The organism is Sporosarcina sp. P2, from assembly GCF_002743255.1.
Lineage (GTDB): Bacteria > Bacillota > Bacilli > Bacillales_A > Planococcaceae > Sporosarcina.
The window spans coordinates 288357-483247 of record NZ_PDYY01000001.1; the positions used below are offsets into that span (position 1 = coordinate 288357).

Annotated in this window: 180 protein-coding genes, 1 other RNA gene, 1 pseudogene, 1 riboswitch and 1 other annotated feature (1 of these 184 only partly in view); of the genes and pseudogenes, 143 read left to right on the top strand and 39 right to left on the bottom strand. The window is 40.9% G+C overall.

The annotated features are described in order from the left end of the window. Positions 1–75: the end of a DUF421 domain-containing protein gene (locus CSV67_RS01390; protein WP_099629834.1), read on the top strand. The gene continues 561 nt to the left of window position 1, outside the view; the window shows 75 of its 636 coding nt (coding positions 562–636); its start codon lies off the left edge, out of view; the stop codon is at positions 73–75. Here CSV67_RS01390 and CSV67_RS01395 read toward each other — a convergent pair. Continuing rightward, entirely contained in the window at positions 72–1589 is a 1518-nt protein-coding gene (locus CSV67_RS01395; protein ID WP_099629835.1) for a putative polysaccharide biosynthesis protein, read from the bottom strand. The two genes, CSV67_RS01390 and CSV67_RS01395, sit on opposite strands and share 4 nt — an antisense overlap. A gap of 131 nt (positions 1590–1720) precedes the next feature. On the opposite strand from CSV67_RS01395, the gene CSV67_RS01400 reads away from it, so the two are divergent. From CSV67_RS01400 to CSV67_RS01455, 12 genes are all read left to right on the top strand, one after another. Then, entirely contained in the window at positions 1721–2032 is a 312-nt protein-coding gene (locus tag CSV67_RS01400) for a post-transcriptional regulator (protein WP_158232856.1), read from the top strand. Between the two features lie 130 nt (positions 2033–2162). Continuing rightward, positions 2163–4430 (top strand): protein translocase subunit SecDF, encoded by a 2268-nt coding sequence (gene secDF, locus CSV67_RS01405; protein WP_099629837.1) that lies wholly within the window; start codon positions 2163–2165, stop codon positions 4428–4430. A 72-nt stretch (positions 4431–4502) separates the two neighbouring features. After that, the gene (locus CSV67_RS01410) at positions 4503–4862 is read left to right on the top strand and encodes a LapA family protein (protein ID WP_099629838.1); all 360 of its coding nucleotides are present in this window, start codon (positions 4503–4505) and stop codon (positions 4860–4862) included. Between the two features lie 972 nt (positions 4863–5834). Beyond that, on the top strand, positions 5835–8189 hold the full coding sequence (gene recJ, locus CSV67_RS01415) for a single-stranded-DNA-specific exonuclease RecJ (RefSeq protein WP_483315694.1): 2355 nt from the start codon (positions 5835–5837) through the stop codon (positions 8187–8189). After that, positions 8180–8692 carry an adenine phosphoribosyltransferase gene (locus tag CSV67_RS01420; protein WP_099629840.1) on the top strand — a complete coding sequence of 171 codons (513 nt, stop codon included), beginning with the start codon at positions 8180–8182 and terminating at the stop codon, positions 8690–8692. The genes recJ and CSV67_RS01420 overlap by 10 nt, the downstream gene beginning before the upstream one ends. Before the next feature lie 149 nt (positions 8693–8841). Next, positions 8842–11040 carry a RelA/SpoT family protein gene (locus CSV67_RS01425; RefSeq protein WP_099629841.1) on the top strand — a complete coding sequence of 733 codons (2199 nt, stop codon included), beginning with the start codon at positions 8842–8844 and terminating at the stop codon, positions 11038–11040. A 15-nt stretch (positions 11041–11055) separates the two neighbouring features. Continuing rightward, complete coding sequence (gene dtd, locus CSV67_RS01430) at positions 11056–11496, top strand: D-aminoacyl-tRNA deacylase (protein ID WP_099629842.1); 441 nt, start codon at positions 11056–11058, stop codon at positions 11494–11496. A 175-nt stretch (positions 11497–11671) separates the two neighbouring features. Beyond that, positions 11672–11890 (top strand) — a binding site (T-box leader). 74 nt (positions 11891–11964) lie between these two features. Beyond that, entirely contained in the window at positions 11965–13227 is a 1263-nt protein-coding gene (gene hisS, locus CSV67_RS01435) for a histidine--tRNA ligase (protein WP_099629843.1), read from the top strand. 499 nt (positions 13228–13726) lie between these two features. After that, complete coding sequence (aspS, locus tag CSV67_RS01440) at positions 13727–15496, top strand: aspartate--tRNA ligase (protein ID WP_099629844.1); 1770 nt, start codon at positions 13727–13729, stop codon at positions 15494–15496. Positions 15497–15572: 76 nt separating this feature from the next. Then, positions 15573–15753, top strand: a non-coding RNA gene (ssrS, locus tag CSV67_RS01445) — 6S RNA. A 133-nt stretch (positions 15754–15886) separates the two neighbouring features. After that, a complete protein-coding gene (locus tag CSV67_RS01450) occupies positions 15887–16654 on the top strand; it encodes a tRNA threonylcarbamoyladenosine dehydratase (RefSeq protein WP_099629845.1) in 768 nt (255 codons plus the stop codon). A gap of 14 nt (positions 16655–16668) precedes the next feature. Continuing rightward, positions 16669–18087, top strand: coding sequence for an NAD-dependent succinate-semialdehyde dehydrogenase (locus tag CSV67_RS01455; RefSeq protein ID WP_099629846.1), 1419 nt, complete (start codon positions 16669–16671; stop codon positions 18085–18087). Positions 18088–18133: 46 nt separating this feature from the next. Here the strand turns inward: CSV67_RS01455 and CSV67_RS01460 are convergent, their stop codons facing one another. Together CSV67_RS01460 and ilvA are read right to left on the bottom strand one after the other, a co-directional pair. Next, positions 18134–18676 carry a GDYXXLXY domain-containing protein gene (locus tag CSV67_RS01460; RefSeq protein WP_158232857.1) on the bottom strand — a complete coding sequence of 181 codons (543 nt, stop codon included), beginning with the start codon at positions 18674–18676 and terminating at the stop codon, positions 18134–18136. 294 nt (positions 18677–18970) lie between these two features. Continuing rightward, positions 18971–20239, bottom strand: a complete 1269-nt coding sequence (gene ilvA / locus CSV67_RS01465; RefSeq protein ID WP_099629848.1) for a threonine ammonia-lyase IlvA — start codon at positions 20237–20239, stop codon at positions 18971–18973. Positions 20240–20937: 698 nt separating this feature from the next. Here ilvA and yhfH point away from each other — a divergent pair. The 4 genes from yhfH (at position 20938) to CSV67_RS01485 (ending at position 22952) form a co-directional block, all read left to right on the top strand. After that, a complete protein-coding gene (gene yhfH, locus CSV67_RS01470; protein ID WP_099629849.1) occupies positions 20938–21069 on the top strand; it encodes a protein YhfH in 132 nt (43 codons plus the stop codon). 282 nt (positions 21070–21351) lie between these two features. After that, on the top strand, positions 21352–21768 hold the full coding sequence (gene arr, locus CSV67_RS01475) for an NAD(+)--rifampin ADP-ribosyltransferase (protein WP_099629850.1): 417 nt from the start codon (positions 21352–21354) through the stop codon (positions 21766–21768). 247 nt (positions 21769–22015) lie between these two features. Further along, the gene (locus CSV67_RS01480; protein ID WP_158232039.1) at positions 22016–22438 is read left to right on the top strand and encodes a DUF948 domain-containing protein; all 423 of its coding nucleotides are present in this window, start codon (positions 22016–22018) and stop codon (positions 22436–22438) included. A gap of 19 nt (positions 22439–22457) precedes the next feature. After that, positions 22458–22952 (top strand): DUF948 domain-containing protein, encoded by a 495-nt coding sequence (locus tag CSV67_RS01485; RefSeq protein ID WP_099629852.1) that lies wholly within the window; start codon positions 22458–22460, stop codon positions 22950–22952. Positions 22953–23407: 455 nt separating this feature from the next. Here CSV67_RS01485 and CSV67_RS01490 read toward each other — a convergent pair whose 3' ends face one another. Next, positions 23408–23845: a DUF948 domain-containing protein gene (locus CSV67_RS01490; RefSeq protein WP_099629853.1), complete on the bottom strand. Its 438-nt coding sequence runs from the start codon at positions 23843–23845 to the stop codon at positions 23408–23410. A gap of 5 nt (positions 23846–23850) precedes the next feature. Then, positions 23851–24264 carry a DUF948 domain-containing protein gene (locus CSV67_RS01495; RefSeq protein ID WP_233192535.1) on the bottom strand — a complete coding sequence of 138 codons (414 nt, stop codon included), beginning with the start codon at positions 24262–24264 and terminating at the stop codon, positions 23851–23853. A gap of 223 nt (positions 24265–24487) precedes the next feature. Between CSV67_RS01495 and CSV67_RS01500 the strand changes: the two genes are divergently transcribed. Together CSV67_RS01500 and CSV67_RS01505 are read left to right on the top strand one after the other, a co-directional pair. Then, positions 24488–25486 carry an EAL domain-containing protein gene (locus tag CSV67_RS01500; RefSeq protein WP_099629855.1) on the top strand — a complete coding sequence of 333 codons (999 nt, stop codon included), beginning with the start codon at positions 24488–24490 and terminating at the stop codon, positions 25484–25486. A gap of 81 nt (positions 25487–25567) precedes the next feature. After that, positions 25568–26320, top strand: a complete 753-nt coding sequence (locus tag CSV67_RS01505) for an SDR family NAD(P)-dependent oxidoreductase (protein ID WP_099629856.1) — start codon at positions 25568–25570, stop codon at positions 26318–26320. A 449-nt stretch (positions 26321–26769) separates the two neighbouring features. Here the strand turns inward: CSV67_RS01505 and CSV67_RS01510 are convergent, their stop codons facing one another. Further along, a complete protein-coding gene (locus tag CSV67_RS01510; RefSeq protein ID WP_099629857.1) occupies positions 26770–27195 on the bottom strand; it encodes a MarR family winged helix-turn-helix transcriptional regulator in 426 nt (141 codons plus the stop codon). A 232-nt stretch (positions 27196–27427) separates the two neighbouring features. Here CSV67_RS01510 and CSV67_RS01515 point away from each other — a divergent pair, with 232 nt between their 5' ends. Together CSV67_RS01515 and CSV67_RS01520 are read left to right on the top strand one after the other, a co-directional pair. Next, positions 27428–29140 carry a methyl-accepting chemotaxis protein gene (locus CSV67_RS01515; protein ID WP_099630011.1) on the top strand — a complete coding sequence of 571 codons (1713 nt, stop codon included), beginning with the start codon at positions 27428–27430 and terminating at the stop codon, positions 29138–29140. A gap of 107 nt (positions 29141–29247) precedes the next feature. After that, a complete protein-coding gene (locus tag CSV67_RS01520; protein ID WP_158232859.1) occupies positions 29248–29598 on the top strand; it encodes a YolD-like family protein in 351 nt (116 codons plus the stop codon). A gap of 34 nt (positions 29599–29632) precedes the next feature. Here the strand turns inward: CSV67_RS01520 and CSV67_RS01525 are convergent, their stop codons facing one another. Continuing rightward, the gene (locus CSV67_RS01525) at positions 29633–30010 is read right to left on the bottom strand and encodes a nucleotide excision repair endonuclease (protein WP_099629859.1); all 378 of its coding nucleotides are present in this window, start codon (positions 30008–30010) and stop codon (positions 29633–29635) included. Positions 30011–30129: 119 nt separating this feature from the next. Between CSV67_RS01525 and CSV67_RS01530 the strand changes: the two genes are divergently transcribed. The 5 genes from CSV67_RS01530 (at position 30130) to CSV67_RS01550 (ending at position 34033) form a co-directional block, all read left to right on the top strand. Further along, positions 30130–30747, top strand: a complete 618-nt coding sequence (locus tag CSV67_RS01530) for a DUF3298 and DUF4163 domain-containing protein (protein ID WP_099629860.1) — start codon at positions 30130–30132, stop codon at positions 30745–30747. Between the two features lie 87 nt (positions 30748–30834). Next, positions 30835–31845: a proline dehydrogenase family protein gene (locus tag CSV67_RS01535; protein ID WP_099629861.1), complete on the top strand. Its 1011-nt coding sequence runs from the start codon at positions 30835–30837 to the stop codon at positions 31843–31845. A 658-nt stretch (positions 31846–32503) separates the two neighbouring features. Then, positions 32504–32974 (top strand): GNAT family N-acetyltransferase, encoded by a 471-nt coding sequence (locus CSV67_RS01540; protein ID WP_099629862.1) that lies wholly within the window; start codon positions 32504–32506, stop codon positions 32972–32974. 19 nt (positions 32975–32993) lie between these two features. Next, positions 32994–33212: a hypothetical protein gene (locus tag CSV67_RS01545; RefSeq protein WP_099629863.1), complete on the top strand. Its 219-nt coding sequence runs from the start codon at positions 32994–32996 to the stop codon at positions 33210–33212. Positions 33213–33595: 383 nt separating this feature from the next. After that, positions 33596–34033, top strand: a complete 438-nt coding sequence (locus CSV67_RS01550; protein ID WP_099629864.1) for a hypothetical protein — start codon at positions 33596–33598, stop codon at positions 34031–34033. Positions 34034–34062: 29 nt separating this feature from the next. On the opposite strand, the gene CSV67_RS01555 is transcribed toward CSV67_RS01550, so the two are convergent. After that, positions 34063–35079, bottom strand: a complete 1017-nt coding sequence (locus tag CSV67_RS01555) for a DUF1646 family protein (RefSeq protein ID WP_099629865.1) — start codon at positions 35077–35079, stop codon at positions 34063–34065. Positions 35080–35179: 100 nt separating this feature from the next. On the opposite strand from CSV67_RS01555, the gene CSV67_RS01560 reads away from it, so the two are divergent. The 8 genes from CSV67_RS01560 to CSV67_RS01595 all read left to right on the top strand — a co-directional run bounded on the left by CSV67_RS01560 (position 35180) and on the right by CSV67_RS01595 (position 43910). Continuing rightward, on the top strand, positions 35180–35440 hold the full coding sequence (locus CSV67_RS01560) for a hypothetical protein (protein WP_099629866.1): 261 nt from the start codon (positions 35180–35182) through the stop codon (positions 35438–35440). 214 nt (positions 35441–35654) lie between these two features. Continuing rightward, positions 35655–35793, top strand: a riboswitch (cobalamin riboswitch). A gap of 190 nt (positions 35794–35983) precedes the next feature. Continuing rightward, entirely contained in the window at positions 35984–36265 is a 282-nt protein-coding gene (locus CSV67_RS01565) for a hypothetical protein (protein ID WP_158232860.1), read from the top strand. A gap of 17 nt (positions 36266–36282) precedes the next feature. Next, positions 36283–37152, top strand: coding sequence for an energy-coupling factor transporter transmembrane component T (locus tag CSV67_RS01570; protein ID WP_099629868.1), 870 nt, complete (start codon positions 36283–36285; stop codon positions 37150–37152). After that, positions 37125–38756, top strand: a complete 1632-nt coding sequence (locus CSV67_RS01575; protein WP_099629869.1) for an ABC transporter ATP-binding protein — start codon at positions 37125–37127, stop codon at positions 38754–38756. Before CSV67_RS01570 ends, CSV67_RS01575 begins: the two co-directional genes overlap by 28 nt. 3 nt (positions 38757–38759) lie before the next feature. Continuing rightward, positions 38760–39704, top strand: coding sequence for an AAA family ATPase (locus CSV67_RS01580; RefSeq protein ID WP_099629870.1), 945 nt, complete (start codon positions 38760–38762; stop codon positions 39702–39704). Positions 39705–39715: 11 nt separating this feature from the next. Then, a complete protein-coding gene (locus CSV67_RS01585) occupies positions 39716–40762 on the top strand; it encodes a DUF58 domain-containing protein (protein ID WP_099629871.1) in 1047 nt (348 codons plus the stop codon). Further along, positions 40759–42981, top strand: coding sequence for a transglutaminase-like domain-containing protein (locus CSV67_RS01590; RefSeq protein WP_099629872.1), 2223 nt, complete (start codon positions 40759–40761; stop codon positions 42979–42981). Before CSV67_RS01585 ends, CSV67_RS01590 begins: the two co-directional genes overlap by 4 nt. Positions 42982–43193: 212 nt before the next feature. Then, positions 43194–43910, top strand: coding sequence for an endonuclease V (locus CSV67_RS01595; RefSeq protein WP_099629873.1), 717 nt, complete (start codon positions 43194–43196; stop codon positions 43908–43910). 167 nt (positions 43911–44077) lie between these two features. Here CSV67_RS01595 and CSV67_RS01600 read toward each other — a convergent pair whose 3' ends face one another. Beyond that, positions 44078–44506, bottom strand: a complete 429-nt coding sequence (locus tag CSV67_RS01600; RefSeq protein WP_099629874.1) for a HEAT repeat domain-containing protein — start codon at positions 44504–44506, stop codon at positions 44078–44080. A 477-nt stretch (positions 44507–44983) separates the two neighbouring features. On the opposite strand from CSV67_RS01600, the gene CSV67_RS01605 reads away from it, so the two are divergent. Together CSV67_RS01605 and CSV67_RS01610 are read left to right on the top strand one after the other, a co-directional pair. Beyond that, positions 44984–46102 (top strand): hypothetical protein, encoded by a 1119-nt coding sequence (locus tag CSV67_RS01605; protein ID WP_099629875.1) that lies wholly within the window; start codon positions 44984–44986, stop codon positions 46100–46102. Positions 46103–46127: 25 nt separating this feature from the next. Beyond that, positions 46128–46322: a hypothetical protein gene (locus tag CSV67_RS01610; protein WP_099629876.1), complete on the top strand. Its 195-nt coding sequence runs from the start codon at positions 46128–46130 to the stop codon at positions 46320–46322. Between the two features lie 77 nt (positions 46323–46399). Here the strand turns inward: CSV67_RS01610 and CSV67_RS16760 are convergent, their stop codons facing one another. Next, positions 46400–46648 carry a tyrosine-type recombinase/integrase gene (locus CSV67_RS16760; protein ID WP_199173110.1) on the bottom strand — a complete coding sequence of 83 codons (249 nt, stop codon included), beginning with the start codon at positions 46646–46648 and terminating at the stop codon, positions 46400–46402. Between the two features lie 305 nt (positions 46649–46953). On the opposite strand from CSV67_RS16760, the pseudogene CSV67_RS16865 reads away from it, so the two are divergent. The 4 genes and pseudogenes from CSV67_RS16865 to CSV67_RS01630 form a co-directional block, all read left to right on the top strand. Beyond that, a pseudogene (locus CSV67_RS16865) lies at positions 46954–47121 on the top strand (TM2 domain-containing protein); the annotation flags it as partial. A gap of 6 nt (positions 47122–47127) precedes the next feature. Further along, on the top strand, positions 47128–49860 hold the full coding sequence (locus CSV67_RS01620) for a TerB N-terminal domain-containing protein (RefSeq protein ID WP_233192537.1): 2733 nt from the start codon (positions 47128–47130) through the stop codon (positions 49858–49860). Positions 49861–50167: 307 nt separating this feature from the next. After that, a complete protein-coding gene (locus tag CSV67_RS01625; protein WP_099629878.1) occupies positions 50168–51478 on the top strand; it encodes an ATP-binding protein in 1311 nt (436 codons plus the stop codon). A gap of 8 nt (positions 51479–51486) precedes the next feature. Continuing rightward, a complete protein-coding gene (locus CSV67_RS01630) occupies positions 51487–53622 on the top strand; it encodes a DEAD/DEAH box helicase (protein WP_099629879.1) in 2136 nt (711 codons plus the stop codon). A 949-nt stretch (positions 53623–54571) separates the two neighbouring features. Here the strand turns inward: CSV67_RS01630 and CSV67_RS01635 are convergent. After that, positions 54572–55174: a LysE/ArgO family amino acid transporter gene (locus CSV67_RS01635; RefSeq protein WP_099629880.1), complete on the bottom strand. Its 603-nt coding sequence runs from the start codon at positions 55172–55174 to the stop codon at positions 54572–54574. Between the two features lie 113 nt (positions 55175–55287). Here CSV67_RS01635 and CSV67_RS01640 point away from each other — a divergent pair, with 113 nt between their 5' ends. From CSV67_RS01640 to CSV67_RS01650, 3 genes are all read left to right on the top strand, one after another. Further along, entirely contained in the window at positions 55288–56046 is a 759-nt protein-coding gene (locus CSV67_RS01640; protein WP_199173103.1) for a hypothetical protein, read from the top strand. Between the two features lie 44 nt (positions 56047–56090). After that, complete coding sequence (locus CSV67_RS01645) at positions 56091–56651, top strand: class I SAM-dependent methyltransferase (RefSeq protein WP_099629881.1); 561 nt, start codon at positions 56091–56093, stop codon at positions 56649–56651. Between the two features lie 150 nt (positions 56652–56801). Then, positions 56802–58241, top strand: a complete 1440-nt coding sequence (locus CSV67_RS01650) for a WD40/YVTN/BNR-like repeat-containing protein (RefSeq protein ID WP_099629882.1) — start codon at positions 56802–56804, stop codon at positions 58239–58241. A gap of 519 nt (positions 58242–58760) precedes the next feature. Here CSV67_RS01650 and CSV67_RS16975 read toward each other — a convergent pair. The 4 genes from CSV67_RS16975 to CSV67_RS01670 all read right to left on the bottom strand — a co-directional run bounded on the left by CSV67_RS16975 (position 58761) and on the right by CSV67_RS01670 (position 62379). Beyond that, the gene (locus tag CSV67_RS16975; RefSeq protein ID WP_099629883.1) at positions 58761–59198 is read right to left on the bottom strand and encodes a DUF4181 domain-containing protein; all 438 of its coding nucleotides are present in this window, start codon (positions 59196–59198) and stop codon (positions 58761–58763) included. Positions 59199–59348: 150 nt separating this feature from the next. Next, positions 59349–59555: a tautomerase family protein gene (locus CSV67_RS01660; RefSeq protein ID WP_199173104.1), complete on the bottom strand. Its 207-nt coding sequence runs from the start codon at positions 59553–59555 to the stop codon at positions 59349–59351. A gap of 173 nt (positions 59556–59728) precedes the next feature. Then, positions 59729–61051, bottom strand: a complete 1323-nt coding sequence (locus CSV67_RS01665; protein ID WP_099629884.1) for a helix-turn-helix domain-containing protein — start codon at positions 61049–61051, stop codon at positions 59729–59731. Next, a complete protein-coding gene (locus CSV67_RS01670) occupies positions 61048–62379 on the bottom strand; it encodes an amidohydrolase (protein ID WP_099629885.1) in 1332 nt (443 codons plus the stop codon). Before CSV67_RS01670 ends, CSV67_RS01665 begins: the two co-directional genes overlap by 4 nt. A 661-nt stretch (positions 62380–63040) precedes the next feature. Here CSV67_RS01670 and CSV67_RS01675 point away from each other — a divergent pair. The 13 genes from CSV67_RS01675 (at position 63041) to CSV67_RS01740 (ending at position 77159) form a co-directional block, all read left to right on the top strand. After that, positions 63041–64216: a flavin reductase gene (locus CSV67_RS01675; RefSeq protein WP_099629886.1), complete on the top strand. Its 1176-nt coding sequence runs from the start codon at positions 63041–63043 to the stop codon at positions 64214–64216. Positions 64217–64253: 37 nt separating this feature from the next. After that, a complete protein-coding gene (locus tag CSV67_RS01680; RefSeq protein WP_099629887.1) occupies positions 64254–65714 on the top strand; it encodes a 4-hydroxyphenylacetate 3-hydroxylase family protein in 1461 nt (486 codons plus the stop codon). A 71-nt stretch (positions 65715–65785) separates the two neighbouring features. Next, on the top strand, positions 65786–66361 hold the full coding sequence (locus CSV67_RS01685; RefSeq protein ID WP_099629888.1) for an adenylyltransferase/cytidyltransferase family protein: 576 nt from the start codon (positions 65786–65788) through the stop codon (positions 66359–66361). A 24-nt stretch (positions 66362–66385) separates the two neighbouring features. Then, positions 66386–66838, top strand: a complete 453-nt coding sequence (locus CSV67_RS01690; protein WP_099629889.1) for a RidA family protein — start codon at positions 66386–66388, stop codon at positions 66836–66838. A gap of 46 nt (positions 66839–66884) precedes the next feature. After that, the gene (locus CSV67_RS01695) at positions 66885–67568 is read left to right on the top strand and encodes a DUF1028 domain-containing protein (RefSeq protein WP_099629890.1); all 684 of its coding nucleotides are present in this window, start codon (positions 66885–66887) and stop codon (positions 67566–67568) included. A 416-nt stretch (positions 67569–67984) separates the two neighbouring features. Then, complete coding sequence (locus tag CSV67_RS01705; RefSeq protein ID WP_233192517.1) at positions 67985–69517, top strand: sodium:solute symporter family protein; 1533 nt, start codon at positions 67985–67987, stop codon at positions 69515–69517. A 12-nt stretch (positions 69518–69529) separates the two neighbouring features. Continuing rightward, the gene (locus tag CSV67_RS01710; RefSeq protein WP_233192518.1) at positions 69530–70774 is read left to right on the top strand and encodes a Zn-dependent hydrolase; all 1245 of its coding nucleotides are present in this window, start codon (positions 69530–69532) and stop codon (positions 70772–70774) included. A 65-nt stretch (positions 70775–70839) separates the two neighbouring features. Beyond that, positions 70840–72258 (top strand): aspartate ammonia-lyase, encoded by a 1419-nt coding sequence (locus CSV67_RS01715; protein ID WP_099629893.1) that lies wholly within the window; start codon positions 70840–70842, stop codon positions 72256–72258. A 330-nt stretch (positions 72259–72588) separates the two neighbouring features. Next, positions 72589–73749: an ABC transporter substrate-binding protein gene (locus tag CSV67_RS01720; protein ID WP_099629894.1), complete on the top strand. Its 1161-nt coding sequence runs from the start codon at positions 72589–72591 to the stop codon at positions 73747–73749. Positions 73750–73760: 11 nt separating this feature from the next. Continuing rightward, the gene (locus CSV67_RS01725; RefSeq protein WP_099629895.1) at positions 73761–74627 is read left to right on the top strand and encodes a branched-chain amino acid ABC transporter permease; all 867 of its coding nucleotides are present in this window, start codon (positions 73761–73763) and stop codon (positions 74625–74627) included. Between the two features lie 13 nt (positions 74628–74640). Beyond that, positions 74641–75681, top strand: a complete 1041-nt coding sequence (locus tag CSV67_RS01730; protein ID WP_099629896.1) for a branched-chain amino acid ABC transporter permease — start codon at positions 74641–74643, stop codon at positions 75679–75681. Further along, positions 75674–76468, top strand: coding sequence for an ABC transporter ATP-binding protein (locus CSV67_RS01735; protein WP_099629897.1), 795 nt, complete (start codon positions 75674–75676; stop codon positions 76466–76468). Before CSV67_RS01730 ends, CSV67_RS01735 begins: the two co-directional genes overlap by 8 nt. Then, complete coding sequence (locus CSV67_RS01740; protein ID WP_099629898.1) at positions 76461–77159, top strand: ABC transporter ATP-binding protein; 699 nt, start codon at positions 76461–76463, stop codon at positions 77157–77159. The genes CSV67_RS01735 and CSV67_RS01740 overlap by 8 nt, the downstream gene beginning before the upstream one ends. A gap of 312 nt (positions 77160–77471) precedes the next feature. On the opposite strand, the gene CSV67_RS01745 is transcribed toward CSV67_RS01740, so the two are convergent. Continuing rightward, entirely contained in the window at positions 77472–77873 is a 402-nt protein-coding gene (locus tag CSV67_RS01745) for a DUF4181 domain-containing protein (protein ID WP_099629899.1), read from the bottom strand. A gap of 632 nt (positions 77874–78505) precedes the next feature. Between CSV67_RS01745 and CSV67_RS01750 the strand changes: the two genes are divergently transcribed. The 3 genes from CSV67_RS01750 to CSV67_RS01760 are packed head-to-tail and all read left to right on the top strand — an operon-like array spanning position 78506 to position 81067. Then, complete coding sequence (locus CSV67_RS01750) at positions 78506–79300, top strand: conserved phage C-terminal domain-containing protein (RefSeq protein ID WP_158232862.1); 795 nt, start codon at positions 78506–78508, stop codon at positions 79298–79300. Further along, positions 79297–80547 (top strand): replicative DNA helicase, encoded by a 1251-nt coding sequence (locus CSV67_RS01755; RefSeq protein ID WP_099629901.1) that lies wholly within the window; start codon positions 79297–79299, stop codon positions 80545–80547. Before CSV67_RS01750 ends, CSV67_RS01755 begins: the two co-directional genes overlap by 4 nt. A gap of 40 nt (positions 80548–80587) precedes the next feature. Beyond that, positions 80588–81067, top strand: a complete 480-nt coding sequence (locus CSV67_RS01760) for a hypothetical protein (protein WP_099629902.1) — start codon at positions 80588–80590, stop codon at positions 81065–81067. 193 nt (positions 81068–81260) lie between these two features. On the opposite strand, the gene CSV67_RS01765 is transcribed toward CSV67_RS01760, so the two are convergent. Genes CSV67_RS01765 through CSV67_RS01780 form a run of 4 tightly spaced genes read right to left on the bottom strand, consistent with a single transcriptional unit; the run spans position 81261 to position 85459 of the window. Next, a complete protein-coding gene (locus CSV67_RS01765) occupies positions 81261–82382 on the bottom strand; it encodes a GerAB/ArcD/ProY family transporter (protein ID WP_099629903.1) in 1122 nt (373 codons plus the stop codon). Positions 82383–82417: 35 nt separating this feature from the next. Then, complete coding sequence (locus tag CSV67_RS01770) at positions 82418–82648, bottom strand: hypothetical protein (RefSeq protein WP_099629904.1); 231 nt, start codon at positions 82646–82648, stop codon at positions 82418–82420. A 6-nt stretch (positions 82649–82654) separates the two neighbouring features. Further along, entirely contained in the window at positions 82655–83845 is a 1191-nt protein-coding gene (locus CSV67_RS01775) for a Ger(x)C family spore germination protein (RefSeq protein WP_099629905.1), read from the bottom strand. 3 nt (positions 83846–83848) lie between these two features. After that, positions 83849–85459: a spore germination protein gene (locus tag CSV67_RS01780; RefSeq protein ID WP_099629906.1), complete on the bottom strand. Its 1611-nt coding sequence runs from the start codon at positions 85457–85459 to the stop codon at positions 83849–83851. Between the two features lie 494 nt (positions 85460–85953). Between CSV67_RS01780 and CSV67_RS01785 the strand changes: the two genes are divergently transcribed. Then, the gene (locus CSV67_RS01785) at positions 85954–87201 is read left to right on the top strand and encodes an S-layer homology domain-containing protein (RefSeq protein WP_099629907.1); all 1248 of its coding nucleotides are present in this window, start codon (positions 85954–85956) and stop codon (positions 87199–87201) included. A 159-nt stretch (positions 87202–87360) separates the two neighbouring features. Here the strand turns inward: CSV67_RS01785 and CSV67_RS01790 are convergent, their stop codons facing one another. From CSV67_RS01790 to madL, 3 genes are read right to left on the bottom strand one after another with little or no spacing between them, the layout of a single operon-like run. Continuing rightward, the gene (locus CSV67_RS01790; RefSeq protein WP_158232863.1) at positions 87361–88161 is read right to left on the bottom strand and encodes a sulfite exporter TauE/SafE family protein; all 801 of its coding nucleotides are present in this window, start codon (positions 88159–88161) and stop codon (positions 87361–87363) included. Positions 88162–88221: 60 nt separating this feature from the next. Then, positions 88222–88986, bottom strand: coding sequence for a malonate transporter subunit MadM (gene madM, locus CSV67_RS01795; RefSeq protein ID WP_369803119.1), 765 nt, complete (start codon positions 88984–88986; stop codon positions 88222–88224). A gap of 1 nt (position 88987) precedes the next feature. Continuing rightward, a complete protein-coding gene (gene madL, locus CSV67_RS01800) occupies positions 88988–89398 on the bottom strand; it encodes a malonate transporter subunit MadL (protein ID WP_099629909.1) in 411 nt (136 codons plus the stop codon). 186 nt (positions 89399–89584) lie between these two features. Here madL and CSV67_RS01805 point away from each other — a divergent pair, with 186 nt between their 5' ends. The 9 genes from CSV67_RS01805 (at position 89585) to CSV67_RS01845 (ending at position 99011) form a co-directional block, all read left to right on the top strand. Further along, positions 89585–90235: a GntR family transcriptional regulator gene (locus tag CSV67_RS01805; RefSeq protein WP_099629910.1), complete on the top strand. Its 651-nt coding sequence runs from the start codon at positions 89585–89587 to the stop codon at positions 90233–90235. Positions 90236–90244: 9 nt separating this feature from the next. Next, positions 90245–91171 carry an ACP S-malonyltransferase gene (locus CSV67_RS01810; protein ID WP_099629911.1) on the top strand — a complete coding sequence of 309 codons (927 nt, stop codon included), beginning with the start codon at positions 90245–90247 and terminating at the stop codon, positions 91169–91171. A gap of 2 nt (positions 91172–91173) precedes the next feature. Continuing rightward, positions 91174–92820, top strand: a complete 1647-nt coding sequence (gene mdcA, locus CSV67_RS01815) for a malonate decarboxylase subunit alpha (RefSeq protein ID WP_099629912.1) — start codon at positions 91174–91176, stop codon at positions 92818–92820. 14 nt (positions 92821–92834) lie between these two features. Beyond that, positions 92835–93689 carry a triphosphoribosyl-dephospho-CoA synthase gene (locus tag CSV67_RS01820; protein WP_099629913.1) on the top strand — a complete coding sequence of 285 codons (855 nt, stop codon included), beginning with the start codon at positions 92835–92837 and terminating at the stop codon, positions 93687–93689. Then, entirely contained in the window at positions 93655–93951 is a 297-nt protein-coding gene (locus CSV67_RS01825; RefSeq protein ID WP_099630014.1) for a malonate decarboxylase subunit delta, read from the top strand. The genes CSV67_RS01820 and CSV67_RS01825 overlap by 35 nt, the downstream gene beginning before the upstream one ends. Next, positions 93944–95626, top strand: coding sequence for a biotin-independent malonate decarboxylase subunit beta (locus CSV67_RS01830; protein ID WP_099629914.1), 1683 nt, complete (start codon positions 93944–93946; stop codon positions 95624–95626). Before CSV67_RS01825 ends, CSV67_RS01830 begins: the two co-directional genes overlap by 8 nt. Then, the gene (locus CSV67_RS01835; protein ID WP_099629915.1) at positions 95617–96216 is read left to right on the top strand and encodes a malonate decarboxylase holo-ACP synthase; all 600 of its coding nucleotides are present in this window, start codon (positions 95617–95619) and stop codon (positions 96214–96216) included. Before CSV67_RS01830 ends, CSV67_RS01835 begins: the two co-directional genes overlap by 10 nt. A gap of 990 nt (positions 96217–97206) precedes the next feature. Next, positions 97207–98277, top strand: a complete 1071-nt coding sequence (locus CSV67_RS01840) for a pyridoxal-phosphate-dependent aminotransferase family protein (RefSeq protein ID WP_099629916.1) — start codon at positions 97207–97209, stop codon at positions 98275–98277. 14 nt (positions 98278–98291) lie between these two features. Next, a complete protein-coding gene (locus CSV67_RS01845; protein ID WP_099629917.1) occupies positions 98292–99011 on the top strand; it encodes a phosphocholine cytidylyltransferase family protein in 720 nt (239 codons plus the stop codon). A gap of 88 nt (positions 99012–99099) precedes the next feature. Here CSV67_RS01845 and CSV67_RS01850 read toward each other — a convergent pair whose 3' ends face one another. Next, positions 99100–99900, bottom strand: coding sequence for an arylamine N-acetyltransferase family protein (locus CSV67_RS01850; protein WP_099629918.1), 801 nt, complete (start codon positions 99898–99900; stop codon positions 99100–99102). Between the two features lie 170 nt (positions 99901–100070). Between CSV67_RS01850 and CSV67_RS01855 the strand changes: the two genes are divergently transcribed. The 5 genes from CSV67_RS01855 to CSV67_RS17175 all read left to right on the top strand — a co-directional run bounded on the left by CSV67_RS01855 (position 100071) and on the right by CSV67_RS17175 (position 104380). Then, on the top strand, positions 100071–101285 hold the full coding sequence (locus CSV67_RS01855) for an S-layer homology domain-containing protein (protein ID WP_099629919.1): 1215 nt from the start codon (positions 100071–100073) through the stop codon (positions 101283–101285). A gap of 281 nt (positions 101286–101566) precedes the next feature. Further along, a complete protein-coding gene (locus CSV67_RS01860) occupies positions 101567–101938 on the top strand; it encodes an iron chaperone (RefSeq protein ID WP_099629920.1) in 372 nt (123 codons plus the stop codon). A gap of 146 nt (positions 101939–102084) precedes the next feature. Continuing rightward, positions 102085–102447, top strand: a complete 363-nt coding sequence (locus CSV67_RS01865; protein ID WP_099629921.1) for a hypothetical protein — start codon at positions 102085–102087, stop codon at positions 102445–102447. A gap of 235 nt (positions 102448–102682) precedes the next feature. Further along, entirely contained in the window at positions 102683–104119 is a 1437-nt protein-coding gene (locus CSV67_RS01870; RefSeq protein WP_099629922.1) for a DHA2 family efflux MFS transporter permease subunit, read from the top strand. Positions 104120–104212: 93 nt separating this feature from the next. Then, positions 104213–104380 (top strand): OsmC family protein, encoded by a 168-nt coding sequence (locus CSV67_RS17175; RefSeq protein ID WP_483315695.1) that lies wholly within the window; start codon positions 104213–104215, stop codon positions 104378–104380. 88 nt (positions 104381–104468) lie between these two features. Here the strand turns inward: CSV67_RS17175 and CSV67_RS01880 are convergent, their stop codons facing one another. Further along, positions 104469–105530: a thermonuclease family protein gene (locus tag CSV67_RS01880; RefSeq protein WP_233192519.1), complete on the bottom strand. Its 1062-nt coding sequence runs from the start codon at positions 105528–105530 to the stop codon at positions 104469–104471. A 392-nt stretch (positions 105531–105922) separates the two neighbouring features. Here CSV67_RS01880 and CSV67_RS01885 point away from each other — a divergent pair, with 392 nt between their 5' ends. From CSV67_RS01885 to CSV67_RS01905, 5 genes are all read left to right on the top strand, one after another. After that, positions 105923–108085, top strand: coding sequence for a M28 family peptidase (locus CSV67_RS01885; protein WP_199173105.1), 2163 nt, complete (start codon positions 105923–105925; stop codon positions 108083–108085). Between the two features lie 261 nt (positions 108086–108346). Then, positions 108347–109972: a GMC family oxidoreductase gene (locus tag CSV67_RS01890; RefSeq protein WP_099629924.1), complete on the top strand. Its 1626-nt coding sequence runs from the start codon at positions 108347–108349 to the stop codon at positions 109970–109972. A 204-nt stretch (positions 109973–110176) separates the two neighbouring features. After that, positions 110177–110434 carry an autorepressor SdpR family transcription factor gene (locus tag CSV67_RS01895; protein ID WP_099629925.1) on the top strand — a complete coding sequence of 86 codons (258 nt, stop codon included), beginning with the start codon at positions 110177–110179 and terminating at the stop codon, positions 110432–110434. A 420-nt stretch (positions 110435–110854) separates the two neighbouring features. Next, positions 110855–111709, top strand: a complete 855-nt coding sequence (locus tag CSV67_RS01900) for an aldo/keto reductase (RefSeq protein WP_199173106.1) — start codon at positions 110855–110857, stop codon at positions 111707–111709. A gap of 580 nt (positions 111710–112289) precedes the next feature. After that, positions 112290–113243 (top strand): calcium/sodium antiporter, encoded by a 954-nt coding sequence (locus tag CSV67_RS01905; protein WP_099629926.1) that lies wholly within the window; start codon positions 112290–112292, stop codon positions 113241–113243. A 131-nt stretch (positions 113244–113374) separates the two neighbouring features. Here CSV67_RS01905 and CSV67_RS01910 read toward each other — a convergent pair whose 3' ends face one another. Next, positions 113375–113869 (bottom strand): response regulator transcription factor, encoded by a 495-nt coding sequence (locus CSV67_RS01910; protein ID WP_233192520.1) that lies wholly within the window; start codon positions 113867–113869, stop codon positions 113375–113377. A gap of 223 nt (positions 113870–114092) precedes the next feature. Between CSV67_RS01910 and CSV67_RS01915 the strand changes: the two genes are divergently transcribed. From CSV67_RS01915 to CSV67_RS16980, 23 genes are all read left to right on the top strand, one after another. After that, entirely contained in the window at positions 114093–114623 is a 531-nt protein-coding gene (locus CSV67_RS01915) for a cupin domain-containing protein (RefSeq protein ID WP_085130871.1), read from the top strand. Between the two features lie 264 nt (positions 114624–114887). After that, positions 114888–115883 (top strand): NAD(P)/FAD-dependent oxidoreductase, encoded by a 996-nt coding sequence (locus CSV67_RS01920; protein ID WP_099629928.1) that lies wholly within the window; start codon positions 114888–114890, stop codon positions 115881–115883. 155 nt (positions 115884–116038) lie between these two features. After that, complete coding sequence (locus CSV67_RS01925) at positions 116039–117805, top strand: 2-oxoacid:acceptor oxidoreductase subunit alpha (RefSeq protein ID WP_099629929.1); 1767 nt, start codon at positions 116039–116041, stop codon at positions 117803–117805. Next, positions 117786–118655: a 2-oxoacid:ferredoxin oxidoreductase subunit beta gene (locus tag CSV67_RS01930; RefSeq protein WP_099629930.1), complete on the top strand. Its 870-nt coding sequence runs from the start codon at positions 117786–117788 to the stop codon at positions 118653–118655. Before CSV67_RS01925 ends, CSV67_RS01930 begins: the two co-directional genes overlap by 20 nt. An 81-nt stretch (positions 118656–118736) precedes the next feature. Next, positions 118737–118979 carry a ferredoxin gene (locus CSV67_RS01935; RefSeq protein ID WP_099629931.1) on the top strand — a complete coding sequence of 81 codons (243 nt, stop codon included), beginning with the start codon at positions 118737–118739 and terminating at the stop codon, positions 118977–118979. Between the two features lie 277 nt (positions 118980–119256). Continuing rightward, positions 119257–120051, top strand: coding sequence for an alpha/beta fold hydrolase (locus CSV67_RS01940; RefSeq protein WP_099629932.1), 795 nt, complete (start codon positions 119257–119259; stop codon positions 120049–120051). A gap of 3 nt (positions 120052–120054) precedes the next feature. After that, positions 120055–120864 carry an IclR family transcriptional regulator gene (locus tag CSV67_RS01945; protein ID WP_233192521.1) on the top strand — a complete coding sequence of 270 codons (810 nt, stop codon included), beginning with the start codon at positions 120055–120057 and terminating at the stop codon, positions 120862–120864. Positions 120865–121137: 273 nt separating this feature from the next. Continuing rightward, the gene (locus CSV67_RS01950; protein WP_099629933.1) at positions 121138–122052 is read left to right on the top strand and encodes a VOC family protein; all 915 of its coding nucleotides are present in this window, start codon (positions 121138–121140) and stop codon (positions 122050–122052) included. 25 nt (positions 122053–122077) lie between these two features. Next, on the top strand, positions 122078–122869 hold the full coding sequence (locus CSV67_RS01955) for an SDR family oxidoreductase (protein ID WP_099629934.1): 792 nt from the start codon (positions 122078–122080) through the stop codon (positions 122867–122869). Between the two features lie 17 nt (positions 122870–122886). Further along, the gene (locus CSV67_RS01960; RefSeq protein ID WP_233192522.1) at positions 122887–124578 is read left to right on the top strand and encodes a thiamine pyrophosphate-binding protein; all 1692 of its coding nucleotides are present in this window, start codon (positions 122887–122889) and stop codon (positions 124576–124578) included. 29 nt (positions 124579–124607) lie between these two features. Further along, positions 124608–126065 carry an aldehyde dehydrogenase family protein gene (locus CSV67_RS01965; protein ID WP_233192523.1) on the top strand — a complete coding sequence of 486 codons (1458 nt, stop codon included), beginning with the start codon at positions 124608–124610 and terminating at the stop codon, positions 126063–126065. Between the two features lie 12 nt (positions 126066–126077). After that, on the top strand, positions 126078–126854 hold the full coding sequence (gene nadX, locus CSV67_RS01970; protein WP_099629936.1) for an aspartate dehydrogenase: 777 nt from the start codon (positions 126078–126080) through the stop codon (positions 126852–126854). Between the two features lie 19 nt (positions 126855–126873). Next, the gene (locus tag CSV67_RS01975) at positions 126874–128196 is read left to right on the top strand and encodes an aromatic ring-hydroxylating oxygenase subunit alpha (RefSeq protein WP_099629937.1); all 1323 of its coding nucleotides are present in this window, start codon (positions 126874–126876) and stop codon (positions 128194–128196) included. 12 nt (positions 128197–128208) lie between these two features. Continuing rightward, positions 128209–128712, top strand: coding sequence for an aromatic-ring-hydroxylating dioxygenase subunit beta (locus CSV67_RS01980; RefSeq protein ID WP_085130860.1), 504 nt, complete (start codon positions 128209–128211; stop codon positions 128710–128712). Between the two features lie 91 nt (positions 128713–128803). Then, positions 128804–129601: a 3-(cis-5,6-dihydroxycyclohexa-1,3-dien-1-yl)propanoate dehydrogenase gene (gene hcaB / locus CSV67_RS01985; RefSeq protein ID WP_099629938.1), complete on the top strand. Its 798-nt coding sequence runs from the start codon at positions 128804–128806 to the stop codon at positions 129599–129601. Between the two features lie 277 nt (positions 129602–129878). After that, a complete protein-coding gene (locus CSV67_RS16510; protein ID WP_158232864.1) occupies positions 129879–130079 on the top strand; it encodes a VOC family protein in 201 nt (66 codons plus the stop codon). Between the two features lie 1081 nt (positions 130080–131160). Further along, entirely contained in the window at positions 131161–132177 is a 1017-nt protein-coding gene (locus CSV67_RS01995; RefSeq protein WP_158232865.1) for an ABC transporter substrate-binding protein, read from the top strand. A 203-nt stretch (positions 132178–132380) separates the two neighbouring features. Next, positions 132381–133274 (top strand): ABC transporter ATP-binding protein, encoded by an 894-nt coding sequence (locus CSV67_RS02000; RefSeq protein WP_233192524.1) that lies wholly within the window; start codon positions 132381–132383, stop codon positions 133272–133274. After that, positions 133264–134034 carry an ABC transporter permease gene (locus CSV67_RS02005; protein ID WP_099629941.1) on the top strand — a complete coding sequence of 257 codons (771 nt, stop codon included), beginning with the start codon at positions 133264–133266 and terminating at the stop codon, positions 134032–134034. Before CSV67_RS02000 ends, CSV67_RS02005 begins: the two co-directional genes overlap by 11 nt. Before the next feature lie 65 nt (positions 134035–134099). Beyond that, positions 134100–134846: an ABC transporter permease gene (locus tag CSV67_RS02010; RefSeq protein WP_099629942.1), complete on the top strand. Its 747-nt coding sequence runs from the start codon at positions 134100–134102 to the stop codon at positions 134844–134846. A 114-nt stretch (positions 134847–134960) separates the two neighbouring features. After that, positions 134961–136256 (top strand): MFS transporter, encoded by a 1296-nt coding sequence (locus CSV67_RS02015; RefSeq protein WP_099629943.1) that lies wholly within the window; start codon positions 134961–134963, stop codon positions 136254–136256. Positions 136257–136759: 503 nt separating this feature from the next. Beyond that, on the top strand, positions 136760–137290 hold the full coding sequence (locus tag CSV67_RS02020) for a cupin domain-containing protein (RefSeq protein WP_099629944.1): 531 nt from the start codon (positions 136760–136762) through the stop codon (positions 137288–137290). 786 nt (positions 137291–138076) lie between these two features. Continuing rightward, positions 138077–138211 (top strand): hypothetical protein, encoded by a 135-nt coding sequence (locus CSV67_RS16980; protein ID WP_255397344.1) that lies wholly within the window; start codon positions 138077–138079, stop codon positions 138209–138211. An 81-nt stretch (positions 138212–138292) separates the two neighbouring features. On the opposite strand, the gene CSV67_RS02025 is transcribed toward CSV67_RS16980, so the two are convergent. After that, complete coding sequence (locus CSV67_RS02025) at positions 138293–140005, bottom strand: ABC transporter ATP-binding protein (RefSeq protein WP_099629945.1); 1713 nt, start codon at positions 140003–140005, stop codon at positions 138293–138295. Positions 140006–140675: 670 nt separating this feature from the next. On the opposite strand from CSV67_RS02025, the gene CSV67_RS02030 reads away from it, so the two are divergent. From CSV67_RS02030 to CSV67_RS02125, 20 genes are all read left to right on the top strand, one after another. Beyond that, positions 140676–141656: an urea transporter gene (locus CSV67_RS02030; protein ID WP_233192525.1), complete on the top strand. Its 981-nt coding sequence runs from the start codon at positions 140676–140678 to the stop codon at positions 141654–141656. Positions 141657–141758: 102 nt separating this feature from the next. Continuing rightward, a complete protein-coding gene (locus CSV67_RS02035; RefSeq protein ID WP_233192526.1) occupies positions 141759–143339 on the top strand; it encodes an ABC transporter substrate-binding protein in 1581 nt (526 codons plus the stop codon). Next, the gene (locus CSV67_RS02040) at positions 143329–144297 is read left to right on the top strand and encodes an ABC transporter permease (RefSeq protein ID WP_099629947.1); all 969 of its coding nucleotides are present in this window, start codon (positions 143329–143331) and stop codon (positions 144295–144297) included. The genes CSV67_RS02035 and CSV67_RS02040 overlap by 11 nt, the downstream gene beginning before the upstream one ends. Then, positions 144298–145110, top strand: coding sequence for an ABC transporter permease (locus CSV67_RS02045; protein ID WP_099629948.1), 813 nt, complete (start codon positions 144298–144300; stop codon positions 145108–145110). Further along, complete coding sequence (locus tag CSV67_RS02050; RefSeq protein ID WP_099629949.1) at positions 145103–145852, top strand: ATP-binding cassette domain-containing protein; 750 nt, start codon at positions 145103–145105, stop codon at positions 145850–145852. Before CSV67_RS02045 ends, CSV67_RS02050 begins: the two co-directional genes overlap by 8 nt. Before the next feature lie 13 nt (positions 145853–145865). Next, on the top strand, positions 145866–146612 hold the full coding sequence (locus tag CSV67_RS02055) for an ABC transporter ATP-binding protein (protein ID WP_099629950.1): 747 nt from the start codon (positions 145866–145868) through the stop codon (positions 146610–146612). A gap of 233 nt (positions 146613–146845) precedes the next feature. After that, on the top strand, positions 146846–147703 hold the full coding sequence (hslO, locus tag CSV67_RS02060; RefSeq protein WP_099629951.1) for an Hsp33 family molecular chaperone HslO: 858 nt from the start codon (positions 146846–146848) through the stop codon (positions 147701–147703). Positions 147704–148293: 590 nt separating this feature from the next. Next, positions 148294–150039: a methyl-accepting chemotaxis protein gene (locus tag CSV67_RS02065; RefSeq protein ID WP_099629952.1), complete on the top strand. Its 1746-nt coding sequence runs from the start codon at positions 148294–148296 to the stop codon at positions 150037–150039. Between the two features lie 454 nt (positions 150040–150493). Continuing rightward, positions 150494–152080: a BCCT family transporter gene (locus CSV67_RS02070; protein WP_099629953.1), complete on the top strand. Its 1587-nt coding sequence runs from the start codon at positions 150494–150496 to the stop codon at positions 152078–152080. 134 nt (positions 152081–152214) lie between these two features. Then, positions 152215–152922: a GntR family transcriptional regulator gene (locus CSV67_RS02075; RefSeq protein ID WP_233192527.1), complete on the top strand. Its 708-nt coding sequence runs from the start codon at positions 152215–152217 to the stop codon at positions 152920–152922. Positions 152923–152935: 13 nt separating this feature from the next. Then, positions 152936–154084, top strand: coding sequence for an LLM class flavin-dependent oxidoreductase (locus CSV67_RS02080; RefSeq protein WP_099629954.1), 1149 nt, complete (start codon positions 152936–152938; stop codon positions 154082–154084). Between the two features lies 1 nt (position 154085). Beyond that, positions 154086–154664 carry an amino acid synthesis family protein gene (locus CSV67_RS02085; RefSeq protein WP_099629955.1) on the top strand — a complete coding sequence of 193 codons (579 nt, stop codon included), beginning with the start codon at positions 154086–154088 and terminating at the stop codon, positions 154662–154664. Continuing rightward, positions 154664–155461, top strand: a complete 798-nt coding sequence (locus CSV67_RS02090) for an alpha/beta fold hydrolase (RefSeq protein ID WP_099629956.1) — start codon at positions 154664–154666, stop codon at positions 155459–155461. The genes CSV67_RS02085 and CSV67_RS02090 overlap by 1 nt, the downstream gene beginning before the upstream one ends. 19 nt (positions 155462–155480) lie before the next feature. Beyond that, positions 155481–156962: an aldehyde dehydrogenase gene (locus CSV67_RS02095; protein ID WP_099629957.1), complete on the top strand. Its 1482-nt coding sequence runs from the start codon at positions 155481–155483 to the stop codon at positions 156960–156962. Positions 156963–157004: 42 nt separating this feature from the next. Further along, positions 157005–157334 (top strand): hypothetical protein, encoded by a 330-nt coding sequence (locus CSV67_RS02100; protein WP_199171289.1) that lies wholly within the window; start codon positions 157005–157007, stop codon positions 157332–157334. 3 nt (positions 157335–157337) lie between these two features. After that, a complete protein-coding gene (locus tag CSV67_RS02105; RefSeq protein WP_099630023.1) occupies positions 157338–158786 on the top strand; it encodes an aldehyde dehydrogenase family protein in 1449 nt (482 codons plus the stop codon). A gap of 11 nt (positions 158787–158797) precedes the next feature. After that, a complete protein-coding gene (locus CSV67_RS02110; RefSeq protein WP_099629958.1) occupies positions 158798–159067 on the top strand; it encodes a YciI family protein in 270 nt (89 codons plus the stop codon). A gap of 86 nt (positions 159068–159153) precedes the next feature. Then, on the top strand, positions 159154–159837 hold the full coding sequence (locus CSV67_RS02115; protein ID WP_233192528.1) for a cysteine hydrolase family protein: 684 nt from the start codon (positions 159154–159156) through the stop codon (positions 159835–159837). A gap of 110 nt (positions 159838–159947) precedes the next feature. Beyond that, on the top strand, positions 159948–161399 hold the full coding sequence (locus tag CSV67_RS02120; RefSeq protein ID WP_099629960.1) for a cytosine permease: 1452 nt from the start codon (positions 159948–159950) through the stop codon (positions 161397–161399). 44 nt (positions 161400–161443) lie between these two features. Beyond that, positions 161444–161959 (top strand): flavin reductase family protein, encoded by a 516-nt coding sequence (locus tag CSV67_RS02125; RefSeq protein ID WP_199173107.1) that lies wholly within the window; start codon positions 161444–161446, stop codon positions 161957–161959. Between the two features lie 186 nt (positions 161960–162145). Here CSV67_RS02125 and CSV67_RS02130 read toward each other — a convergent pair whose 3' ends face one another. The 6 genes from CSV67_RS02130 to mtnK all read right to left on the bottom strand — a co-directional run bounded on the left by CSV67_RS02130 (position 162146) and on the right by mtnK (position 169760). Beyond that, positions 162146–163198 carry an acyltransferase family protein gene (locus tag CSV67_RS02130; RefSeq protein WP_099629962.1) on the bottom strand — a complete coding sequence of 351 codons (1053 nt, stop codon included), beginning with the start codon at positions 163196–163198 and terminating at the stop codon, positions 162146–162148. A gap of 240 nt (positions 163199–163438) precedes the next feature. After that, positions 163439–165859 carry a Lon protease family protein gene (locus CSV67_RS02135; protein WP_099629963.1) on the bottom strand — a complete coding sequence of 807 codons (2421 nt, stop codon included), beginning with the start codon at positions 165857–165859 and terminating at the stop codon, positions 163439–163441. A 286-nt stretch (positions 165860–166145) separates the two neighbouring features. Next, the gene (locus CSV67_RS02140) at positions 166146–166658 is read right to left on the bottom strand and encodes a 1,2-dihydroxy-3-keto-5-methylthiopentene dioxygenase (RefSeq protein WP_099629964.1); all 513 of its coding nucleotides are present in this window, start codon (positions 166656–166658) and stop codon (positions 166146–166148) included. 28 nt (positions 166659–166686) lie between these two features. After that, complete coding sequence (locus tag CSV67_RS02145; protein WP_099629965.1) at positions 166687–167340, bottom strand: 2-hydroxy-3-keto-5-methylthiopentenyl-1-phosphate phosphatase; 654 nt, start codon at positions 167338–167340, stop codon at positions 166687–166689. Between the two features lie 15 nt (positions 167341–167355). Continuing rightward, the gene (locus tag CSV67_RS02150; protein ID WP_099629966.1) at positions 167356–168549 is read right to left on the bottom strand and encodes a 2,3-diketo-5-methylthiopentyl-1-phosphate enolase; all 1194 of its coding nucleotides are present in this window, start codon (positions 168547–168549) and stop codon (positions 167356–167358) included. A 20-nt stretch (positions 168550–168569) separates the two neighbouring features. Further along, complete coding sequence (gene mtnK, locus CSV67_RS02155) at positions 168570–169760, bottom strand: S-methyl-5-thioribose kinase (RefSeq protein ID WP_158232866.1); 1191 nt, start codon at positions 169758–169760, stop codon at positions 168570–168572. Between the two features lie 254 nt (positions 169761–170014). Here mtnK and CSV67_RS02160 point away from each other — a divergent pair, with 254 nt between their 5' ends. From CSV67_RS02160 to CSV67_RS02170, 3 genes are all read left to right on the top strand, one after another. Further along, the gene (locus tag CSV67_RS02160) at positions 170015–171694 is read left to right on the top strand and encodes a glycerol-3-phosphate dehydrogenase/oxidase (RefSeq protein ID WP_099629968.1); all 1680 of its coding nucleotides are present in this window, start codon (positions 170015–170017) and stop codon (positions 171692–171694) included. A gap of 155 nt (positions 171695–171849) precedes the next feature. Next, a complete protein-coding gene (locus tag CSV67_RS02165; protein WP_099629969.1) occupies positions 171850–172053 on the top strand; it encodes an alpha/beta-type small acid-soluble spore protein in 204 nt (67 codons plus the stop codon). Between the two features lie 620 nt (positions 172054–172673). Then, positions 172674–173558: a D-alanyl-D-alanine carboxypeptidase family protein gene (locus tag CSV67_RS02170; RefSeq protein ID WP_099629970.1), complete on the top strand. Its 885-nt coding sequence runs from the start codon at positions 172674–172676 to the stop codon at positions 173556–173558. Between the two features lie 148 nt (positions 173559–173706). Here the strand turns inward: CSV67_RS02170 and bioA are convergent, their stop codons facing one another. Next, positions 173707–175038 carry an adenosylmethionine--8-amino-7-oxononanoate transaminase gene (gene bioA, locus CSV67_RS02175; RefSeq protein ID WP_233192539.1) on the bottom strand — a complete coding sequence of 444 codons (1332 nt, stop codon included), beginning with the start codon at positions 175036–175038 and terminating at the stop codon, positions 173707–173709. A gap of 7 nt (positions 175039–175045) precedes the next feature. Continuing rightward, positions 175046–175783 (bottom strand): dethiobiotin synthase, encoded by a 738-nt coding sequence (gene bioD / locus CSV67_RS02180; RefSeq protein WP_158232867.1) that lies wholly within the window; start codon positions 175781–175783, stop codon positions 175046–175048. Positions 175784–175879: 96 nt separating this feature from the next. Here bioD and CSV67_RS02185 point away from each other — a divergent pair, with 96 nt between their 5' ends. After that, a complete protein-coding gene (locus tag CSV67_RS02185; RefSeq protein ID WP_099629973.1) occupies positions 175880–176446 on the top strand; it encodes a biotin transporter BioY in 567 nt (188 codons plus the stop codon). Positions 176447–176501: 55 nt separating this feature from the next. On the opposite strand, the gene fabG is transcribed toward CSV67_RS02185, so the two are convergent. Then, a complete protein-coding gene (fabG, locus tag CSV67_RS02190) occupies positions 176502–177245 on the bottom strand; it encodes a 3-oxoacyl-ACP reductase FabG (RefSeq protein ID WP_199173108.1) in 744 nt (247 codons plus the stop codon). Between the two features lie 216 nt (positions 177246–177461). Between fabG and CSV67_RS02195 the strand changes: the two genes are divergently transcribed. From CSV67_RS02195 to CSV67_RS02215, 5 genes are all read left to right on the top strand, one after another. After that, on the top strand, positions 177462–177893 hold the full coding sequence (locus CSV67_RS02195; protein ID WP_099629975.1) for a BrxA/BrxB family bacilliredoxin: 432 nt from the start codon (positions 177462–177464) through the stop codon (positions 177891–177893). Next, the gene (locus tag CSV67_RS02200; RefSeq protein ID WP_099629976.1) at positions 177890–178669 is read left to right on the top strand and encodes a class I SAM-dependent methyltransferase; all 780 of its coding nucleotides are present in this window, start codon (positions 177890–177892) and stop codon (positions 178667–178669) included. Before CSV67_RS02195 ends, CSV67_RS02200 begins: the two co-directional genes overlap by 4 nt. Before the next feature lie 590 nt (positions 178670–179259). Further along, entirely contained in the window at positions 179260–179847 is a 588-nt protein-coding gene (locus CSV67_RS02205; RefSeq protein ID WP_099629977.1) for a YpjP family protein, read from the top strand. A gap of 1318 nt (positions 179848–181165) precedes the next feature. Next, positions 181166–181342, top strand: a complete 177-nt coding sequence (locus CSV67_RS02210) for a restriction endonuclease (RefSeq protein ID WP_233192540.1) — start codon at positions 181166–181168, stop codon at positions 181340–181342. Between the two features lie 48 nt (positions 181343–181390). Then, positions 181391–183202: a nuclease-related domain-containing protein gene (locus CSV67_RS02215; protein ID WP_099629979.1), complete on the top strand. Its 1812-nt coding sequence runs from the start codon at positions 181391–181393 to the stop codon at positions 183200–183202. Between the two features lie 438 nt (positions 183203–183640). On the opposite strand, the gene CSV67_RS02220 is transcribed toward CSV67_RS02215, so the two are convergent. Both CSV67_RS02220 and CSV67_RS02225 read right to left on the bottom strand, forming a co-directional pair. Next, positions 183641–183934 carry a translation initiation factor 2 gene (locus CSV67_RS02220; protein ID WP_099629980.1) on the bottom strand — a complete coding sequence of 98 codons (294 nt, stop codon included), beginning with the start codon at positions 183932–183934 and terminating at the stop codon, positions 183641–183643. Positions 183935–183955: 21 nt separating this feature from the next. Beyond that, entirely contained in the window at positions 183956–184384 is a 429-nt protein-coding gene (locus CSV67_RS02225) for a ferritin-like domain-containing protein (RefSeq protein ID WP_233192529.1), read from the bottom strand. A 419-nt stretch (positions 184385–184803) separates the two neighbouring features. Between CSV67_RS02225 and CSV67_RS02230 the strand changes: the two genes are divergently transcribed. Both CSV67_RS02230 and CSV67_RS02235 read left to right on the top strand, forming a co-directional pair. Further along, a complete protein-coding gene (locus tag CSV67_RS02230) occupies positions 184804–185745 on the top strand; it encodes a thymidylate synthase (protein WP_099629981.1) in 942 nt (313 codons plus the stop codon). Between the two features lie 12 nt (positions 185746–185757). After that, the gene (locus CSV67_RS02235) at positions 185758–186240 is read left to right on the top strand and encodes a dihydrofolate reductase (RefSeq protein ID WP_099629982.1); all 483 of its coding nucleotides are present in this window, start codon (positions 185758–185760) and stop codon (positions 186238–186240) included. A 9-nt stretch (positions 186241–186249) separates the two neighbouring features. Here CSV67_RS02235 and trhA read toward each other — a convergent pair whose 3' ends face one another. Continuing rightward, on the bottom strand, positions 186250–186885 hold the full coding sequence (gene trhA / locus CSV67_RS02240) for a PAQR family membrane homeostasis protein TrhA (RefSeq protein WP_099629983.1): 636 nt from the start codon (positions 186883–186885) through the stop codon (positions 186250–186252). 80 nt (positions 186886–186965) lie between these two features. Between trhA and CSV67_RS02245 the strand changes: the two genes are divergently transcribed. From CSV67_RS02245 to CSV67_RS02290, 10 genes are all read left to right on the top strand, one after another. Then, a complete protein-coding gene (locus CSV67_RS02245; protein ID WP_099629984.1) occupies positions 186966–187802 on the top strand; it encodes a DegV family protein in 837 nt (278 codons plus the stop codon). A gap of 25 nt (positions 187803–187827) precedes the next feature. Continuing rightward, on the top strand, positions 187828–188631 hold the full coding sequence (locus tag CSV67_RS02250; protein ID WP_099629985.1) for a GDSL-type esterase/lipase family protein: 804 nt from the start codon (positions 187828–187830) through the stop codon (positions 188629–188631). Between the two features lie 8 nt (positions 188632–188639). After that, the gene (locus tag CSV67_RS02255; RefSeq protein WP_099629986.1) at positions 188640–189212 is read left to right on the top strand and encodes a YpmS family protein; all 573 of its coding nucleotides are present in this window, start codon (positions 188640–188642) and stop codon (positions 189210–189212) included. Between the two features lie 13 nt (positions 189213–189225). Beyond that, the gene (msrA, locus tag CSV67_RS02260; RefSeq protein WP_099629987.1) at positions 189226–189756 is read left to right on the top strand and encodes a peptide-methionine (S)-S-oxide reductase MsrA; all 531 of its coding nucleotides are present in this window, start codon (positions 189226–189228) and stop codon (positions 189754–189756) included. Further along, positions 189753–190178 carry a peptide-methionine (R)-S-oxide reductase MsrB gene (gene msrB / locus CSV67_RS02265; protein ID WP_099629988.1) on the top strand — a complete coding sequence of 142 codons (426 nt, stop codon included), beginning with the start codon at positions 189753–189755 and terminating at the stop codon, positions 190176–190178. The genes msrA and msrB overlap by 4 nt, the downstream gene beginning before the upstream one ends. Before the next feature lie 15 nt (positions 190179–190193). Next, positions 190194–190418, top strand: coding sequence for a YozE family protein (locus CSV67_RS02270; protein WP_099629989.1), 225 nt, complete (start codon positions 190194–190196; stop codon positions 190416–190418). A 77-nt stretch (positions 190419–190495) separates the two neighbouring features. Next, the gene (gene deoD, locus CSV67_RS02275) at positions 190496–191200 is read left to right on the top strand and encodes a purine-nucleoside phosphorylase (RefSeq protein WP_099629990.1); all 705 of its coding nucleotides are present in this window, start codon (positions 190496–190498) and stop codon (positions 191198–191200) included. A gap of 75 nt (positions 191201–191275) precedes the next feature. Beyond that, positions 191276–192772 carry a lmo1851 family serine protease gene (locus CSV67_RS02280; protein WP_099629991.1) on the top strand — a complete coding sequence of 499 codons (1497 nt, stop codon included), beginning with the start codon at positions 191276–191278 and terminating at the stop codon, positions 192770–192772. Between the two features lie 64 nt (positions 192773–192836). Continuing rightward, entirely contained in the window at positions 192837–193736 is a 900-nt protein-coding gene (locus CSV67_RS02285) for a CobW family GTP-binding protein (protein ID WP_099629992.1), read from the top strand. A gap of 178 nt (positions 193737–193914) precedes the next feature. Then, entirely contained in the window at positions 193915–194565 is a 651-nt protein-coding gene (locus CSV67_RS02290) for a CAP domain-containing protein (RefSeq protein ID WP_099629993.1), read from the top strand. Positions 194566–194891: the final 326 nt, after the last annotated feature.

Below are 194891 nucleotides of genomic sequence, written 5' to 3' on the forward strand. Positions count from 1 at the left end.
ATCACCGATTTGAGTAGGATTTTCTATTGCTCATATGAACAAGGGCAAATACGAGTACAATTGAAACGTGATTAATAGCGTTTAACTAAATTTCGTAGCATGACAAAGTCCTGTGTTTTGATTTGTCTTGTCAGCAATAATAAAGCGAACAGGATGCCCGACGTAATGGAGCATTCGATAAATAGATGATGCGAACCGACAGGAATGAAAATCGGGCGGATGATGACGGTTAGCAAGAATACGATATAGGTCATCGCGAACATCGAAAATCCAGTGGCAGTCGATTTGTTTTGACGGAGTGTGGCAATATGCAGGAAAGATGTAACGAGTACACCGAAACCAATTGCGAGAACTGCGCCAGTTTCTTGAAGTCCTGGTTGCGATGCCAAGATGAACATTACCGCAAGTTTTGCAATCCCCCCGTAAACCGAGTTCATCATACCGGCTTTCGCATCGCCCGTCGCTTGTAAAATCGAGTAAAGTGGACTTTGTATATAATAAAAGAAGAAGATCGGTGCAAGCAATGTCATATAGCTGCCGCCATCTACAATGTGGAACAGTTTTTCAGCAAGTGCTTGCCCATGCATATAAAAAACTGTAGCCGCAAATGCGCCCGTTAAGGCGGATAAACGCAATGCTAAATGAATACGTTCTTGCAACTTTTTGACGTTACTAGAAGCGGCTGCGCCACTGACCGCTGGAACGAGCACGACAGATAATGCATACGGAATGAATGCGGGAAACAATAAAAGCGGAATAAGTACCCCGGAAATTACTCCGTACAAGGATGTTGCGGCTACTGTTCCGACGCCTGCCATAGAGAGAGCGCGTAAAAAGATAATAGGCTCAAGGAACCATGTGAACGTCCCAAATAGACGACTGCCTGACGATGGAAGTGCCACTTCAAGAATGGGCTCCATCGGATAACGCGGTTCTTTTTTTTGTGGCTTCGGTTCTTTCTTTTGCTGCTGACGGTATTTGTACAGAAGATAAAGTACCGATACGACTTCAGCGAGGAATGTCACCGCCATAGCATACGCTGCATTCATCATCGGATCGTTAGGAGCTAGAATGTACGGAAGCATCCATGTGATCAATAAAATCCGGAAGATTTGTTCGATGACTTGTGCCCAGGCAGTTTCTTCAATACGGGAAATCCCCTGGAAATATCCTCTGATTAACCCACCAAGTGAAGCGATAGGTACGATGGCGAGGGCTACATATAACGCAGTGGAAGTCGCGCTGTTACCAAGTAAAGTCTCGGCTAGAAAAGGAATGAACAGAATACATGCGGGAATGAAGACTGCACCGGATAAAATGGTGATAAATGTGGCTGTTCTCATAACTTGTCGTAATTGTACCGTACCACCTTGCGCTTTTATTTCCGCTATGACCTTCGCAATCGCAATGGGTACGCCAAGCTGTACTAAGGAAAGGAAAAAGACGAACGCCGGGTATGCGGTCATATAGATCCCGACGGTTTCTTCTCCTGCAACCCGCATAAATTGAATTCGATAGACGAAGCCGAGTAATTTTGATAAAAACACGGCCGCCATCAAAAAGATCGTCCCCCGAATAAATGATGACACCCTACACCACTCCTTCTGATTTGCCACGTTTTCGGATATAATACGAATGCTTGTGCAAAACCCAAATATAGTTAAGTGTATGTGATATAATTAACTTTATTCCGGAACTATTCACGAGGGGGGAAGTGGCATTGGATCAACAGTTGACAGATTTATACAGACAGTTGCTCCCTGCACTAGAAAGCAAAAAGCAAGAATTGACGTTTTATGGCTACTCGGAGATTACGGAAGAAGATTTACTGAAATATTTAGTGGAGAAGAAGTGGCGGAAAAAAGAAGTTTCTGCAATGCGTTCGTATGAAATGATTTCAGATGTTTTGGCAATTACTGCGGCACAGTTCATGACCCATACGCAAACAGAGGCTCAACGGAACAGTGAAGACGTTTTGGAATTGAGTGAAGAAGAATGGTCTGTGTTATTTTCGCCCAAAAAAATGGATTGATTTGCAATTCTTATCATGAAGTATTTGACACGGACAACCTACTGTTTCATAATTGGTATGTTGTACAATGAGAGAAGAAAGTACATAACAGGTGCTATGCCGCTCTAGTATATGAGGGGGAAAAGGAAATATGAAAAACAGAGGAAGGATCGTCGCGTTTTTGCTGCTTATCGTCATTTTGGCATCAACGATATTTTCCACGACGAGTCCGATTTTAAAAGATGTCAAGCTTGGTCTTGACTTGCAGGGTGGTTTCGAAGTTCTTTACCAAGTGGAACCATTGAAAGAAGGACAAAAGATTACGGAGTCGACGGTTGCCGATACGGCCCGTGCATTGACGAATCGTATTGACGTGCTCGGTGTAAATGAACCAAGCATTCAAATCGAATCAAACAACCGAATCCGAGTTCAGCTTGCTGGGGTAGAAGATCAGAAAACTGCCCGCGAATTATTATCCACTCAAGCCAATCTTTCCTTCCGTAATGCGGATGACAAATTGATGCTAGACGGTAATGATTTGAAAGCAGGTAAAGCAAAAGCCAATTTCGATGAAAATAACAATCCTGTTGTTACATTGGAAATGAAAGATCCAAATAAATTTGGAGAAGTTACATCTGAAATTGCGGCCATGAAGCCAAACAACGTGCTAGTTATTTGGATGGACTTCATTGAAGGTGAAAACTCCTTTGCTGAAGAAGCTGCAAAACCGGAACCCGCATTTATTTCGGCTCCGTATGTTTCTAGCACAATCAACTCTTCAAATGTCGAAATTTCAGGAAACTTCACTATTGAAGAGACGAAAAACTTGGCTGGTATTTTGAACGCAGGTGCATTACCTGTTCATTTAGAGGAAATTTACTCGACTTCTGTTGGTGCGCAATTCGGTGAACAAGCGTTGGATAAAACGATATTTGCTGGAATTGTCGGTATCAGCTTAATCTTTATCTTTATGGTACTCTATTACCGTTTGCCAGGGATTGTGGCAGTTGTCACTTTGTCTGTTTATATCTTTTTGATTTTGCTAGTGTTTACATTGATCAATGGGGTGTTGACGCTCCCTGGTATCGCAGCATTAATGCTTGGGGTCGGTATGGCAGTCGATGCCAATATCATTACCTATGAGCGGATCAAAGAAGAATTACGTGTCGGAAGATCAGTTAAAACGTCCTTCACAGCCGGAGCGAAGTCTTCGTTCGCCGCAATACTCGATGCGAACGTCACGACAATTCTTGCGGCAGTCGTATTGTTCGTTTTCGGGACAAGCTCTGTTAAAGGGTTCGCAACGATGCTCATCATTAGTATCTTGGTCAGTTTCCTGACAGCGGTTTGGGGATCGCGTCTATTGCTCGGACTACTCGTTCACAGTGGATACCTCGACAATAAAGTTGGCTGGTTCGGATTGAACAAAAAACATCTTCATTCGGCAGATGAAGGCTATGAGACACTTGATCTCACAACCAAATTCGACCGTTTCGATTTCGTTCATTCAAGAAAACGTTTCTATACACTCTCTATTATCCTATTAATTGTCGGTGCGATCATGCTCGGTGTCTTTAAGCTCAACTTGGGGATCGACTTTGCCGGTGGTACACGTGTGGAAATACTTGCTGAACAACAGCTAGATGAGACGGAAGTAACGAATCTTCTTGAAGACATCGGCCACCCAACGTCTGACGTCGTCATTTCGGGCGATGCAAAGAACATTGCGGTTGCACGATATAAAGAAGACTTCACACAAGAAGAAGTCAATAAGATCAAAAAAGAGTTATCTGAAACATTTGGTTCAGAGCCGAACGTTTCAACAGTTTCCAATAAGGTAGGTAAAGAGCTCGTGCGTAATGCGATTTATGCACTGGCATTTGCGGCTCTTGGGATCATCATCTATGTAGCGTTACGTTTTGAATGGCGTATGGGTCTAGCGGCGATTATTGGTTTACTACATGACGCGTTCTTCATGATTGCCGTCTTTAGTATCTTGCGACTCGAAGTAGATATCACATTCATTGCGGCGGTACTGACGATTGTCGGTTACTCCATTAACGATACGATCGTCACCTTTGACAGAATACGTGAGAACTTGAATCGCTCGAAGCATATTAGCGAAGAGAAAGAATTGGCAACGATTGTCAATAAATCATTGCGACAGACGCTTGGCCGTTCAGTAAACACAGTTCTGACAGTAGTCTTCGTTGTAGTGGCATTAATGGCACTTGGTGCAGAATCGATTCGACCGTTCTCCATCGCATTATTGATCGGTTTACTTGCAGGTACGTATTCTTCCATCTTCATCTCTGCACAACTTTGGTTTGATTTAAAGAGAAAGCAAATTTTGAAGAATGGTGGAATAAAAGTAGAAAAAGAGAAAAAACAATGGGGCTCAGACGAACCGGTTGTGTAATACGTTTGAACCATATTCAAAGCAGGGTATACTTCGGTATATCCTGCTTTTTTGAATGGAGGAACGATCAATATGAAATTTCAGTGGACGGTTTTAGTCGGTTTGTTATTTGCTGTGTTCATTGCATTATTTGCTGTTTTTAATGTAGAATCTGTTCCAGTTAATTATTTTTTTGGCACGGAGATGATTCCGCTGGTGTTGATTATTCTTGGGTCAGCATTGCTTGGTGCGATTATTAGTGGTTTCTTTGCTATTTATAAGTCCTACCGAAATGGACGACGTGTTAAGGAATTGGAGAAACAGTTGCAATTGAAGGATAAGGAGTTGACTGCGCAGCGAAGGCAGATGCAGGAGATGGAGGACCGAATCGACGCGTTGATGGAGCCACCGTTAGTTGAGGCGGAGATTGTTCCGCCGCGAGAGTTGTATTGAATAGGTGTTGCCGCAGTAGGTCGCGATTGGCGACTTGTTGTGGCTTTTTTGCTGTTGTTTCTTTTAATGTGCTTTTAGTTGGGAAGTAAGAAGTGGCAGGGCGATGGCCTTCGTTGGAAAGTGTGTAGGGCAGTGCTGGTAGTTGTTTTTTATCGATTAAGTGCTTAAGTGCTTGTTGGATTATGTTTCTGTTAGGAGTGCGTAATAAGCGGAGCTGGGTTGTGATTTTGCTGGCAATGGAGGCGGGGCTTTCATTGTCCCCACTATGACGCTGGTGGATGGCTTTCGCAAGGAGCGAGACAGGAATTGCGCCTGGTTGTCTCCTTGCTTCACCTACCACAGCAGGCGCCTTCGTTAGATTGTGTGTAGGACAGTTCATACACTTCACTCGCAAGAAATAAGTGATAGGTATCACAATGTCGCTGTTTTTATTTCTGTTAGAACCGCAACTTATATCATTACCCCGCAGTAGCGCAGGCACAACTGCGGGGTAGGCCGTGGCCCTGAGACAACTGGCAGCTCTATCGCCAGCTGGCTCAGGGCTGGAGGCAATCCCCCACGTGCCTGCGCGAGTCTAGAAAGTGAACGCTCGCTAATTTTAGTACCAGATAATCAGTCGAGCCACGTCCCCAACAAAAAGTGAGCAAGACCGGCATCCGCGTAGTCGCTCTGCCATAAGGATTTCTCTGTTGGGTAATATACAAAATTTCTTATTTTGCTAGAACCACAATCTACATCATGACCACTCAGTAGCGCAAGTACAACTACAGCACTCTCAAATTCGCAAATCCAAGCCCACTCGAGCAACAGCCTACTATGCCTATGACGCTAACTGCTATCTCTCACTCTTTATATCACTACCTCTGCAGATCTTATAGGAGGAAAACGATGCTATCCTGTTCTTACTCCCCATCTTTCCATCCCGTTTCCTTTTAGTCTCCACCCACATTAGCTATAATAAGAACAGAGGATGTGAAAGCATTGATACAATCAAAAAAAAGATGGCAAATCGATCCGCCAGATGAAGAACTCGTCAACCTGCTAGCAAAGGACTTGAAGCTTTCTACGATGCTGACGAAAATACTTGTCGCACGCGGAATTACCACAAGCGAACAAGCAAACGCGTACTTGTATATGGACGAGTCCAACTTGCATGATCCTTATTTATTACATGACATGCAAAAAGCCGTCGATCGCATCCAGCATGCTATCGATACACAACAGCAACTTACAATATTTGGAGATTATGACGCGGACGGCGTAACAAGCGTCACGGTGCTCATGACAGCGCTCGAACGTCTCGGTGCAAAAGTGAACTTTGCCATCCCGAACCGTTTTGAACACGGTTACGGACCAAACAGCGACTTCTTTGCACAACTACATACAGAAGGCACAGAAGTTCTGATCACAGTAGATAACGGAATTTCAGGCATTGAGCAAGTTGCATTCGCGAAGTCGCTTGGAATGACGATTATCGTGACGGACCACCATGAAATGGGCGATGTCCTACCTGATGCGGATGCGGTTATTCACCCGCGTCATCCGGAAGGCAATTATCCATTCGGGGAACTCGCGGGTGTAGGTGTGGCGTTCAAACTAGCTTCTGCCTTACTAGGAGAGCCACCGCTAGACTTGTTGGAATTCGTAGCTATCGGTACGATCGCGGACTTGGTACCGTTAGAAGATGAAAATCGGTATATGGTGAAAGAAGGAATCCGCAGATTACGCCGAACACAACGTCCTGGCATTAAGGCGTTGATGCAAGTGAGCGGTCATGAGCAGAATGCTTTATCGGAAGAAACGATCGGTTTTACGATCGGTCCCCGCCTAAATGCACCGGGCAGACTTGGTGATGCTGATCCAGCGGTTGATTTATTAAAGGCGGAAGATGAGCAGCAAGCATTGGGAATTGCGGAAGAATTGAATGATTTGAATAAAGAACGGCAACAATTAGTGAAAGAAATTGCAAAGGAAGCGCAAGAGCAAGTGGAAGTTTGTTATGGCGATAATGTGCCTCACGTGCTAGTCATAGAAGGTGAAGGCTGGAATCCAGGTGTCGTGGGCATCGTGTCTTCGAGACTGACGGAGAAATACTACCGTCCCTCAATCATTTTGTCGCTCGAACGTGAAACGGGAATGGCGAAAGGTTCCGCTCGCAGTATTGAGGGCTTTGATTTGTATAAGGAACTTTCGAAAAATGCATCGATTCTGCCACACTTCGGAGGTCACGCGATGGCTGCTGGGATGTCATTGAAAATAGAGGACGTCGAATTATTGCGTTCGAATTTAAATGAGCAGGCGAAAGAAGTATTGAGGAAAGAGGATTTGCAACCTATTTTATCCATCGATGTACCACTAGCATTGGATGAAATAGATATTGCCTCTATCGAAGCGCTCGAAAAAATCCGGCCGTTCGGAATGGGATTCCCGAAACCTGTTTTCTTATTGGAACAGCTTGACACGATCTCTGTCCGTAAAATCGGTTCGGCGAAAGATCATTTAAAGCTTGAAATGGGCGATCGTAATGAGCGGCTAGATGCAATATATTTCGGTGCGGGGGCATTGGCTGACGAAATGGCACCGCAAAGTAAGCTGAGTTTGACAGGTGATTTACAGATTAATGAATGGAACGGTAATAAGAAAGCACAGCTACTTGTCGAAGATATGAAGTGTGACGAGTGGCAGTTATTCGATTACCGTGGAATCCGAGAGCCTGCTAGATGGTTACCGATGATTCCGGATCAAGCCCAATTTATTGCGTTCAGTGAAGAAGCCATCCAACATTTTACTCCGTTCTTTAAAGACATTTCGATTGCTTTAGTTGGACGCGATACCCTTCAGCCATCTTCTGCTATCGTATTGCTCGATATGCCTCAGGCAGAAGAACAGTTGAAGCAAGTGATGGGCGCAACGCTTGCTGACCGAGTGTATCTTCATTTGCATGTGCATGATTCGATGTACTTCGAAAAAATACCAGATCGCCAACAATTTGGTTGGTATTACAGCTTTTTGAAGAAACGTGAGACATTTGATATATACAATCAAATCGATATGCTTTCCAAACATAAAGGTTGGAAAAAAGATGTGATAAAGTTTATGACAAAAGTGTTTTATGAACTAGAATTTGTTACACTAGAGAATGGTAAGGTGACGATGCTTACTTCTGCCGGCAAACGTGATTTGGCAGAAGCGCCATCTTATAAAAAACGCCAACAGCAGATCAAACTAGAAGAGTTATTGCTTTATGCTCCATATCAGGACTTAAAGAACGTATTCGACTCTTTGCGTGAGACGGAAGCTGTTGAGGAGGAAAAATTGTGGACTTAAAAAAGTTTGTAACGACTGTAGACGATTATCCGAAACCGGGTGTGAGCTTTAAAGACATCACGACGATCATGGATAACGGAGAAGCATATAAGTATGCGACAGACCAAATTGTCGAGTATGCGAAGGGATTGGACGTAGATATCATCGTGGGACCGGAAGCACGCGGTTTCATCATTGGTTGTCCTGTTGCCTATGCGCTTGAAATCGGTTTTGCACCGGTTCGTAAGCCTGGCAAATTACCACGTGAAACCATCTCGGTATTTTATGACTTAGAGTATGGACAAGATGAGTTAACGATTCACAAAGATGCTATCAAACCAGGTCAACGAGTGCTTATTGTCGACGATTTACTTGCAACTGGCGGTACGGTCGGTGCAACAGTCGAATTGATTGAGAAACTTGGCGGTGTAGTAGCAGGCTGTGCATTCTTGATCGAACTATCGTACTTGAACGGCCGAAAAAAGTTGACGAATGAAAACATCAAGGCGTTAATTACGTACTGATAGGGGAATCCTTCGCTTAATGCGGAGGATTCTTGTTATATAAATATAGGCACTGGGTTTGATTCGCTTTACATATAGGTGATAATATACATATACTACTAAAAAATATTTTCTAAATATTTACGGAATAGGATGAAAGGGGTAAGTCGATGGCGAAAAATCAAGACCTGACAGAGCAAGACATATACGACCTGGTCGCCAAATATATGAACGAAGAACACGTCGACTTCATTAGACGGGCATATGAAATGGCTGAAAAGTCACATGAAGGACAGTTTAGGACTTCAGGTGAACCGTATATCAACCATCCGATTCAAGTCGCGGGAATTTTAGCGGGTCTTCAAATGGATCCGGAAACGGTCGCAGCCGGCTTCTTGCATGATGTGGTAGAGGATACCGAAATAAGCCGCGAAGACATTATTCGTGAATTCGGTGATGAAGTCGCGATGCTTGTTGACGGTGTAACGAAGCTCGATAAGTTAAAATTTAAGTCCAATGAAGAAAAACAAGCGGAAAATCATCGCAAAATGTTTATCGCGATGGCACAGGATATCCGTGTCATTTTGATTAAACTTGCGGACCGTCTGCATAATATGCGGACATTGAAGCATGTTCCGGCAGCGAAACAACGTCGAGTGTCGGAAGAAACATTGGAGATCTTCTCACCACTCGCACATCGCCTCGGAATTTCCACGATCAAATGGGAACTCGAAGATATTGCGTTGCGCTATTCCAATCCGCAACAATATTATCGTATCGTGAATCTGATGAAGCAAAAGCGGACGGAACGCGAACAGTATTTGAAAGACGTCATGAATCAGATGCGCGTCGAACTGGATGAAATGGGTATCGCCGCAGAAATTCATGGCAGACCGAAGCATTTGTATTCTATTTATCAAAAGATGGTTATCCAGAAGAAAGAATTCAATGAAATTTATGATCTACTGGCGGTACGTATTGTCGTGAAAAGCATTAAAGACTGCTATGCGGCACTTGGAATCATTCATACATTATGGAAGCCAATGCCAGGACGATTCAAAGACTATATCGCGATGCCGAAACAAAATTTGTATCAATCCATCCATACAACAGTTGTCGGACCTGCAGGAGATCCACTCGAAGTACAAATTCGGACAGAAGAAATGCACCGGATTTCAGAATTTGGTGTGGCAGCTCACTGGGCATATAAAGAAGGTAAACAAGTCGCTAAACTAGCGAGTGATATTGATTCGAAATTGACATGGTTCCGTGAAATATTGGAAATTCAAAATGAATCGTCCAATGCTCAGGAATTTATGGAGTCACTGAAGTTCGACTTATTTTCGGACATGGTGTATGTATTTACACCGGACGGGGATGTTGTCGAATTGCCCCAAGGGTCGGTTCCGATTGACTTTGCCTATCGCGTGCACTCCGAAATTGGAAACCGGACAACCGGGGCGAAAGTGAATGGTAAAATCGTACCGCTCGATTCGTCATTGTCGACAGGTGATATTGTAGAGATTCTGACTTCTAAACAGTCGTTTGGTCCAAGTCGTGACTGGTTGAAACTGGCCCATACATCGCAAGCGAAAAATAAAATTCGCCAATATTTTAAGAAGCAATTGCGTGACGAGAACATCGACAAAGGTAGCGAGATGATTCAGAAGGAACTGAAAGATGAAGAGTATGATATCAAAGAAGCGTTGAGTAAAGAAAATATGCAGCGCACCATTGATAAATTCAGTTTTACCTCTGAAGAAGATCTATATGCTGCAGTCGGCTCCGGTGGCATTACCGCGCAACAAGTGGTTAATCGCCTAGCTGAGCGAATGCGCAAGGAACGCGTGCAAAAAGAAACGATTGATAAAATCGTCTCGGACATTCAAACGCCAAAACCAGAGAAACAGACGGAATCAGGCGTAATCGTCAAAGACATCGACAATATGCTGATCCGTATTTCGAAGTGCTGTAACCCGGTACCAGGCGATGAAATCGTCGGTTTCATTACACGTGGCCGTGGCGTTTCCGTACACCGTACCGATTGTCCGAACGTATTGTCTGAGCAAGGACAGCAAGAACGTATCATAGAGGTCCAATGGGCATTGCCAGACGATCAAGTTCGCAAAGAATTCCAAGTGGATATTGAAATTTCCGCATTCGATAGACAAGGTTTGCTCAACGAAGTGATGATGGTCGTCGCCGATATGAATACGCCAATTATCGCAGTGAGTGGCAAAGCGGATAAGGATGATATCGCGCATATCCATATGTCGATTAAGATCCAAAACATCGCGCATTTGCAACGCACCGTGGATAAGATTAAACAAATCAAAGACGTTTATTCCGTAGAACGGGTCATGAACTAAATAGGAGGTGTGAACATGCGAGTTTTATTACAGCGTGCGAAAGACGCTTCCGTAACAGTTGGTGGGGACATTACAGGCTCGATTTCAACTGGCTATGTGTTGCTCGTCGGCATCACGCATGACGATACCGAACAAGATGCCAACTATCTTGCCAATAAAATCGTCGGCTTGCGGATCTATGAAGACGACGAAGGGAAATTGAATCGTTCAATCACAGAAGTAGATGGCGCGGTTCTGTCTGTTTCCCAGTTTACTTTGTATGGCAACGTTCAAAAAGGGCGTCGTCCAAGCTTTATTGAGGCGGCGAAAACCGATGTAGCAGAACCTTTGTGGGAATACTTCAATGAACAGTTGCGCGGTCTCGGACTTCACGTTGAAATAGGACAGTTTGGTGCGATGATGGACGTGCAGTTGACGAATGATGGTCCCGTGACGTTGATGATTGAATCTAGGTAAGTGAAGTGGTGCGTCTATGAGCGATTGTGGGTCGTGATAGAACGCTTATGGATATCAATAGAGCGGAAATAGGTTTTGTATGAGCACTTTCCAATTCCAACCAATATATATAATTCGCCAAAGAAGTTGACAGTAGTAGTGGTTACGACTAACATAGATAGTAATCGAATTAATTCATACACCAATGATGTGGAAAATACCTTTACTATAGGCTGGAAAGAGAACGGGGAACTTGGCTGAAATTCCCTGACAGAACCGTAAAGCGAACAACACCACGGAGGATTCATGCTGAAATTAGTAGGCGTGGACGGAACCGGCCGTTATCCGGATTCGAGTGGGCACTTGTGTGTCAATTTGGGTGGAACCGCGGAAGCTACAAGCTCTCGTCCCTGTTTTATTAGGGATGGGAGCTTTTTTGTGTTCTCGGAATGTTCACCCATTATCAGATCATCGAAAGGAGTTTTACTAATGAATTTTAAAGTTCCCCGCGGTACACAGGATATTCTTCCTGACGTTTCCTGGAAGTGGCAGCGCGTTGAAAAGATTGCTCGTTCGATTTGTGATGTCTACAACTACAAGGAAATCCGCACACCAATTTTCGAACAAACGGAATTATTCCAGCGCACGGTCGGCGACACGACAGATATCGTGCAAAAAGAAATGTACACATTCACCGATCGAGGAGATCGCTCAATGACATTGCGCCCGGAAGGCACAGCGCCTGTCGTGCGTTCATTCGTCGAACACAAAATGTTTGGCTACGCTGATCAGCCTGTGAAGCTATACTACACGGGTCCGATGTTCCGCTATGAGCGTCAACAAGCTGGCCGTTACCGTCAATTCGTCCAGTTCGGCGTAGAGGCAATCGGCAGTGATGATCCAGCCATTGATGCAGAGGTAATCGAGTTGGCAATGAACATTTATAAGAAAACGGGTCTTTCTGATATCAAACTCGTATTGAATTCACTTGGCGACAAAGAATCACGCGATGCACACCGCGAAGCGTTGATTGCACACTTCAGCCCAAATATTGGGGAATTCTGTTCGGACTGCCAAAACCGTCTCGAGAAGAATCCATTGCGAATTCTGGATTGTAAAGTGGATAGAGAACACCCATTGATGAAAACAGCACCTTCACTTGCTGATTATCTCAATGAAGAGTCAAGCGCGTACTTTGAGAAAGTAAAGAATTACTTGGACATTGCAGGTATCGAGTACGAATACGATCCGAATCTTGTGCGTGGACTGGATTACTATAACCACACCGCATTCGAAATCATGAGTACGTCTAAAGGCTTCGGTGCAATCACCACACTTTGTGGGGGCGGACGTTACAATGGACTTGCTGAAGAAATCGGTGGCCCGGCAGCACCGGGTATCGGCTTCGCTCTCAGCATCGAGCGGCTTTTACTCGCACTGGAAGCGGAAGAAAAGTCCTTTACAGACGAACCTTCACTCGATGTCTACATCGTCACTCTTGGCGACGCAGCACGAGAAAAAGGCTTCGAGATTCTCGGCAATCTACGCGAGAACGGTTTACGCAGCGAGATGGATTACATGGGCCGCAAGATGAAGGCCCAAATGAAATCCGCTGACCGCTTGAAAGCAAACCACGTCATCGTCATAGGCGAAGACGAAGTGAACGAACACGTCGTCCAGCTGAAAAACATGGCAGACCGCGAGCAGAAAAGAGTTCCGGTTGAAGAATTGATTGAGGAATTGAAAAAGTAAGTGCATAGATAGGGTGTGGGATTTGCGCTCCAGAGGGGACGCTTCCCGAGGGCCCGCGGTGAGCCAACCAGGTCGCTACGCTTCCTTTGGTTGTCTCACCTGTCGGGCTGATCCTCCGGGAGTCGCCCCTCTTACGCTCCAATCCTGCAAAAAGACTTTAGGTAGTAGAAAATGTTACTAAAGTCAATAAGCGAATTCTTTTACTGTTCTTGTACTTTTTTATAATACAATTACAAAATCAAATTCAAGTACAGTTACAACGTATTTCATTGTTCTAATTTGGGATTGGAGTGCAGAGCGGCGACTCCCGCGGGAATAGCATGAGCCTTGAGACCCCGCAGGTAGCGAAGCGGACGAGGAGGCTCAAGCCATGCCCGCAGGAAAGCGTCCGCTCGGAACGGAAATCCCCAACCACAACACTAATTTTACTTTCTACTTATTCTTACATTAAATAAAAACAAAAAACAAACTCATACATCAGAAGGGTAGTGTAGTCACTATGCAACGCACACATTATTGTGGGAACTTATCGGAACTACAAATCGGAGAAGAAGTCACGCTCAAAGGCTGGGTGCAGAAGCGCCGTGACCTAGGCGGGCTCATCTTCATCGACGTCCGCGACCGTGCAGGCATCGTCCAAACGGTCTTCAACCCGGACATCTCAAAAGAAGCACTCGAAATCGCTGAAACATTGCGTAACGAATACGTCATCGAAGTAACAGGTCTCGTCATCGAACGTGAAGAGCGTACAAAGAACAAAAACATTGCAACGGGTGCAATTGAAGTACAAGTGGTAGAAGTGAAAGTCATTAACGAAGCGAAAAATCCGCCATTTACAATCGAAGACGAAACGGATGTAGGCGAAGAAACACGACTGAAGTATCGCTACTTAGACTTGCGTCGCCCTGAGCTTGCAAAAGTGTTTAAAATGCGTTCAGACATTACAAAAACCGTACGTAACTTCTTGGATGACGAAGGATTCATGGAAGTAGAAACACCGATTCTAACGAAATCGACGCCTGAAGGCGCACGTGACTATTTAGTGCCAAGCCGTGTTCACGAAGGTGAATTCTACGCTTTGCCACAGTCACCACAGTTGTTTAAGCAGTTATTGATGGTATCCGGCTTCGACCGTTACTACCAAATCGCTCGTTGTTTCCGTGATGAAGATTTACGTGCTGACCGTCAACCGGAATTCACGCAAATTGATATGGAAATGAGTTTTATGTCAATCGAAGAAATTTTGGAACTTAACGAACGCTTGATCAAGAAAGTAATGAAAGATGTTAAACAAGTGGATGTTGAAACTCCGTTTAAACGCATTCCATATGATGAAGCAATGGGGCGTTTCGGTTCAGATAAGCCAGACACTCGTTTTGGAATGGAATTGACGGATGTATCGGAAATCGTCAAAGACTCTTCATTCAAAGTATTCGCTGGCGCAGTTGAAGCGGGCGGACAGGTGAAGTTGATCAACGTTAAAGGTGCGGCAGATAAGTATTCACGTAAAGATATTGATGCACTTGGCGAGTTTGCAAAAGTGTATGGCGCGAAAGGAATGGCATGGCTGAAAGTGACGGAAGACGGCCTCAATGGTCCGATTGCAAAATTTTTCGACGGAGAAATTGGCGAAGCACTTAAAGCAGCTGGCGACGGAGAACCTGGAGATTTATTCTTATTCGGAGCAGATAAAAAATCTGTTGTAGCCGATTCACTCGGTGCATTACGTCTAAAACTTGGAAAAGAATTAGACCTGATTGACCAGTCTCAGTATAACTTCCTATGGGTAACGGATTGGCCGTTATTTGAATACGACGAGGAAGATGGCCGTTACTACGCAGCGCATCACCCATTCACAATGCCGGCCGACGTGGAAGAATTGAAAACTAGCCCGGAAACTGTGAAGGCACAAGCCTATGACTTAGTGTTGAACGGGTATGAGCTAGGTGGCGGGTCATTGCGTATTTACCAACGTGATGTGCAAGAAGCGATGTTCAAAGCACTTGGCTTTACGGATGAGCAAGCGCGCGAGCAATTTGGATTCTTGTTGGATGCGTTTGAATACGGTACACCTCCACACGGCGGAATTGCGTTCGGTCTAGATCGTATCGTGATGTTGCTTGCTGGATCTACAAACTTACGTGACACGATTGCGTTCCCTAAAACAGCTAGTGCGAGTGATCTATTGACAGAAGCACCAAGTACGGTGGATGATGCCCAGTTGAAAGAACTCGGGATTAAAGTGGTTGCTGAAGCCGTAAAAAAGTGAGTAAATAACTATTTTTTAAAGACTTTATTCAAATTGATTGAATTATAAAAAAGCGTGTGATAAGATGAGGTTAGTAGAAATCCTGAAGTGTTCGTCATTTGTAAATTAGTTTTGACCCAACATCTTATCGTCGGGAGTTCAACGTTATAGCTTGGATGACATGCCTTTAATCGGGACCTCAAAAGAGTTATACAGGACACCCACCTGCTATTAGCGGGTTCAAAGCGATATTCAAAGACGGCACAGTCGGGATTTCACTTTCTAACAACTATTCACCTTCTTGCATAAGCGAGAAGGTTTTTTACTGTCTAAAATGTAGGTAGTTGCGTAAGAGCAGGTGACTGCTTTAGTATAAAGTGAAGACAATTTATAATAAAGGATGCGATCGAGATGTTACATCAATTCTCAAGAAATGAATTATCGATAGGTAAAGAAGGCGTAGAGAGAATGAAAGGAAAGACTGTTGCAATTTTAGGTGTCGGCGGAGTTGGTTCATTCGCAGCTGAAGCGTGCGCGCGGACTGGAGTTGGACGTATTATCTTGGTCGATAAAGACACTATTGATGTCACCAATATCAACCGCCAACTGGTCGCTTATTTATCGACGGTAGGGCGTTCGAAATCCGCTGTTATGAAAGAACGGATTGCGGATATCAACGCAGAGTGTGAAGTCATCGATCTACATATGTTCTACACAGAAGAAACGTCTGAAGAATTCTTCTCGTACGAGCCGGATTATGTAATCGACGCATCGGATACGATTAGCTATAAAATTCATTTGATCCAGCAATGTGTCGAGCGCGGAATTAAAGTGATTTCGAGCATGGGGGCTGCCAATAAAACCGATCCAACGCGTTTCCGAATTGCCGATATTTCGAAAACCCATACGGATCCATTAGCGAAAGTGATACGTCTTCGTTTGCGCAAGCTAGGTATTCCTAAAGGTGTGCCTGTTGTATTTTCCGATGAAAGTCCGATTGTTGTGCGCGAAGATGTCCTTGAAACGGTTGGAAATGCCGATGCATCGATTCGAAAAGCACAAATGCCTCCAGCTTCTAACGCGTTTTGCCCATCAGTGGCGGGTTTAATTCTCGCTAGTTGGGTATTAAATGATATAGTGGCAGATATTCCTGTAGAACGTGTCAATGACGCTAAATAAAGGAGAGGTTAACCATGGAAACGACCGAAATGATCATTAACGGAAAGCGACTTGGTGCGGATCTACCGCAAATCGAAGTAGTGAATCCTTCAACTGGTGAGACAATCGGTGCTGTACCTAAAGGTGGAAAAGCGGAAGCGATGCAAGCTGTAGATGCGGCTTCTGCGGCTTTTTCAGGCTGGGCAGCGTTGTCTGCATATGAGCGCAGTGCGTATTTAATGAAATGGCATGCGTTGATTGAAAAACATGAACAAAGTGTAGCCGAAATTATGACGACTGAGCAAGGCAAGCCGTTAGCAGAAGCGCTTGGCGAAATGCGTTATTCAAACGGATACATCAGTTGGTTTGCAGAAGAAGGTAAGCGGATTTACGGTGAGACGATTCCCGCTACGCAATTCAATAAGCGATTATTCGTGCAAAAGCAACCAGTCGGCGTCATTGCATCCATTACGCCATGGAACTTTCCAGCCGCAATGATTGCGCGTAAAGTGGGTCCTGCTCTTGCAGCTGGCTGTACTGTCGTAATGAAACCGGCTTCTCAAACCCCGCTAACTGCGATTCGTTTAATAGAGCTAGCACAAGAAGCAGGTATTCCAGACGGTGTGCTGAACATCGTAACGGGCAGTGCGAGTGAAATAGCAGAAGCATGGCAGGAAGACGGTCGTGTGCGCAAGCTGACGTTTACAGGATCTACTGAAATCGGTAAAACGTTGATGAAAGGTGCAGCCGATACGATGAAGAAGATTTCATTGGAACTGGGTGGACAAGCACCCGCAATTATTATGGCGGATGCAGATCTTGATAAAGCAGTAAACGGTGTCATGGCGGCGAAATTCCGCAATGCGGGACAAACGTGTGTCTGCGCGAACCGTATTTATGTTCATTCATCGATTGCTGAAAAATTCACAAAGCGCATTGCAGAAGAAACGGAGAAATTGAAAGTCGGCGACGGTAAAGAAGAAGGTGTCGTAATAGGTCCGTTAATTGACCAGGATGCGATCGATAAAGTGGACGAACATGTGCAAGACGCGAAATCCAAAGGGGCAACAGTCGTTACTGGCGGTGAACATATCAAAGGTCTATTTTACCAACCTACTGTTTTGAAAGATGTAACTGACGATATGCTTTGCATGGAAGAAGAAACATTTGGTCCAGTCTTGCCGATTGCGACGTTTGAGACACAAGAGGAAGTCATCGAGCGTGCGAATGATACAGTTTTTGGACTTGCAGCATACGTCTTTACGGAGAATATCACACAGGGAATTCAGATGTGTGAAGCGTTGGAATATGGTATTGTGGGTTTGAATGACGGCTTGCCATCTGCGCCACAAGCACCGTTTGGCGGTTTTAAACAAAGTGGTCTTGGACGTGAAGGTGGACATCAAGGTATGGATGAATATCTAGAAGTTAAATATATCTCACTGGGTTTATAATTAAAGGAAGCAAAAAGGGAGAACGGTATTCTTCCTTTTTGCTTCTTTAATTGGTTTGGAATTCGCGTAAAATGCTATTGCCGTCAAGTACTTTAAAATGTGCTGTCATCGTGCGATTTTGTACACTCTCTGCCGCAACGCGATGGCCGAAATCGGGGATATAGACGCGGTCTAGACCGAAATTCACAATATAATGATCGTTCTGGCGATACTCTCGATCGGTCGTCTGCGCCAGCCAGCCCATTAAATAGACACCTTTAGCAGGTTTTTTATCGCTTAATGAAACCAATTCAGCGACACCGTCTTTTTGTTCCAATACGCCAAATACTCGTGTCTGACCGAGTTCATCTGGTTTTTTTAATGTGGTCACTAAACTAGGAGTCATGCGCTCCTTTGGTACTTTTTCGATGTCGTAGCGAAGCATGACATAATTTTCATTAGTATCTTGCTCGGTAATGGTTTCTGATTGAAGGTAGATATCCGTGCCGTCTTGAATCGTTGTGAAGTAAGGAATTGTAAGACTAGCTAATAGTAGCAGGGGAACTATGAAGAGTATGGATATACTGAATTTACTATGTTTGGGTCCCATTTCGGAGTCACCGCCTATTCTGCAGTTTTCATAAAAAGTGTTCTTCTTATGTACAGATAGCATGTGCAGTTTATGTGTGTTTTAGTAGTTAATTACCCAGTTTTTTTATTTCGGAAACCTTTCACAATCGTTATGTATACATGGGAGTGGAATGGGTAAGGAGGAGTGATGTGCGGTTTTGATGGGGTGTTTAGTAAGGCGCGGAGTCCAAAGTGCAACGCGCCTATCTTATTCACTATTTTCTAACATAAAACTGCCGCAACAAGTCGTAATGACTCTTGCGGCAGTATTTTATTAAATCAACAATCCAAATAACGAACTATCTTTGTTCACTTCTTTGTAAGGAAAACCGTTCTTTTCCATGCGGGCAATCAGGCCGTTGTAGTCTTCTTTGTGTTTAATTTCAATTCCGACAAGCCCTGGACCGCTCTCTTTATTGTTCTTCTTCGTATACTCGAACATGGTAATATCATCATCTGGTCCAAGTACACCATCAAGAAACTGGCGTAGTGCACCTGCGCGTTGTGGGAAATCGACGAGGAAATAGTACAGCAAACCTTCGTAAATCATCGATTTCTCTTTAATTTCCTGCATTCTACCAATATCGTTGTTTCCACCGCTGATCACACAGACGACGCACTTGCCTTTGATTTCATTTTTATAGAAATCGAGTGCTGCAATGGGAAGGGCACCTGCTGGCTCTGCGATGATCGCGTGTTCATTGTATAGATCGAGAATTGCCGTACAAACTTTACCCTCAGGGACACTGACGATATTTTCAAGATAGTTATTGCAAATGTCGTAATTCAGATTGCCTACGCATTTGACAGCTGCACCATCGACGAATTTATCAATCGTTGCCAACGGTACGATCTTTTGCGCGTCGATAGAAGCCTTCATGCTAGCTGCACCTGCTGGCTCTGCACCGATCATCTTCGTATGCGGAGACAAGTTTTTGATGTATGTGCTAATTCCTGACATCAGTCCACCGCCACCGATACTTGCAAATACGTAATCAATTGGTTCTTCGATATCATTCATGATCTCAACAGCTACTGATCCTTGGCCTGCAATGATATCCTTGTCATTAAATGGATGAATGAAAATACGCTTTTCTTTTTCCATCAATTCGACCGCGCTTTCGAAACAATCATCGAAGGTATCTCCGACTAAAATAATTTCAATGCGATCGCGTCCGAACATTTTCACCATATTGATCTTTTGTTTAGGAGTAGTTTGCGGCATGAAGATCTTGCCGTCAATGTCGAGTTTTGCACATGCGAACGCTACACCTTGTGCATGGTTTCCTGCACTCGCACAGACAATTCCTTTTTTACGTGCTTCTGTTTCGATGCGTTTCATCTTATAATAAGCACCGCGCAATTTAAAGGAACGGACATGTTGCAAATCTTCCCGCTTAATATACACATGGCAGTCATACTTTTCCGATAGACGATCATTTTTCTGTAAAGGCGTATGAGCTACGACGTCTTTCAGTAGCTGATTAGCGATTAAGATATCTTCAACTTGAACACTTGGAGTTTCCATTTTTTTCACCTTCATAACTTATCATTTAACCTCCGTTATTGAGTCAACGTTTACTCATAATAACATGAAAAAAACTGAATGAACATATGAAAGTTCTAAATTGCGCATTTACTTTGAGAATAGTGACTTTATTTTGAACAATCTGGAAATGTAAGCGATTACTTAATTTGCAAGGACTTTCAATATGTTGGATAGATCAATTTTTATTTTATTTATATAGCAAGAAAATATATCCATATCCTACAATAGCGTTAAAAAAAATAGTTTCTTGCATTACTTATTCAGTATTCTTTTCAGACCGTACACAACTATGTAGTGTTTAATTTGCAAACAGAAGGGAAAACTAATGAATAAGGAACTAACAAGCCAGAAAGGAAGCGTTTATTCATGCAGAAATGGGATAGCAGACCAGAAAAGCCAGACAATATGCAATGGACGGTGTTCGTTATAACTCTTGTCATCATCGCGGCTGTAATAGTGTATGGAGTGTTGATGTAAAGAAACAAAAAATGGTATGTCACAATATTGACATACCATTTTGACTTTCATTTTTTGTAATCCCTTCATTCGTCGTGCTCTTTTGGATTCTATCGCAAAATAACACATCTCATCAGAAAAGAGTGACAAGTCTGACGACTCTGTTATATATTAGTATTAATAAAAGTTGTTGTATCAGTACAGCGAATTAAAAAAACCGAATGGGGGAATGAACGATGAAAAAGAACACAGAGCAGAAAAGACAAATGGTGGAGAAAGTTTGTACGGAATGTGGGAACCAGTTCAAGGAAAAGCAAGAGTCTGTAATGTACGAATGTGAGCGTTGTGTCGGACGACATGAACAGTAATAAAAAATTCTATGCTCCCTTATATGGGGTATAGAATTTTTTTGTTCTGGGAATCATGTAAAGGAAGCAATTCGCATAAGGCAGTGATTTCCTAGCAGAAAAATTTAGGAGTCTGTGTGCATACGGATTATATGTAAGTTTTAACTGAAAAACATCCCAACAGTAACCTAACGATACATCATGTCATTTCACACTCTTATACGATCTGTTAGAATGAGTAGATAGAGCGGGAGGAGTGAATAAATCACTTGAATGTAATTAACATATATAGGGGGTATCAGGATGAATGATAAAAGAGATGTCTTAGATAGTGGTCCTTTCTTTCATGGAACTAAAGCAGAACTCAAAGTTGGAGATTTATTAGAACCACAATTTCTTTCAAATTATCAAGATAAAAAGTCCAATTACATATATTTTACTGCAACATTAGAAGCGGCTAAATGGGGCGCTGAATTAGCAAGATCTAAATCAAAAGAAAGAATTTATATAGTGGAGCCATTAGCTGATTTTGAAAACGATCCAAACTTAACTGACAAACGATTTCCTGGAAATCCAACACGTTCTTATAGGTCTAAATCGCCTTTGAAAATAGTAGCCGAATTAAAGTCATGGGAAAGACATTCCGACGAAGAGATAAATCATATGCTTTCTTCATTACAAGAGTTAAAAGAAGCAGGCAAAGATGTAATATTGGATTAATCCTTAATATCTCTTAAGGCACATCCCGAAATGAAGCATAAGTAAAAGTCTGCGTTCTTTGTATGTAATCGAGAACATGGGCTTTTTTTATATCCTGAGAAAGAGCACGTTAACGAAAGGTATTATGCAGAATAAATGACATCCTTAGCCCAAGTTAAAGAACTTCCGATGATTAATGTTTTAGAAAAACTGAGAGTGGTATAGAATGATAAGATGTATTAAGTATGTTGGAGAGGAGGATGTGTGTATGGCGTACATTGGTTTATTATTCATCGCAATCTCAGTATTAATTGTCGCCATCTACCTTTCATTGTTGCTGACGAAGTCTTCGAACTTATTGCTAACAGTTATGGGAACAGTAAAAGGGGTAGAGGCAGAGCTCGATAAAAGCATTGAGCAGTTATATGGAACCTTAAATGAGACTGAACAACTGGCGACAGATGTTCAAGTGAAACTTGCTGCAACGACACCTTTATTTTCTACTATCGAAAATATCGGACGATCAAGCCAGTACTTGAGTGAAGAAGTAAACAAGCGGACAAGACAGTTTGAAGAGGATGGTTCTCTTCCGGGGACAGAAAAGTTTGTCCAAGCCATCCAATATGGAGAGTTTGGTGCCCAAGTTTACGAATCATGGCAACGCGGCAAGGAAAGTATAAAAAATACGTAAAAGGAAATGAGGGCTGAGAATGGATCTCGTTGGAATTGGCGTCATACTTATCGGTATCGCCTTTGTCATTTTAGCTATCTACTTCGCTAAAGTATTACAACAAGTTGGAAATATTCTACAGGACGTCGACAAGACAGTAGGAGCGCTTCCGAAACAACTTGACGGTATCTTGGATGAAACAGGAAACCTAATTAAAAACAGTAATGATTCACTAGCAGACATTAATACAAAAATTGAGAATCTGACTCCATTGTTCCAAGTAATCGGTGACCTTGGAGAATCTACACACCAACTAACGTCTTCATTAGTGGACGTGTCTTCGTCTGTTCAACAAAAAGGAGAACACACGGACACATCAGAGCAAAACAAGAAACTAGGTGGCCTCTACGGTTCCGCTATGTTAGGTTATTATATCTTTAAGAAGCGTAAACTATCTGTGAGTGCGGCGAAGGATCGTGCAGAGCAGGCGGCCCCACGAAAAAAGTTACCAGCACCGGAAAATGCGTCCTACTAAGTACTGACAAAGACTGAAGGTCAAGCCCAATTGGGCTTGATCTTCAGTCTTTTTTTAGGTTAGGGATGTTGTGGAGAATGACTTTGATTGGAAAGTTAGACAAGAAGTAGATTTGCGCATTAAACTAGATTCGAAGCTGATAGATGACTCTAGTGCTCAGTCAAATGTTCCAATATACAATCAGGCGCAATTGCGGTATTAGGGAAGGGAGAGTAGTACATTTAAGGAAAAATGCTGAATTAATTTCCCATCTCCTATCCTTTTCATTTGGGCTACTACACTTGCGACAAATTTAACAGGAGACAAACGACTTACAAGAGAAAATAAATCGCCTGATTTGCGTGATAATTAGATGGTTAAAAAATGGGTACATAGCATTTAAAAGACCACTAATTCATATGCGAATTAGTGGTCTGTTTTATGTTTTATATGAGTGGACGGAACAAGTCTTCCACTTACGGGCGCATCTTTTTAAGCTCTTTACGCTGTTGCATTAAATAAAACACCAACGTAGCTACTCCATACAACCCTTTATACTCTTTCTCGCGGACGAACTCACTCGCATTCCCTACACGATCCTTAAACCGAATCGTTGTATCGAGTGCGGCATTCGTCACTTCACGTGAAGCCTCGCCGACATCTCCGACAATCTGAAAGACCGGTGTCACTTCATAAATTTGCTTGTTTACATTACTGATTGTATCATTCGTCGTATGAAGAATTTGCTGGGTCTGACCCGTCACTTCCTCTACCGTTGACGGCAGGGCATCGGTCGTCTTCTTGACACTTTCCAATACTTCGGTCAGTTTCCCAAGTGGTTTAATTAACACGATAGCGACAATAATTAGCGCGATGCCGATAAGCAATACGCCTATACCTAGTACCCAATCCATCAAATTCACCCCTCTCTGTTATTCTGTTTCATCTTATAGTACATTTTTGCTGCTGCTTCAGACAATGCAGTCGTTTGCTCCATCAACTTGGCATACTTGCCAGGGGGCGCTGATACTTGATCCGCCATTTTAGCGATAGAGTTCTGCACATACTGGGTAGATTCGCGAAGTTCTTTCGCTGAAGCTGCCAATCCTTCAACTGATTGCAGTTTTGCGTTCGCATCATCCGCAATTTGATTCGTCTGAGTCATGAGCTGATCGGCTTTATCTGTGATACCGCCGACTTTCAGTTCCACTCGTTTCATCGTTTCTTTTACATCTGTCATTGCTTCTTTGACCGCTTTGGCTGTTTTAATAATAGCAATTGCGATAACTACTAAAGCCGCAACGGCGACTATGGCACTAATATACAAGAGCACCTTCAATCTAGTCACCTCCACATAATAAGTGCGTTTCTAACTTGAACGCCTAACTTCCGTCGAAACGGGTAAACGTTCTATATCCTTGTCATTCCACAAATGAAAGTAATCTAAACACTGGTATGCTAATTAACTAGAAAAACTATATTTCTATACCTACATGGGAGTACAACACCTGAAATATGATATAATCTTCAAAACAAACACTAAAGGGGTGAAATGAATGCCTTGTAAAGGTTGCGTTATCCAGGACATTGTTTATGAAGTTTCATTTGATAAGTGTAAGCAAACAGCATTATTCGATTCAATAGAAGATCATTTGAAGCGAGTCCTTATGCTGGTGAACCAGGAAGATCAAACATTTCATGTAAAAGAACAAGGGATAAAAGAATTATACGACTTTTGTGTCGATCATGCAGTAGAAATGGATTCTATTCGTTTTCGTCTTGACCAAACCGACTGGCGGCCGCTCTCTGAAGTCATGCAAGTAGTCGAAATGCAGTGGATTGATCAAGTCATTTCAGATCAACAATTGACGAGCCATTATCAGCCTATTGTTACACCTGACCTCGAAATTTATGCGTACGAATTACTCGCGCGTTTCTATCATAAAGACGGTAGAGTGATTTATCCAAATGAAATTTTCACCGCGGCAAAAGAACGCGGTAGATTATATGCCCTTGACAGAGTATGTCGTCTGACGGCAGTTCGCTATGCAAAACATATTACGCAAAAAGCATTTATTAATTTCATTCCAACATCTATTTATTCGCCGGAGTTTTGCTTGCGATCGACGATTAATGTAGCCAACGATTTGGGAATTGACCCACACCGTTTGATTTTTGAAGTAGTGGAGTCGGAAAAAGTGGAAGACATGCACCATCTAAAAACTATTTTGGAGTACTATAACTCAAGAGGATTCGAATATGCGCTCGATGATGTGGGAGAAGGCTATAACACGGTTGAAGTGCTCTCTTTCCTTCGTCCGAACTATATGAAGCTTGATATTAAGTATGTACGAGGTGTCGCGACTGATTCCGATAAGCAACTTATAGCAGCGGAGTTTCTAGAAAAAGCGCTGGCGGTAAATTCGATTCCGTTAGCAGAGGGGATTGAAACGGTAGAAGATTTTGAATGGTTGAGAGCGAAAGGGTATCAATTATTCCAAGGCTATTTATTTGGTAAACCATCAGCCGTTCCGCAAGTTGAAATTACCATCTAGTGCAGGCGAGTTGTCGAGGACAATTCGTTTACACCGAATTTAGTTTAATGTTAAACTAAATAAGAAAAGGAGATGGTATATATGAAATTAAATAAAAAAATCGCAATGATCACAGGCGGTGCTGGCGGCATCGGATTAGGAATCGCTACAGCCTTTGTGAAAGAAGGAGCGACCGTCGCAATCGTCGACTTGAACAAAGATGCAGGCGAAGCGGCTATTGAAAAACTACAGAAAATCTCTCCGCAATCGATCTTTCTTCAAGCGGACTTATCGGTACAAAAAGAATTACCGTCACTTGTTGAGCAAGTCGTAACAACACTCGGTAAACTGGATATTTTAGTAAACAACGCACATGCTTCACGTATGAAATCCATCGAAGAGATGACGCAAGCAGACTTAGATCTTTCATTCAATACAGGATTCTATCCGACGTTTTATTTGATGCAAGCCGCTCTTCCACACTTGAAAGAGTCAAAAGGAACCGTTATCAACTTCGCTTCTGGCGCAGGGTTAAATGGCGATGTGAACCAAGGTTCATACGCTGCAGCGAAAGAAGCCATTCGCGGCATCACTAGAGTGGCGGCGAATGAATGGGGACAATATGGCATTACGTGTAATCTGATTTCACCCATCGCCAAAACACAAGGAATCGAGCAATGGGGACAAGAGAATCCCGAATCTTATAAAGCGATTCTTGCGAAAAATCCACTTGGGCGCCTTGGCGATCCGGAACAAGACATCGGTCGCACCGCAGTATTCCTAGCGAGCGAAGACGCTTCTTACATCACAGGTCAAACGATGATGGTAGATGGCGGTTCTATCAAATTACGCTAATAAACTTTTACGGCTATCCTGATTTTTGGGGTAGCCTTTTTTTGTATGTGGGAGTATGAGCGGGTGGGCTGTAGATAGAGCGGCTAGCGTGTGGTATAGAGCGGTCGTGGCGGGAGTATGAGCGGGTGGGGCTGTAGATAGAGCGGCTAGCGTGTGGTGTAGAGCGGTCGTTGTGGGGGTATGAGCGGGTGGGGTTGTAGATAGAGCGGCTAGCGTGTGGTGTAGAGCGGATGCGGCTGTTGATAGAGCGGATAGCGTGTGATGTAGAGCGGCCGTGGCGGAGGTATGAGCGCATGCGGCAGTAGATAGAGCGTATAGCGCGTGATGTAGAGCGGCTAACGCATGCCATAGAGCGGTGGTTGCAGATGTATGAGCGCATTCGCAACGACCTACCCATTATCTCCCCTCAATCCTCTAAAAAAGCTGCTCCATTAACGGAACAGCTTTTTTCAAACGAATGTGTTATTTAACTTCGTGTAAATTTGGACTAAACTATTTCGTTCAGCAGCCGATAAATGACTGAAGAACTCCGAACGCACCTGTATTCCGAATTTCTGCGCTTCGGTCAAAATTTCTAAGCCTTCGGGTGTTATATTCCAATACTTTGTTCGACGGTCTTGTTCATCATTACGTAACGTAATATACTCGCTTTTAATGAGTTTTGATGACAAATGCGTTAATGAGGCGGGTGTGAAGCCTAGTGTCTCAGCTAAATCAGAAGGACGTTGCTCACCTTTTTTATGTAACTCTAGCAACACGAGAATATGGGAGATTCCTAGAGACAGCTTGGATTCTTGCTGGAAACGGATCAGCATTTTATTTGTCACTTGATCCATCAAATGTACCAAATTGAAAATTGTCTGGTCTTCATTCAAAAAAGAACACCTCCCTTTCCTTCAAAAAACTTTATGCTTATATATTATTATCATACCTATAGTATATATGAAATAAAACAGTTGTGACACGATAAACATACTTACATCCCACACAATATGTTAAAATCAAAAAGTTTTTTATTTTCTCCTTTTTAATTATAGACTGATAGCGTATGATAAAGACAACGAATGAACTAGATGAAACAAATAGGAAGGGTGGGCATAAGGTTTGATGAAAGTTAAAGATTCGTTAACATTTCAGCTAGGTACGATTATAGCTGGGATCTTGGTAGTGATGTTAGCCATTACATCACTAGCTACATATAAGACGGCTTATGATAAATTGTATGACGCCGCAGGAATTGAGGCATACGGCTGTGCCAATATTACTACTGGATTGATTCGACCTGGTGATTTGGAAAAGGCATTGGCTGGCGATGTCGATACACAAGAAGAGCTGGGAAAGACGTTGAACTGGACAACCGAACATAAGAATATATTTGAAACACAATATATTTTGGATTTGGATGGAAAGCTCGTTGCTCTAGATGATAATTTGAGAACTAAAGGGTTTAAGCCGGGAGATCAGTTCCATTTAGATGAAGAAGCGATTGCAGATCTACTCGAACATCGACATGCGACATATTCTCAACCTTACGAGTATGGCGACATGGAGCGGCTTTCAGGTTATGCGCCACTATATAAAGATCAGGATGCCAGTAAGGAAATCATCGCATTCAGCGTAATTGATTTCGATGCCGACATTGTCAAACACCGTACATGGGATGTCGTTCGCGACGGAATTTTGATCAGCATTATTCCTATGATACTTGCTTCAATCGGAACAGGATTCCTCATTCGCCGGAAGACGAAGCCGATTACAAGCTTAATTGAGCAGGCGAAGAAAATTGCGGATGGCGACTTGGCGGTTCAACCGACAGAAGTTAAGTCACAAGACGAAGTGGGTGACTTGGCTCGTACACTGAATCGTATGACGGCGAATCTACAAGACATGATCGCGACGATGAATACGACATCGCAGCATTTATCTGAAAACGCGGGAGAAACTTCTGCATCACTTTCGGAAATGCGTGAAGCGATTACGATGGTTGCGAATAATATCGAAGAAGTCGTCACGGCCGTCACGGATGGTACGTCAAATGCCCAGCATGCAACAGGTATTCTTGCGGGCTTGGCAAGTGGTTTGAGCAACACGAAACAAAGTGCTGATTCGATGCTCGTTAACTCCAATGAAACGATGAAAATTGCACTAGAAGGCGCAAAACGCGCAGAAGAAATTAGCCACGATATGGAATTAATTCGAAATGGATCGCAAGAAGTTGGAGATACAATCCAAAACTTGGTTGAATCTACGACGAAGATCCAAAATATCACGGGGTCCATCGCGGGTATCGCAGCTCAAACGAATTTACTTGCGCTGAATGCATCAATTGAAGCGGCACGTGCAGGTGAACATGGTAAAGGCTTTGCGGTAGTGGCGGAAGAAGTACGGAACTTGGCTGAGCAATCGAATCAGGAAGTACTTGAAGTAGAGAAGCTGGTGAAGGATATTTCTGACCGTATCCAGCAAGTCATTACTTCCACATCGGAAAATACGAAACACATCACGAAGGGTACAGAAACAGTGAAGCTTACGTCTCAGTCATTGAGTAATATTTCCGTGGCGGTTGGAGAAACCGTTAAGGAAATCAAGAATATCTCGAACTTGATGACGTCGGAAGCTATGAAATCAACAGAAGCAGTGCAGTTGATCGAACATTTAACACACGCTGTACAAAATATTGAAGACATGACGAATAATATTGCAGCAGCCGCTGAGCAAACGACAGCGAGCATAGAAGAAATTTCTGAACGTTCTACGCAGACCAATCAAATGGCGCGTGAACTAGAAGTGTTTGTCGGTTCATTCAAATTACCTAAATAAACACTCGGCCATCGCTCGCAAAGCGATGGTCTTTTTAACCATTGATTTTAGAATGTATGTTCTGTATAATACGAACGTACATACGCTTGAGAAATGGGGAATATCTGATGGAAAGGAACCGAGATAGAGGGAAATTGAAGTGGACGTCGCTCATGCTGCCTGAACACCTTGAAAGACTACGTGATTGGCAACGGGAAGATGAGTATATAGAACGGCCTGAGTTAACCGATTGGGAGCTACAAACGATGCAGGAGACACTTGAAGTGGCGTGGCGCAGGCGTGTCGAGACATCGATTAAAACTTGGCATGATGGGGAAGTTCGCTTTCATCAGGGAGAGATTGAAGCGCTCGACTTGCGGACGATGACGATCAGGCTGCGTGATCCGTTCGGAACGGAAAGAATTCATGTAGGGGATGTGCTAGACGTCCAGTTATCGAAAGAAACGGGTGGTGTATAGGCAAAAATAAAAGCCGTCTGCAAAGGCAGACAGCTTAATCTCTGAAAAATACTTTTTCTACGTTGTACTTTGCTTGTTCCGTGTTGATTACGTACGTTTCGTAGATTTCGCGTTCCATTGGATCATCGATGATAATAGCAGAAATTTTCGCTACTTCTTCACGGTGATTACGTAATGGAGACACTTGGTCTTCAAAATGTTTTTTCAGACGTGGACGCAATTTTCGTGCTTTTCCTACGAATAACAACTCGTCGCTTTGGTTGAAGAACAACAAAAGGCCGCCTTTATCACGTGGAATATCATGAAAATCGATGAAACCATAGATTGGCTTAATTGGCGTTTCATCCGGTCCCATTTCTTGTTTTCTGCGAACGATTGTTACGTCCGGTTTAGGTAATGTAATATTGATCATTTTACTTCACATCCTTATATCAGTCAGTGTTTATCCTATCATACGGCCAAAAAAAAAGCGAGAAACTTTCTTTACATCCCTTGCATATAGTAAACAAATGTCTCGGGAAGGATGAACTGATGAAAAACCCTGCCGTTATAGAAACGTATCACATATCGAATACCAAGCCGAAAGTGGATGTGTATTATCCCGTCTTCACGCAGCTGGATGATCCAAAAATTCAACAGAAACTAAATCAAGTGCTATTCAAGGAAATGAACAACATGCTAACAGACAATAATTATTATGATCCAAGTCTTGTCGAGATGGTCGCAACGTATGAAATTAAAAATAATCAACGTGATCTTTTCAGTATCAACTTGATCGTCTACTCGTTTACTGGTGGAGCGCATGGAATGACTTACGTTAAATCTCTGACATTTGATACGAAGACGGGAAGGCAATACAAGTTGCAAGATATGTTCAAGCCAGGCAGTCCTTATGTGCAGCGGATATCTGAATATATTAGACGCCATATTCAGCAATGGAAAACTCCAGTGCTTGAGCCATTCACTAAAATCAAGCCTGATCAGGATTTCTATATCGCAGACACGAGTCTGGTTGTCTATTTCCAACTATACGAAATTTCACCTTACGTGGCCGGCTTCCCTAATTTTCCGATACCTTTGCTTGATTTACAAGATATCATCAAACCAAATAGTCCAGCAGACCGAATGTTGCCGTTTATAGGAAATTAAAAGATCTGCATAAACAAATGTATGGGCTTACATGACAGAGTAGTGTTATAATTTTGATATAAGAACTACACAAAAGAGGTGGAAACTATGCTAAGAAATTTCTTTATCGGTTTATCTGAAAATCAACTACTGAATCAAGCTGCCCAAAAATACGGCTTCCAATTAGGAGCACAACAAGTGGTGGCGGGAACTAACATCGAAGAAATGATTGACAGTGTCAAAGAGCTCAATCAAGCAGGTATTTCATGTACGATTGATAATCTAGGTGAATTTGTGTACGAAAAGAGCGAGGCTGTTGAAGCGAAAGAACAAATCTTAAGCGTAGTGGACGCAATCCAAGAACATCGAGTGGATGCGCACATCTCGATCAAACCATCACAACTCGGCTTGGATATTGATTATGCATTTTGCAAAGAACAGGTAGAGGAAATCGTTAAATATACAAATCAAGTAGGTATATTTGTTAATTTAGACATGGAAAATCACTCACGACTTGAACCAACGTTCCGTTTAGTAGACGAATTAAAAGCAAAAGGCTTTGAAAACGTCGGAACCGTTATCCAAGCCTATTTTCATCGCGCATTGAATGATACGAAAAAATACAACGACACACGCATGCGTCTAGTAAAAGGTGCGTATAAAGAGTCACCGGATGTTGCGTTTATCAATAAACAAGAAATCGACGAAAATTATATAAAAATTATTGAAGAACACTTATTACATGGAAACTTCACGTCGATTGCGACGCATGATCATACGATTATTCATCATGTGAAGCAGTTTGTAAAAGAGCATGATATTTCATATGATCAATTCGAGTTCCAAATGCTATACGGTTTTCGCCATGATTTACAGCTGCAATTAGCGAAAGAGGGCTATAATTTCTGTACATACGTGCCGTTTGGAGAGGACTGGTACGGGTACTTCATGCGAAGATTGGCGGAGCGTCCGCAGAATATGAACTTGATGGTGAAGCAAGTGTTTAACAAGAAGACGAATACTATGATTGGCTTAGTCGCCGGCGCATTTGTGCTGGGACGATTGAGCAAGCGTAAAAGTGAAGAGAAACCAGATGATGGTTGGGTAAAGTATCGCTAAATAGTAGAATAGAGCAACGTGAATCGACGTTACAGGTGGATGCCGCTCATAGATTCGTTCAAGCGCTCATAAAACATGTTTGACCGCTCTATGATACGTGATATCCGCTCTATCGTCGTCCGCAAGCGCTCTATGACGATCGATTACCGTTCTATCAAGGCATGTAACCGCTCAATGTAGGGGCGCGTCTTTACTATTTTGAAACGTAAAGCGAAGCGTTAGAAGCTTATCTTTAACTTAAATCCCGGACCACCTAACCATGATCCTTTGACTTTCCAGCTTCCAAAACACTGCTTTCCCTGCAGTGTTTTTTGTATCCGCTTTACAGAAAACAGGGGAAATAGTAGTGTTAAAGATAGTTAAAGTACTATTCACTCTTCATTATACTAAAGATTAGGGGAAGAGCTGATGAAAGCCAGGATGATTACACTGTGGATTTTACAAATTTTGATGTAGAAAGCGATAGCGACACATTGCGTATTCTGTATGATAAGAATCAAGACAAAGAAGAATCGGAAATTTTTCAGGGACAGCAATTCTGCGAAGTATAAGTAGACAAAGAGTATAAGATCATCGAACTATTCTAGAATGGAGACATGGCAGCATCCACTTATGTCTTTTCATAATGTGTATAAAACGAAACGAAATGAGGACGGTTATGAACATTATCGAAGCGAACATTTCCGATATCCCTGTCATCCGTGACGTGATGATCCGGGCGTTCCGGGAATACGAGAAGGCCACACCACCGACGAGTGCGTTGAAAGAGACCGTCGAGAGTATCACGGCTGAAATGCAAAGCGGTGTACAGGCGTTGATTGGCTACATGGAAGAAGAACCCGTCGCGATGGTCCGTTTTCGATTGGAAGACGAAAGCCTCTATTTCTCTAGATTCTCTGTCGTGCCGGAAAGACAAGGACAAGGTATTGCGAAAAAAATACTGCGGTTTTTAGAGGAGTATGCGACGCAACAAGGGAAGAGAGTAATAGCATGCAAAGTACGCGCGGATGTGACGAAAAACATCTCACTCTATCAATCGATCGGCTATCACGTGTGTGAGGAATCGGTATTACATAGAACGGATGGCACGTCGATTGCCGTAGTTTCCATGGAGAAATCACTTTCCTGAGCAATGGGAGGTAGTGCAAGTGGCGAAACACAAGAAAATTACTCGCGATGTATTGCAATATTTGGCACTCTTTATTGTATTGGGAACAAACATTGTTCGTTTGGCACTCTATATTACCGGGGTTGCGTATACGATTCCAGAAACGACGTTTAATTTGTGGACGTATATAGCATTCGGAGTAGCAATGGCTTTGTTGCTAGTGTCTTATCTGTTTCCGAAAAGGAAGCAGTCAGCATAAATTGTGAGAGGAGGAGATACATATGCACCACAACAACTTATTTTTTTCGTTTCTATCTATTTTAAATGTATTCATTTACATCATTCCGCTAGCATTCCTTATATTCACTATATGGTTCGCGCTGAAATTTCTTAAACTACAAGAACGCAAGAATGCAATCCTTCAATCGATCGCGGAAAGACTAGATAAGCAGAAATAAGAAGAACCATATTCAAATCAAATTCTGCATGTCTCGGATGTATCGGGTCAACATCAGATGTCCGTTTCAAGCTCATTGAAGAAAAGAAAGAACGTATTTTTTGACGACGAGATAAGAGAATCAAATGAGGATTGAATATAGCCGACAATAGGCTATTCAATAAAATAGATAAGGAGAGGATTTCATGCTTCGAAAACTATTTTATATTCCGTTTTTGGCAGTCATATTGGTAGGTTGCCAGACGGCAGATAAGAATACTACATCGAACACCCCACGAGAGGCACTAGAGCAGCTTCATGCAGAGGAAGGTTTTGCGGAAGTGGTGAAAGTGTATCGTACGTTGGAAATCGATAATAATAAAGTAATCAATGTCTATAAAGGGATATTGGACGGCACAGAAGAAATATTTATTGCAAAGTTGAACAAAGAGAAAAATGACACGTGGACGGTAACGGATGCGATTGGCATCGGCATGCCTTCCGAGAAGAACTTAGGTGAAAGTGTCAAAACTTCTTCGTTTGAAGCGGGTTTTACAAAGAAGAATAACGCACCAAGTCCCAATACTAAATTGGTTCAGACGGATGACAAAAAGTATCGGGTATGGGTGAAAGTAATCGAATAAAATGGAAAGACCGCTTGCGCGGTCTTTTTTCATTGTCTGCCAAGTAAAATCACGAAATAGACAACCATCGCAAGCAATCCAAGCGGTACACCGACACGCGCCCATTCGCCACTGCGAATATTGAGCTTACCTGCCGCAATGATATTCGGGATATTTCCGGGAATCAACATCCCGCCACTAATTAGCAAGCCGAGTAGTAGCGCTTGGATCGTTGATGCGTCCATCGCGGGACTGATTTCTGCAGCAGCAAGCGTCGCGTTGTCGAGTACAGCTGAAATCATATTGATCCAGTAAAGCGTCAATGGCTGAAGATCGAGTAAGTAAAGGGTGATCAATGGCTCAAATCCTGCACCGAGCAGTGTCAATGCCAAAACAAATATATACACTTTTACGCCGCGTCCGAAAATACTTATGTACGACTCTGCCGCTTGTCCGGAAGAACGGTACCGCGAGCGGTTGCGTGGGCGAATCAGGAAGAATGCGAGCAGTCCAAAGACGAAGACACCGGCTATAATATCGGTTCCAAGCAAGTTCATTAAATAATAAAAATCTTCATCCAGTTTATTCGTCGCAATCGTCGATAGTGGCTCGCCGATTGGTGTCAGCACCGCACCCATGCCGATTGCGTAACACGCCAAGATCACAAAACGAATTTCTGAACGTCTGTCCATTTGCAAGACGGATGCGATCGCCACGAGGACTAACGCTGCAATAATGGCCGTGATAACACTAGAAATCAATCCCAATCCCATAATAATCAGCGCCAAGAATAATCGGAATGGAATAATTCGGCTACCTGCTACTACCGCTTTCTCAAATGGATGTCGTATCCAGCGAAAGACTATTCCCGCCACAAGAACGGCGAGCGTAATATGCAAGGGATCGCGTAACGCCTTATTCCACAACTCCCACTGCAACACCCCACTAACAAATGCTGCAGCACACCCCATAACGAATAAAAACAGCTCCAAATTACGTTCAATACGAGGGACCGTAAACGGCAGCAATAACACCAAACCTAAAATAATGAGCAAACCAGTGACCATAGATATCTCCTTTCATCAATCTTTCTTCTACACTGTATGCAAAAAGCCGATTCATCTTGCATAAAGTCTGAATAGAATAGATAAAGAGGAGGGACACGCATTGGAAGTTTCAGATATTGTACTGATTCCTGTGATTATCGGGTTAACGGAAATTTTAAAGATGTATGGTCTGCCGAAAAAATTGATTCCGATCTTTTCCTTACTATTAGGCATCGGTAGCGGGATCTTCTACTTGTTTCCAAATGATTGGAAGTCTGGGATACTGGGCGGAATTATTATGGGGTTGTCGGCGAGCGGGTTGTATTCAAGTGGAAAGACGATAGTTAAGAAGCCGCCGTGTGATGAGGAAGATGAGAAGTGATAGGCGCATTTTTATAGGCAGTATAAAGACCCTTGTGTTGTGAGTTGACATGAAAGGGTCTTTTGTTTGGATTCTCCTAAATTAGGCATAAAGATGGTAAAGGACGTGATGAAATTCTTTCATATACAAAGTACATAATAACTAGACAGTGACACATTGACTCTCAGTACACCGTCTATTGATTTTACCCCGCAAAAACTATATGCTAGTTAATAGTTACCTAGAGTGTTTTGGTTCTTTGTCCCGTAAACAAAGAATAAATAGAAATCAGGTGAGAATCCTGAGCGGTCCGGCTACTGTAATGGGGAAATATGCCCCTAAGTCAGGAGCCTTGCCAAAGTATGTAAGCATGACACCTTCATGGTCCCCATCTCATTCAGGAGGTGGGGACTTTTTGATTTCAAAACTACACTGCCACTGAAAAAACTGCTCCGTCTATTTCAATGAAAAGGTAGAGGCTTCCACGCTAAAACTAGCTGGCGGACCGATCCACTATACGTCGTCACTGTAAATCATTTAGAAGATTCTCTCATTCCCCAGGAAATGAACGTGATGCTAAATGGCAAACGACTGAATGACTTTACAGGTGAAATCACATTCATTGAAGGTATGAACGACTTTCAATTCCAAGGTTGCTGCAGGTTTGGTCATCGTAGTAATCAGAAGGATGAAAAAAAGAAGGCGTCAAAGAGATTAGAGCGATATAATGAAGAAAGATATAGTAGCCGTAGCGTTAGTCAATATGAACCGCAGGGCGGTGATGAAGTGGAATTTCATTACACATGTGATGTAGGTAGAGAATTAGACAGCTATATACGAAAATAAAGAAAGTAGGAAACTAGATGAGCGCATTCTCAAACTTTCACCCACTATTGCTACTTGTCTACGTTACAGTCGTTTTAGTCACGATGTTCAGCTCGTTTCATCCGATCATCGTGGCGCTGGCCATGATCGGGGGCATTCTGTATTTTCTCATGCTGCACGGAGTCCGGACAGCAACTAAAGACTTGATCTATTACTCTTTTGTTTTTCTACTAATTGCCGTAGCGTATCCAGCAACTGTACATAACGGTTTCACTCCGTTATTTTTCCTCCATGAACACGCGGTAACGCTGGAAGCTGTGACGAAAGGACTCGTCATTGCGGGAGCCGTAGTTGCAACCAGTTTCTGGACGAAAAGTTATTTCGAGATTTTCACGACGAACACACTACTTGCCGTACTGACGAAAGTGTCCGCTAGCCCAAGAATTCTCGTTTCCATGCTGTGGCGATTCATTCCGTTATTCAAAATAAAATGGCGTGAAAACCAAATGGCACAACGCGGAATCGGCTATTACAAAGTAGGGAGCAGAGTGGAAAAATTCCGTCGCGCGTTCGCATTGTGGCGGCAGACGCTCGTCCAGACAGCGGAGTTTAGCATTGTTAAGCCAGATGTCATGAAGGCGCGAGGGTACGGTATCGCGAAAGAGAGAACGCGGTATAAGACGAGGCGATTCACAAAACGGGACGGAATATTGACGGCTGGACTCGTTCTGTTTCTTCTTTACTATATTGGATACTTCACACAGCACCAGACGCAGTATTATCCAGAAATCAGTGAACAGACACTAGGTGCAGAGCATTACGTCATCATCGGCTTGCTCATGTTATTACCGTTTATCTATGAAGCGAAGGAGAGGGTCAAATGGCGATACTTACAGTCGAAAATCTGAACTTCCAGTATGAAGAACAGCATGTGTTGCGAGACGTGAGCTTTTCGATTAAGCGTGGAGAATTCATAACGCTATTCGGTCCTACCGGTTCAGGAAAGTCCACGTTATTGAAAATGATGAAACGGGAAATGCGGCCGAACGGTAAACTTAGCGGCACGGTGTATGTGAACGGCGAAAAAATCGATGAACTACCTGCGTCAACTACAGCGACAGCTATTGGCTATATAATGCAAAATCCAGAGGAACAAATAATCATGGAGAAAGTGTGGCAAGAGTTGGCGTTTGGTCTTGAGAATATGGGCGTGTCGACGGTAGACATGCAACAAAAAATCGCTGAAGTCGCCAGTTTCTTCGGTATTCACAACTGGTTGCATGAAAGTATCAGTGATCTATCAGGTGGACAGAAACAACTCGTTAATCTAGCAGCAGTGCTAGCAATGGAGCCGGATATTTTATTACTCGATGAACCGACGTCCCAACTTGATCCCATTGCGGCATCTGAGTTTCTGACGCTACTTGAGAAAATCAATCGTGAACTCGGCATAACAATTTTACTTGTCGAGCATCGATTAGAAGAGTTATTGCCGGTATGCGATCGAGTGTTGTTCATGGAAAACGGCTCACTCCTTTATGACACAACACCGAAAGCAATTGGCAACTCCTTGCTAGAACATCCAATGCTCGACGCACTTACGACAGCAATGCGTGTCTATTATAAGCTCGGCTTCCGTGATGAGACGCCGGTTACGGTGCGCGAAGGGATGGATTTCATTCAGCATTATCCACCGGCAATACTACCGACGGATCCGATGAGAAAAAAGCATCCACCGCTCATCACAGTGAAAGATTTGTATTTCCGATACAATCGAAAAAGCGATGATCTACTAGCGGATATGACGTTTACCGTACATCGTGGCGAAATCTTTACGATTGTCGGGGGCAATGGAGTCGGCAAGTCTTCGTTACTGAAGGTGCTCGCCGGACTGCATAAGCCGTATGCAGGTAAAGTAAGGATAGATGACGTCGCACCAGGAAAGTGGAAAGGGAATATCGTCTTATTGCCGCAAAACGCACAAGCATTATTCATGTACTCGACCGTGCAAGAAGAGCTAATTCATGCGATTCCTGTGCAAAAAATGCCGGAAGAACAGAGAGAAACGACGGTATCGAGTATGATGAAACAGTTACATATTGAACATCTTTCAGAAAGAAATCCGTTTGACTTAAGTGGCGGAGAACAGCAGAAGACCGCGCTTGCGAAATTATTATTGCTTAAACCGGATATATTATTGCTGGATGAGCCAACTAGAGGAATGGACGTCATGTCGAAAAAAGAAGTGACGGAGTTGATTCGAACGCTTCAAAAACAGAATATCACGACGATTATCGTGACGCATGATATTGAATTTGCAGCAGAAGTATCTACACGTGTTGGCATGTTGTTCGATCAATCACTCATCGCGATCAATCATCCGAAAACCTTTTTCACGTCCAACCGCTTTTACACAACCGCCGCTAGCAAAATCGCACGCGGATTATTCCCATATGCCATCACAGCCGAAGACATCGTAGACGCAGTGAACTTGAACAACAGGAGGAACTAAACAATGAGCAATCCATCAACACACGTACTCAATGAAATGAAAAAAGTAATGAACGGTAAAGACGATGTCATCCAAAACGTGTGGATGACGTTTCTAGCTGGAGGACATGTTTTACTAGAAGATTTACCGGGAGTCGGGAAAACGACTCTCGCGAAAGCATTCAGCCGAGTTGTCGGTCTTGATTCGAACCGCATCCAATTCACACCGGACGTCGTCGCCTCTGACGTCATCGGATTCACGATGTTCGACAAAGAGAAAAACGAATTCGTCTTTAAAGAAGGCGCGGTCATGTGCAATTTATTGCTCGGCGATGAAATTAATCGGACATCATCGAGAACGCAAGCAGCACTCTTAGAAGCGATGCAAGAGAAACAAGTGACAGTGGACGGTGTGACCTATCCGCTGCCGGCACCGTTTCACGTCATCGCGACGCAAAACCCGTACGGCACAATCGGTACACAACCACTACCAAGCGCACAAATAGACCGTTTCATGACGAAATTGAGCGTAGGATATCCCGATTTTGAAGACCAAGTGGACATGCTGAGAAATCGACAGCAGGCAGATCCGTTATCTTCACTGACACAAATTATCACGAAAAACGAATTGCTCGCGCTACAACATCAAGTACAGAACCTATTCATTGACGATGAAATCTTACGCTACGTCACGGCACTAACTGAGAAAACGAGAAATCATTCGTCGATCCACCAAGGAATCAGCCCGCGTGGCGCACTCGCACTTTGTCAGATGGCGAAAGCACATGCCTTTTTACAACAACGCGATTACGTCATTCCGGAAGATGTCCAGGCTGTGTGGTTGCCGACAAGCCGACACCGCATCGTCATGTCAGGCGTGCCAGGTACTGAATATGAGCAGGATATGCTACTCGAAAAATTACTGTACAGTGTTGCCACGCCCGATCAAGCAATGCTTGCGACATTTTAAGGGCTGATCGTATGATAGGGACATTACTCATTAGCGTCGTGTGGCTGCTGTTTACTCTCGCGTTTTTCATCTTTACGACGACGCATTTCGCTCTATTATTCGCAGTCGGTTCGCTTGTTGTCTGGCTGGGGCTCGTGTTGAGCGTCTATCTCGTCAAAGGAAAAATTCAGTGCAAGATCATCACGGCAAATGAAATCTATAAAAATGAACAAATGGGCTATCAACTGCGCGTACAAAATACGAGTCGCTTACCCGTTACACACTTACAAATACATCTCGTCATCGAGCATCTATTTACAGGCAGACAAGAGAGTCATCAGCACGACTTGTCCATCCGCGCGAAAAGTACGGAAGAATTTTCGTTCGCGTTGCCGCGGAACTATATGGGGCAAGTGAATATACGAATCACACAACTGACGATCAAAGACAGTTTCACGTTCTTCCGTTCGATGCTGAAAATGGATACGCAATCCACACTATTGATCATGCCGAATCCGTATTTACTGAAACTTCAACGCATCGAGCAAAATCAACATGTGCTGCAAACAACGGGTATGATCCCGACGAAGAAGATCACTGGCGAAGAGCTGGCGGAGTTGTCGGTGTATAAACCGGGCGACTCAGTCAAACAAATTCACTGGAAACTATCAAGTAAAGTCGATGATGTACTAGTCAAACAGTATGAAACGCTGACAGGGAATGCCGTTATGATGACGATCGATTTTACATCGTTCACCAATCGCGTAGCACTCTATGATGAATTTATCGAGACGTTTTCCGCTCTTCTTTATTCCTATGTCGCAGGCGATCACGAAGTCCAGCTTTTAGTGGATCATTCGACAGGTGAGCAGTTGACGATCGACAATGAACGGGGTGCAGCGAACGCCATAAAAGAAGTGTTGACGAGAAGTGTCGCGCAAGTTTCGATGTCGGATGAACAGTGGAAAAAGCTTAGAAGAACCTATGCAAACTGTATCGTATTGACGACCAATAGTGCGCGTAGTACCGAATCTCAAACTATCGTGATCTCGGATCAGAAGGAGGGATCCATCTCATGAAATGGCTAGATGGAGTAGTTGCGTATAGTGTCCTCATAACGGCATTCCTCGTAGTTCGTTCGATGCTGTTTCCTGAGATGAGTAGCGTTCCCGCGCTCATTCTCGTCTTGCTGTGGATGGTCGCGTGTATACTGTGGAAACAGCGTGGCGGCGACATCGTTTTGATTGCGAGCGTAGTTTTTAGTTTGATTTTCCTATCAACGTACATAGACGACGTGAAGCGAACGATCAACGCGTTGTTCATCGCACTCTCAGAACACAAACATATCTATATAGATCTATTATCCGTCAATGAAACGACTTCGCGGCTAAACGGTATGATTCTCGGTCAAATCGCTATGCTAATCGGCAGTGCTATGTATTATGCCATCGCGAATCAAAAACGTTGGATTCCTGTTGCGCTCGCTATCGTGATTTGGTCGATACAAATACTTCTCGGCACATCACCCGCATTGATCCTCGATATTTTATTTTTTGCGGTGCTGATTCTGGCGTTGCTGTATATGAATCAACTACCAGTACGCTGGTGGAAACGGATTGCGGTCGTGCCCATTTCATTGGTTGTGCTGATGTTCGCTTATACGGTAATCAATCCAAACGGTAATGATGAATTTACTGGCAGTTTGAAAATGGAAGATACTGTGCGGTATCAAGGCGAGAAGTTACGCTATTTTAAAGGGGAAGAACCTGTGTTGACAGCCGGAAAATTCCATCGGCTTGCCGCGTTTACACCGGGCGATTATACCGCGTTAAAAGTCGCAATGGAAAATCCGAGACCTCTGTATTTAAAAGGATTCGTCGGTTCGACTTACACGCCGAGCGGTTGGAAGGAAATCGATGGAGAAGCGTATAGGGAAGAGAAGTCACTGCTTGAAGCATTACAAAAGGAAAATTTCACCGGTGCGAAACAACTAAGCTTGGCAGCAGAAAGTAGTTTGCCGGATGAGTACGAAGAAGCGAAACTCGTCATTCAAAACGTCGCTGCTTCCAGTCGCTATTTTTATGCACCGTATGAATTAGCAGAGTTGGATGACAATCTTATCCATTCTAAACAAGCCGACGCGCTACATGCGGCAGGGATATTCGGCAGACGTACAGTGGAAATGACCTATATGCTGACACCGTACACCGATTATCCGAAAATCGCGAATGCGTTGTATAAAACAAAAGACACCGACTATTTACGTCATGAAAGTCATTATAACCAATATGTCTACAACAACTATCTCGCGGTGCCGCAAGACAGTTGGAATGTATTGCATAATCATATGGACAAAGGGGTCCTAGATTCAGAAGCGCGTTTAACGTACGAACAAACGATTCAGGAAGTGGAACGGTTCCTCGCACAGTCGATGAGTTATAACGAACATGCCGAATCGATAAAAGATCGGGATTTCCTGACGGGGATTTTGGAAGAGTCGAAAGAAGGCTACTCCGTTCACTATGCGACTGTTGCTACATTGGCATTCAGAATGCTTGGCACACCTGCGCGTTATGCGGAAGGTTATATCGTCGGACTGGATGACGTGAAAGATGTACAGTCATTCAGTGAAATCAACGTCAGCGAAAAAAATGCCCATGCGTGGACAGAAATCTACGTCGACATGGTCGGCTGGGTGCCGATTGAAGTGACACCGGGGTACGCTGAGAAAATGCCTGCGATAAATAAACAAGACTATCCAGCACCGGGCGGATCCGATTCACCGGAAGAAAATGGCGGAAGCACGGCTGAACCTGAACCGAATGACATGACAGAAGTGCAGGAAGATCAAGACAAGCCAGATGACTTGAAGCAAGTGAATCCAAACACGGTTTTGTGGTTCTGGTTGAATCTAATCGGGGTAGTGATTATGTTAATCCTGTTCGTGCTGTACGTCTTGAGAAAAAGAAAACGTCAGCAAAAACTCCAAGTGAAAGATCATCGATTAGCCGTTGTACACCATGTGCAGCTCATGGTGCAGATGCTAGAAAAAGAACAAGTCGTCGCGAAGCTGCCTTCATTCGAAACGCTACCTGAAGCAGTTGGCAAAATCGATTCGCAACTTCGGCAGGACTTCGAGAACGGATTGAAAATCTATCAAAAAGCCAAGTACAGTCCGCATGGCGTGACCCATGAAGAACGCGCGAAGGTAGAAAAGTTATTTGCGCACGTATATACTGCGGTGAAGAAGTCGAAAAAAGGATTGAAGAGATTACGATTTATCGTACGTCATCAATAAATAGGGAATTTGAGTAAAGCATCGCATACCGCGGTGCTTTACTTTTTTTATAACGGAGAGAGGAGTAACGGGAAGAACGAGAATGGATCTTAAAAAATGAAAAATCTCTTACAGAGTAGAAGTATATATATAAATAGCAACGAACATATTATGGATAAAAGTAAGCCGGCCGATTTCTCAATAGAATTACATAATTAAGTCATCTAGGAGGAATGAACATACATATACAGGATATCCATCCGCTATCAACCGATAAGAAGAAATGGAATGCCATTCAAAACTGTTTAAAAGAAAAGATAAGTAAGGTAAACAGATTGACTGCTACGGATATCCAGTTCATTGCGGGTGTGGATGTAGCTTACTGGGAGGACGAAGGAATTGAATGGGGTGTTTGTAGCATAATCGTCATGGACTATGCGACAAAGGCGGTTATTGAAGAAACACATAGCACCGGAATTGTCGAAGTCCCTTATGTACCAGGATATTTGGCATTTCGGGAACTTCCCCTAGTTATTGAAACGGCCAAAAAGCTTATACATACGCCAGATCTATTTATGTTTAATGGCAATGGCTATTTGCATCCAAGGCATATGGGAATCGCAACGCATGCTTCTTTCTTTCTAAATAAACCAACGATCGGCATCGCCAAAAGTTACTTGAAAATAGCCGATGCCGAATTTGAAATGCCTAAAAATAGTGCGGGCTCTTTTACGGATATCATTATAAATAAGAAGATATACGGCAGAGTTTTACGAACACATCAAGATGTAAAACCTATATTTGTTTCAAGCGGGAATTATATAGACTTACCAACAGCAACTACTATCACTGAGCAATTAATAAATAGCGAAAGTCGATTACCCATACCAGTTAGGCTAGCAGATTTGGCAACAAAGAAATATAGAAGACAGCTAAGGAACAATAAATGAGATACTTTTATTAAATGAATGAATCAACTTCATAACTCCAACTCCATTTAAAAAGACGAACGTCATACAATCTTAGCAGTTTCGGGGAACCGCATTATAAGTTAAAAAAGCCATCCCCTCCACAAGCGGAGAGAATGACTTTCTTTCATACATCGCAAAACTACGTATTACAGTTTTGCCCAACGTTCCTCTAACCAATTCATAAATTCTGCACCTTTGTCGCCTTCATACGCATCAAAGACATCTACACGCATACGTTTTAGTTTATCCGCAAAGTCTGCCACAGTATGGTCCTTCGGCAAGCTCTTTTTCACGCGAAGGAAGATTTTGTCTGTGTTTTTGATAATATCAAAACGTGCAGGTGATGGCTTCTCGACGTCCTCGCCAAACGCTGCAAGTGCTTCATAGGCCGCTAATTGCACCTGGCGGACAGTATCATGCTGCATACGATTTTTTAATAAATCTATGACTTTGTCATGTTGATAATCCGATAATATTTTGACTGCTTCCAAACGTTCTCGCCAACTGGACGTGTAATTGGCCTGTTTTTTTAATGTTTCATACTGATAAGGTAATGCTGTTTCAAACTGTTTCAAGTAATTGCACCTCTTTTTTTTACTAAAGGAAGAATGGATTCTCCTCCTGCTGTTCTTATTATACGTTGTCTGGGTGGAAATAGCGATGAATCGCTGGTTAGGGTGTAGAGGGGAAATGGAAACAGATTACATTAAGGTGAATTGCATCCTGGCGACTATTCCAGGAGAGGGGTTCAACTCTTGCCGTCTCCAAATTGCGAAATCAATAGATTTCAAATAAAGGGGTTGGGACATAACTAATTTAGCTTTGTCCAAAGCCGAATGATAAATATATTTTTTATTAACCAAGTGCAGAAAAGCCGAACTATTGCAAAATCCTTTGTTAGTATTTCTAATAATAGTTCGGCTTTTTGGGCTACTAAAAACCTTCTGTCTCAGCCCCATTTTTGTTTGCTCAGGGAATATCACTGAATGTCATCTGACCGTAGTTAAATTTCCTAGGTTAATGTAAGATTGATTTAAAGAGGTGAAAGAGAAGTGACGGTTTTTGTAAGAAAAAAATTTAAAGTGATTATTAATTGTGTCGTTTATTTGTTTTTGTTACTTGTGGCTTACATTGAATTAGACATACCCATCTTTTCAGAGTATCAAAGCATTATTGTAAATATAAAAGTGGGATCATTTGTGTCAATAGATTTTAAAATAAAATGGATAATCTTAGGTTTAGTTATTTTGTTAGGTGTATTTCATTTTATGATGGTCTATTATAAAAATGAAGTAAGTATGATTACCGAAGAAAAAAATGTATTAAATGAACGATTGAAATCTGAAACAAAAGATTTATATGATAAATTTTTTGAGTTAATGGACCATAAAGATAGGAATAATATTAGATATTCTATGGAAGAATACATACAGTTAGAACCATATGTTATGGGGGTACAGTTATACACGTATAGGTTAAAACATAGAATAGCGTTTAGTACGGTTAGGCCTAAACACATAATGGAACTAAGGATAAATCATCTTGAAAGCGTAGTTGCAGAACAAGAAGACTTAAATGCTGTAGTTCAGTCGTATGATAAAATTAATTACTGGCTTTATAAAGATTTAGAGAATGCTACTAAAATAAATAGTAGGGAGTCATATGAAGGATTCCTTGTAAAGTATACTAAAAAATTAAATAAACAGGTGAATAATAGACAGAGTGACAGAATTTCAATTGATGATGTAATGATTTTTAATGCAATTATTATTGCTACTGAAAGGCTTTTTGAAATTTTAAATCAACATCAAGGGTTAGAGTTTTCTTTAACTAAAATCCGGTTAGCCAATATAGACACTGAGAAGCTATATGCTTACAAAAGAACCGGTTTACTAAGACTAATTTTAAATGGTGAATTTTCTTACGATAGTAATACAAACGAATATTATCTATTTAGAAATAGAAAATACACTTCAGAAAATTATATTAGCACTACAAAAGAAAACAGACTATATCTTGGCCGAACTTTTGAATATAATAAAAAGAAACATTTAATCCTATTTACTCTAAACTCGGAGATATTAAGTGAGGAAAATGGCATTGAAAAAATGTTAGAGATTGAAGAAAAATTAAAAATGATTTTAACTGCAAAAAATATTCATTTAGGATAGAATAAGTTTAGAGAGGTGATGTAGAATGAATAAAATGTCTAAAAAAACTACAAGCCGTTCGAATGCCAATGCCAATGGAAATTCAGGAAATAAGATCTCAGATATAAAACAAGTATTTTCAGATATTGGGGTAATAATTGAAGTGTCAGATAAAAAAAACCTAAATAATTTTAATGACTCTAAAAGGGTTCGTGTAACTAAAGATGGAAAAGTCTTTTAAAATGACCTTTTAAGAAGTGATGAAACACGAGAACTATCGTTGTTTCATCACTTTTTTGTTTAGACAGCAAAGGAAATTTAATTATTTAAATATCTCTCAGACTTCTGTATAGCGCCTTCTTTAGCCTCCTTCGAAACGTGAGCATAAATGTTCATCGTCGTCTTCACCTCAGTATGTCTTAAACAATCTTGTACTTCTTCAATCTTAGCATCTGCTTCAAACAGTGAAGAACAACGTGTATGGCGGAAACCATGTGCTTTAATTTCTGGTAAATTGTATTTTGGGGGGATTCTTTTTAGCCAATCTTGCGTCTTAATTGGCTGAATGTAGCTATTTTTTTAATTGATGAATACTAATTAATTTTTTGGAGAGTATTATCGCCAAGTATTAAATAGGCTTGCTGCTTCTATTTCCATTCTTTTAAAATCGTCATTGTTGATTTGTCCATTTTGATTGTACATGCAGTATCTGTTTTAGAGGACTTAACATTTTTGTGTCCAGGATATTGACATAGACCCATTATCGTTTGTATCTTAATCCTTCTATTTACTTATAGATATACGACATATTACTAGAAATAATGGCTTATTGTCTACTAAAAGTGCTTTGGAAAAGGTATACTGGACTAAAAATGGTAAAGGGTGTTGATGTTTTGAATAACAAATCAAAAAAAATTGGTTATATACTGGCTTTTTTTTTAGGAGGAGTTGGAGCACATGCGTTTTACTACCGTAAATACGTAAAAGGTTCGGTGTATCTCCTTCTTAGTTGGACGTTTGTCCCTATTCTCTTAGGGTGGATAGATATGTTTTTCATTAAGGATTGGCACAATAAATTAGAAACCAACCCGTTAACACAAAAAAACAACGTGAAGAAGAAGGTAAAGAAAGACATCCCTGTTAAAAAGGAAACTAACAAAATTACGATGGATGACTTGGTGATTAAAAACCGACTAGACAAGGAAAGTATTCTGTTTTCCAATGAGCGTCCACTCAATCCTCTTGTAGAAGAAGCTTTTAAGAAGGAAGAGCGCAAAAATGTAAAACAAATTGTTTATGCAGCTATAGAGGAACAACAAAGAATAGACTACGCACTAAAGAGTGAACCGGTGATAAGACTTGAGGAAGCACAAATCATAGCAAGCCCAGTAGTCAGTCCTGAAAACACTAGTTCTTTCAAGGTTGAAAAAAGGGACGAAATGGAGGAGGCATTTGCACCTAAACCTAAACCTGAGGGTGACCTGAGAGCAAGGTATGCAGAAGCACATAAGAACAAAACGCGTTTGAAAAAAGATGAAGAATCCGCATCCGTTCAGCTACAAAAAACACCTGAGCATCCTCGTAAGAAAATACAAGAGTTAGTGTCTACACTCAAACAGGTGCAACAGTTACAACTTGCTAAAGCAGCTATGCCGACTTCTACTGAAGACACTCACCGTGAAGAACAAGTATTAGCGGATACACAGACCGTACCCAGCACAATGGATAACAATCCTTCTTTGTCACCGCATCTTGAAGAAGAAGTAGTAGTGGATGAAGTAATCGAAAATGTTGAGATAGATGTACTGGAAGTGATAGAAGAAAAAGTGAATGATGCTGTTGCTGTGACAGAGGTTCATAAGGAAGCGAAAGGAAAACGAGAAGCAGTAGCGTCCGTGGGTGTAGATATAGAAGAGGAAGAACTAATTCTTTCGGAATTAACTCCCCCTATTCGCCATGAAGAACCATCCATGAATATGGTACCGGTACCTATAAACGTTTTTTTATTGCAAGCCTCTAAATTAAAACGCAAAATTGAGGATTCGTTAACAAATATGCCGGACGTCAACGTTGCGAAACCAAGTCAACGATTTTACAATGAAGACGCGGTTATTCTAGACAAATATAAGCACATTGACACGCCTAGAGAGATACTGAAGGCTATCGAACAGATAAGAAGCGAGAGTTCATCTAAAAACAATAATTCGTATGGAATGAGTTATTCCCACAATGGAAGCCGATTCATCAAGCACTCCTTAGACTATGCAACTAAAAGAGGTGTCAAAAGCAAGGAAATCCCGTTACACGCCTATTGGACGACTTTTGACAGTTTGAACAAAGAACAAAAGAAGTGGTACTTTTACTGGAGAGAGCAAGTGTTAAATGGGAAATACCCAGATGTGGACCTTAGTTACATCATCTTGTTTGTCTATGAGCTATTGAACTACTCTTTTAATCAAAGGGCTGCATTCAACATAAGCATGGTCGTTCGGTTGCATGATAACTACGTAGAAAGACTTCCTAAGGTGAGAACTTACTTAGGCAGCTGGACGGCTGATATGTTACGAGAGGTCGGTGAAAATGACTTAATGGAGGAATGGACATCCTCGTCGAGTGATTATTACATGACGCCACTGTATAAGCAACTCAAGGAAAAACAAGACGAGTTAGCGCGAATTTCCTTTACTAAGTGGAAACCTCATATTCAAAACTATAAAGAAACTGTGTTTTTCACTGCCCACAAAAATAAAATTTATAGAGTTTTTAAAGAGAGCTTCCCTCTACTACAGGGTGTGTACCAAGAGCAAGGAGAACAGTTAATCGACCGCTACTTTAAAATGCAAGAAGAAAGAACCGTTAAGCACTTATATGTTAGTGCTGTTATGGGTCGTGAAACGGACGTTTTTCATGTTCAAACGAAACGAATTTTGCCTACTGAACGGATCAACAATGAAGTGACTGCTTTGTTCCGTTTATCTGAAAATGTAACAAGAATGCTTAAGGGGGAGAAACGTCAAATAAAAGTCGATGAATCGTTCTTACCGGAGGGGTTTAAAGAAATGATGATTGAACACTTTACACCAGTAGTTAAGGAAAAGACAAATCGATTTAAAGTCGTTCAAAAAGCAGAAAATAGTGAGGGTTATGGAAAGGTTCCGCCCCCACCTGAAGACATCCCTATACCCGAACAAAGACCGGTTATCGAATTCAATAGCGCTAACATTAAAGCCTTTCAAGAAGAAACAGAGGAACTCATTGCGATATTCAATGAAAGAAATACTGAAGTGGATGGTACTTTAAGTTTTACCGTCGAAGGAGACACAGGCACTAAGTCTGAAACCAACACCGAACCAACGAATGCTCGAATAGATACCGAGGAAGCGGATAACCCAGTGGCTTGGGATGCGGAACAATCATCAATTGGTGAAACACATCCTGAAAATGAAACAGTACCCCCTATGGGTGTAGACAGTACCCCATCGGATATCTTCTTTGCACTAGGAGGTGGAGGCAGTGTTGATGGAGAGGAAGACTTCATTGAATCTCTTACCGTGATTGAAAAGGAATTCTTGGTTCAATTTGATAATGGGGTTTACGACCAAAACGCTGCCAACTCCTTCTTAAAGCAAAGGGGCATCATGTTAGGTATGTTTATCAGTGAAATTAACGAAAAAGCCAATGAATACCTCGGAGATAACTTCCTTGAGTCTCAAGATGGAGAAATCGCGGTCTACGAAGAATATGAACAGTGTATACTAACGCTAAAGGAAACCGAATAAATATTAAAAGATTTATCGATAGAAAAACAAATTGAGATAAAAGAAGTTTTTGAATCTATTGGAATAACTGTAAATCAAATCGACTTGTATAGAGATTTTGAGAGAATAGTTGCGGAAGTTATTCATACAGGAGATAGGTATACGTGGAAGCTTGGTGAATAGAGTGCGAAGACAATTTAGAAGGCATAGAAAGTTAATTTGACGATAAATCCAATGAGTACCTATTGGTTAACTTTCTGGGTCTCAAAAGCAATTGCAGTCTACTAGAATTTAAAATTGTATTAAAACGCTAAAGGAGACCGAATAAATGGATATTAAAAAGAGAGATTCCACCGCAATTTTGAACTCGCTAGGAGGTGGCGTCGTACCAAGCAGAGGGTTGCATCACATCATGGTCGGTCGACATGAAGAAGTTAAACAAATCCTAAGTGACTTGGATAATATTAAAAAAGGGTCGTCCTTCATGAAACTATTCATAGGCCCCTTTGGTAGTGGTAAGAGTTTTATTCAAGCACTAATCCAACAAGCTGCTTTTAATGAGAAATTCGTTGTCGCGAAAGCAGACTTCACACCTGAACGTCGATTGTACGGGACGGAAGGCAAAGCGGTCGCGACTTACACCGAACTAATGAAAAACTTGGCGACAGCAACTGTCCCTCAAGGCGGCGCATTACCGACCATTTTAGACAAGTGGATTAGCGAAATTCAAATGAAGGTTCAACTCGAAAAAAATTACGAATCTGTTGCATTCGACGACCCTTCCTTCATTAAAGATGTAGAGTTAGCCATTACTGATGTCGTATCTAAAATGGATGAACTCGTCGGTGGTTACGACTTTGCGCGTATTCTAACCCAATACTTTAAAGGGTTTGTTGAAGATGATAATGAAATCCAACGACAAGCTCTTCGGTGGCTTCGTGGGGAATACACATCCAAAATGGAAGCACGTAAGGATTTGGGTGTTCGCGAAATCATCAACGACATTAATTACTATGAGTATATAAAGGTGTTTTCTCAGTTCGTAAAGCAAATTGGGTATTCCGGATTGGTCATTAATCTAGATGAAGCCATTAACTTGTATAAGATTACACACCCTCAGACTAGAGAGAAAAACTATGAAACGATTTTAAAGATTTATAACGACACGCTACAAGGGAATGTTGAGGGATTGTATATCACGATAGGTGGTACACCGGAATTCTTAGAGGACGAACGTAGAGGGTTGTTCAGCTATGGTGCTTTAAAGAGAAGGCTCCAATCCAATCGCTTTGAAACAAATAAATACCGCGACTTAACACAACCCGTTATCACCATTAAGCCATTGAAACATGACGAAACCTATGTGCTCTTGGAAAAGTTAAGAGACATTCATGCCGTTCATAATGGTTATGCAACGACCGTAACGAGTGATGAAATTCAGAACTTTATACGCGGGGAGTACTCTCGACCTGGTGCGGAAGAAAACCTAACTGTTGGGGACATTATTCGAAGCTTTATCGGCGCATTAAACATACTTCATCAAAATCCAGAATATGATCGTGAAAAATTGTTTGGTGAGAACGAATCGAAGCCACAGCCTACTAATGTGAATTCTCGCTTCTCAAGAACTGAAGGGTAGGAATACGTATGCAATCATTCGAACTACTTTCCAAAACAATGCAAAAGAAGATTTGGGATATGAAATGGGATAAGTTAACACCTATACAAAACAAGACAATACCCATAATCATTGAGACGAATAAAGATGTTATTCTCTCGTCTGCAACTGCCTCTGGTAAAACGGAGGCGGCTTTTTTGCCGATAATCTCCCTTATCGAAGAAAATGCTGAAAAACAGTTAAAAGTATTGTACATATCACCTCTAAAAGCCTTGATAAACAACCAATTTGAACGCATTGAAAAACTTTGCGAGTATAGTTCCATTCCGATTCATAAATGGCACGGAGACGTCAGTCAAAGTCAGAAAAACAAGTTCGTGAAAAATCCTTCAGGCATTCTCCAAATCACACCCGAATCCGTTGAAAGTTTGTTTATTAATCGTACGGAGCATATCAAGAACCTGTTTAAAGGGATTGAGTTTATCGTCATAGATGAAATCCACTCGTTTATCAATTCGGAACGCGGTGTTCAACTACGTTCACTGTTATCTCGGATTGAGAAGTACACCATTCAAAGACCGCGAATAGTTGGTCTGTCCGCTACTATCGACAACTTTGAGCTTGTTAAGGAATGGGTGAACTATAAAGACACGAAAAATGTTGAAATTATTGAAACAGCTGGGAGTGAAAAACAACTACAATATTACCTGATGCATTTTGAAACTGGTAAAGATAGGAGACTACCAGTGGAGTTATTTGAAGATATTCGAGAGGTGTCTAGAGATAATAAAACCATTATCTTTTGCAACAGAAGAGGGCAAGTAGAAGAAACTACGGTCTTTCTGAATCGACTGGCGAAGAGAGATAGTGTTGGTGAAGCGTATTATGCACATCACTCATCCATTGATAAAAAAGAACGTGAATACGTGGAGAAGACAATGGTTGAATCCACAACACCTAAAAGTGTTGTTGCGACTAGCTCACTGGAGTTAGGTATTGACATTGGGGATGTAGACATTGTTGTACAGTTAGACAGTACATTTACCGTATCGTCTTTGAAACAACGGTTGGGTCGCTCAGGGCGGAAAAAAGGTGCGGACCAGATGTTGCAGCTGTATACAACAGAAGATGATAGCTTGCTTCAATCGCTGGCGGTAATGGAGTTAGCGCTTGAGAAGTGGATAGAGCCTGCTACGGGGTATCTAGCACCTTACGACATCTTATTCCATCAATTGATATCCATCTGCCAAGAAACGAATGGGAGAGGCTTAGAGGAGCTCGTATCGATCATTAAAGGCAATCACATTTTCTACAACATACAGTCAGAAAAGGTAGAACAAATTATTCATCACATGTTAGAGAAAGACCACCTTGAAAAAGTGAAGGGGAGCAACGAGTTAATCGTTGGCATCGAGGGGGAAAGAATACTTAGAAGCAAGGAGTTCTATGCGGTCTTTATGAGTCCGGAAGTCTTCACGGTGCTGGAGGGAGTAAAAACCATAGGTACAGTGGATAAGGGTGCCGGGATTGATATGGGTGACTCTATCATTCTTGCCGGTAGGTTATGGGAAATTAACAGCATTGATTTCAAGAAGAATAAAATATATGTTAAAAAGTCGGTTAGCGGTAAGCCGCCAAGGTATAGTGGAGGAGCTGGTGGAATCCATAATCGTATCGGTGAAAAAATGATTGAAATCTTGTGTTCCAATCAGCAATTTGGTTATTTTAATGATACTGCTGAATATACATTGCAGGATATGAGAAAAGCTTATCATGATTATGGTGTAAAACAGAATGAGCGAATTCTTTGGAGGACTAAACATGAAATCGTATTCGATACGTACACGGGCTCTAAAAACACGCAAAACTTAATTTGGGCGCTCCGTTCATTAGGTCTTAACATTAGAGGAGATGGCGTTGGAAGGGTATATATCGATCCATCCAACGGTGATATAGCGGAAGTAATAAGACAAGCAAAAGAAAAACAGTGGGTAATTGAAGATTTGTTAAGTATTACACAAGAACATGAACTGTTTGTGTCCAAATTCTCTATTTACTTACCGAAAGACATACAAGAGGAACTGCATGTAATAAATAAAATAAACCTGAAAGGATTGGAAGAGTACCTAGCTACCCATTCGTTTAGAGTTATTGATTTAGAGTGAAAACCTAGTTGTAACTATAGTGTTTTTTCTAAATTAATCAATTTAAACTATGCTATGTGGAAAGTGAAAAAGTGAATAGTCAGCACCAGTCACTACACGGCACCACTTTTTTAGGAAGGAATATTCTATGTTGATTTTAAACCTACAAAAGATTACGGAAAGGGACATCGAGCGATTATTTATAGTGCCTTTGTCATCTCTTTAATGGAATACTGCAAAGATAAAGAAATGCCACATCCAGGGTTCGTTGTCATCGATTCACCTTTAACAACTTATTAAGGAAAAAAATCTGAGGAAGATCTAAATAGTGATATTTAAAGTGCGTTTATAGCTGATTTGGCTAACATAAATAAAGATATGCAGATAATTTTACTTGAGAATAAAGAACCACTTAATGAAGAGAAAACAAAAATTAACTTTATTAAGTTTACGAAAGATGAAAATGAAGGAAGATACGGTTATTTTATTTAGAGAATCTTTGTTAACAGAATGTAAGATGGTTTTCTCTTTTTCTATATTTATTTTCCCGTGAGAAAAATGAGTACTTTTAATAAACAAATCCTGTTCTCCGTAAGGTGTTTTTTAAAACCGTTGTCAATGATTCTCACTGTAGTCAAAAAAGCCTTATAAACATTGTTATTACCGCATTCCTGTGAAGGATGGGTTCGAATCCCGCTATCTCCACATACTTACCGGAAAACATAACTAAAGAAGTCTGAGCAGATTGTCAATGTTATGAAGGAGCTAAATCATTAAGTAAAGTAAGTGACATTAAAGTCGAACTTCTCACTTTGACAGCCATTTTCTTCAAAAACGGTTCCACTCATTTAAGAACAATGAGTGGAACCGTTTTTTCTCGAATCCTGTAAAAATCCATTATTCTCTATTCAAACACCAAAAAAATTCATGACACATAAGTCTACTTCTTTTCGGCAACACTAACTAAACCTTACGTCAATCCAATCAAAAGATAAATGGCAGTTCCCCAAATAAACAATGCCGAGCACTTATTAAGTATATTCATCAAGTTCCCTGTTGTGTCCAGCTTTTTTAATATTGAACCTGCAATCATTAATCCGAAAAACCAACCCCAAGCTACTGCAATACAACCGATTGTAAAATATACTTGTTCCTCTCCCACATATTTTAACGCGCTAGTCCCGATCACTCCTACTGTATCCAAGATGGCATGAGGATTTAATAAAGAAACGGATAGTGCAAACATGATTTGCTGGCGGATGGGTAACGCGTTATTCGATTCATTCGCTTTTGGTTTTGTATTCCAAATGGAAAGCCCCATATAAAGTAAAAATAATACACCTACGAGGACTAAGCTAAATCGCAGCCATTCAAATTGGAATACAATGGTAGATAGTCCGAATACAGCCAATATGATTAAAAAAGTATCGCATAGTGCGGCTGTAATAGTCGCCGGAAATGCTTGAAGAACTCTCGGCTGTGTAGCACCTTGTGAAAACACAAATACATTCTGAATTCCTAATGGTAGTATTAAGCCAAACGCCAAAATAATACCATGAATTGCAGCCTCCATAAACTTCACTTCCTATCAAATTCTATTCTACTATTGTAAACTAAAAGAAAACCGCAATCGTATAGTTTTCTATCCACACAATTTATGCCTGATCCCCTGAAAGGAGAGAGTACATGAATCCAGGTGAACTACTATACTTTTTTGCAATAGGGTTTGTCATAGTAATGGTAAGTGTAGTTCTTTGGCTTATTTTCAGAAAAAGAAAAAAACTAGCCATCACGTTATCTAGCACACTTATCATAGGGTATATAGGATATATTCTCTACTATCCTACTTTGAAAACGAATCATCATGCAGAAGCATACAAAACAGTTAGTGAGTATCTGGAAAAAAGCTATCCTGATATGGAGTTCAGAATTGCCCCGAAACAGTATGAGGCAGGATATGTGGTTGGTGATTTTCAAGTACATGATATAGAAACACCTAAGTTTGGTGTGATGTTACGTGTTGGTAAAGATGATCAGGTAACACAAATAGGCAGTTGGTCAAAAAACGAGTATCCGACACCACAAGAACTTTGGCGGGAAATCGAATTTACGTATGGTGAAGCGTATACATTAGGCAAGGAAAGTATAGACATCGTTAAACAAGATGAATGGTTGGATGGTCAGCTCATAGCCTCTGCGTTAACGATCAATGACTTGCCAGCTATTGCACTCTTTAATTACTCAAAAGAAGGGTATGGGTTATTAGAATTACGAGAAGGTGAGCGTGGCAATTTCGTTGCTATTGAAAAAGAGGGTTTTATATTTGTTTACACAGATGAACAGTATCAAGGAAAAACAGTCTCAACCGATTTGGAAAATGGTAAAGAATTCATTGTGAATGTTGATCAGCAAAAAGGGCGATTAATCGTCGAGAAACAGCAGTGATTTGTGGTGCCAGGTCGCGCAATAAATGAAACGGAGTGTGAAGTATGGAAACAAAAAAACGAATGGAATTGGTTAACGTGATTGTGGAAGAAGTAAGACCGCTATTACGAGGAAGTGAATCAAAAAAATTAGTAGACTATGGGAGTGGTTCGGGACTAGTTAGTTTAGAACTAACGGACTTAGTAGATTCTATATTGCTCGTGGATTCATCAAAACAAGCGTTACAGGATGCAGCAGATAAAATTATTGCAAGGGGATTGACTAACTGCGAAGTACTGTATTCAGATTTTACGGAAGACATGCCTGAACTAGAGGCAGACATCGTGTTACTATCTTTGGTTCTTCTTCATATTCCCGATACTAAATTAATTTTGCAAAAACTGTTTAGTATCTTACCTACTGATGGCCAGCTAATTATTGTTGATTTTGATAAAAATGATCAAGTCAATCATCCAAAAATTCATAGTGGGTTTTCGCATAATAAACTAAAAAGCATATTAACTGAAGTCGGATTTACGTCAACTACATGTAAGACTTTCTATCATGGGAAACAGATTTTTGCGAATCAAGATGCATCGATGTTTATAGCCACTAGTAGAAAGTGAAATTCTATATAAACCTGCTCGATTGCGTATACCATGCAATCGAGCAGGTTTAAAAACATGATGTAATGTAATATCAAAATAAGAAAGAGAAATTACAAATGTTGGTTAGGAGTGGTTTATATAATTAGGAGGAATCTGAAAGAAATATTTATGTCATTATTAACAAATCCACTATTCATAATTGTATATTGGATTTTTTGTTATGAATTAGCTTTACTCTGTATGTATGGAAGAATAAATCGTTCTGTTTCTATTTTATTAGTAACTACAATAGTTTTAATTTCTATCATTACATTTTCCGTAATGAAAATGATGAAAGGCAAGGAACTTGAACCCAAGAAATTGATTAATAAGAAGGCATGGAAGTATGTTTCTATTGTAATGTTCATGATCATTACAGTATTTTATGGAGTGAAGATTTATAAAAGTGCAACAAATTTCGGAGGCGAACTTGCTTGGTTTATTGATAGATTAAAAAATGAAGCTTCAGTCGAGTTTGAACATAACAACATATATATGGATGGAGTAGAAGGGATTTTTAAAGATATAAATAAAGAATATGCTTTGCCGAAGAAATTATATATGGAAAGTGATTTTCATCTTGAATTTAATCAGGACGGAACCATCACATCATTTGATACTTTTGTTTATGGGAAAAATGCTGATGGGGAAGAGGAAAGTTACTTAATCACTTACGATCAAAATAAGACGTCTACTATTACTGTAAGATTAAACGGACATCTAAATACCGATTATGATGAGGAAAAGCTAGTGGAACCTCTAATTAGAACGGTTAAGGTTATTCCAATTAAGCAGACAGTGGATAAGTGGAATGAACATACGTATGGGTTAGTTTATTACGGGAAAAGAAATTGGGGCTATAATACAGAAGGGATTATAAACATGGATGAGAATGGTATGAAGCAGACTCCTACAAAAACTACATCTGAAATAATTGGATATACGGTATCTATTTTTGTTCCTGGAAAAGAGAAGGAGATAATACCTGCTAGATATAATTTGCTTGGTGAACCGGATTGGAGTCAGTCAAATACGATTCAATCTCAAGATAATTTTGAAGGGGATCGGCAAGAGATACCTAATACTGATGAACAGTTTTATCTTTCAAAAGTAGTTGGATATAGATTAGATGTTATGGATAAAGCATTAGGAAGTACTTTTTATTCACTCAGAAAGACCATTGACGGTGGTGAAAATTGGGTAGTTATCAATCAAGATCCATTCAATGGAACAGTGGGTAGTGCAGCGGGAATATATTTTATCAATGATGAACTTGGATTTTTAAGGGCAGCAAGACCTTCTGGTACTGAAGGAGTACTATACCGCACAAATGATGGAGGGATATCCTTCGAAGAGGTAAGTTACGCGATTCAGGAAATGAAGTTAGATAGTGGACAATCTATAAATCCATTTGATTTTCCAAGTCTGCCCTTTGAGAAAGATGGGGTTCTTAATATGTTAGTTGGGCAAGGTTCAGATGGTGATTATAATGGGAATAGTAGTGGACTTTATCGATCTAATGATAATGGTGAAACCTGGGAATATGTAAAAGAGGTTGAAAGTAAATAGTCTTATAAAGTGGATATTTATAATTTAGAAATATTATTAGTGATGTGTGGTATCAGGTCCCGAAACTATTCGGAATTAATTCAGCACCTGGTACCTAACACTATTCATTCTCCTTTATCACTCTGGTCCTGGTCTTTTTTGACATTCATTTCCAAGGTCGTGTTGATGTTCATTAATGCTATTAATATAAACCCGAGCATTATAAAAGTGACAAATTCCCTGTGAAAAATGATGCGATTCCTAGTATCAAGGCATATAGCCCGTATCATTTGTCATTCATATGTAAAACCTCGCTTTTCCTTATTTTGACAGATTGCAGCGCATCTTTTATTCCGTAAGTGCGCCTACCTGCAATAAATTCGTCATTCTTCAAAAACCACTCGGAAATATTCCTCATTTCGATACATGCAATTTTCATATGCTAAATGAAACCATCCTATAGAGGAGTTTTTTAATAAGACTTCGTTTTATTGCGTATTACCATAAGTAGGGTTCTTATTCATTTGTGGAGAGTATCGTTTAATAGGGACCAAGTAAGTTAAATTGAATCACGATGATAATGGCCGCTACTATTATGAGCATTTCAGTTACAGTCAAAGTATATTGTTTTGGATCGTGTATGTACTTCCATTCAAAAAATGCTCTTATCAAATAATCCAGTATCGTAAAAGCCATGACGGCGAAGAAAAATAAGTAAAGTAACTCCTCATCATAAAACAACAGCACAGAATATAGAGTGATTAGGCTAATCATAGAAAAGATCCGCATAACTTTATCGATTTTTCGATGCAATACAATTATAGGATTAAAAGAAAAAACTTTTTGTTTATGAGGGAAAGGATGTAGAAGATAGGTAATTCCTGTATTGAACTGCGGACTCTTCAATAAGAACGGTGAGTGGATTTTATATTGAAGGGGTTTTAGGGTGGTTGCCTGCGCGAAAAAACCGTAATTCATAAAGGTTTAAAAAACCATGATAATTTCGCGCGGGAGTACCATCCATCAAATTCAATTATTTAGAAACTATATATCTCTATAGAACCAATAGGTATAATTCGTTATTGGATAAATTCCTTTAATATACCGAAATTAAATATAAAAATTTATTTATGTTAGGCTTTTTTCAGTCCGTTTTTTTACAGATTCTCCGGCAATACCCCAATCTTCAGGCCGCATTTCTTCCAGTTGAACACGCACCGTTTCTACATCCTGCTCCAAAATACCAGCGATTAAATCAGTGACCTCTTTAATCATGATTTCTTTTTTTTCGGGAGAACAACGCTTCTCAATCATTTTAATGTGGACGAATGGCATACTAAACAGCTCCTTATCATTTTTTATAAATACTTCTTTGCAATACATTTAAAAGAGTACACAAAACATTCTAACCTGTCAAACTATTTTAAAAATCATATGAATTGTTTGAAACAAAAGGGGAGTATGTGCAAAGATCTTAAACAATTTGCACATGCCCTAGCTACATTATTCTATTCGGGTGCAGTAGATAAATAATCTAATCCTACCTGATAAATGTTGCGGGGGCGTCCTCTCGTTGCAGGTGCTTCCTGTCCAATGATTTTTGCGATACCAGCATCCGTTAGATTATTTAGAAGTCGGCGAGCATTACGTTCGGTCATTTTCAACCATTCAGCAATATCTGCTGCAGTGACTGCATGCTTTCCCAAGTTTCGTTGAACAGACATAATTTTATTGAAGGACGTAATAGATACACTGCATTCCTTTAGCTTATTTCCAATTTCTTCATCCACGTTCCTAAACTCAAAAGAAATATTTTTAGATTTATTAAGTGGCCCTTTTACCGTACCGTTATTTTCGACTAAAAAGGCACTATTCGAATTATAGTTTTGTGCATGCAATAACGCTAATCTTGCGTTTTCTTCTGCAGCTAAAGCGGAGTCACCATAGCCTATTCCAATGTTCGATGGAAAATCTGTAATTAAGGATAAACTATCCAATAGACGAACACTTTGATCGCCCGCGTTTCGTAGCGAACCCCTAGTGGAAAATATAATAAACGTCCCAGTGCCAATGGATAAAAATGAGCCGGATATAGATTCAGTGAATGTTAAAACCGCCGACTGCAATTCTAAATTCAAACGATGTATATCATAAGAAAATGAATGGGGCTTTTCAATTTTATTAATATTATCAATAGAGATTAACATAACTGTTAACTGAGATTGTTTAAAATTGAGGGCTTCCCATTGCTGTAATGCAGATGTATATGTTGATCGAATGTTTGCCAAAGTTGGCGTAACTCTGTATACAGGTATCCCCTGGAAAGTCAATGCTTCATAGACATCACTCAAACTAGTTACACAAACGGATACTTTTCCCTTGTTGTATAGCATGGAATGAAAGTCAATGATTTGATCGATAGGTGTAACTCCTTGGTATTCATAAAGATGACATTGTTCATAAGAAATATTTAAGAAACGGTATGTCTCGGATATATCATGTTCCTCCATCATATCAAAACTAATTTTACGTAAATCATTTGAACTGTTATACACAATATTTAACAGTGTTTTTGTTAAACTAGAACCATCCAAAGATAAATAGAAAAAGAGCTGATTAGAAGAGCTTTTTTTTGCGAGTGAAAAGGGTGTTTGTCCAGAAAAAATCCAGATATCCATAATATGTTGGTTTTTTTCTACGATTTCTGTTGTTTCAATCGAATTTTTATATTCAAAACAAACAGGGGTCATCTGATCTTCAAATTCCTTCGCGATGTCCTTCATAATTTCTACACTGTCTTTTGGTCCGACAATTCCTACTCTAGTTTTCATAGTTTTTCTCCTTTGCTTGACGGAACTATTGGTGAATCAAATTGGGTGATACAATATACTAATGTTTTCACTGCTAATGGTATGACTTCTTCATCGATATCGAACTTTTCATTATGATGACCAGCACTAAGTGTCGTCCCAAACACTACATATGCTGCTTGCCCACCGTTTTCTTTAACGCGTGACATCATATAGGTAGCATCCTCAGAACCGCCAGATGTAAAAGTATGTGTGATTTTTTGGATGTCTTTCAATGATGTAGTTTTTTTCCGTAAATCTGCGACTAACTGTTCACTAGGAGTACATGTTGGGGCTGAACCCACTTCTTCTATATGTGTTTCCACCTCATACATATCCCCAGCGGCCTTCACGATTTTTCTCAACCGTTCAACCATGTATTCATTTATTTCTGTTGTAGCGCCACGCGTTTCTACTTGGAGGTCAGCCTTATTTGGAATAATATTGCGTCCGGTGCCTGCGTGTAACACCCCCACATTAATTCGCGATTCTCCTGAACTGTGGGGAGGGATCGCATGCATATTTAAGGTCGCCGTTGCGGCGGCTAATAAAGCATTTTTGCCTTTTTCAGGATTTGCTCCAGCATGTGCAGCTTTGCCTAGAAAACGAACATTCAATTTTGTGGTCGCTAGAAATCCTAGATCACTGCAAACGAATTCACCTAATTCCGCACCTAGACCGACATGTTGTGAAATGAAAATATCTACGTCGTCAACGACCCCAGCCTTCACCATAGACTTTGCACCACGAACACCTTCTTCAGCAGGTTGGAAAATAAGTTTAAATTTGCCGTGTAAACTGTCCTTTAATTCAGCTAAAAGGGAAGCGATGCCAAGCCCAATTGCCATATGTGCATCATGACCGCAAGCGTGCATCATTCGGTCATTGACGGAGGTAAATCTTTCTTTTACTGGAAAATGACTATCATCAGAGGACTCTTGCAAGTCCAAGGCATCCATATCAAAACGTAATCCAATGGTCGGACCAGGTTTACCTGTATCTAAAGTACCGACAACGCCAGTAAAGCCAGAGCGTAATTGTTCAGCCCACTCTGTGTTAGCCCCTTGCTGGATGGCGCGATCAAATTGTTCTTCCAAATATGCCTGATTGGGAACGCCCATTCGAGTACTTTCATCCATTACATCGCGTCCCGCACGTACTTCATATCCCCAGCTAGAAAGTCGTGAGGCGATAAGGGAGGCTGTCCGAAATTCAACCCATCCTGCTTCCGCGTAAGTATGGAAATCTCGACGCCAGTCAATCAATAGATCCCTTATGTCCTCTACCATTTCCGAAATTCGGTTATTCATAAATACCCTCCATTCATCATTTTTAAGTGATTTGTATCGATCATTTACTAGTACCTAATCGTTATAAAAAGGACATTCGTATTAGTACAAGAATACACATAAGCTACTATAAGAATCAACTGAAATTTATTGATTCTACTAGTTCGTCGTAGGCCAATTGATTAAAAGTGACTGTGCGCTCACTCATTAATTGACTTTTCTAAATATTATAAAAAGTCGTTGACATTTAAAATAAGTGCTGTATATTAATAGCAAGGGAGTTCAGTAACTGGTACAAATTCACTTAGCCAGTTTAAAGATTTCCCTATTTCATTACCTATTTACGGCCTGCTTACGGACATTGGCTTTTAAGGGGGAGAATATGTAGTAGTGTACACTTATTTTATCATATGAAATGATTTAGATTACTCGAGTGATGTCAGAATAAATGTAATCGCTTTCAAAAAAACGCTAGTCTGAAATATGAAAGTAGAAATAAAAAAGTGTTGACAGTATTTTGAACAGTCCGTATATTACATGAGAGACATTTTACGGTAATTGCTACCGAATGAGCACATTCGATTCGACGTATTTTTATAGGGAAATGCAGATTTTATATTTTTTTGTCGAATAAGGGACTTATTTAGGACTATGTCCGTAAACTAACGTAGGAGGGATTATGATGGGAACAGAGATTAGTGAAAAGGGAAAGCTGCCAAGGGTGGATAACTTAGTCTTTCGGGATGTAATCGGACATTTTACTAGCGGTGTTACGGTTATTACAACAAAGCATGAAGGTGTCAATTATGGGGTGACGGCAAGTGCAGTTTCCTCATTATCGGCTGAACCTCCCATGTTGCTAGTATGTATCAACCAAGCGACCGGGACGTGTAATGCCATTTCCCAAGCAAAGGTTTTTGGTGTGAACATACTGCATGAAGACCAGGGAGACATAGCTTTACAGTTTGCTAGACCTTCATCTGACAAATTCAAAGATATTGAAACGGTTGAAGGGAAATTAGGTGAGCCGATCTTAAAAGATACACTTGCTCATCTGGAGTGCAGGGTCGTACAAGAAGTGACGGGCGGTACGCATTCTGTGTTCCTTGCAGAAGTTATACATGCGGATTCTGAAGAACGTAATCCATTGACTTACTACCGTGGAAAATTCGGACGCTTCATTTCACACAATGATGAAATGGTTTATCTAGATTTACGAAGTAAAGTGTTGAAAAGAGATTTCCAACTAATGGAGCCATTCAGTGTTGCCAGTTTGACAGAAAAACTAAAAGTTCCAAGACAAGTCATCTACTACGCACTCACCAAATTAGAAGGCGAAGGGTTAATCAAACGTAGTGAAAATGGTGATTTCTCTGTTACTCCGTTAAGTATTGAGATGCTAACGGAAGCTTTGGAAACACGTTGTGCACTAGAAGTTGCAGCTATTGAAAAGACAGTGGGCAATCTATCTGACGAAGAACTGTCTGATTTCAGGAGTCGTGTAGAAGAAACGTTGGCTGATAAAGAAAAAGGTATTACAGATATCGATCAATATATTGAGGCGAATATTTCTCTCCATGATTATACGATTGCTTTAACGAATAATGCTACGTTACTAGACTCCTATCGTCGCCTGACGGCTGAAGCAGTTATGAGCAGTGCTTTGCGAGTAGCATTTGAAGAAAATAGTCGTACTGCACGCGAAGAGTTGAATAAACTGGCTGATGATCATGTAGCATTATTAAAAGCGTATGAAGCGGGAGATAAGGAAGCTGCGAAGTCTATTGTCAAACAGCATACAGAAGAAGCAAAAAAACTAGGTAAATACATTATTCGCCACGCAGGTGGCAGTATTTAATTTCACTATAAAATCAGATACCCAGGGAGGAATTTACATGGCTTTATTAACAGGAGACGACTACCGCAGATCACTGAATGACGGAAGAGAAGTATATATTGACGGAGAAAGAGTACATGACATTGCAAATCATCCAGCATTCAAGCCCATCATCGATGTAAAAGCACGTATGTATGATATGAATCATGAAGCGAAGTACAAGGACAAATTGACTGTGAAGCTTGCGGATGGCGATGAAATTTGCCGTGCTTTTAAACTACCAAAAACAAAGGATGATCTAAAAGGTATTCGTACGTATGTAGAAACCGTTTTAGATGATCTAGGTGGAGTAGTCTACCGTGTAGGAGATGAAACAATCGGTGAAATGTGGTCATTATATGATGCGCAAGACCGTTTGAATGAAATTGATCCGACTTATGCACAAAATATTAAACATCATGTTGCGCGTGTAGCAAAAGAAGATTTATTCCACGTTTCAGCTAACACGGATCCGAAAGGAGACCGCAGTAAGTTAATCAACGGTGAAGATGGTGGAACGCTCCTTCATATCGTTGCGGAAAATGATAAAGGAATTGTAGTGCGTGGTGCAAAGTTTGAAACCGCCGCTGCTTATGCACACCAAGCATTCGTAAAACCAACGATTTCTAACTGGTCAAATTCCAGTGTCAATATGGAAAACTATGCAGTTGGTTTCATTTGTGATATGGGATCTCCGGGGCTAAAACATATTTGCCGATCTCCTGTTGGAGCTGGAAAAGATCCAGTAAACTACCCACTGTCTAGTAAGTTTGAAGAGATTGATACATTGTTGATTTTTGATGACGTGCTAATCCCTTGGGAGAATGTGTTATTCCATCGTAATTTAGAGTCAGCGAAATATATTCGTGAAACGGTACACCGTTATTCTTCATACAACTATGTACTTCGAATTTTAAGAAGAGCGGATTATCTAATCGGCGCGGCTTTATTAAATGTGGAGCAAACAGGTTTGACAAAGATTCCTGCAGTTCAGCAAAAACTTTCCGAGCTCATCAACTATCGTGAAACAATCAATGCCCATCTGACAGCGGCTGTTTCGGAAGCGCAATTATCACCAGGCGGACTAATGATGCCTAATCAGTCTCTTCTATATACAGGTCGTGTGTTTGCACTCAAACATTTCCCTGAGATGGCACATTTGGCACGTGAGTTAGTAGGTGGACAATTAGCTGTGACACCTGATATGGAAACGATGAAGGATCCACAAATCAAGGAATATATTGATAGATTTTATTCTGTTGGTGAGTGGAGTGCAGAAGAACGTGCGAAATTGCTTTACTTTGCACGTGACATGCTGAACTCTTCCTATGCAGGTCACCAAATTACATTTGAATTGTTTGCACAAAGCCCGCCATTCGCGCAACATGCAGCCGTCTTTAACAATTATGATTTGACTCCAAATCGTGAAATGGTGATGAAAGCTGCAAATCTATCGTCTTCGTTAGTATTCCAACCATAATGTGTAGCTGTCCCACTATTGTGGGACGGCGCGACTTATGTAAGAAAAACTATAGGGAAGAGGTGTCATGCATGCAAGTTCATAAATCCAAAACATTAAAGCTTCCGGAGTGCGTTCTAACTATCGGTGCGTTGGATGGACTACATATTGGCCACCAAACAGTAGTGAGGCAAGCTCGTGAGCAGGCTGTGGAATTGGGTGTGCCACTTGTTGTGTATACATTCGACCCGCCACCAAAAGTTTTTTTCCAACATGTGAAATTACTAACTTCGCTACCTGAGAAATTGGAGATGCTTGAAAAGCTAGGTGTAGATCACGTGATTGTAGCGCAATTCAATGCGGATTATATTTCACAGGGCGTAGAGCGATTTCTGCAGGAATTGACAAATTTGAATCCAGTGGAGATTTTCGAAGGTCATGATTTTCGCTTTGGAAGAGGACGAGAAGGTGATGTAAATACATTACGTAAGTATTTTGATGTGTGCATTTTGGATCCGGTGCTGTGTAGCGCAGGAAAAACCATTTCATCCACACGCATTCGTGAATTATTCTCAAAAGGAGAAGTTGATGAAGCCAATGGGTTACTAGGTTGGAATCATCTTACACCGGTTGTTCAACAGAACGAGAAAAGATTAATGAAAAAATAACATAACAAGTGGAGGAATATACAGATGACAATTTATGAAAACACACAAAAAGTGGAGATCCAACGTTTCAGAAAGTTTAAGACGGATGAATTTTACCCTTCAGAACTAGGAAAGCCGGAACACCATATTGTGAATGAGCTAAGTATGGCTGTCCGCGCGGGTAATCGCATTTTCCTTCGTGGTCAAACAGGTTTCGATTTAGAAGGTAACTTCCACGGCGTTGATGATGTAGCTGCACAAACAGATATGGCTTGCCGTTGTGTAAAACAGTTAATTGAAGAGGCTGGCGGATCTGTTAAAGATATTTGTAAGATGACAGTGTATATTTTGAAGCGTGAGGACCGCAGTAAAGTATATCCAGTAATTGCTGAACATTTTAAAGATGTCTATCCATGCAGTACGGGATTAATTGTAAGCGGATTTGCAATGCCTGAAATGTTGATGGAAATTGACGTTGAAGCAGTCATTAGTGAATAAATACGAGATAAGAAAACTATTGAACAAGCAGTAATGGAGGGTAATTATGAAATTTACGAATACTTTTTCAGTCGCAGGACGATGTGAAGAAACAGGTGCACTGGGGGTTATTGTTACATCAAGCAGTCCCTCAGTAGGCGCAAGGTGTCCGTGGGCGAAACAAGGCGTTGGGGCGATTTTAACGCAAAACGTGACGGACCCAAGACTTGCCAATATCGGTTTGAATGTCTTAGAAAATGGTTTTGACGCGGAATCGGCAATCAATGCCATGAAGGAAACGACACCCTTCAGAGAATATCGTCAATTAGCCGTCGTGGATGCAAGCGGAAACTCAGCCGTCTTTACAGGGAATAAAGCTCTAGGCGTCCATGGAGAATTTTCCGCTAAAAACGTTGCAAGTATCGGGAATTTATTAAGTGATCCTGACATTCCAGAACAGATGGGAAAAACCTTTTTGGATGCAAAAGGCACGTTGGCTGATCGTTTAATTGCTGCTATTTCAAAAGGATTTGAGATGGGTGGAGAGCTGGATCAAGAACATTCGATCGGATTATTAGTGTATCGAGAGGATGCTTTCCCATTTGTAGATTTACGAGTGGATTACAGTGACCAACCACTTGAAGATTTGAAAAGGGCGTGGGAAGTTTATGGCCCACAAGCTGAAGAGTATCGAATACGAGCCATCACACCTGAAGTTGCTCCGTCATATGGAGTGCTGGGCGACGAATAATTCACGATACTCAAAGTAAATACCATATGTAGTCATAGACATAACAATCTACGGCTACATATTTTTTTAAACAGATGTCCGTAATAGCGTAGAAAGAATCAACTTACGTAGCATACGATCAGCGACAATTCATGTTGTATTAGGATTCCGTCAAATGACTCTACTATAACAGTCAATACGTTAAAAAGAGGTGGCATATATGAGTGTTCGAAGTTTTCGTACGTACTACATCATTATTAGCACATTGTTGTTTTCAACAGTTCTATTCCCGATATTTACCTTTGGTAATAAAGCCTATCCATTAATACTGGGGCTTCCATACAGTTTTTTCTGGATCATATTATGGATTGTCATTACTTTTATAGCAGTCCTCATTCTATATTTCATTGACCCAGATAAAGAGGAGGTATAAGTAGATGGAACATTGGCAGATATCGATGTTAATCATGGTGTTGTATTTAGTTATTGCACTTATTGTTGGTGTAATGGCCGGTAGAGGTACGAACAAAGCCTCATTAGAAGAATTTACTACTGCAGGTAGAGGTTTAGGATTATTCTTAACTTGGTTTTTAATGGGTGGAGCGATTTTTAGTGCCTTTTCATTTTTAGGTGCACCAGGATGGGCATTTACACGCGGAGCTCCTGCGTTTTACATACTGGCATATTTAGCATTTTCACTTTTGCCTTGGTATATTATCGGTCCAAAGATCGGAAGAATTGGACGTAAATTCAATCTATATTCAATGGTCGGATTTCTACAGACGCGCTTTCGAAGTAAAGCACTTGGGATCCTTGTTGGGTTCATTGCCTTCTTTGCTTGTATTCAGTATTTAGCTACACAGTTACGTGGAATGGCTATTATTTTTAATCTTATGACGGAAGGAAGAATTGCTTTTTGGTTCGGCGCTTTGGTTGCTTATGCAATTGTCGTTACGTATGTGGCGACAGGCGGATTACGCGCAGCAGCTTGGTCTGACGTGTTCCAAGGAGCATTAATGATCACGGTATCTTGGGTTATAGGCATCATGATCGTAAAGAAAATGCACGGCACGACAACTGAAATGTTTTCAAAAATTGCAGCAGCCGATCCTGATTTCCTTCGAATTGGAGTAGAGGGTTCCACCATGTCAACTACTGCCTTTACTTCAGTCATATTAGTTTCCGTCATAGGTTTTCTTATGTGGCCGCATATGTTTGCAAGATCCTATTCATCCAATGCAGTGACGATAAAGAAGACGGTTATCGCTTATCCGTTATTTGCCTTATTAATTATCCCGTTATTACTTGCAGGATTCGCTGCGGTTGGGGTTGTGAATGTTAGTGCTGTCGGTGAATCCGATCAAATATTACCCTATCTCATTACGACATTTTTATCTTTGCCCGGCTGGTTATATGGTCTAGTAGGTGCAGCTGCATTAGCCGCAGCCATGTCGAGCGCTGATGTCATTACACATAGTGCATCCATGGAATTTACAGATGGCGTGATTAAAAATATGTTTCCGAATTTATCGGATAAAGTGACGCTATTGATTATGCGAAGTGCTGTAGTGCTAATTGGAGCTCTTGCCTATTGTATCGCGGTATTCGGCGGGCAAGGCGTAGTCGCTTTATTATTAGGGGCTTATGGTTCAATCATTCAGTTTACACCAGGTGTGCTGAGTGCACTGTATTGGAAACGCGTGACAACTCAAGGTGTGTTTACAGGAATAGTGGCGGGCTTTGTGGTCAACCTCTACTTCCAACTATTTGCAACGACAACACCGTTTGAAATACATCCTGGTCTTATTGGTTTAATTGCCAATACGATTGTCATGATCGGGGTCAGCTATATGACAAAACCAGATACAAGTTCAGTAGTTGAAAGTTATGTCAATGATCAAAAAAAGACAAAACCAATTAAAGGTAATAATACGACACCTGAAGCATCGATATATACGTATCAGTCATAGGGGGGATAAATCATGATGCAGATTGAGTTGCCGCGTTTACTTGACGATCTGGATAGCTATGCGGAATATGGTCGTGATGAACGTGGGGGGATTACACGCCCCAGTTTCTCACCCGCGGATTTGGAAGTTCGGTTACGCTTCATTAAAGAGTTACAGGATTTAGGTTTAGACATAACCATTGATGGCATTGCCAATATCTGGGGGAAGCTAAAAGGCAATGGAAAGAAAAAAGGGAGTATAGTCATCGGATCCCATTTAGACACAGTTCCAAACGGGGGGAAATATGATGGGGCCTTAGGGACACTTGTTGCAAAAGAGATTATTCGAACTGTAATCGAAAACGATATACCCTTAGATCACGACTTGGAAATCGTCTCTTTCACTGCAGAAGAGTCAAATGACTTTGGTTTGTCCACGCTAGGAAGCCGTGCTTTCGTTGGTAAATTGACGGAAGATGAACTACGAATTGCCACTGACTCTACAGGTCTTCTATTACGTGATGCTTTGCAGAAAGTACATGGAGATATCGAGCGGATACATGAAATGGCGTCGATGCATGAAGAGAAAAGAATCTTTGTGGAGATGCATATTGAACAAGGAAAGCGCTTAGAGTCAAATGATAAATCCGTAGCGATTATTAACAGTCTGGTTGGTGTTTACAGAAGTAAGGTAACAGTAATTGGAGAAGCCAATCATTCGGGAACGACGATGATGTCACATCGCCTCGATGCACTCACTGCTGTTAGTGAGATGATTCTTATAGTGGAACAAATTTGCGGGGAAGATGAAACGGATCTGGTGGGTACAGTAGGGAAATTGGAGGTATTGCCGAATGCCGTAAATATCGTTCCTGGGCAAGTAGAGTTCGTGCTGGAGATTAGAGGGGAATGCCAAGAGCGTATGGACCAAGTAGTAGAGAAGATTGAAACGAAGTGGAAGGAAGTGACACAACGCCGTAACGTGCAAATGAGTCAATCCATTTTACAGCAACAACAACCTACTACGTTGAATGAAGAAATTGTCTCCATTTTACAAGATTCCGCAGAACGAATATCTGTTCCGTATATGACGTTGCCGAGTATGGCAGTACATGATGCTGCTCATATGTCCCTAATTTCAAAATCTGCGATGATTTTTGTGAAAAGTATCGATGGCAAAAGTCATTGCCCAGAAGAATACAGTACACCTGAAGATATTAAAATTGCGAGTGATGTCATGTTGAATGGTATTCTCGCAATTGACCAGCAGATGGATTAAATGATCTGATCGCGCTTGATTGTTAAGGGTCTCGTTGATTTCAATCTAGAAAGGGATGGGTAGATGTGAAGTATCGTATAGAAAGTGACGCTTTAGGAGAGAAGCAGATTCCTACAAATGCTTATTATGGTATACAAACAGCTAGAGCCCTTGATAACTTTCCGATTACGGGGGAGAAACCACATCCGGAATTGATTAGATCTATAGCCATCATTAAAAAAGTTGCGGCTAAAGCCAATGCCGAGATAGGACTGTTGGATACATCCATCTCATTAGCCATCGGAAAGTCCGCTCAGGAAATGAAACTGGGTTTATGGAATAACCAGATTGTAGTGGATACGATTCAAGGAGGTGCTGGCACTTCATTAAATATGAATGTGAATGAAGTACTTGCCAATCGCGCAATGGAGATATTGAACAATTCCAACGTCACGGTTAGCTCAAACTCCCATGTCAATATGTCCCAGTCAACAAATGATGTAATCCCGACAGCCGTCCATCTTACCTTGCTTAAATTAGCAAAAGACTTGGGCACAGGTTTGAATACCTTGCATAAACAATTAGTCATTAAAGAGAAGGAATTTGAAAGCGTTATCAAAATGGGGCGCACACATTTGCAAGATGCCATCCCCATACGACTTGGTCAAGAGTTTGGTGCGTATGCCTGTGTCATTCGACGGGATATAGATCGGATTGAACAATCTGTACGGCAGTTAAATAAAATTAGTATTGGAGCAACTGCGATAGGAACGGGTCTAAATGCTAGAATTGATTACCGCGAAAAGATGATGGAATATTTAATAGAAGAAACAACCTATCCACTAGAAACAGCTGAGAATTTAGTGGATATTACACAAAATACAGATCGTTATACAGAAATCTCTTCTGCGTTGAAAATCCTAGCTATCAACCTATCCAAAATGGCAAATGATTTACGGTTACTATCATCTGGGCCGTTAACCGGATTCAATGAAATTAACTTACCTGCCAGACAACCAGGTTCATCCATTATGCCAGGAAAAGTGAATCCTGTTATTCCGGAAGTTATAAATCAAATATCATTCCAGGTTATCGGAAATGACCATGCCATTTCGCTTGCCTCTGAAGCAGGTCAATTGGAACTAAATGTGATGGGGCCAGTGATTGTTTCTAATTTATTAAAATCCTTTACGATGCTAACAAATGGCGTAGAAGTTCTGTCGGAGTTTGCAATTAAAGGAATTACGGCAAATGTTGAACATTGTAGAGAGTTAGTGGAATCAAGTGTTGGAATCGTAACTGCGATCAATCCGCACGTCAGTTATGAAATTGCCTCTAAAGTTGCAAAGGAAGCACTTGTCACGGGACAGTCCGTACGGTCAATTTGTATACGTCATGGATATCTGACCTCAGAAGAACTCGACATCATTTTGGATGCGAAGGAAATGACTGAACCCGGTATTGCCGGTTCAGCGCTTCTAAAAAAAGCAGTAGGAACATCTTAAAAATAGTATACCCCGCAAAACGATTTGAAATTGCTTTGTGGGGATATTTTTAGAATAGCTGAAGTAACTACATGGTCAATTATTAAAGAAGGCAATATATTCAACGTTGCGAGTGTAACGTAGGATTGTTTGAGGATAATTCCCTAATGAATTGTGAGATAACAGTAGAAAGCTCATACAATTCGAGGGAATCATCTTTATTTATATTAAACAATATTTCATAAGTAAATAAGGAGGGATTTTAAAATACTGGCGATGTTACCACTTGCTTCGACTCAAGTTATTCTTTTGCTAACCAAATTGTTTTAAATAATTCTAGGGGGAATGAAAATGATATTCGGTAAAACCAAATTCAATGGATGTATTGCTTTCTTCATGGCACTCACGCTAATTCTAGCAGGATGTTCATCCGAAGATGGATCATCTTCAAAAGCAGAAGCATCTGACAAAAGTGAATCCATTCGAGTAGGTCTGCAAGCACCAATGACCGGGGACAATGCCCAATACGGACAAGATATGAAAAATGGGGTTGATCTGGCTTTTAAAAAGATTAATGCAGAAGGTGGAGTAAACGGAAAGAAGTTGGAGTTAGTCGTTGGGGATGATAAAGCGACACCATCTGAAGCAGTTGCAGTGGTGAACAAAATGATTATGAATGACAATGTCAAAGCAATAATTGGCGGTTATAATTCATCACCAACTTTAGCGGCTCAAGAGGTTTCGAAAAATGCCAAGGCACTTCACGTCCACATGGGAGCAAGTCCGGAATTTACTACTTTAGATAATGACTATTTATATCGCATCATCCTAACTGGTCAAGTGTACGTTCCAGCAGTATTAAAATATATGGCTGAAGAAAAGGGAATCAAGAAAATCGCATCTATATATGAAAATACTGATTACGGAATCACCATGTCCGACTCTGCGAGAAAAGCAGCGGAATCTGTAGGTGTTGAGTTTATTGCAACGGAAACATATAACCCAGGAGATAAAAACTTCTCTTCCCAATTATCTAAAATTAAAAAAATGAAACCAGATGCCGTGATGATTGTAGGTCTCTACAACGAAGTGGCTTTAATTGCACAACAAGCAAAACAAGCAGGATTAGATGTTCAGTTTTTCTCACCTGACGACTCCATGTATTCCGAACAGTTAATTGAATTAGGTGGAGATGCAGTGGAAAATCATATCTTTGCTTCTATGATTAACATGGAAATGGATACAGAGGCAATGAATGAATTTATAAAATTGAGTGAAGAGAATAATATCGAGCCTGAAGCGAATACAGCAATCGCCTATGATGCTGCTTTGGCACTTGCAAAAGCCTTTGAAGAGGGCGGAGATTCACCAGAGAAAGTCCGTGACGCAATGGCGAAAATTCAGATGGAAGGGACAACAGGATTAATTCAATTTGACGAAGATGGCGAACGTTCAAATGCCCCAATGATCATGCAAGTGAAAGACCAGAAGTTTATAATAATCCAAGAATAGGGTGATTATTTATGATTGTCGACCAACTAATAAATGGGATTGTCTTGGGAAGCGTTTATGCATTAATGGCAATCGGATATACGATGGTTTGGAATGTTCTGCGATTCATCAACTTTGCACATGGTGAGGTATATATGGGAGGGGCATTTGTTGCCCTTACCACTATGTACTTAGGAGCCCCAGTTTGGTTGGCTTATTCATGTGGTATGTTATCAGGTGCACTATTAGGTTATTTAATGGAAAAGCTCGTTTATAAGAAAATGCGTACTGCTCCAAAATTGAACTTGCTTATAGCGGCTATCGGTATTGCGATTGTTTTACAAAACTCCGCACAACTTATCTGGGGAGCGTCACCTGAAAGATTGGCCTCACCTTTCCTTGCAAACAATGTTAATATCGGTGGAATGATGGTCAATCAACATTATATTTTCATCATTATTGTGACGATCATTGTCATGTTCCTACTTGAGTTTTTCATGAATCGTACATTAATGGGGAAAGCAGTGCAAGCAGCTTCCCAAAACATTCAAGCGACCGAATTAATGGGCATAAATGCAAACAAAGTCATTTCAATTACATTTGCAATTGGATCGGGCGTTGGTGCGCTTGCTGGTATACTAGTCGGTCCTGTATTCCTTGTCTTCCCGACAATGGGTGTATTTGCTGGCCTAAAGGGTTTTACCGCATCCGTTATGGGTGGAATGGGTAATATACCCGGTGCGATGGTGGCGGGTTTGATGCTCGGTGTGCTTGAGAGCTTCGCTGCTGGCTTTATTTCTTCCGGTTATCGAGATGCGGTTGCTATGGTCATTTTATTAGCCATTTTACTGCTTCGTCCACAAGGAATTTTCGGTAAAGTCGTAGCAGAAAAAGTATAAAGGAGTAGATGACATGGAACATATCAGAAAGTTGGGATATCGTCGGCTTGGATTGCTCATCGGAGTAATCGCCTTACTTATGATCCCCCTCGGAATAACGAATCCATACTTTATGTATGTCATTAATCTAATCCTAATTTATATACTTCTCGTACTAGGATTAGATTTAATAGTTGGTTATACAGGTCAAGTATCCATAGGTCATGGGGCATTTTTTGGAATAGGTGCCTATATCGCGGCTATATTTTCAACAAAACTAGGTCTATCTTTTTGGTTTACATTACCCATCGCGATTTTGGCAACTGCCATCATCGGTTTCATCATTGGATTTATCGGACTAAAACTGATTGAAGAATACTTGGTAATGGCTACGCTCGCATTTGGAACAATTATTTGGCTAGTTTTTCTAAATTGGACAGATGTTACAGGGGGGCCAATGGGAATTGCATTGATTCCTTCACCACCCGCAATGAATTTTGGTATTTTTCAGCTTTCATTTACTCAGTACGCTGATTATTACCCACTGTTACTGTTCTTTGTAATTGTAGCCATCATATTTACGAAGTTGCTGATCAATTCTGGTTTCGGAAGGGCTTGTACTGCAATTCGTGATGATGAATTAGCTGCACAGTCAATGGGGATTCCAGTATTTAGAACGAAAGTGGTCATGTTTACTATTTCAGCTGCCTATTGTGGGGCCGCGGGTACTTTATATGCTCACTTCATTCACGTTGTCAGCCCTGAGACATTCAATTTCACCATGTCCGTCACCATCTTAACCATGGTCATGATCGGTGGACAAGGATCCATCATCGGTGCGGTACTAGGGGCATCACTACTCACGATCTTTTCTGAAGCATTACGTGCAACGCCAGAATTACGCATGCTGATCTATGGATTGCTAATTGTCATCATGATGATGTTTTTCCCGAGAGGTATTATGGGGATTATCAATTACTATAGAAAACAAATTGAAAAACGAGCCTTACTTAAGAAGATGAAAGGAGCAAAAGCAACTGTAGATGTAAAGAAGGAGGGGTTAGGCTATGAATAAAGAGAATCTGACAGATACAGCTATCTTAACTGTAGCGGGCCTTTCCAAATCGTTTGGAGGGGTCAAGGCAGTAAATGACCTTTCCTTCTCAGTGAAAAAAAACCATATACATGCCATCATAGGTCCAAATGGCGCAGGTAAGAGTACGTTATTTAACCTGATTACTGGAATAATACCTCCTGATCAAGGTGAGGTACGTTTTTCTACAACGGATATTACTTCATTGAGCTCGGATCAGATTGCCAAGCATGGTGTATCTAGAACTTTTCAAAATATCCGTCTATTTCCGGACATGACGGTTTCCGAGACCGTTTTGATTGGAACCTATTTATTAACTGGTGCGAAGCTGGCTCCTGCCTTATTGCGAACGAAAGCATTTAGGGAAAAAGAACAGGCTGCAAAACAACGTGTGGAAGAGATCTTGAAATTCGTTGGGCTATGGGATGTGCGAGATGAGTATGCAGCGCAGTTGTCATATGGTAATCAAAGAAGAGTTGAAATTGCTAGGGCGTTAGCGACGCAACCACAACTCTTACTGCTCGATGAACCGACAGCTGGGATGAATCCAAAAGAAACAAAGGAATTAATGGAGTTATTTACCGCCGTAAATAATGAAGGCATTACAATTCTGATTATTGCACATGATATGAACTTAGTGAACACATTGTCTGACCATATTACAGTCATTAACTTTGGGGAAAAACTAGTAGAAGGAACTGCCGAAGTGATTCAAAAACACCCTGCAGTTATTGAAGCATATATGGGGAAGGTGAAGGTAGATGCTTAAAGTACAAGGGTTAAACACCTATTATGGTCAAGTGTGTGCCATTGAAGATATGAACATTCATGTGAAAGAACGGGAAGCGGTTTCCGTCATTGGTGCAAATGGGGCAGGTAAGAGCACTCTGTTAAAAAGTATCATGGGAGAGGTTCGTCCTAAAAGCGGGAAAATCACATTGTCCGATAAAACGATTACAAACTCCAGAACTTTTCGTTTAGTCAATCATGGGATGACGTTAGTTCCTGAGGGAAGGCAAGTATTTCCATATTTATCTGTTTGGGATAATCTACTTTTAGGCGGCTATACGCTAAGTACTAAAGAACGATTACAAATGGCTGAAGAAGTGTCTGAGCCATTCCCCATTTTAAGAGACCGAAAAAATCAGGCGGCAGGTTTATTATCCGGTGGAGAACAACAAATGCTGGCGATTGCCCGGGCAATGATGGTGAGTCCAAAACTATTATTACTTGATGAGCCATCTATGGGATTATCTCCGAGGCTTGTTTATGAAGTATATGAAAAAATAACAGAACTACATCAGCGAGGAACGACCATATTATTAGTGGACCAAAACGCTGAAATGGCAATTGATTTCTGTGATCGTGCATATGTCCTGATGGCGGGACGCCTCGTAGGTGAAGGAACAAAGGATGAATTGAAAGATACTGAAATTGTGCAAAAATCCTACTTAGGTTAAATTAGACATGCCGAAATAGTAGGAGGAATATTTTATAGAACGCCAACCTCACAAGCCGATTTGAATCGGTATGTGAGGTTTTTTTTTTGGAAGCGGACTACAAGTTTACTAATGGATAGTACGTATTTTACCATCTACATTACTATTGGCTAAAGGGCTAGACCTCTACTGAAGTAGAAGTGGGATGATTGCCCGGGGAATGGTATAAGGTGAAAGGATTTCAAACGTAATGGATGGTTATAAAAACAATGGAGTAGCACCTTCTGAATGGTGTGAAAGTGCAGAGGCTGCCGTCCATAGTATGAAGTATTGCTACGCAGGTAGTAACCAGTTAATCATGACGGTGGCCGCTACTACTATTATTAGCATTTCGGTTACAGTCAAAATAGATTGTTTTGGATCGTGTGTATACTTCCATTCGAAAAAGGCTCTGATCAGATAATCCAATATCGCAAATGCTATGACGGCGAAGAAAACCAAGTAAAGTAACTCCTCATCATGAAACAACAGTACAGAATATAAAGTGATGAGACTGATTGTAGAAAAAATCCGCAAAATTTTATCGATTTTCCGATGGGATTCATTTATATGATTATGAGAAAAAATTTTTTTCTTTACTTTTTCAATTTTAAGTAGCTTCCTTAGAAGAAACTTAACTAATGAAATAAGAGCAAAAACCAATACGACAATTAGAATAAATTTTATCCAAAACATACAACTCCCCCTCTTTCATTAAACATTTGTAATTTTCCTTATTCTTTCTATAAATTGCTGTGTAGGTTGACTACCACTCTTTTATACTTCATCACAATTATACCAAAGACATCCAAATTAATTCTTGGAAATTAAAAACACCGGTGAATATGGTATCTAGATCAACTATATACTAGTAGTTTTCGATTGTTGTGTAACTACCAAATAGCTACAAAGTAATACTTGAAAACAACAACATGATGGTTGGAAAAAAACGAATAGCAAGAATATATCGCGCTACAGGAAATCCATGCATATATCTACAGTTGGAAAAATGAGTACTACCAACATCGCTGGATCTATAAATCATCAAACGAATAGAAAGAGAGGTTGCCATTCTGGACGCTATGTATGATCGGAGAGATTCTGTCTAATCTTAAAGACATGGGCTATCCTGATGTAATCAATTATGAAATATACGTGTAAATAATCAATAACTAACAGGGGCGGAGGACTATACTTCCACTCCTGTTTTAGCGTATGTAAAATTTATTTTTAAAATCAGTATCCTTTTTTGAAAAACTCTCTATATGGAGTATGAGAAGTGCAAAGTGAGCACTCTACTACAACTTTTTTACAGGGGGAGAAACTATATGAAATTATTAATTGATGAAGAGTCGATACCGCTACTACCGTCGCTCGTACACTTAGTAGGAATTAACGGAGCATTATTTATGCAACAAGTGCATTTTCGCTCCCTTATATCCAAAAACGTTCGGGACGGCCATAGGTGGATTCATAAAACGTATATTGACTGGACAAAAGAATTTACATTCTGGTCTTCGAACACGATTAGACGCATTATTTATGATCTTGAAAATAAAGGCTATCTCATTTCGACAGATCACCATAACCGCATGAAAATCGACAATACGAAATGGTACCGAATCGACTATACTCGATTGCCTGCAAGTGCGTTCGAACATGAGCAAGTCACTTGCCCAGAACCGCCACGTGCACCTGTCGAAGTTGAGCAAGTCCACGTGGCGGAATTGGGCAAGCCAATAACTAAAGAACTTAAAGAATCTTTAAAAATAAAGAATAAAGACCAAGTCGAGATGAATCTCGACGTCGCACGTGTTGTCATTAATTATCTGAATGAGAAAACTGGAAAGCAATTTAAAGCCCATTCTACAGCAACCAAGAAGTTCATCAATGGCAGGATGAAGGAAGGCTATACACAAGAGGACTTCATGAAAGTCGTCGATCTCAAAGTATCCGAGTGGATCCACCATGCTGAATTCAACCGCTTCTTGCGGCCATCGACGTTATTTAACGCAACCAACTTCGAAAACTATGTCAATGAACTAGCTGCGGTACAGAAGCCGAAAAAGCGTATGCTCGCTCTGCCAGTGCTAGATTTCAATAAAGGGGATGAACACGTATGAATAGTGAACTAATGGAAAAAAGTCTTCTCGGTACGATGATGGAGGAAAATTATTTGGTTCTGGACAGCGGGATTCAAACCGCATTCTTTGAGACACAGCTGCACAAAAATATTTATCTAACCATGAAAGAATTAGCCAACAACGGACGCCCAATTGACTTCATCACATTGCTGACGACACGTGAGCCGGCAGAACTTGGTGGCGCCAATTACGTATCGGAACTACGTCGCTTTGCCAATCCTGCACGCTTTGACGAGTATTTAGAAATCATCATTTCCAAGTGGAAGAAACTTGAGACAGCGAGGATCCTACAGTCGGCACAGAACGAACAATGGGAGAACAGTGAGATTGTCAAAGCGTTAGAAGAGTTAGATACCGATCATAGGTCAGATGAATTATTGTTACTTGACGATTACCTCGTGAGTCAGTACGAACGCCCTTTCATCCAAGGACCGGACATGACAGGAATTAGCACAGGCTTACGGCCGATGGATTATCTGTTGAACGGATTCCAAGACAGTGAATTCATCGTCATCGCCGCTAGACCTTCCATGGGAAAGACGGATACACTCAATCATCTCGCGCTAACTGCCGGATTAAACGATCATTTACCGATCGTCTTTTCTCTCGAAATGAGCCGTAACACGATGACCGACCGTCTGATATCTACAGCGGGTGGATACAGTCGATTAAAGATGCGCAATCCATATAAACATTTTGATAACAGACAGAAGAATACATGGATGACAGCGCTCGATCATTTGCAAAGCGCTAAAATCCGTATCGACGACAGAAGCGGAATAAAAGTGAGTCAAATAAAAGCAACTGCTCGCAGAGTCATTAAAGCACAACCGGACAAGCGACCGATTATTTTCATTGATTACTTGCAAATCATCCGACCGGAGGAAAGAACGAATAACCAAAACCAAGCAATTGGCCAAATTAGCGCAGATTTAAAAGCGATGGCAAAAGAATTTAACTGCCCCGTTGTCGTCTTGTCTCAGCTTTCCAGAGCAGTCGAACAACGACAGGACAAACAACCGATGATGAGCGACCTACGAGACTCCGGCAACATCGAACAAGACGCCGATGTCGTGTGCTTCCTTTACAGAGACGATTACTACAATCAAGAATCGGAACTCAAGAACCATCTCGAAATCACGGTCGCTAAGCATCGTAACGGCCCAGTCGGTGGCTTCACTGTTTACTACAACAAAGACAACGGCCGACTCGCTTCAATGTCCTGAACCGTTTTATATATTTTGCCTAAAAAAGGAGAGTGTACCTATGATTACAGTTGAAGAATTATTTGATTACGCAGTAGATACCGATATGTCATTAACCGCCCACAGCATTTTCTGGGCAATCACGAATCATAAAATCCGAATGGACGAAGATTGCGAGAAACTAAAAGAGATCGAGTTCGACCAGGAAGCCATCCAGCAGTCGATGAAAAAGAACACGTTACGTATTGGTGAAATTAAGCTCTTTGTGGTGAAAAGTATACAACCAAATTGGTATGCATTTTACCTTGGCAAGAAAGAGGCAGACGCGTATCGATTACATAGCGAAACGTTTCGTGAGACCGGTGTGAAGGTCACGCACGCTGATCGGTTGATGACGAATTTATTAACATTTGCGGAATCGGGAAGAGAGGAAAGTTTGTACGAGTACCGAAAAAGGGTCATGCAGTTTCCGGTGTATGTCGGGCATGTAGAGGCAGGGAAGCGGTTGGTGCATCGTGTGTTAGAAGCAAGAGAAAGGTAGATGTGATCATTGCGGATATAGCGTGGATGGATGAAAAGCGAGAGTATTAAAGTGGTTCGAGAGTGGTTTAAAGCGCCCACAGTACGTAGTGTCTGTCCTGTATTTCACAAGTAATGGTGATCCAGCTATCTTTAAAGGAGAAGATGAGCTGGATCACTACATAATTTCTCGCCAAGTACTAAGTAAATTCAATTTAAGGGCTTTCAGGTTCAGGACTCTTTTTTAACTTATTCTTTCGAAAGGCATAGACGATAACTAGTAAAAGAGGCAAGAAAAGTCCAACGAAGAGCGAAAAGTATATTTCAGTCGATTGTTGTATTTCTTTTTGGTAGACGACGTTCGGATAGATCACAAGGGAGACGATTACAGCAATTATTCCTAACGGCAAGGTTAAGGGGCGATAGTCTTTCAAATGTAAAATTTGCGCGATCCCTAAAACGGTAGCGTAAAAATATAGTACCGTTTTAAAATAAAGGGCGATAAACCAAAGGAAACCCATTAATCCTTCAATACGCTGTACAAAATCTCCAATATTAATTCGTTTGGCCAATTCATAGCCTGGATAAATCTCTCTCGCTGTATCCTCAGCCCCTAATATTGACACACTCAAAAATGAAAGGATGATGATCATGATTCCGCCTATTAAGTTTCCAATGAGAAAGGACTTTCTAGCTTGTTTCATTTTGTTCATAAGGGCGGGGAAGATCATTAATAAAACAATTGCATTGACAGAAGATGAGGTCACAAAATATATACTGGATTGAACGAGCGTTTTTGTCCCTTCCACAAATACGGGCTGTAAATTTTCCAATTTGATTTGAGGTGAAATACACACCCCTAAAATGAGGAAAAGGACAAAGAAAACGACAATGAAAATTTCTGCAGAACGAGCGATCGTTTCCAATCCGAGCCGGACTGCCATCACAACGATTCCCATCATGAGAATATTTAGGGCTACTATGGGTGTAGTGGGCAACATATTGGTTGAGATAAATGTCGCGGAATAATACAAAAGGCTAGACGTGTAAAGTGCTGCCATAGATACAAATAATACGGAAACCGCTTTCCCTATCCATTTACCAAAAATCTTTTCATTGAGTTGAATATAGGTCAGGTGAGGGAACCACAGGGCTATAGTCGTGAATAGCCATATGATCAATAAGCCGATTCCTGTACCAATTATTGCGGCAATCCATGCATCGTGCTTCACTTCGGCAGCTAAAACGGATGGGACAATTAAAATGCCTGTACCTATTGTAAAGAAAATAACCAACACTAGAAATTGGTACGGATTAATTTTAATATTTTCTATCATTTCATATCCTACCTTTCTTTCTGCGTGGTTATTCACTATAGTAAAGGAGTCATTCGGTCAGTAAGCAGTGTAAACAAAAAAGTGAGTAATTCCATTGGGGATGGAAGAGTTTTTCCGAATCCAAGTACCATGCCTAGCGCTACTCCAATCGTAAGAAGAATAGAAAACACAAGCAATTCTTTTTTGTGTTTTTTATCCAAGAGAGAAGGGACTTCAAACCACGCAATGGCAGCTGCTATCAAAAGTATTCCTATACTTTTTATCATGATGAGTTAGTCCTTTATCTTTTCTAAGAAAGAATTATTTACTGTACCGATCCGACGAATTTTCATGTCAATCTGCGTATTGACGGTTACTTCGGGAAATTCTTCATCCCAATGTTCTTTCATCTTATCCCATTCTTTCGGATTGGATCGAGAGATGGCTTCACCAAACCCGAAAATATCGGATGCATATTGACTGCGTACTGTATCGATTGTTCGATGAATAACTTCTTCCACTTCTTTTTCATAAATTTTCTCTAACTCGTCAATGGTCTTAGGTTTCGTTAGGTCAATCGGACATTGTACTTCTCCTAAATCGCCTTCTGCTTGAATTTTGATATTCACCTCGGGTGTACCTTTGTTGATAGCGCCTGTAACTTTGGCATTGTAGTGAAGAATATTTACAGAGATTTTCCCCTTTTTAGGACAAGGAATAGCTGTTACGGTTGATTTTACGGAGTTGGTGATTTCCGCGTATCCTCTGCTTTCCTCTTCATTTAACCAGCCGACAAGCCGATCTCCTTTAAAGACAGCTAAATGATCATATTTTATTTCGGTGGACGAAGTGATCGTTTCCACATTCTGTTTGCTTGAACCTATTTCTTTGTCTCCTATTATTTCAATTCCTGTTAATACAGCTTCCTTTCCGTCAGTTAAAAGATCTTTTATTAGCTCATCTAATATAATGCCTTTTGTTCCAGCCCAGTTTCTTTCTGATACTTTAAGAGACTTATACATTTTAGTGGCGGGAATGCTTTCTATTGGTGTATTCACATTCAATACTTCAGAAGCAGTAGTATTCTTCGCAACTACTACATAGAAGTCCGGTCGAAGCTCCCAATCCCTTGAGAGTAAATCTAATGATTCGGCTATTCCTTCTTTCGCTAGATCCTCACTGATGACCAATATAAGAAGATGTCCAGGATAAATTTTTCGAGGAGAATTCTTTGTCATTTTTCGAAGAGCTTCATATACCGATTCTCCACTTGCTTGAAAGAGAGTGACTGCTGAACGCCCCTGGCTATTTGTTTTCATAGATACCTCTGAAGGTACGACCACTTGGGCACTGATTACGTATTGATTTTCTGATTTGTCGATTCCCATTGCCATTGTGATGCCGAGCTCATTTAACTCCCTCCGATCCCAACAACCCGAGAGAAAGAGGGTGAGAATCAAGAGTACCAATAGACTTTTTTTCATCACTTACTCCCCCGATTCCTCATTTTTTGGTGGTTGCGGTTTTGCAGAAGCTGGATCTTGTTGCCTCACCACATTGGTTTGATTGATTAGGCGAGGCCTAGTAAACATTTTCCATATAGGGACAACAATTAACGTATCTTTTTGATCGGAAACATTAAATGGAGCGAATGGTGCCATATAGGGTACACCAAAAGAACGTAAACTGCATAAATGGAGAATAAGAGCGACCAATCCTATGGCTAGGCCGTATAAACCAAACGATGCGGCCAAACCCATAAATCCAAAACGCAGTATTCTTACCGAAATCGCCATGTTGTAAGTAGGCGAAACGAAACTAGATATGGCGGTTATGGAAACGACGATTACCATAGCGGCAGATATAATGCCGGCTTCAACCGCTGCGGTCCCAATTACAAAGGCACCTACAATCGACATGGCTGAACCGATCGAGCGGGGCATTCGTATGCCTGCTTCCCTCAATATTTCAAAAGTGACTTCCATAATGATGGCTTCAACAAATGCCGGAAATGGAACACCTTCTCGTTGGGCTGTCAGGCTAATGAGCAATGCAGGTGGTAACATGACTTGATGAAAAGTTGTGATGGCAACAAATAATGCGGGTGCAAGCAACGCAATCATAAATGCAAAAAAGCGAAGGAGTCGAATCAGACTCCCAATACCCGTATGCACATAGTAATCTTCAGGAGACTGAAAAAATTGGACGAACAGTGCCGGCACGATCAGCACAAATGGGGTTCCATCTACTAAAATGGCTATGCGACCTTCGAGAAGTGCCGCAGCTACAATATCCGGACGTTCCGTATTGAAAACAGTGGGAAAAGGAGAATACGTTGAATCTTCAATGAATCCCTCGATATTCCCACTTTCAAGAATCCCATCAATATCTATGCGATCCAAACGTAAACGGACTTCATTCACAATTTTGTCATTTGCAACACCATGAATATACATGAGGGAAACATTCGTTTTCGTGCGTGTTCCAATAACCTTTGACTCCATCCAAAGGTTCGGGTCTTTAATTTTCCGACGAATTAATGCCGTATTCACACGCAGATTTTCGGAAAACCCTTCGCGTGGTCCTCTGACTACTGTCTGAGACGCAGGCTCTGTTATCCCGCGCTCAACCCAGTGCTTATTACCCATCACCAGACCTTCAGAATATCCATCGATCAACAGAATAGTATCTCCTGATAAAAGAGAAGTGAAAAGATCATCAAAATTGGTTAGATCTTTAATCTCCCCTACCGTCATAGCAAAATCTTTTAAGGCGGTTAAAAGATTATGTCCTGGCGTCAACTTCTTTTCTAATCCGGTACCTTTTATATCCAACATCAAAGATTCCATTATGAAATTTTGCAATGAAGGTGTATCGGTCAATCCATCGGTATAGAAAATACCTGCTTTCACCGATCCGTCTTGACCAATTCGGATTTCTCGAATTACAATATCCGAGCTTTCGCCCAAGCTATTTTTTACGAATTGTATATTGTCTTGAAGACTTGTCTTTAAATCGTTTGGTGAACTGTTTTCGTTCGTTTGGCTAGGGGGAGTGGATTGTTCTTTCGTATTAGTTTTCTTTTTAAAAAAGCCCATACACTACCTCTTTTACTGTTTGGTATTTTGAAAAGTTATGCATGATTTGTGCTATTTCTTTGCTGTTTTATTCATCTTGTCCTTATTTTTCTTCTTTTATGCGGGTTGATTGGTGTTTTTGGATGGGAGTGGTGAAATGAAAGGGCTTTTTGTTGGTAGCGGGTGTTTGATGGGTGATACTTTCATTCGGCTATATCTAAGGGGGGGCTCGGTTGAATGAGCTGCTGTAGAAGTAATAGACGGTTGTAATGGGGGAACGACGTGCAATATTGAATCCCAGGAAAAGGCTAATGAGGGTTTGAGTAGAATGGTGAAAGGGGTGTCTGCTGGCGACTTATATAATAGAAGTAATTTTTTAAAAGGAGTTAACTGGTTTTCTAAATATAAATTCTATTTAGATATTGAATTGATTCTATTAACCTTGTACTATAGTACTACATATCGGAAATTCTATCCGAAAGAGCATTTACTACAAACATACAAGGAGTGAAGACATGAGTAAATTACTACAAACTGTTCTGTGGATTGCATTACTGTTCATCTTATCCATTACCTTCATTCATACAGGACAGGCATCCGCAAAAGAATTTACAGACGTGCCGAAGAAGCATCCGAACTACACAGCGATTCAAGAGATGGAGAAGAAAGGATTTATTAACGGTTATCCGGACGGCAAATTCCGACCGAATGAGCCGATCAGCCGGAAACATGTCGCGACATTGCTCGATCAGGCACTGAAGCTACCAAAAGCAAGTAAAAAGCTGATCTATAAAGATGTGCAGCTGAGTCACCCGTACTATCAGCCCATCATGAATTTGACACAGGCGGGTATCGTGAGCGGAGGATTAAATCAGAAATTTAATCCGAATGCGCCGGTTACACGGATTCAGATGGCGAAAATTTTGGATTTGGCGTTCCGTTTTCGTTTCGATGAGCGGCCTGGTGGCTTCCATGACTTATATCAGGATCATTGGGGCTTTGTGCATGCGCACGCACTGCTGGTGAATGGCGTAGCAAAAGGTGATAAGGGTAATTTTTATCCGAACCGCCCGGTAACCCGTGCGCATTACGCGGAGTTTTTGAGTCGAGCGTTGAAAGTGGGCGTCACACCTGTGGAAACAGGAACAGTGAGCAAAGAGGAAGTGCTGGATCTTATACACCGCAAATCGGCTGAGGTAGAAGGTGTCATGATCAGAGGAATGATAGCGAAGAAAAAGTTTAGTGAAATTCGTGCCGAGCTACTACCTTATGCAACTGCAAGATTCACAGATGTTCAAATGAAGCCAGATTATCCATATGTTTGTTTCGAGTGCGATAATTCTTTCTTCCCATTCTATGTATCAGAGTTGTCGTTCCGCCTGAATTATTCGCAGCCAAGCAAAGACACACTGAACATTCACACGGTTTTGCTGGATTCAGACGGACCGGTTTCAGGCGGATTATTCGTGGATTATATGTTTAAAAAGGAAAGCGGTAAATGGAAAATACATGATTTGAAGTACACCCCGATTGGCAAGAGGAATTTTGAGCTAACGAAGGATGAAGTGGAGCAGATTTTGCGTTATGATTATTCTTATCAAAAACCTGTCAACATTCAGTTCATCTCCCAATCAGAGGCAAGAGATCGAGATGGGAAGAGCGGTGAAACGTATACGTACAAAAAATATCGATTCACTGTTCAGACGAATGACGGTCGTCATACAGTCGACGTGCGTTCAGATAGTGGCTATTACGAATATTGAGAATGATAGAAATGCCTGGCGGGTTGCCGGGCATTTTTATCGTATTAGACGTTGTTGTTGAAGATTGCGTGAATGGATAAACATTTCCTTTTATTTAATAAAAAACAGTCTTAAAAGTCAGTAGGATATGACTTTCAAGACTGTTTTTAACTTTATATATTATTCGAAGATCATTGTCATTACAACAATTGAGAGTAATAATAAATAGATTCTAGAAAATAATCGATCGGGAAGGATGTGAGAAATCCAAATTCCAATTGGCACACCTATAAATCCTCCAAATACAATACCTAGAAATGCTGGAATATAAACAAAACCAAGAGACCATGGAGGAAGATCAGGGTGGTTAAAACCGTTATATATAGCAGTGATCGTTCCAAAAATTGCTATGGGCAGACTTAAAGGGGTGGCTAACGAAACGGCATTGACCATTTTTAAGTGACAAGTACGTAAAAATGGTATGGTCATTAAACCTCCGCCAACTCCAAGTAAAGTAGAAATAAACCCAATTATTCCTCCGGCGAGTGATGTTTTCAAGCGACTAGGCATCTGTATAGAATCCGTTTTAATATGGATAAAGCTTTTCGTAATAAGAGATGAAAAAATTGTATACACAACTAGAGTAATAAATAAATATCTAAGAATATCTCCTTCAATTAAAGGGGAAACTAACCCTCCAATTATTGCACCAACAGCGATTGTCGGTGCAAGTTGTAAAAAGATAAACCACAAGATATGTTTTTTGCGATGATGAGATATTGTAGAATTAGTGGAATTTACAATCATAATGGCTAATGACGTTCCTATTGCTACATACATTACTAGAGTATCAGGAAACCCTAATGTTGGTAATATTATATATAACATTGGCACTACAACAAAACCACCACCAAATCCAAACAGACTAGACAGTAAGCCTGTCAACACCCCAAATGTCAAAAAGACAATAAATAGATACATGAAACTCCTCATTTAACATAGTATTGAATGGGAAAGATGTAAATTAAGTAAATAAAACTATTACCAAATCGAGTTTGTAATCAAGTAAAGTATAGTAGGACAAAGTAAACAACCCAAACCCGTGTAGAAGGTTGCAGTGACGGCTCCATAAGGGACTAACCGGATATCTGTAGCAGCTAAGCCACCTGCTACGCCAGAGGTAGTACCCATCAACCCACCGTATATCATAGCTGATAAAGGATTATTCAATCCAATGAATCTAGCTACAAACGGTGTTCCCACCATAACCAGAACTGATTTCACTAAACCAGCTGCTATACTGATGGCGATTACTTCAGAACTTGCATTTAATGCTGCACCTGTAATTGGACCCACAATATACGTAACAGCACCCGCACCAATTGTTGTAAGGCTAACTGCATCAGTATAACCAAAGACTAACGCTATGACTACACCGATAAAGAATGATAGGAATACACCGAAAAATAGAGAGAGTACACCTTTAATACCCGCTTTCTTAATTTCATCAAAGTTTGCACCAAAAGCGGTAGCTACAATTGCGAAATCTCTCAACATACTTCCGCCTAAAAAACCAATTCCGGCAAATAGTGAAATATCGGACAAACCTTTTGTGCCTTCTGAAAAAAGACCACCAAAATAGGCGAGTATTAAACCGAGAACGATTGCAATAGCGGATCCATGCACGAGCCCCCTCGTTAGCTTACTAGATATTAGATAAGCAATGTACATTGTAATACCTACAACTATAAAACCTGTAATCAATCCATTTGATTCGAGTGCATTTGTAATCGCTTCCATAAACATGTTAATTCGCCTCCTTTGGCTTTAGTGGGTTAGTTCTATTGAATTCAATCTCAGATTCCTTTGCTTTCTTACCGCCTATGATAGGAACGAAGAACCAACTTATAACGACTGTAACCCCACCAGCGACAATAGCCAAAGGACCACCTGTTAAAGCGCCTAACACATTCTGACTAGCTGCCATGGCAATGACGATAGGTATATACATAGCATTCCAAAAAGCTAAACCAGACTGAGCTGGCATACTCAACATGTCTTTCTTTTGTAGTCTATCTATTACAACAATAAGCAAAAGCATGGCGATTCCTACACCGCCTACATTGGAATCTACACCCATTAGGCTTCCAATAATTTCACCACAAAACATCCCTACTAAAAAACAAGCAGCTAAAATTGCAACACCGTAAATTACCATTCGTTCACTCCTCCAAAATTATTTAGTCGACTGTATTCTAAATTTAGGATAATCAATAAATTGGAAATATGCAAGCTAAAGTTTCAATATTATTAGAATATTCAACATTTACTATTGAATAAATTATCCAATTTGTATAATATGATAGTATACAGTCGACTATGTAACTTAAATTGAGGTGAGCCAATGGAATATTTTGAGAAGTCATTAGATAACGCTTTATCAGTAATGGTAGCGAATCAATTACTAGGGCAAGTATTAAACAATGAGTTAAAACCTGGCGATCAAGTTGTTGAAAGTAATTACGCTGAACAGTTTCAAATTAGCCGATCTCCGGTTCGAGAAGCAATCTATTTACTCACTATGGAAGGAATTATTGAACGCGTACCTCGAAAAGGTGCCTATATCAAAGGGTACACAATAGATGAGATGAAAGATTTATTGGATGTCCGCAATTCATTGGAGTTATTAGCAGTAGAACGCTTGACTAAACCTAGTCAAGAAAAAATGTTATTAGACGAGATGAAGACACTTGTCCAACACATGACTATAGTAGATGACATTACAGAATATGCTCACTTAAACTATCAATTTCATTACTTAATCTTGAAGTTGAGTAAGAGTAGTGTATTGACTGATATGTACAGCAAAATATCATTACCGTTATTACGTATTCAGGTTATTCATTTTTCCAGCAATAAGATGATTGAGAAGTCAGTGAGAGAACATAAGCAAATTTACAGCTGTTTAGTGAAGGATGATATTGTTCAAGTGAAATCCACTCTACGTAAACACACCGAAGATGTAATATTTAGCGTGAAAAGTAAATTATTGTAGGTGATTCATATGAAAAGCGCATGGTTATTTCCTGGGCAAGGTTCACAGTATCCACTATTTCTAGATGATCTACCTCAATATTCTGGTGTGATCAAAACAATAAATACAGCTTCGGAAATACTAAATGAGCCCATCCGCGCATTACAAACTAAGGAAAAATTGAACAGTACAAAAAATGTGCAGATGACTATGTTGACCGCGGGTGTGGCAGCAGCAAGGTATTTTATGGATGAAGGAGCAGAGCCACAATTTGTTGCCGGCCATTCGGTTGGAGCCTTTGCAGCTGCTGTTATAGCAAATGTCTTGAAATTTGAAGATGCTTTGACGTTAGTGAAAGAACGTGGAGAATTAATGGAAGAGCTTCAAGACGAGTACTATGGAATGGCTGTCATCGTTGGGTTAACAGAAGTTCAATTAGAAAAAGTAGTTTCGACTATCCATACGGAAGAGTTTCCTGTATATGTTTCTAACCGCAATTCGCCAACACAGCTAACATTATCCGGACATAAAAGTGCCATGAGACAAGTGATTAGAGAAGTAGATGGAAAGGGAGCGAGTTCGGCGAAAATGTTACGTGTCACGACACCTTCTCATTCTCCATTATTTCTTCCAGTTCAGAAAAAGTTAAAAGAACGATTGAGTTCTTTAGAATTGAGACGTCCAACTATTCCTGTAATAGCCAATAGAAATGCTAGAGTTTTAAGACGAGCTGAAGATATTTCAGATGACTTGGCAGAGAGTATTGCGTTACCTGTTCGATGGCATGATGTAACCACTGTTTTACATGAAAATGGTGTACGTCAATTTATTGAAATGCCACCTGGTGATGTATTGAAGCGGCTAGCAAATCAAGCCTTTCCTGATACTTATAGTTATGCGGTTACTACAAATGGAATAGAGGATTGTCTGTACGTAGAGAAAAACAAAGGAGTGTAGATATGACAAATACTACTATAAGTTCATGGAATAAGAGATTTGAAAAAAAACAACAAATTATTGAAAGCGTTAACAAGTTGGTTGATGGTCTGATCATTCCTACGGATAGAATTATAGAGGCTTTAGAGTTACTAATTAAACCAGGCGACCGTGTAGTGCTCGAAGGAAATAATCAAAAACAAGCTTCATTTCTATCTCAGTCATTAGTAATGGTGAATCCAGAAAAAATCCATGATTTGCATATGATTATGTCAAGTGTATCTCGACCGGAACATTTAGATATTTTCGAAGAAGGCATTGCGAAGCGAATTGATATGAGCTATGCAGGACCGCAAAGCATGAGAATTGCACAAATGCTAGAAGACGGTAAATTGGAGCTAGGCGATCTACATACGTATGTGGAACTATATGGGAGACTATTTGTGGATTTAATACCTAACGTGGTACTAGTCGCTGCAGATAAAGCCGATAGACAAGGTAATTTATATACGGGACCTAATACTGAAGAAACACCTACGATTGTAGAGGCAGCCGCATTTAGTGATGGAATTGTTATTGTTCAGGTGAACGAAATTGTAGATGAATTACCTCGTGTCGACATCCCGAGTTCTTGGGTAGACTTCATTGTAGAAGCCGATAAGCCTTACGAATTGGAGCCATTATTTACACGTGATCCACGACATATAACAGATATTCAAGTGTTACAAGGCATGATGTGCATTAGAGGAATTTATGAAAAACATGGAGTTCAATCGTTAAATCACGGAATTGGTTTTAATACAGCGGCTATTGAATTATTATTGCCAACATACGGAGAAAGTCTAGGTTTAAGGGGAAAGATCTGTAAAAACTGGATTCTCAATCCTCACCCTACACTGATCCCAGCTATAGAGTCCGGTTGGGCAGAAAGTATTTATTGTTTTGGTGGGGAACTTGGAATGGAGAAGTATGTTCAAGCAAGAAGAGATGTATTCTTCACGGGTAAGGATGGTAGTATGCGATCTAATCGAACATTGGCTCAACTAGCAGGTCAGTACGCAGCAGATCTATTTATAGGCTCAACTTTACAGATGGATGCGTATGGAAATTCATCTACCGTAACAAAAGGTCGTTTGGCCGGCTATGGTGGAGCACCCAATATGGGCCATAATCCAGGAGGCAGACGCCATTCCACAGAGGCTTGGTATAATATGATGACTTCCACGGATGAACTTGCGCGAGGTAAAAAGTTGGTAGTTCAGGTCGCGGAAACTTATCAAGATGCAAATACGCCTGTTTTTGTGGAGCGATTAGACGCAATTGATGTGAAAAAGCAAGCTGATTTAGCAGTTGCACCAGTCATGATTTATGCGGAAGACATTACACACGTAGTAACAGAAGAGGGTATTGCCTATTTATATAAAACGGATAGTCCTGCTGAGCGAAGAGAAATGATTGCATCAATCGCTGGAGTAACACCACTTGGAATGGAACATGATCTTGAGAAAACACAGCAATTGCGAGATCGTGGAATGATAGCGATGCCTGAAGATATGAATATTCAAAGAGGGCAAGCCAATCGATCATTACTAGCCGCAAAAAGTATTGATGATTTGGTTCAGTGGTCAGGCGGTTTATATGAGCCACCTGCGAGATTCAAGAGTTGGTAAGGAGTGAATGTCACATGCGTCAAAAGATTTGCAAGGTTATCGCAGATGAAGCAGTAGCAGCTTTGTTTGAAGAAGTGGAATTAACACCTAAACCTGGATTGGTCGATTTGCACAATAACGGCTCACATGTAGACTTGAACCACTCATTAATGTGTGAATCGGCATTAAGTTTACATGAAACATTTTACAACATAGCACTGCTACATTATGGGGAAACACCTACTACTCGTTTACGTGAGCAGTTCGGTGAAATCGGACGAACCGGTGAGCAACTTATGTTTACCGTGACAAATGATGTCAACACACATAAGGGAGCCATCTGGTCTATTGGATTGATCTGTGCGGCGATTGCGCGTAGAAAAGGAAATATCTCTTTTCCACAAGTTCTTGAAGATGCAGCAGAATTGGCAAAACTACCAGACCGAATGATACCAAATCAGCCAACGAACGGATTAAATGTTAAGAAAAAATATGGAATGCCAGGTGCGAGAGAAGAGGCACAATATGGCTTTCCACATATTCGCAAGTATAGCTATCCAACTTATGAGAAAGCGCGTTTCAATCACAATACGTTAGAAGCGAAGTTACTAACATTGCTTGCCCTTATATCAAATCTTAATGATACATGTTTAGTTCATCGAGGTGGATTGGATGCATTAGAATTTGCTAAAACGGAAGCTGAAAACATTATGAAAAACTTCTCTATTGAAGCAGTCGAACGTCTGGATAGAGAATTTCAGCAGTCTTGGATTTCCCCAGGCGGATCTGCAGATTTACTAGCAACTACATTTTTTATTTCGAATTGGATAACAAAACAACAAAGGAGGTTTTCATATGGAGAAGTTAGTGTACAAGTTTCCAGCGAGTAAACCTATTCAAAGCAAGACGCATATTGGAGTCGTAGGATCTGGTGATTTAGAAATTTTGATGGAACCAATAGAGGGTAACGAAGCGATTGTTGAAATTCGGACGGGCATTAAAGGATATGCCGATACATGGGAGCGAGTCATTGAACGCTTTATGGCTCAACAACAAATTTTGGCATCTATCAAAATTAATGATTTTGGTGCTACGCCCGGTGTCGTATCGATTCGATTGGCTCAAGCTGCGGAGGTGAGTACCCATGTCTAACATGTTGCAAGTTAGTTTAGTTGAAAGTAAGGCGAGAGAACGTGCGCAAATTTTGCTTGATGAAGGATCAATGGTAGAGTTGTTAGGACCATTTGATGGATTTGAATCACCCCATTTGGAAGCGCAAAACATAGTTCCACAAAGCGATGACGGAATGGTCATTGCAAAAGGAACTATTGCCGGCAAGTCGACTCTTGTTATTTCTATAGAAGGAAATTTCCAGGGTGGAGGAATTGGAGAAGTTTCAGGTGCTAAATTTGCAGGTGCTCTAGAGAGGGCACTAGAAGACTGTGAAAATGGTCACTTGATCTATCCAATCATCATATACGATACAGGTGGAGTTCGATTACAAGAAGCGAACTATGGATTACTATCTATCGCTGAAATCAGCTCTGCGATTGTTGCTATTAAAAAACATGTACCAGTGATTGGTATAATTCCAGGTAAAATTGGTTCATTCGGAGGAATGTCACTAACAGCTGGATTATGTTCAGCCCTTATCATGACAAGAGAGGGTAGATTGGGAATGAACGGCCCTGAAGTAGTAGAGCAAGAAGCGGGTGTTAGAGAGCTTAACTCGAAAAATAAGCAATTTATTTGGAAGATGATTGGCGGAACTGGCCGTTTTGAAAGTGCGTTGATCGATAAGGTTGTGGAAGATGACTTACCGAACTATATAGAAGCAATTGAATCGATTTGGAGCGAAAATAAGTATGCCGAACGAACGCAGCAGTATACAGAATTTTTGAGCATGCTCGATGAACTATCTGTAAAGGAAAAAATTGAACCTACAGAGGCGCAGAGTTATTTAAAGCATCGTGCAAAATATATGGGAACGAAGGAGAATAAACAAAGTAATCAGCAAGAAAGTCGTGGGCGTTCATGGTTTAATAAACTGACCGATAATGCACCATCCATATCACCAACTCCATCTGTATTAGTTGCAGATAAAGAACAAGACGGAAGAAAAGTACGTTATATTGCAGTCGTACCAAATGAAGAATCAAAGTTTTATAGAGCGAGAAACGGGGAGTTTGGTCTTGAAGAAGCATGGACAGTTGCGAAGTATGTACGTGAAGCGATTGAAGAAGATGCTAAGATGGATGAAAAGAGAGTCATTGTTCCGATCGTGGATGTACCAGGACAAGCGTTTGGATACCACGAGGAACTATTTGGTATTTATTTAGCTTGTGCTGCAAGTGTAGAAGCGTATGCCGTTGCACGTCAGAACGGCCATCCACTAGTCACTTTAATTGTCGGAAAAGCTATTTCAGGTGCGTTTTTATCACATGGCATGCAGAGTAATAGAATCTTATCGTTTGATGATGAAGCAATTCAAGTACATGTCATGTCAAAGAAATCAGCTGCTCTCGTGACGATGCGTACAGTTGAAGAACTAGATGAATTTGCAAAAACCGTTCCATCGATGGCTTATGATATTCAATCATTCCAATCACTAGGCGCGATACATGAATTACTTCAAGATATAGACGCTGATCAACCGTCAGATGAGCAAGTCAATCGAGTGAAAAGCTCAATTGAAGCCGCAACTACTGACATATTACAATCAAAAGATGATTCATTACGTGTTCGTCTAACATCAGAAAAAGCTGTTGAAAAAGGCCGCAAAGCTTCAATTGCTGTGCGGGATGCGATTAAATCACAATGGAAGTAAATGTTCATGACATTGTCTATTTGGAGTCAAATCAAGTAATTAAAAGTAGTGAAACGATACCAAACTGGGTACTGAATGAAGAAACAGCGAACACAATAGCTGTCGTGCGACGAATGAAAACAATGAATCATATCGTTCCGATTGGATTTAGAGGCGCAAATCGTTCTGAACGATTTGCCGCCTTCACAACAAAAGACAATATTCGCAAAGTCATAACAGCCGAAGAAGCGACACATGGTGTTCCACCTACCAGTCATGAAGAGACTATCGAATATCTTAGGGATTTATTTAAAGATATCCGTTGGGGAATCGGTGGAAGTATAGGTTTTACGATGGCAACAGGAATTCAAGCATGTACAGAATACAGTGATGTGGATATTATTTTGTATAAGGAAAGGTTTACAGCTCTTCAGCCACTTCAACTTTTACATGAAAAAATACAAATGTCAGCGCATCCAATAGATGTTCAAGTAGAAATTACAAATCTGGGAGCGTGTATGTTGAATGAACTAGTTACGTCACCCACTGTTTTATTGCGTACAAGTACTGGCGTTTTGTTAATGGACAGGGATCGATTAGTTAGTAATTAGAATATAGATCGCTTGTTTAGTTACATGTGTTGTGAAGAGAGCTATTCAAACACAATATGGCACCTATGAAGTGAAATTCTTACCTACGGAAGCGTTTGTAGCTGACGGTTTGCCTTTTATAATTATATTGATGTACTTCGGCTACTTATTAGCCTCATTAACGCGTCAACTCCAAGGACAGGAGTTGACGCTCTTTGAATTTAGATATCTGAGTAGTAAGTGAACTTTGATACTTTGTAAATAAAAGGTTATGATGTTACTAAGGATATAGTTCAATTGTATCTATAAAATAGATTTATTTAGTGAAAATGTATTGCTTATATTATTAACTATCAAATAGGGAAGAAGCAATGGGTTATGTATTTAGAAGATATTTTACCTTAGATGACAAAAATATTTAAAATAACTATAAATGAAAAGTAAATGCGAATAATTCTAGTGCAAACAATCAAACTCCGTTTTTTTCGGAAGTAGAAGAAAGAGGTACCTGTACACGAAACAATGGATTTTTGGTACCAGGTCCCGACACTAAAGACACACTGTATATTAACACTATTTTGACGGGTTCACTTGGACCAGTATCAGGCGGGGCTTTTGTTGATATATATTTAAAAAGGAAAGCGGCAAATGGAATATGTATGGTGTGAAGTAAACTAAAATTGGCAAGCTGAATTTTGAGCTGCCAAAAGATGAAGCGAAGCTAATTTTGCTTTATGACCAATCTCCTCACGAACCAGCATGTATTAATATTGAGTTCGTCTCCGAGTCAGAGCGGAGAAATGTATACATATAAAAAATATCAGTTTATCATTCAAACCAATGACGGTTATGATACGGCCGTAGTGGATTCAGACAGCAGCTCTTACAAATAGTGAGTACGATGTGAAAGCCTAATGGATTGTGGGCTGTTTCTGTTTTACTTGGAATAGGTATCTTTTGGCCAACGGGTCAAACAGTTATACATCAACATGTATAGAGGGAGGAATTACATTGTTAAATTTCACAGTCGGTCCTGTCACACTTGATAAAGAAGTGCTGAAAATAGGGTCCAAACAAATGCCTTACTTTAGGAATGCGGAATTCTCTACTATAACATTAGAAAGTGAAGAGCTGTTAAAGCAAAGTATGAACTCTCCTATTGATTCTAAAGTGGTTTTTTTAACTGCCTCAGGTACAGCTGCAATGGAAGCAACCGTTTTAAATTTGTTTGATAAAGAAGATAAGTTGCTTGTTGTAAATGGAGGAGTTTTTGGTTCTAGGTTCTCAGAGATTTGCCAAGTCCATAGTCTAAATTATAGAGAGATTAAATTAAACTTCTTTGAAGATTTAACTACTGGTGATTTAATTCCTTACGATAAAAAAGGTTTTACCGGCCTTCTCATTAATTTACATGAAACTTCTACAGGTGTACTCTATGATATAAACTTGGTTAAGGAGTTTTGTGAAAAAAATCATTTACTACTAGTAATAGACGCAATTAGTACATATTTAGCCGATCCTTTTGACATGGAAGGATGTAATGCTAATGCAGTTATTATTAGCTCCCAGAAAGCATTAGGGCTCCCGCCGGGTATGTCCTATGTTGTTCTCGACAAAAAATCACAAGATCGTGTGAGAGAAATTTCCTTTAAGAGCGTATACTTTAACTTCAACAAATACTTGTCTGACGGTGAAAGAGGGCAGACTCCCTATACTCCAGCCGTAAGTAATTTATTACAATTGAATAAAAAATTGAAGTATGTTGATAAAAAGAGTGTTACAAAAATCATTCAAGAAACTAGAGAACTAGCAATTCACTTTAGAAATGAAATTATCAAGTTGCCTTTTGAAATTCCAACTAAAAGTCCTTCAAACGCATTAACAGCTTTACGTCCACTTAGATCAATAAGTCCTGAATCAGTTGTTCAATCGCTTAAGATAAATAGTGATATATATGTAATGCCTAACGGAGGAGAATTAAGTAGTAAGATATTCAGAGTCGGACATCTCGGTGCTATTACTATCGAAAATAACCAATATCTACTAGATGAAATAAAGAAAAATTTAAAATCCATTTCATAAAGGGAGGGTTATATTTGAAAGCTATATTATTGGCTGGTGGAAGAGGAACAAGAATTAGCGAATATATTGGCGACGTACCCAAATGTTCACTTGATATAGGAGGGAGGTCATTAATCCGTCATACTGTTGAATTATTCCAACGAAATAATATTAAAGTTATAATTGTTGTTGGATATAAAGCGGATATTATTAAGGATCTTCTATGCGACCTCGATGTTACATATTATTTCAATCCATTTTATAGTATGACAAATAGTATAGCCTCTTTATGGTTTTCGAGAAACGAACTCCATGACGAAGACATGATCATAGCGAATGCAGATGTATACTTTGAGCAGAATATGTTAGACAAACTACTAGGCTCTAAGCATGAACAAACTTTACTAATGGATTCTAATAGTGAACTAGATTATCTTTTCTATTGTAATGATAATCAGCTAATCGGGCATGGTAAAGATTTAAAAGAATATAGTGGAGAATATGTCGGCATAGCCAAAATCAAGAAAATATTTTTGGGAAAGTTTGTAGAGAGACTGGATGAACTAATAAAAGAGCAAAATCACGATTTTTGGTGGGAAAATGTTCTATATTCATTTATAGATGAGATAACTATACATGTTGTAGACGTTAGCGGTTTGTTTTGGTCCGAAATAGACGTCATAGAAGATTATCAAAGAATCCTTGAATTTCGGAGAAACACTGATTTTGGGTACCAGGTTCCGACACTATTATAATCCAGAAAATCTCTGTATATATAGGTCCAATCAGACTAGTGTTGGGACTTGGCACCATTTTACATACAAAAACCTTCCACGACCAAAATCAGTCGCAGAAGGTTTTTTGCTGGTTTATATAATTCACGGTCGCTTCATAAACAGCTGGAGCTGCATGCTGTCTGACTTGTTCGAGTAATTCGTCGTGATCTTGGAACGGCACAGTTTCTTCGTCGCCACTACACTTGCGATGGTAACGATCTTCATTAATCGAGTACGTGCCGTCGTTTGTTGCTTTAGCGATGAGTAGAGCTTTATTGAATGAAGATTCCAGGCAGTGATGGATCTGCTGTTTGACATGGTTCAAATGCGTCCAGTCGATTACGTCGGGATAGAGACCATAGCGACGTTCCCAGCCGTTGTCCGTCAGTTGTTCAAATATCAATGTGCTTTTTTCGGTCGTTTCACTCCGCAACCGAAATGTACCAGCAGGCGAAGTGACGGGATCGCCATCCAGTGCGACGGGTTGCATGACGAGGTTGCTGCCGAAACCACTGTCGATCAAATACAGTGTATCTTCGTATTCGAGCACGTTCACTACGTGCGTCCGGTCGAGGACGTAGCTGTTTCGCGGTGATGTTGCCCACACAGTACCAGCGGCGAGTTGTACTGGAAAACCTAGATCTCTAAGTACGATATACAGCAGGCCATTGAGTTCGTAGCACAGGCCACCACGTCCGTGTCTAATCATTTTATTTTGAAGATATCGCTCGGTAATAGGTTCTTCATTCGCCAGTAGAACATCCAGGTTTTCAAATTCGAATTGTTCGGCGAAGAGCGTCTGAACTTGGCTGATTTGCTCAAGCGGTGTGCCCTTAAGTGTCAAGTGATTCGAAATCCATTGCAGCATATTTCATCCATCCTTTCATCAGTAGTGATGCCATCATCATAGCAACTTTTTTGCGATTTCGAATAAAACTGCTTTTGGCTATAATTATAGTATACATATAATGAAACTATTTACGGATTTCTCCGTCTGTACGTTGATCTATGATTATATAATAGAAGGGGAGAAACAAAATGAAAAAGATTTGGATAACATTTGGCACGGTGGCTCTTGCCCTCAGCCTGCCATTATCGAGTATGGCTGCAAGCAACCAGAAGTTCACGGATGTTCCTGAAACCAAGCACTTTGCGGAGGCGGTCAATGAATTGGCCGAACGCCATATTATTACGGGGTATGCCGACGGCTTATTTAAGCCGGGCAACCCCATCACGCGCGGTCAGACGGCAGCAATTATTGCGAAGTTGATGAAACTGAATCCCGATTACATGGTGAAGGATCCTGGATTCAAGGATGTTTCGAAAGCGAATGGTTATCATAATGCCATTGCCAAGCTTGCGGAGCTCGAAGTGATCGGGGGCTATGAAGACGGAAGTTTCGGGCCGAATGATCCCGTCAAACGGGGACAATTGGCTTCCATCCTCGTGAAAGCATTCGATTTACCGCGCTTTGCTTTTAACGCGGAAGAAAATCCATTCCATGACGTCAAGCCCAACACGTCGCATGGCGCGAATGTCTTGATTCTGCATAAACTCGGCATTACAACAGGTGTGACGACCGACAGATTCGGCATCAATGAATGGGTGACGAGAGGACAAGCAGCGAAGTTGATGCAACTAACGGAGCGTGTCCATCCCGAGTCCTATTCATTAAAGACATGGGGTCCCATGCTGCGTTTCTCGGAAATAATGATCGATGAGGACACGGATGAATTTGCGGTTAACTCGGAGGTGTACCACGCAGCCATCATTAAAGGCAGACAGACACCGTCAGGATATACCGGTGATCGTGTACAAGTTACGCCGTTGAAAGAAGGAAGAGGAACGTTGCAGCTAGGCGGTAATTATGGTATGGAAAATCAAAATATTAAACGCTACTATCATAAATACTATGTGGATGTGAAGAAAGTCGACGGCAAATTGAAAGCGCAGTTAGTATACGCGAGCGATATTTTAAAGACGCGAGCGCGACTGAAACTCGCGGCGAATGAAGAGGTTGAAAACATTCGTTTCGTGCGGACGGACGGGGAAGTCCTATCCGGCAACATGCCGTTTGAAGGGTATGCCGATTCGCCGGATGTGTTCATTCGTGTCAACAAGCCAGGCAACTTCATCGCGACAGTCCGCTTTACGAACGGAAAAGAGACGCGCTACGCGGTGGAAGTGAAAGTTCCGGATGCACATATGTTGTATTATAAAGTGAAGACGTCAAAGATGTTAGACGCCAACTGAAATTGATTTTTTAAAATAGGTTGTAAATAGTATTGAGAGTAGAAACTGAAAGAGTAATTAAAAATACCTGCAGCCAACTTGAGTAGAAGTTTGTTGCAGGTATTTTTTATGTTTACAAGTGACATAATTTTTGAGGTACCAGGTCCCGACACAATTCAGAATAGTGTCGGGACCTGGTACCTTCATCAAAGTGGGTACCTTCATCAAGAAGGAGCACCCGTGTGGTATACTAAACCAAAAGATTATTTAGTGAGTTACAAATCAATTTAGGAGGTCATCTCATGGAACTATTCAAGCAATACATAGCGGGTATCGATTCCCCGGAACATCGTCAACGTGTAGAGGAAGTGTTGGCGTGGGTTACTACTACATTCCCGAATTTGGAACCGCAAATAAAGTGGAATACACCGATGTTCTCTGACCACGGCACTTTTATTATTGGCATTTCTATCGCAAAGCATCATATGAGCATTTCACCTGAACCAGCAGGAATTGCGCGCTTTGCGGATGAAATTGCAGAAGCAGGCTATAGCGCTACAAGTGGCTTGTTTAGAATTAAGTGGAGTGAGCCAATTGATTACGGCTTGATGGAAAAATTGATTGAATTTAATATACAAGACAAAATAAATTGCACAACGTTTTGGCGTAAATAAGATCGTATTAATTTTTAAAAGTGCTTATGTATGTAAAAAAACGAGAAGGTGTAAACATTCGTAAAAGTTTCATGCATAGGTGCTTTTTGATGTATGGAATAACTGTCCCATTTTGGATAAAATAATTTGAAGGGTGAGGAGCATGTATGCAAATGGTTAGCCAAGAAGTTCAAGAATTGACCATTAAATCCTTAGAGTCCACTTATAATAAACTTTCGAATGCTTATAAAAGTATGACGGAAAAAGGTTCCAATACAACACTTGTAATAAAGCGACGCGACGCTATAAAAGTTGGGTTAGAGAGCTTACAAGACGTTTGGTATGATGTAGATTTTTTCTATGACAGAAAAGTGACTTTACAATCTAAAGAGATTTTACAAAGTATCATTCCATCTATTGAAAAGCAATTAGCAAAAGCGAAGGATGGTAGTCCACAAAAAACAGTGAATGAGCGTCGTGTAACCGCGCTCAAACTGGCAATCGAATCCTTAGCGGACCGTCTTAAATAAGTTTCTTTTCCTTGGAGCAGCTGTAACAAGCATTTTCCATGATATAAAAGAAAGATAATCATATTATGTAAACTGTTTAGAAATCAATGTGTAGGTAATGAAAAACTCTTCAGAAAATTAAATGCCCATCCCTTCTATAATAAGTATATTTCCGGGGTAATATCTAGCTATCGTGGTGGCTAGATGTTATCTTATTTTTTATGGTCAGTAAAAGGTTTGGAGGAAGGTTCAATACATGAAGGATTCAATACAAGAAAAAATAAAAAATAACGAGCTAAAAGTCGCTCCCATCATGACTGTGTTACTGATTGGTGGGTTTATCGGATTGTTTAGTGAAACAGCGTTAAATATGACGATGAATGACTTGATAAAGGAATTTGCGATTTCTCCATCTACAGCTCAGTGGTTAACTACGGGGTATTTACTCGTGCTCGGTATTATCATTCCCGTTTCGGGGTTACTCATCAAACGTTTTCCGACAAGGAATCTTTTTATTACGAGTATGAGTTTTTCTATTGTGGGTGTATTACTTGCTGCGGTCTCACCAAATTTCATCAGTTTGTTAACCGGGCGGATTATTCAGGCGATAGGCACTGGGTTATTGGTGCCATTGTTATTCCATACCGTGCTAATTCTTTTTCCACCTTGGAAAAGAGGAACTGCGATGGGATTAGTCGGTCTAGTCATGATGTTTGCACCCGCTATTGGCCCGATTTCTGCCGGATTGATTATTGATTATTTCAATTGGCAGCTAATATTTTGGATCATCGCCCCGATCCTGGTTTTCGCATTGATATTCGGGATGATTTACTTACCGAATCTATCCGCTGTTCACAAGCAAAAGATCGATGCATACTCCATAATTCTTTCTACCATTGGCTTTGGCGGTATCGTATTTGGATTTAGCTATGCTGGCGAAAGTGAAGGATGGTCAAGTCCAATTGTGATTGTAGCTTTTGCGGCAGGTTTGATTGCCCTCGTTCTATATGCATTGCGTCAAAGGGCGATTAAGGAACCGATGTTGCATTTGGAAGTGTTTAAGCATCCAATGTTTACGTTAGGGATTATTCTGACGTTGTTTGCTAATCTCATTATATTTTCTTCCAATATTTTATTGCCTTTGTTTATGCAAGCAGGACTTGGTTTATCCGCGTCGATAGCAGGCCTGTTACTTTTACCGGGTGGTATTTTTAACGGTATAACATCTATGGTCAGTGGGCGGATTTTTGATCGATATGGTCCAAGGGGCTTGGTTATTGGTGGATTTTCAATGAGTATTGTGGCTACGCTATTTTTTGCCACGATTTCATCGACGACTAGCTTTTACTTGATCATCATTTTCTTTATGCTCTTAATGATGAGTATGTCCATGGTGACGACGCCATCTCAAACAAATGGAATTAACTCGCTACAGCTAAACCGCTATCCTGATGGTACCGCAATCGTGAACTCTACCATCCAAACGTCTGGAGCAATTGGTACCGCCATTGGGATTACTATATTAAATACGTCACAAAATACATTCTTGCGCAATATCAGCGATCCCATTACGGCAGCTCATCAAGCCGAAGCAGTCATTTCTGGCGTACAAAATGCATTTTTATTTGCCACTATCATATCCATTCTTGGTTTTTTATGTTCACTATTTATCAAGCGAGTAAAGGTGGTATAACTGGTTACGAATTGTGCTTGAATATAGTTTTCGTTTTATGAAAATTTTTTATGAATTTGCACAGTAATTTTTCATATCCCATTACATTCTTATATTCAAAAAACACATTTCCAGAAAATCCGTTTTGTTTGCGAAATTACTACGAATGAATCAGATACAGCGATCGAGCAATTGAAAGCCGAAGTGGAAAGAAGATGTCCCGTATATAATCTATTCGCCGATGCAGGAATTCCCGTAGAGTCGAAATGGATAAAGAAATGATGAAAGCAAAATTAAAACCGCGTGAAATCAAGTAAGAAAACTTGGTTTCACGCGGTTTTTTATTCATTTTTATTAAACAGCCATTATTTTATCTTTCGCAAGCAAATCCATCTTTATCACGATCCATCTTAGGTTGATAAGCGGGAAGACTGCTCGGCACACCATTAGGATACGTCTTCCTAAGTTCTGTACAATTTTGAAACCATTCCGTGTTTTGGACAGGTGGTGTTGGCTTGGCTGCAGGTGCTGGAGCAGGTGCAACTGGCTGTTTTGTGGGTGCAGGTGTCGGTTCTGCAGGTTTCTCTTTTACTACTTGCGCATTAAAACCTGCGGCTGTAGCATAATCTTCAACTGACCAAATACCCAATTTCTTTTCTTTTGCGATGGCTTGTGCTTTCTCGTAAGGATCTACGTGTCGAGTATTTGGTGGGTAGACGTACGCCACACGGGCTAAACCTTCACTCAACAAGATTTTTTGAATACTTTTTCCGTCGACATATATATAGGCAAGTAAACGGTCGTATTTATCAAAGCGTTCACCGATATCGAATTCGATTTCTAGTGTACCGCTCTCGATCAGTTCTTTATTTCTAGCTTTGGCTTCATCCCCAAATGGTTGCTTACCTAGTCTAGGATGATTGGTTTCAGGCGTGTCGATCAACAAGTATCGAACGTTTTGCTCCCTGCCGTTATATAGTATTTTAATCGTATCACCGTCTATAACCTTCACTAACTCTACAGGGATTCTCGCAGTGGTACCGCTTGTCTCTGTGGAGTCTTTTAGTTTTTCAGGAGTTACTTTTGAAGAATCATTTTTTGGTGGCGCAACGACTGGAACTGATTTTTCTTCAGTCTCTTTAGAAATTTCCTCTTCCGGCTTTTCTATATCTTTTACAGACTCTTTATCAGGTGCTTCCTTCGGTGTTTCAGAAGGTTCATCTATAGGCGTCTGTTTCACCAAATCAGCTTTTTCTACCTCTGTCTCTATATCGTCTGGCACAATGACTGCAGCTACTATGAACATCGCAATACCTACTAAAGCGAGGGTGCCAAACTTTCTCTTCGGTTTTTTAAAGATTACTTTAATAAGTAAGCCGACGATACCTATCACTATAAATAGAAAACCAAATAACGCAAAAAACACAAACATATTATCACTCTCAATTCACTTAAATTACTTAACACTTACTTCCAAGAGTGAGATTATCATAGATTGTAAGAAAGCGATACGCAACTAAGTGCGTAGTGCTATTAGATCACAAATGATATGTATGAACGCATAATCTAGAATACATATTTTCATTTTTACTACACGGAAACTTTCGCGAGAAGATTTTCAAAGTATCTGAATAGGAGTGGGTCCTTACTAACTAAAGTGAATTGGCAAACAAATGATCATATTGTTTGCTCGTCATTATTATAAATCTAGTACGGTGAAAAAATTCAAAAGAATTCATGACAAAAACCGAAAAATTCTATTGCGCAAACTCACTCTATATCGTTTAATGAATTGATTGCAATAAATGAAAAGGACTGTGATATATGAAAAAGATGGTGAGTTACTTAACGTTGTCCATGCTCGTTGCCACATCGCTCGTTGCGTGTACGCCAAAAGAAGATTCCTCTAAGGAACAGAAAGAGCCAGTAGAGGAAGTGAAGACCATTCCGTTGTCAGACGAGAAAAACAAATACTTGTCAGATGTAGATGTGGAATATGCTTTTGAATTCGCTAAAGGAATGGAAGAATATAAAACCAATGAGAAGCTTGGCTATCGGACTGCTGGATCAGAAGCGGAACGAAAGACGGGGGAGAAAATTGGAGAAGAAATGAAGAAAATCGGACTGACTGAAGTGACGAAAGATGCATTTATGGTAGATAGTTGGGAGTTCGAGAAGGCTGATTTGTCCTTTACAGATACTGCTGGGAAAGAGTATCTTGCTGTGCTAGGCGGTTATCAAGCGAACTTTGATACGAACGGCGTCCAGGAACTTGAAGTAGTCTACGCAGGAAAAGGGACCGCGGCAGATTTGGAAGGATTGGACGTAAAAGGGAAACTTGTATTAATCGATATTAATCAAAGGGAAGAATGGTGGATTAATTATCCTGCCTATCAAGCACATGTTAAAGGGGCGGCTGCAGTCATTGCGGTGCAAGAATCGGGCTACGGAGAAGTCGATCCCGATGCATTGAATGCGCAAGACATTTGCGGACCCGATGATGCACCTGCGTTTTCGATGTCTCAAACCGACGCGGCCGAGTTGAAGAAAGCTTTAGAGGCAAGCGAAAAAGAGACGCTAACCGTAAAGTTTGATGCTAAATCGACCGTGAAAATGGATCAGGAAACGTATAATTATTACGGGAAAATCGTCGGGAAAGATCCTGATTCCTACATTTTATTGTCCGCCCATTATGATTCATATTTTGCTGGGTTCCAAGACGATAATGCAGCAATTGCATTAATGCTCGGAATCGCCAAAGGGATGATCGACAGCGGCTATCAACCGGAAAAGACGTTGGTCTTCAACGCGCTTGCCGCGGAAGAATGGGGTAAGTCGAATACTCGATACGACTGGTCGACGGGCGCTTACAACCAAATCTTCAATATTCATCCGGAGTGGGTCGGTAAGACATTTGCGAATTTGAACTTCGAGCTTCCAGCATATGAACATACGACACAAGATGAAATTCGATCCGTCTACGAATTGAATAACTATTTGACAGAGTTTGCAAAAGAAGTACCTACAGTTGCCGATGTGTATAAAGATGGGATTTCAGTCGTTTCTCCGTTGCGTACGTGGTCAGATGATTTCTCATTCGGCATCGCTGGCGTACCGGCGCTTCGAAATGATTTCCAAGATAGTGAATTTATGAAAACTCACTATCATTCTCAATTCGACAATGAAGATACGTACAATGCCGATGCGTTGAAATTCCACTTAAATCTCTATGGATTATTGACGATACACTACGATCAAACCGCTATCGTGCCATTGGACTTCACGACACGTTTGCAAGCGATGAAAGACATGATCGACGCAGATGTATTTGAACAAGCTTCTGTGGCGTCGGATCACTTGACGAAAGAGATCGATCAAGCGATATCTAGTGCGCAAGAAGTGAACAAAAAAGTTGCGGATATGAATAAAGAATATGCGGCAGCACTCGAAAATGAAGATGCAGACCAAGCGAAGAAATTGTACGATGAAAGTCGTGAGTTGAACAGCGGCTTGTTGGCGGCTTATAAATATGCCGAAGATCAATTTGTGCGATTGACTTGGGAGGACGAACCGATTTTCCCTCATGAACATGCGCAAAACAACGTAAAAAACTTAGCCGCTTCCATTGAAGCATTAACTACAGGTGATATCGCCACTCCGCTGGACGAGTACTTATATGCAATTGACAACAATTGGTATGCGTATGACTTTGATCAGGAAGTATTTAACTACTTTACAGACTACGTCATAAAAGCACCAAAAGAACAGCTCATGTGGGGAGCTGGCCGAATTGTCGACCATGAAGATTTATTCGAAACGATCCAGTCATTGAAAACGAAGAAAGAACAAACGAAGCCAGATCTGTCAGTAGAAATCACTTCGTTGAAGAATGCACTCGACAGACAAAAGAAGCTATTGGAACAAACCGTAACGGATGAAACGGCCAGTGTGAAAAAATTAGGCGTGCTGTTGAGTGAGCTAAAATAAAGATAGAGAAGTTTCGGTAACTTTCCAAGCTTTTTAGTAGTAACAACCTGAAATATATTAGTTGAGCATTAAATGCATCGCATATTGCGGTGCATTTTTTTATTGACAAGATTTTTACTGTTCCAAATTAATCAAATCACCTCCGCACTTAATTAAATCTAGGCCTTGCACTACGATCCAGGCGATGGTCTCTATAAGCTTCATAATCCAAACTTTCATACCATAAGATATACAGCATGAAAATCACTTAGGGGGATTGAAATGAATAGAGACGCCAATAATCAATCAACGTTTGACTATATCCTAGTTGGAACGGGTCCGGCGGGTGCTACAATTGCCAGAAAACTAACCGATGATAAACGAAATTCCGTGCTAGTTTTAGAAGCGGGAGATAATAACAATCAAGAGCAACCGATTAGAGATTCATTGTTTGCGCTACCATCTATTCTCACTGACGACTTTTTCCCGCAATACTTCTGGCAAGGAAAAAGTGTCCCCCAGAAAAATGTAAACGGAAGGTCATTTGATTGGACGGGAGGACGAACAATGGGTGGCGGATCCTCCATTAACAATAACCAGTATGTAAGGCCATCACAGGCGAATATGAAACAATGGGAAAACCTCCTAGGTCCACTTTGGTCACCTGAACAACAGACCTATCAATTTTCACAACTAGAAAACTACAATGGCCAAACGGAAAATCCAAATGCGAGAGGATATAACGGGCAGTTGGATATCAGACAGGCTCCTGCTAATCCAACCACCATGGCTGAAAAATTGGTTACAGCGATGGAAAAAGCTACTGGTTTCGCAAGAATATTAGACTATAATGATCCGAACACACCGCTCGGACCCTTTACAAGGTGGCAACTTTACCAAACTCCCTATGGTCAACGAGAAAGTGCGGATACGGCTTTTCTTTCATCGGATGTACTGACTGAAAACGGTGAAGGCGTAAATGGAAGAAGATTATTGGTATCTTATAATTCAACGGTGCAGCGTGTGATTTTTGATAATGAAAGGCGGGCAATAGGTGTTGAATTTCTTAAGGAAGGAAAATGTTATTATGCATATGCTCGTAAAAAAGTCATTGTGTCGGCAGGAATAAATAGCCCTCAACTGTTAATGCTTTCTGGAATTGGGCCATCCGAAACACTCCAAAAAGCGGGTATTCCCGTCGTTCATCATAACGCGAATGTGGGAAAGAACATGACTACCCATCCAGTTAACACTTCCACCTTTACAACGAATCCGAATGACAAAGCACTTCCGGACGCTGATCCCTTTGCGCTGTATACGGGTGGAGCCTTCTTACCAGATCCAACACCCGGTGCTGACCCCCACCGTCGTGGTGTGCAGCTAATTGGCCAAATCGGCACTGGCGGAATGTTAAGCATCGTCATTATTTTATTGGAACCGAAAAGCCAAGGAACTATCAAAATCCAAAATGAGGATCCGTTAAAGATTGTACTTGCCGATGCTGACTTTTTGAATAAACGCTCCGACCTAGAAACCATAAAAAACGTTTACAGGATATATATTAAAAATATTGCAACAGAACTATCAAAAATAGATTCACACTATCAACTCGTTACTCCCTCACTGGAAACCATTCAGGATGATAGCAAACTCGAAAAGTTCATTCAAGAAAACTTAGGTCCAACACACCATATACAAGGTACGCTACGAATGGCGCCAAGTGAAGAAAATGGTGTGGTGAATGCGGCCGGGGAAGTATACGGGGTAAAAGATTTGATCGTTGCAGATGATTCCATTGCACCGTTTGTTTCGGATGGCAATACGTCGGCGCCAGCTTTCTTCATTGGCGCAAACATTGCTGAACACTTAGTGAGACAAGATCGTATGAACTACGGTGAAATACCATGACAAATTAAAAGAGCGCATGGGGCCGTCAAACGTGAAGTAAATATTTCAATAAGGAGTGCCTGTGTGAAAACAAACGTGAGTATTGAACCATTCATAGTTGTTTTCAAAACAGGTGCTTTTCTAATCACTTTAAATAGTATATAATTAGATAAATATCTAATTAGACAAACGACTAAATACTTTAAGTGAAAGGAGAGGCCTGATTTGAATGAAGTTTTTAAAGCCCTAAATGATGAAACAAGAAGACAAATACTAACGCTACTCAGTGAAAAAGGTTCTTTAACTGCTAGTGAAATACATGAAGATTTCGAGATGAGTAAGCCGAGCATTTCCAACCATTTAAACATCCTGCGTAACGCGGGTCTTGTCAGTTCAGAGAAAAAAGGTCAATACATTTACTACACTCTCCACACAACGGTTCTGCAAGATTTGCTCGTATGGATGATAAAATTGAATAAATAAGTATCTTGTAAGGGATCGCTTTCCCTTAAATTAATGAATACATAGCTTCCCACTTAAGTTATGAGCTATAGATAGAATATAGAGAAACGTGAGTAAGGTATTGAGACTACAGTGACGTTACTTTCAATCTCTATATGCTTCGCGAACAAACAAAAATTGGATTTGTTTGTCATTCTGTTTTATGCTATATCGATTGTTTAAGGAAAAATAAAAAGTGCACTTGAGCCAGTAAAGAATGTGGATGTTCAACCATTCATGTTCATTGCAGACACAAGTGCTTTTTGATTCCAAACAGCAAAGAATGTTTAGTTAACTTTCAGCTAGGGAAATTACATGGAATAGGCGAGTAAGAGATACGGTCGATGATTGCGTGTTTTTGCCAATAGAAGAGTTTACTTAGTAAAAAGGAGTAAGATAAAAATGGATCAACTAAATGTACAAACGATGCGATTGAATGATGGAACGAGCCTTCCTTCAATTGGTTTTGGAACCGTGAAAGTAAAAGGAGCGCAAGGTGTGGTCAGTACGTTAACAGCGATCGAAGCGGGATACAGACTGATTGACACATCAACGAATTATAATAACGAGGGAATGGTAGGAGAAGCGGTTCGTAGATCATCTGTGCCTAGAGAAGAACTGTTAATCAGTTCCAAACTCCCTGGCGCTTCACATGAGTACGAAAGAGCAATCCTTATGATTCAAGAGTCTTTGTATCGTATCGGAATCGATTACTTTGATAAATACTTGATTCATTGGCCGCTTCCAAAACAAGATCAATATGTGGAAGCGTGGCAAGCTTTAGTCGATGCGCAGAAATTTGGGCTGATTAAGACGATAGGTGTATCAAATTTCTTACCGGAACATCTGGAACGTATCATTGAAAAAACAGGTGTAATGCCCGCTACCAATCAAATTGAGCGTCATCCGTATTTTAACAATAACGAACTAGTGGAATTCAATAAAAGCCGCGGCATTGTAACGGAAGCATGGAGTCCATTAGGGCGCGAATTAAACGATGTGTTAGAAAATGAAACGATTGTATCCATCGCTAAAAAATACAATAAAGAACCCGCACAGATTATTATTCGTTGGAACTTACAGAATGAAGTCTTAACAGTCGTGAAGTCATCTACTTACGACCACCAAAAAGCAAACCTTGATGTATTCGATTTTGAATTGACCGAAGAAGAGATTAGACAAATTGACTCCTTGGATAAAGGTGAAGCGGGAAGAGTAGAAGGACAGCATCCGAACGAATATGAAGAGTTCGATTAAATATAACTTTTTTGGTAATGGAACACGTTGAAAGAGTTTGCCATATCAGATTGTATTAACTGTATGAAAATAAATCACCTTCAAAAAATAATCCACCTTGACCCGCTATTTAAAGGGGCGAGGTGGGTTTTGCTGTTTTTTATTGTACCAACGACTTTTTCAGAAACACAAAGAACACAAACACTCTTTTAGAATTACCGAAAATTTCATGCATTTCCTACATAGGATAGTTTCGATTAAGCTATATTTACAGAGTTAGTATACTTGTGATTTCCGTACCACTTAGGAAAGTAAGTACTAATGAGAAGTAAATATCTTTGTATGACTTGTAGAATGCATTAGCAGTGATGACCTGCGATAATCAAAGCGAATAAACAGGGAAGAAAAGATAGTTGTAGTGGAGCTAATGTCGTATAAAACATTAGCGATTGAGAACAATGAATTCTAGAGGTATATAAAATCCAATACATATAGTGTTATGGGTCATTGTGAATGTAACAATTCCTATCATAGGTTCAGTAATTGGACAAAATATTTTATCGACCGGAAATTTAATTCCCTTGAAGGAGGTAATCAATAAGTGTCCTATGTTTTATTACTAATTGGATTTGTATTATTGATTAAAGGAGCCGATTATTTCGTAGATGGCTCTTCAAATATTGCCAGGCTATTGCAAATTCCGCCTATTTTGATCGGGCTAACCATTGTAGCGCTCGGAACTAGCTCGCCAGAAGCGACGGTCAGTATTATTGCAGCGATGGGTGGAAATGCAGACGTCGCAGTGGGGAACGTAGTGGGAAGTAATATATTCAATATCACCATCGTGGTCGGGATAGCAGCATTTCTGTTTCCATTGAAAGTACAAAGTGAGACCATCCGGAAAGAAATTCCTTTCACTTTACTGGCAGGTATTGTCATGTTGGTGTTGATGAGTGATATGGCACTACAAGGCTTCAGCAGCAATATGCTCACGCGCGGTGATGGAATTATTTTCTTACTATTCCTATCGATCTTTATGTACTATGTGATTGAACTTGGTCTTAGAAGCCGTCAAAATGCCACGCTTACACAAGCTACTGAGAATGTGAAGTGGGGGAAAAATATTTTCATTACGCTAGTCGGGCTGGCGGCGATTATTTTCGGAGGAGATTTGGTCGTCGATCATGCTACGAAGATTGCTTATTCTCTTGGCATGAGTGAAACTTTGGTCGGTCTTACGATCATCGCCATCGGTACCTCCCTACCTGAATTGGTTACGTCGATTTCAGCGGCTTTGAAAAAAGAAAGTGAAATCGCTTTGGGGAACATCGTCGGTAGTAATATTTTCAACATACTATTTGTTCTGGGGGCTTCCTCTGTCATTTCGCCAATCGCAGTGAACGATAAAGTATTTATTGACGTGATCATTATGCTAGTATTGACCTTAGTATTGTTACTGTTTGCAAGAACTGGTTTCAAAATTGGTAAGCGTGAAGGTTTGATGCTAGCTGTAGCATACGTCGTGTATCTTGTGTATGTTATTTTGCGTAATTGAGTAATAATTTGCTGATGGTCTGCTTCTTTATATGAAAGAAGCGCTTGATTTCATAACGAAAAGGCAATTTTCCATTCGTGGAAAGTTGCCTTTTCTGACTTTACGGCATGATGTGATTAGAGGGGTCCTTGTTATCTCCACTTATATCCGATCCCCCAAACCGTCACCAAAATCTCTTCTATAGGAAAATTGGATTTTCTCAATTTATCCCGTAGATTTCGAATATGAGAATCGACTGTACGAACTTCTGTATACGTGTCATATTCCCAAGCTACTTGAAGTAAGTCTTCCCGTGTGAACGTCCGATTTGGCCGGTTCATTATCGCTTCTATAATATAGAATTCCTTTAACGTAAGACGAACTTCATGCGAGTCATATAGGATGGAATAAGACTCTAAGTCAAGAGTAAATGGGCCTTCCTGTATAGCCTTTATTTGATTTTCACCCTCTGTACGCCGTAATGCCACACGCACTCTTGCTGTGAGTTCGCGTTCGTCAAATGGTTTCGTAATATAATCATCCGCACCTTGGTCGAGTCCTTTCACAATATCTGATTTGTCGGATCGATCAGCACGAGATGTACATCCTCCATCCAAGTGAATAACTGCGGTTTCAAACGGATTCACCAGCCACAAATGCCGTCACACAATCTTCGGATAATGTTCGATCTTTTCATAGCATCTCATTAATCACCCAGTTAATTATTAGAAGATTTGAAATTCTATGTTGACAATGAATTTATTTAGAAGTATGATATGACCATATAGAAACATTGTTTTCTATATAAAACAGGGACTTCTTTGAATAAGCGTTTTCGTCAAGAGGTCTAAAAATAGGGAGGAAGAAAACATGGAGTTCACAACAGTAGAGGATTTTGAAAAGAAATATATTGCGAGATTGGGAGATAGAAAGTTGGACTGGAACGTTTTAAAGTTCCAAGAAGAATTAGATCCGAGATATCGCCGTGCACAAATGCGCTATATTGGACGTGGTGCAACAGCAAACAAAGATTCAAATGTAATTGAAGCAAACAACTTCACATTAAGCACGATGGTTTTACCAGCTGGTTCAATTGGTCCATTGCACTTACACTCAGACGTAGAAGAAGTGTTCTTCATTTTGGAAGGTGAAATGACGGTCCTTTTAGAGTATGAAGGAAAAGAGTATGAGATAAAAATGAATAAGCGCGACTGTGTCAGCGTACCACCCGGCATTCAGCGTGGTATCCGCAACGATGGAAAAGAAGATGCGATGATGCTTGTTATGCTAGGTGCGGCAAAACCACAACTACCGACTTATCCAGAAGGCAGCGAACTTGAAAAGATTCGCATTGAGCGTGCGAAAGAAAGAGAAGCGATTGTTGCGCAGGCAGACCGCTAATTTATCGATGGATCAACTGATCTTCAATCAAAAAATATTTTTGCACAGAATGTAGAGGCGTCTACCATATAAGACTTTCATCTCTAAAAGTGACAAAATGATAGCGCTTTAATTATCCAGTTTAGCAGGTCATCCAAACTCTAGATGACTTGCGTTCTTAATCTGGATGCAATTACGCCTCGGCGTAATTGATTACATAGTTTCATATTTTACTTAACGGTAGAGGTGCATCGACATCAATCGAAGGAAAGTGAGGAATTTAAAATGAAAATCGATGAGAAAGTATACGACATCACAATAATTGGAGGTGGCCCTGCTGGGTTGTTTACTGCATTCTATGGAGGAATGCGGGAAGCTAGTGTGAAGATTATAGAAAGTTTACCTCAGTTAGGTGGCCAGTTGTCAGTACTCTATCCGGAAAAGTATATTTACGATATTGCTGGATTGCCGAAAGTCCGTGCCCAAGAATTGATCGATAATTTAAAGGAACAAGTGAATATGTTCCCAACGACAATCTGCTTGGAGCAAGCTGTACAAACGGTGGAAAGTCAAGAAGACGGGATTTTTAAACTCCAAACGAATCAAGAAATTCATTTTTCAAAGACGATCATTATTACGGCAGGGAACGGAGCATTTGTAGCTCGTCGCTTAGGGATTGAAGGCGCAGAGCAATTCGAAGGGAAAAACCTTCATTATTTCATTGACAACTTAAATAGGTTTACGGATAAAGAAGTGGCAGTATGTGGCGGGGGAGACTCGGCGGTCGACTGGGCATTGATGCTCGAACCGATTGCGAAAAAAGTTACCATCATCCATCGACGCGATAAATTCCGCGCTCACGAACATAGCGTGGAAAATTTGAAAAAATCCAGTGTGGAAATCAAAACCCCTTATGTTCCGTCTGAACTGATCGGAGATGAAGGTGGTATTAAACAAATCGTCATCGAAGAGCCTAAAACTGAAAACTGTGAAGTGATTGATGTCGATGACTTTATCGTCAACTATGGATTCGTTTCCGCGCTCGGTCCAATTAAAGATTGGGGATTGGAGATTGAGAAAAATTGCATAATCGTTAACAATAAAATGGAAACGAACATTCCTGGCATTTATGCTGTGGGTGACATTGCAACGTATGAAGGGAAAGTAAAACTGATTGCCACCGGATTCGGTGAGGCACCGGTCGCAGTTAGTAATGCAAAGCAGTACATTGACCCGAATGTACGTTTACAACCGAAACATAGTACGGCAATCTTTGCATAAAGTTTTACGATAATATATATGTTGAAGTTATTTTGGCTATAACTATCGGCTTACTGTCCGAATTGCTATCTATCGTAATTTTATCGACAAAAATCAGCGGTTGAATGTTAACTTATATGATTTTAACAGTAACCGTGCTAAAAGGGGCAGATTTCATGAAAACAGATCTTTCGTGGAAAGTGGGAGGACAGCAAGGGGAAGGAATTGAAAGTACGGGTGAGATTTTCTCCAAAACTCTGAACCGGCTCGGTTTTTATTTATATGGATATCGCCACTTTTCATCTAGAATTAAAGGTGGTCATACGAACAATAAAATTCGCGTTAGTACTGAAAAAGTCCAGGCAGTTGCCGATAATTTAGACATACTTCTTGCATTCGATCAAGAAACGATTGATCTAAACTATCATGAATTACATGAAAAAGGTGTTATCATTGCTGATACGAAATTTAAACCAGTGAAGCCGGAAGACTCGAAGGCTGAACTATATCCTGTTCCATTTACTGATATCGCTTCCGACCTCGGCACTTCTTTGATGAAAAATATGGTAGCGATCGGTGCTACTTGTGCCGTTATGAATTTGGAGGTTGAGGATTTCTCTGTTGTTATCGAAGAGATATTTAATAGAAAAGGCGGAGATATGGTTCAGAAAAATATGAAGGCTATCCAAGAAGGGTATATGTATATGCAAAAAAGCCTTGGAGAAAAAGCCTCAACTTTATATCTTGCAAAGGCTGAAAATACTCATAAACGGATGTTTCTGATTGGTAATGATGCGATTGCGCTTGGGGCTTTGACAGCAGGGGTTCGTTTTATGCCTGCTTACCCAATTACACCAGCCTCTGACATTATGGAGTATTTAATTAAAAAGTTACCAAGAGTGGGTGGAACAGTCATTCAAACAGAAGATGAAATTGCAGCTGTGACGATGGCAATCGGTTCTAACTATGCGGGTGCTCGTTCTTTCACTGCATCATCTGGTCCTGGATTATCCTTAATGATGGAAGCGATTGGCCTTTCCGGCATGACGGAAACCCCTCTTGTGGTTGTTGATACACAGCGTGGTGGGCCATCTACAGGATTACCAACAAAGCAAGAACAGTCGGATTTAATGGCGATGATCTATGGGAATCATGGAGAAATCCCGAAGGTTGTCATTGCGCCAAGTACAGCTGATGAAGCTTTTTACGATACGATAGAAGCATTTAATATTGCAGATGAATACCAGTGCCCTGTTATTTTATTAACCGATTTACAACTTTCGTTAGCAAAACAAACCGTAGAAACTTTTGATTTTGATAAAGTACACATTCGACGAGGTAAGTTAATTACTAGTGACATTGAACAAACGGATGAAAAGGATTATTTTAAACGTTACGAAGTAACAGAAGATGGTGTCTCTCCACGTGTGATCCCAGGGGTGAAAGGTGGCATTCATCATGTAACTGGTGTCGAGCATGACGAAGCAGGTAGACCAAATGAAACTGCAAGTAATCGTAAACAACAAATGGATAAAAGAATGCGTAAATTATCCAACTTGACAAAACGATTCCCAAATCCAATCACAGTGAATGTTCCAACAACAAAAACAGATCTTTTACTAATTGGATTTAATGCAACGCGTGGTGCTATTGAAGAAGCTGTCCACCGTCTGAGAGAAGATGGATTGAACGTAAATCACTTGCAAATTCGACTCATTCACCCATTCCCGGCGGCAGCTATTAAGCCTTATATAGACGGGGCAGATTATGTACTTGTTGCAGAAAGCAATGCGACGGGGCAACTTGCCAATATTATAAAAATGAATGTTGGTCATGTCAATAAAATTCAAAGCATATTGAAATATGATGGTGATCCATTCCAACCACACCATATTTACGACGCGGGCAAGGAGTTGTTAGAACATGTCTACATCAACAATTAAAGATTTTAGAAATGGTGTGAAACCAAATTGGTGTCCAGGCTGTGGAGATTTCTCTGTACAAGCGGCGATCCAGCGTGGTGCAGCTAATCTGAATCTTTCTCCAGAAGATCTGGCGGTTATCTCTGGAATTGGCTGTTCTGGTCGTATTTCAGGCTATATTAGATCCTACGGTCTACATGGAATTCACGGGAGGGCGCTACCGATTGCTCAAGGAGTAAAGATGGGGAATCGTGATCTTACTGTCGTTGCGGCTGGGGGAGATGGCGATGGTTTTGCGATCGGGATTGGACATACAATTCATGCGATGCGGCGCAATATGGATATAACCTATATTGTTATGGATAATCAAATTTACGGCTTGACAAAAGGTCAGACATCACCGCGTTCAGAGGATGGGTTTATCACATCGTCAACACCGGAAGGATCAATTGAAAAAGCATTATCTCCAATGGAGATGGCGATTACGAGTGGAGCTAGTTTTGTGGCGCAATGTTTTTCAGCGGATATTAAAGAATTGACTGCGACAATAGAAGCAGGAATACAACATAAAGGTTTTTCTATTATTAACGTCTATAGTCCATGTGTTACTTACAATAAAGTAAATACGTATGACTGGTTCAAAGAGAATTTGACTAAATTAAGTGATATAGATGGATACGATGCTTCAAACCACGAAATGGCCATGAACACTTTAATGAAACATAATAGCCTAGTAACTGGAATTGTTTATCAAGAAGAGAAGCCTTCTTATCAAGAGTTAGTAAAAGGGTATGCTGAGCAACCCTTGGCCCATATGAATCTCGATTTACAACCTGAACTTTTTAGGGAACTTGTAAACGAGTTCATCTAGTTTTTTGCACAAGATTGAAAGACATAAATCTAATTGTGCGGAGGCGCAATTGATAATAGAAGATGAAAGGGGAATCCCAATATGAAGAAGTATACATTAGTAGAACAAGAGACTTGTATCGCTTGCAGTGCGTGTGGAGCTAATGCCCCCGATATATTTGATTATGATGATGATGGCCTATCCTATAGTATTCTCGACGATAATACAGGTGTTACGCCAATAGGAGAAGATTTAGTAGATGATCTTATGGATGCTTGTGAGGGATGTCCAACAGACTCGATACAAGTAGCAGACGAACCGTTTCTACGTGTAGCTGAAAAATAATATCCTAAGATAGAAGTCTCCCTTCTTATAATGTAATGACGATGTAGATTCTCAATTTTAATTATAGACAGGGGGAATAAGAGGTCGCTTCTTATTTCCTTTTTTGATTATATTAAGAAGTTGTTTGAATATAACGTATTTTGGTAATAGTCGGTTTGGACTTGGGAGTCGCTTGACTTTATGAAGAATAAGTACGTACAATCAATCTTAATATCGAAAACTTTGTTTTATTGATAAAACATAGAAAAGACGATAAAAATGCTTGAGGAGGGGTTTTATGTCGAAAGTGGAGTTGGTGGATCTGCCTATTCATTATCTCAGAGAAGGAAGTGGACCACCGGTGGTCTTATTGCATGGCTTAGGAAATAACTCGAAGTCATGGATTCATCAATTGGAAGGGCTGAAGAAAGATTATACGGTAATTGCTTGGGATGCTCCCGGTTACGGTCAAAGTGCGGACCCTGTTCCAGAATTACAACATTTTTCCCAGTTTGCGGATCATTTAAAGAAATTTCTTGATGATCTTCTATTAGAGGAAGTCTATTTGTTAGGGCATTCGATGGGGGCGGCGATTGCGATCGATTTTGCAATAAGGTTTCCTGAAATGGTTACCAAATTGATGATTGCTGCACCGACCCGAGGAGCGGCTGGGCTCAATGAAGAAGAAAATATAAAGAAAAGAAAAGCTCGGCATGATCTCGTGGAAAATACTCCACCGGAAGAATTAGCAAGACAAAGAACGTCTGCACTGCTCGCTGCAAACGTAGATTCTACAATTTTGGAATATGCGCAAAACATTATGGCTGAAGTCCGACCGGCGGGTTATAAATCAGTTGCCAACAGTTTATATCACCTGAATCAAATGGATGAGTATTCAAAAGTTATGGTTTCGACACTGGTAATTTGTGGAGAAGAGGACCAGGTGACGCCTGTCAGCGAGTCGAAAATTATTGTCGAAAGGCTGAAAGACGGACGTTTGAAGACAATAGCGGATGCGGGCCATCTCAGTTACTTGGAAAAACCGGAAGTGTTCAATAAATATGTATTAGATTTTTTAAGAGAAGAGGAATAGATAGTGGAGATCACAAAAAAGAAATTGGAAAAGCAAAAAAGTGATAATGAAAAATATCTTTCAAATTCCATTTTACGTGGATTGGAAGTTTTAAAGATGTTCAGTGTAGAAAATCAGACTTTGTCCTTGGCAGAAATTGCAAGTAATTTAGGTGTCAGCCGAACAACGCCTTATCGCATCTTGTATACATTGGAAGAGTGTGGTTATATTTATCAAGATAGTCATACGAAGCGCTATGGACTTAGACCGAAAGTACTTGAACTAGGCTACACTTATTTGAACAGTCTCGAACTACCAGAACTAGCGGCGCCTTATTTGGAGAAGTTAAGAGATGAAACGGGCATGTCTTCACATATGGGGATATTGGACGGGAATGACATAGTGTATATCGCCAGGTATCCGGCTAGAAGTGTCGCTACGATTACAATTAACGTCGGATCACATCTGCCTGTCCATGCTACAGCGATGGGGAAATGTCTATTGGCACATTTACCCGAAGAAAATAAAGAAGAGTTGTTGTCAAAGCTGCAAGTATTGCAGATACCTGATGCACCGATAGTGGAAGTCAAAAAATTGCGTGATGAATTACAATCCATTAAAGAAAAAGGATACGTCTTCCATAAAGGGGAGTTTGAAACAGGAGTTTGGTCTGTCGCTTGCCCGATCTTTGGGAAAGACAATAAAGTGATTGCTGCCATAAACATAGCGATTACACAACATGCGGCCGACGAAGAGCTGATGGAAGAAAAGATTATCCCGGCAGTTTGTCAAGTAGCTAGAGAAATATCCTCATTTATGGTTATGACTATCTAATCTGTATTACAAAAGAAGTCGCACTCCACTAGGCATAGACATCATTTGCGTCTTTCAGCAAATTGTAGCTGTGCCTAGTTACTGATTTTAAGTTAATTTTTGATAAGTCTGAAAACTGTATTGACAAAAATGCACAAGTAAGATAATGTGAATATTAGTATTAGAAACAATGTTTCCTATGCAAAACGAAGGATATTGTAAAAAACCGCTTGAGTAAAAAAATTGCTATTCTATGTCATTTAGTAAAGAAAGATTGGAGAGGTGGGAAACTCAATGCTTGAAATAACACATTTACGCCACATAAGTTTAATAACACCTAACCTGGAAGAACAAATCGAATTTTATAGGGATGTATGGGGATTGGATGTTGTCTCACAAGATGACAATCATGTCTATTTCCGCGGTTCAAGTCCTGAACATCATATCCTTCATCTGCAACGAGGAGAAAGAAGAGGTCTCCATCACATTGCATTTGGAATGGTGGACAAAATAGCAGTAGACAAAGCGGCGGTCTTTCTGAAAGAGAAAGGCGTGGAGATCATCCAACAGCCGGGCTGTCTAGATGAAGTGGGGGGCGGTTATGGCCTTCGTTTCGTAGACTATGAAAACCGTTGCTATGAACTTTCAACATGGGTAGACATCCATACAGAACCATGGCAAAGAAAAGTCGATTCAAACCCGCTTTACTTGAACCATATCGTCTTAAACACAACTGATATCCAACGGTCAACGGATTTCTTCACTGAAGTGCTCGGCTTTATGGTTTCAGATTGGAGTGAGGATCAGATGGTGTTCCTGCGGTGCGATAAAAATCACCATGAAATTTCGTTTAACCGGGCTGAACATGCATCGCTCAACCATATCGCCTATGAAGTGGAAGGTGTGGATGAAGTGATGCGTGGAATCGGCAATGTCCGGAAGAAAGGATACAAAGAGATTTGGGGACCGGGAAGACACGGACCAGGCAATAACATCTTCTGTTATTTCCAAGATCCAGGCGGGTTTGTCATGGAGTACACATGCTATGTAGATGTGATTGAAGATAAAAAAACATGGCGCGCGCAAGTTTGGAAGCGAGTACCGCATTTATCGGATAGATGGGGAATTGCAGGACCGCCTTCGCCAGAAACTAGAGTGAAGATGGCGGGAGAGCCGGATCCCGGTTGGGCTTTAGTAAATACGAAGTGATGGAAAAAAGGGGTGGCTGAGTAGTATGGATTTAAATTTAAAAGACAAAGTTGTTGTCGTCATGGGCGGCACGGCCGGTATCGGTTTTGAAACAACGAAGATGCTACTGGAAGAGGGGGCGAAAGTCGCTATTTGCGGACGGAGCCAAGATCGCTTAAACCAAGCAGTCGAAAAGTTGACAAACGATTCAAATCGGGAAAATCTATTCGGCCAAACATGTGATGTTTCCAAGCGTGAAGACGTAGAAGCATTCATTAATGCGACGGGCGAACATTTCAAACGAATTGACGTACTTGTCAATAATGCAGGGCGGAGTATTATGTCACACTTTTTCGACATTACGGATGAGCAATGGCAAGAACAAATCAATCTGAAATATTTTGCAGTCATTTACGCGGTCCAAGCAGTTGTTCCATTCATGAAAGCACAAGGGGAAGGTCGAATTATCAATATGAATGCGACACTTTCCAAAGAGCCGGAACCACACATGGTTGCAACTGCCGCAACGAGAGCGGGATTGTTGAATATGACGAAAAGTTTGTCGCATGAGTTGGCGAGAGATAATATACTCATCAATACAATTAGCCTTGGGTTGATCAAAACGGACCAATGGGAACGCCGAAGATTGGAACGAGCACCAGATGTGGATCCGGAAGTGTATTATAAAGAGTTGGCGGAAAATAGAAAAATCCCACTGGCTCGGGTCGGTTTACCTGAAGAAGTCGGAAATGTCATTTTATTTTTAGCGTCGGAACGTGCCAGCTATGTCACAGGTGCAAATATAGAAGTATCGGGTGGGTTAAGTAAAGTTTTATAGGACAAGGGGGACTTGGAGTGGAAAGTACACAATTGCAGTTTACGGTAGCGGATGCAATAGTAAAGGAATTAGTCAATGCGGGTGTTGAAACCGCTTACGGGATTGTGAGTATTCATAATATGCCGATTTACGACGCGATTTTACGTGAAGGAAGTATTGAATTAGTTTGTGCACGTGGAGAGAGTGGCGCAGTGAATATGGCTGACGGACATGCAAGATCGACTGGCAAGCTAGGCGTGGCAATTACAAGTACAGGCACAGGCGCAGGAAATGCAGCAGGTGCTTTGGTGGAAGCCTGGAGTGCCGGTGTCCCCCTATTACATATAACCGGTGAAGTTTCTTCTGAACAGATTGGGACAGGTAGAGGTTATATCCACGAATGTAAAAATCAGCTTCAAATGATGGAGGGAGCTTGTAAAAAAGCTTGCCAACTAAAGGTTCCGGAGCAGGCAACTGGGTTTATCCGAAAAGCGATCAAGGAAGCATTTCAAGTACCATCAGGTCCAATAAGTGTTGAAATACCAATTGATTATCAATCAGCCATTATTCCAGATACTCCGATTTACGATGAATTGGCAAATAGTTCTTCAATACAAGAAAAATTCATTGTACCTGAAGCGGTTGTGCAGGCGATGAAAGAAGCGAAGCGACCAGTATTATGGGTCGGAAACGGAGCGATTTTGTCAGGTGCTTCCGAACAAATCAGACAGTTGGCGGAAATGACGGGCGCGCCTGTCATTACGAGCCAATCAGCTAAAGGAATCATTCCGGAGGATCATCCGCAATGTATTGGACATTTTGGGGCTTCTCCAGAAACAAAGCAATTTTTGGCGAATGCTGATGTACTCATTAGTATTGGTGTACGTTTCCGGAGTAATGAAACTGCTGGCTGGTCAGTTGAAGTACCGGAAAACCATATTACAATTGATGCCGATTATTTGGCGGTCAGCCGAAATTATGAAGCGAAGTATGGGTTAGTCGGAGATATTAAAACGGTCGTAGAGAGTCTTGTCACTCAACTAGAAGCAAGCGGTTACACAATGCCGAGCGGTGAATATAGTGAAAATGTGCAAGAATTGCGTGAAACGCTCAGAGCCAAGTTACGCAAAACATTAGGACCTTATGAAAACATTTTGGACAGTATGAGAAACAGACTGGACGAAGAAACAATTTTTGTAAGGGACGTTACCGTTCCAGCGAATGTTTGGGGAAGCCGACTGTTCGAGATTTATAAACCACGCCATTCGATTCATGCCTCGGGAGGCGGAATTGGCCAAGCCTTACCGACAGGAATCGGCGCACAAAAAGCAAACCCTGATAAACGGGTTGTCGTATTAGCAGGGGATGGCGGCTTCATGGTCAATATTGGTGAACTTGCAACAGCAGTCCAAGAGAACCTTTCGATGATCATACTTGTGTTTGACGATAGCGGTTACGGTGTACTTCGAAATATTCAAGACGCAGCATATGGCCGACAAGTCGGTGTCGATTTGGTCAGTCCGGATTTTGTACAGCTGGCACATTCGATGGGGATAGGGTCAACGAGAGTAGGTTCTGCCGATGCATTTGACCAAGCATTGGAGAATGCTACAGGGTCAGATAAGATGACTTTGATTGTCGTCGATATGGAAGCAGTAGGACCGATGGCTAAACCATTCGGGGGGCCCCCGGGTGTCGCTTCGTCATTTCAACCGAAAAGAATAAAATAAGATCGTTCAATGGAAATGAGGGAGACAAATTGGTCTATAAAACGGAAGCAACTTTGCAAATTTCAGGAAAGATATTAGTGAACGGTGAATGGAAAACGTTAAATAGGCACAAAGACGTCATCAATCCTGCCGTCACAAGTGAAGTCGTCGGTTTTATCGGGCTGGCATCCGAAGAAGATGTAGACCGGGCGATTACGGCAGCGGCAGATGCGTATCCAACATGGTCGCAAACATCATTGGATGAACGAATTGAGCGTGTTCACCAAGTATGGGAGCGTGTGAAAGACCGTGTCGATGAATATACGACTTTATTTGTCAGAGAAAATGGTAAAACTCTGCAAGAAGGCAAGTTAGATATTCAAAGATGTGTACAGATTTTAAATGAGTTGCCGGAAAATCTGAAAAACTGGTATGAGCCAAGAGATTTGTCCGGACAGACCCAACAGGTCGAAATTCGGAGACGTCCAAGAGGTGTGACGGCAATCATCACCCCATGGAATTCCCCGATGATCTTAACATTCAAGCGGGTCATACCGGCTATTTTGACAGGAAACACAGTCGTTTTCAAACCTGCGACAGATTGTCCATTGACAATTATGGTCTTCATGAAAGAGCTTGCTGACTGTCTACCGCCAGGGGTATTGAATGTTGTGACAGGTTCGGGTGGTCTTATTGGAGATCGAATCTCGAAGGACGAACGGGTCCGGACAATTGCGTTTGTAGGTGGCACAAATACAGGAAAAGTATTGATGGAAAAGTCTTCGTCTACTTTGAAGAAATTGAATTTGGAACTGGGCGGTAATGACCCTGCCATTATATTGGCCGATGCCGATTTGAACAAGGAAACAATCCTAAAGTTAAGAAATGGAGTTTTGAAAGGTGCTGGGCAAGTATGTTCTGCCATTAAGCGCATTTATGTCCACGAAACTCGATACGAAGAGTTGTTGGATAAACTAAGCGAAGAATTTAACAAAACAATTGTCGGAAACGGGATCCAACCGGATGTCAAAATGGGCCCATTGAATAATGAATCACAATTTCGTTTCGTGAAAGATTTGATTGACCATGCAGAAAAAGAAGGTGCCAAAGTGCATTATTTTGGTAGAAAACTAAACGAGGATACATGGGAAGACGGATATTTCATGCTTCCGGCCATCGTTACAAATGTGCATCAGGAGAGTGAGATCATGAGAGCGGAGCAATTTGGTCCTGTCATTCCGGTGATGTCGTTCAATGATACCGAGCAAGTAATCAAATATGCGAATGATTCGGAATATGGATTAAGGGCATCCATTTGGACAACTGACATTGAAGCAGCAAAACGATTGGCTGATCGTATCGAAGCTGGCGCCATATTCTTTAACAATCATACGATTTTCAAAGATTTACGCCTCGATTTTCCAGGAATCAAAGAAAGTGGTCTATCGAGCGTGACAGAATTTGGCGGCTTTGAACATTTCACTGATTCATATGGATTTGCCGAATAAGGAGTTGTCTGAATGAACATAGGTATTATCGGAGCCGGTTCCATTGCGACATTCATCATAAAAGAAATACAGCAAATGCAGTTGGACGGATTGAAAGTGAAGAGCTTATTTGTCCGCAACTTAAAAAAATATGAACAGCTAGCTGCTGATTATGGAGTCCAGTTGTTCAATGATATCGATCAATTCCTCGAATCCGATATAGACATCGTAGTGGAAGCAGCCAACGTAGCAACGGCTCATCAGCACGTTCCAAAGGTGCTTGAGAAAAAAGAAGTGATCATCATTAGTATCGGAGCACTAGCTGATGAGGCATTTTTAGAAGAAGTTAAATTCTTGGGAAAAAAACACAAACATTCAATTTATTTACCGTCCGGTGCAATAGGAGGAATAGACGCAATCCAAAATGCAAATGGATTAGGTGAATTGAAAAGGGTTTCATTAACAACGAGGAAACCGGCGCATTCATTTGGAGAGGACATCGTAGGGGAAAAAGTGATTTTCCAAGGATCAGCTGCAGAAGCGATTGAAAAATTCCCTAAAAATATCAATGTTTCGATTGTATTATCACTCGCTGGGATCGGAGTGGAAAATACGAAAGTTGAAATTATTGCCGATTCGACAGTGACGAAAAATCATCATCAAATTCAAGCGGAAGGTACTTTTGGGTCTATGACGTTTCAAATTGAAAACGAGCCGATGCGTTCGAACCCTAACACGAGTATGTTAGCCGCTTTAAGTGTGCTAGGTACATTGAAAAAGTTGCAATCTACTATAAAGATCGGCTTATAAAAATAAGGAGGTCGTTTGTATGACTACTACGAGCACTAAACAAGTTCCGCGGCTAGACGAAATGACAAGAAGTGAATTGATTCAATACTTAAAAGATACTGTTAAGCCAGAAGAAGGCTTGATTCCATCTTATATTTTCTCACACCCAAAAGTTTATGAGCTTGAGATGGAGAAAATTTTCTTAAAGGACTGGCTATTTGTCGCCCATAAGTCGGAAATACCGAACATAGGAGATTTTGTGACACGGGAAATGGGCGGACAGAGCGTCATCGTCACACATGGTGCAGATGGTGAAATTCATGTGTTGCTAAATGTTTGTACACATCGCGGTATGAAACTTTGCCGGATGGATAACGGAAATCAAAAAAACTTTACGTGTCCTTACCATGGGTTCAACTTTAAAAACACTGGTGACTTGATCGGGATTCCGTTCCAGAAAGTCGTTTACGGTGAAACGATGGATAAAAGTAAAATGGGCTTAAAGGAAATTCGTCATGATGTCTATGCAGACTTGATTTTTGCAACGCTTAATTCTGAAGCTGTTTCCCTCGAAGAATTTTTAGGAGATATTAAATGGTATCTCGACCTGGCATTTAACCGTGCAGAAATGGAGGTTGTAGGTCTTCCACAAAAATGGAATGTAGATGGAACTTGGAAACTGGGATCAGACAATACAATTTCTGACTCTTACCATACATTGGTTTCTCACGGATCGATTGCAAAATTAGGCCTTGTTCCGACAGGGGACTATTCAAAATATGGTTACCAGATTTATACGGGGAACGGGCATGGATTGAATTTAGGCATGCCGAACCCTGACGGTTTTGCCTTTCCTGAAAGCTTAATTGATGAATATAAAGAACGACTCAATGAAGATCAATACGACATTTTGAAGCAGATGAAGAATATGATTGTTTGTGTCTCTCCGAATATTATGATTCTCATTTCTTCGATGGATTTAAAAGGCCAGAAAATCTCTCATACATCCCTTCGTATCTGGAAGCCGACGGGACCAGACTCCATGGAGATATCATCATGGATGCTTGTTGAAAAAAATGCAACAGAAGAATGGAAGAGATTATCAGAACAAGCTTTTACACTAACGTTCGGAGCTTCTGGAATTTTCGAACAAGACGATACAGAAAATTTTACAGATATCACACAAAACAGTAAAAGTCCATATCATTTACAGGAGAACATTGTCTTTAACTACACGATGGGTATGCATCAAGAGCCAGTAGAAGACTTCGTTGGACCTGGTATTGTTTATAAAGATAAATTTAATGAAGCGAACTCCAGAGCATTTTTCAGAAACTGGCTTGATCAAATAACGGCTGAATAAGAGGTGAATGGGATGCATGAGGATATTATATTGCAACATGAAATTGAGCAATGGCTTTATAAAGAATCAGAGCTTTTGGATCAATTGAATTTTGATGGTTGGTATGAACTGTTGTCTGAGGAAATCAGTTATACAATGCCTTTAAGAATTAATCAAATGGAAAAGTCAAAACCTGATTACTCAGAAGCTACCTTACTATTCGACGATGATTCGACAACTTTGAAACTTCGAATCGATCGTATGAAAACAGATATGGCGTGGGCTGAATTGCCACCATCACGTACAAGAAGGAATGTTTCGAATGTGAAGATCAAAGAAGTGTCGGAAAATGAAGTGGCTGTCCATAGTAATTTGCTGTTGTATAGAAGTAGAAGTACAGATACGACTGCTGACTTAATCTCGGGAGAGCGTAAAGACGTACTCCGCAAAGAAAATGGTGATTGGAAGTTAGTATCACGCTGGTTCTTAGCAGATCAGACGTCTTTAGGAACAAGAAACTTGGCGATTTTTGTTTAATAGTCATTCAATATGTAGCTACCCGTTAAAATTAGGGTAGCTACAGTTGTTATAAAAAGGATTAACTTTATAGTGGGGAAGTGTAAAAGTGATGGAATCATTGGATGGAAAAGTTGCAATTGTGACAGGTGGAACGAACGGCATTGGGGAAGCAGTCGCAAGAGAGTATATACATCAAGGTGCTAAAGTTTGTATTTTGGGAAGGTCAGAAGAGAAGCTGAATGCGTTACAAGAAGAATATAAAGACAATATTTTAACAGTGAAAGGCGACGTAACAAAATATTCAAGCCATCAGGAAGTTGTCCGAAAAACGGTGGAGAAGTTTAGAAAACTGGATATATTAGTTTCCAATGCAGGCGTATTCGATGGCTTTGTCACATTGGAGCGACTGCCAGAAGAGCATCTGGACGAAGCGTTTTCAACTATTTTCGATATAAATGTAAAAGGGGGCTTATTGGCGGCAAAAGCTGCTGCTGAAGAGCTGAAGAAAACGAAAGGGAATATCATCTTCACTGTTTCCAATTCCGGGTTTTATCCGAATGGCGGAGGCCCTATTTACACGGCAAGTAAGCATGCGATTGTAGGGCTTATCCGAGAGTTGGCTTATGAGTTGGCTCCTGAGATTAGAGTAAATGGCGTGTCACCTGGTGGAACGGTCACGGAAATCACTGCGATCCCATGCCTGCAAGATAGCGTAAAACAGATAGATAAGGAAACGAGAAAGAAAAATATTGCAAGTAGAAATCCACTGCAAATTGCTCAGGAAGCAAGTGATCACAACGGCGCCTATGTCCTATTGGCATCTGATAACGCTAAGGCGATAACAGGAACCATCATAGAGAGTGACGGAGGGCTTGGTGTGAGAGGGATGCCTGGTACGACTTTTTGATAATAGGTCGTTCTAAGGCGAAATTGATTACTGAGATATGGTGCAGTCTTGATAAAAGAATGCTCGGAACAATTCAATAGAACAAATCGATTTCATCGTAAAGGATATAGATCAAGCCATATCATCATTCAGCAAGTTGCTTGGCTTTATGGAACCGGAATATTTTTTGGCAGGTGCCCATGACCAATCGCAAATGTTTCATAAAGGAGTCACCTCAGATACGCTGAGTAAGTTTGTACTCATTGACACACAGTAAATCCAAATCGAACTGATGGAAGTGAATGATGAACCAAACACGATGAAAGATTATTTGGTGGGATACGGAGAAGGGATTCATCACCTTGCTTTTGTTGTAGACAAAATTGCTCCTTGTCTCGAAACTTTTGCTACAAGAGTTTATCCGTTGCTACATTCAGGTAAATTCATATCTGTAAACAAAGGGCTTTATGCCTATTTAGATACAGAAGCTTCGTTGTAACCTGTATTCGAATTGCTTGAAAGAGAAACGCCCCAGCCTAAAAAAGTGGGGATGATATTGCCGAGCTACTGTTTGGCTCACGGACTATCACACAAATTGCATTCATAGTGTAAGACATCAATGCGTCTGCTGCCCGCTTAGGGGACTTGCCAATCTTGGAGATTCCCCCAAAAATCGAGTCGAGGGTTGCGGAGTGACTCAAGTAGCATATAAAAGAGAAGCAAAAGAGGCTGACGTAGTATTCATTTTTTTGAAACACCAACAATCAAGGTGAAGCTCATTCAACCAGGAAAAAGCCTGGGTGTTTGGAAGGGGCATTTTGAGAAATATGGGGAAGGAATTCACCATATTTCTTTGTAGCTGGACAATTTGGAAGAAAGGTTACCTGACTTTCGAGAATAGGACTATGACGTCATCCAACAACGCAAGTATTGGAATGGGCAATATGCATATTTGGACACCACAGAAGAGTTTAAAGTAGTGTTAAAATTATTTGCAGGTCAATCTCATTAAATTCAAAGACAGATGGTTTTGGAACCATAATTTGTCTACATGCAGTCAAATTTAAAAAGACTACATTTCGATTAGGAACGAAATGTAGTCTTTTTCTTATGATTGATTATCCCTATCCATGCACTTTAAGTTGGGAAGGACTACAGCGTTTATTACAAAAATTGCAATATATACTTTCTAAAAGCCGAAATAATATTTTATTCTCAATATCGACTCGCTGTCAGATATACAATGCGTTAATTATAGTGGAAGGCATAGTAAGAAGTCAGTACGATGAACCTACGATCAAGATTCATTTTTATTTAAATGACTGCATAAACCGGTCTGCTAATAGACGATTCTTCACATAAAGTGTTATAAGAAAACTATATTAATATCTTATTTTATCTTATTGACATTAAATTCAGAAGAGTGTAATATTTAATTACAGGATATACAAAAACATGTTTTGTATATAAAACATATAAAAAATCCTGTTTTGTCATTATTCATTCAGGTTTAATGAAAGCGGTTACAATGGGGGCGGAATTTTGTGGGAGAAATACAACAGAAAATTGGAGGAATGAAAATGAAGAAAATGATTGCAGGTTTTGTCTTCGTATTGATAATCGGACTATTGGCTGCATGTGGTTCTGCAGATCAACAAATTGGTAAAGCTTCAGCTGAAGGAGAAAAAGGGAATGGACCGGTTGAAATTAAATTAGGCGTCGGCTATGCAACAGAAGAAAACTTATGGCTAATTAAAGTGGCATCCGATCTGGCACCGAATTATGGAGAGAAATATACATTAGACCTTCAGCAATTTAGGGCGAATACTGATCGATTGAATGCTTATCGAGCCGGGCAAATTCAAGGGGGATCAATTGGACAAGGGGCAGCGATTATGTCGGCAGCTCAAGGGATCAATTTGAAAATTGTTGCAAACATAGCTAAAGAAACACCTGGGGAAGGATTCAACTCGGCATTCATGGGGCTGAAAGATGCTGGCCTTGAATCAGCGGCCGACTTAAAAGGCAAAACAATTGGTATCCCTGATTTCAAATCTCCTACTGATATGTGGGCACGTTCGGCTGTGAAAGCAGCAGGGTTAGATCCTGATAAAGATGTAAAGTATGCGGTGCTTCCAACTCCGGCAGTGGAAGAAGCGGTGAAAAGTGGGAAGATAGATGTCGGTTTATTTCCACAACCTTTCTATGAAATGGCACAAGAAGCCGGTGAATTAAAAACAGTGTTCACTTCCAAAGATGGCGTTCCGATAGACGAAGATTTCCTGAATCTCTTTTTACATCCCGACTTTATTGCAGAGCATGAAGAGGCGGTTCGTGCACTCGTGGAAGACTTACAATATATGACAAGGTACTATGTGGAGAACAAAAAAGAGGCTCGTCAAAAGTTGCTGGATGCTGAATTTGTTCTTTCTGAACCGGAAATTTATCTCAATCTAGTCGATTATAACCGTTCGATCGATAGTTCACTTACGAAAGAAAGCTGGGAGCTTGTCCAAGAAATTTTGCTGGAAGACGAATGGATTGAACAGAAAGTTGACTTAGATGAATTGATTGATGACTCATTCTTAGCCAAATAACTTGGCCAATCAGGGGTGGGGTGAATGACAAAAGCATTTAAATTTAGAGGGAGTCCGAAATAGACTCTCTACAAATTTAGTAAAGGGAAGCTACAATGCTGGCCGGTAGCCATTGTCACAAAGATGCGACGGTTTTAGGTTAACTATGTCACTTACTTAAGACACAGATAGACCGAAGTGTAATTGTTTAGGATGGTCTGTATTTGAAAAAGTTCAATGTTGGATTTCTATCGGAGGTGGCGAAAATGAGTTGTGGATCCGTAATGACAAGAGTTGTTCCCGTAAATAAGGTAGAGCCAAAAGAGAGTGCGATTAAAATATCTAACTTGCGTAAGGTCTTTGAACGTAAAGGTGAAGAGATTGAAGCAATCAAAGGGATTGATTTAGATATAAAAGAAGGCGAGTTCGTAAGTGTTGTCGGCCCGAGTGGTTGTGGGAAGAGTACATTCCTTCATATTGTTGGCGGCTTTATTGAACGGACATCAGGGGTGGTAAGTGTCCAAGGAGAAGAAGTTGGCAAACCTGCTCCGGACAGGGGAATGATGTTCCAAGAGTCGACCCTATTCCCTTGGCGCAAAGTTTACGACAATGTGGCATGGGGGTTGGAAGCACAAAAGTTTCCCAAAGCTGATATCAAAGAGCGGGTGGAATACTTCTTAAAACTTGTCGGACTTTGGGAATTCAAAGACAATCTGCCTTCCGAGTTATCGGGAGGCATGAAGCAGAGAGTATCTCTTGCTAGAGTGCTTGCTTTTGACCCTAAAGTGCTGCTTATGGATGAACCATTCGGTGCACTTGATTCCCAAACTAGAGAGACGATGCAAGTGGAACTTCAAAGGATCTGGTCGGAATCGAAAAAAAGCGTGATATTCGTTACACATGATATTGAAGAAGCGGTTTATTTAAGTGATTACGTCGTTGTTTTGACGAAACGTCCCTCGGTAGTTAAGGAAATCTTGAAAATTGAATTACCAAGACCCCGTGAAGTATCGATTCGAAAGTCTTATGATTTTATTGATTACCGGAATCATATTTGGGATCTTTTGCATGAGGAGGAGAATGTGAAAAGTATAGGAGGTCAATCCAATGCTGAGTAGCTTTAAGAAAAGTCGCTTTATAGTTATTTCTTTAGTGGAGCTTCTCCTTTTCTTATCGTTATGGCAACTACTGTCAATGACGGATTGGTTTCCTACCTATGTCTCCAGCCCGGCAGTTGTTCTTGGGATTATTAGTGAATTTTTTATGACAGGTGAAGTATTTCCACACATAGGAATCAGTTTATATCGATCGATTGTCGGGTTTTTGCTGGTTGTTTTATTCGGAACAGGGTTGGGAATCTTAGCAGGATTTTTCCAACCAATTGGAAGGTTTTTTGATCCGGTCGTATCTTTTTTCAATCCGATTCCTAAAATTGCTTTACTTCCTGTGTTTTTAGTTTGGTTCGGTGTGACAGATATGACAAGGATTCTGATTATTTTCACGAGTGCTTTTTTCCCTTGTTTTATTGCAACATTGGATGGTGTTCGAGGAATTAATAAACTTTATCTATGGTCAGCGGAAAATATGGGAGCTTCTAAGTTCAAAATGTTGTACCGTGTTGTACTTCCAGCGGCCCTCCCTAAAATATTTGACGGTTGGCGTGTTGCTCTTGCGTTAACTTTTGTCATGATGTTTTCATCGGAAATGATTGGTTCATCAACTGGTAAAGGCTTAGGATTTATGATTCTGAATGCTGATGCATATGGCCGTACGGATATTGTTCTTGCTGCAGTCATAGTTATCGCAGCGTTAGGTTTTCTTTTCGATCGATTGTTAATCGGTCTGAGGGGGAGGGTCTTATGGTGGCAAAATCGATAGTAGATCGATTGTTGTCACGAAATCTTGTAGCGCTATAGACACCAGGACATAGAGGGAGGACGCATATGAAAGCGATAAAAAAATTTATTGTGAAATATTTAGCGTTAATACTAATAGCTCTATTGTGGCAAGGGTTCGTGTTGGCAGAACTTTTTCCAAGACAGTTATTCCCTGGTCTTGGAGAAATTCTATTGGTATTTGTTGAGCTGCTTGCCACAAGCGATCTATGGACAAATATGGGAGTTACAATTTATCGGATCTTGATAGGTTTCTTACTTGCAGCAATCGTTGGAATTCCAATTGGGATTCAAATGAGCCGGTCATCATTTATTGATGACCTTATGCAACCAATTTTCACGGCAGGTTATCCTATACCAAGAGTGGCTTTATACCCTATATTTGTACTCCTATTCGGGTTAGGTTCTGGTTCTAAAATATTTACCATTTTTCTCGAGTGCATTTTCCCTATAGTAGTGAGTACATACTACGGTGCGAAAAGTGTAAATCATTTGTACGTTTGGTCTGGTCAGAATATGGGGGCGACCGATCGAAAGCTGTTTTGGAAAGTGTTTTTGCCAGGAACGATGCCATCAATTTTCACAGGTTTCCGAATTGCGCTCCCAATAGGGGTGGTTATTGCTGTACTGACAGAAATGATCAGTTCAAATAATGGAATTGGATATTTTCTCGTTTATTTATCGGCCACCTTATCCCAAAGCAAAGTGTTGGCAGTCGTAATTTTTATATCACTCTTTGGTTATGGGTTAGATCGCTTACTACTATATGTGAGAAATCGATATGTTTACTGGTAAGAGATAGGTATTTTATATAATTAACTAAAATTAAATTCAATAAAGTGAACCTTATACAAGTTTAGGGTCTCCAATTGTGAAATTCCTTAATAAGATAGTATGGGAGGAACGAAAATGAATATCAAAAACAACAAACGATGGTTATATATAGCGACGCCTATTTTCTTTTTATGGTTTTTCGGACAAATTGACAAGTTAGGAATTTCCATTGTCCAGACTGATCCACAGTTTCTAAGTGATCTTGGAATGACAGGAGCCAATGCGAATGCGAAGATTGGCTTCTTAACCTTTATCTTCATGGTAGCGTATGCAATCTCCAACTTTTTCTGGGGATTCTTCATTGATAAGTTCGGAGCCCGCAAAACAGCAATCATTGGAGTTTCGATTTGGACAGTGACAATGCTGCTAGGCGGGTTTGCCACCACTTATGAAATGTTCATGGTGACACGGATTGTCTTAGGAATCGGGGAAGGGATGATGATCCCGGTCTGTGGGAAATTCATCGCTACTTGGTTCAACAAAAACGAATTGGGCCGCGCGCAGTCTTCCTGGATTTCGGGTAACTATGCAGGACCTGCCATCGGTGCAGTTTTCATTTCATTGATCATTGCCACGCTCAGTTGGCATGCGACGTTCTTTATATTGGCTGGGTTGAATTTACTTCTTGTATTGCCGATGTTGATTTTCTTAACTAGAAATGAACCGGAAAGCCATCCGGGCGTCAGCAAAGAAGAATTGTCGTACATAAGACAAGATAATACTCCGGTTACTGAAGAAAAGAAGAAAAGTTACGTTCAAGATTCCCGTTACTGGATTGTTTGGTTCGGTATGGTGATCACTTCTTTCTTATTTTTCGGCATTAGTATTTGGCTGCCAACGTACTTGATGCAAGCCAGGAATTTTGATGTAGATGCTATGACTGGGATCACATCCTTATCTTGGTTGTTTGCACTTGGCTTCGTTCTGATCTGTGGTTATTTAGCAGATAAAACGAAGCGCCCTAGTTTAATAGCAACGATTTTGTTTGCTTCCTGTGCAATCTTGTTGACGGTTTCCACACAAGTCTCGGTCGCCATCATATCCGCTTTGGCATTAGGACTTGCAATGGGAACATTGGGAGGAATCTTTCATTTAAGTAACTTATTTATCGTACAATTTTCAACGCCAGAAACTGCTGGTCGTGCAGCGGGGCTCATGGGTTTCACGAACATATTCGGCGGATTTTCTAGTTATGTGATGGGATGGATGCGCGATATTAACGGAGGAGACTTCGGTCCGTCGCTTATCATGTTGATTGCTATCACCGCTTTGGGGTTCATCGCTTACTTGTTTACGCTTAAAACAGAAAACAAAGAAGTTCAGGAGGCTAAGAAAAAGATTCAAAATCAATCAGAAATGCAGGCGATTTGATCATTGCTTAGCTATTTTTTAGTCTCCTGATTTGGCTTTTATGAAGTGGTTTTGAATTTGGTGGTCAAACTAAGTAGGTAATGGTAGTATGCAAAAATATTAATCGCTGCAACTATTCTTATAGAAATAATATACTTCCTTAACTTACAAGATTTTAATTCATAGTTAACTAATTTTTTGAAACTTCACGGGAAACCCTAATTATCTGTTGAAGACGATGTTTGTATGGTGTGCTTTTCCCTAATGTGAACCTTCTGGAAATAGTAAAATTTAATTAATAAATGGTTTTGCTAAGAATTTTAAACATCTTTATGTATTGAGGACTCTATTAAGTCTGATCTGTGTAGTGACTTTAATTTCTCTAAATAATTTCCACTTACACAATTTCTTATAATTAGACTAATCTGCATTAATTATTGACAAAGAATAAAACAATGTTAATATTTATTTATAAAACAAAACTTAGTTTTGTAGATGAAACTAAGTTGGAGGAGGTTTCAACTATGGCGGATAAAAAGTTTTCAATTGAAGAATTCAAAAAAAAGTATGTAGCTAAATTGGAAGACAGGACTTTGGATTGGAATGTATTAAAATTTCAAGAGGAGATTAACTCGAAATACAGGAGAGCACAAATGAGGTATATAGGTCGTGGTGCAACAGCAAATAATGATTCCAATATTATTACTGGAGAGAATTTCACTCTCAGTACAATGGTATTACCCGCTGGTTGCATTGGTCCATTACATTTACATGATGATGTAGAAGAAGTATTCTTTGTCTTAAAGGGTAATGTCACTGCATTAATTCAAGAGAATAGTGAAGGTGAAGTACATGAAATTAAATTAAATGCTCGGGATTGTATTAGTAGTCCTCCTGGTATATATAGGGGCGTTAGAAATGATGGGGATGATGAAGCTCTTATGTTAGTAATGCTAGGTGCAATTAAGCCCAATTTACCTACCTATCCTATTGGAAGTGAGCTAGAAGAGCTTAGAAAGTCTAGAGCTAAAGATCGAGAAGCAATTATTAAATAAAAGTAATATAGCAGACTGACATAGCGATTTGAGACATCTATAAAACACCTTAATTAGGCTGCTGCGACACCATACTTTACCGGTGTCAGGTAGCCTAATTTTTTTGGATACGTTCTTTATTAAAATAATTCAAGTAGGCGATTACTCGTACAACTACATCTTGATTTTGTAGTGAATTAAATTTAACGTATTGAAATTCTTCAGATTTCAGACTTGAATGAAATGATTTAATCACCGCATTGTCCCAACAGTTTCCTCGACGTGACATGCTAGCAATTAGGTCGTTATCCTTAGCCACCAAGATCACATGGGACACCATCAATATGGAGGTTTCAACCATTTCTGAAATTAGATTCGCTTTCAATACGTATGTAAGACATTAAAATTCAGCTATCAAAACAAATGGAATTGTATGGTCATTTCGTATCTACACAGTCTGGCTTTTGCAGACATTGTTCTTTTGCCATTGAATGTTAACGAAAGTTCAGTAGTTATTAATATGTAGAAACAACACGCACCGGCGGGAATTTCTGTCGGTGTTTTTATATTTAAGTAAATTGAGGTGAGATTTACAAAACAGACAGAAGAAAGGAGATTCTATTGATTTACTCTTTTTCACGCTTAAATCTTTATACAACGTGTCCTGTTGGAACCTGGATGAAATAGTATTGTGCAAATGAAATTTATCATTTTGATCAACTCATAGGTAATCAATATACCTTTGTTCGTGGACCAGAACTTTCGAGTGAAGCGGACAAGAAAGAACGACTGATGTATCATTTGAAAATGGAGAATGAAATATGGCTTCCGCGTAATGACACATTCACTGTCACGATCAAACAGGATATGAAAAAAACCGTATCTAAAATCACTACATTCGATGGGGATAACACATGCATCACGACTATGCGTTTGGAGTGATTTCGAAATTGTTCTATCTTGAACTTCATATTAAAAACACCTGTGCTGCAAGGTTTGCCGCACAGGTGTTTTTATGTGTATTTATACTTGGTTAGCTCGATGTAATTGTGCAAATGTACCGTTTTGACGTACTAACATTTCATACGTCCCTTGCTCTTCGATACCATCTTCTGTCATCACGATAACCTGATCGGCATTGCGAATCGTTGTGAGGCGATGCGCGATGATCAGTGTGGTGCGATTAACGGCTAGTTCTTCAAGTGATTGTTGAATGATACGTTCCGTTTCTGTATCCAGTGCGGAAGTTGCTTCATCTAGAATGAGAATTGGTGGATTTTTCAAGAACATTCGAGCGATTGCGAGGCGCTGCTTTTGTCCACCTGAGAGTTTTAATCCGCGTTCACCAATTTGCGTGTCATAGCCATTCGGCATACTATCGATCAAGTCGGTTAGATGGGCTTTTTCTGCAGCTTCATATACTTCTTCGTCAGTTGCATCTAATTTACCGTACGCGATATTATCTCGAATCGTTCCTGTAAATAAGAAGACATCTTGTTGGACGATCCCAATTTGACTGCGTAATGATTTCTGCGTCATTTCCCGAATATCTACTCCATCAATTGAAATGGAACCTTCATTGACTTCATAGAAGCGAGGGATGAGTGAACAAATAGTCGTCTTCCCAGCACCTGACGGACCGACGAACGCAACGGTTTGTCCAGCGTGAATCGTTAAATCGATATTGCGTAACACAGGTCGCTCGGCGTCGTAACCAAATGTCACATCGCGAAGTGTAATATCTCCACGTAACTGATCAACTACTATTGCGTTTTTTCTATCTTTAATTTCTGGATCTTGATTAATTAACGCACGAAAACGACTAAAACCTGCCATCCCTTTTGGATATAACTCAAGCAACGCGCTAATTTTATCGATAGGTTTAATCAAAATATTACTAAATAAAATAAAGCTGACGAGTTCACCATACGTTAATTTATCATTCACTGTGAACCAAGCACCGACAATTAAAATAACGAGTGTGACGAGGCGAGTGAGCATATACATCGAAGACGTAGCCCAAGCCATGACTTTATACGCTTTAAGTTTAGCCAAGCGGAACTGATCATTGTCTTGCTGGAAACGACGTAATTCAAAATTTTCATTTGTAAATGACTTCACTACGCGTGAGCCAGACACTGAATCCTCAACCCGTCCATTGACTTCCGCGATATTTTGATACATTTTATGCCATGCTGCATTCATCTTCTTGTTAGAATAAGAGACGACTACTGCGAGGAGCGGAACCATCACGATGGCGATCAGAGCGAGCTCAGGGTTGATTGTATACATAATTCCGAATGCGCCTAGAATCGTCATGACCGCGATGAACGCATCTTCTGGTCCATGGTGAGCCAGTTCACCAATATCGAATAAATCGGTCGTGATGCGTGTCATGATGTGGCCTGTTTTGGTATTGTCAAAAAATCGGAATGATTGCTTCTGCACATGTTCAAATAATTCACGGCGCATATCGGTTTCGATGTTAATTCCGAGTTTATGCCCTAAATAGCTAACAATATAATGAAGAAACGTACTCACTAAATAAACGAGCAATAGTAAAAAGCTTACGGTGATAATTCGATTCCAATCTCCTGACGGCAGGAGTCCGTCGATAAACCACTGAACAGCGAGAGGGAAAGCCAGTTCAAGAAGTGCTACAAAAATGGCGCTGAAAAAATCGATCAAGAACAAGCGCTTATGTGGCTTGTAGTAGGAGAAAAATTGTGTAATCATGTAGTAATTCCTTTCCGTTGATGTATTAGTAGTATAAGAGAAGACTGAGAAAAAATCATCTATTAGTAAACTATAAGCTACTAAGAGCAACGTTGGAAGAAGAACTGTTGCTGAACCTACCCAAATAGTGTAACAACATTAAAGTTTTTCTTAATGTGTCAACTGGCGGGATACGTTAGGTTAAATATGTTTCTCATCTAGTGCTAAAACAGTTTCGAAATAATTGGATTAGAAGAGATGTGGAAAGAAAGGTGTTTGAATATATATTTTTGTTATCTTGGATATGGTGTATTTATGGAATAAGTTTGAGGCATTCGCTTAGTTGATTGGAGCCGAAGCCGGTAACTCTGGGAGGATCAGCGAGAGCCGTAACGGGGAACGGCTTTTGCGAGTGAAGCGTAGCGAGAAGGAGCACATCTTTGCTTTGACAGGTGAAACACCCGGCGAAGCGAAGCGTAGGGGTGTGGTTCACCGCACGCCCAAAAGACACGCGTCCGGCTGCAGCGCAGATCAACGGGTTGCGACCACTGTCTCGTTAAAGGGTGCAATTGTAGCACTATGTACATTTTATGTATAAGAACTACGCCAGTAGCAGAAAATTTGATAATAGGACAACTAACATACTTTAGAATCATGTACTATGATCTGAATCGATATGTCACTAAAGTTGATGAAAATAGGTAAGACGATTTGGGAGACGGAAAAGAGAGTGAATCAATCGATGCAAGTGATGAAAGAAGGAAAGTTTTTGGCTTTTCTTAAAGAATCTCTTAAAGGGATATCTCAGATTATTTATGTCGAGAACATCATTACAGGTCTTCTAATTTTATTAGCAATTACTGTTTCTTCATTTTCATTGGGAATCATTGCGCTATTATCCGCCATGATCGGTACACTGGTTGCGAAAATAGGCGGTGCAGATAAAACATTGATCAGTAAAGGGTTGATGAGCTATAATTCTGTGCTTTCCGGATTAGTGCTACAAACATGTTTGACCGGACCAAACGTCTGGATTGTCGCATTGGTAGGAGCGGCGATCACTGCGATATTCACAGCGACGTTAATGTATTTCTTAGGCAACGTCGGCATCCCGATTCTGACGTTACCATTTATCCTACTCACTTGGTTTGTACTACTTTCAACTTATAAACTCGATAGTATCAAGTTAAATGAATCACTGTCTCCACAAAGTGTAGCTAATTGGGAACTGCATGTAGAAGGCGAAATTAATCTATTCCAAGCAATTTTCAATGGAATCGGTCAAATCTTTTTTCTAACTGAAACCATACCTGGTCTTTTATTATTCCTAGCGGTATTTTGGGCTAGCAGGAAAATGGGCATATATGCGGTCATCGGAAACGTGGTCGCTTGTGTTACAGCTCTTGCTTTAGGCGGGGAACATACGTTGATCATGTTGGGATTATACAGTTATAACGCTATTTTAACCATTTTAGCTGTATCAGTTGTGTACAACACGAAGGAAAATCGCTATGCACCTATTACAGGGGTGGTAGCGGCATGTATGACAGTTCCTCTAATGGCGAGTGTCAGCATTTGGTTATTACCGTTTGGGCTTCCTGCATTAACGATGCCGTTTGTAATGAGCACTTGGTTGATTTTGGGGGCTAGGAAAGTTCTACCGAATGTATAACGTTCTATAATAAAAAATATAAATCGTTAGACAGGACAAATGTATACAAACATGAAATAATTATAAAATGTGGTAAATTTAATGAGAAAAAAGGAGATCCTAATGATTACAATGAATAAGAAAATGCTAGTACTTTTCATGGTACTTGTAGTGATGGTAGCAGGTTGTAATAAAAAAGAAGATGCAGAAAAATCAACTCCATCTAAAGAGAATCGCCTCATTTATGCTTCCGAAGAGGAGTTCGAAGGGCTAAACCCGATTCTCGAAGAAACGAACCTAGATGCACTGTTGTTTCGTGGAGTCATGCGATTTGATGAAAATAATAAAGTAGTTACGGATATCGCAGACTCGTTCGATGTATCAGAGGATAAACTTACGTATACGTTTACGTTAAAAGAAGGTATTACATTTCATGACGGGAAAGAACTTACGGCAGAAGATGTCGTGTTCACGATAGAAAGTATTATGGATGATCAAAACGCTTCATTTTTGAAGTCTGATTTTGAAGAAGTGGAATCTACCAAAACGCTGGATGATTATACCGTAGAAATTACATTAAAGCAGCCATTTACACCGTTACTCGACAAGTTAACTGTACCGATCCTTCCGAAACATGCGTTTGAAGGAGTCGATATGAGAACGGCTGACTTTAACAGCCATCCGATTGGTGCAGGGCCGTATATGTTTGATAATTGGGATCGCGGCAATTCGTTGACATTACAGGCGTACAGCGACTTTTTTGGAACGAAACCTTCGATTGAAAAAGTGATTTTTAAATTTATTCCTGATAGTAATGTTCGGGCACTGCAGTTAAAATCGGGCGAGGTAGATGTTGCACTTTTGGATCCTGTACAAGTAGAAAACTTGAAAAGAGAAGAGAATGTAACGATTTACGATATAGAATCGGCGGATTACCGCGGTATTTTATTCAATATGAAGTTGGATCTTTGGAAAGATGTCAATGTACGTCGTGCATTTAGTTATGCTACCGATCGAGAGCAAATAGTAAAAGGGATTCTAAAAGGACATGGCTCTGTTGCCTACTCACCATTGCAAAATCATGAATTCCATAATGATCAAATTGAAAAGTACACCTATGACGTGGATAAAGCGAATGCGCTGTTAGATGAGGCAGGTTGGAAAGAAAATGAGGATGGTATCCGTACTAAAGACGGAGAAAAATTAGCATTTACGATAACTGCTCCCGCAAGTGATACCGTTCGTGTCAATATGGCGAATTACGTTGCCGAAGGTTTTAAGGACATTGGGGCTGATGTAAAAGTAGCTGCACTCGACTGGAGCGCGATTACGATCGAAGACGCAGATGCGTTCATGGTGGGTTGGGGCAGTCCCTATGACGCGGATCATCATACGCACATATTGTTCCATACGAATGAATCGAGTATCAATAGCTCCGGTTACAACTATGGTAGTTATTCGAATGAAAAAGTGGATGAACTCCTTGCAAAAGGACGCACCACGACGGATCCGGAAGAACGTAAAGCGATTTATATGCAGTTCCAAGAAGAACTTGCGAAGGATCCCGCATTTGACTTTATTGCCTACGTGAATGCGGTGTATGGTATTAATAAAAATGTGAGCGGTGTGAAAGAACGAACGCTAGGTCATCATGGATCTGGTTTCCTCTGGAATGTTGAGGAGTGGAAGTGGAATGATCGGTAAATGGATTGGGAAGCGAATGGTGATGGGGCTCATAGTCCTCCTCATCGTTAGCTTCCTCTCTTTTTTCATTATGCAAGCAGCACCTGGAGATCCTGCAACAGCCTTCTATGGAGGAAATGCGCAGACGTTAACTGCAACCGAAAAAGAGCGCATTACCCGTGCGTATGCATTAGACCGTCCTGTTGCAGAACAATATGTTGCGTGGCTAGGAGAAACCGTTAAAGGGAATTTAGGAATTTCCTATAAAGAAGGCAGACCCGTGTTTGAAATCATTAGGGAACGACTACCGAATACGTTGCTATTATTTGGCGTGACGATGTTTTGTATTGTCTTGGGTTCCTTTTGGCTCGGTACAGTGGCCGGTATGAAAGCGAATTCTATTTGGGATAAAGGACTGTCCACATTTAGTATCGCGACGTCTTCCATACCTCCCTTTTGGCTTGGTATTTTGTTCATCTATATCTTTGCTGTGAGTCTAGGGATTCTTCCTTCCTCTGGTTCGGGCGATGTAGGTGGTAATGGCGGCATGGTAGATAAAATTCGTCATCTCATGATGCCCGCTAGCGTGATAATTGTAACGCATGTAGGGATTTATGCACGTTTTCTACAGGAAAGTATTAAGAGAGAAAATGGCCAGTACTATGTGAAGGTGGCACGCGCAAATGGTGTAATGGAGAGATCCATTCGAAACGGAATCGTGCGTAACGCCTCTATTCCGTACTTGAATTATATCGCTATGACTATTCCGTCGTTTTTTGGTGGTTCTATTATTGTGGAATCATTGTTTGCGTGGTCCGGAATAGGGCAATTGACGGTCAAAGCAGTTGTGACAAAGGATTTCCCTTTATTAATGGGCAGCATTATGGTGACTGGCATCCTGGTCGTCATTACGCTATTTATTGTCGATCTCATTATGTACGCTATCGATCCGAAGCTACGTAAAGGAGGTATTCGGTAAATGAAGTTACGGAAAGCACTTTTGTTTTGGTATAGCCTTCTTGGATTGATTGTATTTTTGACAGTGTTTTCAACTATATTCTCCCCCTACAGTCCGAATGAAATGAATATGGATGAAATATATAGTGCTCCGAGTAGTGATCATTGGTTAGGAACAGACCATTTAGGCCGAGACGTTTTTTCACGTTTACTTGAAGGTGGAAAAGTGACACTCGTTGTAGCAAGTGGTTCGGTTATTTTGTCGCTATTCATTGGAATTGTGTATGGTGGGATTAGTGGCTATTTTGGCGGCGTAATCGATACCGTCATGATGCGGCTATTGGAAGCACTGATTACCATTCCCGCACTAATTATTATTTTAGTGTTTCAGGTAATCGTTCAAGGCGGAATGTGGAGCATGGCACTGCTCATTGGATTGACGGGATGGCTTGTTACCGCAAGAATTGTGCGTTCAGAATTCATTCGTCTAAAAGAAGAAGAGTTTATTAAAATGGCCAACATGTTAGGGACGCCTGTTTGGAACATACTATGGGGTCATTTGCTACGCAACAGCATACCCGCTATTTTTGTCGTGACGCTATTTAATTTTGCTGGCGCGATCTTTATGGAAGTGTCACTTAGTTTTCTCGGTATCGGTATACCTCCAACGATTCCTTCTTGGGGGAATATGTTATACTACGCGCAAAACGATATTTTAATTGGTGCTTGGTGGATTGGATTATTTCCAGGCATTATGATTTTTTTGACTATCCTCGCTATTAATTTTATCGGAGAGGCGTGGAAAAATCCGGAGCGGAGGCGAGTCAATGATTGAAGTACGAGACCTATCTATTCAGATAAAAGGTAAGCACATTACGCATCATATTGATTTCACAATAACGCGTGGAAACATCACGTCGCTGATTGGAGAAAGCGGCAGTGGAAAAAGCATGACGGTATCCGCATTGCTTGGTATGTTGCCAGATGACGCGAAAGTTAGCGGATCTATCATGTACGAAGGTCGAAACTTATTGGATGCGTCTGATCAGGAGATGGAAAGCGTGAGGAAGCAGGATGTTTTCACGATATTCCAAGACGCATTAAACAGTTTTAATCCGTCTGTGAAAATGGGGCGTCAACTCTATGCATTTTCAGGGGAACGAGTAGGAGACTCATTACCTGTATTTAATGAAAAAATGCATGTGATTTTAGAAAAGTTGGGACTATCTTGGGAAGTGGTCGAGCAATATCCTTTTCAATTATCAGGCGGGATGTTGCAAAGGTGTATGATTGCGTGTGCATTTTATGTGGAACCTGCCTTACTCATCGCAGACGAGCCTACATCCGCACTCGATATGGTACTCCAAAAAGAATTTATCCAATTGCTAATTCGTCTCAATGAAGAAAAGGGAACGACGATTTTTCTCATTACCCATGACCTGGATATCGTCGCTAAAGCCGCTCATGAAATGGTCGTTATGCAGCAAGGAAGAATTGTGGAAACGGGAAAGGTGGAAACGATTTTCTCGCACCCCGGTCATGCTTATACGAAGCGGTTGTTGAAGAGTAGATTTTAGGAGTGGATGGCAGATGTTAGCGGTATCAAATATTTCAAAAAGTTACTACAATGGAAGCCAGACGAAAAAAGCGTTGAACGGGATTGATCTGACTGTAGGCAAAGGGGAAGTTGTAGGTTTAGTAGGCGAGAGTGGTTGTGGAAAGAGTACGCTTGCACGTGTCGTAATGCAACTGGAATCAGCTGACAGTGGTCTCATTACATTCAACGGTAAACCAGTCACACGAAAAAGTCGGAAATCCTTTTATCAAGCGACCCAATTAATTTTTCAAAATGCGTCAGCTGCGCTTAATCCTTCCTGGACGGTGCGTAAAATATTACTCGAGCCTCTTCGCACGATGAAAAGAGATCGTGATTCACATATTCGGCACATGCTTGAAAGAGTAAAACTATCGGAAATGCATTTACATAAATATCCTTCAGAATTGAGTGGCGGGGAACGGCAACGTGTCAACTTGCTTCGCTCGCTTTTAGTTGAACCCGATTTGCTCATTTGTGATGAAATCATTTCCAATTTGGATCGATTAATTCAAAGGGAAATCATTGATTTGCTTCTAGAACTGAATCGGGAAATGGGTATGTCGATTTTATTCATTGCGCATGATCTGCAGGCCGTCATGTATGCATGTGATAGAATATATGTAATGAAAGATGGACGAGTGGTGGACGAAAGTGTGAAAACAGATGGAGTATTTCATTTTTCACAGTCGTATGCAAGCCAACTATTTGACTCTGTATTAGGGAATCGAATGAGGGAGTAGCGTATTGTCTACGTATCCCCATTCTGGTTTACAAGTATCTAGACTTTACACGATAACAAACCTCCTTACCTTTGCGTAAGGAGGTTTCGTCTTACAATTTGGAAGTGGAGTTATATACTGAAAATGATGAACCTATATATAGACCAAACTTTTATATTAACTGATCAAGCTCTTGATTAAGACAGCTGTTTAGAGCTAGCTGTGCATTATAAAATATAGAAAGGGTGTATAGAATGAATGATTATTTAGTAAAAGCAGTGGCTTATCAAAATCAAATACGTGCGTACGCAGTGAATTCAACTGCAACAGTAGCGGAAGCACAGCGAGGGCATGCGGCTAGGCCAACAGCCGCCGACGCCCTCGGACGTTCAATGACTGCCGGTGTAATTCTTGGCGCTATGTTAAAGGGTGAGGAAAAAGTATCGGTTAAAATTAATGGTGGCGGACCACTCGGTACCATTATTGTGGATTCCAACGCGAAAGGTGAAGTTCGTGGATATGTCTCGAATCCTCAAACGGAAATAAACGAGGTAGGAAAAGCAGTCGGAATGAAGGGCTTGTTAACTGTCTCAAAAGATGTCGGGCTGATGCATCCTTTCGTCGGACAAATCCCTCTCATTTCCGGGGAAATTGCAGAAGACTATACATCGTATCTATCTAGATCTGAACAAACGGCATCTGCTGTCGGAGTAGGTGTGTTAGTAAATTCTGATTATACCGTAAAGGCCGCGGGTGGTTTTATTATTCAACTCATGCCGGGCGCGGATGAGGACGTAATGAGTATGATTGAAGAACGAATAAAAGTAATTGCACCATTGTCTTCCATCATCGCAGAAGGAAGTACACCCGAACAAATACTTGAGCACGTTTTAGGATCGGAAAATGTCACAGTGTTAGAAAGTATGCCCGTTCAATTTCAGTGTCAATGTTCTGTGGACCGGATCTCCAATGCAATTATCAGCTTAGGAAGCGAAGAAATTCAAGACATGATTGAAACGGATGGACACGCCGAAGCGAATTGCCATTTCTGTAATGAATCCTATTACTTCGATACTGGACATCTTGAAGCACTGAAAAAGATAGCTTTATAAATTGATGAATAATGAGTACCTGTGTAAGAAAAGGATATGTTTGTGTAGTCATTCATGAACCTTCTTATACGGGTGCTTTTTAGATTAATTTTATTGAATAGGGTGCCAGGTCCCCAAACAAATTTGAAGCAATTCTGAATGGGTTGCGATTTGTTTGGGGACCTGGTATTTTATTCAAAACATATATTGACAATTCTGAAAGTTGGATATAATGTATAATAAAAGCTCTTGTATGGTACATGCAAGTGAAACAAAAGTTGTTAAAGTTCTTCATTGTATAGTTTTACATACTTCATATAAAGTGAGATGACTATAATGAAAGAAAAAATACAAAATACACTTTCATAGGTACTTGTCGTCATTGGACTGGCATGGGATTAGTAACGAAATTAGTGCGAAGTAAGGAGGAAGAAATTGATTTTGCGCGGAAACGAAGTCCTATGTTTTATAACTATAAAATTTCGTTACAATCCCGGTGGAGCTTTAATCAGCTAAATAAGGTTAAATGGAAAAGAGTTGCAACAATGGATAGTTAATTGTCAAGCAGCTCTTTTTTGAATTTCAGATATTGTTTATGGGGGGATACAGAGATGTTTCGTTTGAACTTAAGAAAAAAAATCATGTTAATTTCTTTTCTGTTTTTATGTATACCAGCACTTCTTGTCGGGATCGTCAGCTATCAATTGTCTATAAATAGTCTAAACGAATCTGGAAAATTGATGCTGAAAAACAGTGTTAAGCAAACAATGGAAGTAATAAAAGTGATAGACCAAGAGGTGCAAAAAGGAAATATTAGCCTTGAAGATGCACAAGAATATGTGAAAGTATCTGTTTTAGGGGAAAAGTCAGCAGACGGAACGCGTCCAATTAATAAAAATATAAACTTGGGAGAAAACGGCTACTTTTATATTATTGACGAACAAGGAAATCAAGTGGCAGATCCGTATTTGGAAGGAACAAACACGTGGGACTATCAAGACCACAATGGGGAATACTTCTTTCAAAAGATGATTAACAATGTGCAAGCTAAAGGATCAATTTATATGGACACGATGTGGGAGCTTCCTGACGAACCCGGAAAAATGGCACTAAACGTTAGTTACGCTGAGCTTGAACCAACCTGGGGATGGATTTTGAGTACAAATAGTTTTTATCAGGATTTTAATAAAAGAGCAGACGCAATTTTACACTCCCTTGCCATTACACTCACCTTATCACTAGTTCTTGGCGTTATCATTATTTATTTTTTCTCGCGAAGCATTTCCAATCCATTGATGGCACTTGCAAGCCAAGCCAAAGAAGTAGCGGACGGAAATCTTGCGGTGGATGTGCTGAAGGTAAGAAATAAGGATGAAATTGGTGCCCTCGTACAAGACTTTCAACAAATGATTCATAATGTCCGCCAGTTGATTACACAAATTACTGTTACATCGAACGAAGTAGCATCGTCTGCGGAACAACTAACGGCAAATACAGAACAAAATACAGAAGCGACTGAACATATTGTGACCGCAATCCAGGAAGTTGACCTCGGCTCGGATAAACAGACAGAAAGTGCGGATGAAGTTGTACAGATGATGACTAAGATGGATGTAGGACTACAAGGAATTGCGACCGATTGCTTGGGTGTTTCGGAAGCGGCTCAAAACTCGTCACTCGAGGCGGAGGAAGGTAATATTTTATTGCAACACCTAATAGGTCAAATGAATGTGATTCGCAAGACAGTCAAGGAGTCTAATTCATCGATTGAAAAATTAAAAGTTCACTCCGAGAAAATCGGATCGATTGTGGAAGTAATGGGAAAAATTGCCAAGCAGACAAACCTGTTAGCTTTGAACGCTGCGATTGAAGCGGCGAGGGCTGGTGACCATGGGAAAGGGTTTGCCGTTGTCGCCAATGAAGTACGGATACTTGCGGACCAATCGACTCATTCAGCACAGCATATTACTAACTTAGTTTCGGAAATCCAAAATGAAACAGACAATTCTGTCGTAGGTATGAATGGAGCAAATGATGAAGTAGATAGGGGAATTCTGATTGTCAATGACACAGAACAAAAGTTTCAAGCCATTTACCATTCTTTGAACCAAGTTGCCAACCAAATTCAAGGAGTAGCAACCACAACACAACAAATGTCAGCGAGTAGTCAGGTAGTCACGGTTTCAGTTAAAGAGATGAGTCAAATCGCTAAGGATTCTTCTCACCATTCTCGTAGCGTGGCAGCGTCTAGTGAAGAACAGCTTGCTTCTATGGAAGAAATCGCTTCTTCAGCCTTTTCTTTGTCCCACGTAGCAGAAGAACTACAAAAATTAGTTTCGGAGTTTAAAGTGAAATGAATAAAGTGTGATGAGACACCTTGCTAGAATGATTTTTCAGCTGTGATCTGATGCTTCATGAATGGTGAATAGATGGAACGGAGGGAAAAACAACGCGAACCTTTAGTGGATTCGCGTTGTTTTTGTATCTAGAATGTGTCACATAATGAAGCGTCCAAAAGCCTAAACAATAAGTTTATGAAACTATCACATTCAATTAATAAAAATGAGGCAAACGCCTATATTTTTTCGTTGAACAAAAGAAAATTTTGACAGATCAAAAAAATATAAATATATATTGACAATTGCAAATTTAAAATATAATCTATATTACAAGCTCTTGTATGGTACATGCAACACGAAGTACATCCATATCTTCCATAAAGAAAGCGCTACCAAAATTTAATGAAAGGAAGTTTAGTTGTGACTCAGTGACGAGGTGTTAGTAGAAATATTGTGAAATAGGAGGAGGATTATGACGAAAAGTTATTGGAAATTTATTCGCGAAAAGGTTGATTGGCCTGTTTTCTTATTTAGTGGAGGCGTTCTGGTAGTATTCGTGTTATTTTCACTCTTTAAAGTGGACACGGTCAGTAGCTTTGTGAATAAAGGTTTTGATCTTTCCATTCGTTACTTCGGTGCGTATTGGCAATTTCTAATGATGGCTACCTTTGTTGTGGGGGCTGTGTTAGCTGTATCAAAGTACGGAAAAGTTCGTCTTGGCGATGCAAAGAAACCTGAAATGACGTATTTCAAATGGGTAGCCGTGATCTTAACGACAGGTCTTGGAGCCGGCGGAGTCTTTTGGGCAGCAGCAGAGCCTATGTACTATTTTCTAGATGTGCCTCCAATGCATAAAGGGATTACAGCTAGCACAGAGGATGCGATAGGTCCAGCCTTAGCTCAAAGTTATATGTCATGGGGTTTTACTGCATGGTCCGTCTATGGCGCAATTAGTGCGATTATTTTAATTTACGCACATAAACATAAAGGCATGCCGTTGAAACCTAGAACTCTTCTATATCCGATATTGAAGGAAAGAGTGTTAACGAGTAAGTGGGGAACAGCTGCTGATGTATTTTGTATTATAGGCGCTGCGGCGGGTACAATTGGTCCGATTGGTTTTCTTGGATTACAAGTCAGCTATGGCGTCAGTGCAATCTTCGGAATACCGGATACGTTTTTAACGCAACTCTCTATTATTGTACTATTGACAGGCGTGGTGCTCGTATCGACGCTTACAGGTATCGAAAAAGGAATTCAATTTTTAAGTAAGTTGAACGTAAATTTGGTCGTAGTGATTGCCGCCTTTTTGTTATTGCTAGGTCCTGGATTATTTATAATTAATTCATTCATGTCTTCCTACGGGACGTATATTAGTGAATTTATAAATATTAGTACGTTCCGCGGTGATGAAGCGTGGCTTGGTGGCTGGTTGCTCTTTTTCTTTGGATGGTTTATAGGTTTTGGCCCATTGGTAGCATTATTCGTGGCGAGGATATCCAACGGCAGAAAAATCCGTGAGATATTTGTTGTGGTTGCTGTAATCGCACCTATAACTACGAATTTTTGGTTTACGGTTCTAGGTGGAACGGGCATTTTCTATGAGCTGAAAAATGTTGGATCTGTTAGTGGACCGTTGACGGAAGGTGGATTGCCTAGCGCGATCATCGCAATCGCGGGACAAATGCCGTTGGGAAGTATCATGCCTTCTGTATTCTTAATTTTAACTACGTTATTCGTGGTGACGACCGTAGATTCAATGTCTTATTCAATCTCAATGGCCGTGACGGGAGACGGGAATCCACCAAAAGTCGTTCGTGTATTTTGGGCCGTGATTATGTCTACTATTGCAACGATTCTCATTAAAATCGGTGGTGGAGGAATTGGCGCATTGCAGTCATTTGTTGTAATAGCAGCAGTTCCAGTATCCATTCTGTTACTTCCTGTCGTGTGGTATGCACCGAAAGTAGCCAGAGAACTTGCGATTGAACAAGGAATTATCGAAGAGGAGCAAGATATGATTCCGGTGAAAGAAGTCGCAGCAGATAGAGAAATGTAAGTAAAAACAGACTCGTAAATTAAATTATCGAAATACTCGTTGACATTTGAATAATTAGATAATATACTCATCTCATAGCTTGTATGGTACATGGTAGATTGATATTTTGAAATTAGGATGACCTACCAACGTACATGAATCATAGAGAGGTGATTACGATAATACAGAAAATACAAACTGTCAGTATTACCGCACAAGTAACGAATGCCATACGGGAGGCAGTCATTTCTGGGGAATATGAACCAGGAAAACAATTGTCGGAGGCTGCTTTATCACAAGACTACGAGGTTAGTAGAACGCCTATAAGAGAAGCACTGAAACAACTGGAAAGAGAAGGGCTTGTGGAGATCATTCCACGTGTAGGTACTTGTGTAAGAAAACCAACCGAACAAGAACTTGATGAGCTTTTCACTGTAAAAGAAGCGTTAGAAGGTTTTGCTGCGGGACTCTTAGCAGAGACTCAGAACCCGGTGGCGATCAAACAACTTGAAGTAGCCGTTGCATTAATGGAAGTAGCCGCTCAGAATAACGATACAAAATTATACGCGGAAGCAAATGAACAGTTCCATGCTGCGATATTGGCAGGTGCGGACAATTCTAAATTAAGCTATTTATTGAACTTGATGCTGAATCAAATACCCTACCAACGCTATGTCCAAATAAGTATCAATAATCCTGAACGTTTAAAAAAATCGCTGAATGAACACCAAGGTATATTAGATGCAATCTTGACAGGAAGACGTGAAAAAGCTGAAAACACAATGAGACGTCACGTCGAAGCAAGTGCTAAAGGATTGAAAACGGGAATTGCCAAAAAAATGAGTGCGAGCTCAATTAACTAGGAGGAGAAACATTATGAAATTTGGAATATTTGCAAACCTATCAGGCCCAGGACGTCACGATGAGTATTACAAAGTATTGGACGAAGCGCGTGAGCAAGCGATTTATTGTGATGAAAACGGTTACGATTCTATTTGGTACACAGAACACCATTTTGGCCATGAGGGAAATGAGTTAATCTCTAACCCGCTTATGATGGGTGCAGATATTGCAGCTCGCACAAAAAATATTCGAATCGGCCAAGCCGCAAACGTTGCAACGTTCTGGCATCCACTACGTTTAGCAGAAGATATTGCGATGCTTGATCAGTTGAGTAAAGGTCGAGTAGAAGTAGGGTTGGCTCGTGGCTTGTACGGTCGAGAAGCAGCTAACTTAAACCCTCTAGCAGATCCGAAAAATAACGATCAAAACCGAGCATTATTTGAAGAGACACTGGAAGTTATGAAAAAAGCATGGTCAAATCGTTTCTTCTCTCACAAAGGTGAATTCTTTAAATTCCCTGCAGATGGCTTGAAGTGGAAGCATCCGATGAGCCCAGCTACTCCAGAATTCATGGATATGGAAAAAGGCGAAATCAGCAAAATATCGCTAATGCCGAATACGTATGAAAACCGGATGCCAAATATTTGGCAAACAATTGATTCACCTCGTTCAATTGAAATTGCAGCTGAAACAGGAATTAACGGAATTTTCTGGATGCCGACTGTAAAAGAGTTAAAGCAACGGTTTGAGTTATACCGTGAAAAAGCTTCTGAAGCGAGAGGCATCGATGTGCCACTTGGTGAAGGAATCGCACTTGTCCGTGATGTCTATGTGGCGGAGACGATGGAAGAAGCTCGCGCGGATTTTGAAGAGGCAGTACTGAACACGTACCGCTGGATCTGTCACTGGAGAGGTCTCAGTAATTTACTTGATCCTGGTGAAGAGTTGAAAGAAGGTCAAGAACTAGACTTTGATTTCCTGTTTTCTAGAAACATGTTGGTTGGAACGCCAGAATATGTTGCAGAAAAGATTCAGGAACTCCAAGAAGAACTAAATCTAGAAAACTTGCTATTATGGACAAATCACAGCACATTGCCACATGAAAAAGTGATGAAAAGTTTGAAGTTATTTACGGAAGAAGTTATGCCAAAATTCGCAAAAACAAAATTGGAGGTAGTTTAATATGTTAGAAGTTCGCAAAGTATATACTGCAATAGAGGAAACACGCATGGAAGGTGGCAAACAATTAGATGCACCGATCAAAATGATCACCACGATGTTGGTTATGAAAAATCCATGGGTTGAAAGAGGATTTGTAGAAGATCTCATGCCGGAAATTAATGAATATGCTCCGGAAATTGGTGAAATTTTAGTAGATGAATTATTTAAGCATATTGATTCCGCAGACGACGTGGAAGCATTCGGTAAGGCTGCGGTAGTGGGTGTTGACGGTGAAATGGAACATGCATCAGCATTCATTCATACATTGAAATTCGGTAATAAATTCCGCGATGCAGTAGGAGGCAAAAGTATCTTGCCATTTACGAACAAACGCGGAGGTGCAGGAACTCCCGTACTGATTCCAATGGTACACAAAAATGAAGACTCCAAGCGTTCTCATTTCTTGACATTCGAAGCGATGATTCCAGATGCTCCGCGTGCAAATGAAATCGTAGTGGCAATCAGTGTGTCGACAGCTGGCCGTCCATTCCCAAGAACAGGTGACCGTCATCAAGATATGGTTGAGATGGGTCTTGCCTAATGTCAAACATTACGTATGATCAAGAAACCACTTTATATGAAGAAACAGGAGTGGGAGAACCGCTAATTTTCATTCACGGTGTCGGACTGGATCATGCAATGTGGCAACAACAAGTGAATCGTTTGTCTGCTAATTATCGAGTAATTACATATGACATGCTAGGACACGGGGGATCTTCGCATCCACCCGGTCCCTATTCACTATCACAGTTTGTCGTGCAATTATCCACACTTGTGAACGAGTTAAAACTGACGAAAGTACATCTAGTTGGTTTCTCCATGGGAGCAATGGTTGCGCAGTCATTTGCCGCTAAGTTTCCGGATAAAATTAGAACCTTGACCATTATGAATTCGGTCGCCAACAGAACACCCGAGCAGAGAAAAGCGATTGCTGCGAGAGTTGAAAAAGTGAAAGAATTAGGACCACAAACTACTATCGAGCCTGCAATTCAGCGTTGGTTCAATCAAGAGTTTCAGGACAAGAATCCAAAGATTATCAATGAAGTGAGACACCGCCTCGAAACAAATAATGCTGACGGGTACATGGCGGCCTATACGTTATTTGCAACGGCGGATGAAGAAGTTTGGCAACAGCTGGAGGATATTTCAGTTCCCTCGCTCGTCATTACAGGCGAATATGATGTGGGTTCAACACCAAAAATGTCGCGCCAAATACATGAAAAACTATTGAATTCTGAGTTGTTGATTGTTCCGGATACGAGACATATGTTACCCGTCGAAAAACCGGAGATCGTAAATCAGGCGATTCATTCATTTATCCAAAAGCATGTCAATTGAATGAAAGGAGTGTGCCAAGATGTCATTAAAAAGATATAAAATGTATGTCAACGGTGAGTGGATCGAATCGGAAAGCGGTAAATATTTCCCTAGCTATAATCCCGCAACGGGTGAGGCTTGGTGTGAAGTAGCGGAAGGCACCGAAGAAGATGTGAATCGGGCAGTGCAAGCAGCACACGAAGCTTTTCACCATTCAGAATGGGCTGAGATGACCTACACAGAACGTGGTAAACTCGTTCATAAACTGGGTGAGTTGATTTCGCAAAATATTGAAGAACTGGCAGAATTCGAAACGAAGGATAATGGGAAGTTACTTCGGGAAATGCGTGGACAACTCACTTATTTACCCGAGTTTTTCTATTACTATGCGGGGTTGGCAGATAAGATCCACGGCCAAACCATGCCGATAGACAAAAAGGATATATTTGCGTTCACGACGAGGGAGCCTTTAGGCGTAGTGGCCGCGATCACACCGTGGAATTCACCATTATACTTAACGACGATCAAATTGGCTCCAGCTTTAGTGGCAGGGAATACCATTGTCATCAAGCCTTCTGAAATGACATCAGCATCTCTTCTAGAACTGATGAAATATGTGGAAGAAGCAGGATTTCCAAAAGGCGTGGTCAATGTTGTCACCGGTTTTGGAATGCCAGTCGGCAATACGTTGACAGCCTATCCGCTCGTAAGAAGAGTAGCCTTTACAGGGGGCAGCGAATCAGCACGTCATGTCGTCAGGAATACAGCAGAAAACTTTGCGCAAGTATCCCTTGAACTTGGTGGAAAATCGCCGAACATCGTATTTGAAGATGCCGATCCTGAAAGCGCTGCAATGGGTATCATTGCTGGAATTTTCGGAGCATCCGGTCAAAGTTGTGTAGCAGGTTCTCGCGCATTACTCCACGTAGACATTTACGATCAAGTGCTTGACAAACTGGTGGAGCGCGTCAAACGAATTAAAATAGGAGATCCGCTTCTTGACGAGACTGAAATGGGTCCACTTGCTACGGAGGCACAACTTGAACGAGTGAAGGAATATGTGGGTATTGGTAAAGCAGAAGGCGGCAACGTTGTCATCGGTGGGAAGACTCCAGAAAATACGGAAACAGGTTGGTATTTTGAACCGACAATTATAGAACTGACTGATCATAATGCTCGGATTGTTCAAGAAGAGATTTTCGGTCCCGTGCTCAGCATCATCCCATTTAAAGATGAGGAAGAAGCGATTGCTTTGGCCAATGATACGGAATATGCCCTGGCCACAGGAATTTGGACTCGAGATGTCGCAAGAGCCCACCGTGTAGCAAAAGCCGTTCACGCTGGTATCATATGGGTGAATACATACAGAAGTATTTCTCCACTTATGCCAATCGGAGGTTCCGGACTAAGCGGTCACGGAAGAGAAAGTGGTTTCGATGCGATTTATGAATATACACAAAGCAAAGCGGTTTGGATCAACACATCCAGCGAACCTATGCCCGATCCATTCATCATGCGATAAGTCGAAGCGGGCCAGTAATATATAGAGAGAGGAGCAACCATTATGCATGTTGAAACAGCGATTCATTTGACGGATATAGCATTCGTGCGTCTCTGCAGTGATCGATTTGGGGTGAATAAAGGTGTCTACAACACAATTGATACGTTTTTCTATGATCGAGGATTTGAAGATATAGTGGAAAGACGTAAAAATGTGTTGGTCTTTCTTGAATATATTAAGCGAACTGGCAATGGCGAGGAGCAGCGTGTTAAATTCGGAAGTGGCGGGTTAAGCCTTAAAATCGAAGAATATTTACAAGAAGAACACAAAATCATTCAAATCATGAAGTATCAATCCAATATAGCCACCACTAGCAGAAAGCAGGTAAACTAGATGATGATGAATAAATCGCTAGCATGCTTAAAAACGCAACACTTACTAATTAATGGTGAATGGGTGGAAACGAAAGAGTACACGGATTTGCATTCCCCGTATTCAGGTGAAGTGATTGCCCATATTGCTAAAGCGACAAAAAATGAAACAGATCAAGCAATCGAAACAGCTCTACAGACGCGTAGAGTGATGGCGAAAATGCCTGCTTATCAACGGGCGGAAATTTTGGAAAATTTAGTTTCCTTATTACATGAGCGTTCTGAAGAAGCCGCTGAAATTATTGCCATGGAAGCTGCAAAACCCATTGCAACAGCAAGAGATGAAGTACTTCGTACAATCGAGACGTATAAATTTGCAGCAGAAGAAGCCAAGCGTATTTACGGAGAGACTCTCCCGCTCGATGCGGCGCGGGGCGGGGTGAATCGTCTGGCCTACACTGTACGGGAACCACTTGGCGTAATCGGCGCTATTACACCATTCAATTTTCCGATGAACTTAGTAGCGCATAAAATCGGTCCTGCAATTGCCACCGGAAATACGATTGTTTTGAAACCAGCTGCACAAACACCATTATCCTCTTATTTTATTGCGGAATTATTAATGGAAGCTGGATTACCGGCAGGGGCGCTTAACGTTATCACAGGCGATGGCCAAGAAATTGGCGATCAAATTGTTACGGATGATCGAGTGAAAATGATTACATTTACAGGCAGTCCAGCAGTCGGCATTGGAATCAAAAATAAAGCTGGATTAAAGAGGGTAACTCTTGAGCTGGGTTCGAATGCAGCTGTGATTATTGACCAAGGTGTGGATCTAGATCAAGTCGTTTCTCGCTGCGTGTCAGGTGCATTCTCATTCCAGGGGCAGGTCTGTATTTCACTCCAACGCGTTTATATCCACGAAGAGCTATACGATGAATTCGTTTCGAAAATCGTAGAAGAAACAGAAAAGCTCGTAATGGGTGATCCGTTGCACGAAGAAACTGAAGTATCGGCTTTGATTTCCTCAAAAGACGTAGAACGGACATTGAGTTGGATCGACGAAGCCAAATGCCAAGGTGCAAACGTAGTTACAGGTGGAAAAGTACAAGGGAATATACTTTACCCTACTATTTTGACGGAAGCAGGATCACATCTGAAAGTTTCCTGCAATGAAGTATTCGCACCCATCCTAGTCATAGATAAAGTGAAGTCAGTAGAGGATGCGATCGAGCAAGTGAACGATTCGCGTTTTGGTCTTCAAGCAGGAATCTATACAAATGACATCCACACGGCACTATATGCAGCGGATGAATTGTATGTAGGAGGCGTCATGATCAACGATATTCCAACTTTCCGAGTGGATAACATGCCGTATGGCGGCGTCAAGGAAAGCGGAAATGGAAGAGAAGGATTGAAATATGCGATCGAAGAAATGACAGAAATGAAACTAGTCGTTTGGAATCGCAACTAGGAGGCAAGGTTATGGCTTACTACACGGCATTTTTACACATGATTCAGCCTGAAAAAAATGCAGAAGTCTTACCGCGACATATCGAGTACTTGGATAGACTCGATGAACAGGGGAAAATCTTCGCCCGAGGTCCTTTTGCCGATCAATCAGGAGGATTAATTATTTATCGAGCGGATTCATTTGAAGAAGCACAACAATTGGCGGAGGCTGATCCCCATGTAATAGAAAAAGTTCGTCGACTTGAGCTTAAAAAGTGGAATCCCATTATTAGTGAATTATAAAAGTGGGCTGGCTTTGCAATATAAATAAAAGAAGTGAGATTTTTTCATTAGCTTGTATGGTACATGGTAAATGACGAACGAAAGGAGTGCATCAGTTGAATAGTCAGAATCAAGCATTACTCTTAATAGACCTACAAAATGAAGGTGGTACGTCCGCTGTTGAAGGAATGGAAGAAATCATTAAAAAAACGGCCAATTTAATCGAAGTATGCAGACAAAAAAACATACCCATCATTTATACGCGCCATATCAATAGAGGCGATGGAGTTGGACTTGCAAACTTAGAACCTGTTGATCAGCATGGGAAGCCGCTTTACTACAATACGAATACCGATTCGATTGATATCATCGAAGAGTTGAAAAATCAACCTGACGATATCATTGTGGATAAGTACCGATATAGTGGTTTTCATGAATCCAGTTTAGACTTAATGTTGAAAAGCTTAAATATAAAGAACTTAATTGTAGGTGGAGTTCTAACAGATGTTTGTGTCCTTTCAACTGTAATGGATGCTTACTATCGTGATTATCAAGTCAATCTAGTGAAGGATATTTGCGGTACCACGACGGTTGGAGCGCATATGGCGGCAGTCTGTATGATGGGTAATTGGGTTTACGATATAAGTATTTTTGATGCGGATCAAATTTGCAATAAATTATTGGGGGAACCTTATCACGCTTGGGAATCTAGTATGCCCGATGAATTACAATTTACCCCGGACAATTTAAGAGAAGTGTATAACAAGTTATCAGCTAACTGTACGGTATGAACAATTTATGCCTCACGTTATGGTGCCCGAATTTCATAGAGCCGTTTAAGCTCAGCCGGAAGTGTAGAACTTTTACCATTCAGGTAAATCGTTAAAAAAGGGGGAAGATTATGAAGTCTATCGAAACAGTAAAGGCCGAGGTAGGCGTAACGGTAGAGGCAGATGCTCTAACACAGCGAAACAACCAACTAGATGCTACTACGGAAGAACATTACGCGACTGAAGTAGTTCCTATGAGTCAAAGAAATATTGGATTTTTTGACATGGTGGCGATTTGGGTTGGGGCCAACTCAAATAATGCATCTTGGTATGTAGGAGGAACAGTAGCTGGAATGGCGTTTGCAGGGGCGATTGGTGTCACATTGATTTCCAACCCTATCGCCTATCTTATATTAGCACTTGTTGGATATATGGGTTTTAAGGTAGGGACATCTACCATGGCTTTGACCAGACCCGCTTTCGGAGTGAGAGGAAGTCTTCTCCCGACGGTATTAAACACCATTGTATTTCTTGGATGGGCAGTAGTTAACACATTTATCGCTGTGATCTCCATGAGTTTTATTTTAAAAGACTTATTTGGTTGGTCAGCGTACGGTGAGCCGGGAAGTGTAGGACCGATGATAGCGGGTATCGTTTTCATGAGTTTACTGAACTTTGTGGCTGTATCGCTAGGGAGAAATTCCATTAAAATTGTTGAAAGAATCGGTATGGCATTAGTTCTCGTGTTAGGTATTTGGATTACTGTTGTCGTATTGAAAACGCATCCACTGTCCGCCATCATGAATTGGAGTGCGCCAGCAGATTCGGTTATACCAGTTGGAAAGGCTGTAGATATTATGGCTGCGTTTAGTTTGGCATGGGTGTTAGGAATTGCTGAATTTACAAGATATACACGCTCAGCAAAAACAGCGACTGTCGCTCCGCTCGTAGGCGCGTATCTTTCCCTATTATGGTTTGCGTTTATCGGAATCATTGCCACAATCGGTGCAGCGCTGAGTACTGGAATTTATGATCCGGAAAATTCGGACCCTAGTTCTATTGTAACTAATCTAGGTCTCGGATCATTTGCATTAATTCTCATCGTAGTAGCGTGTGTGACAACCAATGTTGTAAACTTGATGGCAGCAGGGATTTCCATCACGAATGTGACGAAAAAGATCAAGCCTTTGCACTCTATTTGGATGGTAACCGTCTTAGCAGGATTTTTAATGCTAATACCACTATTCCTAGCTAGTTTCTTGGATACATTTATGGGCTTCTTGGAATATATCGGAATGGTGTTGAGTGCATTGCTAGGAATATTGGTAGCTGACTATTTCATTGTGAGGAAGCGCTCATATGATGTTCGGGAATTCGAGAAAACAGGTGGAGAATACTGGTATTACAAAGGTGTGAATCTAAAAGCCGTGGCTGTTTGGGCATTTGGTGTAGTTTTCTTCTTAGTAGTCAGTAACTCAGAATTTCTCAATAATTCAGTAGGGGCTGTGTATCCAACCATTCTTGTTACGGCAGTGCTTTATAGTCTCGTATCTTTGACAGGTAAGAAACCCCGTTTAACATAAGAAGAACTAGTAAATAATCTATATTGAAAAAGGAGAGATAGATAATGGGAAATGTTGAAAAACAAGATCTTTTTAAGCAAATCATGGGGAATTATCCGACGGGAGTTACCATCCTGACTACGACGAATGAAGATGGAACGCCTGTAGGGTTAACAGTTAACTCATTCGCTTCTGTTTCATTAGATCCACTCATGGTGTTATGGTCAATCGATCATAAAGTATCTTCATTGGAAGCGTTCACAAAAGGTGGGAAATTTGCTGTTCACGTATTGGCTGGCGAGCAACAAGAGCTATGCAAAACATTTGCAAGCAAAGTGGAAGACCGTTTCGCTGATTGCCAATGGGCGCTTTCTGAAAATGGGCTACCAATTATTGAAGGAGCTTTTGGAGTATTTGAATGTAAGACATTCCAAACTATTGAAGCGGGTGATCATACCATTTTAATTGGTGAAGTATTGGACTTGCAGGCCGACACAACGAAAGAACCGATGCTGTATCACCGCAGATGCTTCGGCTCAGTTCCTCCTGTATTTTATGAGCCAGTTCACTCACCTTCTTAATAGGGATGTAAATAAAAAACCAAGACTTTTTCCGAAAAGTTTCTTGGTTTTTTCTTATGGTAGCCGATTTTTTAGGTTCTATCGGAGCTTCGTACACAGTGATTATAGAGTCAAAAAAGTACCTGCGCTACAAATCCAACATGAATAGGAAACGATTCATGAATGTTTCGTGCGCAGGTAGTTTTGTTATTGAGCAATTTGCGTGTTCTTTTTCTGTGAAAACCCGCCGAGGAATAATTTTCCGTGCGGCATACATTTTTGTATGATGATTGAAACGAAGATGGGAATAAACAAACCGAAGGCCGTGAAGCCGACAATCCCATACGTAAAGTAATCATTTAATAAAATATCCGTGAAGATGTGTAAATACATGATCGTTAAGGAATGCTTTTCGATTTTTTGTAGCCAATTTAACGATAACTTGGCTACTATGAGTTGGAACGCACCGACTAACACCAGTGTGAAAGAAAGCGGGATGATCAAGTCTAAAAAGAAATGGTCATAGCGCAAAAACTTCATGCTCAAGTGATAGTCAATGACGTGATAGTGGTCTAAAGATATAGCTGTGAGACTAATAAGCAACCCCGTAACTAACCACTTTTTCGGAATGTTCATCCAAAAATTCTTCAAATAATAGCCGAGTGAAAAATAGACGACTGCCATAAGCGCAACATCGATGTTCCAAATCATTGGGATCGTTTGCGCTGCAGTAGATGGAGCACCGCCAATGACACGCATCGCGAACAAGCTTTCAAGGTGGGCAACACTATAAAAAACAGCTAAAATAATGAGTTGTTTTGTACGGCTAAAGTATTTTGTCATCCATAAGAAAAACAAGTATGTAAAGAATAGAGTCGTAACAAACCAGAAAACACCATAGGCACCACGTACAAAACGTCCTCCAACAATAATGGTCCATATATCATGGACGTACCATGACCAATCGAAATTCCCTGAACCAATCTCGATCCCATAACGAATCAGTGTAATACTTACTAGGAAAAACAAATAGGGAACAATCAACTGCATAAATCGTTTTTGAATCGATTGTTTCATGAAGCCTTTCTCGATGACAGGCTTAAAAAACAAACCGCTTAAAATGAAGAAGGCTGGCATGTGAAACCAGTAGATATATTTAACGAGTGGGAAATCCAACTGCCCAGGATAATGTCCCATTACGACGAGAATCATCAAAAAACCTTTGGTGACATCTACCCAAGATAAACGTTTTTTATTCATAATTCGGCTCCTTCAGAAAACTATCGTATTTCCATTGTACAGCTTTTCGACATCGTAGAAGAGAATGTAACAAAAATGACTTGAGAATGTAAGCTAGATGGAAATACATAGGTGTATTTTAATGATTTATTACGGTTGACTGAATAGTATGTATGTATTGACGTACTGCTGAAGAAAGGGCCTGCGCTAGAAACCACGTGAAGTATACTTCTGAAGTGCATTTCAAACGCAGATGCTCTTTCATCTCTCTTGTTCTCGCGCAAATTCCATAAACATCCGTAATTTCATTGCTGCTTTTCCATAGACGGTTTCTTTATCGTAATCTCCTTGTTCATTCGGATGTCCTGCGGGTATACCCGTTAAAATTTCTATTCCTTCTTCAATCGTTCGTACTTTATAAATATGGAACTGTCCATCGCGAACGGATTCAATGACTTCATCATTCAACATTAAGTTTTTCACATTTTGATGGGGGATGAGTACGCCTTGTTTGCCTGTTAGTCCTTTGTTTTTACATACATTATAAAAGCCTTCAATTTTCTCATTTACGCCGCCAATTGGCTGGATTTCCCCTTTTTGATTGACCGAGCCAGTGACAGCTAATCCTTGATGGATGGGAATTTCCGCCAGGCTTGAGAGAATAGCATACAATTCTGTGCTGGATGCGCTATCACCATCCACACCACCATAGGATTGTTCAAAAGCGATATGCGCAGTCAATACCAACGGATACTTTTGGGCGAACTTTTGCCCTAAATATCCTCCTAATATATACACGCCTTTGTTATGTGTATTTCCGCTCATCTGGCTTTCTCTTTCAATATTGACAAAACCTTTCTTACCCATAAACGTGGTAGCCGTAATGCGTGATGGTTTGCCGAAATGATATTGCCCTAAATCATAGACGGCCAGGCCATTTACTTGTCCGATTTTCTCTCCTATCGTATCAATCAGTATACTTCCTTCATCAATACTCGCTTGAATTTTCTCTTCATATAAATTCGATCGATATCTCTTTTCCTGAATGGCTTTTTCGATATGTTTGGCCGTAACTAGGTCGTCTCCCATGATGCCTGCCCATGCATCCGCTTCATAAAGTAATTCTACTTGTAAATTAAAATGTGTGGATAATTTGTGTTGATCGCCAGCGACACGCGAACTGTATTCAATAATTTTTGCGACAGCTGAAGAGTCAAAATGTCGAAGTCCATATTTTTTGCCATGTGTATGAATGAAACTAACCAACCCTGCAATATTCTCTTGGTTGTATTTCATTTCCACATCAAAGTCTACGCGAATTTTAAACAGTTTACGAAAATCTTCATCGTGATGATAAAGTGCTTGATAAATGTCCATGTTCCCAATAATAATCACTTTTACGTCAAGTTGAATCGGATCTGGATTTACTGAAGCGGTAGCAATGACGCTGGCATGTTCACCTATATTCTCAATTTGTAATTTATGAATTAATAATGCCCTTTTTAAACCTTCCCACGCTTGGCTTTTCGAAAAAATATCTTTCGCTTGGATCAGAAGATACCCTCCGTTTGCATTATGCAAATAGCCAGGTTTTATTTTAGTAAAATCCGTGCTCATGACACCCATTCGATTCTCATATTCCACCTTGCCCATTAGGTTATAAAAAGTCGGGTTATCTGCAGAAATAACGGGCATGCCTGTAGTTTCACTGTGATCGACGAGTACATTTATCGTATATTTTTTTAATGCTTGATTTTCGTCATTGAACAGTCTGCCTAGTTGTTTGTCTTCTTTTGTAGTTGGAGTGGATAAAAAAATTTGGAAATTATTCTTGAGATCTTTTCGAACCGCTTTTATATAATGCATCACTTCAGGACAGTCTTTGTAGATCTTTTTTACTTCATCAATATGAAAATCGATTGTCGTAATGGCTGTTTGATGATCAAAGCCTGCCAATGATTTCTTCAAATCTTGTTCAAAACGGAGGATAGATTCTGTCGCTTCCAATATAATTTCTTGTAATTTGACAGAGTTCCTTTCAATAGCTGCCCGTTGTTCTTCAGTTAATTTCTTATATGCTTCCTCGCTTATAGGATTTCCGTCTTCACCCATCGGTATTGTCGCTACCGTGGAATCAGACTGTTTCAGTAGAAAGCCGTTCTCAGCAGCTATTTCATTCGTACGTTTATACACTTGATCAACTTGGTCTTTATATTTTCGAATGATCGATGAACGGTTCTTGAGTCGGTTTTCTTCGTTAAAAGCTGTGGGAATATCAACTTGTAAATCTTTCAACAAGTCTTCCATGGACTTTTGAAGTTGTTTTCCCAATCCTACGGGGAGTTTTAGTACTTTTGGTTTGTACTCGTCTTCAAAGTTATTTACATAACACCAGTCAAATAGGGTAGCTTCTTTCTCCGAAAAGTCATGAACGACCGTATTGACAAAAGATGTTTTCCCGACTCCCTCTATTCCCGCGACATATAGATTATATCCGGGTTTATTTACGTGTAGGCCAAAGTTCATCACGGAGCGTGCACGTTGTTGTCCGACGATATTTGTGAGCTTTTCTACATGTTCAGTTGAATCAAATGGAAGTGAAGAGTAGTCTACGATCTTCTTTAATTGTTCAGGTCGTAACTCTGCTTTCGTTTTACTAAATGAATCATGGTAATTTGCCAATTAAACTCACCTCTCTCAATATTTTTCCCTATTCAATACATACCCTTAATGAAGGCAGTACACGCAGGAATCAAATAAAAACTTTTATATAGAGAATAATAGGTGGAAAATGCGATTGAAAATCGCCTAGCCTGACAAAAATTTACGTTCATTGCGCTATGTCTGATCAAGCTAAGTAGGGAAGTCAGACGGAACCGATCTTTCTAGAGACGTGTCTATAACGAAAAGCACCTTAACCTCGTAATGGGAGGAAGGTGCTTTCATTTTTAGAACGCTTATTCATCAATCAATATACTGCAACCCAGCCCTCAGGTGTAACGAAAATCCGAAGAGCTACTACTTGGCGATCCGCTGCCAATGTGAAATAATGACGAATGTTTTCTGGTACAGAAATTAAATCACCCGGATCTAGATGCACTTCAAAAAAGCGCTGATCTTTTCCTTGAATAACGAATATACCATGACCACTGACGATAAAACGAACTTCGTCATCGGTATGATGATGCTCCCGCTCGAAGTTCTTCAACATTTCCTCGATATTCGGTGTGTCTTTAGATAACGAGATGACATCTGCCGCTTTATAGCCACGTCGTTCAGAAATTGCATCAATATTTGATTTGAAAGCGTGGAGAATCTCTTCTTTTTCAGAATCCGTCAGATTGAACTTTTCCCGGAGATGTGCAGGTAATTGGTCAATCGGCCAGTGTTCATAAATAACTTCTTGTTGGGTGAGGAATTGGGCAACTTCCTGTTGTCCTTCAATCACTTCGTTTGCCCCTTGAATCGTAATCGTTGCCATAGTAGTAGTCGCTCCTATCTATTTGAAATTATAATTGTGCTTTCACGATGTCGATACAGTCGGTAAATACTTCAAAGCGCGAATACGGAATGTCCAGTTTCTCGCAAGTTTCTGCTAGGAAGTCCCTCGCAATGACTACATCAGCCAATTTTGCGGCTTCAAAGTCTGTTACCGAATCACCGATGACAATGCGTGTCTGTTGCTGATCTGATAGCTTACGCATGATAGACGGTTTACAGCAACCACAATCTTGCTTCGTGCAGTGCGCATCACAAGCATGTGGATAATGAATCCTAATTCGTTCTTCGTCAAATGTCGCTTCATTACAATAAATTTGATCAATAGGTCCAAAAGGCTCGAGCACAGGATGAACGAAGAAATCGATTCCGCCACTGACAATATAGAGTGGAATATTCTGTTCCCTCGTAAACTGTACAAACTCGCTGAATCCTTCTCTGATTTCCGCATCCCGTAAGACGAAAGAAATGATATCCTTTTGTAGCGAACTCGGAATGAACGAAAACAGTTGCCTGACCCCATCTTGGATCGAGATGTTTTGTTGTAATATATCATCTGTTATCTCTTTCCAGCCAGGCACTGCGAATTCTTTCATAATGCTGATAATATTATCTTCTTTCGTAATCGTCCCATCAAAATCACAGAAAATTACTACGTTACTCATCGTTCACCCTCCACTTTACTTAACGTCAATCGTGCCCCATTGATCCAATGCGAGCCGCAAGGGGCTGGATGTTTTTGCAGCTTCTGGTAACGGAATTTGATGAACACTTGCATCGATTGCTGCGCGGAAAGCCTGTGCACCAGGTGTTGGACCATCTGGGTGCCCAAAAATTCCGCCTCCTGCATTGATGACCAAGTTGTCACCGAAGTCTTCAAGCAACTGTGGGACCATTCCCGGATGAATTCCAGCAGAAGGCACTGCAAACGTTCGCTCAAATCCATTATCTTTTATTAACTCCTCATTAATCCCCAGGGCATCTTCGCGTGAAATCGCTACATTGCCATATGGACTCGGGAAGAGCGAGAGGTCACCACCAACTAGACGCGTCAACTTTCCAACAAGCAAAGGATAGGAAAATCCACTGCCAGCTTGACCTGCGAGCACACCGGATAATGCGGAGTGGGCGAGAATCGGTAATCCGATATTATCGTTTTCCCGTAGTGATTGTAGCGTATCCAGACCATAGGCATGCACATTGAATAATAAAGCGCTTGCGCCTAGTTCAGTTGCGCGTTCTGCTTTTTCATGCAATTCATGGGATCTCCCTGATAAATTGACGGCATATAAAGCATGTGCGCCTGTTTTCTCGTAATGATGTGTGAGAATGTCTTTAGCAGTAGTTACGCGTTGATAAAAAGGTGTTAATTCATTTTCGAACAGAATTTCATCGTCCTTGATCAAATCGATACCACCAGCTAATAACTCTTGGAGTTGAGTGGAGAAAAAGGATAAATCCCGTCCCATCACTCCTTTGAAGATCGCTTTCAATAGCGGTCGATCGTAGACACCGAGCTTTTCTCGAATACCCTTGACACCAAAGCGTGGGCCAGGGAATTGTGCGAGTAATGGATTGTCAAACTGCAAATCAATCAGTTCATACCCTTCGAAAAAGGATAATTTTCCGTAGACCGTAGTAAAGATTGCCGGAAGGTCTGCTGAAAAGTTAGCAGACGGATAAAAAATCGTCACGGTGTCTTTCTGCTCGCCTTTGACAACAGATACCAATTCGCCTTTATGATGTTTCAATTGTTGCTGCTCAATATGGGGAATATCGGTCCATGAACCAATCGTTAATCCAAGAGCATGTTGTTCTGCAATTTTTTCCTGATTCGGATGAGTGGGGAATAAATAGGTTGCTGTAACGCCCATCGAACTGCCTCCTCTACTATTTATCTAGTTGCTTGAAACCAATGACTCAATTGTTCTAGAGAATGAATATGTTTTCGCTCCATAATCATATATTTACCTAGTGCTAAGACCTCTTTTCTAGCCGCCATGCGCAAGTCTTCATCTTGTTCTGTATTCATGTCTGGAATTTGTGCAATACTGATCGCCCGTCGTACTAGTTCGCATCCTGCATAGCCAATGATATCAGTAAAGAGTTCTTCCATAATAATCGTGTAAAATCCATCGACTTTCGTATAGCGTTCATGTGTACTGGTCTGCCATAGGTTTGAAAATGTTTCCGCAAATGCATACCATGTTTCTTTCGCTTGCTCAAAACGCTTTTCTTTATAGTTGGGGAAGGCAATCCCGTTCAAAAATAGGTTCGCGATGAATTGTCCAAGGTCAAAACCAAAAGGACCGAAAAGTGCAAACTCCGTATCGAAAATGACTGTTCGGTTATCTCCCGTGAAAATTGCGCCGCTATGCAAATCGCCGTGAATAAGGCCATCCGCTTTTGTCATGAATTTATGTTTCAGTTGAGCTACTTCGAGTAATAAGCGCTGGTCTTGACTGAGGAATTTCACTTCATTGCGCATACCAGTCTCACACTCATTGGTCTCGTGGTCACTGTACGGCCAATCAAACACCAATTGCTCAGTTAACTGTCTCATTCCAGGGTTTGCTAATCGTGCTTGTAGCTCCTTTTTAATGGGCGAGGGCATATAGAAATCAGATGTTTTAAACAGCACCTCAGCAGTCATCTTGCCGATGTCTGTCGCAAAGCGAGCGGACTCACTTCCATTGATTAATGCAGTTCGGCCAACTTCAAGAGGAAGCATGTCTTCCATCACAACGATCGCCATCACTTCGTCCAAATGTAAGACGGAAGGCACGCTTTTCGGAAGGATTTCTTCGTATACCTTCATCACTTCCGCTTCAATACGTACGCGGTCAAGTGGTAGAGGCATCGATTCGCCAACAACTCGTGCGTATGGAACTGCTTGCTTAAAAATGATGGACCTATATTCATTTCGTAGTCTATATACGTGATTGATCTTGCCATCACTTACTTCAATAACTTTTATGTCTCCAGGTTCAGGAAAGAAACCTAGATTTCTCACATACTGTTTGATCTCCTCGATTTCTAAAAAACGATATGTAGTATAGTTCTGTTCATTGACAAATACGTCCATCCATACGACCTCCTGTAGTATAAAAAAAGACCGATCCATTAACGGACAGGTCTGTTACAAACAAATGTCTATCTCATTATTTGGTAATGTAGCCTGTATGCCGAGTTCTCTAGTTGTGTTATTTGACTATAAATCCTACTAAATATGTAGAAATTATCACATGAATCAAATAATTTGTCAATTAACTTTAAAAGTATTCGGATTAGTTGTAGTATTATGCTATTGAAGATGTGAAGATAGGAGCTTGTTTACATATGATAAAACGACAGCCTCGCTTTCGACGAGAGGATATATTGGAAAATATACGAACAGAAGAATTCGATGTACTTGTAATAGGAGGCGGCGTGACGGGAGCAGGTATAGCGCTTGATGCAGCGAGTCGAGGACTAAATACGGTGTTAGTAGAAATGCAGGACTTTGCGGCTGGAACGTCTAGTCGCTCTACGAAAATGATTCATGGGGGATTGCGTTATTTAAAGAACCTCGAGTTTAAAATCGTTTCACAAACTGGACAGGAACGTGCGGTAGTGTATGAAAACGGACCACATGTGACGACACCTACATGGCTGTTGTTGCCCATTTATAAAGGAGGGACGTTTGGTAAATTTAGCAGTTCAATTGGTTTGCGTGTCTATGATACATTAGCCAAAGTAAAGAAATCAGAACGTAAAAGCATGTTATCAAAAAAGCAGACACTTCGTGATGAACCAAAGTTGAATCCAACAGGTCTCCTCGGTGCAGGGAAATTCGTAGAATATCGATCAGATGATGCACGTTTAACGATTGAAGTGATAAAAGAAGCTGTTCAGTACGGAGCCTCGGTTTTAAATTATACAAAAGTGACAAAATTTGTTTATCATGACGGCAAAGTAGCAGGTGTCGAAACGATTGATCAATTAACGGGAAAATCTCGAATGATTTTCGCTAAAAAAGTCATCAATGCAACTGGACCATGGGTTAATGAAGTCCGTCACAAAGATGCAGTGCCTGATCAAAAACAACTTCATTTAACTAAAGGTGTTCATTTGGTCTTTGATCAACGGGTCTTTCCTTTAGAACAAACTATTTATTTTGATACACCGGACGGGCGCATGGTGTTGGCGATTCCGCGCAATGGCAAAACATACATAGGAACAACCGATACAGATTATCGAGGAAGTTTGACGGAGCCGCAGATTACACAGGCGGATAAAGAATATTTGCTAAATGCTATTCATTTTGTTTTTCCGAAACTGGAGATTAGCGAAGAACAAATTGAATCGGGTTGGGCAGGCCTTAGACCACTTATACAAGAAGAAGGAAAGAGCGTTTCGGAGATATCCCGAAAAGATGAAATCTGGATTTCAGATTCCGGTTTATTAACGATTGCTGGCGGAAAGTTAACAGGGTATCGCAAAATGGCAGAAACGATTGTCGATCGTATCGCTGCAGATCTTAAAATTTCATATGGCAAAAAAGTTCCGTCTTGCCGTACAAAAAAACTACCTATTTCAGGTGGTCATGTAGGTGGTTCAAAAGGATTTGAAGCTTTTGTTAAGAGAAAAGTTAAAGAAGGGATGAGCCTAGGATTATCTGAGCAAACGGCTTATGCACTCGTAACTCATTATGGATCGAACATCGATGAGATATTCGGCGTCATCCAAAACGGAAAGGCTGATGCACGAAGAGCCAATTTACCGATTGAAATTTACGCACAAGCGTGGTATTCCCTTTCAAAAGAATTCGTTTGTACACCTGTAGACTTTTTCTGGAGACGAACGGGCGCATTGCTCTTTGACATCGACTGGGTCGATCAATGGCAAGAGCCTGTCATTAATTTCCTAGCTGTTCAACTTGGCTGGTCAAGTGCCGTGAAGAAAAAAATGACCGAAGAGTTAGAGCGTACTAAACAATTGTGTAAGGGAACACTAATCGAAGAAAAAATACAATCATAAGTCTGCAACCTCTGCCAAAGTGGAACGGTAGAGGTTGTTTATTTTTTTGTTCGATTGCCTATAATATGAAGGAAATAAAAAATCATCATTTTTAAAAATTAACAGTATGTTTTTTTAAAATCTGCTCATTCTATTGTCAGAAGGAGGTGGACAACATGCCAAACAACAGTAACTCAAACCAACTATTAGTGCCAGGTGTACAACAGGCGATCAACCAGATGAAGGAAGAGATCGCAAACGAATTCGGTGTAAACCTTGGACCAGACTCCACATCGCGTGCCAACGGATCCGTCGGCGGAGAAATTACAAAGCGATTAGTGCGTCAGGCTCAATCTCAAATGAACGGTTATACGAAGTAATCGGTTCTATTCCCCAGATTAGCATGTGAAAAATCAATGTCACTATACGCTTTGATTTCTCAAAAACAAAAAGACGATGATTCATTCGAATGTGAATGGATTGTCGTCTTTTTTGTGAGGTTAGAGACATTTTGACATTAAAATAAATAGTCGGAAGAGACACGATTGAACTAAAAAAGAATAGAAAATATGCTGCATATCCATGATGGCGACCATGAAACGTTACATAGTTGAAACTATATAAAATGATGAATAAGGTTGAATAATAATACTGGTATACCGTCATCTGTAAACAGGTTAACTGTTCAGGTAATGGTGTACTAAATATAAAACTATTGAGGATGTCCAAATGAAACGCTGGATACGGTTTGTAGTCGTTGTCCCGTTTGTTCTTTCTTCCGATACTACACCGAAGGTCATGAACAGTATTCCAAGCATTGCAAAAAAGCACAAGACTTAATAGCCACTGGTAAAATAAAAATTACAAGTAGATCTTCTCACCAAGGGTGAAATTATTTTCCACTTTTGCATATTTTCTATCCTTCATATAATCTTCAGAAACACCCGCTACCATTCAGGGGACTTTTCCTTCATAATGAATAGTATAGGCAGGTGTATAAATGAAGAAATTACTACTAGTATTACTCATCTGTTTGGGGATCTATGCAGTCGTTACTCAATGGACCGATGTGCAACCGATAGATGACAATTGGAGTGCATCTTCTGAGGCTATGATTCTTTTGAATGCAGATACAGGTGAGGTGTTATATGAGAAAAACAGCAAAAAGTCCTTACCGATTGCTAGCATGACCAAATTAATGACGCAATATATCGTGTTGAATACGATCAAAAATGGCACGATTTCCTGGGAAACTATCTACCAGCCAAGTCCCACCGTTCTAAATATGGCACAGTTTGCGAGTGCTGCGAAACTAGGCATGCAGGCCAATGAAAGCTACACAGTACGTGAATTATTTACTGCGATGACGATCATTTCAGCGAATGATGCGGCCCTTGCTTTGGCTGAAATGGTGGGTGGAACGGAAGAGGAGTTCGTTGCCATGATGAATGAACAAGCGCGTGCGTTTAAACTAAAGAAAACTGTTTTCTTTAATCCACATGGCTTGGATGGCGATTATTTAGGTAGAGGCGAAGGGAAAAACAATTTGGCTTCCGCTAAAGACCTGGCAATTATTGCGGATCGACTCATTCAAACGCATCCCGAAGTATTGGAATTTACTAGTATGACACACTTCATGTCTACACAAGGAGTAAAGATGTGGAATACGAATCTTCTGTTGCCTGGTATGCGTATGCAAATGAATGGAATGGATGGGTTAAAGACGGGATATACGGATGCCGCTGGTTCTTGTTTTACAGGAAGCGGGGTATTCAATGGAGAACGCGTAATTTCCGTATTAATTGGAGTAGAGGAAGTAGACGGCGATACAATAGAACCGCGTTTTAATGTGACACGGGAAATGGTGGAGCGCTATGCGCAGTGATGGTTCACTACGATCCGTTTATGGATGCAAAGATGCCCATTACTACCGATTGGATAATAGCATGATGAACACCAAATGAAAATTCAAACAAGACTGCACTAGAAACAATCATTGTTTCTAGTGCAGTCTTGTTTTATAAAGCTTGTAGTTATTGCTGGATATTACCCATGCCCACTAATTCTTCCGTCGCCGCCTGTATTCCTGCTTTCATCAGTTTCACCATCTCCGCTAACTGTTCATTTGAAGTAGCGAGAGGTGGCATCAGGACAATGACGTCGCCGAGCGGCCTAGTCAGTAAACCGAGCTCTCTCATTATAAGCGTAGCGCGGTAAGCAATACGGCTTTCCACTGGGAAAGATTCTTTAGTATGCTTGTCTTTGACGATTTCAATTCCGCACATCAAGCCACATTGTCTAACATCTCCCACATGCGGAAGTTGCTGAATATCCACTAGCAATTCTTTAAGTAACGCAGCTTTTTCCTCTGCTTGCTTCACTAGTTGCTCTTTTTCGAAAATCTCCAAGTTCGCTAATGCCACTGCACATCCCAGCTGGTTCCCCGTGTAGGAGTGTCCGTGGAAGAATGTTTTCATTTCTTCATATTCTCCGTAAAACGCATTGTAAATTTCTTCGGTCGCGAATGTAGCAGCGACTGGCAAATAGCCTCCTGTAAGCCCTTTTGCTACAGTCATTAGATCAGGCTTTATGTCTTCATGCTCGACAGCGAACATTTTCCCAGTCCGTCCGAAACCGGTGGCTACTTCGTCGACAATTAGTAATACGTTAAATTCTTTGCATAATTTTTCAACGCCCTTTAAATAACCTGCTGGCATCGTATTCATTCCGCCGGCTCCTTGAATCATCGGCTCCAGCACCATCCCTGCGATTTCTTCATGACGTTCTTCAAATAGCAAACGCAGTTGACGTAGGCTTTCATCTCGCACGGTATTCGCATCACCTGAAGGATGGCGGTAAACTGACGGGAACGGGATGACGAGCGCATTAAATAATAGGGAAGTATAGACTTTGTGATACAGTTCAATAGACCCAACACTCATCGTACCGACCGTATCGCCATGATATCCATTGCTGACGGTCACAAAACGCGTTTTTTTCTCGAGGCCTTTATTCTGCCAATATTGATACGCCATCTTCACCGCTATTTCAACAGCCGTCGCGCCGCTGTCGGAGTAAAATACACGCGTCAATTTTTCAGGTACTAATTCCACTAATTTCTCCGCCAGCAGAATCGAAGGTATATTTGCAGCACCGAGTAACGTGGAATGCGCAATGGACTGCAGTTGTGTTTGAATCGCGTCGTCTAGCTCTTTTTTTCGGTGGCCGTGTACATTTAGCCACAAAGAAGAATAGCCGTCCAAATACGTTTTGCCATGTATATCCGTAACGGTCACACCTTCGCCACTTGCGATGATCAACGGATCTTTTTCGTAATCCGACATTTGCGTAAACGGTAGCCACATATATTGCTTACTTTTCTCGAGCAACTGATTTGCTTCCACTTGGTAACGCCTCCTCTAAAATTGAATAATCCCATTCTTCGTAGCATGTCTGTATCTTTTCCGAATCACTTAATGTTTCTTGAATGTCTTTCTGATAAGGAATGATCCCAATCACTGGGACACCGCTCATCTTATAGATCATTTCCACATTCTCTTGGATGATGTTGGGGGAGTCTTGCGCCAAATCATTGAATAAAAGCCCTGCGATGCGAATGCCTCTTGCTTTCATTGCTTCAATTGAAAGGAGTGTATGGTTTATCGTCCCCACTCCTGCTCGTGCCACTACTACAACAGGGGACTGCAGTTCCTCCATCCAGTCGATCATGCAATAGCCTTCAGAAGTGAGCGGAACATATAGCCCTCCAGCTCCTTCTATTACAATTCCGTCATTACTACTGCAAAGTTTCTTCACGGATTGAGTCAATTTGTCTGTATCAATTTGTACATTTTCCAACCTAGCTGCTAAATGAGGCGAGCAAGGTGTAGTGAATAAATAGTCGGGATTTAGTTGTTCTCTGTCAGACGCTAGTCCATACGTCATACTATCTGGCGCCGCAATGCGTTCATTGTGAATAACTGCTCCCGTTTGGATAGGTTTAAACGGTACGAAATGCCGACCGTTTTTAGATAAAAAGTCACTGAGTAACACAGTGGCTACGGTTTTTCCTACATCGGTATCTGTTCCGGTAATGAATAATATCGACACATTGTATTCTCCTTTTAAAAATATGTGTTAACTAAGTTCGGAACCATGTTAACATATATTTGTAGAGACAACAATAGAAAGTAGGAGGATCAGAAAATGAAACCAAAGGAAATTGTGTTTTGCGCATTATTTGCAGCATTGATGGGGGTGGGAGCGAACATTGCACCACTGTTGACGATTGGAGGTGTGCCAGTCACACTTCAATTACTATTTGCTATTTTGGCAGGGGGATTACTAGGCAGCCGATTGGGCGCCTGGTCTATGTTTGCTTATTTATTTATTGGGTTGGCAGGCGCGCCGATATTTGCGCAATTTAAGGGAGGCCTCGGCATTTTCCTCAGCCCGACGTTCGGTTACATTATTTCTTTCATCTTTGTAGCGTATATCGTAGGCAAATTCTTCGAGCGTAAACCGTCGTGGATCAGTTACGCGTGGGCAGGTTTTCTTGCGATAGCGGGTAATTACATAATCGGCACAAATTATATGTATTTTGCCTATGTATACTGGGTAGAAGCGCCTGCAGGCTTCAGTTATGTACTAGCATGGTCTTGGATGGTTGCTTATTTACCACTGGATATCGGCGTGACAATTCTGTCTATCATATTGATTCCAAGACTTCAGAAAGCTATCAAATACCAGCCCCAAGCCAAGCGTTTAGCATAAAAAATATACCTGTGTAAGAACGATTGAACAGTTCTCACGCAGGTATATTTTTACATTACACCATCAAAAATCCACCGCTCACACTAATGCACTCACCATTCACAAAACTCGAGTCATCTGAAGACAAGAACGCTACAACCGAAGCTACTTCCGCGGGGTCACCCATACGACCAGCAGGCGTTAACATCGTCGCCATTTTCTTCACGTCTTGTGGCAAATCCTTCGTCATATCCGTATTAATCTGACCTGGCGCAACCGCATTCACCGTAATCTGCCTCCCACCGTTTTCTTTAGCTAATGTTCTCGTCAATCCAAGCACACCGGCTTTCGACGCGCTGTAATTTGCCTGACCCATATTGCCCCAGCTGGAAGAAGAAGAGACATTAACAATCTTGCCGTATTGTTGCTTTCGCATTTGTGGAATGACTGCTTGGCACGTATAGAACATACTGTTGAGATTGACGTCCATGACCGAATGCCACTGCTCGGGCGTCATTTTGTGGAAGAACGAATCTCTCGTTATACCTGCGTTGTTAATCAATATATCAATCTTGCCGAACTTCCCGTAAATAGTAGAGAACGTTTTCGTCACATCTTCCGGATCGGCCACGTTGCACTTCATTGCGAAAACCTTTTCACCTGAAGCATCTAATGCAGAAGCTGTTGTTTTCAACTGTTCAAAGTTTACGTCTAAAATTATCACCGAAGCACCATCGCGAAGTAAACGCTCCGCTATCTTCTCTCCGATTCCTTGTGCTGCGCCCGTTACGACAGCAATTTTATCCACAAATTTTCCCATCACCCACACTCCTCATCACTTTTATAGAATAGTTAGATAATTTTATCATAAATGAATGATGATTCATATAGGGAAGTAGTAGCTTTGTGATGGAGTGGTAAATAGACGATTCCGTCATCCACCAATTCAATCACGTGAAATAATTCACTCTATCCTTTACTATTAAAAACAGTACGGCATAAAACACGCAACTAAACGAAAGGCGGAGATATACAAATGAATGCTTACGATGAGTACATGCGCGGGATTGTTACACCGATGCGCGAAGAACTAACAACTGTTGGGTTTACGGAACTCACAACGGCTGAAGAAGTCGATAATACGCTAAAAGACTTGGAAGGCTCAGCCGTTATTGTGATCAACTCTGTGTGTGGCTGTGCAGCAGGTTTGGCACGCCCCGCAGTACGCGAGGCAATAGAAGAAGTAAAACCGGATCACTTGTTTACAGTATTTGCTGGACAAGATAAGGAAGCGACAGAAACTTTCCGTTCGTACTTCCCGGAAATTCCACCAAGCTCGCCGTCCATTGCGATTTGGAATGAAGGTAAAGTTGTATACTTTATTCCACGTGAACAAATCGAGAATTTCCAAAAAGATCAAATTAAAGATCATCTAGTCGACGTCTTAACTCAAGTAGTCGCTCAGTGAACGTGATTATTACGACAGCAGGACGACCTGATGAACATTCCGCTACACTGGTGCAGCAAGCAGCGGACGCGTTACAGGCGCCTGTCGTCGAACGAAAAAAGCGGTCCATTCCTACACTGCAGAACATCTATCAAGCAGATGTTCTAGTGGCGGGGAAGGACCGCTATTCGTTTTACCCAAAAGGCAGCGACGAGCCGTTCTTCTTTCATCCGAACTCTGCGACTTATCGCTTGAAACGCATACTAAAAGGCGAAATAGATCCACTTGTGGCAGCAGCCGATCTACAGCCAGGAGACTCATTCCTCGACTGCACACTGGGACTCGGGTCCGACGCGATCATCGCATCCAGCACTGTGGGAGAAAAAGGAATAGTTGAAGGAATCGAAGGGGACCCAATCGTCGCGTTTATCACAAATATTGGTTTACACAACTTCCCCATCGACTTTCCATTACTACAAGACGCGATGAGTCAGATTCAAGTAATTCACTCGGAAGCTATAGATTTCCTGAAAACCTGCGAAACGAACTCACGCGACGTCGTATTCCTTGACCCGATGTTCACGACACCGATCGAAGAGTCCTCAAACTTTGAAGCGTTACGTGCAATCGGTGTAACTGATACCGTCTCGGAACAATGGGTAGAAGAAGCTTTGCGCGTATGCAGACGCCGAGTCGTTTTGAAAGACCATTATCAGTCTCCGCTGTTTGAACGCTTTGGCTTCATTCAGCAAATTCGCCCGTATACGAAAGTCCATTATGGCGTGCTTGAGAAATAAAATGGGCTTTGGCGCGGTTAGGAGGTGGAATGGCGCGGTGTTCTGTTGGAATAGCGCGGTTATCTGCTACTTTGGCGCGGTATTTCTGACTTTTAGCGCGGTCCCACGTCCGAATAGCGCGATTCTACCTCTTTTTAGCGCGGTCACTTCATTTTTAGACTTGGCAACTTCCATAGAAAAAAGACTGTATGGCTTTATTCAAAGCCATACAGTCTTTTATGTTTTTACATAACGCCAGCCGCATCGAAAAGGTGAAAGTGCGCACCTTTTCGATACGTCTTCCAGTGCCTGTCGAGGCTAGACGGCGTTCTTCGCTTTTGGATTAGTGCGTGAAATTAAGGGAGCTCAAGTACAAAGTCAATACAAGCATACCAATACCTAATAGTAAGTTAACATCCATTGTTGCGACCTCCTTTATATGTAGCGCGTTGATTGACATCCGCTTAACTTGCAATCAAAGAACATTTTGTGAAAATGATGATTGAAGTTTGACTTTATTGTACAATGAAATAGTGAAAGATGAAACCTTTTGTGACGCTTTTCGTATGAGTTATGTAGATGTATGACGGAATGTTGAAGGAGTGATGAAAATGAAGCAATGGTTACAGCGGCTGATGATCGCATCTGTCGCCGTGTTGACACTGGGCGTCATTACACCCAATCATGAAATTTGGACAAACTTTCAAGACAAGCATGAACCGAATGAATCGGGTACCCGCGCAGAAGGTATGGAGTATTCCCTTGAACTGCATAACACAAGAAATGACTTACTGACACTCGATAGTTACACTGAAGAACAGCAATTGGTCGCACACGCACGTCTATTAACGTATGAAAAGTTTGGACAGCGTATCGGCCCCGTTATCCAGAATGAATTCGATAACGAGATTTTCCCACGAATTGAAGCAGTAATCCAAACGACCGTACATAATGCAGCAGATCGTCGTCTTGCCATAACCGAGCAGCCCTCAGGGGATTATGCGGAAAAGATTTTCCATGTTTACGACAAGACGGCGAATCAAGATCTTATTAAATTCCACGTGCGGACAGAAAAGCGACCGGGTGACGGCTACTTTTATAATTTCCACTACCATACAGCGGATGATGGATTTGTCGCACATCACTCAGTCGGTGATATTTACTGGTCTAAAAATACACCGCCTAAATGGCTTTCGTAAAGACATTGAAGTTTTTTCGAGAGAAAACTGAATTGAATAAAAACCGTGCGAACCCGAATTTGTGTAATTTGGCTTCGCACGGTTTTTTGTTTCGTTTTTATAAATTGTGTGCAGTAAGTTTGTAGAAGGTTGTGTAGTTCTAGAAGTCGATGCTTATTTGTGATTAATAAATACGTCAAAGCTAGTATTTTTATACAGGAATTTCTAAACCATTATCTAAATCATTAATATTCCTCAGCATTCAAAACGTAAGGCCAACTCTAAACTAAAATCAGGGAAATAAGTTTCAAGATTTACCGCTGACGGATCTCCGTGTTCGATGAAAGTCGCCTGCACGGTAAAGGTCCTATCGAAAGCCGAGACATAGAGAAGGTATGAGACGGGAATAGCGTGAACAACAGTATTAGTATTACCAATGCACAGTACGATATTAATAATAAGCTTATTACTCTGACAAGCACTAATTTTGATGTGCTAGGGAATAATAGAGGCATCAATAATCTGAATCATGGGTTATGGTATGTGGGGTGCTCTATTTTTTTGGAAATTAAACTTAGAGCCGTAAGGACTCAGGGATATGAATTCGATTCAGTTAATAGATAATTTACAATTAGTGAATGAAAGTTCTCTTATTGAGCACTTAACTAGCTAAATATAATCGTGAAATCCATCATTTACGCCAACGCTGCCTGCGCCCAAAAACCTTGGAATTGTCTAAGTTTGAACCGTGGCAGCGGAAACTTTCGACGAAAAAACGTCTTTTTCACTCGTAGTCAAAAGTTTTATTAGGGGATGAGTTTATGGATGATCCTGTTTAATCGAGTGGATATGTAGTTTGTCTTTGGAATTATTTTTGCGTATTTTGAATGAATATATTAAGAAGGGAGAAATAGGGCATTTTTTTCGCATATAAATACCCTGCAAGTAACAGATCTTCAGATGATTAAGAATTGATTTAGCAGTGATCAACAACAGCTGCAACCCATTCGTATATTCCATAAAACATAAAGCGCAATTACAAGAAACTCTCGTAATGATTTCTGTAATCGTGTTTTTGTGGGTCTAGAATTCCTCAAATTGTCATTTTTATGATACAAACAAGTTCCGATTAATTTTTTTTGTTTAACATACAAAAGAGATTGATTGTTGATATAATAGAACTATGAACTAATTACCTATTAATTATTCGTACAAGTTCAATTAAAAGTATTAGATTACCAAGAGATTTCAAATTCTATTTGAAGCTTATACTTTTTACTAAAATGGACAAAGTTCTAGAATGTAGCCCATTGTCTTTCGAACAAATCAAAGGCATTTTATTACGACAGCGAAGTTTTCAAAAGGAGCTAGAGAATACACAGAATCCATTGATAAAAGAGTCATATTAATTGATGGACAGCAATTGACCGACGTCATGTTTAAGTACAATGTTGGTGTATCTGAAGAAAAAGTTTTAATTATTAAGAGAATCGATTTGGACTTTTTTAAGGAATAAATTATAGATAAAAATACTTGTAATAATCCACTAGAGAGGAATGAGAGTATGGCAATTGTTTATGGTCGAGAACTTTTGGAGGAAGGGTTGGAAGTTGCAGATGGGCAATATAAAATTGGATTAAAGGGAGAATTAAAAGTTCTAAACAGTTTAGAAAAAGTCCTATCTTCAAATGCTGTTCTAGTTGCTAAACCGAATATTGGGGAATACGAACCTGATCTTCTGATTCTTCAACCTAATTTGAATTTCATACTAGCAGAGGTGAAAAACACATCACTTTCTTCTATTAAAGCGATTCAGTCGAACGGTTTGATTGAATGTCATACATATCAGATGAATCCTACAGAGCAAGTAAAGTACCACCGAGATCAACTACAACATTTTGTGTATGCGGTGACCAAAAAGGATGTTTACCGGAACATTGGGCACTGTGTAGTGTTTCCTTCGATTTCTCGTAGTGAGTTTCAGAAAAAATTTCAATCTACGTTTACTCATTGGAAGAATTCAGATGTCAATATCTTCTTCAAATATCATCTATTTCAGGAAGATCTTTGGGAATTTTCAAAATGGGAAGGGTGTTTTAAATTTAAACCTGAAGTTTTCGCATTAAATGAATTTGATATCTTTTCACTATTGAACAAAATGAAACCTAGGAAACATTCCAAGTTTTCTTTGAATATATTGAACGCTGAAGCTATTCGTACATTGGTTCCTCTGCGCCCAGTCTTTAGCAGAATGGAAGAAGTAGATGTAGATGAAACCAATTTTATCAGGGAAACTATTCAATCTCTGGTGCATAACGCCATGATAACTTCGGAGAACGCCATTTCTGTAACAGAGGGATTGCTGAGCTTAAAGAATTTAAGAATGGAATTATCTCACGAACTGACTCCTTATGTAAACAAAGCAAATGAATTGACCCAGATGGAGAATAAACTTATAACGGAAGGCCGCGTAATAACCGAATCATTTAAAATGGAAGTCGAGAAAGAGCTGAAATCCTTCTTCGATAAGCAGACACGTAGCATGCAAAGTGAAATTGAAATCGGTACGAAATGGCATTCAACCTTAACGGATTCAACAAAAAAAGCATCAGGCTTGGTGCTTAAAGGGACAAAGCATTTACTATCTATGAATGAACACACAAAATCTGCGGCGAATCGCCTTTCATCCATTGATTCACGTACGTTGATTGAACACCTACTGGAAAACTTCCTTTCTTCAGCTGCTATCAGTACAAAGACTGGACTAGTGATAAAAAGTGCAAGTAAGAAATATGAGGACAAATGGAAAGAAATTATTGATGAATACAGTTACTATGTGACTCAATTGGCAAGTGAAAAATCAAACACTGTTACACGTAAGCAGCTAAACAACAAACATTCAATAGGAACATCTGAACAAGTACTTGGTTTGACGCTAGGGTCCGCTGTAATTGGAACGGTGGGATTAGCAGCCGGTTGGCATACACTAACTTATGCGGCACTCAATGTTTTCCCTCCGATTGCATTCTTCGCGGCTATTGCAACTGTCACAACGGGGATTGTAACTAAAAATCACGTGATTGAAACAAGAAAACAAGAAGTGAAAAACGCTGCAGACACTATTTATAGTCATGTCATGAAAGAATTGAATCCACCGCGCACCGTAAGCAGAAAGAATGCGCTCTTTACACAGGTAGACGAAACGAGCAATCTTTATACACTACAAGCTGTGAAACAGGGAACAGAGCAATTGCTGGGAAATTTGTCGTTAGATCACTATCGAGACCTAATTCACGGATTCCAACAGTTTGACCAATTGCTGCAGGAGGCTCTTGTCGACTTGGAATGTCAATTGCAGGTGAAAGAGACTGTGTAATTGTACTTGAGCGATAAAGCAGTCGATTAAGTGTGAAGAATAGATGATTCAAAGCGGGTACCAGATCCACATAAAAATCCAAAGCAATTCAGAATTGTACTAGTAACCGGTGCCTTTGATTATTTAAAAAGGGAACAATTTGTAAGACAAGCACAAGACTTGAAAAAGTACCTGTGTGAAAAGTAATAGTGAACATTCAAACAAACATGAAAGCTTGATACACAGGTACTCTAAAAAACACACCGCCGAAATGGCTAACCTAAAATTTATTGAGCACTCGTCATGATGACGGGTGTTTTTTTATCCTATACACGTTGATGTGACCGTGATGGTACACGCTGATGAGATAAACAAAAATAACAGGTTGAATGGGTTTGCGGTCTCAACTTCTTAGCTTGATTAAGAAAAGCGAAAAAAGAGGTCTATTTTTGACCCCCTTTAAGCATCTTTCCATTCACCATTCCTTTTCTCCATTTTTTTAATTTGTTTACTTAATTGATCAATTTGCTTTTGCATTTTCTCCATTTCTTCAGATCGCTGGTCTTCTGTATCTTGTTGGTTTGCTTTTTCCTGGTTTGCTTTTTCTAGTTCTTGAAGTACAATACCTGCGGCGATGGTCGAAATAGCATCCCCCAATGTAGCAAGTGCGGTCCCGAACAATGCAAGCTTGGCGGCAAATACTTCAGGAGAGTCTGTATTTTGCCCAAACTGTTGGTTGTTGGAGTTGCTCATGAACACGCCTCCTTTCAAACACTAGCTATGATTTAAAAAATATAAGAACCAAACGGCATGGTTTTGTTCATCTGCCGATGCTTGAGTAAATGAAGACCTAACGATCGGGATTTGGGTTTCACGTGCAGCAGTATGATAAAAGTCAACTGTCGTTTGCTCATCCATAAAAGCTGATTTTACGCCACTCATATAATCTTTCCCACAGCCTTCTGTGATGTTAAGTGCGGGTTCCTTACCGGTCAATTGGAAATAGAGAGACCAAAAGGTTTGATAATGCCTAATTTCGTCATTTCTAATTTCTAGTATTTTATCTTTAATCACTTGAGTTGGCGCTTGATTAGCTAAAATTTCATAGCAATATATAGCATGATATTCTCCATTAATAGCTTTTAATAAATTATTAACGGTTTGTATATTGGCATTCCTGTATTCGTGACTAGTGCTTAGCAATGAACTCACTCCTTTCATAATAAACAGCATTCCTATATATTTTATGTTTTGTTTTCAAATGAGTGAATGAAAAAAGGCCACTGAAATAGTTCAGCGACCTCATACACTCACCATGTAGTGTACTGGCAGTGTAGGTAAGTAGTACAATCCTTAAACGTAGTAAATTTTGGATGGAGAGTCAAATTAAAATGGATGTACTTCCCAAATAATAGTTCAGATGAACACTTTAACGCAGCATACTCTTCGTGTATACGCTATAAGTAAAGGCACCATTTGAATAGAATATATAGCTATACGACGAGTATTCTATGCCGGTTACAAACACACGACCGAAATGGCTGTTTACTCAGCCCTTTCATGGTATGTTTTGTTGTCTTAATGTTATAATGAAAATAATTTCAGATGAGGGAGCTTGAAGCATGAAGCAATATTTAGATCTATGTCAACATATTCTAGATACAGGAACGAAAAAGGGAGATCGTACGGGTACGGGGACATACAGTGTCTTCGGTTATCAGATGCGTTTTGATTTGGCGCTAGGATTTCCTTTGTTAACGACAAAAAAGACGGCGTTTCGTTTGATTGTCTCAGAATTACTGTGGTTTATTAAAGGAGATACCAATATTCGAACGTTGATACAGGAACGTAATGGAATTTGGGATGAATGGGCATTTGAACGGTATGTAAAAAGTGCGGCATATACAGGACCGGACATGACGGACTTTGGTCGCCGTGTACTACAAGATGAAGAATTCGCGGTCGTCTACAAAGCCGAACTCGCTACATTTAAAGAGAAAATCTTGGCTGATGAAGAATTTGCCAAGCAACACGGTGATCTAGGTCCCGTCTATGGCAAGCAATGGCGAGCGTGGGACAGCGAGAACGGTGTCATCGACCAGCTGGCACAGGTGATCGACAGCATTAAACATAATCCTGACTCGCGTCGCCACATCGTCACAGCGTGGAACCCGGCAGAAGTGGACGACATGGCTTTACCCCCATGCCACTTACTGTTTCAGTTTTACGTAGCGGATGGCAAGTTATCATGCCAGCTCTACCAACGGAGTGCGGACGTCTTCCTAGGCGTACCGTTCAATATCGCGTCCTATGCATTGCTCATTCATTTAATTGCACATGAATGTGGTTTAGAAGTAGGCGAATTCGTCCATACATTAGGAGATGCACACTTGTATCAGAACCATATCGATCAAGTACATGAGCAATTGGCGAGAGAGCCGAAAGAATTACCGACAGTGCATGTGAATTACGCAGGTCGTTCGATCTTTGATTTGACGGTAGAGGATATTTCCATTGAAGGTTACGATCCGCATCCGAGAATTAAAGCACCGATCGCAGTATAAGGAGGAAACTGTATGATTTCATTAGTAGTGGCACATGATCTAGGCCGAGTCATCGGTAAGGACAATGAGATGCCATGGTATATTCCGGAAGAACTACAATATTTTAAAGAAAAAACGATGGGCAAGGCGATGGTTATGGGACGCAAAACGTTCGAATCCATAGGCCGTCCGTTAAAAGGTAGATTGAATATCGTCGTCACGCGAAATACAGATTACAAAGCGGACGGGGTAACGGTCGTTCACGATATGGACAGCGCCGTGAAGCTTGCAAGAGACTATGCTGACGAAGTGATGGTCATTGGGGGTGCCGAGATTTTCAAGATGTCGATGGAAGATGGTGCTGACAGATTGTATGTTACGGTCATCGAGAAAAATTACCCAGGTGACACGTTCTTCCCGGCATACGAAGAAGATTACGTAATGACAAGCAAGTCCGAACCGCATTATGCAGAAGACGGCACCGCTTATACGTACCAAATTTGGGATAAAAAATAACGTTCCTCTCTATACATAGAGAAGAACGCTAAAGAACATCGATGCGCTACCTGCCATAACGAATAGGTGCCAAATTGCGTGATTGTACGGTACACGGCGTGCCATGAAGAAGTACGCACCTGCTGTATAGAACAATCCACCGATTACGAGCAACCATATGCCCTGTGGCGGCAGCGCGTTATATAGTGGTTTAATCGCTAACACGATCAGCCACCCCATCATGAGATAGAGGGCAAGGGATAGTTTAGCGAAGCGGTGAATATAAAAGATCTTAAATAAGATGCCGAACAAGGCCAATCCCCAGATGATGCCGAATAATGTCCAGCCGAGTGTTCCTTGTAAGGTAACGAGCAAAAACGGCGTATACGTTCCGGCAATCAATACATAGATGGCGGAATGATCAAGAATCGCGAAAAACGATTTCAATTTGACTGGCATACTATGTAGTAGCGTACTCGCGAGGAATAGTAACAACATAGACACGCCAAATATCGTGAAGCTCCCTATGGCAATTCCGGTGCCTTGTTTCACACCTTTTAAGATCAGCAAGACTAGTGCAGGGATGCAGAGTAAGAACCCGATGGCATGTGTGATCGCGTTCCAACGTTCTTCCTGCATATTCTTGTAATCGAATGACTCTTCCATTGTTATCGCACCTCCCGCAACACACTATACCAAATACAACGAAAAAATCGCAATAGCTACACCCGAAGGAGATAGAAATCATGAAAAAAATTCATATCGTCACGGATTCCACTGCAGCACTAACGGATGAACTGATTGCTCAATACAATATCCATGTCGTACCTTTAACGCTGACCATCAATGAGAAGTCGTATATTGACGGAGTAGAAATCCAACCGGAAGAATTTCTCGACTTAATGCGCGACGCAAAAGAATTGCCGAAAAGCTCACAGCCGGCTGTTGGCGTATTCCAGAACCTTTATGACGAACTGGGAGCGGATGGATCACAAATTATCTCCATCCATATGACGGGTGGTATGAGTGGGACAGTGAAATCCGCGGAGACGGCAGCTCATGCGTCAAGTGCAGATGTTACCGTCATCGATTCCATGTATATATCACACGCACTCTCATTCCAAGTGATCGAGGCATGCCGACTCGCCGAAGAAGGCAAGACGGTAGCAGAGATTGTGGAGGAACTTGATAGTGTACGTAAACGTTCCTCTTTATATGTCGTCGTGGATGTACTTGATAATATGGTGAAAGGCGGACGTATCGGTAAAGGGAAAGCGATGTTCGGCTCTCTCATGAATATCAAGCCTATCGCATCACTGAAGGATGGGGTGTATACGCCAGTCGCGAAGGTACGTAGCCATAAACAAGTAGTCTCTTATTTGTTTGATGAGTTTAAGAAAGAAACAGCAGGGAAAGTAATTCGTAGTGTCGGGATTGCGCATGCAAACGGCCTTGCGATGGCGGAACCACTAAAAAATAAGATTGAAGAGATGGGCATTCACGTGATGCTGTCATTTACGACACCAATCGTCAGTACCCATACCGGGGAAGGCGCGATCGGATTCATGTATTACACGGAGTGATATTAACTACAAAGGATATGACATTATGAGAAGAATGCTAGTGCTAAGTCTCGTCTTCTCCTTGTTCTTAGCAGGATGCCAGGTCCCATTCAGCAAAAAAGAGACGACGCTTGCGGAACGTGAAACCGTTGCGTTCGAACCGTTCATTGTGCCGGAAACATTCATCCCTAAACGCGTAAACGTATTAGGGCTAGGTGATTCATTAACACAAGGAGTCGGAGATGAACGGAAAGAAGGCGGATATTTCGGCCGTTTGACGTCGGACATGGAACAATGGAAAGGCATTATGGAAGTGGACGCCGTGAATTTAGCGAAACGCGGACGGCGTAGCGACCAGTTTTTAAAGCAATTGCAAGATGAAGACGTGCAAGAAGCGGTCATTCAGGCAGATTATATCGTCTTCACGATCGGTGGCAATGACATCATGAAAGTAGTCAGAGGGAATCTCATGCAAATGAAAATGTCTGATTTCTATAAGGCGCTTGGTAAATTCGAAACGAGAATTGAAGAATTGTTCGAAATTTTGCGCCTCTATAACCCGGATGCCCCGATCATCGTCGCAGGCCTCTACAATCCGTTCTCCGTCGTAACAGACGAAGTACAGGAGTTTGAAGACATTATCGCAGACTGGAACCGCTCGATTGAAGAACAAGTGGAACAAGATGGTATGGCCTGCTTTGTTCCGGTAAAAGATTTATTTGATTCGAATGAAAACCTGGTTTATCACACAGACTTCTTCCATCCGAACAGTAAGGGGTATGATTTGATGGAAGAGCGTTTTGTAAGTGAAATTAAAGGCTGTTCAGCGGTTGACCTGGAAGTGGAGTGAAGTACAGAATGAATATTTGGAAAGTAGCATTTTTCAGCCTGGCGGGAATCGTGGTGGCGGTGCTTGTGGGACTCATGATCCTTATCAGTGGTGCCACCGCTTCACCGCCTCTTCCGAAAGATCAAGCGGTCAAAGAGGAAGGCTATACGATGGCACTGAAAACAACTAAAGTGAATTTTGAAGGAATTGCGAATACGTACATCCGAAAAGCCGTAAAAGGTACGTTGCCAGTAGAAATAAAAATGCGCGACGATGTATTGTTGACGTCCGAACTCACGGTATTCTCACATACCTTACCGCTCGCGATGCATTTTGACCCAGTCGTACGAAAAGATGGAAACTTAATTCTTAAACAATCGTCTATGGAATTAGGACAGTTGAATATACCTCCTTCTACAGTACTGAAATTACTGAAGAGTTCCGTGGAGCTTCCATCCTGGATGGTCGTGCGACCGAAAGAAGAAGAAATATTCATTGATTTAAAGGACTTGCCACTCTCGGGTGACGTCCAAGTGAAGGCAAAAGAAGTGAATTTAGCGCAAGATGAGATTATATTGGAAGTATTGATACCAAAAAACTAAGGGGGCAACGACTATGGCAATACAATACGCAACTTTCGCAGGCGGGTGCTTCTGGTGTATGGTAAAGCCATTCGACCAGTACGATGGAGTACATTCGGTTACGAGTGGCTATACTGGCGGACATACTGTCAATCCAACTTACAAAGAAGTTTGTACCAATACAACCGGTCACCGGGAAGCTGTAGAGATTGAATTCGACGATCGTGTCATTCGTTACGAAGAATTATTTGATATTTTCTGGCAAGTGATAGACCCTACTGATGCAGGGGGTCAGTTCCATGACCGTGGCGAATCGTATAAGTCAGCCATCTACACACACTCGGACGAGCAACGACAAGCGGCAGAACGTTCGAAGCAAGCTTTGCAAGATAGCGGCAAGTTTAGCGCGCCCATCGTGACAGATATTTTCCCAGCGGACGTGTTCTATCCCGCTGAAGAATATCACCAGCGGTATTACGAGAAGAACCCAGACCATTATGCGCGTTACACTGTCGGATCAGGACGCGCAGGATTTATCGAAAAGAATTGGGGGGATCGTTCATGAAAAAAGACTTACGTACTGAATTGACAGAGATGCAGTATCATGTGACGCAAGAAAATGGTACAGAACCACCATTTCGTAATGAATATGATGCACACTATGAAGACGGAATCTATGTAGACATCGTGTCAGGCAAGCCGTTATTTAGTTCAAATGATAAATACGATGCAGGTTGTGGATGGCCAAGCTTCACGAAACCAATTGAAGCTGTGGAAGTTACTGAGCATTTTGATACAACTCACGGCATGCGCCGCACAGAAGTACGCAGTAAGACAGCGGATTCTCACTTAGGACATGTCTTCCCAGACGGACCAGCAGAGCAAGGCGGCTTGCGTTATTGCATCAACTCCGCTGCATTACGTTTCGTTCCGGTGCGTGATCTAGAAAAGGAAGGCTATGAAGAATACAAGGGGTTATTTGAATGAAGGAAGGTGACGACGATGGATCGATCCTTTTACCATTTCGCGCTACGTTACCGTGGCGGTGATCAAGACGATGAAAAGGCGTTGTTTGCAGATAGGATGTTTCTCGATGCCGGTTTCCCGAAAGATGAAGAGGATTTCGATTCATTGTCTCGTTACGTAGAGGATATGGCGGATGATCATTTACGTTCTACTACGTTTGATGAAATATACGCTATCTATCAAGAACTTTGCAGCAGGTAAATGGCGAGGGTTTCATTGCATCTCGCCATTATTCACTGTATGATAAAAACAAATTAGTGAAATGAGGCTGAAAAAAGATGAGTATACATATTGATGCAAAACCAGGCGATATCGCAGAAACGGTTCTACTCCCAGGAGATCCATTGCGCGCAAAATATATCGCGGAAACATTTTTAGAAGACGTCGTACAGTACAACGAAGTGCGGAACATGTTTGGCTTTACAGGAACATACAAAGGCAAACGTATTTCCGTACAAGGTACAGGCATGGGTGTGCCGTCTATTTCTATCTATGTAACAGAGTTAATGCAAGAATTTGGCGTTCAGAAATTGATCCGTGTTGGAACATGTGGCGCGATTCAAAAAGACGTGAAAGTGCGTGACGTTATCCTGGCACAAGGTGCAACGACCAACTCCTCATTAAACGACGTAACATTCGGTCCGATTCGCTTTGCACCGATTGCGAATTTTGATTTACTGACGAAAGCGTACAATGCAGGAAAAGAAAAAGGCTTGCATTTACAAGTCGGTAACGTCTACACAGAAGACTTCTTCTATAATGAAGACGCACAGCATGAAAAATTAGCGCGTCATGGTGTATTGGCCGTGGAAATGGAAGCAGCAGCACTCTATACGCTAGCTGCTCGTTATGGCCGACAAGCACTCGCTGTTCTGACAGTAAGTGACCACATCCTAACAGGAGAAATTACTACTCCTGAAGAGCGTCAAACGACATTTAATGAAATGATCGAAGTCGCGCTAGACGCAGCAATTGCTGAATAATAGAATAGATAGAAACCTACAAAAGACCGCTCTTGGCAGCGGTCTTTTGCAGGGATATGGAAGGTAGGGAAGACAATGAACGAAAACGATTCGCATGAGAACGGGGAATCCGAAACGGAAGCGCCGAAACCTACTCGCTATATTCGGCTCAAACCGTTTTCTCTGATCATGCTCATTTTTTTCCTTGTGCTGGCGACAGCCGCCGTTACCGTCGTTGCACTGACAGTCGGAGACGAAAAAGTAGTAGAAGTCGTCAAACCGAATCAAGTAGGTATGGAACGAAAAGAGTTCAAGAAACTGTATGAGGCATATGATCAACTGAAAGAAAGTTACTTTGACGACGTAGACGATCAAGTCGTCATTGACGGCGCGATCAACGGAATGGTTGATTCATTAGGCGATCCGTACTCTGATTATCTAAATGAAAAAGAAGCCAAGCAATTGAATGAAAGCATATCTTCAAGTTTTGAAGGAATTGGTGCAGAAATTCAAGAGTCAAACGGCTATATTAGTATTGTTTCACCGATCAAAAACTCTCCTGCTGAAAAAGCTGGCTTGTTACCGAATGATACCGTACTGTCGGTAGACGGGGAAAGCATACAAGGTTTGTCTTCATCAGAAGCGGTATTGCTGATCCGTGGAGAAAAAGGGTCGACGGTCACATTATCTGTACGACGTGGTAAGAACTCTGATCCGTTTGACGTGAAGATCGTTCGTGACGTGATTCCGATCAATACAGTCTATGCAGAAATGCTCGACGACAACATCGCACATATTAACATCACATCGTTCTCGGAACATACGTACGAAGAATTACTCGAAGCGCTAAATGAAATGACCGATAAAGGGATGGAAGGCGTATTGATTGACGTGCGTCAAAATCCAGGTGGTATCTTAAGCGGGGCAATCGATATTTCCGACTTGTTCGTCCCGGACGGCAAGGTGTTATTCCAAACTGAAGAAAAAGGCAAGGCACCGGAAGCGTATCCTTCGTCTAACGGACAAAAAGTAACGGTTCCAGTCGCATTGATCGTAGATGAAGGAAGTGCGTCCGCGTCTGAGATCTTAGCGGGTGCGTTAAAAGAATCTGCAGGCATTCCGATTGTCGGTGTCAAGACATTCGGTAAAGGGACGGTTCAAACACCTACTCAATTACCGGACGGCTCCAACTTGAAATTGACGACAGCGAAATGGTTAACACCGGACGGCAATTGGATCCATAAAAAAGGGATTGAACCCGATATTGTAGTACCATACCCTTCCTATGCATCACTGCCTTTCCTCGATTCATCTGAAAAGATGGACGTAGGTCTCGTTTCTCCTTCTGTACAAGCTGCGGAAGAGATGTTAGAAGCAGTAGGCTATGATCCAGGAGAAACAGATGGTCTCTATGACGAGGATACAGCAGAAGCTGTTAAAACGTTGCAGAAAGATCTATCGCTGGAGCAGACAGGCATCTTGACTGGTGATACAACGGTTGGCTTAATGCAGAAATTACGGGACAAGATGAAAGAAGATGACCCGCAATTACTGAAAGCGAAAGAAGTCGTGTTAAAAGAAATCAATTCATAATCAAAGATCCACGCGTCCAGCAATCGTTGGGCGCGTGTTCTCTATGGAAAAGGATGATAGTTAAATGATAGATGTATATTTACTCAGCGGCTTTCTCGGAAGCGGCAAGACATCGTTACTCGTAAATTTGGTTGACCAAGTAAAGGAATCTGGTAGACAACCCGCTGTATTGATGAATGAATTTGGCGAACTGAATATCGACAGTCAAATCGTTGAGGAGGCGGGAGAAGTTCCGTTAAAAGAATTACTAAATGGCTGTATATGTTGTACGGGTGCGGAATCTACGGAAGCCCAATTACAAGGCTTGCTAGCGGATTATCCGGAAATTGACGTGTTGTTCATTGAAACAACGGGTGCGGCTCACCCCGTAGAAGCGTTAGACGCTGTCTACTCACCGTTGTTCGCGGAGAAGCTAGACGTCAAGGGAATCGTTACTGTAGTCGATGCGAAGCGCTGGATCGACCGTGACAAGCTGTCGCCGCGGATTCAGTCTTTATTCCTCGAACAAGTCCGCCACGCACACTTCATGGTACTCAATAAAACGGATTTACTGACAGATACTCAATTGGCCTTCGTGACGATGCAAGTGACACAATTTAATAGTTATGCACCGCTTGTCCAGACAGTGAACGCGAAAGTCGATTTCCACTATGTCGAGAAGATGGTCAAAGCGGCGGTACCGAAACAGCCGGTCTCTACAGGGGGTGGTTTGCCACTTGCATCAAAAGTTTTGTCGTTTGATACACCGATCAACCAAGAACATTTTGAAGACTGGGTGCGGACATTACCGGATAGCGTGTACCGCATGAAAGGCTATATCCAACTAGAAGGTTCGCGGTACTCCCATTTATTCCAATATGCATACGGCATGGTCAACTGGATACCGGAATATATGCAAATCCCGTCCAAGTTGGTAATCATCGGGGAGCAACTTACTGACATCGAGTACTTGCCCAAAAACTAGTTGTCAATAGCGATCTATTGTTAATAGTGTTCTCCATTGGATAAGGTTGCCAATTAAATCACTCTAAAACTCTCATTCCATAGCTTTGTAGAGTTCATTGGACAAATTGGTAGGAATGACCAGAATCTCTCCTATTCTTTTACGTTATGCTAGGTCACGTAGAAAAGGAGGGACCAAGATGAAAAAACCTTTATCACTCATCTTATTAAGCTCAGCTATTTTATTGCCTACTCATGCAGCAGAGGCAAGCACGACAAATCAGGTGCAAACACAGACGTATAATTGTGCCGTCGCAAATCAGCAGGTGTACTCGTATTACTGGAGTAACTATCAGAAGCCACAACAACCGAGCAAACCGGTAGCACAACCAACACTACAACAACCAACTCAACCAAACGAACCAGTGAAAAAGCCACAAACAGACAAGCCGACACAGCAACAAACAGCGAATGTGTCCGCTACAGAGCAAGCCGTACTCGATTTGACGAATGCGGAACGTACGAAGGCAGGACTCAAGCCGTTGCAGATCGATGCAGCCTTGCAGAAATCCGCAAAGCAGAAATCAGCGGATATGGCAACAAACAACTATTTCTCTCATACGAGTCCGACATACGGTTCACCGTTTGATCAAATGAAGCAAAACGGCGTTACATACCGTTCGGCAGCCGAGAATATCGCAATGGGTCAGCGTAGCGCACAAGATGTCGTAACAGCTTGGATGAATTCAGCTGGACACCGTCAGAATATCTTGACGCCCGAGTTCACGCATATAGGTATTGGGTATGATGCGAATGGCCATTATTGGACGCAGCAGTTTATACAGAAATAAAAATTTGAAGGTCAATGGATATACGTCCATTGATCTTTTTTTAATGAAGAGAGTTTGAGACTTTGTTTTTTTCGTAGTGTGAGTTCGAGAGATAGATCAAGATTACTAGAGAAGCTTTGGCAATAGAGCGGTTACGGAGTAGTATAGAGCGCTTGACGTAAAGTATGAGCGCTTTTGGATCCTGTTAGAGCGGTTGGCGGTGACAATAGAGCGGATATGGTCTTCTGTCAAGAAAGTGGACACCATTTATTGAGCGTTTATTTTGAAAAACCTACCGCGCTACGCTTGCTGTACTTTCGTGGAGGAACAGTTAAAGTGACAACTGT

Bases quoted from the DNA above. Each gene is read 5' to 3' on its own strand.
- secDF (WP_099629837.1), top strand. From the start codon at position 2,163: ATGAAAAACAGAGGAAGGATCGTCGCGTTTTTGCTGCTTATCGTCATT.
- CSV67_RS01410 (WP_099629838.1), top strand. From the start codon at position 4,503: ATGAAATTTCAGTGGACGGTTTTAGTCGGTTTGTTATTTGCTGTGTTC.
- CSV67_RS01425 (WP_099629841.1), top strand. From the start codon at position 8,842: ATGGCGAAAAATCAAGACCTGACAGAGCAAGACATATACGACCTGGTC.
- dtd (WP_099629842.1), top strand. From the start codon at position 11,056: ATGCGAGTTTTATTACAGCGTGCGAAAGACGCTTCCGTAACAGTTGGT.
- hisS (WP_099629843.1), top strand. From the start codon at position 11,965: ATGAATTTTAAAGTTCCCCGCGGTACACAGGATATTCTTCCTGACGTT.
- aspS (WP_099629844.1), top strand. From the start codon at position 13,727: ATGCAACGCACACATTATTGTGGGAACTTATCGGAACTACAAATCGGA.
- CSV67_RS01450 (WP_099629845.1), top strand. From the start codon at position 15,887: ATGTTACATCAATTCTCAAGAAATGAATTATCGATAGGTAAAGAAGGC.
- CSV67_RS01455 (WP_099629846.1), top strand. From the start codon at position 16,669: ATGGAAACGACCGAAATGATCATTAACGGAAAGCGACTTGGTGCGGAT.
- CSV67_RS01460 (WP_158232857.1), bottom strand. From the start codon at position 18,676: ATGGGACCCAAACATAGTAAATTCAGTATATCCATACTCTTCATAGTT.
- ilvA (WP_099629848.1), bottom strand. From the start codon at position 20,239: ATGAAGGTGAAAAAAATGGAAACTCCAAGTGTTCAAGTTGAAGATATC.
- yhfH (WP_099629849.1), top strand. From the start codon at position 20,938: ATGAAAAAGAACACAGAGCAGAAAAGACAAATGGTGGAGAAAGTTTGT.
- arr (WP_099629850.1), top strand. From the start codon at position 21,352: ATGAATGATAAAAGAGATGTCTTAGATAGTGGTCCTTTCTTTCATGGA.
- CSV67_RS01480 (WP_158232039.1), top strand. From the start codon at position 22,016: ATGGCGTACATTGGTTTATTATTCATCGCAATCTCAGTATTAATTGTC.
- CSV67_RS01485 (WP_099629852.1), top strand. From the start codon at position 22,458: ATGGATCTCGTTGGAATTGGCGTCATACTTATCGGTATCGCCTTTGTC.
- CSV67_RS01490 (WP_099629853.1), bottom strand. From the start codon at position 23,845: ATGGATTGGGTACTAGGTATAGGCGTATTGCTTATCGGCATCGCGCTA.
- CSV67_RS01500 (WP_099629855.1), top strand. From the start codon at position 24,488: ATGCCTTGTAAAGGTTGCGTTATCCAGGACATTGTTTATGAAGTTTCA.
- CSV67_RS01505 (WP_099629856.1), top strand. From the start codon at position 25,568: ATGAAATTAAATAAAAAAATCGCAATGATCACAGGCGGTGCTGGCGGC.
- CSV67_RS01515 (WP_099630011.1), top strand. From the start codon at position 27,428: ATGAAAGTTAAAGATTCGTTAACATTTCAGCTAGGTACGATTATAGCT.
- CSV67_RS01520 (WP_158232859.1), top strand. From the start codon at position 29,248: ATGGAAAGGAACCGAGATAGAGGGAAATTGAAGTGGACGTCGCTCATG.
- CSV67_RS01525 (WP_099629859.1), bottom strand. From the start codon at position 30,010: ATGATCAATATTACATTACCTAAACCGGACGTAACAATCGTTCGCAGA.
- CSV67_RS01530 (WP_099629860.1), top strand. From the start codon at position 30,130: ATGAAAAACCCTGCCGTTATAGAAACGTATCACATATCGAATACCAAG.
- CSV67_RS01535 (WP_099629861.1), top strand. From the start codon at position 30,835: ATGCTAAGAAATTTCTTTATCGGTTTATCTGAAAATCAACTACTGAAT.
- CSV67_RS01540 (WP_099629862.1), top strand. From the start codon at position 32,504: ATGAACATTATCGAAGCGAACATTTCCGATATCCCTGTCATCCGTGAC.
- CSV67_RS01550 (WP_099629864.1), top strand. From the start codon at position 33,596: ATGCTTCGAAAACTATTTTATATTCCGTTTTTGGCAGTCATATTGGTA.
- CSV67_RS01555 (WP_099629865.1), bottom strand. From the start codon at position 35,079: ATGGTCACTGGTTTGCTCATTATTTTAGGTTTGGTGTTATTGCTGCCG.
- CSV67_RS01565 (WP_158232860.1), top strand. From the start codon at position 35,984: ATGAACGTGATGCTAAATGGCAAACGACTGAATGACTTTACAGGTGAA.
- CSV67_RS01570 (WP_099629868.1), top strand. From the start codon at position 36,283: ATGAGCGCATTCTCAAACTTTCACCCACTATTGCTACTTGTCTACGTT.
- CSV67_RS01575 (WP_099629869.1), top strand. From the start codon at position 37,125: ATGGCGATACTTACAGTCGAAAATCTGAACTTCCAGTATGAAGAACAG.
- CSV67_RS01580 (WP_099629870.1), top strand. From the start codon at position 38,760: ATGAGCAATCCATCAACACACGTACTCAATGAAATGAAAAAAGTAATG.
- CSV67_RS01585 (WP_099629871.1), top strand. From the start codon at position 39,716: ATGATAGGGACATTACTCATTAGCGTCGTGTGGCTGCTGTTTACTCTC.
- CSV67_RS01590 (WP_099629872.1), top strand. From the start codon at position 40,759: ATGAAATGGCTAGATGGAGTAGTTGCGTATAGTGTCCTCATAACGGCA.
- CSV67_RS01595 (WP_099629873.1), top strand. From the start codon at position 43,194: ATGAACATACATATACAGGATATCCATCCGCTATCAACCGATAAGAAG.
- CSV67_RS01610 (WP_099629876.1), top strand. From the start codon at position 46,128: ATGAATAAAATGTCTAAAAAAACTACAAGCCGTTCGAATGCCAATGCC.
- CSV67_RS01620 (WP_233192537.1), top strand. From the start codon at position 47,128: ATGTTTTTCATTAAGGATTGGCACAATAAATTAGAAACCAACCCGTTA.
- CSV67_RS01625 (WP_099629878.1), top strand. From the start codon at position 50,168: ATGGATATTAAAAAGAGAGATTCCACCGCAATTTTGAACTCGCTAGGA.
- CSV67_RS01630 (WP_099629879.1), top strand. From the start codon at position 51,487: ATGCAATCATTCGAACTACTTTCCAAAACAATGCAAAAGAAGATTTGG.
- CSV67_RS01635 (WP_099629880.1), bottom strand. From the start codon at position 55,174: ATGGAGGCTGCAATTCATGGTATTATTTTGGCGTTTGGCTTAATACTA.
- CSV67_RS01640 (WP_199173103.1), top strand. From the start codon at position 55,288: ATGAATCCAGGTGAACTACTATACTTTTTTGCAATAGGGTTTGTCATA.
- CSV67_RS01645 (WP_099629881.1), top strand. From the start codon at position 56,091: ATGGAAACAAAAAAACGAATGGAATTGGTTAACGTGATTGTGGAAGAA.
- CSV67_RS01650 (WP_099629882.1), top strand. From the start codon at position 56,802: ATGTCATTATTAACAAATCCACTATTCATAATTGTATATTGGATTTTT.
- CSV67_RS16975 (WP_099629883.1), bottom strand. From the start codon at position 59,198: ATGAATTACGGTTTTTTCGCGCAGGCAACCACCCTAAAACCCCTTCAA.
- CSV67_RS01660 (WP_199173104.1), bottom strand. From the start codon at position 59,555: ATGCCATTCGTCCACATTAAAATGATTGAGAAGCGTTGTTCTCCCGAA.
- CSV67_RS01665 (WP_099629884.1), bottom strand. From the start codon at position 61,051: ATGAAAACTAGAGTAGGAATTGTCGGACCAAAAGACAGTGTAGAAATT.
- CSV67_RS01670 (WP_099629885.1), bottom strand. From the start codon at position 62,379: ATGAATAACCGAATTTCGGAAATGGTAGAGGACATAAGGGATCTATTG.
- CSV67_RS01675 (WP_099629886.1), top strand. From the start codon at position 63,041: ATGGGAACAGAGATTAGTGAAAAGGGAAAGCTGCCAAGGGTGGATAAC.
- CSV67_RS01680 (WP_099629887.1), top strand. From the start codon at position 64,254: ATGGCTTTATTAACAGGAGACGACTACCGCAGATCACTGAATGACGGA.
- CSV67_RS01685 (WP_099629888.1), top strand. From the start codon at position 65,786: ATGCAAGTTCATAAATCCAAAACATTAAAGCTTCCGGAGTGCGTTCTA.
- CSV67_RS01690 (WP_099629889.1), top strand. From the start codon at position 66,386: ATGACAATTTATGAAAACACACAAAAAGTGGAGATCCAACGTTTCAGA.
- CSV67_RS01695 (WP_099629890.1), top strand. From the start codon at position 66,885: ATGAAATTTACGAATACTTTTTCAGTCGCAGGACGATGTGAAGAAACA.
- CSV67_RS01705 (WP_233192517.1), top strand. From the start codon at position 67,985: ATGGAACATTGGCAGATATCGATGTTAATCATGGTGTTGTATTTAGTT.
- CSV67_RS01710 (WP_233192518.1), top strand. From the start codon at position 69,530: ATGATGCAGATTGAGTTGCCGCGTTTACTTGACGATCTGGATAGCTAT.
- CSV67_RS01720 (WP_099629894.1), top strand. From the start codon at position 72,589: ATGATATTCGGTAAAACCAAATTCAATGGATGTATTGCTTTCTTCATG.
- CSV67_RS01725 (WP_099629895.1), top strand. From the start codon at position 73,761: ATGATTGTCGACCAACTAATAAATGGGATTGTCTTGGGAAGCGTTTAT.
- CSV67_RS01730 (WP_099629896.1), top strand. From the start codon at position 74,641: ATGGAACATATCAGAAAGTTGGGATATCGTCGGCTTGGATTGCTCATC.
- CSV67_RS01735 (WP_099629897.1), top strand. From the start codon at position 75,674: ATGAATAAAGAGAATCTGACAGATACAGCTATCTTAACTGTAGCGGGC.
- CSV67_RS01740 (WP_099629898.1), top strand. From the start codon at position 76,461: ATGCTTAAAGTACAAGGGTTAAACACCTATTATGGTCAAGTGTGTGCC.
- CSV67_RS01745 (WP_099629899.1), bottom strand. From the start codon at position 77,873: ATGTTTTGGATAAAATTTATTCTAATTGTCGTATTGGTTTTTGCTCTT.
- CSV67_RS01750 (WP_158232862.1), top strand. From the start codon at position 78,506: ATGAAATTATTAATTGATGAAGAGTCGATACCGCTACTACCGTCGCTC.
- CSV67_RS01755 (WP_099629901.1), top strand. From the start codon at position 79,297: ATGAATAGTGAACTAATGGAAAAAAGTCTTCTCGGTACGATGATGGAG.
- CSV67_RS01760 (WP_099629902.1), top strand. From the start codon at position 80,588: ATGATTACAGTTGAAGAATTATTTGATTACGCAGTAGATACCGATATG.
- CSV67_RS01765 (WP_099629903.1), bottom strand. From the start codon at position 82,382: ATGATAGAAAATATTAAAATTAATCCGTACCAATTTCTAGTGTTGGTT.
- CSV67_RS01770 (WP_099629904.1), bottom strand. From the start codon at position 82,648: ATGATAAAAAGTATAGGAATACTTTTGATAGCAGCTGCCATTGCGTGG.
- CSV67_RS01775 (WP_099629905.1), bottom strand. From the start codon at position 83,845: ATGAAAAAAAGTCTATTGGTACTCTTGATTCTCACCCTCTTTCTCTCG.
- CSV67_RS01780 (WP_099629906.1), bottom strand. From the start codon at position 85,459: ATGGGCTTTTTTAAAAAGAAAACTAATACGAAAGAACAATCCACTCCC.
- CSV67_RS01785 (WP_099629907.1), top strand. From the start codon at position 85,954: ATGAGTAAATTACTACAAACTGTTCTGTGGATTGCATTACTGTTCATC.
- CSV67_RS01790 (WP_158232863.1), bottom strand. From the start codon at position 88,161: ATGTATCTATTTATTGTCTTTTTGACATTTGGGGTGTTGACAGGCTTA.
- madM (WP_369803119.1), bottom strand. From the start codon at position 88,986: ATGTTTATGGAAGCGATTACAAATGCACTCGAATCAAATGGATTGATT.
- madL (WP_099629909.1), bottom strand. From the start codon at position 89,398: ATGGTAATTTACGGTGTTGCAATTTTAGCTGCTTGTTTTTTAGTAGGG.
- CSV67_RS01805 (WP_099629910.1), top strand. From the start codon at position 89,585: ATGGAATATTTTGAGAAGTCATTAGATAACGCTTTATCAGTAATGGTA.
- CSV67_RS01810 (WP_099629911.1), top strand. From the start codon at position 90,245: ATGAAAAGCGCATGGTTATTTCCTGGGCAAGGTTCACAGTATCCACTA.
- mdcA (WP_099629912.1), top strand. From the start codon at position 91,174: ATGACAAATACTACTATAAGTTCATGGAATAAGAGATTTGAAAAAAAA.
- CSV67_RS01820 (WP_099629913.1), top strand. From the start codon at position 92,835: ATGCGTCAAAAGATTTGCAAGGTTATCGCAGATGAAGCAGTAGCAGCT.
- CSV67_RS01825 (WP_099630014.1), top strand. From the start codon at position 93,655: ATGGAGAAGTTAGTGTACAAGTTTCCAGCGAGTAAACCTATTCAAAGC.
- CSV67_RS01830 (WP_099629914.1), top strand. From the start codon at position 93,944: ATGTCTAACATGTTGCAAGTTAGTTTAGTTGAAAGTAAGGCGAGAGAA.
- CSV67_RS01835 (WP_099629915.1), top strand. From the start codon at position 95,617: ATGGAAGTAAATGTTCATGACATTGTCTATTTGGAGTCAAATCAAGTA.
- CSV67_RS01850 (WP_099629918.1), bottom strand. From the start codon at position 99,900: ATGCTGCAATGGATTTCGAATCACTTGACACTTAAGGGCACACCGCTT.
- CSV67_RS01855 (WP_099629919.1), top strand. From the start codon at position 100,071: ATGAAAAAGATTTGGATAACATTTGGCACGGTGGCTCTTGCCCTCAGC.
- CSV67_RS01860 (WP_099629920.1), top strand. From the start codon at position 101,567: ATGGAACTATTCAAGCAATACATAGCGGGTATCGATTCCCCGGAACAT.
- CSV67_RS01865 (WP_099629921.1), top strand. From the start codon at position 102,085: ATGCAAATGGTTAGCCAAGAAGTTCAAGAATTGACCATTAAATCCTTA.
- CSV67_RS01870 (WP_099629922.1), top strand. From the start codon at position 102,683: ATGAAGGATTCAATACAAGAAAAAATAAAAAATAACGAGCTAAAAGTC.
- CSV67_RS01880 (WP_233192519.1), bottom strand. From the start codon at position 105,530: ATGTTTGTGTTTTTTGCGTTATTTGGTTTTCTATTTATAGTGATAGGT.
- CSV67_RS01885 (WP_199173105.1), top strand. From the start codon at position 105,923: ATGAAAAAGATGGTGAGTTACTTAACGTTGTCCATGCTCGTTGCCACA.
- CSV67_RS01890 (WP_099629924.1), top strand. From the start codon at position 108,347: ATGAATAGAGACGCCAATAATCAATCAACGTTTGACTATATCCTAGTT.
- CSV67_RS01900 (WP_199173106.1), top strand. From the start codon at position 110,855: ATGGATCAACTAAATGTACAAACGATGCGATTGAATGATGGAACGAGC.
- CSV67_RS01915 (WP_085130871.1), top strand. From the start codon at position 114,093: ATGGAGTTCACAACAGTAGAGGATTTTGAAAAGAAATATATTGCGAGA.
- CSV67_RS01920 (WP_099629928.1), top strand. From the start codon at position 114,888: ATGAAAATCGATGAGAAAGTATACGACATCACAATAATTGGAGGTGGC.
- CSV67_RS01925 (WP_099629929.1), top strand. From the start codon at position 116,039: ATGAAAACAGATCTTTCGTGGAAAGTGGGAGGACAGCAAGGGGAAGGA.
- CSV67_RS01930 (WP_099629930.1), top strand. From the start codon at position 117,786: ATGTCTACATCAACAATTAAAGATTTTAGAAATGGTGTGAAACCAAAT.
- CSV67_RS01935 (WP_099629931.1), top strand. From the start codon at position 118,737: ATGAAGAAGTATACATTAGTAGAACAAGAGACTTGTATCGCTTGCAGT.
- CSV67_RS01940 (WP_099629932.1), top strand. From the start codon at position 119,257: ATGTCGAAAGTGGAGTTGGTGGATCTGCCTATTCATTATCTCAGAGAA.
- CSV67_RS01950 (WP_099629933.1), top strand. From the start codon at position 121,138: ATGCTTGAAATAACACATTTACGCCACATAAGTTTAATAACACCTAAC.
- CSV67_RS01955 (WP_099629934.1), top strand. From the start codon at position 122,078: ATGGATTTAAATTTAAAAGACAAAGTTGTTGTCGTCATGGGCGGCACG.
- nadX (WP_099629936.1), top strand. From the start codon at position 126,078: ATGAACATAGGTATTATCGGAGCCGGTTCCATTGCGACATTCATCATA.
- CSV67_RS01975 (WP_099629937.1), top strand. From the start codon at position 126,874: ATGACTACTACGAGCACTAAACAAGTTCCGCGGCTAGACGAAATGACA.
- CSV67_RS01980 (WP_085130860.1), top strand. From the start codon at position 128,209: ATGCATGAGGATATTATATTGCAACATGAAATTGAGCAATGGCTTTAT.
- hcaB (WP_099629938.1), top strand. From the start codon at position 128,804: ATGGAATCATTGGATGGAAAAGTTGCAATTGTGACAGGTGGAACGAAC.
- CSV67_RS01995 (WP_158232865.1), top strand. From the start codon at position 131,161: ATGAAGAAAATGATTGCAGGTTTTGTCTTCGTATTGATAATCGGACTA.
- CSV67_RS02005 (WP_099629941.1), top strand. From the start codon at position 133,264: ATGCTGAGTAGCTTTAAGAAAAGTCGCTTTATAGTTATTTCTTTAGTG.
- CSV67_RS02010 (WP_099629942.1), top strand. From the start codon at position 134,100: ATGAAAGCGATAAAAAAATTTATTGTGAAATATTTAGCGTTAATACTA.
- CSV67_RS02015 (WP_099629943.1), top strand. From the start codon at position 134,961: ATGAATATCAAAAACAACAAACGATGGTTATATATAGCGACGCCTATT.
- CSV67_RS02020 (WP_099629944.1), top strand. From the start codon at position 136,760: ATGGCGGATAAAAAGTTTTCAATTGAAGAATTCAAAAAAAAGTATGTA.
- CSV67_RS16980 (WP_255397344.1), top strand. From the start codon at position 138,077: ATGGAGAATGAAATATGGCTTCCGCGTAATGACACATTCACTGTCACG.
- CSV67_RS02025 (WP_099629945.1), bottom strand. From the start codon at position 140,005: ATGATTACACAATTTTTCTCCTACTACAAGCCACATAAGCGCTTGTTC.
- CSV67_RS02030 (WP_233192525.1), top strand. From the start codon at position 140,676: ATGAAAATAGGTAAGACGATTTGGGAGACGGAAAAGAGAGTGAATCAA.
- CSV67_RS02035 (WP_233192526.1), top strand. From the start codon at position 141,759: ATGATTACAATGAATAAGAAAATGCTAGTACTTTTCATGGTACTTGTA.
- CSV67_RS02040 (WP_099629947.1), top strand. From the start codon at position 143,329: ATGATCGGTAAATGGATTGGGAAGCGAATGGTGATGGGGCTCATAGTC.
- CSV67_RS02045 (WP_099629948.1), top strand. From the start codon at position 144,298: ATGAAGTTACGGAAAGCACTTTTGTTTTGGTATAGCCTTCTTGGATTG.
- CSV67_RS02050 (WP_099629949.1), top strand. From the start codon at position 145,103: ATGATTGAAGTACGAGACCTATCTATTCAGATAAAAGGTAAGCACATT.
- CSV67_RS02055 (WP_099629950.1), top strand. From the start codon at position 145,866: ATGTTAGCGGTATCAAATATTTCAAAAAGTTACTACAATGGAAGCCAG.
- hslO (WP_099629951.1), top strand. From the start codon at position 146,846: ATGAATGATTATTTAGTAAAAGCAGTGGCTTATCAAAATCAAATACGT.
- CSV67_RS02065 (WP_099629952.1), top strand. From the start codon at position 148,294: ATGTTTCGTTTGAACTTAAGAAAAAAAATCATGTTAATTTCTTTTCTG.
- CSV67_RS02070 (WP_099629953.1), top strand. From the start codon at position 150,494: ATGACGAAAAGTTATTGGAAATTTATTCGCGAAAAGGTTGATTGGCCT.
- CSV67_RS02075 (WP_233192527.1), top strand. From the start codon at position 152,215: ATGAATCATAGAGAGGTGATTACGATAATACAGAAAATACAAACTGTC.
- CSV67_RS02080 (WP_099629954.1), top strand. From the start codon at position 152,936: ATGAAATTTGGAATATTTGCAAACCTATCAGGCCCAGGACGTCACGAT.
- CSV67_RS02085 (WP_099629955.1), top strand. From the start codon at position 154,086: ATGTTAGAAGTTCGCAAAGTATATACTGCAATAGAGGAAACACGCATG.
- CSV67_RS02090 (WP_099629956.1), top strand. From the start codon at position 154,664: ATGTCAAACATTACGTATGATCAAGAAACCACTTTATATGAAGAAACA.
- CSV67_RS02095 (WP_099629957.1), top strand. From the start codon at position 155,481: ATGTCATTAAAAAGATATAAAATGTATGTCAACGGTGAGTGGATCGAA.
- CSV67_RS02100 (WP_199171289.1), top strand. From the start codon at position 157,005: ATGCATGTTGAAACAGCGATTCATTTGACGGATATAGCATTCGTGCGT.
- CSV67_RS02105 (WP_099630023.1), top strand. From the start codon at position 157,338: ATGATGAATAAATCGCTAGCATGCTTAAAAACGCAACACTTACTAATT.
- CSV67_RS02110 (WP_099629958.1), top strand. From the start codon at position 158,798: ATGGCTTACTACACGGCATTTTTACACATGATTCAGCCTGAAAAAAAT.
- CSV67_RS02120 (WP_099629960.1), top strand. From the start codon at position 159,948: ATGAAGTCTATCGAAACAGTAAAGGCCGAGGTAGGCGTAACGGTAGAG.
- CSV67_RS02125 (WP_199173107.1), top strand. From the start codon at position 161,444: ATGGGAAATGTTGAAAAACAAGATCTTTTTAAGCAAATCATGGGGAAT.
- CSV67_RS02130 (WP_099629962.1), bottom strand. From the start codon at position 163,198: ATGAATAAAAAACGTTTATCTTGGGTAGATGTCACCAAAGGTTTTTTG.
- CSV67_RS02140 (WP_099629964.1), bottom strand. From the start codon at position 166,658: ATGGCAACGATTACGATTCAAGGGGCAAACGAAGTGATTGAAGGACAA.
- CSV67_RS02145 (WP_099629965.1), bottom strand. From the start codon at position 167,340: ATGAGTAACGTAGTAATTTTCTGTGATTTTGATGGGACGATTACGAAA.
- CSV67_RS02150 (WP_099629966.1), bottom strand. From the start codon at position 168,549: ATGGGCGTTACAGCAACCTATTTATTCCCCACTCATCCGAATCAGGAA.
- mtnK (WP_158232866.1), bottom strand. From the start codon at position 169,760: ATGGACGTATTTGTCAATGAACAGAACTATACTACATATCGTTTTTTA.
- CSV67_RS02160 (WP_099629968.1), top strand. From the start codon at position 170,015: ATGATAAAACGACAGCCTCGCTTTCGACGAGAGGATATATTGGAAAAT.
- CSV67_RS02165 (WP_099629969.1), top strand. From the start codon at position 171,850: ATGCCAAACAACAGTAACTCAAACCAACTATTAGTGCCAGGTGTACAA.
- CSV67_RS02170 (WP_099629970.1), top strand. From the start codon at position 172,674: ATGAAGAAATTACTACTAGTATTACTCATCTGTTTGGGGATCTATGCA.
- bioA (WP_233192539.1), bottom strand. From the start codon at position 175,038: ATGTGGCTACCGTTTACGCAAATGTCGGATTACGAAAAAGATCCGTTG.
- CSV67_RS02185 (WP_099629973.1), top strand. From the start codon at position 175,880: ATGAAACCAAAGGAAATTGTGTTTTGCGCATTATTTGCAGCATTGATG.
- fabG (WP_199173108.1), bottom strand. From the start codon at position 177,245: ATGGGAAAATTTGTGGATAAAATTGCTGTCGTAACGGGCGCAGCACAA.
- CSV67_RS02195 (WP_099629975.1), top strand. From the start codon at position 177,462: ATGAATGCTTACGATGAGTACATGCGCGGGATTGTTACACCGATGCGC.
- CSV67_RS02205 (WP_099629977.1), top strand. From the start codon at position 179,260: ATGAAGCAATGGTTACAGCGGCTGATGATCGCATCTGTCGCCGTGTTG.
- CSV67_RS02215 (WP_099629979.1), top strand. From the start codon at position 181,391: ATGGCAATTGTTTATGGTCGAGAACTTTTGGAGGAAGGGTTGGAAGTT.
- CSV67_RS02220 (WP_099629980.1), bottom strand. From the start codon at position 183,934: ATGAGCAACTCCAACAACCAACAGTTTGGGCAAAATACAGACTCTCCT.
- CSV67_RS02230 (WP_099629981.1), top strand. From the start codon at position 184,804: ATGAAGCAATATTTAGATCTATGTCAACATATTCTAGATACAGGAACG.
- CSV67_RS02235 (WP_099629982.1), top strand. From the start codon at position 185,758: ATGATTTCATTAGTAGTGGCACATGATCTAGGCCGAGTCATCGGTAAG.
- trhA (WP_099629983.1), bottom strand. From the start codon at position 186,885: ATGGAAGAGTCATTCGATTACAAGAATATGCAGGAAGAACGTTGGAAC.
- CSV67_RS02245 (WP_099629984.1), top strand. From the start codon at position 186,966: ATGAAAAAAATTCATATCGTCACGGATTCCACTGCAGCACTAACGGAT.
- CSV67_RS02250 (WP_099629985.1), top strand. From the start codon at position 187,828: ATGAGAAGAATGCTAGTGCTAAGTCTCGTCTTCTCCTTGTTCTTAGCA.
- CSV67_RS02255 (WP_099629986.1), top strand. From the start codon at position 188,640: ATGAATATTTGGAAAGTAGCATTTTTCAGCCTGGCGGGAATCGTGGTG.
- msrA (WP_099629987.1), top strand. From the start codon at position 189,226: ATGGCAATACAATACGCAACTTTCGCAGGCGGGTGCTTCTGGTGTATG.
- msrB (WP_099629988.1), top strand. From the start codon at position 189,753: ATGAAAAAAGACTTACGTACTGAATTGACAGAGATGCAGTATCATGTG.
- CSV67_RS02270 (WP_099629989.1), top strand. From the start codon at position 190,194: ATGGATCGATCCTTTTACCATTTCGCGCTACGTTACCGTGGCGGTGAT.
- deoD (WP_099629990.1), top strand. From the start codon at position 190,496: ATGAGTATACATATTGATGCAAAACCAGGCGATATCGCAGAAACGGTT.
- CSV67_RS02280 (WP_099629991.1), top strand. From the start codon at position 191,276: ATGAACGAAAACGATTCGCATGAGAACGGGGAATCCGAAACGGAAGCG.
- CSV67_RS02285 (WP_099629992.1), top strand. From the start codon at position 192,837: ATGATAGATGTATATTTACTCAGCGGCTTTCTCGGAAGCGGCAAGACA.
- CSV67_RS02290 (WP_099629993.1), top strand. From the start codon at position 193,915: ATGAAAAAACCTTTATCACTCATCTTATTAAGCTCAGCTATTTTATTG.